This window comes from Paenibacillus sp. G2S3 (assembly GCF_030123105.1).
GTDB lineage: Bacteria > Bacillota > Bacilli > Paenibacillales > Paenibacillaceae > Paenibacillus_AQ.
On sequence record NZ_CP126095.1, the window covers coordinates 4,556,045 to 4,786,730 of the forward strand.

General features: G+C 44.1%; 221 protein-coding genes, 1 pseudogene, 3 riboswitches and 1 other annotated feature (2 of these 226 cut by a window edge). Of the genes and pseudogenes, 37 read left to right on the forward strand and 185 right to left on the reverse strand.

The window, feature by feature from the left end; all coding sequences use genetic code 11:
* The 15 genes from QNH28_RS19995 to leuC all read right to left on the reverse strand — a co-directional run.
* Window positions 1-941: the 5' portion of a galactose ABC transporter substrate-binding protein gene (locus QNH28_RS19995; protein WP_283908245.1), read on the reverse strand. Its footprint begins 136 nt before the window's first position; the window shows 941 of its 1,077 coding nt (coding positions 1-941); the start codon lies at window positions 939-941; its stop codon lies beyond the left edge, outside the window.
* Between the two features lie 257 nt (window positions 942-1,198).
* Window positions 1,199-2,221 carry a substrate-binding domain-containing protein gene (locus QNH28_RS20000; protein WP_283908246.1) on the reverse strand — a complete coding sequence of 341 codons (1,023 nt, stop codon included), beginning with the start codon at window positions 2,219-2,221 and terminating at the stop codon, window positions 1,199-1,201.
* Window positions 2,218-4,047 carry a sensor histidine kinase gene (locus QNH28_RS20005; RefSeq protein WP_283908247.1) on the reverse strand — a complete coding sequence of 610 codons (1,830 nt, stop codon included), beginning with the start codon at window positions 4,045-4,047 and terminating at the stop codon, window positions 2,218-2,220. The genes QNH28_RS20000 and QNH28_RS20005 overlap by 4 nt, the downstream gene beginning before the upstream one ends.
* Before the next feature lie 2 nt (window positions 4,048-4,049).
* The gene (locus tag QNH28_RS20010) at window positions 4,050-5,702 is read right to left on the reverse strand and encodes a response regulator (RefSeq protein ID WP_076299597.1); all 1,653 of its coding nucleotides are present in this window, start codon (window positions 5,700-5,702) and stop codon (window positions 4,050-4,052) included.
* A gap of 683 nt (window positions 5,703-6,385) precedes the next feature.
* Window positions 6,386-6,850, reverse strand: a complete 465-nt coding sequence (locus QNH28_RS20015; RefSeq protein WP_283908248.1) for a GNAT family N-acetyltransferase — start codon at window positions 6,848-6,850, stop codon at window positions 6,386-6,388.
* A complete protein-coding gene (gene purT, locus QNH28_RS20020; RefSeq protein ID WP_283912210.1) occupies window positions 6,840-8,030 on the reverse strand; it encodes a formate-dependent phosphoribosylglycinamide formyltransferase in 1,191 nt (396 codons plus the stop codon). The genes QNH28_RS20015 and purT overlap by 11 nt, the downstream gene beginning before the upstream one ends.
* Before the next feature lie 149 nt (window positions 8,031-8,179).
* Complete coding sequence (locus tag QNH28_RS20025) at window positions 8,180-11,866, reverse strand: dynamin family protein (RefSeq protein WP_283908249.1); 3,687 nt, start codon at window positions 11,864-11,866, stop codon at window positions 8,180-8,182.
* A 359-nt stretch (window positions 11,867-12,225) separates the two neighbouring features.
* Window positions 12,226-12,492 (reverse strand): hypothetical protein, encoded by a 267-nt coding sequence (locus QNH28_RS20030; protein ID WP_042129455.1) that lies wholly within the window; start codon window positions 12,490-12,492, stop codon window positions 12,226-12,228.
* A 25-nt stretch (window positions 12,493-12,517) separates the two neighbouring features.
* Window positions 12,518-13,198, reverse strand: a complete 681-nt coding sequence (gene nth, locus QNH28_RS20035) for an endonuclease III (protein ID WP_283908250.1) — start codon at window positions 13,196-13,198, stop codon at window positions 12,518-12,520.
* A 219-nt stretch (window positions 13,199-13,417) separates the two neighbouring features.
* A complete protein-coding gene (locus QNH28_RS20040) occupies window positions 13,418-16,153 on the reverse strand; it encodes an S-layer homology domain-containing protein (RefSeq protein WP_283908251.1) in 2,736 nt (911 codons plus the stop codon).
* A gap of 87 nt (window positions 16,154-16,240) precedes the next feature.
* Window positions 16,241-16,900, reverse strand: coding sequence for a GerMN domain-containing protein (locus QNH28_RS20045; protein WP_283908252.1), 660 nt, complete (start codon window positions 16,898-16,900; stop codon window positions 16,241-16,243).
* 114 nt (window positions 16,901-17,014) lie between these two features.
* Window positions 17,015-18,454 (reverse strand): N-acetylmuramoyl-L-alanine amidase family protein, encoded by a 1,440-nt coding sequence (locus QNH28_RS20050; RefSeq protein WP_283908253.1) that lies wholly within the window; start codon window positions 18,452-18,454, stop codon window positions 17,015-17,017.
* Window positions 18,455-18,601: 147 nt separating this feature from the next.
* Window positions 18,602-20,170, reverse strand: a complete 1,569-nt coding sequence (locus QNH28_RS20055; RefSeq protein ID WP_283908254.1) for an N-acetylmuramoyl-L-alanine amidase family protein — start codon at window positions 20,168-20,170, stop codon at window positions 18,602-18,604.
* 187 nt (window positions 20,171-20,357) lie between these two features.
* Window positions 20,358-20,960, reverse strand: coding sequence for a 3-isopropylmalate dehydratase small subunit (gene leuD / locus QNH28_RS20060; RefSeq protein ID WP_283908255.1), 603 nt, complete (start codon window positions 20,958-20,960; stop codon window positions 20,358-20,360).
* A gap of 29 nt (window positions 20,961-20,989) precedes the next feature.
* A complete protein-coding gene (leuC, locus tag QNH28_RS20065) occupies window positions 20,990-22,414 on the reverse strand; it encodes a 3-isopropylmalate dehydratase large subunit (protein ID WP_283908256.1) in 1,425 nt (474 codons plus the stop codon).
* Between the two features lie 327 nt (window positions 22,415-22,741).
* Between leuC and QNH28_RS20070 the strand changes: the two genes are divergently transcribed.
* Window positions 22,742-24,091, forward strand: coding sequence for an FAD-binding oxidoreductase (locus tag QNH28_RS20070; RefSeq protein ID WP_283908257.1), 1,350 nt, complete (start codon window positions 22,742-22,744; stop codon window positions 24,089-24,091).
* Between the two features lie 189 nt (window positions 24,092-24,280).
* Window positions 24,281-25,192: a LysR family transcriptional regulator gene (locus QNH28_RS20075; protein WP_076284590.1), complete on the forward strand. Its 912-nt coding sequence runs from the start codon at window positions 24,281-24,283 to the stop codon at window positions 25,190-25,192.
* On the opposite strand, the gene QNH28_RS20080 is transcribed toward QNH28_RS20075, so the two are convergent.
* Entirely contained in the window at window positions 25,164-25,370 is a 207-nt protein-coding gene (locus QNH28_RS20080) for a hypothetical protein (protein ID WP_149646840.1), read from the reverse strand. The genes QNH28_RS20075 and QNH28_RS20080 overlap by 29 nt on opposite strands.
* Window positions 25,371-25,803: 433 nt before the next feature.
* On the opposite strand from QNH28_RS20080, the gene proB reads away from it, so the two are divergent.
* Genes proB through proC form a run of 3 tightly spaced genes read left to right on the forward strand, consistent with a single transcriptional unit; the run spans window position 25,804 to window position 29,110 of the window.
* A complete protein-coding gene (gene proB / locus QNH28_RS20085) occupies window positions 25,804-26,907 on the forward strand; it encodes a glutamate 5-kinase (RefSeq protein WP_076284588.1) in 1,104 nt (367 codons plus the stop codon).
* Window positions 26,908-26,942: 35 nt separating this feature from the next.
* Entirely contained in the window at window positions 26,943-28,190 is a 1,248-nt protein-coding gene (locus QNH28_RS20090; protein WP_283908258.1) for a glutamate-5-semialdehyde dehydrogenase, read from the forward strand.
* Window positions 28,191-28,240: 50 nt separating this feature from the next.
* Window positions 28,241-29,110: a pyrroline-5-carboxylate reductase gene (gene proC, locus QNH28_RS20095; RefSeq protein ID WP_042190097.1), complete on the forward strand. Its 870-nt coding sequence runs from the start codon at window positions 28,241-28,243 to the stop codon at window positions 29,108-29,110.
* Window positions 29,111-29,177: 67 nt separating this feature from the next.
* Here proC and QNH28_RS20100 read toward each other — a convergent pair whose 3' ends face one another.
* From QNH28_RS20100 to QNH28_RS20225, 26 genes are all read right to left on the reverse strand, one after another.
* Window positions 29,178-29,903, reverse strand: a complete 726-nt coding sequence (locus QNH28_RS20100; RefSeq protein WP_283908259.1) for a hypothetical protein — start codon at window positions 29,901-29,903, stop codon at window positions 29,178-29,180.
* Entirely contained in the window at window positions 29,900-31,003 is a 1,104-nt protein-coding gene (locus QNH28_RS20105; RefSeq protein ID WP_283908260.1) for a hypothetical protein, read from the reverse strand. The genes QNH28_RS20100 and QNH28_RS20105 overlap by 4 nt, the downstream gene beginning before the upstream one ends.
* 18 nt (window positions 31,004-31,021) lie before the next feature.
* Entirely contained in the window at window positions 31,022-31,513 is a 492-nt protein-coding gene (locus tag QNH28_RS20110; RefSeq protein WP_283908261.1) for a hypothetical protein, read from the reverse strand.
* Entirely contained in the window at window positions 31,504-32,139 is a 636-nt protein-coding gene (locus QNH28_RS20115) for an RNA polymerase sigma factor (RefSeq protein ID WP_256721643.1), read from the reverse strand. Before QNH28_RS20115 ends, QNH28_RS20110 begins: the two co-directional genes overlap by 10 nt.
* A gap of 46 nt (window positions 32,140-32,185) precedes the next feature.
* Window positions 32,186-32,938 carry a DnaD domain-containing protein gene (locus QNH28_RS20120; RefSeq protein WP_060622747.1) on the reverse strand — a complete coding sequence of 251 codons (753 nt, stop codon included), beginning with the start codon at window positions 32,936-32,938 and terminating at the stop codon, window positions 32,186-32,188.
* Window positions 32,939-32,964: 26 nt separating this feature from the next.
* Window positions 32,965-34,263: an asparagine--tRNA ligase gene (gene asnS / locus QNH28_RS20125; RefSeq protein ID WP_283908262.1), complete on the reverse strand. Its 1,299-nt coding sequence runs from the start codon at window positions 34,261-34,263 to the stop codon at window positions 32,965-32,967.
* A 21-nt stretch (window positions 34,264-34,284) separates the two neighbouring features.
* Window positions 34,285-35,493, reverse strand: a complete 1,209-nt coding sequence (locus QNH28_RS20130) for an acetate/propionate family kinase (protein ID WP_283908263.1) — start codon at window positions 35,491-35,493, stop codon at window positions 34,285-34,287.
* A complete protein-coding gene (locus tag QNH28_RS20135; RefSeq protein ID WP_042129488.1) occupies window positions 35,490-36,362 on the reverse strand; it encodes a 3-hydroxyacyl-CoA dehydrogenase family protein in 873 nt (290 codons plus the stop codon). Before QNH28_RS20135 ends, QNH28_RS20130 begins: the two co-directional genes overlap by 4 nt.
* A gap of 133 nt (window positions 36,363-36,495) precedes the next feature.
* Window positions 36,496-37,998: an AAA family ATPase gene (locus QNH28_RS20140; RefSeq protein WP_283908264.1), complete on the reverse strand. Its 1,503-nt coding sequence runs from the start codon at window positions 37,996-37,998 to the stop codon at window positions 36,496-36,498.
* Complete coding sequence (locus QNH28_RS20145; RefSeq protein WP_283908265.1) at window positions 37,991-38,533, reverse strand: hypothetical protein; 543 nt, start codon at window positions 38,531-38,533, stop codon at window positions 37,991-37,993. Before QNH28_RS20145 ends, QNH28_RS20140 begins: the two co-directional genes overlap by 8 nt.
* A gap of 410 nt (window positions 38,534-38,943) precedes the next feature.
* On the reverse strand, window positions 38,944-39,462 hold the full coding sequence (locus tag QNH28_RS20150) for a cell wall elongation regulator TseB-like domain-containing protein (RefSeq protein WP_283908266.1): 519 nt from the start codon (window positions 39,460-39,462) through the stop codon (window positions 38,944-38,946).
* A gap of 169 nt (window positions 39,463-39,631) precedes the next feature.
* Window positions 39,632-40,933, reverse strand: coding sequence for an amidohydrolase (locus QNH28_RS20155; protein WP_283908267.1), 1,302 nt, complete (start codon window positions 40,931-40,933; stop codon window positions 39,632-39,634).
* Entirely contained in the window at window positions 40,920-41,573 is a 654-nt protein-coding gene (locus tag QNH28_RS20160; protein WP_283908268.1) for a redox-sensing transcriptional repressor Rex, read from the reverse strand. The genes QNH28_RS20155 and QNH28_RS20160 overlap by 14 nt, the downstream gene beginning before the upstream one ends.
* 131 nt (window positions 41,574-41,704) lie before the next feature.
* A complete protein-coding gene (gene dinG / locus QNH28_RS20165; protein WP_283908269.1) occupies window positions 41,705-44,566 on the reverse strand; it encodes an ATP-dependent DNA helicase DinG in 2,862 nt (953 codons plus the stop codon).
* Between the two features lie 136 nt (window positions 44,567-44,702).
* Window positions 44,703-45,359, reverse strand: a complete 657-nt coding sequence (locus QNH28_RS20170) for a tetratricopeptide repeat protein (protein WP_283908270.1) — start codon at window positions 45,357-45,359, stop codon at window positions 44,703-44,705.
* A gap of 111 nt (window positions 45,360-45,470) precedes the next feature.
* A complete protein-coding gene (panD, locus tag QNH28_RS20175; RefSeq protein ID WP_283908271.1) occupies window positions 45,471-45,854 on the reverse strand; it encodes an aspartate 1-decarboxylase in 384 nt (127 codons plus the stop codon).
* Window positions 45,847-46,737, reverse strand: a complete 891-nt coding sequence (gene panC / locus QNH28_RS20180) for a pantoate--beta-alanine ligase (RefSeq protein WP_283908272.1) — start codon at window positions 46,735-46,737, stop codon at window positions 45,847-45,849. The genes panD and panC overlap by 8 nt, the downstream gene beginning before the upstream one ends.
* A gap of 1 nt (window position 46,738) precedes the next feature.
* Window positions 46,739-47,605: a 3-methyl-2-oxobutanoate hydroxymethyltransferase gene (gene panB / locus QNH28_RS20185; protein ID WP_042190123.1), complete on the reverse strand. Its 867-nt coding sequence runs from the start codon at window positions 47,603-47,605 to the stop codon at window positions 46,739-46,741.
* Between the two features lie 335 nt (window positions 47,606-47,940).
* Window positions 47,941-48,741 (reverse strand): biotin--[acetyl-CoA-carboxylase] ligase, encoded by an 801-nt coding sequence (locus QNH28_RS20190; RefSeq protein WP_283908273.1) that lies wholly within the window; start codon window positions 48,739-48,741, stop codon window positions 47,941-47,943.
* Complete coding sequence (locus QNH28_RS20195; protein WP_349655001.1) at window positions 48,731-50,134, reverse strand: CCA tRNA nucleotidyltransferase; 1,404 nt, start codon at window positions 50,132-50,134, stop codon at window positions 48,731-48,733. Before QNH28_RS20195 ends, QNH28_RS20190 begins: the two co-directional genes overlap by 11 nt.
* Window positions 50,070-51,227: an N-acetyl-alpha-D-glucosaminyl L-malate synthase BshA gene (gene bshA / locus QNH28_RS20200; RefSeq protein WP_283908274.1), complete on the reverse strand. Its 1,158-nt coding sequence runs from the start codon at window positions 51,225-51,227 to the stop codon at window positions 50,070-50,072. The genes QNH28_RS20195 and bshA overlap by 65 nt, the downstream gene beginning before the upstream one ends.
* A gap of 24 nt (window positions 51,228-51,251) precedes the next feature.
* Window positions 51,252-51,962 (reverse strand): bacillithiol biosynthesis deacetylase BshB1, encoded by a 711-nt coding sequence (gene bshB1, locus QNH28_RS20205; RefSeq protein ID WP_283908275.1) that lies wholly within the window; start codon window positions 51,960-51,962, stop codon window positions 51,252-51,254.
* A complete protein-coding gene (locus QNH28_RS20210; RefSeq protein WP_042129517.1) occupies window positions 51,959-52,381 on the reverse strand; it encodes a methylglyoxal synthase in 423 nt (140 codons plus the stop codon). The genes bshB1 and QNH28_RS20210 overlap by 4 nt, the downstream gene beginning before the upstream one ends.
* Window positions 52,382-52,396: 15 nt before the next feature.
* The gene (gene dapB, locus QNH28_RS20215; protein WP_283908276.1) at window positions 52,397-53,200 is read right to left on the reverse strand and encodes a 4-hydroxy-tetrahydrodipicolinate reductase; all 804 of its coding nucleotides are present in this window, start codon (window positions 53,198-53,200) and stop codon (window positions 52,397-52,399) included.
* Between the two features lie 33 nt (window positions 53,201-53,233).
* Entirely contained in the window at window positions 53,234-53,755 is a 522-nt protein-coding gene (locus QNH28_RS20220) for a tetratricopeptide repeat protein (RefSeq protein ID WP_283908277.1), read from the reverse strand.
* A gap of 59 nt (window positions 53,756-53,814) precedes the next feature.
* Window positions 53,815-54,144 (reverse strand): nucleotide pyrophosphohydrolase, encoded by a 330-nt coding sequence (locus QNH28_RS20225; RefSeq protein ID WP_036676271.1) that lies wholly within the window; start codon window positions 54,142-54,144, stop codon window positions 53,815-53,817.
* Between the two features lie 168 nt (window positions 54,145-54,312).
* On the opposite strand from QNH28_RS20225, the gene QNH28_RS20230 reads away from it, so the two are divergent.
* A complete protein-coding gene (locus QNH28_RS20230; protein ID WP_042190138.1) occupies window positions 54,313-55,182 on the forward strand; it encodes a YitT family protein in 870 nt (289 codons plus the stop codon).
* Window positions 55,183-55,238: 56 nt separating this feature from the next.
* Here QNH28_RS20230 and QNH28_RS20235 read toward each other — a convergent pair whose 3' ends face one another.
* From QNH28_RS20235 to QNH28_RS20295, 13 genes are all read right to left on the reverse strand, one after another.
* Window positions 55,239-56,138 (reverse strand): sporulation protein YpjB, encoded by a 900-nt coding sequence (locus QNH28_RS20235; protein ID WP_283908278.1) that lies wholly within the window; start codon window positions 56,136-56,138, stop codon window positions 55,239-55,241.
* Window positions 56,139-56,293: 155 nt separating this feature from the next.
* A complete protein-coding gene (locus tag QNH28_RS20240) occupies window positions 56,294-56,935 on the reverse strand; it encodes a DUF1405 domain-containing protein (RefSeq protein WP_283908279.1) in 642 nt (213 codons plus the stop codon).
* A gap of 88 nt (window positions 56,936-57,023) precedes the next feature.
* A complete protein-coding gene (locus tag QNH28_RS20245; protein ID WP_283908280.1) occupies window positions 57,024-57,896 on the reverse strand; it encodes a menaquinol-cytochrome c reductase cytochrome b/c subunit in 873 nt (290 codons plus the stop codon).
* Window positions 57,897-57,922: 26 nt separating this feature from the next.
* Complete coding sequence (gene qcrB / locus QNH28_RS20250) at window positions 57,923-58,594, reverse strand: menaquinol-cytochrome c reductase cytochrome b subunit (RefSeq protein WP_042129529.1); 672 nt, start codon at window positions 58,592-58,594, stop codon at window positions 57,923-57,925.
* A 6-nt stretch (window positions 58,595-58,600) separates the two neighbouring features.
* Complete coding sequence (locus QNH28_RS20255; protein WP_094874664.1) at window positions 58,601-59,155, reverse strand: QcrA and Rieske domain-containing protein; 555 nt, start codon at window positions 59,153-59,155, stop codon at window positions 58,601-58,603.
* A gap of 239 nt (window positions 59,156-59,394) precedes the next feature.
* Window positions 59,395-59,814, reverse strand: a complete 420-nt coding sequence (locus tag QNH28_RS20260) for a DUF2487 family protein (RefSeq protein ID WP_283908281.1) — start codon at window positions 59,812-59,814, stop codon at window positions 59,395-59,397.
* Window positions 59,815-60,110: 296 nt separating this feature from the next.
* A complete protein-coding gene (gene ltrA, locus QNH28_RS20265; protein WP_283908282.1) occupies window positions 60,111-61,373 on the reverse strand; it encodes a group II intron reverse transcriptase/maturase in 1,263 nt (420 codons plus the stop codon).
* 180 nt (window positions 61,374-61,553) lie between these two features.
* Complete coding sequence (locus QNH28_RS20270) at window positions 61,554-61,715, reverse strand: hypothetical protein (RefSeq protein WP_179085742.1); 162 nt, start codon at window positions 61,713-61,715, stop codon at window positions 61,554-61,556.
* 253 nt (window positions 61,716-61,968) lie between these two features.
* Window positions 61,969-62,148, reverse strand: coding sequence for an IDEAL domain-containing protein (locus QNH28_RS20275; RefSeq protein ID WP_042129535.1), 180 nt, complete (start codon window positions 62,146-62,148; stop codon window positions 61,969-61,971).
* A gap of 245 nt (window positions 62,149-62,393) precedes the next feature.
* Window positions 62,394-63,476, reverse strand: coding sequence for a hypothetical protein (locus QNH28_RS20280; protein ID WP_283908283.1), 1,083 nt, complete (start codon window positions 63,474-63,476; stop codon window positions 62,394-62,396).
* Between the two features lie 89 nt (window positions 63,477-63,565).
* Window positions 63,566-64,153, reverse strand: coding sequence for a histidine phosphatase family protein (locus tag QNH28_RS20285; RefSeq protein WP_283908284.1), 588 nt, complete (start codon window positions 64,151-64,153; stop codon window positions 63,566-63,568).
* A 179-nt stretch (window positions 64,154-64,332) separates the two neighbouring features.
* Window positions 64,333-64,923, reverse strand: a complete 591-nt coding sequence (locus tag QNH28_RS20290; protein ID WP_283908285.1) for an anti-sigma factor family protein — start codon at window positions 64,921-64,923, stop codon at window positions 64,333-64,335.
* Between the two features lie 5 nt (window positions 64,924-64,928).
* On the reverse strand, window positions 64,929-65,516 hold the full coding sequence (locus QNH28_RS20295; protein ID WP_042190156.1) for an RNA polymerase sigma factor: 588 nt from the start codon (window positions 65,514-65,516) through the stop codon (window positions 64,929-64,931).
* 808 nt (window positions 65,517-66,324) lie between these two features.
* Between QNH28_RS20295 and QNH28_RS20300 the strand changes: the two genes are divergently transcribed.
* Both QNH28_RS20300 and QNH28_RS20305 read left to right on the forward strand, forming a co-directional pair.
* Window positions 66,325-66,891: a helix-turn-helix domain-containing protein gene (locus QNH28_RS20300; RefSeq protein ID WP_283908286.1), complete on the forward strand. Its 567-nt coding sequence runs from the start codon at window positions 66,325-66,327 to the stop codon at window positions 66,889-66,891.
* Window positions 66,892-67,142: 251 nt separating this feature from the next.
* Window positions 67,143-68,366 carry a CynX/NimT family MFS transporter gene (locus QNH28_RS20305; RefSeq protein WP_283908287.1) on the forward strand — a complete coding sequence of 408 codons (1,224 nt, stop codon included), beginning with the start codon at window positions 67,143-67,145 and terminating at the stop codon, window positions 68,364-68,366.
* Window positions 68,367-68,703: 337 nt separating this feature from the next.
* Here QNH28_RS20305 and QNH28_RS20310 read toward each other — a convergent pair whose 3' ends face one another.
* The 40 genes from QNH28_RS20310 to QNH28_RS20505 all read right to left on the reverse strand — a co-directional run bounded on the left by QNH28_RS20310 (window position 68,704) and on the right by QNH28_RS20505 (window position 105,528).
* Window positions 68,704-69,798, reverse strand: coding sequence for a prephenate dehydrogenase (locus tag QNH28_RS20310; protein ID WP_283908288.1), 1,095 nt, complete (start codon window positions 69,796-69,798; stop codon window positions 68,704-68,706).
* A gap of 47 nt (window positions 69,799-69,845) precedes the next feature.
* Window positions 69,846-70,943 carry a histidinol-phosphate transaminase gene (hisC, locus tag QNH28_RS20315; protein ID WP_283908289.1) on the reverse strand — a complete coding sequence of 366 codons (1,098 nt, stop codon included), beginning with the start codon at window positions 70,941-70,943 and terminating at the stop codon, window positions 69,846-69,848.
* Between the two features lie 59 nt (window positions 70,944-71,002).
* Complete coding sequence (gene trpA, locus QNH28_RS20320) at window positions 71,003-71,827, reverse strand: tryptophan synthase subunit alpha (protein ID WP_283908290.1); 825 nt, start codon at window positions 71,825-71,827, stop codon at window positions 71,003-71,005.
* Window positions 71,824-73,023 (reverse strand): tryptophan synthase subunit beta, encoded by a 1,200-nt coding sequence (trpB, locus tag QNH28_RS20325; protein ID WP_234531879.1) that lies wholly within the window; start codon window positions 73,021-73,023, stop codon window positions 71,824-71,826. The genes trpA and trpB overlap by 4 nt, the downstream gene beginning before the upstream one ends.
* Window positions 73,020-73,697 (reverse strand): phosphoribosylanthranilate isomerase, encoded by a 678-nt coding sequence (locus QNH28_RS20330; RefSeq protein WP_283912212.1) that lies wholly within the window; start codon window positions 73,695-73,697, stop codon window positions 73,020-73,022. Before QNH28_RS20330 ends, trpB begins: the two co-directional genes overlap by 4 nt.
* On the reverse strand, window positions 73,690-74,520 hold the full coding sequence (trpC, locus tag QNH28_RS20335) for an indole-3-glycerol phosphate synthase TrpC (protein WP_283908291.1): 831 nt from the start codon (window positions 74,518-74,520) through the stop codon (window positions 73,690-73,692). Before trpC ends, QNH28_RS20330 begins: the two co-directional genes overlap by 8 nt.
* On the reverse strand, window positions 74,510-75,550 hold the full coding sequence (gene trpD, locus QNH28_RS20340; protein WP_283908292.1) for an anthranilate phosphoribosyltransferase: 1,041 nt from the start codon (window positions 75,548-75,550) through the stop codon (window positions 74,510-74,512). The genes trpC and trpD overlap by 11 nt, the downstream gene beginning before the upstream one ends.
* A gap of 39 nt (window positions 75,551-75,589) precedes the next feature.
* Window positions 75,590-77,155, reverse strand: coding sequence for an anthranilate synthase component I (gene trpE / locus QNH28_RS20345; RefSeq protein WP_283908293.1), 1,566 nt, complete (start codon window positions 77,153-77,155; stop codon window positions 75,590-75,592).
* Between the two features lie 333 nt (window positions 77,156-77,488).
* Window positions 77,489-77,863, reverse strand: coding sequence for a chorismate mutase (aroH, locus tag QNH28_RS20350; protein WP_283908294.1), 375 nt, complete (start codon window positions 77,861-77,863; stop codon window positions 77,489-77,491).
* Window positions 77,857-78,960: a 3-dehydroquinate synthase gene (aroB, locus tag QNH28_RS20355; protein WP_283908295.1), complete on the reverse strand. Its 1,104-nt coding sequence runs from the start codon at window positions 78,958-78,960 to the stop codon at window positions 77,857-77,859. The genes aroH and aroB overlap by 7 nt, the downstream gene beginning before the upstream one ends.
* 2 nt (window positions 78,961-78,962) lie before the next feature.
* A complete protein-coding gene (gene aroC / locus QNH28_RS20360; RefSeq protein WP_283908296.1) occupies window positions 78,963-80,132 on the reverse strand; it encodes a chorismate synthase in 1,170 nt (389 codons plus the stop codon).
* Between the two features lie 212 nt (window positions 80,133-80,344).
* Window positions 80,345-80,506: a hypothetical protein gene (locus QNH28_RS20365; RefSeq protein WP_170880309.1), complete on the reverse strand. Its 162-nt coding sequence runs from the start codon at window positions 80,504-80,506 to the stop codon at window positions 80,345-80,347.
* A 105-nt stretch (window positions 80,507-80,611) separates the two neighbouring features.
* The gene (locus tag QNH28_RS20370; RefSeq protein WP_283908297.1) at window positions 80,612-81,415 is read right to left on the reverse strand and encodes a CheR family methyltransferase; all 804 of its coding nucleotides are present in this window, start codon (window positions 81,413-81,415) and stop codon (window positions 80,612-80,614) included.
* Window positions 81,416-81,441: 26 nt separating this feature from the next.
* Window positions 81,442-81,885, reverse strand: coding sequence for a nucleoside-diphosphate kinase (gene ndk / locus QNH28_RS20375; protein ID WP_283908298.1), 444 nt, complete (start codon window positions 81,883-81,885; stop codon window positions 81,442-81,444).
* 99 nt (window positions 81,886-81,984) lie between these two features.
* Entirely contained in the window at window positions 81,985-82,953 is a 969-nt protein-coding gene (locus QNH28_RS20380) for a polyprenyl synthetase family protein (RefSeq protein ID WP_283912213.1), read from the reverse strand.
* Complete coding sequence (locus QNH28_RS20385) at window positions 82,950-83,810, reverse strand: menaquinone biosynthetic enzyme MqnA/MqnD family protein (RefSeq protein ID WP_283908299.1); 861 nt, start codon at window positions 83,808-83,810, stop codon at window positions 82,950-82,952. The genes QNH28_RS20380 and QNH28_RS20385 overlap by 4 nt, the downstream gene beginning before the upstream one ends.
* A gap of 4 nt (window positions 83,811-83,814) precedes the next feature.
* Window positions 83,815-84,417, reverse strand: coding sequence for a UbiX family flavin prenyltransferase (locus QNH28_RS20390; RefSeq protein ID WP_283908300.1), 603 nt, complete (start codon window positions 84,415-84,417; stop codon window positions 83,815-83,817).
* Entirely contained in the window at window positions 84,417-85,289 is an 873-nt protein-coding gene (locus QNH28_RS20395; RefSeq protein WP_283908301.1) for a UbiA-like polyprenyltransferase, read from the reverse strand. The genes QNH28_RS20390 and QNH28_RS20395 overlap by 1 nt, the downstream gene beginning before the upstream one ends.
* Window positions 85,282-86,034: a demethylmenaquinone methyltransferase gene (locus tag QNH28_RS20400; protein WP_283908302.1), complete on the reverse strand. Its 753-nt coding sequence runs from the start codon at window positions 86,032-86,034 to the stop codon at window positions 85,282-85,284. The genes QNH28_RS20395 and QNH28_RS20400 overlap by 8 nt, the downstream gene beginning before the upstream one ends.
* A gap of 3 nt (window positions 86,035-86,037) precedes the next feature.
* Window positions 86,038-86,931, reverse strand: a complete 894-nt coding sequence (locus QNH28_RS20405) for a heptaprenyl diphosphate synthase component 1 (RefSeq protein WP_283908303.1) — start codon at window positions 86,929-86,931, stop codon at window positions 86,038-86,040.
* A 90-nt stretch (window positions 86,932-87,021) separates the two neighbouring features.
* Window positions 87,022-87,564, reverse strand: coding sequence for a hypothetical protein (locus tag QNH28_RS20410; protein WP_283908304.1), 543 nt, complete (start codon window positions 87,562-87,564; stop codon window positions 87,022-87,024).
* A 95-nt stretch (window positions 87,565-87,659) separates the two neighbouring features.
* Window positions 87,660-87,908: a trp RNA-binding attenuation protein MtrB gene (mtrB, locus tag QNH28_RS20415; RefSeq protein ID WP_042190204.1), complete on the reverse strand. Its 249-nt coding sequence runs from the start codon at window positions 87,906-87,908 to the stop codon at window positions 87,660-87,662.
* Window positions 87,909-88,026: 118 nt separating this feature from the next.
* Window positions 88,027-88,299 carry an HU family DNA-binding protein gene (locus tag QNH28_RS20420; RefSeq protein WP_036676223.1) on the reverse strand — a complete coding sequence of 91 codons (273 nt, stop codon included), beginning with the start codon at window positions 88,297-88,299 and terminating at the stop codon, window positions 88,027-88,029.
* A gap of 376 nt (window positions 88,300-88,675) precedes the next feature.
* Window positions 88,676-90,154, reverse strand: a complete 1,479-nt coding sequence (gene spoIVA / locus QNH28_RS20425) for a stage IV sporulation protein A (RefSeq protein ID WP_283908305.1) — start codon at window positions 90,152-90,154, stop codon at window positions 88,676-88,678.
* A 396-nt stretch (window positions 90,155-90,550) separates the two neighbouring features.
* Window positions 90,551-92,590 (reverse strand): serine hydrolase domain-containing protein, encoded by a 2,040-nt coding sequence (locus QNH28_RS20430; RefSeq protein ID WP_283912214.1) that lies wholly within the window; start codon window positions 92,588-92,590, stop codon window positions 90,551-90,553.
* A gap of 268 nt (window positions 92,591-92,858) precedes the next feature.
* A complete protein-coding gene (locus QNH28_RS20435) occupies window positions 92,859-93,605 on the reverse strand; it encodes a YphF family lipoprotein (protein ID WP_283908306.1) in 747 nt (248 codons plus the stop codon).
* Between the two features lie 30 nt (window positions 93,606-93,635).
* Complete coding sequence (locus QNH28_RS20440; RefSeq protein ID WP_283908307.1) at window positions 93,636-94,004, reverse strand: 2Fe-2S iron-sulfur cluster-binding protein; 369 nt, start codon at window positions 94,002-94,004, stop codon at window positions 93,636-93,638.
* Window positions 94,005-94,038: 34 nt separating this feature from the next.
* The gene (locus QNH28_RS20445; protein ID WP_042129589.1) at window positions 94,039-94,218 is read right to left on the reverse strand and encodes a DUF2768 family protein; all 180 of its coding nucleotides are present in this window, start codon (window positions 94,216-94,218) and stop codon (window positions 94,039-94,041) included.
* A 199-nt stretch (window positions 94,219-94,417) separates the two neighbouring features.
* Window positions 94,418-94,693, reverse strand: coding sequence for a stage VI sporulation protein F (locus QNH28_RS20450; protein ID WP_042190213.1), 276 nt, complete (start codon window positions 94,691-94,693; stop codon window positions 94,418-94,420).
* A gap of 66 nt (window positions 94,694-94,759) precedes the next feature.
* Window positions 94,760-95,800, reverse strand: a complete 1,041-nt coding sequence (locus tag QNH28_RS20455; protein WP_283908308.1) for an NAD(P)H-dependent glycerol-3-phosphate dehydrogenase — start codon at window positions 95,798-95,800, stop codon at window positions 94,760-94,762.
* On the reverse strand, window positions 95,793-96,410 hold the full coding sequence (plsY, locus tag QNH28_RS20460; RefSeq protein WP_283908309.1) for a glycerol-3-phosphate 1-O-acyltransferase PlsY: 618 nt from the start codon (window positions 96,408-96,410) through the stop codon (window positions 95,793-95,795). Before plsY ends, QNH28_RS20455 begins: the two co-directional genes overlap by 8 nt.
* 12 nt (window positions 96,411-96,422) lie before the next feature.
* Window positions 96,423-97,748 carry a ribosome biogenesis GTPase Der gene (der, locus tag QNH28_RS20465; RefSeq protein ID WP_283908310.1) on the reverse strand — a complete coding sequence of 442 codons (1,326 nt, stop codon included), beginning with the start codon at window positions 97,746-97,748 and terminating at the stop codon, window positions 96,423-96,425.
* A 169-nt stretch (window positions 97,749-97,917) separates the two neighbouring features.
* Entirely contained in the window at window positions 97,918-99,240 is a 1,323-nt protein-coding gene (rpsA, locus tag QNH28_RS20470) for a 30S ribosomal protein S1 (protein ID WP_283908311.1), read from the reverse strand.
* Window positions 99,241-99,415: 175 nt separating this feature from the next.
* On the reverse strand, window positions 99,416-100,003 hold the full coding sequence (locus QNH28_RS20475; RefSeq protein ID WP_283908312.1) for a lysophospholipid acyltransferase family protein: 588 nt from the start codon (window positions 100,001-100,003) through the stop codon (window positions 99,416-99,418).
* The gene (gene cmk / locus QNH28_RS20480; protein ID WP_283908313.1) at window positions 100,000-100,710 is read right to left on the reverse strand and encodes a (d)CMP kinase; all 711 of its coding nucleotides are present in this window, start codon (window positions 100,708-100,710) and stop codon (window positions 100,000-100,002) included. Before cmk ends, QNH28_RS20475 begins: the two co-directional genes overlap by 4 nt.
* Window positions 100,711-100,917: 207 nt before the next feature.
* Complete coding sequence (locus tag QNH28_RS20485) at window positions 100,918-101,571, reverse strand: flagellar brake protein (protein WP_283908314.1); 654 nt, start codon at window positions 101,569-101,571, stop codon at window positions 100,918-100,920.
* Window positions 101,572-101,702: 131 nt separating this feature from the next.
* On the reverse strand, window positions 101,703-103,061 hold the full coding sequence (gene ypeB / locus QNH28_RS20490) for a germination protein YpeB (RefSeq protein ID WP_283908315.1): 1,359 nt from the start codon (window positions 103,059-103,061) through the stop codon (window positions 101,703-101,705).
* 359 nt (window positions 103,062-103,420) lie between these two features.
* Window positions 103,421-104,116 carry a glutamic-type intramembrane protease PrsW gene (gene prsW / locus QNH28_RS20495; protein ID WP_283908316.1) on the reverse strand — a complete coding sequence of 232 codons (696 nt, stop codon included), beginning with the start codon at window positions 104,114-104,116 and terminating at the stop codon, window positions 103,421-103,423.
* 150 nt (window positions 104,117-104,266) lie between these two features.
* Window positions 104,267-104,881, reverse strand: a complete 615-nt coding sequence (locus QNH28_RS20500; RefSeq protein WP_042190227.1) for a genetic competence negative regulator — start codon at window positions 104,879-104,881, stop codon at window positions 104,267-104,269.
* A gap of 263 nt (window positions 104,882-105,144) precedes the next feature.
* Entirely contained in the window at window positions 105,145-105,528 is a 384-nt protein-coding gene (locus QNH28_RS20505; RefSeq protein ID WP_283908317.1) for a hypothetical protein, read from the reverse strand.
* Between the two features lie 103 nt (window positions 105,529-105,631).
* Here QNH28_RS20505 and QNH28_RS20510 point away from each other — a divergent pair, with 103 nt between their 5' ends.
* Window positions 105,632-106,519, forward strand: coding sequence for a polysaccharide deacetylase family protein (locus tag QNH28_RS20510; protein ID WP_481858330.1), 888 nt, complete (start codon window positions 105,632-105,634; stop codon window positions 106,517-106,519).
* Between the two features lie 96 nt (window positions 106,520-106,615).
* Here QNH28_RS20510 and QNH28_RS20515 read toward each other — a convergent pair whose 3' ends face one another.
* Genes QNH28_RS20515 through QNH28_RS20525 form a run of 3 tightly spaced genes read right to left on the reverse strand, consistent with a single transcriptional unit; the run spans window position 106,616 to window position 108,413 of the window.
* Window positions 106,616-107,461, reverse strand: a complete 846-nt coding sequence (locus QNH28_RS20515; RefSeq protein WP_283908318.1) for a metallophosphoesterase — start codon at window positions 107,459-107,461, stop codon at window positions 106,616-106,618.
* Window positions 107,455-107,823: a hypothetical protein gene (locus QNH28_RS20520; protein ID WP_283908319.1), complete on the reverse strand. Its 369-nt coding sequence runs from the start codon at window positions 107,821-107,823 to the stop codon at window positions 107,455-107,457. The genes QNH28_RS20515 and QNH28_RS20520 overlap by 7 nt, the downstream gene beginning before the upstream one ends.
* Window positions 107,820-108,413 carry a CPBP family intramembrane glutamic endopeptidase gene (locus QNH28_RS20525; protein WP_283908320.1) on the reverse strand — a complete coding sequence of 198 codons (594 nt, stop codon included), beginning with the start codon at window positions 108,411-108,413 and terminating at the stop codon, window positions 107,820-107,822. The genes QNH28_RS20520 and QNH28_RS20525 overlap by 4 nt, the downstream gene beginning before the upstream one ends.
* Window positions 108,414-108,528: 115 nt before the next feature.
* On the opposite strand from QNH28_RS20525, the gene QNH28_RS20530 reads away from it, so the two are divergent.
* Complete coding sequence (locus tag QNH28_RS20530) at window positions 108,529-109,440, forward strand: hypothetical protein (protein ID WP_283908321.1); 912 nt, start codon at window positions 108,529-108,531, stop codon at window positions 109,438-109,440.
* 110 nt (window positions 109,441-109,550) lie between these two features.
* Window positions 109,551-109,781: a binding site (T-box leader), on the forward strand.
* A gap of 246 nt (window positions 109,782-110,027) precedes the next feature.
* Window positions 110,028-111,620: a phosphoglycerate dehydrogenase gene (gene serA, locus QNH28_RS20535; protein WP_283908322.1), complete on the forward strand. Its 1,593-nt coding sequence runs from the start codon at window positions 110,028-110,030 to the stop codon at window positions 111,618-111,620.
* A 72-nt stretch (window positions 111,621-111,692) separates the two neighbouring features.
* On the opposite strand, the gene QNH28_RS20540 is transcribed toward serA, so the two are convergent.
* The gene (locus tag QNH28_RS20540; protein WP_283908323.1) at window positions 111,693-112,547 is read right to left on the reverse strand and encodes an SDR family NAD(P)-dependent oxidoreductase; all 855 of its coding nucleotides are present in this window, start codon (window positions 112,545-112,547) and stop codon (window positions 111,693-111,695) included.
* Window positions 112,548-112,699: 152 nt separating this feature from the next.
* On the opposite strand from QNH28_RS20540, the gene QNH28_RS20545 reads away from it, so the two are divergent.
* The 6 genes from QNH28_RS20545 (at window position 112,700) to QNH28_RS20570 (ending at window position 119,064) form a co-directional block, all read left to right on the forward strand.
* Window positions 112,700-113,656, forward strand: a complete 957-nt coding sequence (locus tag QNH28_RS20545) for a helix-turn-helix transcriptional regulator (protein ID WP_283908324.1) — start codon at window positions 112,700-112,702, stop codon at window positions 113,654-113,656.
* Between the two features lie 122 nt (window positions 113,657-113,778).
* Entirely contained in the window at window positions 113,779-115,029 is a 1,251-nt protein-coding gene (locus QNH28_RS20550) for a methyl-accepting chemotaxis protein (RefSeq protein WP_283908325.1), read from the forward strand.
* 190 nt (window positions 115,030-115,219) lie between these two features.
* Window positions 115,220-115,314, forward strand: a riboswitch (cyclic di-GMP riboswitch).
* A 128-nt stretch (window positions 115,315-115,442) separates the two neighbouring features.
* Complete coding sequence (locus QNH28_RS20555; RefSeq protein ID WP_283908326.1) at window positions 115,443-117,077, forward strand: thiamine pyrophosphate-binding protein; 1,635 nt, start codon at window positions 115,443-115,445, stop codon at window positions 117,075-117,077.
* A gap of 16 nt (window positions 117,078-117,093) precedes the next feature.
* Window positions 117,094-117,462 carry a carboxymuconolactone decarboxylase family protein gene (locus QNH28_RS20560; RefSeq protein ID WP_283908327.1) on the forward strand — a complete coding sequence of 123 codons (369 nt, stop codon included), beginning with the start codon at window positions 117,094-117,096 and terminating at the stop codon, window positions 117,460-117,462.
* A 209-nt stretch (window positions 117,463-117,671) separates the two neighbouring features.
* Complete coding sequence (locus tag QNH28_RS20565) at window positions 117,672-118,022, forward strand: hypothetical protein (protein ID WP_283908328.1); 351 nt, start codon at window positions 117,672-117,674, stop codon at window positions 118,020-118,022.
* 49 nt (window positions 118,023-118,071) lie between these two features.
* Window positions 118,072-119,064 (forward strand): 3-oxoacyl-[acyl-carrier-protein] synthase III C-terminal domain-containing protein, encoded by a 993-nt coding sequence (locus QNH28_RS20570; protein WP_283908329.1) that lies wholly within the window; start codon window positions 118,072-118,074, stop codon window positions 119,062-119,064.
* 77 nt (window positions 119,065-119,141) lie between these two features.
* Here the strand turns inward: QNH28_RS20570 and QNH28_RS20575 are convergent, their stop codons facing one another.
* From QNH28_RS20575 to mscL, 21 genes are all read right to left on the reverse strand, one after another.
* Window positions 119,142-119,420: a helix-hairpin-helix domain-containing protein gene (locus QNH28_RS20575; RefSeq protein ID WP_349655003.1), complete on the reverse strand. Its 279-nt coding sequence runs from the start codon at window positions 119,418-119,420 to the stop codon at window positions 119,142-119,144.
* The gene (gene glpK / locus QNH28_RS20580; RefSeq protein ID WP_283908330.1) at window positions 119,404-120,897 is read right to left on the reverse strand and encodes a glycerol kinase GlpK; all 1,494 of its coding nucleotides are present in this window, start codon (window positions 120,895-120,897) and stop codon (window positions 119,404-119,406) included. The genes QNH28_RS20575 and glpK overlap by 17 nt, the downstream gene beginning before the upstream one ends.
* Before the next feature lie 118 nt (window positions 120,898-121,015).
* Window positions 121,016-122,452, reverse strand: coding sequence for an ATP-binding protein (locus tag QNH28_RS20585; protein ID WP_283908331.1), 1,437 nt, complete (start codon window positions 122,450-122,452; stop codon window positions 121,016-121,018).
* The gene (locus QNH28_RS20590; RefSeq protein WP_036676174.1) at window positions 122,453-123,169 is read right to left on the reverse strand and encodes a response regulator transcription factor; all 717 of its coding nucleotides are present in this window, start codon (window positions 123,167-123,169) and stop codon (window positions 122,453-122,455) included. It lies immediately after the preceding gene.
* Between the two features lie 77 nt (window positions 123,170-123,246).
* Window positions 123,247-124,509, reverse strand: coding sequence for a cytochrome c biogenesis protein CcsA (gene ccsA, locus QNH28_RS20595; protein ID WP_283908332.1), 1,263 nt, complete (start codon window positions 124,507-124,509; stop codon window positions 123,247-123,249).
* A complete protein-coding gene (gene resB / locus QNH28_RS20600; protein ID WP_283908333.1) occupies window positions 124,506-126,191 on the reverse strand; it encodes a cytochrome c biogenesis protein ResB in 1,686 nt (561 codons plus the stop codon). Before resB ends, ccsA begins: the two co-directional genes overlap by 4 nt.
* Window positions 126,191-126,712 (reverse strand): redoxin domain-containing protein, encoded by a 522-nt coding sequence (locus tag QNH28_RS20605; RefSeq protein WP_283908334.1) that lies wholly within the window; start codon window positions 126,710-126,712, stop codon window positions 126,191-126,193. Before QNH28_RS20605 ends, resB begins: the two co-directional genes overlap by 1 nt.
* 120 nt (window positions 126,713-126,832) lie before the next feature.
* On the reverse strand, window positions 126,833-127,591 hold the full coding sequence (locus QNH28_RS20610) for a pseudouridine synthase (RefSeq protein WP_234531783.1): 759 nt from the start codon (window positions 127,589-127,591) through the stop codon (window positions 126,833-126,835).
* Between the two features lie 20 nt (window positions 127,592-127,611).
* Complete coding sequence (locus tag QNH28_RS20615) at window positions 127,612-127,956, reverse strand: peptidoglycan recognition protein family protein (protein WP_283908335.1); 345 nt, start codon at window positions 127,954-127,956, stop codon at window positions 127,612-127,614.
* 66 nt (window positions 127,957-128,022) lie between these two features.
* Window positions 128,023-128,511 carry a spore maturation protein gene (locus tag QNH28_RS20620; protein WP_042190265.1) on the reverse strand — a complete coding sequence of 163 codons (489 nt, stop codon included), beginning with the start codon at window positions 128,509-128,511 and terminating at the stop codon, window positions 128,023-128,025.
* Between the two features lie 52 nt (window positions 128,512-128,563).
* Window positions 128,564-129,229: a nucleoside recognition domain-containing protein gene (locus QNH28_RS20625; protein ID WP_283908336.1), complete on the reverse strand. Its 666-nt coding sequence runs from the start codon at window positions 129,227-129,229 to the stop codon at window positions 128,564-128,566.
* Between the two features lie 36 nt (window positions 129,230-129,265).
* A complete protein-coding gene (locus tag QNH28_RS20630; protein ID WP_283908337.1) occupies window positions 129,266-130,465 on the reverse strand; it encodes a D-alanyl-D-alanine carboxypeptidase family protein in 1,200 nt (399 codons plus the stop codon).
* 166 nt (window positions 130,466-130,631) lie between these two features.
* Window positions 130,632-131,123 (reverse strand): GerW family sporulation protein, encoded by a 492-nt coding sequence (gene ytfJ, locus QNH28_RS20635; protein ID WP_283908338.1) that lies wholly within the window; start codon window positions 131,121-131,123, stop codon window positions 130,632-130,634.
* A gap of 84 nt (window positions 131,124-131,207) precedes the next feature.
* Window positions 131,208-131,921, reverse strand: coding sequence for a DUF2953 domain-containing protein (locus QNH28_RS20640; protein WP_283908339.1), 714 nt, complete (start codon window positions 131,919-131,921; stop codon window positions 131,208-131,210).
* Window positions 131,922-132,105: 184 nt separating this feature from the next.
* On the reverse strand, window positions 132,106-132,708 hold the full coding sequence (gene scpB / locus QNH28_RS20645) for an SMC-Scp complex subunit ScpB (protein WP_042190273.1): 603 nt from the start codon (window positions 132,706-132,708) through the stop codon (window positions 132,106-132,108).
* Window positions 132,677-133,468, reverse strand: coding sequence for a segregation and condensation protein A (locus QNH28_RS20650; protein WP_283908340.1), 792 nt, complete (start codon window positions 133,466-133,468; stop codon window positions 132,677-132,679). Before QNH28_RS20650 ends, scpB begins: the two co-directional genes overlap by 32 nt.
* A 135-nt stretch (window positions 133,469-133,603) precedes the next feature.
* Complete coding sequence (gene ribH / locus QNH28_RS20655; RefSeq protein WP_036676377.1) at window positions 133,604-134,071, reverse strand: 6,7-dimethyl-8-ribityllumazine synthase; 468 nt, start codon at window positions 134,069-134,071, stop codon at window positions 133,604-133,606.
* Between the two features lie 36 nt (window positions 134,072-134,107).
* Complete coding sequence (locus tag QNH28_RS20660) at window positions 134,108-135,361, reverse strand: bifunctional 3,4-dihydroxy-2-butanone-4-phosphate synthase/GTP cyclohydrolase II (RefSeq protein ID WP_283908341.1); 1,254 nt, start codon at window positions 135,359-135,361, stop codon at window positions 134,108-134,110.
* Between the two features lie 60 nt (window positions 135,362-135,421).
* Window positions 135,422-136,090, reverse strand: a complete 669-nt coding sequence (locus QNH28_RS20665) for a riboflavin synthase (RefSeq protein WP_283908342.1) — start codon at window positions 136,088-136,090, stop codon at window positions 135,422-135,424.
* 100 nt (window positions 136,091-136,190) lie between these two features.
* Window positions 136,191-137,291, reverse strand: a complete 1,101-nt coding sequence (ribD, locus tag QNH28_RS20670; RefSeq protein ID WP_283908343.1) for a bifunctional diaminohydroxyphosphoribosylaminopyrimidine deaminase/5-amino-6-(5-phosphoribosylamino)uracil reductase RibD — start codon at window positions 137,289-137,291, stop codon at window positions 136,191-136,193.
* 215 nt (window positions 137,292-137,506) lie between these two features.
* A riboswitch (FMN riboswitch) is annotated at window positions 137,507-137,682 on the reverse strand.
* Between the two features lie 271 nt (window positions 137,683-137,953).
* Window positions 137,954-138,358 carry a large-conductance mechanosensitive channel protein MscL gene (mscL, locus tag QNH28_RS20675; RefSeq protein WP_283908344.1) on the reverse strand — a complete coding sequence of 135 codons (405 nt, stop codon included), beginning with the start codon at window positions 138,356-138,358 and terminating at the stop codon, window positions 137,954-137,956.
* Window positions 138,359-138,761: 403 nt separating this feature from the next.
* Here mscL and QNH28_RS20680 point away from each other — a divergent pair, with 403 nt between their 5' ends.
* Together QNH28_RS20680 and QNH28_RS20685 are read left to right on the forward strand one after the other, a co-directional pair.
* Window positions 138,762-139,472, forward strand: a complete 711-nt coding sequence (locus tag QNH28_RS20680; protein ID WP_283908345.1) for a response regulator transcription factor — start codon at window positions 138,762-138,764, stop codon at window positions 139,470-139,472.
* On the forward strand, window positions 139,469-140,572 hold the full coding sequence (locus tag QNH28_RS20685) for a sensor histidine kinase (RefSeq protein ID WP_283908346.1): 1,104 nt from the start codon (window positions 139,469-139,471) through the stop codon (window positions 140,570-140,572). The genes QNH28_RS20680 and QNH28_RS20685 overlap by 4 nt, the downstream gene beginning before the upstream one ends.
* Window positions 140,573-140,681: 109 nt before the next feature.
* Here QNH28_RS20685 and QNH28_RS20690 read toward each other — a convergent pair whose 3' ends face one another.
* Window positions 140,682-144,125, reverse strand: coding sequence for a collagen binding domain-containing protein (locus tag QNH28_RS20690; RefSeq protein ID WP_283908347.1), 3,444 nt, complete (start codon window positions 144,123-144,125; stop codon window positions 140,682-140,684).
* A gap of 279 nt (window positions 144,126-144,404) precedes the next feature.
* Here QNH28_RS20690 and QNH28_RS20695 point away from each other — a divergent pair, with 279 nt between their 5' ends.
* On the forward strand, window positions 144,405-145,160 hold the full coding sequence (locus QNH28_RS20695) for a YwaF family protein (protein ID WP_283908348.1): 756 nt from the start codon (window positions 144,405-144,407) through the stop codon (window positions 145,158-145,160).
* A 56-nt stretch (window positions 145,161-145,216) separates the two neighbouring features.
* On the opposite strand, the gene QNH28_RS20700 is transcribed toward QNH28_RS20695, so the two are convergent.
* The 5 genes and pseudogenes from QNH28_RS20700 to QNH28_RS20720 form a co-directional block, all read right to left on the reverse strand.
* A complete protein-coding gene (locus QNH28_RS20700) occupies window positions 145,217-145,648 on the reverse strand; it encodes a peptidylprolyl isomerase (RefSeq protein ID WP_042190291.1) in 432 nt (143 codons plus the stop codon).
* A 145-nt stretch (window positions 145,649-145,793) separates the two neighbouring features.
* Window positions 145,794-147,128: a diaminopimelate decarboxylase gene (gene lysA, locus QNH28_RS20705; RefSeq protein ID WP_283908349.1), complete on the reverse strand. Its 1,335-nt coding sequence runs from the start codon at window positions 147,126-147,128 to the stop codon at window positions 145,794-145,796.
* Window positions 147,129-147,255: 127 nt separating this feature from the next.
* Window positions 147,256-148,962, reverse strand: a pseudogene (locus QNH28_RS20710) (spore germination protein); the annotation flags it as partial.
* Window positions 148,963-149,514: 552 nt separating this feature from the next.
* A complete protein-coding gene (locus tag QNH28_RS20715; protein ID WP_283908350.1) occupies window positions 149,515-149,940 on the reverse strand; it encodes a stage V sporulation protein AB in 426 nt (141 codons plus the stop codon).
* Window positions 149,937-150,599 (reverse strand): stage V sporulation protein AA, encoded by a 663-nt coding sequence (locus QNH28_RS20720; RefSeq protein WP_283908351.1) that lies wholly within the window; start codon window positions 150,597-150,599, stop codon window positions 149,937-149,939. Before QNH28_RS20720 ends, QNH28_RS20715 begins: the two co-directional genes overlap by 4 nt.
* A 263-nt stretch (window positions 150,600-150,862) precedes the next feature.
* On the opposite strand from QNH28_RS20720, the gene QNH28_RS20725 reads away from it, so the two are divergent.
* Window positions 150,863-151,897, forward strand: coding sequence for a glycoside hydrolase family 53 protein (locus QNH28_RS20725; RefSeq protein WP_283908352.1), 1,035 nt, complete (start codon window positions 150,863-150,865; stop codon window positions 151,895-151,897).
* Between the two features lie 60 nt (window positions 151,898-151,957).
* Here QNH28_RS20725 and QNH28_RS20730 read toward each other — a convergent pair whose 3' ends face one another.
* From QNH28_RS20730 to QNH28_RS20760, 7 genes are all read right to left on the reverse strand, one after another.
* Window positions 151,958-153,004, reverse strand: coding sequence for a glycoside hydrolase family 53 protein (locus tag QNH28_RS20730; protein ID WP_349655004.1), 1,047 nt, complete (start codon window positions 153,002-153,004; stop codon window positions 151,958-151,960).
* A 2-nt stretch (window positions 153,005-153,006) separates the two neighbouring features.
* Window positions 153,007-153,885 carry a carbohydrate ABC transporter permease gene (locus QNH28_RS20735; protein WP_042190304.1) on the reverse strand — a complete coding sequence of 293 codons (879 nt, stop codon included), beginning with the start codon at window positions 153,883-153,885 and terminating at the stop codon, window positions 153,007-153,009.
* A gap of 24 nt (window positions 153,886-153,909) precedes the next feature.
* The gene (locus QNH28_RS20740; protein ID WP_042129685.1) at window positions 153,910-154,800 is read right to left on the reverse strand and encodes an ABC transporter permease; all 891 of its coding nucleotides are present in this window, start codon (window positions 154,798-154,800) and stop codon (window positions 153,910-153,912) included.
* A gap of 247 nt (window positions 154,801-155,047) precedes the next feature.
* Entirely contained in the window at window positions 155,048-156,751 is a 1,704-nt protein-coding gene (locus QNH28_RS20745; RefSeq protein WP_283908353.1) for a type 2 periplasmic-binding domain-containing protein, read from the reverse strand.
* A gap of 109 nt (window positions 156,752-156,860) precedes the next feature.
* Window positions 156,861-158,501 carry a response regulator transcription factor gene (locus QNH28_RS20750; RefSeq protein WP_283912218.1) on the reverse strand — a complete coding sequence of 547 codons (1,641 nt, stop codon included), beginning with the start codon at window positions 158,499-158,501 and terminating at the stop codon, window positions 156,861-156,863.
* Between the two features lie 11 nt (window positions 158,502-158,512).
* Window positions 158,513-160,225, reverse strand: a complete 1,713-nt coding sequence (locus QNH28_RS20755) for a sensor histidine kinase (protein WP_283912219.1) — start codon at window positions 160,223-160,225, stop codon at window positions 158,513-158,515.
* Window positions 160,226-160,549: 324 nt separating this feature from the next.
* Window positions 160,550-161,509, reverse strand: coding sequence for a DMT family transporter (locus tag QNH28_RS20760; protein WP_283908354.1), 960 nt, complete (start codon window positions 161,507-161,509; stop codon window positions 160,550-160,552).
* A gap of 126 nt (window positions 161,510-161,635) precedes the next feature.
* A riboswitch (FMN riboswitch) is annotated at window positions 161,636-161,784 on the reverse strand.
* A gap of 209 nt (window positions 161,785-161,993) precedes the next feature.
* Here QNH28_RS20760 and QNH28_RS20765 point away from each other — a divergent pair.
* Both QNH28_RS20765 and QNH28_RS20770 read left to right on the forward strand, forming a co-directional pair.
* Window positions 161,994-163,184, forward strand: coding sequence for a PstS family phosphate ABC transporter substrate-binding protein (locus QNH28_RS20765; protein ID WP_283908355.1), 1,191 nt, complete (start codon window positions 161,994-161,996; stop codon window positions 163,182-163,184).
* Window positions 163,185-163,632: 448 nt separating this feature from the next.
* Window positions 163,633-165,135, forward strand: coding sequence for an N-acetylmuramoyl-L-alanine amidase family protein (locus QNH28_RS20770; RefSeq protein ID WP_283908356.1), 1,503 nt, complete (start codon window positions 163,633-163,635; stop codon window positions 165,133-165,135).
* 50 nt (window positions 165,136-165,185) lie between these two features.
* Here the strand turns inward: QNH28_RS20770 and QNH28_RS20775 are convergent, their stop codons facing one another.
* The 4 genes from QNH28_RS20775 to QNH28_RS20790 all read right to left on the reverse strand — a co-directional run bounded on the left by QNH28_RS20775 (window position 165,186) and on the right by QNH28_RS20790 (window position 169,184).
* Window positions 165,186-165,590, reverse strand: a complete 405-nt coding sequence (locus QNH28_RS20775; RefSeq protein WP_283908357.1) for a VOC family protein — start codon at window positions 165,588-165,590, stop codon at window positions 165,186-165,188.
* 23 nt (window positions 165,591-165,613) lie between these two features.
* Window positions 165,614-167,086 (reverse strand): carboxylesterase/lipase family protein, encoded by a 1,473-nt coding sequence (locus QNH28_RS20780; protein ID WP_283908358.1) that lies wholly within the window; start codon window positions 167,084-167,086, stop codon window positions 165,614-165,616.
* A gap of 19 nt (window positions 167,087-167,105) precedes the next feature.
* Window positions 167,106-168,260 (reverse strand): AI-2E family transporter, encoded by a 1,155-nt coding sequence (locus tag QNH28_RS20785; RefSeq protein WP_283908359.1) that lies wholly within the window; start codon window positions 168,258-168,260, stop codon window positions 167,106-167,108.
* Between the two features lie 564 nt (window positions 168,261-168,824).
* Window positions 168,825-169,184, reverse strand: a complete 360-nt coding sequence (locus QNH28_RS20790) for a (2Fe-2S) ferredoxin domain-containing protein (protein WP_283908360.1) — start codon at window positions 169,182-169,184, stop codon at window positions 168,825-168,827.
* Window positions 169,185-169,414: 230 nt separating this feature from the next.
* Here QNH28_RS20790 and QNH28_RS20795 point away from each other — a divergent pair, with 230 nt between their 5' ends.
* Together QNH28_RS20795 and QNH28_RS20800 are read left to right on the forward strand one after the other, a co-directional pair.
* Window positions 169,415-171,004, forward strand: coding sequence for an ABC transporter substrate-binding protein (locus tag QNH28_RS20795; RefSeq protein ID WP_283908361.1), 1,590 nt, complete (start codon window positions 169,415-169,417; stop codon window positions 171,002-171,004).
* 103 nt (window positions 171,005-171,107) lie between these two features.
* Entirely contained in the window at window positions 171,108-172,127 is a 1,020-nt protein-coding gene (locus tag QNH28_RS20800) for an ABC transporter substrate-binding protein (RefSeq protein ID WP_283908362.1), read from the forward strand.
* A gap of 143 nt (window positions 172,128-172,270) precedes the next feature.
* Here QNH28_RS20800 and QNH28_RS20805 read toward each other — a convergent pair whose 3' ends face one another.
* From QNH28_RS20805 to QNH28_RS20830, 6 genes are all read right to left on the reverse strand, one after another.
* Window positions 172,271-173,296 carry an iron-hydroxamate ABC transporter substrate-binding protein gene (locus QNH28_RS20805; RefSeq protein WP_283908363.1) on the reverse strand — a complete coding sequence of 342 codons (1,026 nt, stop codon included), beginning with the start codon at window positions 173,294-173,296 and terminating at the stop codon, window positions 172,271-172,273.
* Between the two features lie 132 nt (window positions 173,297-173,428).
* On the reverse strand, window positions 173,429-175,054 hold the full coding sequence (locus QNH28_RS20810) for a helix-turn-helix domain-containing protein (RefSeq protein WP_283908364.1): 1,626 nt from the start codon (window positions 175,052-175,054) through the stop codon (window positions 173,429-173,431).
* Window positions 175,055-175,198: 144 nt separating this feature from the next.
* Complete coding sequence (locus QNH28_RS20815; RefSeq protein WP_283908365.1) at window positions 175,199-176,239, reverse strand: NAD(P)/FAD-dependent oxidoreductase; 1,041 nt, start codon at window positions 176,237-176,239, stop codon at window positions 175,199-175,201.
* A gap of 42 nt (window positions 176,240-176,281) precedes the next feature.
* Complete coding sequence (locus QNH28_RS20820) at window positions 176,282-177,997, reverse strand: ABC transporter ATP-binding protein (RefSeq protein ID WP_283908366.1); 1,716 nt, start codon at window positions 177,995-177,997, stop codon at window positions 176,282-176,284.
* A 42-nt stretch (window positions 177,998-178,039) separates the two neighbouring features.
* Complete coding sequence (locus QNH28_RS20825; RefSeq protein WP_283908367.1) at window positions 178,040-179,074, reverse strand: FecCD family ABC transporter permease; 1,035 nt, start codon at window positions 179,072-179,074, stop codon at window positions 178,040-178,042.
* Between the two features lie 2 nt (window positions 179,075-179,076).
* On the reverse strand, window positions 179,077-180,135 hold the full coding sequence (locus QNH28_RS20830) for a FecCD family ABC transporter permease (protein WP_283908368.1): 1,059 nt from the start codon (window positions 180,133-180,135) through the stop codon (window positions 179,077-179,079).
* 213 nt (window positions 180,136-180,348) lie between these two features.
* Here QNH28_RS20830 and QNH28_RS20835 point away from each other — a divergent pair, with 213 nt between their 5' ends.
* A complete protein-coding gene (locus QNH28_RS20835; RefSeq protein WP_283908369.1) occupies window positions 180,349-181,356 on the forward strand; it encodes an ABC transporter substrate-binding protein in 1,008 nt (335 codons plus the stop codon).
* 95 nt (window positions 181,357-181,451) lie between these two features.
* Here the strand turns inward: QNH28_RS20835 and QNH28_RS20840 are convergent, their stop codons facing one another.
* From QNH28_RS20840 to QNH28_RS20905, 14 genes are all read right to left on the reverse strand, one after another.
* Window positions 181,452-181,673: a hypothetical protein gene (locus tag QNH28_RS20840; protein WP_283908370.1), complete on the reverse strand. Its 222-nt coding sequence runs from the start codon at window positions 181,671-181,673 to the stop codon at window positions 181,452-181,454.
* A gap of 18 nt (window positions 181,674-181,691) precedes the next feature.
* Entirely contained in the window at window positions 181,692-183,680 is a 1,989-nt protein-coding gene (locus QNH28_RS20845) for an FtsX-like permease family protein (protein WP_283908371.1), read from the reverse strand.
* Window positions 183,681-183,684: 4 nt separating this feature from the next.
* Window positions 183,685-184,452 (reverse strand): ABC transporter ATP-binding protein, encoded by a 768-nt coding sequence (locus QNH28_RS20850; protein ID WP_283908372.1) that lies wholly within the window; start codon window positions 184,450-184,452, stop codon window positions 183,685-183,687.
* A 159-nt stretch (window positions 184,453-184,611) separates the two neighbouring features.
* Window positions 184,612-185,052: a riboflavin biosynthesis intermediates N-glycosidase gene (locus QNH28_RS20855; protein WP_283908373.1), complete on the reverse strand. Its 441-nt coding sequence runs from the start codon at window positions 185,050-185,052 to the stop codon at window positions 184,612-184,614.
* A gap of 71 nt (window positions 185,053-185,123) precedes the next feature.
* The gene (locus tag QNH28_RS20860) at window positions 185,124-185,681 is read right to left on the reverse strand and encodes an MFS transporter (protein ID WP_283908374.1); all 558 of its coding nucleotides are present in this window, start codon (window positions 185,679-185,681) and stop codon (window positions 185,124-185,126) included.
* 32 nt (window positions 185,682-185,713) lie between these two features.
* The gene (locus tag QNH28_RS20865; RefSeq protein ID WP_283908375.1) at window positions 185,714-186,361 is read right to left on the reverse strand and encodes a hypothetical protein; all 648 of its coding nucleotides are present in this window, start codon (window positions 186,359-186,361) and stop codon (window positions 185,714-185,716) included.
* Between the two features lie 198 nt (window positions 186,362-186,559).
* Window positions 186,560-187,645, reverse strand: a complete 1,086-nt coding sequence (gene cheB / locus QNH28_RS20870) for a chemotaxis-specific protein-glutamate methyltransferase CheB (RefSeq protein ID WP_283908376.1) — start codon at window positions 187,643-187,645, stop codon at window positions 186,560-186,562.
* A gap of 41 nt (window positions 187,646-187,686) precedes the next feature.
* Window positions 187,687-189,285 carry a methyl-accepting chemotaxis protein gene (locus QNH28_RS20875; protein WP_283908377.1) on the reverse strand — a complete coding sequence of 533 codons (1,599 nt, stop codon included), beginning with the start codon at window positions 189,283-189,285 and terminating at the stop codon, window positions 187,687-187,689.
* A gap of 203 nt (window positions 189,286-189,488) precedes the next feature.
* On the reverse strand, window positions 189,489-190,151 hold the full coding sequence (locus QNH28_RS20880; RefSeq protein ID WP_283908378.1) for a response regulator transcription factor: 663 nt from the start codon (window positions 190,149-190,151) through the stop codon (window positions 189,489-189,491).
* A gap of 40 nt (window positions 190,152-190,191) precedes the next feature.
* Window positions 190,192-193,125: a sensor histidine kinase gene (locus QNH28_RS20885; protein WP_283908379.1), complete on the reverse strand. Its 2,934-nt coding sequence runs from the start codon at window positions 193,123-193,125 to the stop codon at window positions 190,192-190,194.
* A 97-nt stretch (window positions 193,126-193,222) separates the two neighbouring features.
* Window positions 193,223-193,978: an RNA polymerase sporulation sigma factor SigF gene (gene sigF, locus QNH28_RS20890; protein WP_042129724.1), complete on the reverse strand. Its 756-nt coding sequence runs from the start codon at window positions 193,976-193,978 to the stop codon at window positions 193,223-193,225.
* 11 nt (window positions 193,979-193,989) lie between these two features.
* Window positions 193,990-194,445, reverse strand: a complete 456-nt coding sequence (spoIIAB, locus tag QNH28_RS20895) for an anti-sigma F factor (RefSeq protein WP_042129726.1) — start codon at window positions 194,443-194,445, stop codon at window positions 193,990-193,992.
* Window positions 194,442-194,795, reverse strand: coding sequence for an anti-sigma F factor antagonist (spoIIAA, locus tag QNH28_RS20900; RefSeq protein ID WP_042129729.1), 354 nt, complete (start codon window positions 194,793-194,795; stop codon window positions 194,442-194,444). The genes spoIIAB and spoIIAA overlap by 4 nt, the downstream gene beginning before the upstream one ends.
* A 176-nt stretch (window positions 194,796-194,971) precedes the next feature.
* Entirely contained in the window at window positions 194,972-196,108 is a 1,137-nt protein-coding gene (locus tag QNH28_RS20905) for a D-alanyl-D-alanine carboxypeptidase family protein (RefSeq protein WP_283912220.1), read from the reverse strand.
* 397 nt (window positions 196,109-196,505) lie between these two features.
* On the opposite strand from QNH28_RS20905, the gene QNH28_RS20910 reads away from it, so the two are divergent.
* Complete coding sequence (locus tag QNH28_RS20910; protein WP_481858331.1) at window positions 196,506-197,048, forward strand: serine hydrolase domain-containing protein; 543 nt, start codon at window positions 196,506-196,508, stop codon at window positions 197,046-197,048.
* A gap of 103 nt (window positions 197,049-197,151) precedes the next feature.
* On the opposite strand, the gene QNH28_RS20915 is transcribed toward QNH28_RS20910, so the two are convergent.
* The 9 genes from QNH28_RS20915 to QNH28_RS20955 all read right to left on the reverse strand — a co-directional run bounded on the left by QNH28_RS20915 (window position 197,152) and on the right by QNH28_RS20955 (window position 205,410).
* Entirely contained in the window at window positions 197,152-198,483 is a 1,332-nt protein-coding gene (locus QNH28_RS20915) for a pyrimidine-nucleoside phosphorylase (RefSeq protein ID WP_283908380.1), read from the reverse strand.
* 154 nt (window positions 198,484-198,637) lie between these two features.
* Entirely contained in the window at window positions 198,638-199,462 is an 825-nt protein-coding gene (locus QNH28_RS20920; RefSeq protein ID WP_283908381.1) for a purine-nucleoside phosphorylase, read from the reverse strand.
* 46 nt (window positions 199,463-199,508) lie between these two features.
* Window positions 199,509-200,687, reverse strand: coding sequence for a phosphopentomutase (gene deoB / locus QNH28_RS20925; protein WP_283908382.1), 1,179 nt, complete (start codon window positions 200,685-200,687; stop codon window positions 199,509-199,511).
* A gap of 227 nt (window positions 200,688-200,914) precedes the next feature.
* Window positions 200,915-201,808: a site-specific tyrosine recombinase XerD gene (xerD, locus tag QNH28_RS20930; RefSeq protein ID WP_283908383.1), complete on the reverse strand. Its 894-nt coding sequence runs from the start codon at window positions 201,806-201,808 to the stop codon at window positions 200,915-200,917.
* Between the two features lie 158 nt (window positions 201,809-201,966).
* Window positions 201,967-202,200 (reverse strand): DUF4227 family protein, encoded by a 234-nt coding sequence (locus tag QNH28_RS20935; protein ID WP_283908384.1) that lies wholly within the window; start codon window positions 202,198-202,200, stop codon window positions 201,967-201,969.
* Window positions 202,201-202,361: 161 nt separating this feature from the next.
* Complete coding sequence (gene fur, locus QNH28_RS20940; RefSeq protein ID WP_042129744.1) at window positions 202,362-202,826, reverse strand: ferric iron uptake transcriptional regulator; 465 nt, start codon at window positions 202,824-202,826, stop codon at window positions 202,362-202,364.
* Between the two features lie 89 nt (window positions 202,827-202,915).
* The gene (spoIIM, locus tag QNH28_RS20945; protein ID WP_283908385.1) at window positions 202,916-203,566 is read right to left on the reverse strand and encodes a stage II sporulation protein M; all 651 of its coding nucleotides are present in this window, start codon (window positions 203,564-203,566) and stop codon (window positions 202,916-202,918) included.
* 81 nt (window positions 203,567-203,647) lie between these two features.
* A complete protein-coding gene (locus QNH28_RS20950; protein ID WP_283912221.1) occupies window positions 203,648-204,847 on the reverse strand; it encodes an endonuclease Q family protein in 1,200 nt (399 codons plus the stop codon).
* Window positions 204,838-205,410 carry an NUDIX hydrolase gene (locus QNH28_RS20955; protein ID WP_283908386.1) on the reverse strand — a complete coding sequence of 191 codons (573 nt, stop codon included), beginning with the start codon at window positions 205,408-205,410 and terminating at the stop codon, window positions 204,838-204,840. Before QNH28_RS20955 ends, QNH28_RS20950 begins: the two co-directional genes overlap by 10 nt.
* Window positions 205,411-205,487: 77 nt before the next feature.
* Between QNH28_RS20955 and QNH28_RS20960 the strand changes: the two genes are divergently transcribed.
* Window positions 205,488-205,661: a hypothetical protein gene (locus tag QNH28_RS20960; RefSeq protein ID WP_179085764.1), complete on the forward strand. Its 174-nt coding sequence runs from the start codon at window positions 205,488-205,490 to the stop codon at window positions 205,659-205,661.
* A 1,438-nt stretch (window positions 205,662-207,099) separates the two neighbouring features.
* Here QNH28_RS20960 and QNH28_RS20965 read toward each other — a convergent pair.
* Complete coding sequence (locus tag QNH28_RS20965) at window positions 207,100-208,227, reverse strand: tripeptidase T (protein WP_283908387.1); 1,128 nt, start codon at window positions 208,225-208,227, stop codon at window positions 207,100-207,102.
* Between the two features lie 94 nt (window positions 208,228-208,321).
* Between QNH28_RS20965 and prli42 the strand changes: the two genes are divergently transcribed.
* A complete protein-coding gene (gene prli42 / locus QNH28_RS20970; protein WP_094872112.1) occupies window positions 208,322-208,423 on the forward strand; it encodes a stressosome-associated protein Prli42 in 102 nt (33 codons plus the stop codon).
* A 73-nt stretch (window positions 208,424-208,496) separates the two neighbouring features.
* On the opposite strand, the gene lipB is transcribed toward prli42, so the two are convergent.
* From lipB to lpdA, 5 genes are all read right to left on the reverse strand, one after another.
* Complete coding sequence (lipB, locus tag QNH28_RS20975; RefSeq protein WP_283908388.1) at window positions 208,497-209,216, reverse strand: lipoyl(octanoyl) transferase LipB; 720 nt, start codon at window positions 209,214-209,216, stop codon at window positions 208,497-208,499.
* 55 nt (window positions 209,217-209,271) lie between these two features.
* Window positions 209,272-210,642: a dihydrolipoamide acetyltransferase family protein gene (locus QNH28_RS20980; RefSeq protein ID WP_283908389.1), complete on the reverse strand. Its 1,371-nt coding sequence runs from the start codon at window positions 210,640-210,642 to the stop codon at window positions 209,272-209,274.
* An 89-nt stretch (window positions 210,643-210,731) separates the two neighbouring features.
* The gene (locus QNH28_RS20985; protein WP_042129758.1) at window positions 210,732-211,718 is read right to left on the reverse strand and encodes an alpha-ketoacid dehydrogenase subunit beta; all 987 of its coding nucleotides are present in this window, start codon (window positions 211,716-211,718) and stop codon (window positions 210,732-210,734) included.
* Between the two features lie 3 nt (window positions 211,719-211,721).
* Window positions 211,722-212,753 (reverse strand): thiamine pyrophosphate-dependent dehydrogenase E1 component subunit alpha, encoded by a 1,032-nt coding sequence (locus QNH28_RS20990; RefSeq protein WP_283908390.1) that lies wholly within the window; start codon window positions 212,751-212,753, stop codon window positions 211,722-211,724.
* A gap of 130 nt (window positions 212,754-212,883) precedes the next feature.
* Window positions 212,884-214,305, reverse strand: coding sequence for a dihydrolipoyl dehydrogenase (gene lpdA / locus QNH28_RS20995; protein ID WP_283908391.1), 1,422 nt, complete (start codon window positions 214,303-214,305; stop codon window positions 212,884-212,886).
* A gap of 167 nt (window positions 214,306-214,472) precedes the next feature.
* On the opposite strand from lpdA, the gene QNH28_RS21000 reads away from it, so the two are divergent.
* Window positions 214,473-214,778 carry a DUF2627 domain-containing protein gene (locus QNH28_RS21000; RefSeq protein ID WP_283908392.1) on the forward strand — a complete coding sequence of 102 codons (306 nt, stop codon included), beginning with the start codon at window positions 214,473-214,475 and terminating at the stop codon, window positions 214,776-214,778.
* Window positions 214,779-214,951: 173 nt separating this feature from the next.
* Here the strand turns inward: QNH28_RS21000 and QNH28_RS21005 are convergent, their stop codons facing one another.
* Genes QNH28_RS21005 through QNH28_RS21015 form a run of 3 tightly spaced genes read right to left on the reverse strand, consistent with a single transcriptional unit; the run spans window position 214,952 to window position 218,752 of the window.
* The gene (locus QNH28_RS21005) at window positions 214,952-216,811 is read right to left on the reverse strand and encodes an ABC transporter ATP-binding protein (protein WP_283908393.1); all 1,860 of its coding nucleotides are present in this window, start codon (window positions 216,809-216,811) and stop codon (window positions 214,952-214,954) included.
* Window positions 216,792-218,525 (reverse strand): ABC transporter ATP-binding protein, encoded by a 1,734-nt coding sequence (locus tag QNH28_RS21010; protein WP_283908394.1) that lies wholly within the window; start codon window positions 218,523-218,525, stop codon window positions 216,792-216,794. Before QNH28_RS21010 ends, QNH28_RS21005 begins: the two co-directional genes overlap by 20 nt.
* Before the next feature lie 17 nt (window positions 218,526-218,542).
* Window positions 218,543-218,752 (reverse strand): hypothetical protein, encoded by a 210-nt coding sequence (locus QNH28_RS21015; protein WP_283908395.1) that lies wholly within the window; start codon window positions 218,750-218,752, stop codon window positions 218,543-218,545.
* Window positions 218,753-218,910: 158 nt separating this feature from the next.
* Between QNH28_RS21015 and QNH28_RS21020 the strand changes: the two genes are divergently transcribed.
* Entirely contained in the window at window positions 218,911-219,480 is a 570-nt protein-coding gene (locus QNH28_RS21020; RefSeq protein WP_094876424.1) for a thymidine kinase, read from the forward strand.
* A 143-nt stretch (window positions 219,481-219,623) separates the two neighbouring features.
* Here the strand turns inward: QNH28_RS21020 and QNH28_RS21025 are convergent, their stop codons facing one another.
* On the reverse strand, window positions 219,624-220,142 hold the full coding sequence (locus QNH28_RS21025) for a DinB family protein (RefSeq protein WP_283908396.1): 519 nt from the start codon (window positions 220,140-220,142) through the stop codon (window positions 219,624-219,626).
* 137 nt (window positions 220,143-220,279) lie between these two features.
* Between QNH28_RS21025 and QNH28_RS21030 the strand changes: the two genes are divergently transcribed.
* The 5 genes from QNH28_RS21030 to sda all read left to right on the forward strand — a co-directional run bounded on the left by QNH28_RS21030 (window position 220,280) and on the right by sda (window position 222,315).
* The gene (locus tag QNH28_RS21030; protein WP_283908397.1) at window positions 220,280-220,945 is read left to right on the forward strand and encodes a hypothetical protein; all 666 of its coding nucleotides are present in this window, start codon (window positions 220,280-220,282) and stop codon (window positions 220,943-220,945) included.
* Window positions 220,926-221,453, forward strand: coding sequence for an accessory gene regulator ArgB-like protein (locus tag QNH28_RS29750; protein ID WP_481858332.1), 528 nt, complete (start codon window positions 220,926-220,928; stop codon window positions 221,451-221,453). Before QNH28_RS21030 ends, QNH28_RS29750 begins: the two co-directional genes overlap by 20 nt.
* On the forward strand, window positions 221,450-221,569 hold the full coding sequence (locus tag QNH28_RS21035; protein WP_283908398.1) for a cyclic lactone autoinducer peptide: 120 nt from the start codon (window positions 221,450-221,452) through the stop codon (window positions 221,567-221,569). The genes QNH28_RS29750 and QNH28_RS21035 overlap by 4 nt, the downstream gene beginning before the upstream one ends.
* Before the next feature lie 21 nt (window positions 221,570-221,590).
* Complete coding sequence (locus QNH28_RS21040) at window positions 221,591-221,923, forward strand: LytTR family DNA-binding domain-containing protein (protein WP_283908399.1); 333 nt, start codon at window positions 221,591-221,593, stop codon at window positions 221,921-221,923.
* Between the two features lie 218 nt (window positions 221,924-222,141).
* Window positions 222,142-222,315: a sporulation histidine kinase inhibitor Sda gene (gene sda, locus QNH28_RS21045; protein WP_081382883.1), complete on the forward strand. Its 174-nt coding sequence runs from the start codon at window positions 222,142-222,144 to the stop codon at window positions 222,313-222,315.
* A 184-nt stretch (window positions 222,316-222,499) separates the two neighbouring features.
* Here sda and QNH28_RS21050 read toward each other — a convergent pair whose 3' ends face one another.
* The 4 genes from QNH28_RS21050 to QNH28_RS21065 all read right to left on the reverse strand — a co-directional run bounded on the left by QNH28_RS21050 (window position 222,500) and on the right by QNH28_RS21065 (window position 225,684).
* Window positions 222,500-222,808, reverse strand: coding sequence for a hypothetical protein (locus QNH28_RS21050; protein ID WP_042190413.1), 309 nt, complete (start codon window positions 222,806-222,808; stop codon window positions 222,500-222,502).
* Between the two features lie 119 nt (window positions 222,809-222,927).
* Window positions 222,928-223,587, reverse strand: a complete 660-nt coding sequence (locus QNH28_RS21055) for a helix-turn-helix domain-containing protein (RefSeq protein ID WP_042190416.1) — start codon at window positions 223,585-223,587, stop codon at window positions 222,928-222,930.
* 641 nt (window positions 223,588-224,228) lie between these two features.
* Complete coding sequence (locus tag QNH28_RS21060; RefSeq protein ID WP_283908400.1) at window positions 224,229-224,483, reverse strand: hypothetical protein; 255 nt, start codon at window positions 224,481-224,483, stop codon at window positions 224,229-224,231.
* Between the two features lie 289 nt (window positions 224,484-224,772).
* On the reverse strand, window positions 224,773-225,684 hold the full coding sequence (locus tag QNH28_RS21065; RefSeq protein WP_283908401.1) for a LysR family transcriptional regulator: 912 nt from the start codon (window positions 225,682-225,684) through the stop codon (window positions 224,773-224,775).
* A 163-nt stretch (window positions 225,685-225,847) separates the two neighbouring features.
* On the opposite strand from QNH28_RS21065, the gene QNH28_RS21070 reads away from it, so the two are divergent.
* A complete protein-coding gene (locus QNH28_RS21070) occupies window positions 225,848-226,597 on the forward strand; it encodes an SDR family NAD(P)-dependent oxidoreductase (protein WP_283908402.1) in 750 nt (249 codons plus the stop codon).
* Between the two features lie 60 nt (window positions 226,598-226,657).
* Here QNH28_RS21070 and QNH28_RS21075 read toward each other — a convergent pair whose 3' ends face one another.
* The 5 genes from QNH28_RS21075 to QNH28_RS21095 form a co-directional block, all read right to left on the reverse strand.
* Window positions 226,658-226,948 carry a MazG nucleotide pyrophosphohydrolase domain-containing protein gene (locus QNH28_RS21075; protein ID WP_042129787.1) on the reverse strand — a complete coding sequence of 97 codons (291 nt, stop codon included), beginning with the start codon at window positions 226,946-226,948 and terminating at the stop codon, window positions 226,658-226,660.
* A 175-nt stretch (window positions 226,949-227,123) separates the two neighbouring features.
* Complete coding sequence (locus QNH28_RS21080) at window positions 227,124-228,479, reverse strand: LLM class flavin-dependent oxidoreductase (RefSeq protein WP_283908403.1); 1,356 nt, start codon at window positions 228,477-228,479, stop codon at window positions 227,124-227,126.
* 30 nt (window positions 228,480-228,509) lie between these two features.
* Window positions 228,510-229,325 (reverse strand): ABC transporter permease, encoded by an 816-nt coding sequence (locus tag QNH28_RS21085; RefSeq protein ID WP_481858400.1) that lies wholly within the window; start codon window positions 229,323-229,325, stop codon window positions 228,510-228,512.
* Window positions 229,319-230,170: an ABC transporter permease gene (locus QNH28_RS21090; protein ID WP_283908405.1), complete on the reverse strand. Its 852-nt coding sequence runs from the start codon at window positions 230,168-230,170 to the stop codon at window positions 229,319-229,321. Before QNH28_RS21090 ends, QNH28_RS21085 begins: the two co-directional genes overlap by 7 nt.
* A gap of 36 nt (window positions 230,171-230,206) precedes the next feature.
* On the reverse strand, window positions 230,207-230,686 hold the final stretch of the coding sequence (locus QNH28_RS21095; protein ID WP_283908406.1) for an aliphatic sulfonate ABC transporter substrate-binding protein. 531 nt of this gene lie beyond the right edge of the window; only the last 480 of its 1,011 coding nucleotides appear in the window; its start codon lies beyond the right edge, outside the window — the gene reads right to left on this strand; its stop codon occupies window positions 230,207-230,209.

Below are 230,686 nucleotides of genomic sequence, written 5' to 3' on the forward strand. Positions count from 1 at the left end.
GCCGCTTTACCTTGGTTATTCGCATCATTCAGCACTGTACCGAGCATTGTTCCATCTTCCAGCGCTTGAATCGCAGGAGCCGTTGCATCCACACCTACTACCGGCATGAATTTGTCACCCGTAAAGTAGCCAGAAGCTTTCAGAGCTTCAATTGCACCGAGGGCCATATCATCGTTGTTAGCAAGAACCGCTTCAATTTTGTCGCCGTGGGAGCCAAGGAATGCAGCCATTTTTTCTTGTCCTTTTACGCGATCCCACATTGCTGTATCTTCAGCCAGCTTCTCTACCTTGATTCCTGCATCTTCGATAGCTTGAATAGAGTAAGTAGTACGAAGCTCAGCATCTTGGTGTCCTGGTTCACCTTTCAGCATTACATATTGGAGAACCCCGTCGCCGTTCTTATCCGCTTCAGGATGTGCTTTCCAGTAGTCAACAATCAGTTGACCGGACATTGTACCGGACTCTTCTGCTTTCGCACCTACATAATAAACTTTATCCCATTTCTTCATATCTTCAGGAAGCGGTTCACGGTTAAGGAATACCACTGGAATGTTTGCTGTTTTTGCTTTTTCGATAATGACGCCAGCAGCTGTACGGTCAACTGGGTTAATCAGCATCCCGTTATATTTTTTAGTGATGAATAAGTCAACCTTGTCATTTTGTGTTGGTTGTGAATTTTGGCTATCTACGATATCTACTGTAGCGATGCCTTTAGCGGCACTATCGATTGCGTTACGAACACCTGTCATAAAGGTATCGTCAAATTTGTAAATGGCGACCCCAACTTTAGGCGTTTCTGTTGTAGTGCCCGAGTTCTCAGTCTTTGGAGCGTTAGTTGCCTTGTCTGCAGCATTATCTGTAGTTTTGTTGTTGCCACCACAGCCTGTCAGAGCAGCACCCAGCAAAGCACTAGCTAATAGAACGGAAGTGATTTTTTTCATTATTCATTGACCTCCTATTTATACTTCTTTTTTTGTTTGCCCCTGATCGTCTCGGGTACATCCATATTATGCCTCACCTGAAAACGCTTGCGAATATAAAATCCTACTCATTACTATAAAAATTCTAATGAACACATAAAGAAATATAAGGATGATTTTCATTAAAAATTTATACTTTCTTATACTCTAAAAAAACGAATACCGCTCCATTCAAGGATGGTATCCGTTTCACGAAACATAAACGCACAAAATAGCTCCTATCTAACAAACGGAAATAACAGCTTTTGATTCTCAGGCCACAGCATATTGTCCAAATCAATTAGTTTTGTTCCTGTGTCGACGCGTTCTGGTACATCGATACCTTCAATCACTTCAACGGCATGTTTTACAGCCAAATACCCGTTGCTAAAAGGATTTTGGATCACTGTTGCTTGAACAGTACCGTCCTGCAGCAATTCCATCATGGAGGGGGAGCTATCAAAGGCTACCATTTTTATATTTTGCAGCCCCCGACTTTGGATAGCCATTGCCGCCCCCTGTGAAGCAGTCTCATTCAGGCTCGCGATTCCTCGAAGATTCGGATGCTTCAGCAGCATCAGTTGCGTAAGATCTTCTGCATCCTTAATACTGGAAGTCGTGTATGAAATCTCAACCACCTGTATATTCGGATAACGGGCAGTGTAATTTAAAAATCCCTTCTCCCGCTCCTCCGCGTCTCTTGCACCGTATTCAATACCGTTAGAAGACTCCAGCTTCTCGCTCTGTGTTGAATTGGTGAAGTTAATAATGCCCACCTCGCCGTATCCTTTTAACAGCTTGATCAATCGTTCTGCAGATTTTTGACCCGCCTCATAGCCGTTCGAGCCAATATATGTCCTTACTCTTGCTGAACCTACTTCCGCATCTACGGATATCACAGGGATTTTGGAATAAGCTGCCTGATCTACAACCTGCGCAAGCCCCATGTAACTACTTGCAGCTAAAATAATCACGTCTGCTTTTTCTTTTATGGAGTCCTGCACCATTTTTACCTGTTCTGCGATGTCACTCTCGGAGTCCGGAGCTTTGAAGGTTAATTTGACGTTGAATTCCTGTGCCGCAGCCTCTGCTCCCAATTTAACCGTATTCCAGTAATCGCCCCTGTTCATTTTCACAATGAGGTGAATATTACGGGTCTTATTTGTATTGATGTAATTGGGCGCTGAATTAAAACAAGAGGTAACGGTAGTCCATAACACCGCACACATTAACAAGGTTAGCCAAAAACGAAAGGTTTTCATGACGATGTCTCATCCTCCTTAAGCCCTTCATTGCCTTCGCCTTTTGCAAGTGCCGGGAAGATAAGGGTAACCGTAGTGCCTTCTTCAATTTCACTTTCAAAAGACAGACCATATTCACGCCCATAGTACAATTCAATACGCTCGTTCACATTTCTTACGCCTACCCCTGAACCACTCATACTCTTACTGCCACCTGTCAAAATAACCTTCATAGTCTCCTTGGACATTCCTAGTCCATTATCACTAATCCGTATGAGGACAAGGTTCTCCTTCAGTTCTGCTTGGATAGAGATAAAGCCTTCATCAGGCATCATTTCTATTCCGTGATACAAGGCATTCTCTACAATTGGCTGCAAAATCAGCTTAATCGTCTGACACTGCAGCACTTCATCCTGTGCAATGATCTCGTAGCGGAATTTATTTTTGAAACGAAAGCTCTGAATGACGAGATAATGACGAATATGATCTAGCTCTTCCTGCACGGTAATCATATTATTCCCTTTGCTTAGACTAATCCGGAAAAACTTAGATAAAGACTGAATCATTGTAACGACCTCCTCCGTCTTACCACGTTCAGCAAGCCGGATCACAGAGTTCAAGGTATTGTACAAGAAGTGTGGATTGATCTGGGATTGCAGAACTTCAAGCTCACCCTTACGTTTCGTCTCTTGTTCATAAATAATTTGATCCATCAATTGACGAATACGCTGCAGCATGAGGTTAAACCGTTTGGACAACTGCTCTACTTCATACGCGCCACTCACATCGATTCGAGTATTAAGATCCCCTTCACCTACCTGCTGAAGTGTCCGTTCCAGCTTACGGATGGGACGGGCAATTCGCGCAGACAAGAAGACAGATACGATAATTACACATAAAATAACTACCGCTAAGAACCAGGATAAAAAGGTGTTCAGATCACGCTTGGTAGTCACGATCTCATCATAATAAGCAACACCTACTATTTTCCACCCGGTCTGTTTTAGCGTACGTACTGTAATAAATCGTTTTTCACCTGTAGACTCATCCAAATAGCTACGATAAGCATATTCCAATACCGGCTCCACATTCTCATACTTTAAACCAGCATAAATAAGCTGCTGCTGCGGATGATACACGATGTTGCCTAATTGATCGAGAATGTAAGCGTATCCTCTTTTACCAAGCTTAACCTGCTTGCTCAGCTCATCTATGGTGCGAAAGTTAAAATCCATCAGGAGGATACCCGTTTTTAGTACTCCATTTTCCTGATATTGAATGAGTTTACTGATCGACACGACCCAAATGTATTGACCTTTAAACAAGTTCTGAATATGGGGCGCTGAATAGGAGATCTCCGATGTTCTTTTGGCCGTAGTAAACCAACTCTGAGTTTCTAACTGTGTGTTGCTGCGCAGCTTCTGTCCTGCTGTACCCACGACGTATTTCCCCTGAGGAGTAAAAACCGCTGCAGAAACCAGATCCTCTCTACTTCCCATTAACATCGCCATTCTTTCCATCAGTAAAGCGGAGTCCACGGAGGGACTATTCGTGATTTGATCTTCTGCGGTTTCAAAAATATTTCGCATACCTTTAACATAAAGCTCCAAATTATAGTTCACTTGCTCAATAATCTGCTGCATATTCATATTGGCATTTTCTTCTGCTGTCTTCGCAAACTTGTTATACAGCATAAGACTAACAACGACGGCTACTAGAACGGCAACGGATGTAAAAGTGAGCGTAATTGTCACTTGAATGCTCCGCAGCTTGGAGGACAATCGACGTTTCCCCCCTTTGGGATGCTGCGGCCGCAGTCGAAAAGAATAGGACTTTTCTTGCCGCATGACTACCCTCCTCTGGAGCTATTTTTATACTCTTTGGGAGACTGACCATATTTTTTACGGAAGCAAAAGCTGAAATAGTTAGGATCAGCAAAGCCAATTTTCTCAGCGATTTCAAAAGCCTTCAGTTCCGTGGACCGTAAAAGCTCTTTTGCTGCCTCTAATCGGATTTGCAAGAGATAACTAACGAATGTCATCTTCATTTCCTTCTTAAAAATACTGCTAAAATAACCCGTACTAATATGTAAATGCTGGCAAACCTTTCCGATAGAAATATCTGATTCCTCATAGTGGCTACGGATATAATCTTTAGCTTCATCAATAAGCAGTTTATAGCTGGATTGGCGTTCTAAAGCAATGGAGTCCATTAGTCGGCTGCAGATCGTAATAATCCACTGCTTGGCTTCACTCATACTATTGAATTTATTCATATCGGTTAATGAGGAAATGCCAGATCCTACGAATTTAGCAGCATCACTACCGGATTCTTTGGCTACACGCAGGATGGATGTAATAATCTCCAGCAAAAAAATCTGATAATCCTGAGTAGATACCTGCTCAGCATCTAATCCGCCAAATAACTCCTCAACGACTTCCTTAAGCTCCTGTACGGTTCCCATCTTAATGGTTCGGATTAAGGACTGCTGGGTCAGTTCATCATAGGTCAAGAATGTATTCGAACGTGACTCCACATCCTCGATCCAAATGACTCGGTTATTGCCGAGAATGAGCCGATAATCTAACGCTTGCATGGCATCTCCAAAGGAGTTAAATAGCATAGCCGGCGAGTGACACACCGTTCCAGAACCAGCGGTTACCGTTAGCTTTAGAAAGCGCTGCACATTGTGCCGGATTTCTTCTAGAATCTCAAAGGTCTTCCCCGTAATTTCAGCTTCTTCACCTGCATCACAAATGGAAAGGAGCACTACCTCATCACGATGGATAAACACCCTGCCAAAACTATGCTTAGTACATAGTTCTTCTGCAATATTCAGCACAGCGAATAGCTGTAAATTCCTCTCTCCTGTATCACGTAAAGAAATTTGCTTACCTGAGATATGTCCAACCGTTTCCCGCTCTGGACGAATATAATCCACACTAATTACCGAGGCTTGGAACCATTTTCCATGTAGATCTATTCCGTATTCCGAGCTTTTCTCGTCTATTTCATTCATTCGTAGCTTGCGTGAAACTAGTGAAGATAAGAACTGTTCACGCAGTACAGGCAGACTTTTTCGATAATGCTCGCTGAGTACAAAAACATTTTCTTTCTCTGCGATTTCAGCCTCTATGGTGGCTCTGACCTTAACAAGAACATCAATCAATTCCTGAGAAGAAAACGGTTTCAAAATATACTCATCAATTTGTAGTTTAATCGCCTTCTGTGCATATTCAAATTCATCATACCCCGTCAGAATAATGATCTTGGTATTAGGATGCCGATCGCGAATCCATTCCGCCAGCTGCAGCCCGTTCATAAAAGGCATTTGAATATCAGTCACCACTACATCCGGGAGCAAACGATCTATCGCATCCGCTGCCTCTCGTCCATTCTCCGCCTGTTCTACAATTTCGAAACCATAGTGCTCCCAATCAATCTGCCCGATGACCCCTTCTCTAACATCTTCTTCATCTTCAGCAAGAATTAACTTGTACATTTCTCATCCCTCTTTGGAAAAGATTTATTTAACTGTCGTAAAATTCATTCTATATGATTCAAACTATTCCATCTATGGTTAGTTATTTAAATCGATTTACTAAAAACTAAAAGAGTTAATCTAGTGACTGCAAAGGGCGAGTAAGAGGGATATGAAATTCGGAGTAAGAGAGATATGAAAGATAGAGTCGGAAGGATATGAAACTAGGTTAGGTGGCCTATTGAGGTATTAAAGTGGATGGAATTAACCGGGGTAGGTACTGAATTAGAGGCGTGATATGGTGGGACATGAACTCGATCAAAGAGTTAGGACAGTTGTATTACTCACAGGTTCATTAAAAAGTAATTTCCCTTCCAGTGCGTCCCTTTTCTAGATAGATTGGACTTCTAACCTTTAGCTAGTGTTTATAGGGAGGTTTTCCCTCTATTCATGCGCCGACCCCTATATCAGACAGATTTATACGGAGAATTTCCCTATAAAACTTACTATCGGAAGCGAATATATCATAAAACGATCTACTTTAAAGTAATATCCTACAAAAACTCTAACGAGTCCTCGGCTCACATCCCGAAGAAAAAAGTATGGCTCTTATTCATCCTTTTATTCTTGATTGCTCCTTACATTTACATAAAAAAAAACCATCCCGCCGTAGCTGGGATGGGGATGATCGGAACCTATAAGTATTATAGCAACGCTTTGTTAAAGCGATAGCCTGCTGTCTTTTCGAAACCTAGATGACGATAAAAAGCATGTGCCGGTGCGCGCTCTACGCGGTTACCACTTCTCAAGAAGAGCTGACAGCAACCTTGCTCACGTGCCCATTCTTCTGCTGCGGCCACAAGTCTTTTACCGAGTCCGTTTCCTCTGAGTTCTTCTGATACGATAAGTGCAGTAATCTCAGTGATACAATCTGTCTGTTTGTAATACGAGATTACCTGTCTAAGACCGATCATTCCCACAACTTCATTGTTTAGTTCTGCAACAAGCGTGCATTGGAGATGGTTATTCTCCATGCTTTCGAGTCTCTCTTTCATCACGCTAAGCGTTGTTGGATAGCCGAATTCCCGCAGAAGCGCTGTAACTCTCTCCAGATCATTCAAGCCGCATTTGCGAATTTCCAGTACAGGGGCCATGGTACTACTGTTCATCCTCATATACCTCCACTTTTAGCTTAGACGCTGCCTCTTTGGCTACCGTCCGCGCGATTTCCACATTTTCCGCCGCACTTAACGCTACTGCCATCCGTCGCCCTGGACGGACTTCTGGTTTACCAAATACCCGAATCTGAGTCCTTGGTAGCTCCAAAGCTTCACCGATTCCGGTCACAACAAAAGCTCGTCCTTCTCCTTCAGCCTTCAGCGTAGCTGAGGCACCTGGTGTCAGTAATTGTACTGACTGGACTGGAAAACCAAGAATAGCTCTGACATGCACTGCAAATTGAGATAAATCCTGCGTCGCCATTGTCACCATTCCCGTATCATGCGGTCTAGGTGACACTTCACTAAACAATACACCTCGATCTGTCAAGAAAAGCTCCACTCCAAAAATACCGAAACCTCCGAGCTGATCCGTAACTGCTTTGGCAATAGATTGAGCTTCATCCAGAAGTTCCGGCTTCATAAAGTGAGGCTGCCAAGATTCGACATAATCGCCATCCTTCTGAATATGCCCAATAGGTGGACAAAATATCGTGCCAGACACGGAACGCACCGTCAAGAGTGTAATCTCACTTTCAAAGGTAACGAAAGCCTCCACGATAACACGAGTCCCTTTGGCTCTCGCTCCATCCAAAGCAGTGTTCCAGCATTCTTCTGCATCCTCCGGTCTTTTGCAAACGCTCTGACCTTTGCCAGAAGAACTCATAATCGGCTTGATGACACAAGGAGTGCCTAGTTCTGCTACGGCTTGACGCAGTTCTTCCAGACTATCAGCAAAACGATAATCCGCTGTTGGCAATCCAAGTTCTTCAGCAGCAAGTCGGCGAATGCCTTCTCTGTCCATGGTCAGACGGGCCGCTCGCGCGGTCGGAACAACGAAGAAACCTTCCTCTTCAAGCTCTTGAAGAGCATGAGTGGCAATTGCTTCAATCTCCGGAACAATAACATCCGGTTTTTCTGAGCGAATAAGCGTTTTAAGCGCCTCTGCATCCAGCATATCAATAACATGTGAACGATGAGCTACACCCATCGCTGGTGCATCGCTATAACGGTCTACAGCTACGGTCTCTACGCCAAGACGTTGAGCTTCGATTATGACTTCCTTACCCAGTTCCCCGCTGCCCAGCAGCAGCAGCTTGCGGCTTTGAGCTGAAAAAGGAGCTCCCCACATTGTCGATTTCAACCTCTTTCGGCAAATTGACTATCTCATTTCCAAAAATTTCTGAAAACGAAACAGTTTCATTGTATATTTTCAGGCTTCTTTATTTTCATCCATCATACGCCAGATTGCAAGTGTTCTTCGACAATTTCCTACAAATTTCAAAGATTTTTGTCTAATCTATCAACGAAAGATTGTTCCAAGAGAGATAATTGGTGACCTAACTGGCCCCAATGATCTGCGGATTCACCCCCTTTAAGGAGATCTAACATTGCTTTCTCTTGCTCCGCTAGCCCTTCTTGCAGTCGTTCTGCAGCAGTCTTTAATTCGCTGGCGATGCATTCGACATAATGTGCGAGCAATTTTTTCTTCTGCTCAGCCGCGGCAACATTAACAGCTTCTTTCACGAGAGGCTCCGCTGCACCTTTAACTTGTTCCCGTCCAGCTCCTTCAAAAAAATAACGAGGAGATTTGAAATGTCCCCATAAGGTTGACCATTCTACGGACTGAAGCTGGCATTCCAGTTCACTAGGAGAAGGCCATGCCGCTTCCTCATTCTCCATCAGATGAAACTCCTGAGTAGAGAAGCTCAGCTCAGTAGCAGCCGCTTCAGCCGCTTCATGAACAAGTCTGCGCCCGGTACTCTCAAGTCGCAGCGTTGTCGCCCATAGCTCTTGTTCCAATTCACGCTGAGTAGTGCGCATCAGCTCTGCACCACACGCAGCGAAGATCGCTTTTAAATTTCCTGCGTCCTCACGCAGTAATGAGGGGTGGAAGGATTCCTGGAAATTCCTGGTGAAGGAGAAGCTGATCCGCTGACAGACATGATAGATCAGCTCCTCACCTTCATGAACAAGATCTCTGCTTGGACGTTCTTCGGTCTCCAATAGGGAAAGCCTCTTCATGGCTAATTTACGTCGTTCTTGCATTTCTTTTAACCCGGCTTCACGCTCGTTTGCTGCCATGGAAGCGAGATTCTGCCACTCTTCCGCCCTGCGGCGAACAGATGCGATACTCTCTGCAGCTGCGTTAAGTGAAAGCTGGGGCAGCTCATCTCCCGCAAAGCTGGATAAAGCTTGCTCAAAATGATGGAAACGGGAAGCCTCATAGCGTTCATAATTATGCTGAGTTTTACCTTCCAGAGCCAGCAAGCTAGAGAGCGCATAAATTCTCGGCGAACGCAAGCCACCTGCACGTAAATTTTGAGCGACATGTTCTCGTACCTCTTCCAATTCATCTTCTCCTGAAGCAAGATCGGAAGCATTGATAATAAAGAACATTTTATCAAGTGCAAAGCTATCTTTAATTCGGCCCAGCTGTGCAAGCAGACCTCGATCTGCTTTCGAAAAGGCGTGGTTGTAATAGGTCACAAAACATATCGCGTCTGCATTTTTCATGTAATTAAAGGTTACGCCGGTATGACGAGCATGCAATGAATCGGCTCCTGGTGTATCCACGAGTACAATCCCGCTTTCGGTCAATGGACAGGCATAATACAAATCAATCCCCTGTACAAAGCAGGCCCGGGTCTCCTCCGCTACAAGACTTCGATATTCTTCTAGATCAACGGTTCGCACCGTTCCCAGCAAGGGCTCAGCTTCTGCCCAGCCAGCCGCTGCTGCCCTTAGAAATCCAGCATGCGGCAATGCAGAGGGATGAATTCCCCTTGCAGGCAAGCTTGCTAGAACTGTTGTCCATGAGCTCTGCTGTGGTTCGCCAAGCTGTAGCACACTGAAGGAATGGCAGATGTCATCCCAGAAGTCTGCCATGGTCTTCATCGTTACAACCGCGCTGGCATGGCGGAAGTCTCCTTCCGGCGCCAATATGCGGTTGACCGCAGCCGTGGCAGGATGTGGAGACACGGGCAGCACTTCTTCGCCGAGCAAAGCGTTGGCGAAGGAGGACTTACCCGCGCTGAACGCACCGAACAGCGCAAGGGTAAAGCGGCCGCCGGCGAGATCCTCCGCCCGTGCAGCCAGACTCCGAGCCGCCGATGCCATCGCTGGCTCGCGGCGCAGCAGCTCTGCCGCAGCCGCGAGCGCGTCAGCGGCTGCGGATAGCCGGCGGCGTCCGCCCGCCGGCGAAGCCGTACCCGCCGCCCAGCTTGCGGCAGCGGCACTTCCAGCCGCAGTGCTTTGCAGCGGCTGGGTCTCCTGCGGCGCGGCGCTCTGCGCGGCCGCACGCGGGGTTACCCTCACCTCCGGCAGGATGCCGGGGGTGAGGGGCCGGCGCGGCGGCAGCAGCGCCGCGAGCTCGTGCGCGCGGGCGTCTGCCGCGCGGTCCAGCGCGGCTAGCGCGTCAACGGCGCGCGCCTGCCGCGCAAGAGCCTGTTCGCGGCGCTGGAGTTCCGCGCGCCGCTCATCCATAAGCGATGGCAGCTTCGCCAGTAGCTCATCGCTCACCGCTAACGCGGCACGGCGGAACTGGCTCTTAATATCAGCCGCAAGTGTGCGGCAGAAATTGAGCAGCGCCTCGCCGCTATAACCCATTCCCGGCTTAACAGCAGCCGCCAGCCACTCCTGGCTCACCGCCGGGAAGCCTTGCTTCAGAGTCGTCTCCGCCTCCTCCTCCCACAGCCCGAGATTCTCCGCCCAATCCCGTACCAGCTGAATCAAATGCCATTCCAGCTGGGCGGAAACCTCTCGGGTCAACATTCCTTGCCAGACTGCCAGTCGTTTACTTTGTTCCTTCTCCCGCCGTGCAGCCGTAGAGAACAACCCTAACCGAAACGTAGGGCTGGCACTCTCCATATAGCTCCCCGACGCCTCTCTTACATCCGCAGGCATTAGATTTGCATTTTTAAGTAAGGTGTCAAGGCCAGTTCGCAAGCTCGCTCGTGAATGCTGAGGCAACGCCTCAAGTCGTTCCTTCTCTTCTTCGAGTGACTTCAGTTCATTCGTCACTGTCTCTGCATTCGTACCTTCTAGTTCTACAAGGAGAGCTGCTCTTTCCTCCTGCTGATCTTCACGGAATGCAGTTAGAGAGGAATCCGCTGTATGATGGATGGAACGTGACAGGCTATATTGAAGTAGCTGCTCCTTTTGTTCCAACAGTTCGGTTATAAGGCTGAGTAGATGATCCCAATGATTAAGTGGATGCTCTTTCTTTTTGAGAGAGGTAAACAGAATTCCCGCACAATGAATCCCCCATTGTTCAAAAGCATTTTCAAGTTGACGTTTATATTCCTCAATGGAAATTTCTTGTTCCCTGTGCTTGTCGATCTGATTAACAATCAGATACAATGGTTTACCCCAGTCACTAAGATTTTTGGCAAAGGCCAAATTATTCTCTGACTGAACATGGTTATAATCCATTACGTAAAATACGACATCCGCCAAATGCAGCGCGGAGCGGGTCGCCGCCTGATGGCCATCATCCGTCGAATCTACCCCAGGTGTATCCAATAGAACGCCATCCTTGCCTAGCAGTGGTATCTCATTCCATACTTCAATCGCGGAATATTCACCACCATTTCGACAGTATTCCTGTAATCTTTCTGGAGTTGTCTCTATAGGAGCAGGATCATTTTTACTTCCTTCAACTCTAGGATAAATAAGCACTCGTGGAACTCCACTGCGAATAGAGACAATATTGGCACTCGTCGGCACAGGTCCAGAAGGCAGCACTGAACTGCCGCAAAGAAGATTAATCATACTGGATTTCCCTGCCGAAAAATGTCCGCAAAAAGCAAGGGTAAGTTCATTCCCACCCTCTTTATGTTGTAAATCTTCAAATATACGTTCAGATCCCTCATCACCCCAGCGGTGCATTAATCCACGCAACTGGAAAAGCAGCGATGCTGTTTCATTTGATGTCTCTTTCTGGATTCTAACCTGTTCCGCTCTCACTGACTCTCCACCTCCACTGTTACCATCTAATCATGCTTTGAATAAAGTTTCACTTTATACATTATCCTTATATTTCTCACTTAAAGCCTTACAGTCCTTATAAGGACGCCGAAGACGATTATGCTTATGCAATGTTTATACAGGTATAATTTCTGTGATGTCACGCAGAACCTTTTTTATAAATAATAATTACAGTTTATCACCAGTTTGACACAAATTAAATACACACTACTTACAAAATAACCTATCATCTCTTACGAAATGAGGTTATTTAAACATCTTTCTGCTATTATCGCTAGAAAAGTAAGAAGCAAAAAAGGAGCCAGCCCTAGGGCCGACTCCTTTTATCAATTCTAAATTTATGCAGTTTCCGAAACAGGCAATAGAATTTCGAATACTTTTCCGTGCTGTAGAATAGTCAAACCACGAGATTTATCTCTCATTACAACAACCTCAGGTTTCACTGACATACGCTCAAAATAGTGTTCAGGAACGTCACCGGAATGACTGATCGTGATACCTTCTACTTCTTGCTCTTCGTTCTCTTCGAGTGGGCTTTCCACTACGCGATCAAAAATATCCGAGAACACTTCAAAATTATCTGTGTATACAGAAATGCATTTCATCTCTATCCCATCCTCTTCTTCAACTCTAACTTTTTGACGTATGATCTTTAGCTTTCCTGACAACAGCTGTTTTCATACGTTTTTTGCCCTCTCGACATACATCAAGGAGCGGGCAAACTTGACATTTTGGGTTCTGTGCCTTGCAGTGATATCGTCCGAAAAAGATAAGCCGGTGATGAGTAATCGTCCATTCGTCACGTGGCACAGCCTTCATTAGCTTCTTTTCCACTTCCAGCACAGAATCTTTCCAGCCTGCTAATGCAAGTCGTTTAGCAACCCTCTCCACATGCGTGTCCACTGCAATGGCAGGAACTCCAAAAGCATTAGATACTACTACGTTTGCGGTTTTACGACCTACACCGGGCAACGTTACAAGCAAGTCATGAGCCTCAGGCACCTCGCCACCATACTGTTCTATGAGTATAGAGCATAGGCTTTGGATATGCTTAGCTTTGTTACGATATAAGCCGATGCGCCGGATATCCCCCTCCAATTCCTCCAGCGGTACAGAAATATAATCGATGGGGGCTTTGTACTTTTGGAACAGGTCCTCGGTCACTTTGTTCACCGTTGCATCCGTACATTGGGCTGACAACAGCACCGCTATCGTTAATTCAAAAGCGTTACTGTGATTTAGCTCGCAATGTGCATCAGGGAACAAGTCTCCAATCGTATCCAAAATGTGGCGGACCTCTGCAACTTTCATAGTGTCCCCTCCACGGAGCGATTACGCTCAGTAAAACTTACACGAGCGTGTCCTCTCTAATGTAAAGAAATATAAGCAAAGTCTGTATTATAACGTATGGTTTCATACATTTCAAGAAAATACAACTCTTATACTTTCTTATATTTCAAAAAAAACGTCTTGACGCAGGCAAAGCTCCTGTGTCAAGACGGTGATTCACTCGGAAATCCACCATTGCTACTATTGTTTCACAATTTCAACCACGATATCATTATTGAAATACATTATAATATTATCATTTTCTTTCAGAGATTGCACGGACAATGTCGTATCTCCTTGATGAACATATACATTTGAAGCAAGAGTGAACTGATACTTATCGTTCAGATTAGCTCTCTTAGTAACCAATGAGTTCGTCGTACTGTCATAGCGAGAGAATGAACGAGTTAACTGTGGTAACACACGAATGACTGTCGCTCCATCCGTGTCTTTACGAATCTCCACTCTGTCCGCTGTTGTTAAGTTACTAAGAGCAGTTGTTGTGGCGCCATCACGTATGATTCTAACCCCACCACTTACCGTAAAGTTTTGTGCTGCTCCAGCATACTCCTTCACAATTAAGCTATTCGTTGCAGCTCCTACTGAACTAATCTGACCCGTTGTAAGCTTAACTGCCTGAATAGCGAGCGGTGTGCTTCCATCAAAAGTCACATTCAGATAATCTCCGGATTTCAAAGCGGTTAGCTTAATGCTCTCACCGGCTTCATTTGTTATTGGGAGCGCCGCAGTATTAATCTCACTGGTCCCCCCATTCCATTTAATACCTATACGGTTGGTTCCAGAATTAACGGTTGCTGCTTCAACCTGAAGAACGGTCTTTACTTTCAATACTGCAATTAGATCCTGACTAGTTGTCAGTGAGGCTGTCACATTACTACCGACAGTAGCATCACTTAAGGTTGGATTAGTCTTCCCAAAAATATCAACTAATTGTGGATAAGGCATTGTTATAGTTTGCCCACTGTCCTTAAGCTTCAATACAATTGTTTTAAAAGAAGAATTAACAGCAGACAGGGTTCCTTCGTACTTTGTGACAATTTCCAAAGACAGAGCCCGTTGACCTATTGCCGTTAAATTCACTTTACGGTTCTCAACAAGTTTCGTACCTATATTACTTAAGTTAGGAAGTACGCCTTCAATCAACAATTTTGTTTTTTCATCCAACTGAACGACATGTGCCTTTTTTTCAGTATCCATAACTGTCAACAGTTGTGTTTTAGTATTATAGTCAATAACCGTCGCTCCACTATACTGCTCAATTTGACGGCTTAACACTTCAATCTTTATGACTTGATCACTGCTGTTCAGCGTAAGCTGAATTTTGTCCCCACCTACTGTATCAGCTATAAGATCATCAACCACAGCGCTATTCATATTCGGAATAACAATCACCGGCTTCGTGCCTAACAGTTTAACCTCACGTGTTCCGTCCGTTTTTTTATACACAACGGTTGAATTGCTCAGTTCGTTAAGTACACCTTGAACTGTCCGTTCAACACCTTCTGTCACTTCTACAGTACGTATCACATTTTCCTTAATCGTATATTTGACAGCAGCACCTGTCTTTAAATCTGCTGGCTGCAGCACTGATGATTGCGAGCTGAATAATGAAGTTCCATCTTCCCATTTAAAGGTTTCCACCGTACCAGCAGCATTTTTAAACGTAATGCTTTTCCCAGTAAGATCTATACTTTGAACGGTACCTGTTGTCGTTTTGTTAACAACGCCTGAAGTCACTTGAACATTGACCACTCTGTGTGATCCACTGTAAGTCTCACGTTGCAAAGTAACTACACTGTCTGCTACCAGCGAAGCAGGTTCAATTGGGGTCCCACTCGCATCTACAAAAGTAGTCGTTTCATCATAGTAATATTCTGTGAACCCAGTAGCTGATTTTAGCCATAGTTTATTACCAGGTGCTACCATTGCGAAGTTTCCAGAAAGGCTCTCAACTTGTTGCGTAGGATCGGTCACTTCTACATAAGCTGCATTATATGTAGCTCCAATTACAGTAACCTTAGTGTAAGGTTGGATATCACTTAGATTTATTCTGCTTTCAGAAGCGCTTGTGTAATAAGCGGTGCTCGCTCCCAGGGTATATGTAGAATTCTTTCCATTGTTATAAACGGATAGTTTCCCATCTGTTAATTGACTGATTGTACCTGATACCGTGTTGTCATATTCAACCGTATTGTGAGCTTCCGCACGGCTGAAAAAGGTCGCCAATTGAGCACGGGTCACAGCCCCTTGTGGATCAAAGCGATTACCGTCAAGACCATTTGCTAGTTTCAGATCAACAGCAACATTGATGTACCCTCTTTTGTTTGCAGACACTTTAGCATCATCCGCAAAGCCTGTCGGCTCACTAGCTGCTACTGCTGCATCTGCACTTTTTCCTAGTGCACGAATTAAGAGTTCAGAAATCCATTCGCGGGAGGCTTTACGCTCTCCCCAAGATGTCTTCAGATTATCTGGAGCCATTTCGGTCGCCTTATCAAGTAGGCCTTGTTGAAAGGCCAACACTACATAATCCTTGTAATAATTCGTAACCTTAAAATCATTAGGTAAGGTAACTGTTGAAGAAGTATCGACTTTATCCTGTAGCTTCATAAAACGTAATGCCATAAGCACAGCTTCCTGCTGAGTTACAGAATCCCCAGGTCGGAACAAACCATTATTACCAACCACAATTCCTTGTGATGCTAGTTTATAAATATGCTTTTCAGCCCAAAATCCTGTCTTCACATCGCTAAAAATGCCTACAGATTGTGGAGTGGTTGTTGCTGCTGTCGTAGCAGCTGTATCTGCAAACACAGCGCTTGCGCCACTAAAAATCATGGCTCCAGCCATAACAGCCGATACTGCTTTCGTAGAATAAGCCTTCAATGGACGTTTTGACCTTTTTTGCGCGGACAATAGATTATTCCCCTCTCTATGACTCAAATAAATAGTATAAGTTATAGTTCGTCAGTCAGATGCTTTTTTCCTTTGTTATAATAACAATTAGCTATTATCTCTAGTCATTGGATGCATTAGATCAACATGACCCATCAAGCTCTCAACCTTTTCACCATCCACCAAAACTTCGATACTTTTCACTTCTTCAAATTGAAAATAGGTCTTGGCAAGTGATGAAATCGCTAGCGACTCCCCACCAGCACCCAGCTGTGCTTCCTCCGGTTTATGAATATCCATAACAATTTGGCCATCTACAAACTTTAACGATTTCAGTTTAATCTTACCCCATAACGATACAAGCTCAGTATTCTCGTTGCTTTGCAATGCTTTGAACGTCTCTGTATATTTCTGGGCATCGTCAGAGAAGCTAATGCTAGTCTTAGCAGGAATCAGATCCATAACTTGTGAATCCGTATAATATGCATCGATACTCTGGCTCTGTTTTTGCTTCTCATCTGCTACTGGCTTTGCAGTTGCCTGAGCTTCTGTGTTGCTATTATCTGCTGTCGGTTGCGGAGTGCTAGCCACTTCGTTTCCTGGTTCATCGCTTGGAGCCGGTGTACTTTCTCCCGCACCACTTACAACATTTGAAGTATCTTGCTCCACACCATTTGCTGGAGCCGCAGTAGGCTTGTCTCCACAGCCAGCAATCACTAGCAGAAGTAGTGTAGCGATCCCAATTGTACTCCATTTTTGTTTGATCATTAATAAACGCCTCCTCTAGATGAATACGGGCAGACAGGTACCGCAAAACCACTTCTTGCCTTTTAAAATAAAAGCAGAAAGCTGACTTTGCGGCGCTCGTCTGCCACTGGTCTGTTATTTTATACCCAAATATTCCTTAATCCCACTCACTATTGAAGCCGCAACTTTGTTTTGAAGTGCATCTGTAAAGAGCAATGCCTCATCTTTTTTGTTGCTAAGGTATCCCACTTCAAGTAATACTGCAGGCATTTTCGTTTCACGGATAACATGGAAATTCCCATAACGTACACCGCGATCGCTAAGCCCTGTAGCTTGAACAAGATATTTATGCATTACGTTCGCCAATGCTTTACTGGCTTCCCGTTGATAATACGTTTCTGTTCCACTAGCTGAAGAGGAACCTGAGCTATTGGCATGTACAGATATGAAGATATCAGCTTTTAAATTATTTGCCATAGCCGCTCTTTCTTTAAGCTCCAAGAAAGTATCATTACTTCGTGTTAATACGACGTCAATATTACTTTCTTTTTTCAGCAATTCAGCTGTCTTAAGTACGATGGCCAAATTAAAATTCTTCTCGTATTTACCTGTAACACCCACTGCTCCAGAATCTTTAGCTCCATGTCCTGCATCTAATACTACTAGCTTTCTGCCGTTATTTCCTGGTTGTGTTGTAGTATCATCAGTACTTTCCGCATTTAGATCGATTACAACCAGCTTAGAATCGTCTCCAGTTACGCTAACGTTGTAATTCTTAGCATAGTTCAAATCAATTACAAAACGTACTGTATAAGGATTCGTGCTATAAAGGGAGTAACGTACTCCTGATACATCGGGATAATCCTTCACTTCCAAGCTACCGTTAAGGTCAGGATCAAGGATCTGTCCTGTGCCAAATAGGTCTGAGAAGGTGGCATTAGGTAAATCAACAACTAACCGATCCGGCCCAGTCATCACTGTCACTTTCGGTACTGAATTACCCTCCATGGCAATACTCAAACGATTTTCACTAAAGCTCACACCATTTACCATCGTTAAATTCTTAGAAGGATCTACCGGCGGTACAACCTCAGATCCACCATTTTCAGTATTTCCACCTGAACTACCGTTATCATTTGAGGATCCTGGGGTAATAAGATACACACTCTTCTTCACGTTGTCCCACGAGACATTTAATCCAAACTGTTCACTAATGAACCGAATCGGTACAAGTGTCGTATTACTACGAAGGATTGGTGCCGTGGTAAGTGTTACTGTCTTGTCATCAACTGAGGCTATCTTTTGATTCACAACCAGTTTGATGACCTTTCCTTGCTGTTCAATCGTTACCGTCTTGCTCTTCTGATCCCAACCCACGTTATATCCAAGGCTTTCAGAGATCAACCTTAACGGCACCATGATTGTATCATTCACATTCTCAACCGGGACATTTTGCCCTGCGGTCAGCTCCTTGCCGTCCAGATAAATCTTGCTATTCCCGGCAGCAGCATGTCCGTTCTCAGGCAAAACAAATACTAAGAGCAACAAAAACAACATCAAACTGAATTTCTTCATTCTTCACCTCTAAATCTAGTATTCGCCTGTGAATGGCGATCGTGATGGCCTGTCTACGTCAACCTCAGACCTCTATTAGACGCTATTAATCTATAAAGGTTGCGAATATATTCCATAAAAATTGAGAAATCTCACCAACATCAAGTATTAAAGTCCTAGATATTCCTTAATACCGGCTACAATTTCCCTCGCTAATTTGTCTTGAAGCTGCTCACTATACATCCCTGATTCATTTCCTGAATTGGTAAGATACCCCACTTCTAGAAGTACTGCCGGCATACTGGTTTCTCTTGTAACATGCAGACTTTTCGTTCTTACTCCGTTGTCCTTGAATCCAGTACCAGCTATCAGATGTTTGTGCATGATCTGAGCAAACGGCAGACTCCCACTACGCGAATAGTACGTTTCACTGCCATTTATTTTGTCTCTATTCGGATAACCTAGCTCCAGTGAATTCCCATGCACTGAAATAAATAGATTAGCCTTTGCCGCTTCTGCGATATTTACTCGATCCTGAAGACCCAACGTAATATCTTCAGTCCTAGTAAATACGACATCAACCAAAGCTTCCTGCATAAGTAGTGTTTGTACTTTACGTATAACCGCTAGATTGAAGTCTTTTTCCAGCTTACCCGTGAGACTGACAGCTCCAGATTGTGTCCCTCCATGACCCGCGTCGAGAACTACAACTGGCTTACCAGTCATTCCACTACCACCTGAGGTGTTCCCTTCACTGCCTGTAACATTCAAATCTAGTGTCACCAGTCCAGTACTTTCATCCGTACTTAATTGATAAGGCTGGCTACCGATCGTTTGAATCACAAACCTAACAGTAGAAGGACTTACACTGAACAACGCATACCGGATCTCAGAAACTAAAGGGTAACCAGTAACATCTAGCTTCCCTTGCGGACTTCCGTTTGTGGTAATACTCGGTAGACCTCCTACGAAATCAGGAGCAAAAGCTGCACCAGGAAAATCTACGACGATTCGATCTGGACTGCTCATTTTTGTGATGCTAGGTTTAGGAGCCCCAGAAACAGCGATGATTAATCGATTCTCAGTGAAGGCTGCCCCATTTACAAGCGGACCTGCTGCATTCACACCAGTGCTTCCTGGTACTGAGGATGATTGTGGTGTCGGTGAGGGCAAAACACTTCCAGAGCTTGTGCCATTATCCATGCCGGGTGTAGTAATCTGAGTTGGAGAAGGAGTACTTGTTGCTGTTGGACTAGTAACGGTTCCCTCAGGTGTAGCCACCGAAGCTTGCCCACCCGTCAAATAGACCGTTTTATCACTATTATCCCAGCCAACCTTTAGACCGAACTGCTCACTTACGAAGCGAATCGGAACGAGAACTGTACCACCACTTTGCTTGGGTGCTGCGTTTAAATCAAACGTTACCCCATCCGCAGCAGCTGTTTTTTTTCCTACAGCCAGCTCAATGCTTTTTCCATCTTGGTGAACCGTTACTTTGCGGGCCTGCTGTTCCCATAACACCTCAAATCCAAGATTCTCCACTACCACTCTGACGGGAATCATAACGCTACCATTGACGTTCTCAAGTTTAATTCCTTTTGGTAATGCAAGCTCTTGATTGTCCATAATAATTCTGCCTGAGCTACTACCAGCTGCGGCAGCTTCACGTCCAGTGAATGATAGTAATAATAACGGCAGCAACAATAACAGCAACGTTCGATACCCAACTCTTCTCATTTTCCCGCTCCTTCTGCAAGTGATAGATTCTAGATAAGTAATTAGACGACAGAAATCACCAAATGTTTCCTTTATCACCAATGAATATTTCGATTATAGCAAAAAAACTTCTATTTCCGACACCCGGAAATAGAAGTTTTACGTAATTTTTGTAAAAGTTAAGAATGAAACCAGTTATATCCTAAAATTATGAAAATAACTTAGCCGCATGACGCTCTTCGTACGCAGCAATTTCATCCGCATGCTGAAGAGTTAATCCGATATCATCCAGACCTTGTAGCAAGAACTGACGACGGTGCTCATCCAGATCAAAGCTGATGCTCAGTCCAAATTCATCGTGAAGTGTATTGCTCTCAAGATCGACTGTCAATTGGTAGCCATCATGCTCGGCTGTGCGATTAAACAGCTCATCCACTTGCTCTTCCGAAAGCTTGATCGGCAAAATGCCGTTCTTAAAGCAGTTGTTGTAGAAGATATCTGCATAAGAAGGTGCAATGACAACTCTGAACCCATAATCCATAATCGCCCAAGGTGCATGCTCCCGTGAGGAACCACAGCCAAAGTTAGCACGTGAGATTAAGACAGAAGCACCTTTATAGCGTGGTTTATTCATTTCAAAAGCAGGGTTATCGTTACCAGCTTCATCAAAACGCCATTCGTAGAACAAAAATTGTCCAAATCCTGTCCGTTCAATCCGTTTCAAGAACTGTTTTGGGATAATCGCATCCGTATCTACATTCACCCGATCTACTGGTGCAACAATTCCTGTTAATTTTTTAAAAGCATCCATAGTTTTATCCTCCCGTGTTCTCTCTAGTTCTATGAGCTGACGGCTTCCGTCTTATAGTTCCAATCACGCACATCAGTGAAGCGACCTTTTATTGCAGCTGCAGCAGCCATTGCTGGGGATACCAGATGCGTGCGTCCACCGCGACCTTGACGTCCTTCAAAGTTACGGTTCGAGGTAGATGCGCAGCGTTGCCCAGGTTGCAATACATCAGGGTTCATCGCGAGGCACATACTGCATCCCGCTTCACGCCATTCAAAGCCCGCGTCGGTAAAGACTTTATCAAGCCCTTCCTTCTCAGCCTGCATTTTAACACGACCAGATCCAGGAACAACAATTGCAGTAACGTTGTCAGAGACTTTATGGCCTTTTGCTACCACAGCTGCGGCTCTTAAATCTTCGATCCGTCCGTTAGTACAAGAACCGATAAATACATAATCAATTGGAATTTCAGAAATAGGCGTTCCAGGTGTCAAATCCATATATTCAAGCGCTTTTTCAGCAGCTTTGCGTTCGTTTTCTGTGGTGAAGTCAGCTGGATTCGGTACGCTGGAGCTGATGTCCGTTCCCATACCCGGGCTAGTTCCCCAGGTTACTTGAGGAATCAAAGTTTCCACATCGAAATCAACAACCGTATCGTACTGAGCACCTTCGTCACTAACAAGACTCTTCCATCCTTCAACAGCAGCGTCATAAGCTTCACCTTGCGGCACATATTGACGTCCACGCAGATAGTTAAAAGTAGTTTCGTCAGGAGCGATCAAGCCTGCTCTTGCTCCGCCTTCGATCGACATGTTGCAGACGGTCATACGTTCTTCCATCGACAGCTCACGAATAGCTTCACCTGTGTACTCAATTACATAACCTGTTGCAAAATCAGTACCATACTTAGCAATAACACCAAGGATCATATCCTTTGCTGTTACACCAGGATTGCGTTTACCTGTGAAACGAACTTCCATAGTTTTAGCTTTGGATTGCTGCAAACATTGGGTAGCCATTACATGTTCAACTTCACTTGTTCCGATACCAAAGGCCAGTGCACCGAATGCTCCATGTGTAGAGGTATGGCTATCGCCACACACGATAGTTTTGCCAGGATGAGTCAAGCCAATCTCAGGTCCCATTACGTGAACAACACCTTGATCGATATCATTCAGGTCGAACAATCTCACACCAAAATCAGCACAGTTCTTAGAAAGTGTATCAATTTGTTGTTTGGAAATTGGATCTTTAATGTTAAAACGATCCTTGGTAGGAACGTTGTGATCCATGGTAGCGAAAGTCAGCTCAGGACGGCGAACCTTACGGTTACTAAGGCGAAGTCCTTCGAAAGCTTGTGGGGAAGTTACTTCATGAACCAAATGCAGATCAATATAAATAATGCTAGGCTTACCTTCCTCTTGATGAATAACATGATTATCCCAAATCTTCTCAAACATTGTCTTGTTGCTCATAATTTCACCTCATTAATAGAATCGTTCATTGGAAGAGAGCGTGGAGTCTCTCTTGAATGATCTAAATATAACATCACCGTCTTTATAATTCCAAGATATGATATCTATAGAAGTGATAGGTTGAACCTATAAGATAGACTGAAGTATATTATGCTACTTGTTTATTTATATGGACCCTCTTTATTGTTCAATAAAGGCATATGAATATGATCCTTCTCTCCTACAATTGACCTCTAGGAAAAAATCTCACTCCGCTTCAGCCCATTCCATAGACCAATGCCCTTCATACTATATTACGTGTTAGTAGCTCAGAAGGAGTTGGAACAATTGAAGTCAAGAACGAGACTTACCGGGCGAGTTATTTTCAAAGGTGATCAAGGGTATGAAACGGCACGTAAGAATTGGGATCCGCATACTGACAAATTCCCGAAAGTGTTTGTTTTCGCACAAAAAACACAAGATGTTGCAAACGCCATAAAATGGGCTAACGAGAATAAAGTCCCCATCCGTGCAAGAAGCGGTAGACATTCTCTGGAGGTTAATCTTTCACAGGTCACCGGAGGTATTGTCATCGATGTAAGTGAAATGAAGAAAATCAAACTAAATAAAAAATCAGGAACTGTTGTTGTGGGTACCGGAAATACAGTGGGGAGAATTGCACACACGCTAGCTGGGCAAGGATATATGGCTCCATTCGGCGATAGCCCTACGGTTGGAATCGGAGGCATCACCCTAGGCGGGGGTATCGGGCCGCTCCAGCGAACCGTGGGCCTTGTTAGTGATAATCTAATCGAACTCGAAATGGTTGATGCCAAAGGGAAAATTATTCGTGCCAATAAGAATAGTAACTCTGATCTCCTCTGGGCTTCCCGCGGAGGTGGCGGGGGGAATTTCGGAGTTTACACCAGTTACAAATTCAAAGTACGTCCTGCTCCAGCTTCGGCTACCGTTTTTCGAATCACCTGGCCTTGGGATCAGTTCGAGAAGGTATTCAAAGCTTGGCAACTCTGGGCTCCTTGCGTTAATACCAAACTGGGCAGTGAATTATCCATTGGTCCGAAAAAAGGCGGTAATGTCACTATGACGGGGCTGTTCCTCGGATCAAAGGCAGAGGCTTCCCGCCTCTTAAAGCCCGTTACGAGCGTTGGAACGCCTACGAATCAAATCATCCGCTCTTTGCCCTATACAAAAGTAGTGAGTTTTATGTTAGCACCTGATCCAGTGCTAACTCAAAGAGTCAGCAACCAGTTCTCCAGCGGTTTCGTAAGAAAACCCTTCCCGGACAAGGCAATTAAGTCCATGCGTGAATTCTTAGAGAAAGTGGAGGGAGAATTCGCAGGTTTCTTTTTCCTCAACTGGGGCGGAGCTGTGAGCCGTAAGTCACCCAAATCTACAGCCTTTTACTGGCGTAAAGCGAAATTCTATGTTGAGTGGAATAGCTCATGGATCAAGAAATCGGAAGCTGCCAGAAATATATTCGTAGTAAGAAATACACGTCGGAAGCTGCAGCCATTTATCGTGGGGAGCTACATCAACGTTCCAGACCAGGGAATTAAAAATTCCGGACCAGTATATTATGGAGCGAACTATCCTAGATTACGGAGAGTCAAAGCTAAATATGACCCGGGAAATATATTTAACAACCCTCAAAGCATCTCTCCAGCCCGCAAAGTATAGTAAGACGTAATAGCGTAGCATCGAAATTAGACCGGCAAACATAAAGGACTCCAGCGAATACTGGTAAACCACACCTTCCTATTTGCCGGTCAGTGCGTTCGTGCACGAGCTTACATGCGAACCTATATAAAACATCAGTTTCATAGGTTATACTTATAAGTAAAAACAATCTCCCAAAGGAGTTTATACATGGAACTGAGACAACTACAATATGTACTGCAAATCGCAGCCGAAAAAAACTTCTCCCGTGCAGCGGACAAGCTGCACATTGCCCAACCATCACTCAGTCAGCAGCTTTCCAAGCTGGAAAAAGAGCTCGGTGTAATGCTGTTCCAGCGAAATACCAGCTCTGTTGAACTGACCTATGCTGGATCTAAATTCGTAGAGCAAGCCCAAATCATCATTGATGGCGTAGAACTGCTGCGACAAGAAATGTCTGATATTTCTGAACTACGTACCGGGCGCGTCGTTGTAGGCAGTATGCCGATCACTGGTGCACATTTACTACCGCATGTACTTCCGGTTTTTAAACAAAATTACCCGGAAGTAGAAATCACTCTGCTCGAAGACTCCTCCATGAACCTAGAGAAGCTCACTGCGAGTGGTCAGACTGATTTAAGCCTGCTCTCATTGCCGCTCGAAATTCCGGCTCTTGCTTACGAAGAACTGGGTGAGGAAAGGATCGATCTTGCAGTCCCACCCGAACACCCGCTAGCTAAACGTAGCTTAGATGGAACTAAGACCTCTTTGGAAGAACTAAAGGACGAGCCATTTATCGTACTTAAAGAAGGCCAAGGCTTCCGTAAAATGACTATGGATCTGTGCCGAAACGCTGGCTTCGAACCAAAAATTGTTTTTGAGAGCAATAACATGGAAACAGTTCAGTCACTGGTCGCCACTGGAATGGGTGTAACTCTTGTGCCTCATTTTATTGCCCGTGCACCGCGGAGTGAATTCGTCCCTGTCTACTTACCGCTCACTGATCCTGCCCCTAGCCGAACACTTGTCGTAGCCTATCGACGCGGACGTTATTTATCTAAAGCCGCTAAGGCTTTTGTAGAAACATTTAAATCTACGGTATCTGAATTAACCGAAGAATAGACCCTTGGAGGGCTGCTCTGATCATCTGACACCGAGCCGCACTTTCATTAACTGGCCCATTATCGTTAGGTGTCCCTGTATGATTTTCCACAAATTCACGAGTTACACTATTCTGGAACTCTGCTTTTTCGTTTAGATCTTGATTCTGCGCCTGCTCAGGATTGTTGTCTTTAGTCAATTTAGTCCACCTCTTGGTAACAGATTATAAGTATTCCACCCCCGTACTTAGAGGTTAAACAGAATAATCAAAGCTTTCTAATGCGAGAAATAGTTCCTTCGTTTTTCCTTTGCAAAGCAACCATCTCCATGGTATTCTATTGAAAATAAGTGAAACGTGCAGACGGGACCAGTAAGAATGAGTCTAACCGCGCCTAGAGAGTAAATTCCGACAGGCTGAAAGAATTTACCGCGGTTTTCGTTCCGAATCCTACCCCCGAGCGGCCTGTGCTAAGCAGGACGGATCCTCCCGTTACGAGAATGAAGTCGGATGATCCCTCATCAATGAAGGTGGTACCGCGGAAGTTTACAAGCTTTCGTCCTTTGCTAAGTCTAAGGATGGGGGCTTTTTGTCGTTTTCAGCATCTATAAAAATACTGAGGAAGTGAACAGATATGACGACACGAATCGTAGTCAAAATAGGCAGCAGCTCACTGACTGGAACAGAAGGCGGATTGAATCGCGAAGCCGTGTCCTTCTTCGCTTCAGAGATTGCCGAATTGAAGAGAAACGGCTGCGAGGTGTTATTAGTAACCTCCGGTGCTGTAGCCGCAGGCTTTCGCAGTATCGGTTATCCTACACGTCCGAAGCTGCTACATGAGAAGCAAGCAGCTGCAGCTGTAGGCCAAGTACTGCTCATGCAGGCATATCAGGAAGCTTTTGCCGAGCATGGAATAACCACAGCACAGATCCTACTAACCCGTACCGACTTTTGCAGTCGCAGAGCTATGAACAACGCTATGATGACGGTAGAAGAGCTGCTTCGCCTAGGAGCGGTACCCGTATTTAACGAGAATGACACCGTCTCCGTTGATGAGTTAAAATTCGGTGATAACGATACTTTGTCCGCGCTGGTAGCTAACCTGCTGAAAGCCACCAGATTGCTCGTCTTAACTGACATGGATGGCTTATATAGTGGAGATCCTCGGAAACATCCCGACGCTATTCGCTATCAGTTCGTTGATGATATTACGCCGGAGATTTATGCTATTGCTGGTGGAGCTGGCTCTAGTGTGGGGACAGGTGGCATGCGTTCAAAAATCGATGCTGCCAAGATCGCTACACGAGGCGGTGTGCCCGTCTTTGTTGGGAGAGCTACCGAACCAGGGGATTTACAACTCGCAGCGACAGGCTCGGGCCGAGGTACTTATTTTGCAACCAAGTTATCTTCTTTACCTGTTAAAAAGCAATGGCTTGGCTTTATGTCCACCCCACTCGGCTCCCTGTACGTTGACGAAGGCGCCGTTGAAGCGCTGCTTCATGGCGGTCATAGTCTGCTGCCTGTCGGCGTCAAGCAGATCGAAGGTAACTTTCACGCTGGGGATGTTGTAGAAGTCCTTGGACCAGACTCCAAATTGCTGGGACGCGGGATTGTGAATTACGATGACACTCAGCTGCGCAGTATTCAAGGTTTACCCAGCCGTCAGATTGTACCGAAGCTGGGAGAAGTACACCGGCTGGAGGTCATTCACCGTGACGAATGGATTACATTGAGGTAAAAATTTTGCCCATACAAATTTAAGGAGGAATCGTCATGAGTGAAGTTGTCAATAAAGCAAAATTAGCCAAGGAAACCACCGGAGTATTAGCGAGTCTAACTACCGGCCAAAAAAATGAAGCACTCTTAGTTATGGCTGATGCGCTGCGCCGTGAAGCTCCAGCTATCATTGCTGCCAACCGGGAAGATCTGGAACGCGGACGCTTAAGTGGTACTCCTGAGTCCATGCTTGATCGACTAGCGTTAGATGTAGGCCGAATTAACAGTATCGCAGAAGGACTTCAACAAATCGCTGTATTACCCGATCCAATTGGTGACACGCTAGAAACTATTGAACGTCCAAATGGTCTCAACATCCAGAAACTCCGTGTTCCACTCGGTGTCATCGGCATCATCTATGAAGCACGTCCAAACGTAACTGTTGATGCCGCTGGTCTGTGTCTAAAGACTGGTAACGCTGTTGTGTTGCGTGGTGGCTCCTCCGCCCTGTCCTCCAACCGACAAATTGTCGAGGTTCTTCACAACGCTCTAGCAAATACTTCAATGCCGAAAAATGCGCTACAGCTGATCGAAGATCCCAACCGTTCCTCGGTTGATGAAATGCTTAAGCTCAACGGACTACTTGACGTGATTATCCCTCGCGGAGGAAGTTCACTTATTCAAAATGTTGTGCTTAACGCAACCGTGCCCGTCATTGAAACGGGTGCAGGCATCTGCCATACTTATCTCGACGCAAGCGCTTTGCCAGAAATGGCTCAGAACATTAGTCTGAATGCCAAAGCACAGCGCCCTTCAGTTTGCAATTCCATGGAGACGCTACTCGTTCATAAGGATTACGCAAACGAGTATCTGCTTTCTTTGGCCAAAGCTTTCCGTGATGTTAACGTTGAATTACGTGGCTGCCAGGAAACATTATCCTTTGTCCCATGGGCATTACCTGCAACATTAGAGGACTATGCTACTGAATATAATGATTATATCTTGAATATCAAAATCGTCAGCGATTTAGACGAAGCTATGCAGCATATCGCCCAGTATGGCACGAAGCACTCGGAATGTATCGTAACTGAAGATCCGGATAACGCTTCACGCTTCTTACAGGAGGTTGATGCTGCAGCTGTTTACCACAATGCTTCAACCCGCTTCACAGACGGCTTTGAATTTGGATTTGGTGCAGAGATCGGCATTAGTACACAGAAACTCCATGCCCGTGGACCGATGGGTCTGCCTGCTCTTACTTCAACCAAATATAAGATTTACGGAACAGGTCAAATTCGGGGTTAGTGTCCATGCATCCGTTTTTAATTACACCAATTTTAGGAGGATTTTGAGCCATGTGTCAGCAACCTTCCATTCCACTTATGAATCATAATATTGTATTTTATGGCGCAGGCTCTATGGCAGAAGCCATCGTTCGCGGGATGATTAGCCGTAGTATCGTGAAATCCGATAATGTTATTATGCTTAACCGTAGCAGTAGTGAACGTCTGGCAGAACTAAGAAGTCGTTACGGTGTAATCGGTACAAATGATCCTGAACAAAAAACAGATTACCTACGGAACTCACCAGTAATCGTGTTGGCTATGAAACCAAAAGACGCTGCAGAAGCACTTCGGGGACTCAGCCCACTTCTCTCACCTGATCAGATCATAGTCTCTGTAATTGCTGGGCTGTCCATTCGAACGATGCAAGGTCTGCTTGGCAAAGAGCAACCCATCGTCCGTACTATGCCGAATACTTCTAGTTCCATAGGTCTTGGTGCCACTGGCATAGCCTTTTCCAAAGAAGTAGATGAGAAAGGACGACGCCTTGCACTCAACATCTTTGAAGCTGTCGGACTAACAACAGTCATTGATGAAGAACGCATGGAGACCTTAACGGGTATTTCCGGCAGTGGACCTGCCTACATTTATTACATGATGGAGGCAATGATCGCTGCCGGTATACGGGGCGGACTGCCGCTTGATCAAAGCACGGAGTTAACCGTTCAAACGGTTCTTGGCGCTGCTAGAATGGTACAACAGACGGGCGAGGATCCAGCTGCACTTCGTAAGAAGGTCACATCCCCGAATGGCTCTACACAAGCAGCGATAGAAGTACTCGAGCAAGGAGAATTTTTTGAAACTGTCATCGCGGCAGTAAATCGCTGTGCCGAACGTTCCCGTGAAATGGGCGCTGCGCTTGAGAAAGAGCTGCATTCGTAAAATAAAAAGATCGCTTCCCATACCACATTGGTCAGGAAGCGATCTTTTTTTTAATTTAAGGTCATGATTAGCCCGTTACAACATTTCCATAAGTATCTCGAACAATCACTTTAACATTAGCCGGAGCCCCAACAGTCACGTCCAGTGTGTTCCGAGAATTATCGAATAGCAGATTTCTAGGAGTTTCCCCTAAAATGATGTATAGCGTATTCCCAACATGCTTAGTTTGAAGCAGCTGTTGCTCTTGTGCTTCTTGTAGCTTTCCTTTATTTGAAGAATAACTCCCGAATACATTCAGCTCGTTTCCACCCGTTTGATCTACTTTAATCCCATAAGGCTCTGCAGCTTGGATAATGATGGTACTAACGCCCTCTGGAACGGCTCCCTTCCAATCTGGCAATGCGTAACTTTCTTGCACAGCTGAAACGGTACGGCGAAATTCCTGTGTTAATCCTAAAGAACTAAATCCCGCAAAAACCAAACAACATACAACTATAAACCCTACGAACAGAACGCTTAGCACATCATAATACATTTTTCCTTTTCCACGAAACCATAAAGTGTATATCACAATTTCTAAGCCTAATAATATAAAAATGATCGGCCACCAAGCAAGCGTCGTCTCAAACACTTCGGCGCCCCTCCACTGCGAGACCATGATTAGTGCTCCCAGAAATAAAAGGCTCAATCCCATCGACAACGTTCCAACACGCCAGCGTCTTGATTTATCTTCAGCAACCGGACGCTCACTTGAAACAATAACTCCTTGCTGTAATTCTGTCGGATTATTCAAGAATGACCACCTGTCCCTTTTCTCCCTTTATTGTTCTTGCTTCCCGCCATCAGCTTCAAACCACCGCCAATCAACAGCACAGATACGATAAAGGTCCTGAAATATTCATTGACTATATACTCTAAACGCCATCCAGGAAATCTGATATCAAGCGCAGGAACTGCGACATTAACTACAATGTAATACAGTCCTAGACACATCAGAGCAGCTCCAAGCCATCCTTGATGATTTAAAAATCCTTCTATGACTGGCTTATCCTGTAAAGGTTCACGTCCATGTCGGCTGACAAGCTGTAAGCCATCGAACAAACTGTAAAACCAAATGACTGGGATCAGGAAGAAGAGTAACGTTAACCGCAGTAGGTCCATGACATAAATGCTTCCTAGGAATAGTAACATGAGCTGTAATCCTCTTTTTTGCAGCCCTAGATACATTTGTCCGGCACCCGGAAAAGCAGAAAGCAGTGTAGCCAAAACTTTGCTACGGCGCCCCTCCTCACGACCAGCCTCCATCTCTTCGAATAAAGTACGATCTACCATTTCTTCTCCAGCTTGCTTGCGATGGATTAACTGAACCGCATCAAACATACAATATAACCAAATCACTGGTAATACGCCAAACAGGAGAAGGAAAACATCACTTGACGTAATCCCTGCCAGGAATAACATCACGGTCATAAAACCGAAGAAAGAAATGAGGAAAGACAATCCTCGCTGCATCAACCCCATATGAAAATGACCCAATCCTGGAATGAACGATAATAAAATTACATGTACACGCTCATTATCGTCTGTCTTAACGGGCATTGAAGAAAAATCAAAATTCGATCCATCTGGAGTCATTATCGGAGCAGGCATCTGCAGCATTTTAACCACCAGATGCACCATCGAAACCGTCCCAATAAGTAGGAACCCTATCACACCCATTAATAGAATATCCTCGGCACCTTCAGCCACAGCTATTAAGAATGACATAAATAAGATGCCAAAGCTTAACAGAAGATAAACAATTCCCTGTGGGCGTTTTCCCATATAATAATGACCTGCTCCAGGAATCAAATTAAGAAAAAAAGCCTTTAATTTACTACGCTGCTGTTGCATATTTCATTTCTCCTCTCATCACTTTCTGCTGCCCATTAGCTGATCCAACCATCCGCTAGTTGCCTGTATGACTTGCTCGCTAAATGATAGGGAATTATCTTTTTTAGGGATCATAAGCTCCATTTGACCTGTGTGCAGCTTATCAAACATACCAGATGTCATTATCAACAGCGTAAGTGACGCGGCAACCGCATAATGAAAGATTGTCTTTTCATACCAGCGATATCGCCGTCCCCCTTCTTCAACCGTCACTTGTTCCAATGCTGCTGAAGATTCCGTCATTTTAGCCCAATCTGCCATAACCCTCTCTGTAAAAATAGACGAATTCTCCAATGAAGGCAGATCCTCCTGCAGCTGATCCAATATTTCCATGTATGAAGTAAAACTTTCCGTATCTTCTAGCAGCAACTGTTCCCAATCTTCTCTGGTCGCTTCGTCCATGTGACCTTCAATATAAGCTTTTGCTTGTTCCCGTTGGATTAGATCGTCTCCACGCTTCATCATAGCCATTCGTCCTCCTTCCAATGATTTCGGATCCATTGTCTCGCCCTATACAATCTGGACTCTACCGTCTTCAGGGAAATTCCCTGCTCTGCAGCAATCTGATCATATTTTTTATGTTCCAGATAATAAGCCACCATAATTTCACGATGAGTTTCAGGCAGGCTATTGATTTCACCGAGCAGCCGATCCATCCGATCACGGCGTATAACACCTGACAACACATCCTCTTCGTTGGAAGCGGTCTGGCTCAGTACAAGCTCATAGTCAACAGGAAGTTCCCTAAGTCGATCACGTTTACGTTTCGCATCAATTGCCTTATTTAAGGCGATCCGTGTAATCCATGACTTTAAGCCTTGATAACGGTAGTCAGGGAGAGATTTGTACATTTGTAAAAAAGCTTCCTGAGCAGCATCTTCAGCCATTTTGACATCGCGTAATACAGAATAAGTAATTTTGTAAATTTGCTGACTGTATGTATTTACAAATTGACGGAATGCATCCTCGTTACCTTGGCAAATCCGCTGGATTAATACCTCTTCTTCAATGACTCTCCCCTCCTTCCCACAGCAATAGACGCGCCCGATTACAACTACCCCTGCACTTTTTAATAAAAATATTAAAAAGAACCGCACTGACTTTAGCGATGGGCTAAAGCAGTGCGGTTCTCTCCTAATCTATCTATCTTCCGCCATTGCGGAATTTTTGTGTATAGTTCTTAACATCCTGAGCGTTCTTGACCCGGTTGCGGGCCCATTCCAGCAATATTCGATCAATATAACGGAAATGAACCTTTCCTGCAAATACAGATTCCTTCAGCGCTAACAGAATCAGCTCCTCGGGATACCGGTCTTGATCCACCCAACTGGATATCGTCTCACACTCCATTGGAGATAGCGGACGTCCGAATTCCTTTTCGAAAATACTGAACAGATTTCGGCTTTCCTCTTCAGCCCCAAGTTGAGAAGGAGATGAGGGGGGCTTTCCGCCGAATCCACCCCCTGAAGCAGCTCGAGGTGCCGACGTTGCATAGCCACCTACGTGCTTATCTTGCTCATGCTCTTGTACAACTGTCGCTAGATAAGCACCAAGCTTTCCGTATAACCCTGAGAAATTGTAGCGTTCATAATGGATGTCTCTTAGCTCATCGTTGTCTCCATCGATGCTAATAAAACCTTCCTTCATAAGCTTCTGCAACTCTCCTGCTAGTACAGATATGCTACGGCCAGTTACAACCTGAAGCTCCTCAAGAGAAGGGAAGTCAATTCCTTCCACCTGCCTGAAAGAAAGCAGATGTATCAGCAGCATAGCTTCACTTCCGCTTAAATTCAGCTTCCGGTAATACTTCAGTAATGCGTAAGGTATGACGGCCATTCCGTTCTCCAGACCGAAGGAGACGCCTTCGCCCCAGGTACTCCATCCTTTGCCGTCCATGAACGTCCCCCTTCAAATATAAGAACTTATGGGTAGAGACGGTACAGTGTACGTGGGAATGGAATAGTCTCACGTACATGGTCAAGGCCACAGATCCAAGCTACAGTACGCTCAAGTCCAAGTCCAAAACCAGAGTGAGGTACAGATCCGTAAGTACGCAGATCCATGTACCATTTGTAAGAGTCCATCGAAAGATTATGCTCTTTGTAACGCTCTTCAAGCAGCGCAGGATCATCGATCCGCTGTGAACCACCAATAATCTCTCCGTAGCCTTCTGGAGCGATCATATCCGCACACAGTACGACTTCCGGACGGTTTGGATCTGGCTTCATATAGAACGCTTTGAAAGAAGCAGGATAATGAGTAATAAATACAGGTTTATCGAATGCTTCTGCGATTGCTGTTTCATGAGGTGCACCGAAATCATCACCCCAAGCAATATCTTCAAAGCCTTTATCGTTCAAGAACTTGATCGCATCGTCATAAGTAATGCGTGGGAATGGTGCTTTGATATTCTCCAGCTTGGAAATATCGCGACCTACCGCTTCCAACTCCGCACGGCAATTCTTCAATACAGATTGCACTACGAAGCTAATAAATTCTTCCTGAACCTTCAAGCTTTCTTCGTGATCTGTAAAGGCCATTTCTGGCTCGATCATCCAGAACTCAATTAAGTGGCGACGAGTCTTAGATTTCTCTGCACGGAAAGTTGGTCCAAAGGAATATACACGGCCTAGTGCCATTGCCGCAGCTTCCATATACAACTGTCCGCTTTGTGTTAGATAGGCGTCCTCATCGAAGTACTTCGTGTGGAACAAGTTAGTAGTTCCTTCTGCTGACGTTGGCGTCAGAATCGGAGGATCCACCTTTGTAAATCCACTCTCGTTGAAGAACTGTTGGATTGCACGAATAATTTCCGCACGAATTACCAGAACAGCCCGCTGCTTCGAGGCACGCAGCCAGAGGTGACGGTGATCCATCAAGAAATCTACGCCATGCTCTTTCGGAGTAATTGGATAATTCTCTGTAAGATGCAAGACTTCAATTCCAGTTACAGTCATTTCAAAACCAGATTGACTGCGAGGTTCCTCGCGGATAATTCCGGTAACATACAAAGAGCTTTCCTGTGTGAGGCTCTTAGCTGCATCCCATACCTCTTCAGGCACTTCTGATTTCACTACAACTCCCTGAATATAACCTGTACCATCACGAAGCTGCAGGAACTGAATTTTACCACTGGAGCGCTTGTTGTTTACCCAACAACCGATAACAACACTCTCTCCAACATGTTCATTCACGTTCTTAATTACACTCTTGTTAGCCATGCCTTCAATCTCTCCTCTAATTTAGCCGTTAATTCCTTGCACAATACGGTGTGTATCACGTGCAATGACAAGTTCTTCGTTTGTCGGAACTACTAGCACTTGTACCTTGGAATCTTCCGTAGAGATACGACGTGGATCGCCGGAACGAACTTTGTTAGCTTCAGCATCCAACTCAATACCCAGGAATGTAAGGTTATTTAGCAGTTTCTCACGAAGCAATGAAGCATTTTCACCAACACCGGCAGTAAATACGATCGCATCTACACCGTTCATGGCAGCCGTATATGAACCGATATACTTGCGCAAGCGGTACTCATACATTTCAAAAGCTAGTGTGGAATTAGGCTCACCTTTTTCCATACCCTCAATAATATCACGCATGTCACTGCTTACGCCCGAAATTGCTAAGAGACCACTATGTTTATTCAACATGGAGTTAACTTCGCCTACGGACAATTCTTCCTTGTTCATCACATAAGGGACAATAGCTGGGTCAAGATCGCCACTGCGAGTACCCATCATCAAACCTTCCAGAGGGGTCATACCCATGGAAGTATCCACGGATACTCCACCTTGAACTGCAGTTACACTACCGCCGTTACCGATATGACAAGTAATGATCTTCAGATCTTCCAGCGGACGCTCCAAGTACTCCGCAGCAGCCTTGCTTACGAAGTCGTGTGATGTACCGTGTGCGCCATAACGACGAACTTTATATTTATTGTACAATACTCTAGGAATAGCGTACATATAAGCTTTTTCAGGCATGGTTTGGTGGAATGCAGTATCGAATACAACAACCTGCGGTACACCTGGCATATTTACTTCAGAAGCCGTAATCCCCATCATTGCTGCTGGGTTATGCAGTGGTGCAAGGTCAAACAATTGACGAATTTTCGTTTTTGCGTCAGCATCCACAAGTGCGGAGGATTTGAAGAACTCTCCACCATGCACTACGCGGTGACCTACAGCATCAATTTCTTTAATAGATTCAATTACACCATGCTCTTTGTCTGTAAGACAAGCAAGGACTTTGCGAATCGCAGTATTATGTTCCAGAATTTCGCTTACTTCTGTCACTTCCGCTTTGCCAGTAGGTTTATGATTCAGAATGGAGGAATCCATCCCAATACGTTCAACCAAACCCTTAGCCAAAACCGATTCATCGGTCATGTTATACAGCTGATATTTCAAAGAAGAACTACCTGAGTTAATAACTAAAATATTCATACACGGTCACCATCCTTGTCGTACTTGAAGAAGCCTTCTCCTGATTTCATACCCAGTTGTCCTGCACGTACCATCTTCTTAAGAATTGTAGAAGGACGGTATTTCAGTTCTCCGTATTCACGGAACATATTTTCGAGTGCCGCAAGTACCGAATCCAGGCCAAATCTGTCAGCCATTTCAAGCGGTCCATATTGGAATTGATAACCAATACGCATAGCATCGTCAATATCCTGTGCGGAGGCAACGCCTTCTTGCAGCACATGCATAGCTTCATTGATAAACAAGCAAATGAGGCGTGATGTTACAAATCCTGGGGATTCATAAATCATTACACCTTTTTTCTCAACAATCTCATCAACAAAGGATTTTGTATCTTCAAAAGTAGCATCTGAAGTTTTCAGACCACGTACGATTTCTACAAGATCCACTTTAGCTACAGGATATATGAAATGCATTCCGATCACGCGTTCCGGATACATCGTAGAACTTGCAAGTTCAGTCAAGCTAAGTGTTGATGTATTGCTGGCAAGAATAATGTGGTTCGGGCATACTTGATCCAATTGATTCAAAATCTTTTTCTTTTCTTCCAAATCCTCAACAATGGTTTCGATAACCATGTCACAAGAGCTGAGCTCCGCGAAATGTGTCACTTTTTGAATGCGGCTAAGAATCAGCTTCTTCTCAGCTTGAGTGATCGCCCATTTCTCCAGTTGCTTATCTAGACTTGTCTCGATCATTTCGTAAGAGTAGTCCAGTTTCTCCGCGGTTTTCTCCACCAGTAATACATCCAGGCCTTTGGCTGCTAACATTTCAGCAATACCTTGTCCCATTGTGCCACCGCCGATGACACCTATTTTTTTGAAATTCATAAAAAAGTCTCCATCCTTTCAGGTATCTATACTTTTGTATTGTACCTTGTCTGTCGCAAAAATTTATAAAGCCCGACATATAATGATATCTTAGCATGCCTGAAAAGTAAAAAAAAATAACCAGCATAAATATTTATGCTGGTAAAAGGACGCTGTCACGAAATTGACATCGAAATTGCTCTCCAGAGAGTACTTCTTCCTTCATTAAAATGTCAAGAGAGTAATCAAATACATTTCGTTGCTTTTCAAGGTGCTCACGAGTGCGCGTCATCAACTCATCCAATATCTTACTATTTTCCTTCATAAGCTCTTCAGTGGTAACCATTTCCAGCTTGGCAATACCCAGCGAAGTTAATCCTGACTTCATCATCGTTTCCACAATATTTAGCGCCTGATCGAAATCACCGCGTGAACCAGTGCTTCGTCCGCCATAATACATTTCTTCAGCCGCTGCTCCACCAAGTGCAATCATAATCTGGTCTTCCAAATAATCTTTGGTGTACAAATACTGCTCTTGCTGAGGATTGTGTCGCACATATCCAAGGGCTTGCCCACGCGGAGTCAGCGTAACCTGACTAACGCTTCCTGGACGAAGGAGCTCTGCCATGATGGCATGTCCCAATTCATGAATGGCGACCCTCTTTTTCTCTTCATGATTGGTTTCTCGATCCGTTTTTTCACCCATCATTACCTTGTCAATCGCCATCGACAGATGCCGCTGCTCCACTTTTGTCAAGTCCTCACGCATCATATAAATCGCAGCCTCATTCATGACACTTTCAAGCTGAGCACCGGAAAAGCCATAGGCTTCTTCAGCGATTTTGTCGAGACTCACCTCTGTATGAAGAGGCTTATTCTTCGCATGCAATTCTAGAATCGATTTGCGTCCCTTTTTGTCAGGCATGTCCACTTGAATATGGCGGTCGAACCGTCCAGGACGTAACAATGCTGAATCAAGCATTTCTTTCCGGTTTGTTGCAGCTACCAGCAAAATACGCGGAGTTTCGTTATTATAAATACCATCCATCTCGGTCAATAGCTGATTTAAGGTCTGATCATATTCACGTTGCTGACCGCCTTCGCGCTTACCGCCAATTACGTCAATTTCATCAATAAAAATAATGGCACTTTGTTTGTTCTCCTTAACAGCACGGTTACGAGCATCCTTGAACAAATCGCGGATCCGACCAGCCCCGACACCAACATACATTTCTACAAATTCACTACCTGATGCAGCTACGAATACGGAGTTTGTATAATGCGCTGCTGCTCTGGCCATAAGGGTCTTACCTGTTCCCGGAGGACCAGTGAGCAGAATCCCTTTCAAAGGACGAATCCCAAATTTACTAATCTCCTCGTGCCGGATCAAAAAATCGAGTGCCTCACGAAGCTCTTGCTTCGCATTATCTTGCCCACCAATTTCTTCAAAAGTGAGCTTTGAAGGCCCTTCCTTCTGGCGTTTCTTCCCCGCACCAGCGTTCACCGTAAGCCCGCCACGCAAATGAGCAATTATAAGTAATGCAGTAAGCATTCCAGCTGCTATAACAATCGGGAATATATTAATACCTAAAAAAGCCATGAAAATAAACAGCACAGGAATAAATCCGATTAAAATTTCTTTAAGGTACTTAGGCATTATTCCATACCCCCAAGGTCGCAGGTTTTCGCGGCAAAATAATAAATTTGCTTTCTTTACCATTACTCAAGCTTACATACACATTGGTATCGTCGATTTCAGTAGATGCTATCACATCTCTATATTCCGAATTTTGCTCTTTCAATCTATCAAGCTCTGTAGGTATAATCGTATATTTATGGCTCTCCATGGCTTCAGCTACAGAGAACATCGCTTTATCCCAATAATCATCCAATAGTTCACTTGAATTTTGCTCCACATCCAGTTTAAGCTTACGTCCCTCAATCACTGATTTTCCTTCTTTGGATACATATGATACTAGATCACGTAAATTCGTGCCCGGCTGCAAATCAAGTTTCAAAGTGACCTCTTCGCGGTTAATACTAATATGTGAAGTATTTACTCCCTCAAATCCAGATACAATCTTTTGGAGTGGTTCCTGTAAAGCAAACTGACGATATAAAAAGAATCCTCCAAATAATAGCATAGCCGACAGTAGAGACGTTATTAGTACAGGTACAAGACGTAATTTCAAGAAACGTCCTCCTCTCAAAGATGAAAAAATGTAAACAGAATGATCCAAAGTCATAGCTGTCAAAAGCTCATCAGAACCTAACGTTCTACTAATACTGTTCTAATTACAAACAGTAGTATATCACATGTGTATATACGAAATTTTAAAAAAGTGTGAAGATATTTAAAATTTTATTTTTTAAATATTTCCAATTTATTAAACATCTTGATTTATTTCGACAAAAAAAGGGCTGTTACTCTTAATTAACAGGCCTTTTTTCACATGTATCCTTAAATATAATATATAAAAACCACTCTTATAGTATATCACATTTCGTATACTAATAGTATATCAAATTAGTATTTCATTTGAACGAAAACAAGCGAACCATAAATGGTCCGCTTGTTTCTCCTGTAGTGCTTTTGTTTAATTTAGCGGCTAGGTAAACTGTATCCTTCACCCATTCGAGCCCCATCTGAGAACCGATAAAATTGATAATAGTACCGACCGCTTTGTTTATAAAAAAGCTGCCAAGCATACTCTCCGTTATATACTCCTGGCAACAACCGCTCAATGCTGATGTCCGGAAGATCGGCTTTTATAAGGCTACGCATTTTCGCTTCAGAAGTCCCTTTACTTAGTTCCTCAGCAAATACTGAATCGGTGTCTTCAGCAATCTTCCCGTCTACAGTAAAACGTACCCAAACCATCAACTCGGTCCCAGCTTCATTCTTCCCTGTTAAGACCCAGTACACCGCATTTTCATCCCACACGGATTTTTGCGCTTTAGTTACCTCTGTTAGACCAGCACTCGTTTTGGCGACATCCTTAGCGATATCTCGCTCGTTCCATTGATCTTTCATAATATAAGCATAGAACTGGATAAGTCCGAACAGAAGGAGCAGAATCAGAACTGACCCCAGGAGGATCCATTTTTTCCTTTTCTTCAAGGTGCAGCTCCCTTTCTAGTAATATATCTTTTTTGATTATATAACACACCTGTGTGTTTATCCAAAGTTTCATATCCAATTCAATGATCTAATTATCAGAAACACAAAAGGCTGTAACTTTGCAATCGCAGAAAGTCACAGCCTTTCAGTTATTCGTTATGATCTTAGACTATCGTTTAAGCAGTCCATCAAATGATTCTTGCGCCTTACGACGGATTGCTTCCTCATCTAGCGTTACACATTCTCCATGTTTTACAACCTGTTTACCATTCACCCATACATGCTCAACGTCCTTGGCGCTGGCAGAGTATACAGCATGAGACAACAGATCTGTGTGTGGTAGCAAATGCGGCTGGTCTATATCAATCGCGATAAAGTCCGCTTTCATGCCAACAGCGAGTCTACCCACATCATTTAAAAAGATAGACTTTGCGCCATACTCTGTAGCTATACGCAGCGCTTCCGGAGCTGGAACAGCCGTCGGATCACCACTTACACCTTTATGGATGAGAGCTGCAAGACGCATCTCTTCAAACATATCCAGGTTATTATTGCTTGCCGCACCATCTGTACCCAGTGACACCTTCACACCAGCCTTTAGAAGATCCGTAACCCGCGCCACTCCACTAGCCAGCTTCAGATTACTTCCTGGGTTATGAGACACGCCTACATCATGACGAGCCAGTATCTCGATCTCTTCATCATTCAAATGAACGCCATGTGCAACAATAGACGGACGTGTGAACATTCCAAGCTTCTCTAAATGCGCTACAGGCCGAAGTCCGTAATCCACCACATTCTGCTCCACTTCGCGTTTGGTCTCGGACATATGGGTATGCATCGGTAAATCCAAATCATGTGCCGCTTGTACAAACTTAACAAAGAAGTCCGGTGGGCAAGTATATGGGGCGTGTGGCGAGATCATCGTCGTAATTCTACCATCAGCCTTACCATGCCAATTTCGTGCAAAAGAAATCGCTTCCGCAAGCTTGTGATTTTGTACTTCCTCTGGGCATAAGCCAATTACGCCTCTCATCAGTACGGAACGGATGCCTGATAATTCGACTACCTCTGCTACTCGGTCCATATGATCATACATATCCAAGAAGGTTGTAGTACCACCTTTTAGCATTTCCAGAACCGACAAGGAGGTTCCCCAGTATACATCTTCTCCAGTGAATTTCGCTTCCATCGGCCACATCTTCTCTTGAAGCCACACCTGAAGGGCTAAATCATCTCCATAACCACGAAGTAATGACATTGCGGCGTGGCCATGTGTGTTTACCAGACCTGGCATAAACAGCAGACGACTGCCATCAACAACTTGCACACCATCTTCCATTAGAGGCTCTTCTTTTCCTATGTAAGTGATCAAATCATCTTCAATAGTCATATATCCACTTAGAACCGGCTCATCCGTTCCCGGAGTAAGAAAACGCCCGCCCTTGATAATCGTTTTATTGCTCTTCATTTCCGCTTTCTTCCTTTCCGTCTTTCAAGTAATAAGCAAGGCTTTGCAAATCCGTTGTAAAATCGGCAGCATGAACCCGGATATTCGGTGGTGTTTTAAGAATCACTGGCGCAAAATTCAAAATTGCCTCAATGCCAGATTCAATAAGAATATCTGCTACATTCTGCGCTTCTGAATCAGGCACTGTAATAATCCCAATTCGAATACCTTGCTCACGAACCGTCTGACCTAGCTCCTCCATTGGTTGAACGGTAAGAGAGTTGATTTTACGCCCAACCTTAGGCGCATAAGAGTCAAATATTGCGGTAATCTTCATAGTATCTTTCAGATAAGCATTGTAATTAGATAATGCATGTCCAAGGTTACCGGCACCAACTAAAGCTACATTCAGTTGTTGATCCAGCTTCAGAATATGACGAATTTTCTCAATAAGGTAAGTTACGTCATACCCAATACCTTTTCTACCAAAGTCTCCAAAATAAGCTAAATCTTTACGGATTTGAGCAGGATTCAGATCAAGTTTTTGCCCTAGTTCTTGTGAGGAAACGGTTAATATTTCACGTTTCTGGAGATCATTCAAGAAACGCAAGTACACAGGAAGTCTGCGAACAACGGCTTCTGATATTTTATCCGATTTCATAATTTACCTCCTAATTTAAGTAATATTCTGTTCATATCCTATCGAAATTTCTGCACCTCGTCTCAATGAAGAGCGGTATTCTTATACCGCCCTTCATTGTAGAGTGATTAATTATAGGGAAGACGCCCTTTTCAAGAAACGCCTCCGTCCTCCAACCACTCCGCTATACGAGGAACCATTTGATCTGTAAGCATATGCTCCATTTTCGGGCCAGGCAACGAATACAGGAAATACTTCCCATAGTGGGATTCGATCACCCTTGTGTCATACACAATAACAATACCCCGATCCTGCGCTGTCCGCACCAGTCTTCCAAATCCTTGCTTAAAGCGTATAACCGCCTGAGGAACAGACAACTTCATGAACGGATTCTTCTTCTGGGCTTGTAATAACTCAGACTTCGCTTCCGCTAGGGGGTGATTCGGCGGTTGAAATGGAAGCCTCACGATGGCCAAGCATGTTAATGCTTCACCTGGAATATCTACACCCTCCCAAAAGCTGCTTGTTCCTAACAGTACAGAGGCTGCACTGTCCTGAAAACGGCGGATCAGCTTGCTGCGGCTACCACCTTCCACGCCTTGCCCTAGCACCGTGATCTCTTGTGAGGCTAGAGCCTCTTTGAGAGGATCATAAACCTGGCGTAGCATCTTGTAAGAAGTAAACAGGACAAGCATCCGCCCACGTGTTGTAATAGCTGCTTCTGCTAGCGACTGTACGAGTGTATCGACAAATCGAGCATCTCCCACACTACCCTTCACACTAGGGAAATCCCGCGGAATAACCAGCAGTGCCTGTTCCCGATACTTAAATGGAGAAGGGAGTAATGATGTCATCAATCGCCCTTCTTCGGCAGCCTCATTTAATCCAAGATTATCGATCATAAACTGGAACGATTTATCGACAGAGAGTGTCGCCGAGGTTAGCACGATACTTTTCTTCTTGTCGAAAAACAGCTCCTTAAGCTGAGTACTAACATCAACAGGAACGGCATACAACTGTAGCGATTTACTGCGATAATTTCCATTCGCCTCCAGCCAATATACTACATTCTCGTCGTTTAATCCCATAAAAAACCGAACTTGCTCACGTATAGAAGCTAAATCCTTAAATAAGCCGCTAATATCGGTAACTAGACTATCTGAGGAAGATTGACCTTCTTGGTCACGCATCTCATTAAGCATTTTATCACCCTTACGGATAATTTCGCTTAATGTCAGATTCATAGTATTCTCTAAAGCAACCAATTCATCCCAATCATTCGGTTTACGGGTAGGAAGTAACCGCATGACTAACTGTCCAGCTTCTCCCGCCGCTGCATCGCTACGTTCCGGCAAGAGGCTGAATAGTTTATCACTAAGTAGATCCCAGGTTTCTTTTACGGTAAGCAGATCCGGATAGATTCTATCGATCACTCCACTCCATTCAGAAGCTTCCTCACTGCCTGATGACTGAAGCATTTGGCGAAGCGTAGGAAGTTGGCCATTTCGACTATCCTTATAAAGACGCGAAAGTGTATGTGCAACCGTGAAATGCTTCATATGCATGCCTAAATGCTTGCCAGCCACATCCTCCAGATGGTGGGCCTCGTCAATAACAAGATGTTCATAAGCCGGAAGTAGCTGGTGCCCAGCCTTAACATCTGCGAACAGCTTAGAGTGGTTCGTAATGACCACATCAGCAATACCAGCTTCATGTTTTGCCCGGTGGTAATAACACTTACGGAACCAAGGACACGAACGGCCCAGACAAGAATCGGTATCGCTTGCCACCGTCTCCCAGAAATCTCCGCCACGACCACTTAGATTGAGCTCTTCGTCATCTCCTGATTCACTTTGTGTCAACCAAACGATCATCTGAGCCGCAGTAAGCGCATCTTCCCTCGGACTTATAAAGTCTTTTTTATTAATTTTATGTTCAAACTTACGAAGACACAAATAATGCCCTCTGCCCTTAAAAATTGCAGCTTTAAATGGAAAAGGAACTACCTGCGTTAACAAAGGAATATCACGCTCACGCAATTGATCTTGCAGATTAATAGTATGAGTGCTGACCATGACTTTTTCATTCGAGCGTACGCTTTGGTATATGGCAGGCAGCAAATAACCAAGCGATTTGCCGGTTCCTGTCCCTGCTTCGATCAATAGATGTTTGTCTTCGGCAAGTGCCGTCATCACCTCATTGATCATAATATCCTGAGCTTCTCGGCTCTCATATTGTGGCAAAGTATCTTTAAGCCTTTTAGTTACTTCATCCATATAATCTGTAAAAGATAAATTCTGCAGCGGATTCTCAGCATGCTCGTCCCTAGGTGGAGCTAATTCATTCCAGTCTCCTACAGCAAGCGCTAGTTGGCGATAGAAGGTCAGATCACCTTCGGGCTGAAGCGTCTCCGCTTCCCGTTCACGCAGCAGACCATCAAAATACCAACCCAGATCACTATCCTCTTCCGTAAACAGCTCACAGAGTCTCTGGATCGTCAGCAGAGGCAAATCGTAGAGCTCCTCCAGACATTTCAGTAATACAAGAGCAGTTGCGAGTGCATCACTGTCTGCCTGATGCGGACGATCATGCGTCACGCCAAAATGTGCACTGACTGACCCTAGTTGATAGGATGTGAGGGAAGGAAAGCAGATTTTCAGAAAATCAATCGTATCTAAAATCCGCCCTTGAAATGGTAAATACCCACATCGGTCTAAAGCATTTTGCAAAAAATGGAAGTCAAATGCGACATTATGCCCTACAAGCACAACATCATCCAAGAGTGGAACAAGCTCCATCATCATCTCATCCAGCTCAGGTGCATCCTTCACATCATCGTCGGTAATTCCCGTCAGACCAGTTATAAAAGGAGGTATCGGCGTTCCGGGCTTGACATAGGAACCATATACCCGGGAGATGGACCGGTCTTCTTCTATAATTGCAAGGCCAACCTGGATAATTTCACCCACGGATTGGGTTCCCGTTGTTTCAAAATCAAGCACGGCAAATTTCATTATAATTCTATTCCCTTTCAATTGAGACTCTTAATCAGCATAACAGAAGTTGCGAAAAAAGGCGATGCACACCACAGGTTCAGGGGATGCATCGCTTGAATGTAAATGCAGAATAATAAACCGTAAACGTAATAATTTACAATAATGAAACAAGCTGATTTCCGAAATGAAGCTTACCTCCTCGGCGGCGGCAAACCTCCAAATTAACGGTTGGTTCAGGAAGTGCCGGGTCAAGCTGCAAAGAAAGGCCAAACAGCTCCTGCGCTTCATTGAAACGTTCTTGAGAGGCCCGGATGCAACCTAAAGCGTTATAAACCATTGCCTTCAGCTTGGTTTCCCGTATCAAACCGAGCATATGGTTCAGATGACTCCAAGCAGCTTCCCCATCCCCTTCCTGCAGGTAAGAGATGGCTAAATATAATCGAGCAGCCAAGCTATCCGGATATTGCAAGATAACTTCCTTAAACTGCTCAATACATTTCCCATACATCAGCAGCTTATAATACCCCTGACCTCTAACAAAAGTATCCATGCACAGCTCGGGTGCTTCCTGCTCGGGTGCTTCCTGCTCTGGCACTTCCTCTTCGACCACAGTCGTAAAATCTACACTTTCACGAAAGTGGCTTAGCTTCTCTGCAAAGGCCAGCCATTCATCCATCACTTTATCGCTAAGTCGATGCAGCATATTATAATTGCATAAAAGCTCATTCCGGCGGGCACCCTCCGCTGTAGGGTAATCTGTAACGATCTCCTGAAGCACCTTGTTCATTTCAGCAAACAAATGTTGAAACATGGGCTATCCCCCCTTACTGAAGATGAAATCAGTTCAGCTTGCCTGACTTCATTTTCTGCGAGAACGGGGTCTTTCATCCCTGCCATTCATTACATGGCGTAAGTCTAAAATTTAAGCGATTGTAGCATGCAGTTCATGATCAGCCAGCTTCACGGGTCTGTTATTCTCATCCACAAATACCACCGTTGGCTTATGCGACTCGAGTTCTTCCGAAGACAACATCGCATATGAAATGATAATTACTGTATCACCCGGGTGAACAAGTCGTGCAGCTGCACCATTCAGACAGATCACACCACTGCCGCGAGGCCCAGGAATGACATAAGTTTCTAGACGTGAACCATTATTGTTATCCACGATCTGTACTTTTTCATTCTCAAGAATATCTGCCGCTTCCATTAAATTCTCATCAATGGTAATACTCCCCACATAATTCAAATTCGCTTCTGTCACCGTCGCGCGGTGAATTTTGGATTTCATCATATGTCTAAACAAGAGCGGCAACCTCCTTTGGAATAAATACATTATTGTCAATTAAGCGCGTTCTGCCAAACTTCACGGCAAGCGCTATAATAATTTCCCCATCTACATCCGTTAATAAAACTTCGTTCTCCAAGCTTTCCAGATTAGGGAATGTCAATATTTCCGCATAATCAATGACTGCTAAAGGAGAGCTAGAAATAACCGATGTCAACAATTCCCGTACTTCAGCAACGGTTCTTACTTTTCCTTCTTCCATGGACTGACGTGCTTCACGTAAGGAACGAGATAACACCAGTGCTTGAGTACGTTCCTCTGGAGATAAGAATACGTTACGTGAGCTAAGTGCAAGTCCATCTCCTTCACGAACGATGGGGCAAGGCACAATTTCAACATTCATATTCAAATCGGACACCATTCGGCGGAGTACAGCTACTTGCTGAGCATCCTTTAGTCCGAAGAAAGCATAATCTGGCTGTACGATATTAAACAGTTTATTAACGACTGTTGTTACGCCATTAAAATGCCCAGGGCGGGATGCCCCACAGAGTCGAGTGGTAAGCTCTGATACCGAGACAGTCGTCCGGGTAGGCTGCGGATACATTTCTTCCACGCTGGGGATAAATACAATATCGACACCTTCGCGTTCCGCCAGCTCCAAATCACGCTCTTCATCGCGCGGATAGGAATCATAATCCTCATTTGGTCCGAACTGCAGCGGGTTTACAAAAATGCTCATAACGACCGTGTTGCTCATTTCTCCTGCCCGCCGAAGCAGACTGGCATGTCCTTCATGCAGGTATCCCATGGTTGGAACAAATCCTATCGGGGTATGCCCACCTTGTCTCATATATTCCAAAGCTTCGCGCAGCTGCGTAATGCTTCTGACGACTCTCATCTTATTCCCCATCCTTTCCGGCACCGCCATATAAAGATTCCAGAACGGTTTCATCTGCTTTAAAAACATGACCTTCATCTGGGTACGAGCGGTCCTTCACTTCTTGCACATATTGGCTGATACCCTCACGAATCAGACTACCCACATCCGCGTAGGTTTTTACAAAACGTTTCTCACGGTAGGGTGAGGCATAACGCAACAAATCATGGAAAACCAATACCTGTCCGTCACAATAACGACCTGCACCAATCCCAATGGTTGGAATGCTCAGCGCCTCAGAAATTGCTTGTGCTACTTCTTCAGTCACCAGCTCCAGTACCACTGCAAAAGCACCGGCTGCTTCAAGGGCTTTTGCTTCATCCATCAGACGTTTTGCATCTTTGGCATCTTTACCTTGAATGCGGTAGCCACCAATCATATTTACCGATTGTGGCGTAAGCCCAATATGCCCAAGCACAGGAACTCCTGCAGCTACAACCGCAGTGACTGTCTCACAAATTTCGAGACCGCCTTCCATTTTGACGGCATGAGCCCGCCCTTCCTGCATCAGTCTGCGCACACCTCGCAAGGTTTCATCTATACTGCCGTGATAGGTCATAAATGGCATATCTGCCACAATGAATGTTTTTTGTGCGCCCCGAGTTACTGAACGAGTGTGGTAGACCATGTCGTCAATCGTAACGGGTAAAGTTGTATCATATCCAAGTACCACATTTCCCAGGGAGTCACCCACCAAAATAAGATCGATACCGGCTTCTTCAGCAAGTAGAGCCGATGGGTAATCATAAGCAGTCAGCATGCTTAACCGCTCACCATCTGCTTTCATTTTTTTCATTTTCACAATATTAAGTGCTTGTTTGTTTGCCATTTCTCTCTTCGTCCTCCTTTTTGAAATTACATCCCCGTAAAAATCGCAACAAAAAAACCTTTTAGCAACGATTTGCTAAAAAGGTCCGAAGGGCAAAAAAGAGTCACTCGCGATCGTCCCTTCTGTCTCGGTCCTTACGGCTCAGAGCAGAATCCAACGTAACCGTCTAACGCAGTTATGAAGGTGATTCCAATAATAAAACCATTATAAGTTCATCAGATCAAGAGTACAGTTCGCAAAACGATACCGCCTCCGACCCATAGTATAACAAAAAGGACTCGGAAATACACGAAAAAAATATGACAGGGGATGACACCCTGTCATATAAAAAAGATTTATAAAAGCTCGATTTCACCTGAGCATACGCTAGAAATCTCTCCTGCGCTGTTTTTAAGGATTAGTCCACCTAACTCATCCAGACCTACCACAATGCTTTCAGAGCGTCCCTGAGGGCTATTCAGAGCGATTTGGCGACCCAAAGTAACTGACATCGACTCCCACAGCTCTTTGATAGGTTTAAACCCTTGTTCCATGTATAGATTGTAATGCAGCTCAAACTCATTCAATACAGCTCTTACCAGCTCCGAACGGTCAATAGGAACACCGCCCCGCTGAATCCGAAGAGATGTCGCTACTTCCTTCAGATGATCAGGGTAATCGTCTTCAGTCAAGTTCGCAGAAATTCCAATCCCGGCGATGCAATAATGAAGCTCTCCTTCTCTTAGCGAAGACTCGAGCAAAATTCCACATATCTTTCGACCGCCCGCAAGCAAATCATTTGGCCATTTAATGCCGGCGTCTACTCCGGTTACACGGCGAATGGCCTTACAGACAGCAACCCCAGCAAGCAGTGTTAACTGAGGAGTCTGTAACAAGGGTAAATTCGGCCGCAATACTATACTCATCCAAATGCCTTTACCACGAGGAGAAAACCATTTTCTACCCATTCGCCCTCTAGCACCGGTTTGTTCTTCAGCGATTACGGTTGTTCCTTCTGGTGCACCGTTTTCCGCCAATCGTTTGGCTTCCTCCTGAGTAGATACGACAGACTCCAGGAGCTGAACTCTGTCTAGCCAATTCGAATCGGAAGCTTCCTGCTTCAATCCGGTTAGCGACAGCGCTTTTTCATAGCCCATGTCCATCCATCCTTTTTGCTTCAAGCAGCAATTCTTGTTTATTGTTAAGAAGATCACCCGCAGCAGTCGCCTGCAGAAGAGCATTCAGCATATTCCCAAGCCAAGGTCCTGGACGCTTATCAAGCACTTCCGCCAACTCATTACCTGTAACAGCAAGCTCCGAGAGACTCTTCAGTGGCATTTGTGCGATCCAGTCTTTTGCAGGCACCGCTGGGGTGTTGACAGCGGGTGAGACTTCCGAGTCCGCTGGCGAGTTCGCAGCAGGAAGGGCAGCTGCTGGCAGGATCGCCAGCAGTGAGAGCCACCCTTCGGCGGCTTCCACGCCGAAGGTCAGTACGGCGGCGATCCAGCGCCGCCGCAGCAGATCCGTGCCGCCCGGTTCACCCGGCGGCACGGATTCAAACGCAGCGGTCCAAGCTTCGCGGACCCGCAGCACCTGGACGACGCTGGTACGCGTCGTCCCAGAGAACGTCCATGCCCGCAGCAGCTCATCGGCCTCCTGGGCCGACTGCTTCAGGGCATGGAGGAGAAGCGCCCACCGCAGATGGGCGCCCTCCAGTTCCCCTATCCCGGCCGATCTGGCGGCAGCAGCCGCCAGATCGGTTCCGGTCCAGGGGAACGGGGCTTTGCCGCGCGCAAGCAGCTCGCAGCGCGCTAGCATAGCAAGGCCGCGCCGAGGATGCGGCCCCTCTACGATGCGGTCCAGCTCCGCGCGGACACGCTCCACAGCAATATGCGCCAGCTTATCTCGCTGGCGCAGTAGCCCCCTCCACGTATTCTTGGCGATGGAGAAATCTAACACCGATGCGAAACGAACGCAGCGAAGCATGCGAAGCGCATCCTCATCGAATCGCTCCTCTGCATCACCCACACAGCGGATCACACGGAGAGCTAGATCCTTCTCTCCGCCGAAGGGATCAATCAAATCTCCACCCAGCCCGCAGCATATCGCGTTAATCGTAAAATCACGACGACGAAGATCTTCCTTCACATCGCTAACAAATTCAACATGGTCCGGACGACGATGATCGACATAACCACTTTCAGTTCGGTATGTCGTCACCTCAAACCCATGCCCATCCTGAAGCACGGTGACCGTGCCATGTGCTAGCCCTGTCGGAATACTGCGTGCGAAGATGGCTATCACTTCCTCCGGCACTGCTGAAGTTGTAATATCCATATCATGCACTGGCCTACCCAATAGCTCATCGCGAATGCAGCCTCCGACCCAAAAAGCCTCATGACCGTTTTGAGTTAGCTCAGAAATTACATTTTGCGCCGCAAGAGCCATAGCGGATGGCGCCATTTCCCATTTCATTACGAACTCCTTACCCCCTGACTGTATCCAGTCTAGGTACCTTGCGCCCGAGCACACGGTAATATATATCCTCATACTGACTTGTAATCGAATCCTTACAGAAATCTTTGCAAGCCGTTTCCAGACAAGCTTGTCTGAACTGCTCCGCCATGTGATCATCCGATAGGAGTTTGATGGCATATTTCGCCATAGTTTCTGTATCACCAATCGGAGCAATGAATCCTGTCTTGCCATGCTCTATTAGCTCCGGAATACCTCCGGTTTGAGAACCTATAGTTGGTACGCCACAGGCCATCGCTTCCAGCGCAACTAGACCAAAGCTTTCCTTCTCTGACGGTAACAGTAGCAGATCAGCCAAGGAAATGACTTGAGCAATTTCATCCTGTCTTCCTAAGAAGCGAACTTTATCATCCAGACCCATTTCACCGATCTTAGCTTGAATCTTGGGAAGATCTGGCCCTTCACCAACTAGTAGCAGACGGGAAGGTATTTCGCGATTTACTTTAGCAAAAATATCCACCACATCACTTACCCTTTTAACTGGGCGGAAGTTACTGATGTGCATCAGGATCTTCTCGTCAGGAGAAGCAAAATCTTCCCGCAGATTCGATACATCCCGAGGATAATAGACACGATGATCAACGAAGTTATACGTGAGATCGATCTCGCGCGTAATATCCAGCACTTCTCGTGTCTCTCTAATGAGATCCTTCGATACAGCTGTGACAGCGTCACTTTCATTGATTCCTAGACGGATCAGATCCTTTAGAGATTCATCCTGTCCAAGTACCGTAATATCAGTGCCATGCAAGGTCGTTACAACTTTTATATCATTACCAAGCATCTGCTTGGCAAGGAAAGCACAAACAGCGTGTGGAACGGCATAATGAACATGGAACAGATCCAGATTCTGCATTTTGGCAACCTGAGCCATCTTCGTAGCAAGTGCCAAATCATAAGGAGGGTATTTGAATACATAATAATCGTTAACCTCTACCTCATGGTAAAATATGTTTTTCTGAAACTTCCCTAACCGAAACGGAATACTGTGTGTAATAAAATGAACTTCATGCCCCTTCTCGGCCAAGAGTTTTCCTAATTCAGTCGCTACTACGCCTGAGCCGCCAAGAGACGGATAACACGTGATGCCTATTTTCAAACGATCCATATTCCGTCCCCTTCTTTCTATACTTTATAAAGTATGATCCCCCGCAGTAAACAGATCTACTGCATAAGGAACTTTTGTTGCAAACCCTTCCGCATAGGGAATGAGTCTCCGTTGTCCAAGCAACATGTCTCTGGAGCGGACACGTTCAATGTAACCTTCCGTTAGCGGTGTCGATACAGCATCAGCACCGAGCGGCTTGGTGAACTGGGACCGATAGCAGGACAGCGCCTGCTCCTTCACCCCATATTGTTTAGTAACATCTACAATAAGATCCGTACGTCCCAGATCATTTATAAAATAAAAAAACAGCTGTGGAGCCGGAACTGCCGGCTTGTCCGGCATATATTTACGTAGTTTGGCATTAAAGACAGCCTCTTCTACTAGCTTACTGCACGCAATATGATCCGGATGACGATCTTCCCAATAAGGAGCAAAAACAATCGCAGGAGCAAACCGGCGAATTTCTGCTGTCACAGCAGCCACATGCTCTTCTGTTATAAACAGCCCTCTGTCAGATAAACCCAAATTCGTCCGAACTGACACGCCAAGCAGATCAGCAGCTTGCTGAGCCTCTTCCTTGCGTAGCTCTACAGTACCGTTCGAGGACATTTCCGCAGCTGTTAAATCGCACAGACCTACTTTTAATCCTGCAGCGGTATGCTTCGCAATCGTACCTGCCATTCCGATCTCCGCATCATCCGCATGAGCCCCAAATACAAGAATGTCCAGCTTCATTCATCAACACCTGGTTTGTATTTATGGACGAGTTCACGCCAAGCAAAGTCACCACGATCAATCGCCTTCACAAGCACCTCAGCTGTTGCGATATTCGTAGCTACAGGTATACCGTATACATCACATAGACGAAGTAAAGCTGTAATATCTGGTTCATGTGGCTGTGCCATTAACGGGTCTCGCAAGAAAATAATAAGATCCAATTCATCCTGTGCTACCATTGCCCCAATTTGCTGATCTCCACCTAATGGTCCTGACATATAACGATGGATTTTCAAGCTAGTCACATCCATGATCCGTTGGCCTGTAGTCCCCGTAGAAAACAATTCATGACCTACAAATACATGCTCATAAGCTAATACAAAATTTACGATTTCATCTTTTTTACGATCATGTGCAATAAATGCGATTTTTAACATGGTGTTCTCCCCTGTCTATTCTATAAAGTGCTCAAATCCATAGATCAAACCAGTGTATCCCATAACCTTTTGAATACCCATCTTAACGCCTGGCATATATCCTGCTCGCTCATAAGAATCATGCCGGATTTTTAAGGATTGTCCGAACCCACCAAAAATCACTTCTTCTTGGGCAAACACACCAGGAAGACGGACACTATGTATCCGGAATCCGTTATAATAACCGCCACGGGCACCTTCAATAGTTTCTTCTTCTTTAGGGTTTCCTTGACGAAGCTCTTCACGTACTTCTGAAATCATCTCTGCCGTTTTGATTGCAGTTCCGGATGGAGCATCCAGTTTTTGGTCACCATGATACTCGATAATCTCCAGATGTGGAAAGTATTTTGAAGCTTGAGCCGCAAATCTCATCAACAGAATAGCCCCTATGGAGAAGTTCGGAGCAATAAGTCCACCTATCCCCTGGTCTTGACACTGCTTGTCCAGTTCCACAATTTGCTCCGGTGTGAATCCGGTTGTACCAATAACCGGACGCACTCCATATTTAATGGCTAGCACTGTATTCATATACGCTGATTGCGGTGTAGTGAAATCGACCACAACATCTCCGTTGCTTCCCGCGAGGGCAGCCTCAAGATCTGAAGTTACAATAACTCCTGAGTCTTCGAGACCTACTAGACGGCCTGCGTCAATATCCGTCCTTGAACGATCTACCGCAGCAGCTAGCTCCAACTCTTCGTCCTGCAGCACAAGTTTAACTACCTCTTTACCCATTCTCCCGCCTGCGCCGGATACGATAACTCTGATCTTGTTGCTCATATCTTTTCATCCTCGCTTTCACTAGTTATATAGTTACTGCATATACGATTGTATGGATTTCTGAAGGTCTACCATCAATTCTCGCAAGCCAGAATCATCCGGATGTAAAGAAATCACTTCTTTCAAGGCGGCCATAGCCTGCATATGTTCATTCACATGACTATGTGCGATGGCAAGCCATACATAAGCATCCCCATATAATGGATCCAGGGTGATGGCCTCTTTAAGTAGCGTAATCGGGTGATACGGGTTACGAGTTTTGTTATCTTCATCTTCTATCAACCGCTTAGCTTCCTGTACATGCATCATAGCTTGAAGATGCTGTAGATGTAGACTATACTCAGGTTTGCTTCCATCTAACTTCATAGCCACCTGAGCATGAACTAAAGCTTTATCTAGCATACCACTGCGGGCATACGTTATGGAACAACGATATCTGACTTCAGCATCAGCCGGACTAGCTGCAATCGCGGCTTCAAAGCAAACAATAGCTTCTGCAAAGTCACTACGCAAAATAGAGCGATAGGCTTCTCTTACATAATCCCTTTGATCCATATACACACCATCCTCACGGCTAAATCCCGTTCGTTTGGTACAGCATATGTTATAGAGGCCTAATCGGTGTCTTTGGGTGTCCAACGCCCAGCATCTCGGGTATTAAACTTATGCATGACCTTATTATGCGCTTCCGTCAGATCAATCCCAAGAGAATTTGCAAAACAAACGGTAATAAACAAAATATCTCCCAGTTCGAGCTCTATAGAATTCTCTGCTTCATCAGACTTCTTCGGCTTCTCGCCGAATTCATGATTAACTTCCCGCGCCAACTCTCCGACTTCCTCGGACATGCGGGCTAACATAGACAGCGGACTGAAGTATCCTTCTTTAAATTGCGATATATAAGCGTCTACTTCACGCTGAATGTCACCAAGACTTTTGTCCATAAAATGTATCTTTACCCCCTCTGTATATCTTGCCTTCTGTTTGCCCCTATGTTATCGTAAAGACGTTTTGAAGACAAATCTTTTTTGAATATTTTAACACCTGCAAGAAAAGGTATACTTATTATAGGAAAAGAAAAACTGCCTTAACAAGGCCTAACGAGGGATTCCATGAATTCAAACAAGGTAATTTCAATCAGCAAAACAGTTGCCCCGATCATGCTCGGAACCGCAGTATATGCATTCGGACTTCTGTACTTCATCATTCCCAGTCAACTAATGGAAGGCGGCGTAACAGGAATCACACTGCTGCTCAATTATGCTTTTGACATTCCTATCTTTTTAACAACACTGCTAATCAATCTCCCATTGTTTCTGCTGGGTTGGAAAGTGCTAGGCGGACGCCAAATTGTATACACAGGTGTAGGGATCGGGTCTTTGTCCCTTTTCTTGTGGATCTTCGAAAGATTGATCTCTGCTGGATGGATCGTTCCTTTCAGTACCGAACATGACTTTATTCTTGCTGCGCTATACGCAGGGGTAACGCTTGGAACAGGGCTTGGTATTGTGTTCCGTTTTGGTGGCACTACAGGTGGCGTAGACATTGTGGCAAGAATTCTGGGACGGAATTTCGGCTGGAGCATGGGGCAGATTATTCTAGCCATCGACATTTTCATTATCGGCTCTTCCATCTTCTATATTCCCAAAGAAAAAATTCTTTACACACTCGTTGCAGTGTTCATCGCATCGCGTGTCATTGATTTTATCCAGGAAGGCGCTTATGCCGCAAAAGCTTTTACAATCATTAGTGATGAGGCACCCCAAATCGCCGATCTAATAACTGCTGAACTAGAACGTGGGGTAACACTCATCCCCGCAATCGGTGCGTACTCTAAGCAAGCCAAACATATGGTGTACTGTGTGGTCTCAAGGCAGGAGATTCGCCGCCTTAGTTTACTGGTCAAATCGATTGATCCGCATGCGTTCGTAATTATTAGCGATGTGCACGACGTACAAGGCGAAGGATTCAGAGAAACATAAACCAAAAGGAGCGAGGACTCTTCCCCGCTCCTTTCTGCTATTCATCTAACCATTTACTAAATTGGCTTGTAGTTCTGATTTTCCCCTCGGTATTTACGATAGCCTGCATAAGCTAATACAGCGATAATAAAGCTTGCAGCTAGCCCTCCCCAAATCCCAAATTCTTGCGAGGCCAAGGGTAATGACAAAGCCGGCTCATCCTTCTCTTTTCCGAACATTACCCGTACTGCATCCTGACCGTAAGATACAACTTCAAGCAACCGAGCCCGTTCAATTTTTTGTGAGGAAGAAGGAATGCCTGCTGCATAAGAGAGCCAAGAGTCAAAAGCATTTACAACTTCAGGTTGCCGGGAGACGATCACCGCTGGCCGGATATTCTCGTACCTGCCCTGCAGCCTCTCTACAGCCGTTTTCCATCCTGCGAGGTCATTTGTAGCACCACTTTGCTCCATCGCATTTAAATCCTCGCGGATTAGCTTATAATACTGGAGCCAAATGGGCTGTCCGGGTTGATTCAGACTGTTGGCAGCTAATCGTAACCTGGTGGCTGTAGCCTCCAATTGCTGCTGAGATACTTTCGCACTTGCCACAGCAGCCTTCAGGTCCATAATGACCCCTGACAACGCATTAATACCCTCTACAGAGGTCATTCCTTCAAAAGAAGAGGACACCAAGATCCTGGAAATCTCTTCGGTCTCTTGGCGGACCTTCATCACATCCCCTTCCAAGACATACCCATACAATGCCTCAGCGGCTTGTTCTAGCTGCTGCGCTCCAGTCTTTCCGCTCATTACTACTAGACCGTTGCCCGAACTAACATCGGCGCTTTGTTTGGAAACATTGCCAGAACCTTCACCAGCATCCCCTTGCGCTGCTGAAGCTTTTACAATACTCATGCTGGTCAGTAACCAGCAGAATACTAGAACACCCACCACATAATATCTCCCGCGGAGCATGAGACATCCCCTTCCTACCTAAGAAGAAACGACGTTGTCGTCTTTTAAAGACGATATTCGTTTCTCGTAAAATTATAAGGATAAAGTATAGTATAAAACTTATACTTCTTATAATTCTAAATGTATGGCAGGGGGACAAGGGTTAGAACTGCTTACTAGAACCTATTCTTAAACTGATAGATAGAGTCTACTGGTCTTTGTCTACTACTAAACAACCAAGCAACAATCACACTAAACACCGTAAGCGCCATCGTGAAGTATTGCACCTGGGTGACATCGTCATTCAGCACAGAAGGTAACCATGGATATATTCCATAGGAATAGTCCAGCATATCATTAGCGAGGGTCCAGAACAGCGCTAGCGGAATCATTTTACGGAAAGAAAAGAATCGTGCATAGATCAAAGCTTCTATCGCCATCCCCAAATGAGAGATCACCAGCATCCAGTCTTTCCAGACTAAAATATCTCCTTGATAACCTCCAGCAAAAATCATACTTACCGCCCAAATCCCATACTTCACAGACGTCACTACCGCTAACGCCTCAATAAGCTCCCTTACGTTATTTCCCGTATAGCTTTTTGGAGGAAAGAGCATTAGCAACAGCGCCAAGGTAAAGAACAAGCTCGCGGTTGGACTATCAGGAACAAACGGAAGCAACCAAAGCGGAAAGTTAGCCGCCGTGAACTCCAATTGATTGCCATACCATATGTAGCCATAAATTGTACCGAGAAGATTCACAATAAATAACAGCCAAATAATTCCTCGGTGCTTAAACAGTTTATCAAGAACTGACATACAGATCATTAACCTCCCAAGTAGTGGCTACAATTGGACATATAAAAACCTGACCGCAGTTTCGATCAGGTTTTGCGTTATTATTATTTTACTGTTCGCTTTTTTGTTTGGCAAGCCAGTCTGCCAAGGCATCAATGTCTTGATCCGAAAGCCCCGCTCCCAGAGCAGTATCATACATCTTCGGCATCTGCCCTTGACCCTCTTTTATAATAGTAAGGATTGCTTCTTTATCATGGGTGTCTCCAACGCCCCGAAGTGAAGGTCCAGCTGCCCCTTTTAAATCCGCCGCATGACAAGAGATGCAAGTAGCTTGCTTAAACAGCCCCATAGCTGGATCATCCTTGTCTACAATCGCTACTTCCTTTGCCTTAACTGCACTCGAGGTAGGAAGCCCCTTCGCCCTATTCTCTGCCGCCTTCTCTTCCCGTTGAACATCTTCAGGAATTTGACCAGTTTCAGCCATTTCATGTTTGTATTCAGTCCAAGCGGTATTCGTTAAGTACACAATCGCCGCAAGTGATAAGAACATCAAAGATGAAGCGATCGGTCTACGATAGAAGCGACGTTCTCTGCCCGTGTCAAGAAATGGAGCTAGAAGAAGTGAACCAAACGCTACACCAGTTACTCCTAATGTACCCAGAACGATATAATCACCAGAAGCATAAGGAAGCTTCAAATACTGATAGAGAAACAAGAAATACCAGTCAGGAATTGGGATAACCGTAGCACTCGCATTCGCTGGAAACCCTAGCGGCGCTGGCTCTGAAATAGTAAGCACTAATATTCCTACAAGTACAACGACGCCAACCATCCATTCTTTCAGTAGAAAGTTAGGGATAAAGGCTTCCGATTTACCAGGATAGGCTGAATAGTCTGGAGGTGTGATAAATCCATTGCCTTTACGAACTCTGGTATCACCGACATATACAACCTTTTCCTTAGAATTGTTTCCATGTGCCATCCGTATTCCTCCTCTCTCAGATTAACTTACAACGGTCCAGAAATCCCTTGTCTGCGGATCATAATAAAGTGTCCTACGAGCAGACTAAGAAGCACCGCTGGGAGGAAGAATACATGTAATGCGAAAAACCGAGTCAATGTTTCTGCACCAACAATCGTACCGCCTTGCATAAGTTCTTTCAGTACAGGACCCATCACTGGAACAGAGTTGGCAATTTCGAGCGTTACCTTAGTCGCAAAGTAAGCTTTATTGTCCCAAGGCAATAAGTAACCCGTTAAGCCGAGCCCCAACATTACGAAGAAGATGAGCATTCCAACCACCCAGTTCATCTCACGCGGAGCTTTGTAAGAGCCTGTAAAGAAAACGCGCATCGTATGAAGAAACATCATAACAATGACTAGACTTGCACCCCAGTGATGCATGCCGCGAACAATTTGTCCAAAAGCAACACTGGACTGTAAGTATTCAACACTAGCATAAGCATTGATAATATCTGGAACATAATACATCGTTAAGAACATACCCGATAAGATCTGAATCACTGTAATAAAAAAGGTCAGTCCGCCAAAACAATACACAAACGCTGAGAAGTGATGGGCCGGGTTAACATGCTCAGGAACCTCATGATCGGCCACGTCTCTCCAAATTGGCGTAACATCCAAACGTTCGTCAATCCAGTTATAGACATTTTTAAACATTAGAACCTACGCCTCCTCACTCGCTACTGTATTAGGCACAATATCACCCAAAAGAACCCACCCGTTATCAAATTTCGTTTTATACTGGTCAAGTGGTTTTGGAGCTACTTCGAGATTTTTGCCGAGTTTGGTGTAACGTGCACCGTGGCAAGGGCAATGGTATTCGTCCGGATATGCCTTATCATTGTTCCATCCGACCGTACATCCTAAATGTTTACAAATGGGTGAAAGCGCATAAATATCACCCTTTGCGTCTTTACGGATCCACGCAGTCAGCGTTGCTGTGCTATCGTACCATCCGTCCTTCTGTTTCAATTCAAACGTAAACTCTTGTGGCTCTTCGGTGATTTTGCTTATTTCAGCAACCTTTATAAAATCACCCGCGCCCTTCTTATGTAATATTGGGTCCACGACAAAACGGACCATTGGGAGTATTGTACCTGCCCCCATAAAAGCAGTAGCGCCACCTAGTGTATAGGTCAAAAATTGCCTGCGCGACATCTCTTTACGGCTGGGTGGTTGTTCAGGCCAAATATCCTGTTGATCATTATGGCTGCTCATACTGTTATATAACCCCCTTCTCAAGATATAAGAAAGTATCTATGGTGTCCGATCCGAGATGCCTTACTATAAATAATCCGTTTTCAAATCTTTTCAATGAAATACATCACATACCATTTCGATTCAACCTAATAATAGCTTAGGCTCCAAAACCCGTCAAGAATATTGTCTAATTTGTGACAGGCCAAAAAGTGATTTTCGCTTATAATTGTTGATTTTCTGTCACATTTAAAAGGGGTTCATCGCCGCCACATCTCTTGAATTTTCATACCAATATTGCTGTTAATCTTACCTTCCAGAGAGGCCTCAATGATAGGCAGAGAGAGTACTAAATCGCTTTCAATTATTTCTCTCTCCTGAAGTGCTATATCCGCTGTCAACACAACTGCATACTGGAAACCACTGGATTTGACTTTTCGGCAAACCTCATTAATTAAATCGACATACCCTCCCCCTCCATACTGAATCGCTGGGTAAGTTACAATACGTCCCTTAAAAGGGATTTCCACCAAATCCATGAAATCACGTAATCTCTCTAATGCTTGAACCGTCTCAGGAGGACTCTCGGAACCACTTAATCCTGTAAAAGGTATGAGACATGTATCATAGAATTTTCGATTCTCTTCCCACTGCTCTACTTCAAAATCACTGAATTTCATTGATGTCCATCTCCCTATATACGATCCTTCGTCGCTTCCACTTTTCACAAATTTGCCCGAAGTTATAAATCCCATTATATTGAAAGAGGGGGACGAACGTCTAGATTTAGATTTTACAGATATGATATCAATCCAATGTAGAAGTAGATATACAAGTCTTAGAAGTAGTAATGGGGTTCATACTTTGAGAGCTTCATTGCTCCATTAGAAAAATCACATCTATAAAATCGAGTAGGAGGGGGCGGTGAGCCCCCGACCTCTCACACCACCGTACGTACCGTTCGGTATACGGCGGTTCATGAAATATTCCGTAGTAAGTTGTATCTGTCCATTAAGCTCTTAAGTCCATTGGTTTCCCAGTATCGGTTATTCAATGCTCGTGACAAAATTGGACTCCCTGCAATTCGCCAGTACCCTTTTCGGGTATTTCCCCACTCATCCGCTTTATCCTTGCGTACGCCTAAGGATATTAGTCTTTTGACTTTGGTTCTCGGGTTCTTCCATTGCTTCCATAGGCACATTCTTAGCCTTCTTCGTATCCACTTATCCATGTCTCGAAAGCTACTTGGTGTATCCGCTAGCGAGAAGTACCCACACCATCCCATAAGATATTGGTTTAGTTTCTGGATTCGCTCTTCCATCTTCATCGGCTTCTTTCGAGAGGTTATCTCTCGAATTCTAACCTTCGCTTTCTGCAAGGATTGCTGTGCTATCCTCACCTTTGGCTCTTGGTCCACACTAAAACTAAAACCCAGAAACTTCCGTTTCCAGGGGCGGTCTACCGCACTCTTGCCTTGGTTTACCTTGAGTTTTAGCTTTCCCTCAATGAACCCAGTGACGGATGCTTTGACTCGTTCACCTGCTCTCGGAGTTTTCACGTAGATATTACAGTCGTCCGCATAGCGCACAAATCGGTGTCCACGTTTCTCCAGTTCCTTATCCAGTTCGTCCAGTACAATATTAGTTAATAACGGACTCAAGGGCCCCCCTTGCGGCGTTCCTTCTAATGTCGGCTTTACTAATCCATTCTCCATCACGCCCGATTGAAGATATTTACGAATAAGTAAGAGGACCTTCTTGTCCTTCACTTTCTCCGCAATCTTCAACATAAGACGGTCATGGTGGACGCGGTCAAAGAATTTCTCCAAGTCTAGGTCGACTACGAATCGATATCCTTCTTTCATGAATTCTCTAGCTTTCCTCACCGCATCATGTCCCCGCCTTTTGGGACGAAATCCATAACTGTGCTCGGAAAACTGTGGATCGAACAATGGGGTTACCACCTGCGAAATGGCTTGCTGAAGCATTCGGTCTGTCACGGTAGGTATCCCTAACATCCGGACACCTCCGCCGTTCGGTTTCGGGATTTCGACCCGTCGTACGGGGCTCGGTTCATAGGTTCCTTCTTCTATCGCATGCCGTAGGGTTTGCCAGTTTTGTACGATGTGTTTTCGTAAGGATTTTACGGACATGCCATCTACGCCATGGCTTCCTTTATTGGCTTCAACACGCTTTAAGGCTTGCAGAAGATTTTCCCGTGACAGCAACTGCTCCAACATTTTTTTTTACCTCTCTTTACGTGATTTGCATCTTCCTCTTGTGCCAAAGATGAATTCAGCCCTGCTGAAGTCCCCCACGGGATTCACCGCTTCCTTCTTCAGTTAGGTCCTTACGGATTTTTTTTTTCTGCTTTCATCACTCATCTCGAACGCCTGGATATACAAATACCTATTTCATGTTCAGCCCTTCCGCCCGTGTTGCACCACGGGGCGTACTATGGCATCTGCTGACTTCTGTACGTTCAGCTTACCTTCACAGGTAAGGTTACGGAAGTTGTTCCGCGTTCCGTACAGATCTCCCCAGGTAAGAACGCTATCTTCCTCTCCATCTATCTGCTTCATTTACTCTCGCACACCTTTGGCAGTAAGGGTTTTAGTTTGTTTAGCAACCTCACCCAACGTACGCTAGCCTTATATGAAGTTCGTGTTCCTCAGACCGGAGATTTGCCGCCGGCTTCCTTCAGATTCCACCTCACGGTGGACACCCTTGCCTTAGACTAATGGCTACTACTGCCTTCGCCATTCGGGACTTCAACCCTATAGATAGCGCCCATGCTGGGCGCACTAAAAAAAGAAATGCGCTAAGCGCATTTCTTTATGCCAAACTTTTAAGTTCCTCTGTAAGATTTCGAAAAGCCAACTTATCTCCTGTAGCCAGCGCCGTGTCAATCTCACGGTGCAAGATGTCGGAGCGACGCTTTCGCAGCGCTTCATCCCACACCATTTCTGCCGCAAGTCCTAGCATCACTTCGTACGTAGCCTTCATTTTGTCCATTCGATACACCTCCGCTGTTTAAGAGATCCATATTACTTTAATATTTTGATATCCCTCAAGATGATTTTGTTTTCGGTTTCAAAAGAGACGGCACCTACTAAATCATATTCAACAATCCTGTCTACGTTCTACATATTTACCTATTCTGATCCATACTTCCTCTTTTGTTCCCATCAGCAACCCATGCGAAGACCTCGTTTACATATGTAATCCCCATAAGCATTTACTTGTATGCCTCCATACTACTATAGATGTTTAGGCACGGCTATCTCCATCCCCCACGGCGTCATCATCACAACGAGTCCAGCAGTGGTCTCGCCTAATTTAAGCATCCCAAGGTGCACCATCATCCGAATAATTCGTTGCTCCAGAATAGAAGCAGCATTGTCATAATAGAACGGTTTGATTAACCACCCCACACCATCTACTAATGAAGGAACGCTCACCCAATTCCCAGCGCTAATGCTTACCCAATACACAAGTGAAGGTAGGTTTGGTACAGCCCCCTTATATAGTTTTAACCAAAAAGAGAATATCTGCATCAACGAGTCACATTTTCCATCGTTCAACACAGCCTCCCCTGTCGATGTAAGCCTTAGCCGAAAACCTTCTTCAGTGATCCAGCGGCGATGACGAACATAATCATATAGGAGCGCTAATCTTGGTGGATAATGCTCACATGCCCTACCATAACCAAATCTCCAGCCGCCTTTGCTAAGGAGATCCTCCGGAATATGAAGTGCATTCATCACGCCTTGCTGATACCGCCTATACATGGCCCCTTCCTGATTCAGCTCTGGCTCATTCTCCTTAATATATCGCAGAAGCATGACCAGATCACTTAACAGCAATTCTCCTTCATTTCGATACATGGCTGGTTCAGAGCTAACCGTAACCTTTTCCTTGATATGTGCGCTCATCGTCTCACGAAAGCGCTCTTTCAAGTCTTTGGGCACTTGGAACAAGTATCTGGTTTGCTGAGAGGAACCACTAAAGAGCCAGCCTCCACTTTTGAAACGAGAAATCATCTCTCGGAAGCCTCCGGACTTTCCCTCAGGAGCATCGAAAGAAGCCTGCCTAGCTACAGCCAACAAATCTTCTAGACTAAAGTAGCTGCGTTCATCAAAAAGTAATGTATTCAGAAACCGTAAATCCTCCGGAGCACATTCCCGGATATGAGACTCCATAAAACTTCTGCTTCCAAGCATAATCAAAATACTCTGGATCAAGTCATGTTTGGAATTCTGCTTGCATTCACACCGGTAGCGTCCCGCTATGGCGGTCAGCTGTCCAATATCTGCATACGTGAGCATATCCGCCAGATTCATGTTTTATCGCCTCACCGTTTTACTACCATTATGGGAAATACAGCCCATTTTATTCCCCTTAGCGCAAAAAAAATAACCCGATGCACGGGTTAACGCTGATTTTGCAGGATATGACGAGTACAATTGTATAAAATAGGGTTCCATTCCCGCTCTTTCTTTTCCAAAATGGTTAGTGATAAATTTCCAATTCGTTCAGAATACTTATCCTTGTAAAGTGCTGTGTACAGTTGAGCGAGGAATCCTCCATGAGATATGACAAGTATATTCTTATTGGGATGCAGCGCAGAAATGTCTTCCATAAAGGCAAGTGCACGAGCTTGTAGCTGTTCGTCGGTTTCTTGACCAAGTGAAAGCTGACCCCAATCTTTCCCCCACTTCTCTTCACGCTCAGCAGCAGTAAGCCCTTCTACCTGCCCGTAAGCACGTTCTCGGATACGATGATCAGGATCGAGCAACGGTAAATTTAATTTGTCAGCGATAATCTTGCCTGTCTCTGCTGCCCGGGAAAGGTTACTTGTAATGCAGTAGTCCCAGCGATACGGTTCTTGTAATAAGCGGTCAGCAAGCATAGCAGCTTGCATCCGTCCTTCATCATTAAGCGGAATATCACTTTGCCCCTGTATCTTTCCAATTGCGTTCCAGTCCGTCAATCCATGGCGTATCAAGCCGATTAGCATATTGCCTCCCCCTTTTCACCCAAGTATTTGTCTCTTAATGTAACATGGATGAAATAAAAAGTCTTCTTTTATAGGTATTAGAATACAAAAAATCCCCTTATCTTTACATAAAGGGACTCCCACATCGTTCATAACACTATTATATACTGCAATAGCCAAGTCATACATCAATAGACCCTTTATGATCTGCGATATCGATTCAGCCGGGTTAATGAAAACACTGCAAAACCCACACCAAGCATGGATAACATCATCCAATATTGAGGATGAGTAGGTCCCATATTCACTACAAGCGGTTCAATGATCCCACCCTCAGAGCCTAAAATGGGATACGTGGATGTCCATTCCATAGAACCAGCAACGCCAGTCTCAACAATTCCACTTTGAGCAGCAGTGATATCAGCAGGTGTTCTAAACATAGTAAAGTAAAGAACACTGGACAAAAATACCGCCAGGAAGCAAGCGATCCAAAGACTAAGCCTATGGCGAACAATGGCAGATGTCCCCGCGGATTTCCCATCCCCTGGCATCAACCAAGGACTCTCTAGATAAATCCGCTCCATTACTTTAACATTTATAACTTCCGCACGTTCTTCACTGATCTCTTCTTTCAAATCGTGCATAAGCTGACTGCTCTCTTGCCACAGAGACCATTCAGCGGCGCAGTAAGGACAAGTTTCAATATGTTGTTCAAGCAAAATCCGCCTAGGATGTGTGGGGGGAGCGTCCCACAAGAGCGGAATACATTCTTGCGCTTCCCTGCAATTCATTCGCCTTACACCCTCTCAACCTGCTCTTCAACTTCAGGCTCATTGAAATAGGATTCGAGTTGAAGCTTCACACTACTTCTGGCACGAAACAACAATGATTTCACGGAGCTTACACTCTGATCCAAAATTTCTGCAATTTCTTGATAATCCATCTGATCATATTCACGCAGGATTAGTGCAGAGCGTTGTTTCTCCGGAAGATTATTAATTGCCTCACGGACCAAGTTCATCCGTTCTTTACGCAATGCAGCCTGCTCAGGTGCTACTTCAAACGGTGCAACGGGAGTATATCCACTCTCTTCTAGGGATACATTACCGGCACGATTCTTACGAAGCTCACTTAGCACAGTATTACGAGCAATAGTGTACAACCACGTTGAAAAGGAAGCATCTACCTCTCGAAAGGAATGCAAGCTACGGAATGCCTTGTAGAAAGTCTCCGAACAAAGGTCCTCTGCAATTAGCTCCATTTGTGAGTTTCTAAGCATATGATATACAAATGCCAATATTTTTCGTTGATAACGACGCATTAATTCTGAATATAATTCTGTGTTACCTTGTTTGATTTCCTGGATCAACTGGGAATCCGTCATGGTGAGATTGGCCCTCCTCGCCCTTGCACGTCTTTTCCCGTCCGGTCCGTACTTATTATACCGGTTTGGGCTTTAAAAGTTGCGGTGGTTTACTGCAACTTTTTAGTTTATTACAAGATGAAACGATATTGTCGACCTTTTATGTAAGACAACCGTTCCTTATGGAAATTCAAGGGAAAATATATGACGTGCAACTTATCCGTTCTTCATTTTGAAATACACCTATGTATATTCAAACACCCAATAATTAAGGCATGATGATTGTGATGAATATAAAAAGAAAAATGGCATATTTCTAAGAGCATATAAATTTTATAACGAATCTAGAAATATACCAGATCTATTGTATCACAGATTCTCATAGGATGACATTAATAGACTTCAGAGCGGTAATCTCGTCAGCATGACCTGACAACAGATTATAAACGAACATGAAGTTCAACAATAAGACTTTGATCACTGTAATATGACTTTAATCTCTTTTTAATAAACTGTTGACAAAATGTAAACGTATACATATAATAAAAGTACAGTATGGTTTCTCTCCACTCCTATCCAAATACTACACGGTTCCAATTTATTGTGAACTGTAGCCGCTTACTTTGTAAGCGGTCTTTTTTTGTCCTGTAAGCGCTGTACCTTCTGTTAGATGATCTATAATAGGTTATTTTACTATGGCGAGCGAATTAGCTTCCACAAATCCCCACAGTCATCTATTACCCCGTTTGCGTCCACTTGAAGAGGTATGGAAAAGAGTCAAGATAAACAATATACTAGCTATAAAGATATTTGTTGAGGTGAATATAAAATGAATGACATTGATGAATCAAAACAACTTGTACTACAAATCGGCGGTGCCTTGAAAAAGTACAGAAAAGAAAAAAACATGAACTTAGATGACTTAGCGGAATTAACAGGTGTAAGTAAACTTACTCTGGGGAATATCGAACGCGGCGAGACAAATCCAACTTTGGCGATTATATGGAAAATTTCAAAAGGCCTATCTTTACCCCTACTAGCTTTGTTCAAATCTGAAGACCCTGTTAGTTTGTATCGAGCAGGCGAAGGTCTTCGGTTTTCTAATGATCAAAAGAATTGGATCATTGAACCCGTCTTTAAAAACGTAAGCAACGATATTGAAATGTGTCGAGCTTACTTACAGCCAAATAGTTCGTATCACCCTGAAGGTCATCATGTGAATACAACTGAAATTGCGACAGTAATGACTGGTTCCATTGAAATTCAAGTCAATGGTGAGATGTACACATTGAATCAATATGATACGATCAGTTTTCGTGCAGATCGCCCTCACTCTTATACCAATCATACGAATAGCGAAACAGTGCTCCATATCTCCTTAAAATATGGTTTCTAAAAGCCGAAAATTTCACTTATAAAATGCAACTCAGTATTCCATTATATATGGGAACTCAGAGTTGTATTTTTTTTAACTAATATAAAGCACTTCAAGTGATAGGACAGTCTTCATAAAGTTAACTATAAAATACTTATTGTTAATTTTAATATATTATAATATACTTTCATTGTCCGCGCGGATGTTATTTCATAGTTTTTCAATCAGCAGAAAACCAAAAGTACACATAATTCTGGAAGGTGAAATGAAGAATGCCGAACAAGAAAATATTACCATCATCTCTAGGGCTGCTAATACTCGGCATTATTATTATTGCCGCAAATTTACGTGCTCCCTTAACCTCGGTCGGTCCTTTAGTGGGTCTCATAAGGGAAGACGTTCATATCTCCAATACTTTAGCAGGCCTGATAACAACGGTACCGTTACTTACCTTTGCTTTATTATCGCCTCTAGTACCAAAACTAGGACGCAGGTATGGAGTAGAACTTTTAATTTTGTTTGCCCTGATCTTTTTGACTGTTGGTATTGTAATACGTTCTTTAGCTGGCGCTGCAAATCTGTATATTGGAACTGCAATTCTTGGATTTGCAATTGCCGTTTGTAATGTATTAATGCCAAGTTTAATCAAACGTGATTTCCCTAATAAAATAGGTGCCATGACTGGTATCTTTGGAATTTCAATGAGTTTATCTGGAGCGATCGCATCGGGAATTAGTGTACCGCTAGCCGTTAACGTAGGTTTAAAATGGCAGGGAGCGTTGGGAATATGGGGGATCTTAAGCTTTGTATCGATCCTCTGCTGGTCGCCTCAATTAAGGAAGCATACGAAGCGAACAACCTCGACGAGTCAACAGATGGCCTGCAATGATGTAAATGTTTGGCGTTCCCCTCTCGCCTGGCAAGTAACCTTGTTTATGGGTATGCAGTCCATGATTTTCTATGTGCTGATCGCATGGTTGCCTGAAATTTTAAAGCAGCAAGGCATTGACTCAAGCCAATCAGGATGGTACCTCTCAATAATGCAGTTAGCGCTGCTTCCATTTACCTTTATTGTCCCCGTTATTGCTGGGCGAATGTCAAGTCAACGTTCGTTAGTGGTCATCACAACCATTTTGCTTTTGACGGGAACGCTCGGACTGCTTTACGGAAGCTCCAATATCATTCTGTTGTGGATCATCATACTCGGAATTGGTGGAGGCTGCGCCTTTAGCTTATCCATGATGTTTTTCGGTTTACGTACTAAAAATGCGCATCAAGCGGCGGAACTGTCTGGTATGGCGCAATCGATCGGATATCTGCTTGCCGCAATCGGTCCTGCCCTTATAGGATATCTGCATGATGCGACAAATAGTTGGAACCTGCCACTTTTCATTCTGCTTGGAGCTTCGGCCTTTCTCTTTTTAGTTGGTATAGGAGCAGCAAGAAATCGTTTTGTAGATAGCCAAAATAGTTACGGCGAAATAAACTCAAGTTAATTTGGTTAATGTCAGCCAGGAATTTATAATGAATGGCATGACATATGTACCTGAGAATTTCTTGGAAGAAATACTGATCGAAATGGAGAAAGCGAGTTCGGGAACAGTTGCAAAAAGCCAAATCTAAATTAGAGCGAAAAACACCCAATATAAGCCCTCCAAATGAAATAGCGTCAGTGGAGTCCGAAAGACTACTTCAAAGGTGGTACTGACGGCGGCATGTGGAAGCTAGCAACCAACAAGCCAGAATAACAAAACAGCGATTCTCTAATAACATGAGAATCGCTGTTTTTACTATTTATTACGATTTGAAAATGACCCGGAGCGAACCTTAATACTACACATATACGGTATAATCGTGCTCCTGCAGGAGCACTTTCGCTCGTTCCATATCGTTCTCCTGTCGGAAAGATAGGCGCATAATACCAGGCACATCTTCACGGCTCTCGATGATTTGTACGTTGCTAAGGTTAATCCCTTGGTCCCCCAGCTCAGTAGCAATACGACCGATAATCCCCGGATGATCCGGTACATCAATATGTAGGTCAAATAAAGGCGCTATCATACCTTTACGCCGTTCAGGTAACTGACTGCGGAAGCCATTTGCTTCTTGAAAGGCCTCTTCAATCCCTACGCCATCTTCACTTTCCAGTAGACGAACAAAAGATGAAACTTCCTCATTCCAATCCTTCAATAAACGAAGCATTACGGAACGATTGTTCAGCAAAATGTCTCGCCAAATTATAGGATCGCTGGACGCAATCCGAGTGATATCCCGAAAGCCCCCTGCCGCTAAAGTGCTATATAAGGAGTCGGTATCGTCATAGGCACGAATCTGATTTACCAAAGCAACAGCAATAATATGCGGTAAATGACTAATGGCGCCTACAATCTCATCATGACGTTCTGGATCAAGGCGTACAATCTGCGCTCTGGTGTGTTGTAGTAAAGACTCCAGTGCTTGATAAGGCTCGTTTGGCACTCCAGGAGGAGGCGTCAACACATAATAGGCATTCTCAAATAGCAGTGATGAAGCTGCCTCAACACCTGAGCGCTCTGATCCTGCCATTGGGTGTCCGCCGATAAAATGTACTCCAGGAATATCTAAGGAGACCGCACATGCGGCAATACTAGCTTTCGTGCTTCCTACATCTGTAATAATGCAGCCGGGTTTTAGAGGCAAATTGCTTAATTGCTGCAGATAATCCTCTAACATCCCTACCGGTACACATAAAAAAATGAAATCAGCATCAAGTGCCGCTTCTTCAACAGAAAGCGTGGCATGATCTACCACACCTCTGCTTATATATTTACTCGCGGATTCAGGACGGTGGGCATGTCCTACGACGGTCAGGCCCTCCTTGCCTTTAAAGCAAAGGGCCAGTGAGCCTCCGATCAGACCGACACCGAATATAGCTATTTTTGTCGTCATGTTCTTTGAACTACCTGCCTTTTTTAGTCTAGTCTTGCTGTTTATTACTAAGCGCGCACACCATACTCTATAAGAATTTGTTCCAGCGCAGTTATAAAAGCTGTGTTCTGTTCAGCGGAGCCCACAGTAACACGAATATAAGTAGGGTAAACTTGATGGCCCGCTCTTACGATAATTCCTTTACGCATCAAAGCATCAAAAACCTCTGTTGAAGGTTTACGAACATCTACCATAATAAAGTTCCCGTGTGCAGGGAAGGCTTCTAGGCCCAAACGTTTGAACTCACCTTGTAATTGCACAATACCAGCGCTATTAAGACGACGGCATTCCTTCACGTAATCTTGGTCATTCAAGGCAGCAAGAGCCGCCGCTTGCGCAAGACGAGAGGTGTTGAAAGGCTCACGTACCTTGTTAATCAATGAGATAATCTCAGGACTAGCAACACCATAACCAATACGCAATGCAGCTAAGCCATAAATTTTGGAGAAGGTGCGAAGCACAACCAGATTGTTATAACGATTCAATAATTGGATGCCATCGGAGTAAGAAAGATCTGTTACATACTCGCAGTATGCTTCATCAAGGACAACCATTACATTGGAAGGCACAGCATCAAGGAAAGAAACCAAGGCTTCCTCTGGCACAATCGTTCCTGTTGGGTTATTCGGATTACAGATCCAGATCACCTTCGTACGGTCCGTAATACGGGCCAGCATTCCATCCAGATCATGTGTACCATTTACTAGTGGTACCTCAATGGATACTGCACTTTCGATATCTGCGTTACTCTTATACACAGAGAAGGTCTGGTCAGCCATGATTGTCTCATCACCTGGCAAGAAGAAGGCACGAGCAATAAGAGCAATAATCTCATCAGAGCCACAGCCAAAAATAATATTATCGCTATTCACACCAAGACGGCTGGCAAGTGCTGCCGTCAACTCCACAGCCGAGCCGTCCGGATAAAGATAAAGATTCTCAAGCTCTGCTAGAATAGCTTCTTTTGCACTTGGTGAAGCTCCATACGGGTTCTCATTGGATGCAAGCTTAATAACCTCACTTAAGCCGAGCTCCTTCTTAACTTCGTCTATAGGTTTCCCTGGTTTGTAGACAGGGAGATTAACTATATTCGGTTTTGGATTCATGAATAGTCCTCGCTCTCCATAGTTGATTACTCCACTATACACAGGTCAAAATGACACTGTTATGGTCTTTTTAATTGTGCCACAAATTCTCGAATTTGCAACAGCCCCTCATTCCGCGTGGCAGGATTATCGAGGAGCGGAATGACCTCTTCTATTTTGCGAACAATGGCACTACCTACTACAACACCATCGCAAATCTGAGCAAAGCGGGCAACCTGCTCGCCAGTTGAAATACCAAATCCTACAGCCACTGGCAGATCCGTAGCTTGACGCACGGAATCAATAAACGTCTCTACATCAGCATGGAAAGTGGATCGTTCCCCTGTCACACCTAACGAGGATACACAATAGATAAACCCACTCGCACCTGAGACAATCTTTGCAATCCGTTCACTGGAGGTCGGTGCAACCAATGGAATGAGATTAACGCCAACCTCACTACTACGGCGTCGCATCTCCTCTGATTCCTCGACAGGAAGATCTGGGATAATGAGTCCACTAATCTCATGAGCGTTCAGTTCGGCGAAAAATGTATCCAGCCCCATTTGCAAGATTGGATTATAATAGGAAAACAAAATAAATGGCAAGCTACTTCCGGCTTGGCGAGCTTTTAATGCGGTCTCCATGCAGGTACGCAGGTGAACCTCACCCCGCAGAGCTCGTGCAGACGCTCGCTGAATGACAGGACCATCCGCTAGCGGATCAGAATAAGGTACGCCTAGCTCCAAAATATCTGCACCGGCCGCCTCCAGTTCTGCGATGATAGCAAGAGTAGTCTCCAGATCAGGGTCTCCAACCGTCAGAAAAGGAATTAATGCTGTCCGTTCTTCAGCCTTAAGTTTCCGGAATACTAAATCCATTCGGTTTGTAGTTTCGGTTGTCATTCGTTTCCCTTCCCTTCTGTGTACGCCATAATGGATTCCACATCTTTGTCTCCCCGGCCTGACAGGCAGATAACAACAATATCATCCTTGGTAAGGGTTGGACCCATCTTCACTACATGGGCAATCGCATGGGCTGACTCCAGCGCTGGAATAATGCCTTCCGTTACACATAGCAGCTTCAGTGCATCAAGTGCCTCTGCATCTGTAATGGGGACATATTTTGCGCGTTCGATATCTTTTAAATAGGAGTGTTCAGGTCCTACACCAGGATAATCCAGACCTGCCGAGATGGAATGTGCCTCTGTTACTTGACCATGCTCATCCTGCAGTAGATAACTCATCGAACCCTGGAATACGCCATGAGTCCCCTTACTCATCGTAGCCGCATGAAAAGGTGTGTCAATTCCTTTGCCTGCTGCCTCAACACCGATCATACCGACACTTTTATCCTCAACGAATGGATAGAACATACCGATTGCATTACTACCGCCACCTACGGCAGCTACGAGAACATCCGGCAGTCTTCCTTCAGCCTCAAGAATCTGGCGCCGCGTTTCATCACCAATAACCCGCTGAAAGTTACGAACCATCATCGGATATGGATGTGGGCCTACGGCAGAACCTAGAATGTAAAAAGTGTCCTCCACATTGCTAACCCAGTAGCGAAGGGCTTCGTTGCCGGCATCTTTTAAGGTGCGTGATCCGGAAGTAACAGGAATCACTTCAGCACCAAGCAGCTTCATACGGAATACATTGAGTGCCTGGCGACGAGTATCCTCTTCTCCCATAAACACCTTACATTCCATACCAAGTAGAGCTGCAACCGTAGCAGTAGCTACACCATGCTGACCTGCTCCAGTCTCAGCGATCACCTTGGTTTTACCCATCATTTTAGCCAGAATCCCCTGACCAATCGCATTGTTAATCTTATGAGCACCCGTATGATTCAAATCTTCACGCTTCAAATATATTTTAGCTTCTCCCAGATGCTTACTTAGACGCTCCGCATAATACAGCGGGGTCTCCCGTCCGGAATATTGCTTTAATAGATAATCTATTTCTTCTTGAAAAGCCGGGTCCGCCGAATACTTCTGATAGGCTTCCTCCAACTCAATCAATGCAGTCATCAAAGTTTCGGGCACGAAGCGCCCTCCGAATGAACCGAAACGTCCATGCTGGTCCGGTACTTGTGTCATGATTGCTTCACCCTTTCCACAAAAGCTGTCATTTTAATAATATCTTTAATGCCTTCACTCTCTACTCCACTGGATACATCTACTCCGTACGGAGCATAGGTATCTAGCAGCTCTCCAACGTTATTTGGATGAAGTCCTCCAGCTACAAACAATGGCAAACCAATTCGTAGCGCGATTTCCTGATAACCAGGTAATCTCTCCCAAGCGAACGTGCGCCCAGAGCCACCGCTCTGCTGAGGATCATAAGTATCTAACAGCACCGCATCAACAGAGCCTGCGTATTGTTCCAATGTATATTTGTTATCAGCGTCATCACGCTCTTTATCAGTAACAGACAATGCCTTCCATACCTGTACTTGCGGGAAAGCTTGCCGGACCTTTTGACAAAAAGCTGGACTTTCCTGCCCATGTAGCTGAATGACATCTAGTGGTGCTACAGAGAGCAGCTCTCCCAGCTCATCTAGCTCCGGATTAACAAAAACCCCAGCAGCTTTAGGCTTTTCACTAGTCTTCCATTGTGGAAGCTCAGCTATCAGTTCGGAAGCACACTCCAAAGTTACCCTGCGACGACTAGGCGCAAATACAAATCCGATATAATCTAGTGGTAAGTGTACCATAGATTTTAGCACTTCAACGTCCTGAAGTCCACAGATTTTTACCAATGTCTCAGCCATGCCGGACACGGTCCTTTCCATTTGGAAGCCTTCCTAGCAATCCATTTACCGCATCTTCTACATTAGCTTGACGCATTAGGTATTCCCCTACGAGTACCCCGTGAGCGCCAGTCGTTCTTAGGTAGTCAATATCACTTGGCCCTGCAATTCCGCTTTCACTAATCACAGGAACCCCTTGAGGTACTAGTGCTGCCAGCTCTGCCGTTGTCTCTAAGGATGTCTCAAAGGTACGCAGATTACGATTATTAATGCCCAGCAGTACATTAGAATGAGTTATCTTGTCTGTACTTAATACCACCGCAAGCTCATTTCGATCATGAACTTCGATCAATATATCCATTCCAAGCCCTGTAGCTATTTCTATAAAATGAGTCAGTTTATCCGGTGTCAAAATAGCAACGATTAACAACACCGCATCTGCCCCAAGAATTCGCGCTTCATAAATTTGTTTCTCATCGATAATAAAATCTTTGCGAAGCAGCGGCAGATTTACAGCCTCCTTCACTTGCTGCAAGTAAGCAGCGCTGCCCTGAAAATAATCCGTATCCGTCAAAACAGATAAACAATCAGCGCCTCCCGCTTCATAACCTTTTGCAATGGCAACAGGATCGAAATCTTCACGAATCAACCCTTTAGAAGGGGAAGCCTTCTTCACCTCAGCAATCAAACCCATATCTCTGTTCTTCCCTTGGGTCAGAGCCTTACGAAAGCCCCTAGTCTGAGGAAGTGCTGCTATTTCACGCTCGACTTGAGCTAGAGAAAAGCTATCACTGAGGGCCTCCACCTCTTTAATCTTAGTTGCGACAATTTTATCAAGATACATAATTAAGCTCCTCCGTCATCACAACAAGCTGTTCCAGCTTGGATAATGCCTTACCTGAATCCACTACTTCTTTAGCTTTCTCGACGCCCCCAGCCAAGGTATCTGCCAGACCTGCAACATATATACATGCTCCTGCATTAGCTAACACGATATCTCGATAAGGATTGATCTCACCTTGGAGCACAGAAGTAATAATTGCTGCGTTCTCAGCTGCGTCTCCACCCAAAACAGCTTCAAGCGGATGTCTGTTAAGACCTAATCCCTCCGGAGTAATTTCATAAGTGGTCACTATACCCTCTTTTAGTTCAGACACTAATGTAGAGGCTGAGATGCTGATTTCGTCCAGACCATCCGAACTACTTACAACCATCGCACGCTTAGAACCCAGCTCCTTCAGTACATTAGCCACCGTCTCGGTCTTATCCCGATCATAAATCCCAAGTAACTGACGGTCAGCTCCAGCAGGATTCGTAAGAGGACCCAGCATATTGAAGATCGTACGTACACCAAGCTCTTTACGAGGAGCTGCTGCATGCCGCATCGAGGGATGATAAATTTGTGCGAATAAAAAGCAAATGCCGATACGATCCAGACATTCTCGGGCCTGGTCTGCATTCAGATGAATGTTTACGCCAAGGGCTTCAAGTACATCCGCACTTCCCGCTCTGCCAGAAGCAGAGCGATTGCCATGCTTTGCAACTCTTACAGAAGCCGCTGATGAAATAATCGCTGAGGCGGTTGAAATATTAAATTTATGGATGCCGGAACCGCCCGTACCACAAGTATCTAACAAGCGTGCGCGATCAGTCAGTACGGATGTGCCGAACCCTCTCATGGCTTCCGCAAAACCCGTAATCTCCTCCACGGTTTCTCCTTTAATTCGTAAAGCGGTCAGCAGTGAACCGATTTGCGCTTGTGAAGCATCTCCTAGCATTATAGCACCCATTATATCCCGTGCTTCTGTACGTGTCAGATTCTTGCCTTCGATCAGTCCGGCGATTCCTGATTGTATTAATTTCGTTGCATCCATAATGTTCATCCTCCCAGCCTTAATGAGTTACTATATAAATCAAACCACTTGTTCAGGGGTATATTCGTACATATAATCTTGGTTGATGACTTGCTTCTCTTTCACTTCGGATGGAAACATTGCTTCTGCCATACGAATAGCCTTCAGCATGCCCTTCGCTTTATTCACGGTCTCTTCGTACTCTTTTTCAGGAACTGAGTCCCAAACGATCCCTGCCCCGGCCTGCACGTACGCGCGACCTTTCCGGAAGATGATGGTACGAATGGTGATACAAGAATCCATATTTCCTGAGAACCCTAAATATCCAATCGCTCCGGCATAAGCGCCTCGAGCTTCTTTTTCCAGTTCTGCTATAATCTCCATAGCTCGTAGCTTCGGTGCCCCAGAAACCGTTCCCGCAGGCAGACAGGAGAGGAAGGCATCAAAGAAATCTTTATCCTCACTGAGCGTACCTGACACATTCGATACCATGTGCATGACATGGGAGTATCTTTCAATCTCCATAAAGGAATCACATTTCACAGAACCAAATTTGGATACTCTCCCTAGATCATTACGGCCTAGATCAACAAGCATCAGGTGCTCCGCACGTTCTTTTTCATCCTCCAAGAGCTCTGCAGCAAACACCCGGTCCGATGCTTCACTGTCACCCCTTGGTCTTGTTCCAGCAATCGGTCGTGTTTCCACGCGATCCCCATCCACCTTTACGAGCGCTTCCGGTGAGGTACCAACAATAATCTCCTCATCCATTTTCAAATAGTACATATAGGGGGAAGGGTTAAGGGTTCTGAGCATCCGGTATACATGCAGTGGAGAAACTTCCGTTTCAATATGCAATCGCTGTGACAATACCACTTGAAAAATATCACCTGCGCGAATGTATTCCTTCGCCTGTTCTACATTGTTGATGTACTGCTCTTTAGTAAGATTAGAATGAATCTCACCAAGCTCAATATCCTGCGGAATGCTGCGACGATTCACATTTTCCTTAGGGCCTTCTTTTTGTAGCTCTTCGGCCATAGCCTCCAGCTTACGACTCAGGCTTTCATAATTGGATCTAATATCCGAATCTGTATCTCCATCTTTTACATGCAGGTTACCAACAAGTAGAATCTGCTGCTTCACATGGTCAAAAACAATGATCCGATCGCAAAACATAAATCTTATATCATCCATTTGGAGATCATCCACAGGATGCTGAGGTAACTTCTCATAATATTGCAGCAGATCATATCCAAAAAATCCGATAGCCCCTCCAGTAAAAGGGGGCATCTCGTCAAGCTTAGGGCTACGGTATGAACGGAGTAACGCTTTAAGCTCCTCGATCGGCTTTCCGAACAATTGCTTCTTCTCTCCGCCTACCTCAACGTTAATTGCACCCTTTTTACCGGATATCATCAAAAAGGGATCGCTGCCGATGAACGAATACCGTGCCCATTGTTTGCCACCCTCTACACTTTCAAGTAAGAATGCGCGGTCACGTTCAGCGAAACGTTGGAATAACCGGATTGGTGTTTCCATATCAGCGAGCAGTCGCTTTACAACAGGAATCAGATTATAATCCCGCGACAGCTTTACCACCTCTTGAACACTTGGATTCGTCATTGTTAGATGCCCCCTTAGATATATGAATGGTTCCGAAATACAAAAAAACCCTCTACCGAAGTAGAGGGTTTGTATAAGTAAGTATATGTTTTTGAGCATCGATCAGCATAATTATGTAGTGTTTACAGACTTATCCCTAAATAAGATACATCACTGATAAATGACTTCAGTGCATATCAAAATAAAGACTCTGCTTACACGATACATGCTAATCTAAAAAAACTTCTCGCACTCTGCTCAACTATACTCATCTCAACTAAACTAAACTCTTCTATACTCGGCTAACTACACTATACATGATGACGAGGGTCATTGACAACCCACAACTATAATTTAAGACTTTCTCTCTGATAAATCCGGACGTAGCTTCTGAGCTTCATTCAGATAAACGTGGCGAATCTCACGCTGCGATTTATCCGTATTAATCTGTACCATCAACCGGATACACTTCGGTAAGCTTCCTTTAACCGGGATTTCCGTTGAACACATAAGTGGAACCATTTCCCAGCCCTCAATCTCACGAATAGCTCTTGCAGGAAATGTAGCGTCCAGATCATTGGTCATCGTAATCCATACATTGCTTATATTCTCAGCTATAACATCATTGCGTTCTACGATCTCCCGCAACAATATAACGGTCTCACGTAAAATCTCTGCCTCTTCGTTCTTAGTCACGGTTGTTGCTCCGCGAATCCCTCGGTTTACCACGATCTTTCCTCCTTCTTAAGCTCAGCGAGAACCTCTCGCACTAGCGACTCCTGTACATCGTTCACAATGCTTACAGAGCCTATGGAATCAGGCACGATAAAGGTCATCTTGCCTTCTTTGAATTTCTTATCATGCATCATAGCGTCCATCAGTTCATCTTCATCATATTGGGAAGGAAGGCGTACTGGCAGTGATAGCGCAGTCAGCATGGATACAGTATCCTCATAAATGGAAGTATCCCGCCCAAGCTTCGCAGCCAGTAGCGCTGAACCTGCCATGCCAATCGCAATCGCTTCTCCGTGTAGAAACACTCCATACCCACCAACGGCTTCAATGGCGTGTCCGATCGTGTGTCCAAGGTTCAATATTGCTCGAAGTCCATGCTCACGCTCATCATTCGCCACAACATCTGCCTTAATTGCACAGCCACGCTCTAAAGCATAGCCTAACGCTTCAACATTCAGATCTAACAGCTCTTCAGCATGATCACGACACCAATATGCGAACTCTTTGTCCACGAGGAGACCGTGCTTCACCACTTCTGCCAGACCCGATGAAACTTGCCGTGCTGGAAGTGTACGTAAGGTATCTAAATCGTAGAGTACCATTGACGGTTGATAGAAAGCCCCTATCATATTTTTGGCTAATGGATGATTGACCGCCACTTTACCACCCACACTACTATCATGAGCTAGGATCGTCGTTGGAATTTGCAGAAATCCGATCCCGCGCATATAGGTTGCTGCTACAAATCCAGCTAAATCACCAACCACACCACCACCCAAAGCTAAAACCGCTGAATTGCGGTCTAACCCTGCCTGAATTGCGGTTGTCATGACTTCTTCATACACGGCTAATGATTTAGAGGCTTCACCTGCCGTCATAATGTGACTAACCACAGTATAGCCGTGAGATCTCAGAGCTTCTTCAAGAGCCGGCAAGTACCTTGGCGCTACTTCAGTATCACTCACTACTAACAGTGGACTACGCTCCGAAAATCCAGCTTCAGCACAATAATGGGCGATGTCCTTTAGTAATCCACTACCGATAAGAATAGGATACGAGCGGTCGCCTAAATCTACATTAATGGTACGCATAATTAGTAGCTCTCCAGCTGTGATAGGTAATTTTCATAGTTCGCTTTAATTTCTTCCAGTGAATCACCACCGAATTTATCAAGGAAAGCTTTTGCGATTTCCCAAGCTACTACGCTTTCCAGAACAACACATGCCGCTGGAACTGCACAAGCGTCCGAACGTTCAACTTGCGCTGTAAATGGTTCTTTTGTGTCGATATCTACGCTTTGAAGCGGTTTATAGAGGGTAGGGATAGGCTTCATGACACCGCGAACTACAACAGGCATTCCGTTAGTCATACCACCTTCAAAACCACCTAAGCGATTACTTGCACGGTAGTATCCTTTAGAAGCTTCATACATAATTTCATCATGGACTTGCGATCCACGCAATTTACCAGCTTCAAACCCAATGCCAATTTCCACGCCTTTGAATGCATTAATCGACATTACCGCCCCAGCGATTGCTCCGTCAAGCTTCCGATCTGACTGTACATAACTGCCAAGTCCGATAGGAAGTCCTTCGACGATACATTCAACGATTCCACCGATGGAGTCGCCTTCTTCCTTGATCTGATCTATGTAAGCCTCCATCTTCTGTTCCGTTTCTTTATCGACAACTCTGACAGAGGACTGTTCCGTCCGCTCAATCAACTCATCGATAGGCAGATCGTTAGCAGGCGCTTCAATTTCACCGATGCGGATGACTTGACCTGCTACTTTCACGCCAAAAGCTGCAAGCAGTTGTCTGGCCACAGCGCCACATGCAACTCTGGCTGCTGTTTCGCGGGCACTGGAGCGCTCCAGTACGTTCCGAAGATCCGTATGGTTGTACTTCAATCCGCCATTCAGGTCTGCATGGCCAGGACGTGGCCGATTTACGCGGCGTTTTTCTTCGTCACTGCCAGGAATAGGCTCGATATTCATAATGTTCTTCCAGTGGGTCCAGTCTTTATTCTCTACTACCAAGGCTACTGGAGCACCTGTAGTATAGCCATGACGTACTCCACCTACAATTTGTGCCGTATCTTTCTCAATCTGCATGCGACGTCCACGTCCATATCCCTTTTGTCGACGCTGCAATTGAAAATTAAGCTCTTCAAAATTCAATGTCAAATTACTTGGCAATCCCTCAATAATGGCCGTAAGCTGGGGGCCGTGCGTTTCCCCCGCTGTTAAATAGCGCAAACTCATGCTGCGTTCCCCCTTTTATACTTTTAAACTGTAAACCGCTAAAATCCTAATGATCTTTGCTCATTATAGTATAGGCAATCCTCTTTGACAAGAAAGGGATCTCCCTAAAAAGACTCTATTCGCGACAAAATGAATTGGTTTTTGTGTAAAGAAAAGCGCCATTCATACTCTAAAGAGTATGAATGGCGCTCCTCGGCTCGGTCCGGCACTAGTTAGCTGCCGATCCGCTGACTCGTTGAAGGAAATGTAGACTTACGCTCTTCCAGTTGCAGAAGGCGCTTCAATTGCATTTCTTCCACACCGAGAATTTGCCCGCACTCACGAACGGTGATAAAGCCTCGTTTGTACGCGGCAATGACCTTGCTTTTGTCCATCGGTTTAACGATCCTTTCGCTTAGCTTACAGATTCTACTACCCAGTATCACTGAACTATAGAGAAAGTATACGTATAAAGAACACTATGAAGGAGCAAGAAGTATTTATTTTTTACGATAGAAAAAAGTTTCTGTCGATTCAAAGCCATACTGTGCTGGCGTAAAGATTTGCTCTGTACTACCTACAAACAAATATCCACCAGGACGTAAGCTAGCCGAGAACTTATGGTAGAGCTTATTCTTCGCCTCTTCAGTAAAATAAATCATAACATTGCGACAAATGATAAGATCAAACCCCTCATCGAACTTGTCCAGCAGTAAGTTTTGTTTGCGAAAATCTATGTTTTTCTTAAGCGTATCACTAACTTTGAATAGAGGACCCTCAGGTTTAAAATAACGAGCGGCAACATCCTTAGGCACATCTTTTAAAGAACGTTCCAGATACAGACCTTGCTTTGCTTTGGATAGAGCACCATCGTCAATATCCGTAGCCAGAATACCAGTCTGTCCCAATAAATTCTTATCTGATAAAATCATTGCCAGCGTATAGGGTTCTTCTCCAGTGGAACATGCAGCGCTCCACAGTTTCAATCTGCGACCAGATTGTTGTATGTCAGGAAGAATGATATCTCGCAGCACTTCCCACCGATTCGGATTCCGCCAGAACTCGGACACATTAATCGTCATTCGGTCTAAAAATTCATAAAATAATTCCTTGTCCTTCATCATTGCGGCAAAAAAATCGCTAAAGGTATTATATCCATTCTTCACACGAAGAGTCGTTAAACGCCGCTTCATCTGCGCTTCTTTATACTGAGACAGATCAATTCCGGTGCTTTGCTTAACATGATAAATAAACCCGATGTAATCTGAATCTTCTGTTAATGCTGCAACATTACGATCAGACATGTTAATCCCTGCCTCCCACCTGGCTTCTACATCCAGACTGCAATCTCTTTGTTATACAGATTCAGTTCATCTGGAGTAAAGAAATTAGCAATTTCTCGTTCTGCACTTTCAGGCGAGTCTGATCCATGAATTAAATTAAGCGGTGTATGGCTGGCAAAGTCGCCTCGAATCGTGCCCGGCAAAGCTTCGCCTACCTTCGTCTTACCAATGAGCGTACGGGATAATGCTACAACATCATCACCTTCCCATACCATTGCAAACACTGGACCCGACGTTATGAAAGAGACCAGCTCTGCAAAAAAGGCCTTGCCAGCATGCTCCGCATAATGTCTTTTAGCTTGGTCTTCACTTACTGTAATCAGCTTTGCAGCGACCAGCTTAAAGCCCTTATCTTCAAAGCGTGAGACAATACGCCCAATTAATCCACGTTGTACTCCATCAGGTTTGACCATCAGATACGTCTTTTCCATAGAGGCACTCTCCAATTTCCCATTAGTTGGGTTGTTTTGACGCTATCTTAACAGAATCCGCGCTTTCTGGAAACGTTTAATTTCATAATCACCAAAACACTAATAAGCTCTACCTGTTACAAAAAAGGCAATATCACGCAGATTACGTTTAGTTTTGTTGTTAGGCAACTGATCTAGTGCTGCAAGTGCCTTCGCGATATAACGCGAAGCTAGCTCCTCTGAACGGGCAATTCCGTCTCCAGAAAGAATAAGATCAATAGCACGCCCTACTGTGCTGTGACCTTCGCGAATAGACTTCAACTCCTCAAGGAGTGGAGCACGCAACCTTTCATCTTCCAAGCTATAAATGACAGGAAGGGTAATGTTCCCTTGCCGCATATCACTGCCCGGAGGTTTACCGATTTGCTTCTCGGTGCCTGAGAGGTCAAGTAAATCATCACGAATCTGGAAGGCCATGCCTACATTATATCCATAATTATAAAGTAGACGAGCCACCTCTGGTTCAGCATCAGCAGCAAGTGCGCCTAATTGGCAACTGACTGCAATCAACAGCGCTGTTTTGCGGCGGATCCGCCGTAGGTAATGACGCACACTCTGCTCACTGTTAAAGAAGTCACGAATCTGCTCCATCTCACCGATCGACATTTCAATCATGGCCTTGGACAAAATCTGATGAATTCGCGGATTCTTCAGCTCCGTCGTCATCACCAGCGCTTTCGCATATATGTAGTCACCGGTGTACATGGCAATCTTATCGCCCCATTTGGCCTTAACAGTGGGTTCCCCTCGGCGCAGTTCTGCATCATCGATGACATCATCGTGAACTAGTGAAGCGCTATGAATCAGTTCTAACGGTATCGCTACACGCTTCAGCTTCTCTAGATCATACTTACCAAATTTCCCACCCATCAAAACAAATACGGGACGCAATCTTTTACCGCCAGCTTTTAACAAATGCAGGGAAGTCTCTGTTAGTAGGTCGTCATCACCCTGTACGCTACGATACAACTCTTTTTCAATCTGATCCATGTCTCTGTTCAGTAATCCGAATATTTGCAGTCGTTTCATTCCTTCACCCGTGTCAACAGTTTGTGACTCCAAATCTCCATCTTCACTGCCTGCGGCAGCAGGCCCATCTCATAGGCATAGCGGAAATAGAGGTTCAGACCTTTCTGCTGCCTTTCTCCAAAATCATAGCATAAATTGCGAAAGTACCCTTCCCAATAAGACTTCGTTCCTCCAATTGTCGTACAGGCTGCAAGTACTATAGGGTCTAGATCATTTAATCCCCGCAGTTTACTCTCAGCAAAAGCTTCTGCAATCTCCGCAATGGCTTCCGGTTTGTCATTCGCAGCCTTTCGATTCACTGCCCAGACCGCAAAGGTCATCCCTAAGCCCGTCCATTCTTTCCAAAGCTCCGCCAGATCCGTAACGATATAGCCTTGATCCTGCCAAGAGGCTTTAATTGCATGATCACCAATGAGTAAGCACGCATCTGCTTGATGCATCATGGCATCCAAATCAGGATTAGCGCTAATATATTCTGGTTTATTGCCAAAAGCTTTTTCCATTAAAATTTTCAGTAAGTTTACCGATGTTGCAGAAGTATTCGTAACAGCAATCGTACCTGTACCTATCTGTGCAAGCGGCACCCGAGAAAAAAGAAATATTGACCTCACAGGACCGTCCGCACTTACCGATAAATCAGGTAACAGTAATAACTTATCACTGGCTTCAGCATACGCAAAAGAGGATAATGCACCTACATGAATCGTTCCGCGACTCATCCCCTGATTAAGAATGGCAGGTACTTCACTCACCATCTCTGCAGGATATTTCAGTGCAGAGGGATGAAAATTGTGAAATACCGGCCATGAGTTGGTATAGCTGATTTTGCCGATGATGGTGTGGCTGTTATTTTCCATCCTTTCAATCCCCCCATCTGCGAAATAATTGATGTTCAATATTAAAGCTGTCAAGTACTTTACCCACCATGAAATTAATCAGATCATCCATACTTTGCGGTCCAAAGTAAAAAGCCGGCATTGCCGGAATGATCCGAACCCCCAGACGGGACAGCTTCAACATATTCTCTAGATGAATAGCATGCAGAGGTGTCTCACGAGGAACAAGGACCAGTGGACGGCCTTCCTTAAGCATAACATCAGCAGCACGAGTCATCAGATTGTCGGAGGTTCCATTAGCAACCGCTGACAATGTTCCCATGGAACAAGGCATAATAATCATCCCTTCCACACGAAACGAACCACTTGCAATAGATGCGCCGATATCAGCGACAGGATGATAAATTAGAGAACCGGGATAGCCCTTGAACTTTTCGTTCAAAAAGCCTTCCCGGTCTGATGCGATATAACCTAGTTCTTCTTTAAAAACGCGCCAGCCCGCATTACTGACTACCAAATGAACGGAGTAGCCCAGCGATAGCAACGTTTCAATCAGACGAATACCATAAATAGCACCGCTTGCCCCTGTAATTCCAACCACGAAGTTTTTCGGTTTAGTAAGCGTCATTATTTGAAATGCACCACCAAGTCAATCAAAGTGAAAGAGAACACCACGATGCTCAGCACGCCGTTCATAGTGAAAAAAGCTGTCTGCAAACGACTAAGGTCACTCGGAGATACAATATAATGCTCATAAAAAAGAATAATATAAGCGAGAATCATACCTGCCACATACCACCAGCTTAAATCCGTCAAAAACAACAGCGATACGAATCCAATCGCCGTGAGAATGTGAAACACGCGAGCAATAACGAGCGCACCTTGGACCCCAAACCGTACCGGAATGGAGTTTAAGCCCTCTTTAATATCAAACTCAACATCCTGACAAGAGTATATAACATCAAAACCAGCAGTCCAAAACACAATTGTGAAGTAAAATACCATTGAAGTCCAATTCACACTTCCGGTTACAGCTACCCAGCCGCCCAGTGGCGCAAGCGCAATGGTGAGGCCGAGGATAAGATGGCATGCCCATGTAAAGCGCTTAGTGAATGAATAAATTACAAGTAGGAATACAGCGATAGGTAAAAGCTTAGCTGATAAAGGATTCAATTTAAAGGCTGCCCAAAAGAGCAAGAAAAATGAAATGCCAATAAATATAACAACTTCACCGATCTTGAGTAACCCTGCAGGAATCGCTCTTCCAGCTGTGCGTGGATTCTTGGCATCACTAATTCGGTCTATCAATCGATTCAATCCCATAGCTGCACTGCGAGCTCCAAACATGGCGATTACAATCCAGCCAATTTGGCTCCAGGATGGAAGGCTATCATTCATGACAACAGATCCCAGTAAAGCACCCATAAAAGCAAAAGGTAAAGCAAATACTGTATGCTCAAACTTAATCATTTGCAAAAAGATACCGATTTTCTTAAACATTCCCGTTCTCCTTGAGCCCAATATGTAATGCCGCGATGCCTCCGGTCAAGGGGAAGGATTCCACTTTTTGAAGTCCGGTTTCACGGAAAATAGTAGCTAGCTGCTCCCGGTCAGGGAACATTGCCAGTGATTCTGGTAGCCATTTGTATTGCTCGTACCTTTTCGCGAATAACTTACCAAGCAGTGGAAGTACGCGCTGGAAATAAAAGAAATATACACCTTTAAACGGCTGTTTCATTGGCTTGGATAGCTCCAAACATACAACCATCCCACCAGGTTTTACTACCCTCTTCATTTCGTTAAGCACTTGAACAGGATCTGGCACATTGCGTAGTCCAAATCCAATCGTTGCATAATCAAATGCATTGTCTTCAAAAGGAAGCTCCATAGCATTGCCTTGCACTAGCGAAATACGGTTTTGAAGTTTGCGCCCTTCAACCTTACGGCGTCCTACTTCAAGCATACCAGCACTGAAATCCAGTCCGATCACATTGCCAGTCTGTGAGGCTTCCGCCAAAGCGATACTCCAATCACAGGTTCCACAACATAGGTCAACGGCCGAATCCCCGCGCTTCATCCCCATCTTCTTCATCGTGAATTTACGCCAAGCCTTGTGGCGGCGAAAGCTCAGGATGTCATTCATCAAATCGTATTTTCCGGCAATACTTTCAAACACGGAATGCACAAACTGCTCTTTTGGTTTGCTGTTGTCACCCACAGCAGTTGTCGTCTTTTCCATAGTCATCCATTAACCCTCCACGGCTGCTTGTCCTGAGACCTTCATCTGCAGGAGAAAACGATCTAGCGCGATTTCTAGCTCTCTAAGCAAACTCTCGTCTTTAACGCTTTGTAATAGTCCCTGAATAGACTGAAGCGATTGATGAAGCTTGTCCGTCAGTTGAGAATCACATTTATATTTCATTTTTAACATCTTCCATTCCTTCTGATCAAGGTTCAGGTCTTGAAGCTGCTTGCGCTCTTCCTCCGTCGCCGTCTCCATCATCTTCCAATAGCAATAGCCATTCCCTGCATTCGCAGGATCATCACTACGGAGGAGCTCAAGAGCAACGGTCTCGCACTGACTGAATTCTGCCAGCAGTTTCTCCCACAGCTCCACTAAGGAGTTCTCAATCATAGGCGTAAAAGAAAGGAACAGCCGCATATTCAGCTGTACCATGTGCCGCAAATATTGTTCAGCCGAAAGGCGTATGCCTCTCATCTTCACGTAGAGATTCGCTTTCAAGACATTGAAATCTGCAATTGCCTTACTCAAGATTCCAATCATCTCGATCTGATCACTCTTTGCAAGCAAATGGTAAAACCAGCTACTGAAGTAATCACCAGCTAGTACCTTCAGTTGACGGGAACGCATAGGATCTCCACCCCGTCTATCATTCGAACGGTCAATGACCTCATGAGTGTCCAGACCTAGTTGTACAAGTGCTGTCACAAGCGTGTACAACTCTCCAGCACTTCCTTTTGCAGAAGAAGCGTGATTTAGAAAAATATATAACAAATGACCCCGGCCATCAGAAAACGGCGGCAAATCCGTATGCTTCTGAATCATGTCGTAGTCGGTGTAGGGTTTTGCCAGTTGCGGTATGCAGTACGGTTTCATTTCAGCCTCCGAAGCCATTGACATAATAATAATTCGTTTGTTCACAATCTTGTCTATTATATCACATGTTTTTTTGTCACGCACTGTGGTACGCCTGAGTTTCTTTTAATCCATTTAAGGATAAATGAACTGTTTCTTCCAAAGCTCGGTTTCACTAATACGGAAGCCCGTTTTGAGCCGATCCGATATAGGAAGATTACCCGCAGACTGAAGTTCATCTTGCAGCGAATAAGACCACTCCGAACGTCTGATATCCCCAGCTAACAGCAGTCGGCGGCTACCAAGCCATTTATCTTCTACCACAATGCGAAGTAGAAGTTGATCCACATTCGAGGTTTCTTGAATAGCAAAGGAAATGGCCTGAGCCATATTTTGATAGAGTTCCTCAGGTTCATGATCATTCCCGTTCACTTTCAGGTCTAGTGACAGAACATGGTCTTCCCAGCCTACGCTATCTATGGATAAGGTCAACGGAAGTGCGCCCAGAACATCAACAAGATTGGCATTGTCAAGCACTGTGTTATGGCTGCCAGTAAAAGTCTCCACTGTTCCATTTCTCTGCTGTACAGATGAGTCTAAGTCTGCCAGTTTCGGCAAAATAATAGCAGAGGTCGCAGTCAAGAGTAATGCGGCACCGATCAACCAGGCTTTGTTCATGGACACGCCCCCCTTATCCATAGTACCCACTTTTTTTGTGGATATGATCATTCACCCTTACTATATTTTGAAAAAAAGCAGGCTATGCCTGCTTTTCAGCTTTCACTTTCCAATTGTCCATGTTTCGTTAAAATTTCAGCTTTACCGCGGATTTTCATCGCTGAGGTATGATCGGTAAATTGGGCAATCAACACCTCACCCTTGTCTAACTTCTCTGTATGATGAAAGCGTGTATCCGTACCTCTAGTTAGTCCAATAACTTGAACGCCATTCTCTTTGGCCTTAACCACAATATAATCGCTACCTGTCGGAAGCGGATTTTCGCTCGTATTTTTATCCGTCATGGCTGATCCTCCTCAAAACCTAATTGTACAACCCATGCTATTCCAAAAAACAAATGCCGCCTTGGAGGGCGGCATAGTTGTTACTTAAAAAGACTATGGGATTGATATGTAGAAATCTTTATTTGATTCCGTCTTTCAGCGCCTTACCAGGTTTGAATGCTGGTACCTTGCTTGCAGGAATTTCGATTTCTTCACCAGTTTGTGGGTTACGGCCTTTACGTGCGGAACGTTCACGCACTTCAAAGTTTCCGAATCCAACCAGTTGTACTTTATCACCGCTTTGCAGCGCTTCTGTAATTGCTTCGAAAACCGCATCTACAGCTTTAGTAGCATCCTTCTTGGGAAGTTCAGTTGCTTCTGTAACTACATTGATCAAATCAGATTTATTCATGTTTTCTCACCTCCCTGAGTAAATTTCCGGTATCATACACTGTTTCCGTTTAAACGTAAAATATACGTGATAATCCCGTTTATTGCTGAACACTGGCGCCCACAGACCTTGAAGCGCAACAAACTTATAGTAATACAGCCCATCCATAAATTCAAGCAGTTAGACAAAAAAGGAGTAGAAATTATCATCTACACTTGCACAAACATCCAATTCGCATCTAATTTTATAGACCTATATGACCAGGATAATTCTTCTTTTCAGAAAAAAAATTGAGTCAGATTCACCGTTATTATAGGAACTAGGAATCAAGTTTCATAATTTTTACGCATAAAAAGAGTGGGATCTCTCCCACTCTTCCATTCCGCTTAAATTTAGGTTAGAGAATAATTGCAATAAGTCCGCCTGAGCCTTCATTGATGATGCGACCAAGCGTTTCTTGCAATTTGTAGCGCGCATTGTCAGGCATCATTGCGATCTTGCCTTGAATACCTTCCCTCACAATGGAATGCAAGGAGCGCCCAAAAATATCGGATTCCCAAATCTTAATCGGGTCATTCTCGAAATCCTGCATCAGATAGCGAACCAACTCTTCACTTTGCTTCTCTGTACCAATGATTGGTGAGAATTCAGATTCAACATCAACACGAATCATATGAATAGATGGTGCGGTAGCCTTTAAGCGAACCCCGAAGCGAGAGCCTTGACGAATCAGCTCTGGTTCATCGAGAGCCATTTCAGCCAACGAAGGAGCAGCAATACCATAACCGGTAGTCTTGACCATTTCTAAAGCTTCCGAGAAACGATCGTACTCCCTTTTCGCATGTGAGAATTCCTGCATCAGCTGGAGCAAGTGATCCTTGCCGCGGATCTCAACCCCTACTACCTCCATCAGAACCTGATCATATAGCTCTTCTGGGGCATACAGATCGATCTCTGCTACACCCTGACCCATGTTCATACCACTTAGGCCAGCTTTATCGATAAAATCATACTCTGTGAACTGAGCTACGAGGCGGTCAACATCCCGCAAGCGGCGAATGTCTTTTACCGTATCGCGAACGGAGTTCTCATAGCTACTACGCAGCCAGTGATTCTCTCCAAGCACCATAACCCAGCTTGGCAAGTTCACATTCACTTCATGAACTGGGAATTCGTACAATACTTCACGCAGTACACCTGTTACATCCTCTTCGGTCATGTTTGCCGCGCTAAGCGTCATGACAGGGATATCGTATTTGATGGCTAGCTCGTTGCGGAGCTGCTGTGCTTCCTCACTGCGTGGCCGAGTGGAGTTAATGACCAGTACAAATGGCTTACCCACTTCCTTCAGCTCCGCAATGACTCGCTCTTCAGAGTCCACGTACGAGTTCCGCGGAATTTCTGCAATCGTACCATCTGTTGTTACTACAACACCTAGCGTTGAATGCTCCTGGATGACCTTACGGGTCCCAATCTCTGCCGCTTCCTGGAAAGGAATTGGCTCCTCAAACCAAGGTGTAGAGATCATTCGTGGTCCATTCTCATCCTCGTAGCCTTTAGCGCCTTCTACAGCGTAACCCACACAGTCTACCAGTCGAACGTTAACCTCAAGCCCTTCCGCAACCTTGATTTGGACTGCGTTGTTAGGCACGAACTTAGGTTCAGTGGTCATAATTGTTTTGCCTGCTGCGCTTTGCGGAAGCTCATCCACAGCTCTTACTCGATCTGCCTCATTCGTGATGTTAGGCAGGACAATTGTTTCCATGAAGCGCTTGATAAATGTCGATTTCCCCGTGCGAACCGCGCCGACGACGCCAAGATAAATGTCTCCGCCGGTACGCTCGGCAATGTCCTTGAAAATATCCACTTTTTCCAAAAGAGATCCCCTCCTCATATTACTCCGAAGAAAAAATGCCTGAAGAGCATCGACTTCGCGTTCCGCCGGTAATCTGACCCTTGCAGGACATCAACCGGACTTATCGTATGCCCGCCCGAAGCCTAGCTGCTTTCGACCGGGACGTACTTGCCCCGCGCTAAACTCCGAATGCTCGGACATGCATTTGGACTAGTATCATCATATGTATCCGGAACGAATTTATGACCCTTAATCGCGCATTTTGCAATGTAATTTCTAAAAATTAATTGTGCGCGCCGCAAGGCGTCGGACGCCCGGAAGCTTTCTCATCCATCATATGAGGTAGGATTCATTGATAGAACTAACAAAATAGCCAGCTATAATAGCTGGCCCAATCCATATATGCGTATCTACTCTCTATTTCAGTAGCTTAATACCAAATGAAGCTCCGGCATTCCCGGCAAATACAATATAGCCCTTAATAGGTAGTACAACCTCATTGTTACTACTAATGACCGTGTTATTCACTAGGGCTCCCGTTTCATCGTATACTGTAAAAGCACCTTTTGCCGGCATCTTAACTACCATTTTCTTTCCAGCCGCTGTTTCGGGAACACTGAACCATCTAGCATAACCATCAGCTTGTATCGTAGTTATCGACGATTTGCCTTTATAGAGCGGCTTCACTCCGTCCTCACTCATATACAAGGTTCCAGCCGCATTAAAGTACTCTATGCCCTCTTTGGCATAGAAAAGAGTATCAAATGTATCTCGGCCCGCGATGCCAGGAATTTGGTGCTGGCTCCGAGCCGTATTTGGACCTGTTATCTTCATACCTTTGAAATAACCTTCACTTGTCTGTATTGTTGGCCTAATCATGTTCATATAGGTGATGGAACTGAATTTCTCGCTGACTGGATAGTATAACTTACCTTCTCTTTTTGCCCACGCATCTGCGGTTTGTTTATTCAGTGCTGCAACTTCCAATTTCTCCGCCTTGTATTCAGAATACGCAAGCTGGCCTAATTCAGGAACCGAAATATACTGGCTCATCCACAAATAAGTCCGTCCGTTGCTTTCCTTTACAAAATTAACCTTTGTGCTGCCTTCCTCATCAACAAAAGTTCCATCCGTGGTGTAAATAAATTTTTGTTCCGGAGCAGTCATTCCTGATAACAAGAGTTCCCCGTCCTTGATAGCTACCTTCCACTGATCGCCTAGAGTACTGTAATAACCTGCGTATTTCACAAGATCTTTTGGCATGTCAGCCTTAACTGGCTTGCCAAATGATTTATCCGGCTTGATTTCTTTAATTGCGCCCTTCTCTTTCATCGCCTGAAGGAGCAATTCACTTGCCAGCAGTTGATTAATTGAGGAGCTCCCGCCCGAGGTAATGACTGCTGCAGCCATATTCTGTACAGGAAGCACGACGAGGGAGGATTGATACATCTGTGTATCTCCTCCTTTAACAAGAGCTTTTATACCATAATCGTTAAAAGGGAATAATCGCACACTGTCCCAACCAAGTCCGTAGTCAGCAGAATTATCCCCATCTTTGGGCCAAAATCCCTTTCTATACTCTTCTTGCTCCATGACCTGTACTGATTTGGTTGAGAGTACATCTGCTCGCTTCCCAGTAAAGATTTGCGAGAATCGGACCAAATCCTCCGCCGTAGAGTAGATTCCGCCTGTACCAATAGCATTGGTCGTCTCCGTTGGGAGCTGGCCCTTATATGCAGGAGAGTAAAGACCGGCAAATTTGCTTGAATCCACCTTATCTTGTGGCGTCATGGTATGGTTCATACCCAAAGGTACTGCAAAATTGTGTTGAATGAATTCTGTGAAAGTCATTTTACTGACTCTTTCTACAAGAATCTCAGCCAGCGTGAATCCATCGTTGCAATAAACAGAGAAAGCTCCGGGCTCTGCCTTTAATCTCTGTGTAGACAAGTGCTCTAGCAGCGTATCGTGTACGTACGTATCTGGATCATCAAATAGAAATGCACTAGTTAAAGTCGAACCTTGAAAACCGGATGAATGATTCAACAACATGCGCGGAGTAATCTTTTTGTAACGTTCATCTTCCATCTTGAAATCCGTAATATATTGTACAACGGGAGTATCGAGATTGATCTTACCTTCATCAACTAGTTTCATGACCGCTGACGCCGTAAACATTTTGCTCGTAGAGCCAATAACATAGATTGTTTCCTTCGTTAAAGGGATTTTTCCTTCTGCGTCGTTAAATCCACTTTGTCCCGATACTTTGATCACTCCATTGTCGATCAAGGCATACTGCACGCTGGTTATCCCATATTGTTCAGTAAAAAGCGCTGCTTTCTCAGAAGCGAGCTTCTCTAGCGTCTTAGAAGAAACCGTAGCTACGCTGCTGGAAGCCATCGCGCTTGTAGGAATAAGTGGGGTCAGGGCTAAGGCCGCTGCAAGCGTCCATATGATATTTTTTTCATGTCAGCAACATCCTTTTGTCTCTAATTTTGAACGATTATGAATTATTCACGATTCATCTCTAGCCTGAACTGAATCTCCTTTCTTACCTTCATTCTAGCAATCCAGTCTACGCGCCATTAAACTGAACCTTAATTCCATCTACGATTTATGTAAGACAATTAAGCTTCTGTTAAGGCAATATCTGAACAACACAAAAACGCCTAATCCTTCGGATATATAACCGAAGCTTAGACGCTCTTAAGCTTTAACTTTCACTTCAACTAGGAGACTGCGGGACAGGCTGATTATTGATCCAAATATAAGGTAAGGACTTTACGGGTACGTAATACGAAGCCTGCTCCAGATTCAGTCGTAGGTCCTTATCCCCGTCATGTTCCCCACCATTCTTTTCAATGGCAGCTATAATATCAAAGACATAATCTACGTAGACCGTTCCAGCCTTGTCCATAATAAAATCAAGAACCTGACCGGAATAGACGCTAGTTAATGATATGGAGCTTGTTCCTGCCTTCTTATGATCAATGGTGTAAAGTCCAGGATATAACTCATCAAGCACGGGCAGAGAGCCGTCATGAGCTGATTTATAACGATTAATCTGACGCTGCACATCATTCACCTTCTGAACGGTCACAAGGTCCATTACCTTAACAACTGGATCGCTTTCCTCATTCAAAATAAGAAAATAAGCACTGCCTCCCTGTTCAAAAGCCGTAGCAGGAATATCATCCAAATATCCCTTGTTGTTCAGCTTACCCAGGTCTATACGGAACTTCTCATATCTTGGAGTAGTTTCATCCGCATTAAGAATCGGAAGCACACCTTCCTCCTGTTGATAGTCATCAACAGCGGATTGTATCCGCTTAACACTTTCTCGATAATTAACGCTAGCTCGCTTCTCTTCCCCGGGATACAGACAACCCGAAAGCGTAAGAGCGATCGACACCACTACTAGACAAAGTCTTGCTCCTGCCTTTAGTTTCTTCTTTCTTCGTAATAACTCCAACCGAGTCCCTCCCACGGTGACAATCTAACTCTACCACAGCTCATCTTCTTCCCCACGCCGCGCAGCTTCAAGCTTACGGCGTACAGCAGCCTTAAGTGGATCTTCTGGTACCTGAACGGTCACATCGCTCCATACGGCAGTCTGACAGGCCAGACGCACTCCCTCTTCTAACACAGTTCCAAGCTTACGACGTTCAATATCCCCTGGAGGTCTCACTGCTGTGGCCTCTTCATTCGCAATTTTAACCTTGCACATCAGACAGCCTGCTTTGCCTCCACAGCGAGTGGTGATCGTTACTCCGGCTCTACGAGCTGCCTCCAGTAACGAGATACCGCGATTCACCACAGCTTTTCGACCTTCAGGTTGAAACATAACGGTGACGCTATTTTGCGATTTCATGATGTTACTTCCTTCCTTAACGCTGTGTAACTGCTTACATAATCGAAACAACGCCGCCCAATAGGCCCACTAACATAATGACAAACGCAAGGATAGATAGCAGTGCTTTAAGCAGTCCCTTTGTTTTGCTCCGAGCAAAAGTTATTAGAAATACAGACAGCCCCATAATCAGCATTGCAATCAGGGACAACCACATTTTTGTCATCGGATCCAAGGTCAAAGCCCCCATTCGCCTGTAATATATTAGGGACTATTATATCATGACCTTATCCTATTCTGTAAAAAAACATCATTTTTTATATATTATTATTTAGATAATTCAGCTTGTGAAAGTTTTCCATGTCATACAAAAAAAGAGCAAAAGATAACGAAATCTCTATGGATTCCGATTCTTTTGCTCACCCAACTTAAAGCTATTTTTTAAGCATCATTTTCATTAAAGACTCCATTGTGCCGGAACCTGCGCCGCCTTTTTTGACGGCATTGATAATTTCCTGCACAGTAGCTTCACTGACCGGCACTTTCGCCATCGATGACACCTGCTTAATTAACTGGCGGAGCTGGGCTTCATTCTGCGTAGTTCCTGGCTTGACCGTACTGGCTAGCTTTTTGACGGCACTTTCCGTAATGTTCTTGCCCGCCTTTTTGTTAATGGCGTTCAATGCATCCTTGGAAAAATCTCTGCTCACTTTTCATCCCTCCTCCGTCAATCCCCAATACAACATATGAGAATTGGCAGAAAAAGGTGAACAGGATCAGGAATGCCACTGCTCCCAAGTTTCCTGAGATATCGCCTCAAGCTCAGGCTTACGATCGCGACCCATCAAAGCTTCAACTGCACTACGTGGGCTTCTTCCTTGAAAAAGGACATGATAAATTTGATCCGTAATGGGCATCTGAACACCTAGTTTAATGGAAATAGCATAAGCCGCCTCCGTTGTACGAATGCCTTCGACAACCATTCCCATCGACTTCAGCACCTCATCCAGTGGCTTCCCTTGCCCGAGCATGAACCCTGCGCGCCAGTTACGGCTGTGCTGGCTGGTAGCAGTCACTACAAGATCGCCAATGCCTGCAAGCCCTGCAAAGGTCAAAGGATTCGCTCCAAGCTCGACTCCCACCCGAGAAATCTCGGCCAGTCCACGTGTCAGAAGCGCCGCCTTAGCGTTATCCCCGAACCCAAGACCATCGGATAGACCTGCACCGAGTGCAATAATATTCTTTAATGCACCAGCAAGCTCTACCCCTACCTGATCGCGGTTCGTGTATACACGAAAATCGTTGTTAATGAACAATTCCTGTGCTTCAGCGGTACGCTTATCATCAGGTGAAGCCACAACAACCGTAGTAGGACACAGGCGCACTACTTCCTCGGCATGACTCGGTCCGGAGAGAACGACAATCTGCCCTTCGTCACAGCCGAGTTCCTCCGCAATAACGATGGACATCCGTTTCTTGCTTTCAGTCTCAAAGCCCTTCGTAGCATGAACGCATAGCATTTCATCCTTCCAGAACGGCTTCAGACTGCGAGCAACCTGCCGCATACCTGAAGATGGGGCAACAATAACAACCGCTTTAGAACCGGAAACTGCTGTCTCCATATCGGTGGTTGCAATGATATTTGCGGGCAGAGAAATTCCCGGTAAATACTTATTATTGATATGAGAGCCATTGATCTCGGCAGCTTGATCAGAGTTACGTGTCCACAGATAAACTTCCGAGTGATTAGCAGCCAGCACACTCGCTAGCGCAGTTCCCCAGCTCCCCGCTACTAGTACGGTTACTTTATCAGACAACACGATTCCCTCCTTTTACTTTTGAGCCTATCTTGTTCTCACGGCCCTCTACAATCTTAACAATATTCGTCCGGTGCCGCCAGAAGGCAAAAACCGCGATGATAATACTGGTCCAGAGCACAGGCTGTGTAAATCCTGTCAACAATAAAAAAACTGGTGTCAGCGCGACAAAAATTAACGAGCCAAGTGACACGTAACGAGTAATAAAGATAGATCCTATGGCGATGACACCGGCGAGCAGCGCTGGCCATAAACACAATGTGGCCATAACGCCGATCGTAGTAGCGATGCCCTTTCCTCCACGGAAACGAAAGTAAAGCGGCCAGTTATGTCCGACAATGGCAGCGATTCCGCAAAGAGTAGCAACCCAGGTACCCCAGCCGCCTACCCAAGTTCCTAACCAAACAGCGGCAACACCCTTCAGTACATCCAGCACTAGCACGGATATCGCAGGACCTTTCCCCAATACACGTAGTGTATTGGTAGCCCCCGCATTGCCGCTTCCATATTGACGGATATCAATTCCCTTTAGTAGCTTGGCGAACAGCACACTAAAGCTGACAGAACCAAGCAAATAGCTTACAACGATAACCAGAAGTTCAAGCGCCACACTTCTTCTCCCCTAACCTTCGTTTTCGGATTTGCGCCGTGTAAAGAGACGGATTGGCGTTCCCTCGAAATTAAACGCCGCACGGATTTTATTCTCCAGGTAACGTTCATAGGAGAAGTGCATCAGCGATGGGTCATTCACGAACACCACGATCGTCGGTGGCTTCACCGCAACCTGCGTTACGTAGTTAATACGTAAGCGACGGCCTTTGTCCGTTGGAGGAGGGTTAATCGCAATGGCATCCGATACAACATCGTTTACCAAATGCGTAGTAATGCGCAGTGCATGCTGTTGTGATACATGCTGCACCACAGGTAGCAGTTTTTGCAGGCGCTGTTTAGTTAAAGCCGACAAGAAGACAACAGGTGCGTAACTCATAAACAAGAAATGATCACGAATCTTAGTCTCGAAGTTCTGCATAGTCTTGTCGTCTTTCTCAATAGCATCCCATTTGTTCACAACAAAAATAGATGCCTTACCAGCTTCATGTGCATAACCGGCAATATGCTTGTCCTGATCGATGATGCCCTCTTCGCCGTTAATTACAACGAGGACCACATCAGCCCGTTCAATCGCACGCATAGCACGCATAACACTGTATTTCTCAATGTTCTCATACACCTTACCTTTTTTGCGCATACCTGCAGTGTCGATAAGCACATAACGTTGTCCATCACGTTCAAAAGGTGTGTCAATAGCATCTCGAGTAGTACCTGCAATATCACTAACGATAACGCGTTCTTCACCCAGAATCGCGTTAACTAGAGAGGATTTACCTACATTCGGACGGCCAATCAAGGCTACACGAATGACGTCGTCATCGTATTCATCATCTATTTTCTCTGGAAGACGTTCTACTACAGCGTCCAATAAATCGCCGAGTCCTGTACCATGACTCCCGGAAATTCCGATTGGATCTCCAAAGCCTAGGCTATAGAACTCATAAATATCATCTGCACGCTTCATATTATCCACTTTATTGATGGCAAGAACGATCGGTTTGCCTGAACGGAACAGAATCTGAGCTACCTCTTCATCTGAATTCGTCACACCACTCTTCGCCTCACACATAAATACAATAACATCTGCTTCTTCAATCGCTAGTTCCGCTTGAACGCGGATTGATTTCAGAATCGTGTCATCTCCATCAATTTCAATACCTCCGGTATCAATCACACTGAACGACTTACCGTTCCAATCTGAAATACCATAAATCCGGTCACGTGTAATCCCCGGCTTATCTTCTACAATGGCCAATCTATCGCCTATCAGCCGATTAAAAATCGTCGATTTCCCGACGTTAGGCCTTCCAACGATTGCCACAACGGGTCTTGCCATATTCATTCCTCCTGTCATCCTTACGATACTCATCATAGCAAAAAACATTAAAATTGGCTAACACTCATGTTAGCTCCAATAAATCTTTGTGTTACCAGAAAAAGAGAATCGGCGAACCCCCTTATCGAGGGCTCGCCGATTACTTTACCCGTATATTCAAAAAGCAGGATTAGTTATTACCTTTGAATTTGTCCAACTTGTCACCAAAACGTTCAGCAAGTGTAAAGCTAAGGCCTTCATTGCTCAAAGAAACGTTAGGGTTGTTCAATACTTCTTTAGGAGCTCTGTCTCTGCTGTTGCTGCGTTCAGGTCTAGCAGTAGGTGCTGGAGCTTCTTCTGTTTCTTTGATGCTCAAGCTAACACGTTTCTCGGATGGATTGAAGTCCAGTACTTTCACTTGAACTTCTTGTCCTTCTTTCAATACTTCGTGTGGAGTAGCGATGTGTTTGTGGGAGATTTGCGAAATGTGCACAAGACCTTCCACCCCTGGAAGCAATTCAACGAATGCTCCGAAGTTCACAAGACGTTTTACAACGCCTGTTACAACATCACCGATGTTGATTTCGCCAGCAGCAGAATCCCAAGGACCTGGAGCAGCAGCTTTGATACTCAAGCTAATTTTTCCTTTTTCAGGATCAACCTTAAGTACTTTAACACGTACTTTATCACCTTCGGAAACAACATCAGAAGGTTTCTCTACGTGATTCCAAGCGATTTCGGATACGTGTACAAGACCGTCAACTCCGCCAACATCAACAAATGCGCCGAATTGGGTTAGACGTTGTACAGTACCTTCAATGATTTGACCTTCAGACAGTTCAGCCATAATTTTGAGCTTGTTAGCTTCGAACTCTTCTTCAAGGACTTCTTTAGCAGACAGGATTACTTTGCTGTTCTCACGGTCAAGTTCTTTCACTTTAACACGCAGGGTACGGCCTTTGTAATCGCTGAAATCTTCAACGAAGTGACGCTCAACCATGGAAGCTGGGATAAATCCACGCGCTCCAACATCAGCTACTAGACCGCCTTTAACAACGTCAGCCACTGTAACTTCGAAAGCTTCTTGGGAAGCAAAGTACTTCTCAAGATCTTCCCATGATTTTTCGCTATCAACAGCACGTTTGGAAAGAACAAGGCTTTCCTTGTTGTCGTTGATGCTAACCACTTTACATTCTACTTCCTGTCCAACTTCTACTGCTGCAGCAGCGTTGTCCAGTTGTACTGCGGACAATTCGCGAATCGGAATCACGCCGTCGTATTTATATCCAATGCTTACATAAGCTTGGTTATCTTCGATTTTGACGATTGTTCCTTTCACGGTATCGCCTTTTTTCAAAGAAATGATTTCCAAGTCAGCTTGGTTAGTCACTTCTTCTTCGTTAACGGCAGCAACTTCTTCAACAGCTCCGTTATTTTCTGTCACAGCGGATTCCACCGCTTCTACGGTTTCATTATTCTCCGTAGCTTCCTGATTTTTAATTTCTTCAGACATGTGATTAGCCTCCTCGATTCAAAACCCCATTTATTTAAACCTGCGTATAGCAGAGTTCAAAACAAGCATTGCTTGGTATTACAAATTACACTTGAAGATAGTATGTTCCAAAAAATAGCGACTATGCCGTTATTTAATCGTAGCACCGGACGAAATTTGTGATTTCGTTTATCCCTTAACTAACGGTTGGTATACCCGACTTCTTCATCTCGTTGATGCGTTCCATAATGACATCGGTAACAGCCTCGAGAGATTCACTTCCTGCACCGGCAAATTGACTGAGATCTATAGGAGCCCCATAGACAACAACCATCCGTCGAAAGGGTTTGTACTCACCGACAATAGCGGCTGGAACAACTGCCGCACCGCTTCGAAGTGCGAAGCTTGCAGCACCTTTCTTTGCAACTCCGGCGTCAGAGTTACGCGTACCCTCCGGGAAGATACCCATGACATTACCACCACGAAGTGTGTTAAGGGCCGTTTTAATGGATTCTTTGCTTACGCCACCACGTTTGACCGGAAAAGCACCCAATTTGTTAATGAGCCAGCCAAGCACAGGAACCTTAAAAAGTTCTGCCTTAGCCATATACTTTACCTGACGGTCTAGCTTAATCCCAATAGTCATCGGATCTAGTAAACTAATATGGTTGGCACAGAGCAGCACCCCGCCCTCCTTTGGCACATTCTCTTCCCCCACAATCTTAAGCGGGAAAATAATTGCGTAAATCAAGCGAAGCAAGCCTCGGCAAAATACATAAATCATAAATGATTTCTCTCCCCGTCAACATGAGATCTGCAATGGGATACAATGGCCTCCACGACTTGATCGATATCCATAAAGGTCGTGTCCAGAAGAATTGCATCTTCCGCACGGCGCAGCGGTGAAATTTCCCGTCCTTCATCCAGACGATCCCGTTGTGCAATATCATGTTCAAGCTGCTGAAGCGTCACCGATTCCGCGTCTCTCAATTCCTTATAACGACGGAGAGCTCTTTCTTCCACACTTGCCGTCATAAAAATTTTCACTTCGGCATCGGGCAGCACGGTCGTACCGATATCGCGGCCATCCATTACAACGCCTTTGCGAAGCGCCATCTGACGCTGCAAATGACTAAGCCTGGACCTTACGCCTTCGATCTTCGAATACTGCGACACAAGGCCGCTAACCTGAAGACTCCGAATATGCGGCGTTACGTCTTCCCCATTAATCAGCACCTTCTGGATGTCTCTTTCCGGGATTAGCTCAATAACCATGTCGCGAACTTTCTGGTTCACTTGATTTTGATCTTCCGGTTCTATGCCTTCTCGGATCATATACCAGGTAATCGCCCGGTACATTGCACCTGTATCGACATAAATATAAGACAGCTTCTGGGCTACCAATCGGGCTACAGTACTCTTGCCTGCCCCGGCAGGTCCGTCGATGGCGACGTTAATTCTGTCGTAAGTATGTGTACCCTGCCTATCCAACGGGGCATTCCTCCTCAAACACTCTTTCATAAGCAAAGCTTCTAGCGATGTTAAGTTCGTTCCTGCAATATCAAGTAGCACATACAAATTGAAATGCTTGATGATATTATCAAGAAAAAAGCAGGCATTGCCTGCGACTTATAAAATTATACCACAGTTTATACTTCAGTGCAAAATCAGAACGCTTAATAGAGCTTAGAAAAATGCCTATCGGTTGCGGAAATCAAACTGACGTTCAAAGCAATAACGTATTATTTTCTGACGCTCATTATCCGTAATAGACACGAATTTCAGCATGGCCAATTGGCGCCCATTTTCAAGCTTTTTAATCCGAACAACTTCACCTTCAAAGTCCACATGCTCAATACTTCCGTTTCGATAAGGCACTAAAACCCAGCAGGATAATTTCGCGCCCACCTCGAGCTTCACTTGGTTATCCACTAAGAAAGAGGTTCCTCCTCCACCGATATCATCTGTACGTACAAGAAACCTTTTACCATAGCTATCCTTCACAGCTAATTCTAGATCTGCATTCACTCGAAAAAAGCTTCGTCTCTGGATTTTGAAAATCGAATCCGTCTCTGGTTTTTGTACCCGGACCATACGAATTACATCTTCTTTAAACCCGAGAACATGAGTATTAAAGTAATTTTTAATGCCGCCCTCCGTTATAAAATAAACCGAAAGCTCGTCCCCCATAAAAAGTCTTTTCAGACGACCATTACTCTCCTGCATTGGAATTTCAATCAGGAACGCGTCGTCCTCTGTCTCTGCAATTCTCGATCTATATTCAACTTCTGCTTCAGCAGCGTCACTGGAAGCAACCTGTATGTATAGATATTCATTAATTTTAGGATACAAAGATGTCACCGCCAAATCAGTATAGTTAACAATGATTATAGCATGGGAATATCACCCAATGAGATAATTATTATTTGATTTTTTAAAAATAAAAAAGGGCACATCCATTTATTTGGATGTGCCCACTTTCTTCATTTTTGTTCTACTCCCGAAGAAGCCCTGATTTCTTCCACAGACTCTTCGATGCCATCATCCGCATTAAGATAAATACGATACTGGGTACCGTTTACCTCTCCGCCAAACTCGTAAGTCAAGACTTCTACTGAGTCATCGTTTTTAATCCAAGCCATGCGGTGGTAATTCTCTTTGAAATCCGAATTCAGAAATTTTTTCGCTTCCGCAAGAGTCAGCTTTGGCTTTGGAATCTGACGATTGTCCTTATGTTCATTGACATATTCGCTAGCCTCAAATCCAACCGTTGTCCCAGTATCAAGACCTATTCGGATCGTCATTTTCTCAGGATAAATTAATACATCATTCTGGCTCGTTACAAAGATTAAATTCCCAATATTATCATAACGGTCAGCATTAACCGCAGTCATATGAGGATATCCCTTTTTCTTAAGAAACTGCTCCGCCTTGGTAACTGCTTCTTCTAGGGTTACCTTAGCAGGTCCAATCTCACGGTTATCGTAATAAGAGATCAGTAAACCACCATTTTTGGTAAAATCCATACTGATAATCTGCTTATTATTCGAACCACTGACTGTAGCCGTGTAGGAAGGCCACTTCGTATTTTTGCCGTTTTCTTTAACATCTACCTTAGCATTGGTGCCTGCATTAGCAAACTTAATGGCTTTACGTTTGATATCTTCAACGGAAACAGGAGTACCTCCGAGCATTTTAACAGAGCGTTTATCATAAATGCTTGCAACTGAAGGACCCCAATCCAGGTCAGGGTAACCTTCGACACGTTTGTCCACCGACTTGAAGCCGTCAATAATCGAATTATCTTCTGCCTTATTCTCTGTAGCCAGTGCGGTTTCAACATCCATCCAGCGCAGACGGTTGCCAATGACTTTATTCTGAACATCTTGCAAATCTTTAGAGATTTCTCCAGAGCTCTTGTACAACGCTTTTAGATTGCTCAATTCACCGTCCGTCAAAGGCTTCTTAGTGAAATCACGAATCCCAGCTTTATAAGAAAAGTTAGAGATTTTGGACAGAAACTCCTCCGTTTTGCTAAATGGCAGTAATGTGAGCGGCAACTGATTAATCTCATTTTGTGCCTCACTGGTCATCCGCCACACATTCACAAGTCCTTTGCGATGCATCCCGTTAGAAGCGGAGTTAACCGCAAGTGTGTTCCCAAGCTCTCCATGAAGACGATCCACATGGTAAGACAAATCATGAAAGGCACGCTGATATTGGTTCTCCGCCTTAATTAGAATCGCATTCTTCTCCTGGTTCTCCTGATAACCCCACACAAGTGCGCCAATTAACAGCAGCGCAGTCAGCGGGAACATTACAGCACTTAATCTTTTATACATAGGGCTATAAGACTCCTTTCGATAGCTTATTGGCGTTAGTTTGACAATAAACTAGGAGTCTTATGCACCCGTTTGTAACACATTCTGACTAAAGCTTTTGAATAGAGGGATTTCACTTCAAAATTGCATAGCAAAGCGTTTACGCTCTCTCTTCAATCTCAAAGCCACTGCTATTACTGCAAAGGCATTGCTTAAAGCCGGTTTGAATAACACCCTGCTCTTTTATCCCTCTTAATATGTAGGTCTCACCGCATCGTTTGCAAAGTATACGGACTTTTATACGCAAAAAAAGACACCTCTCTCCTCTCTGGAATTTCCGCTAAGGAACAATCCTTTGAATATAAGTGTGTCCATCTCGATTATAGGTTAACCTCTTCTTCTCGTTTCAGAAAGCGGAAAGGGGATCTGCTATTAGCCCTATCCACTTTCCCCATGCCTCCGTACCATAAAATTGCCATCAGAGGAACAATAAACCATATCCAGTAGTTAGCTGTCGTACTCAAAATAAAGTCGTAAATCCCATGCCACAACCATGGCAACAAGATAGAGATCAACAGAATCCCTTTTGTTTTAGTCCCTTTTGAGAACTTGGCTCTTCCTAAATGATAGCCCATGATCACACCAAACATAGCGTGTCCAGAAACCGGAAGTAACGCTCTCAGAAACATAGAACCAATTGAAGCATTGCTATACCAAGCGTACATTATATTTTCTATTGTTGCGAAGCCGAGCGAAATAGCTACGGCGTATAGTATCCCATCATATGGCTCGTCAAATTCGGTGTGATTGTAAATCATATGGTAAAGCACAAACCATTTTAGACATTCTTCCACGCCAGCGGATATGAGAAACGACTCCACATAAGGACCGCCATTCAGTCCCAGCATCAGCCCTCTCTGAATGATCATAACAGGGAATACAATCAGGAGACCTAATAGGAACACCTTAATGACGATATGAAGCGGTTCTTGATCATACTTATCTTTCAGATAAAAAAAGGTCAGCAGAGCAAGTCCCGGCGCTACTGCCGACGAAATAACCGATAACACGAGCACCGAATAACCTCCCTATATCCCTAGCGCCTAATTCTGCTGAATTTACAGCAAGGCAGACAACAGCTTTAATTCAAGAATAACCGCCATACCATCAAGAACAAGACTAGGGCTAATCAGCTAAAATGAGGCTAATCAGCCCTATCATGCTTTTTAATCCTGACGCTTAAAATGAGTGCACAATAACTGGACTGCATTCTCCGGCATTACTGTCTTCCCGTATTCATCGAGAACAGCTTCTGTAACCGGTGAGGAATCTCCAAACTCAGCTAATACGCCAACAAGACCTGACAAAGCCGTTTCTTCAAATTCCTTTGGATCGAAGTACAGATACCATTTATTGTTATAAGAATACAGTTTCCCCTGGGAAGTAATATTACCGATGAGCACATGGGCCGCTTCAACAAGAACCTCGAAATCGCGGAATGCATATACAATGGAGTCGCTTTGTTCAAGAGTAACTTCCATTTCGTAAATCTCTTCTGGCAATTCTTCTTCCCCGGACGCACCGTACTGATGGTGATCATATTTTCCTCGGGTCACTATAACGACCATGCCTTGCGCGGGCAATGCGAAAACTTCTACGGCAAGCGGACCGGTAGCATCAAAACCTAGTTCACTATATGCTTGATCCATCATCTCCGTAAACAGGTCATGAACCTTGGGAACTTCCTGCCACATGTCTTCCTTCTGGATGCCCCGCTCGCTCAGGTCGTCAAAAGTGAGGAAAATCCGTATCTTATCTTGACTTAATCGCTCTATTCTCATGACAGGATCCTCCTTTTGCAAGCTCATTTATTATAATGTATGATGAGTCCCGAGTAATGAGCCAAAAATGGTTACTATGTATGTATGTTATCATTTTGCAGAGATAAATGCACGTAAATAAATATATAAAATCCTCTTAAAGCGTTGCCACTACTGAAGAGCTTATTCTACTTCATAACCCATTTTCAAGACCTTGAATATAAAAAAGAATCATTTTGTGGAATATTTCATCCTCAAAATGATTCTGAAGGAGTCATTTACGGTTACAATCCCGGTATGGCTGTATGCGTTTCTTTAAGAATCTGCTCCACTTCGCTCTTCACTTCAGGATTATTACGAATGAAATCCTTCAGTAATTTGAGATTGGATTCTTTGGATTTTGCTGGTGATTCCGCCTTATGCTCAGAGGTTCCGCTGTGCGAGCCATTACTTTGAGCATTACTGCTTGCATTGCTGCTTGAAGCAGCAGTGTTTCCAAACCCTGTCGTAGCCATACCAATAATTTTTTCTTTTGCTTTATCTGCGGCTCCACCCATGGAACCACCTGATTGCCCTAGCGAAGACATTAGAGAATTCCGCTTTTTGGACATAATCATACTGGCTGCGGCGCCCATCAGCACCCCGCATAAAAATGACGAAGTATTCATATTTCCAGCCTCCTTGTATGGTAAAATCATGTTTAGTGTTCGCGGAAAGATTCCGGCTCATGCAACCTAATCACAAGAAAGCGAGTTGAAAAAAGTGGGTAAAATGACATCAGTGCTCCTACTGGCTACCTTGCTGCTGACTGCCTGTGGCAACAATGGTGCAAATGGAAATACAACCAAGAATACGAACGCCACAAACAATCCGCCTACGGCGGCAGCTACACAGAGCGTAGAAACTACGGCGCCATCACCCGAAGCAACAACCAGCCCTACCCCTGAAGCGACAGCAGATGGAGCAACCTCAGGTAGCAAAAACAGCGCTCAAGATGAAGCAGCAGCTGAAATTCCATTGCTGTACCATATGAACAAAAATTACGATATCGTCCCTAATGAGGAAGGTACAAATAAAAAAGTCGTTTTACTTACGTTCGATGACGGCCCCAAAAATGCAGATATGATTAATCCATTAATGGATATTCTGGACAAGCATCAGGCAAAGGCCATCTTCTTCGTAAATGGTTATCGTGTTAAGGAGCATCCCGAGCTTCTGGAGTTAATATATAACCGCGGTGGAATCATCGGCAACCACAGCTGGGATCATATTGTATTGAAAGACAAGTCCTATACTGAGGTAAAAAAACAAATCGAAGACGTTCAAAACATTGTCAAAGAAACACTGGGAAAAGCCCCACACTTTTTCCGTCCCCCGCATGGCGCTGGCGGAGATGTCGGAAAGAAAATTGCTGCTGAGAATGGAATGTTATATATGACCTGGTCCAACGGGTCGCTGGACTGGGAGATGAAAGAGAAAGAAACTGGAAAAACGGATAAACTGATCAAAAATGTGACGGACCAGCTGCATTCAGGCAGTAATATTCTGATGCATGAGCTACCTTGGACAGTCGAAGCCTTGGATAAACTGCTCACTACTCTAGAAGGTAAGGGTTATAGCTTCGTAGATCCTCGCAGCATTGAGCTTAAGATGCGTTAATTCCTAATTAGGATAAATAAAAACAGGTAATCCCCTTGATGGAAAGGAGATTACCTGTTTTTTTGTCCACCCGTTCAACTGTACAAAGACAGCTTCCTAATGTTTCTCTTTACGGAGCGTTAGCACGTGCATCTCAGCAGGACTTCCCCAGCGGATCGGCAAGTGAGAGGTTCCAAACCCTCTGCTAATCAGCAGCTTCGCATCCCTTCCTGTCCCATCTCTTCTGGGCCATTGAAACATTCCTGCATCAAATTTATGGTAGAAATTCTCTACATGTCTTTGGCCCAAAAAAGGAAGAATAACTTGGCCTCCATGTGTGTGCCCTGCCAAAATCAGATCAGCCGGCACACTTTGACGTTTGGACAACCACAGCGGATCATGAACAAGAATGATACGGCAAGCGTCATCTTTAGAAGAAGTACGGGTCGTTAATCGCGGTAATGGACGATAAGAAGTATTACCACCTTTTTTTGGGAAATCGACTCCAGTTAACCACAGTGAAACTCCCTCTCGTTCAATCCTCACATTCTCATCCATTAACAGCATTGCACCACTGCCGCGAATAATCTGATCAACCAAAGAAATATTAGCTCTATAATCATGGTTTCCATGCACTACATAGGTAGGAGCAATAGAGGTAACTAAACTCATATTATCGGCCAGTCGATTCAGAGGGCTGTTTTTTTCTGTTAGATCACCGCCTAATAAAACAGCATCTACTTTTCCCTTTAATGGAGTCAATAGCGCTGATGGAAGACGGCGGCGATGGATGTCGGTTATAAATAAGATACGAAATCCATCAAACTCATCTGGGAGCGACTTCAAAATTATTTCCTCGGTAATAATTCTGTTTCTAAAGGCGTTACACACCATTATCACTGCAATAATTAACACGATCAAAAGCACAGCCACGATCAATTCCCATATCCAAAGGATCACCATAAAGTTCTCAAAGGCGGCGCCCCTTCGATTCCCCACCAGAGGAGCGCAACCAGCAATATTACAAAAATGAAAATCAGAGAGTTAACGAACATTTTACTAAGTCGAACACGTTCTGAAGAATACGTATTCGAACGTGATGGAACAGATTCTTCTTGCTCTTTGTTCCCACTGGTAGATCCCTTTGCAGAAGCTGCCGGACGGCGCGCTTTCCTTGATAAAGTCGCCGTTGTTGTCCGAGAATGATTACTCTTTCTAGGAGCCCCCTCCGATTGCGGATTCGCTTTTTTACTTTTGCCAGAAGTTTTGCCTTCGCCACCACGCTTTTTCTGACGAGACTTCAACCGGCTCAATTCCTCACTCATGATTCCCTCCTGTAGCGGATCACCAGACCAGAGATTAGGTCGATGAAGAAATGACATAGTATAGGTGCCCAAAGGCTTCCTGATTGAATGTAAATATATCCAAGACCATAGCTGCTTAAGAATACCCATCCGGTAGGTACAAAGTGGCGCAAATAACGAACATGAATAAGTGCGAACAGAATACTCGTCCAGTAAGGACCAATGGAATATTGAATCGCTCCTCTGAACAGAAGCTCTTCACATATCGATACTATTGCTGCAATTACAACGATATGCCATACGGGGCGATTTCGAAATAAAAGGTCGTTTATTCCCCCGTCATCCATACTTTCTTCAGGTACAATATGAGTCAGTAAATAATCAACTACCAGCATTACAGCGGCTAGTCCAAGACCCCATGCCACAAAATGTACGCTTTCTGGAAAAATTAATAGCTGAAAAGGATTTCTTTTCTGAAATAATATCCATATCAAACCGATAATTAATGTAAGCCCCTGAGTAATGTAGAGATTGAGGAGCAGAAGACGGTCTGTTAACTGGCCTGGCTCTACTTTTTTTATCTTAATCTCGCCAAATTTGAATTTTTTCATCGTGACCTGCCTGTTCTTTAATTTTTTCGGGCAGCTCCGAAAGAGAAACCGTCCATATTGTTGCTATCAATACATAATACATAGGATAATTCCCCCAGAAAAAGGAGCACTTATTATGAGCCAACGTAACTCCCGTACTCAAATGTTATACACCCTGTTTTTTTTGTTTTTCCTTATTTGCGCCTTTGCTGCATTTTTTACAGGTGTCAAGGTTGGCGCAGACAAAACAGAGGCAAAATATGAGAAACAAAAAAGCAGTAATGGATATGGATTAGAAGAATTCACGGGCTCTTATCAACAGAAGGATCTTGTTACTTTCTATCATAACGTATTTTTGCCTTATCGGGAATTCAAGCAGAATTGGAACACACAAGTGGACAAGCTAGCACGCAGTACAGATGCCCGTGTGAACGCAGCAGCTATGAAGAATCTTAACCTTCTAGCAGATAAACAATATGAAAGAGTTAACCAGGACTCTATCTTTTCCAACTCTCCCTTATTGCATCAATCACAGCTAAACATACTCAAAAGCTTAACTTTATTCTCCAAAGCTTCCGGTGAAATAAGTGCAAGTGCATCTGGTGCAGAGACGGCAAAATTGCTGAAAAATGATCCTTATACTGCTGGTGCGGTTAAATTCGGATTGCTCGCACAAAAGAACTTTTATGATTCTATGCTAAAGTGGGGCTCTAAGACAAACCAGAAAATCCCTTCTGATGCTGGTGAGCTAAAGACCATGTCCTTTATACAGTGGAAAAAAATGCCCTTTCTTCAAAAGAACGCATCCATTGCTGATATGATGTTGAATCGCGGAATTTTTGCAGCCTACGATCCTCAGGACATTACCGCAAAAATAGACGATTTGATACATTCTGGTACTGCCAATTCATTGAATCTTACGGATGTTCAGTCCTCTGTAACCCTGCTTATTTCCACTGGTGCTATACAGGTAGAGGATTTTATGAAGTGGCGAGAACAGTACTATAGCAAGGAGACGATTCCTCAGCTCCCGTTTTTTTATGAATAGAACCAGTCATTGAATCATAACGAAAAATGAAGTTCACTTCAAGAAAGCCTACTTTCAAAGCCTATTGACACATCTACATTACCGTGTTACATTATGAAAAAATTAATCAATCAAAAACGATGATGGAACAAAGATTCTGGAAGTCTTCAGAGAGCCGGTGGTTGGTGCAAACCGGTGACGAACAGATGTCTTTAGCGCTCCTGAGATATTGTATCGAACCTTAAAGTAGGTGCAATCGGATCAACTCCGTTACCAGTGTGGCCTTTGCAGGCCAATGAGGCTGCTTCTTCCAAGTTGCAGTGAATTAGGGTGGTACCACGAAGATAACTCTCGTCCCTTACTACGGCAGTAGTATGGGGGTCGGGAGTTTTTTTAATTCCTAAATACCTAATCTATACTATCCTTTTGCCCAAAGTTACCGGTTCCGCGGCACTCCTGCACGCATCTTCTTTCATGCGACACCGCGTTGATCTACTATTATCACATGTTTTTTCTCTACTAGTTCGTGAATCTTCAGGTATTGTGGATTGCCCAAAAAGGCGTCCTCGACATATAAAGCTTTTCAACTTTAAGGGGGATAAGAAACCATGTTTAAAGTATTAGTATCGGATCCAATCAGTGATTTGGGCATTCAGCAATTGATGGACGCAGAAGATGTAGTTGTAGACAAAAAAACAGGCCTCAGCGAAGACGAACTCATTGCAATTATCGGTGAATACGATGGCCTACTTGTCCGCAGTCAAACTACCGTAACAGACAAAATCATAGAAGCAGGAAAAAATCTAAAAGTAATTGGCCGTGCTGGTGTTGGTGTGGATAATATCAAACTGGATGCTGCAACAAAGCGTGGTATTGTTGTAATTAATGCTCCAGATGGAAATACAATTACGACTTGTGAGCATGCTTTCGCAATGATGATGGCTCTTGCCCGTCACATTCCACAAGCTTATGCAAAAACAATTGGTGGAACCTGGGATAGAAAAACCTTCGTAGGCGTAGAGCTTCGTGGTAAAACTTTAGGTGTACTTGGAATGGGCAGAATCGGTAGCGAAGTGGCTAAACGCGCTAAAGCTTTCGGTATGGAAATTCTTGCTTTTGATCCTTTCCTAACAGCTGAACGTGCTGAAAAGATGGAAGTTAAATTGGCTTCCGTAGACGATGTTGTTCGCGGAGCTGACTTCATTACTGTGCACACTCCACTTACTCCGGAAACACGCCATATGATTTCTCGCCCACAATTCGAAGTGATGAAAAAGGGAATGCGTATCATCAACTGTGCTCGTGGTGGTGTAATTGATGAAATGGCGTTAGTAGAAGCTATCGATAGCGGTATTGTTGCTGGCGCTGCGTTCGACGTATTCGAGAAAGAGCCGCCACAAGCAGATCACCCCTTCTTGTCGCATCCAAAAATCATCGTGACTCCTCACTTGGGCGCTTCTACCATTGAAGCTCAGGAGAATGTAGCGATCGATGTATCGGAACAAGTACTGCATATTCTACGTAATGAACCGTTCATTAACGCGGTCAACATTCCTCCAGTAGCACCAAGTGTAATGAATAAGCTTCAACCTTACTTCACGCTTGGGGAGAAACTGGGCAGCTTTGTTACCCAAATTGCAGCTGCCGCTATCCGTGAGATTCATGTTGAATACGCTGGGGATCTTTCGGATGTAGATACCCAACCGTTAACCCGCTATATTGTAAAAGGTGTGCTCTCCCGCCACTTTGCAGAGGACGTTAATATCGTAAACTCCATGCATTTGGCGAAAACACGCGACGTAAACGTAGTAATAACTAAAGCTTCTAAAACTAAAGGCTTTACCAATCTGATTACTGTCACTCTAAAAGCTGATCATGACCAAGAGTATCTTGTTGCCGGCACCCTGCTGCAAGGCTATGGAGAACGGATTGTTCAAGTGAATAAGTTCCCAGTTGATATTGCTCCTGAAGGCCATCAAATCTTTGTATCCCATAACGATAAAGTAGGGATTATAGGACTCGTGGGTACATTGCTTGGGGAGAACGATGTTAATATCGCCTCCATGCAAGTGGGACGTAAAATTGTTGGGGGCGCTGCAATCATGTTGCTGACCGTTGACAAAGCTGTTCCAAAACATGTCCTTGTGAAGCTTGCTGGTTTACCAGAAATTAACACTGCCGAAGAAATCATCCTTCTTTAATCTAAAACATAGAAAGGCCATTCCAGCATGTACGGGAGTGGCCTTTCTTTTATTTAATGAATCTTTTTCTTCCTATATTATGAATGCAGGGATTATCCTTCCATCGATATCAGTAAAACCATACTTTTCAGCAAGCGTTCCAACCTGCTGCGGCTCACCGGACATGGACATAACCTTCGGATCAGCAGCCAGTGCAGTCACAGCTCGACCAATATATGTCGTCGATTCACTCATTTTCAGCTCCTCGACTTCTTGCCAATGTTCCTCATCTGTATTCATGGCTTCTAGAACCGCTTCTGTTCTCATCCATCCAGGTGAAAGTGGGATAACCGCAATACCATCATCCTTTAACTCCTGTGACAGACCAAAGGCCATACGTAATAGTGTATTTTTTGAAAGATCATAGTAAAAGTTGCCTAAATATTTATAATGATCCCAGAAGGTTGTATGGATAATTAGACCATCATTTTTTGCCTTGCGCATGAGGGGAATTGCGTAATAATTCGTGATCAACTGTGCTCTCACACCGGCATTAAACATATTGTCCCAATGAGCTGTAGGCAACTCCCAAAAAGGCTTCTGCTCGACAGCTAGATCGTTACCTCCCCATACGTTATTCACTAAGATATCGAGTCGCCCCTGCTCTTCAGCGATCTGACGAATCACTGCTTCTGTTTCCTGATCCTTCGTATGGTCACATCGTATTACCGCACCAGAACCTCCACGCTCTTTTATTTCTCTAAGTACGCTATCTATACTCCCCTTAATATGTTCTGTGGTGGAGACATCTGTGGTTCTCCCTGTAATATAGACAAAAGCACCTCTTCTTGCTAATTCTAAAGCGATCCCCTTGCCAGCACCTCTGCTGCTCCCGGTAACCAGTGCGACTTTCCCTTTCAATGTCATATCCTTCAACCCTTTCCACATGAATTCAGATTTCAGTATTCTGTGATCATTCCTTACGTTTTATAAGTATATCGTTTATATATGACATCAACTGACATATATAATATAATCATGATTTAGAAATGATTAGTGGGGATCGTACAATAATTAATACGAGGAGAAATAATAGCCTAATGAGAGCCGACCGTTTGTTATCTATATTGCTTCTGTTGCAAAACCGTGGAAAAATGACTTCTCGCGAACTGGCCGAAACACTCGAAGTGTCAGAACGAACTGTGTTTAGAGATATGGAAGCATTAAGTGCTTCAGGGATACCCATTTTAGCTGAACGCGGGCGTGAAGGTGGCTGGATGCTTACAGAAGGGTACCGTACCTCCCTAACGGGCATGAAGCCACAAGAGATTGGTTCGCTGCTTCTGTCCGCTGACTCCTCAATAATGAAGGATCTGGGAATACAGGATGACTTCTCTTCAGCTGTTCTCAAACTGGAGGCGGCTTCCTCACATCGAACTAGCAACCCAGCAAATTACCTTAGCGAGCGCATTCATATTGACGGTGCCAGTTGGCATCCTTCCGATGAGACATATCCATTCCTTTCTGTCCTGCAGGGAGCTCTTTGGGATGACCGCAAAGTAAAAATCACTTATCTTAGGAACGACGAGACTAAGGTCCGTATGATTGAACCTCTTGGATTAGTTGCAAAACGAGGAGTATGGTATGTTGTGGCCAAAAGCGAGAATGAGCTACGGACCTTTCGTGTGTCCAGATTAGTTAACGTTGAGGAAACCCATGAATGGTTCAACAGGCCTAACAATTTTGATTTAAAGCGTTACTGGGAAGAGTCCACCACGGCCTTTAAAGCAGCGCTGCCAAAGTACCCGGCAAAACTAAGGGTTAGAGCTTCTGTGTTAAAAGAATTGCAGCGGGAAAGATTTGTCACTCTCCATTTGCTAGAACCATCTAGAGATGCAGAGTGGGTGAACGTAGATGCTGAATTTAATACGATCGAATCGGCCTGCCGAATCACCCTATCCTTTAGTCCCTCAGTTATTGTTCTTGCACCACAAGAACTTTTAGAGATGGTAAGGTCTGCTATCGCAACAATTCACGCTATATATGAGGATTTTTGACAATAATTCTAAAGAACTACTATTTAATGATGATTTATGTCAGTTCTTACTATAGACCAATCACCTTTAAATCCCATATAATAACACCAATACATAATATTAATAAGGAGGACATTATACCAATGAACTGGATGCATAAACTTCCGTTAAAACAAAGAATTGTTGCCGGATGTTACCTCGTTGCCGCATTATTTGCTATTCCTGTTTTAGTTACTTTTATGATCTTAGGCAACATTATTTTGGGTATTGTTCTAGTAGTTGTTCTAGCTGCCTTAACTTTTCCCGTTGCCCGCTTTATCGAGAGAACGCTTACATCTTCTTTTGATGACATCGCGAATGTGTCTCATAGTATTTCAAAAGGGGATTTTACTAGTAGGGCCGATGAGAACGGGTCTATGGGGGATGTAAGTCGTTCCTTTAATACTATGATTGACAAGCTCAAGAAGATTCTGACAGAAGCTTCGCAAATTACTCGCCAAGTCATGGATGCAAGCCGCGGAATCGAAGATAAGAATCAGAATTTGAAAATTGTCATGGCACAGGTAGCCTCTTCATCCAACGAGCTAGCTCTGGGTGCAAATGAAATATCTACAGATATCGCTGAAATGACAGAATCTATTAAAGATATTGAGAATAAGGTATCCAATTATACGAACTCAACGAAAGAAATGAACAGACGTTCAATACATACATTAGAACTAGTTGAACAAGGACGACAATCCGTTGATACTCAAGCTGAAGGCATGCGTAAAAATATTCAGGCTACTCAAAAAGTAGCGGATACTATCGAAGCCCTTTCTCATAACGCTCGAGGAATTACGATGATCACCAAAACCATCACAGAGATCGCAGAGCAGACCAACCTCTTATCGCTGAATGCTTCCATCGAAGCAGCACGTGCCGGAGAACATGGTCGAGGATTTGCTGTAGTCGCACAGGAGGTTCGTAAGCTTGCTGAGGAATCAACGGCTTCAACGAAGGAAGTCTTCGGTTTAGTTCGGAGCATTGAAACTGATATTAAACAAGCGATTGACAATATCGCTATCAACGAAGAAGTCGTACAGGTACAGAATGAGATGATCACTCAATCTGCTCATATCTTTGCTCAAATTGTGCAAAGTGTGCAATATATTACTGAACAGATTTCTTCCTTCTCTTCTGAAAGTGATCTGATGTTAGAAAGTGCCTTGAAAATTTCAAGTGCAATAGAGAATATCTCTGCGATCACGCAGCAAACCGCTGCCGGCACCGAAGAAGTATCGGCCGCTATGAATGAACAAATTAATGCCCTGCAGTCCGTCGCAGAAGAAACTGAGAAAATGACTCAGGCTGTATTCAATCTACAGAAAACGATCCACATTTTCAAATTTTAAGTAAATAACAAATCGTATAAACAAATCCAAAAACTGCCCCTAAGTTTTTTCTTAGGAGCAGTTTTTTTATATTTATTATTTCATAGGTTGGACAAGAATTTCGTCAAAATTCGAGTTAATTTGCAAGAATATATTGACAAAGTATCTCTAGGAATATATTGTAAAGGAAAATTCTTCTTATAAATTTTAAAATTAATATTGGCAAAATCTTCGAAAGAGGATGACGCAAAACCATGGATCTACAGCCTCATTTTAATCTGAGGCCATGACAGCCAGGTTGCTGAAAACCAAGACGACTGGACTATTGTTCAGTCTCTATGGCGATTTATGCTTCCAACCTGTGCCCTATTTCAGAGCACAGGTTTTCTAATGTTTAATTTCAAAATAACAATCAACTTGTGAGGTGTATTTTTTTGAAGACAGTCGCAGATTACATGTCGGAAGCACTACGGAACCTAGGTGTTACCCATTCCTTTGGTATTATTGGCAAATCCATTTGTCCTATCGTTCTTAAAATGGTAGATTACGGTATTGAATTTATTCCTGGGAGACATGAGTCCAGTTCCGGCTTCGAAGCAGCTGGGTATGCGCTGAAAACTGGAAAACTAGGTGTAGCATTTGGTACTTCAGGTCCTGGTGGAACAAACCTATTAACTGCAGCAGCACATGCTAAGGCTAACAACCTACCTGTCCTATTTATTACTGGCCATCAATCTATCAAAGAGCTTGGTATTCCCCAATGTCAGGACTCTACCTCTTTTCTAGCTGATTTAGCTGATATGTTTAGACCTGCCACCTTATATAGCAAGCTTATTGAACGTGGAGATCACTTTAGCACAATCTTTAATCATGCCATATCCATTGCTTTGAGCGGTAATCGTGGTCCAGTTCACCTTTGTATTCCCTTTGATGTGCAAACGGAATTGCTAGAGGAATGTAATATTGTAATCCCTGAACGCGAATCACTTGTTAGCCACGCTAATATCGACCGTGTACTTGATGCTATAAATAACTCAAAGAATCCAATCATTATCGCTGGTAAAGGCGTTAACCGTTCAGGAGCACATAGTGAGCTAATTCAATTAGCGGAAACATTTAATATTCCTGTAGTTACATCTCCAGGTGGTAAAGGGGCTATAACTTGGGATCATCCACTCTATCACGGTCCAATTGGAGTAGGCGGTTGTTCCCATGGGGATGACTTGCTGAATCAAAGTGATCTATTTATCGTTCTCGGCTCACGTTTAAGTGATATGACTATTTGTAATCTTAAAAGGGAAAATCATCCTGCAACATTAATTCAGTTTGATAGCGATCCGACTTTTGTCGGAAAAATATTGTTCTCTAAAACGATTCCTGTGACTGGAGATCTACGCGACAATCTAGTTTGCTATCTTAATAACATTGACACGAACAACATCACAAAACGCGAAGCACCAACAAATCCCGGTTATACCGAAGAGCTTCCGATTTTACCAAACCTTTCACTTGCATCGGTCTTGAGTACGATGAGTGATTTGATTCCCTATAACAGCACAGTCTTTGTTGATGATGGTAGCCACGGTTTCCATGCTGCCAAATGGTACAAGGTTAAGAAACCTGGCAGTTTTGTTTTCGATGCTTACTTTGCTTGTATGGGTAATTCCATCGGGATGGCGATTGGTGCAAAGGTTGCTGCTCCAGAAGAAACGATCTTCTGTATTACAGGAGACGGCTGCTTTATGATGCTAGGGGCAGAGATTAACGCTGCTGTCTGCAAGAATATTCCTGTCATATTCATTGTTGTTAATAATAAACAGCTAGATATGGCTCTAAAAGGTATGGAAAAAACTACAGGACGTATTGACGGAACGATCTACGAAGTCCCTATGGACGCTGCGAAATTCGCAGAATCACTAGGTGCTACGGGTTACAAATGTGAGACAGCGGAGGAGTTCGAAACAGCCATCAAGGACGCTGTTGCAATCAACCGTGTTGCCGTCATTGAACTGTTAACAGACCGTGATGAGGTCCCTCCGACTGCTCACCGTACTTTAAACCTAAATTAGGAGGTCACTATTCACTATGAAAGAAAATGTAAACAGTGGTCTTAACCACTTCACGAATCTCTCAGGAGATTACGGCGCTAAAGCACTGGCTCCGATTAAAGAACATTTCCCTGACTTGGCTGAATTTATTATGGGGAATGCCTACGGCGATATTTTTCAACGCAACACAATCGAAGCTGACTGGAAGGAAATCGCAGTTATCTCTGCTCTGATTGCGATGGGTCAGTTTGATCAATTGGGTGTTCATTATGTTATGGCTCTTCGTGTGGGAGTTACTGTAGAACAACTCAAAGGTATTCTATTACACTTAGTACCCGCTATAGGGGCACCTAGAATCATCACGGCTTTTAATATTCTTCTTGAAACGATAGAAGAAATAAAGTAATTAATAATCCGACATAAAGTTACACATTTCGACTTTTTTTATTGGGAATTAAATATACTATGCCTATAATAGAGTTAAAATATTCCAATATTAATACTGTCTATTATGGTTACATGTCGTAAAAAAACAGTTTATATGGATATTCACCCGGCTGTTAATTACAGTCAAACTATTATTAGCAAAATCATAATAATGGGAGAGATGTTAACGTGGGACAATTTATTTTGAAGACAGACACCGCTAAAAAAGTGATCAATATCGAGCTGGAAGGAACATTTTCTGAAGAAGATGGGATGAAATCTATCCAAGCTTATCAACAAACTATTAATCCTATCCATCCAGCAGACTATGAATTGCAAATCGACTGCAGAAAGCTAAATGTAACTGCACCTGATGTTGTACCTCTTTTGGAAGGTTGCTTCGTAATGTTTAAGAATGATGGATTTGTAAAAGTAAATCTAACCCTTGAGAATAACCCAATTCTTAAAATGCAGCTTGCTCGTCTGGGTCGTAAAGCAGGACTAGATAACATCGAGATCATTTCTACCGTTACCGTTTAGTTCTTCATTTAATTTCAAAAAAACTATAGAGTCTTTCAGGAGGATTCATATGACCGGGATTCGTATTCAAGACATTGATATCTATCATCCTAGTAATAAAGTTGGTAACGACTTTTTCATTAAGCATTTTGACGAAAAGGGTATTGATATCAGAGGTCTACTGACCACTTTAGGTCGTGATACGCGCTATAGCATTAAGAATGAGGAAGAAAATTCCCTAACGATGGCTTTCGAGGCTGCCAGTAATGTGTTGGATAAAAATGGTCTCACTGGCGCTGATATCGATCTTATTGCCTATGCAAGTCAAACTCCTGAATATATCTTTCCTACTAACTCTTTAATGATTCACCGTTTAATCAACGGCGCATCCCATACGATTTGCATTGATAGCAATGCTAACTGTGCGGGTATGACTGCTTCCGTTGAACAGGTGAGCCGCCAAATGCAAGCCAACCCTAGAATTAAACGTGCTTTGGTCATCGGGTCCGATTATGTAGCACCTCATGCAGACAAGAATGATCCTGTCTATTATGCTAACTTCGGTGATGCAGCTGCGGCAATCCTTCTTGAGCGCGATGATAATGCGGTAGGCTTCATTGACTCTATCTATCAAACAGACACATGTGTTTACGGCAACTCCAAGTTCCCGGCTGAAGGTTTGGCTAATCTGGGTAGAAAAGGCGTCGCGGCTGGAGAATTCAATGTGAAGTTCATTCCATTTGATGATTCCATTTGCGTAGATGCTGCTTCTGAATCGATTCGCACCCTTCTATCGGATAACAACATAGCGCCTGAATCTATTAAAGCAGCTTGTTTCTCACAGCTTTCACTGCCTAATATCGTTGATGTTTGTGATAAAGTGGGGATTGATCGCGATGTAGCGGTGTACATAGGGGATGAATTCGGATACACCTCAACTAGTAGCCCGTTCATTGCTCTACACAAAGCTATTACAACAGGAAAGATCGAACGTGGAGATAAAGTTCTGTTCTGGACAGTGGGCGCTGGATGGCAAAACGTAGCATTTGTTATTGAATATTAAGACCTTACAACATAAAAAGCGGCAGGCCAAGGATTATCCTTAGCTTGCCGCTTTTTATATTGATCTGTCATTGGTTTTTAGGACTCGCTGGCAAAGGACAAACCCTTCTCCATGAGCGCACGCCGTAATTGATCAAGTGCCTTTGGTCCCATCCCATGTAGCTGCAGAAGCTCTGACTCAGTGAGCTTACTGATCTGATCGATCTGTGTGTATCCAGCACCATGGAGTGCTCGAAGGGCAGGCTTGGCCAATCCAGTGGGAAAATCTGATTCCGTTTCGCCAAGCATTTCTACAGTATCAGTTTCTCTACTTCTGTTGTTGGACATATGCATCTCCTGATCACTGATATCTTTCATGTTTCTCCCAGCCCATGGTACGCGCTACAGCGTCTTTCCAGGCGTTGTAGCGACGTTCACGCTCATCCATATCCATTACAGGTGAGAAGACCCTCTCCGCTTTGTTAAAGCTTTCTAGCTGTTCTCTTGTCCAGACCCCAGAGGTTAATCCAGCCAGAAGTGCTGCTCCCAGCGCAGTCGTCTCCGCATATGTTGTTCGAGTAACTTCACTACCGAGGATATCAGACTGGAACTGCATGAGCAAATCATTACGAACAGCTCCACCATCTACACGAAGGCCGGTCAATGGCATGCCTGCGTCTTTTTCCATAGCTCCTATTACATCTCTAGACTGAAATGCTAATGACTCTAACGTTGCTCGGACCAGATGTCCCGAGGTCGTGCCTCTAGTCAAACCAAATACGGCTCCACGTGAATACATATCCCAATAAGGCGCACCCAGTCCGGTAAAAGCTGGTACGACGACAACCCCTTCACTGTCCTCAACTTCACGCGCTTTGTCTTCTGAGTCTGCTGGCTCCGTTATGAGTCCTAGACCTTCCTGAAGCCATTGCACAGCCGCTCCGGCCACAAACACACTGCCCTCGAGCGCATAATAGAGTTCATCTCCCATTCCCCAAGCCACAGTGGTCAACAACCCATGACTGGAGACTACAGCTTCTGTACCTGTATTCATTAGAATAAAGCATCCAGTTCCATATGTGTTTTTGGCACTGCCGGGTTCAAGGCAAGTATGTCCAAACAAAGCAGCCTGTTGATCTCCTAATACAGAGTGAATAGGTATTTCTGCCCCGAACCACTGAGCGTCTGCTGCTCCAAATTCATTTCCGGACATCCTTACTTCTGGCAGGATGGAGCGTGGTACACGAAGCTCTTCCATTAGCTCTTCGTCCCAGCAGCGCTTATGTAGATTATATAGCATCGTACGCGATGCATTGGTTACATCAGTAGCATGCACAGCCCCGCCAGTAAGCTTCCAGATCAGCCAGCTGTCTACGGTTCCAGCTAATAGCTCGCCATGATTCGCCCGCTCACGTGCGCCGTCCACATGATCAAGAATCCAGGAGAATTTGGTTGCGGAAAAATAAGCATCCACAACAAGTCCCGTCTTGCTAGCAATGAGTCCCTCTAACCCCTTACTCTTAATCTCTTCACACCGCTCGGCAGTACGTCTATCCTGCCACACAATCGCAGGATAAATCGGCTTACCTGTTGCTTTATCCCAGATTAGGGCCGTTTCCCTCTGATTCGTAATTCCAATCGAATATATTTCCTGAGGCAATATCCCCCCTAGAGAAATCGCGTCTCTTGCAGCTGCAAGCTGTGACGCCCAGATTTGCTCTGGGTCATGCTCCACCCAGCCAGGGTGTGGGAATGATTGTTTAACCTCATATTGCCCTTGTGAGACGATTCTAGCGTCCTTATCGAACACTATGGCTCGTGAACTAGTAGTCCCTTGGTCTAAAGATAAAATCATTTGATGGCCTCCCAAGCATAAACAATGAGATATGTTCCACGATGAACAAGATTAATGTGTTCGTTTCAACAAAAAGCACCTCTGCTGTCAGAGGCGCTATCACACATTGTGTTTGGAATTACTGTTTTTCGACAGGAAGTCTTAGGGTAAAGGTTGTACTTTCGCCCAACTTACTGGAAGCTGAAATGGTTCCGTGATGCGACTCAACAATATTTTTAACAATCGCCAGCCCAAGTCCTGTTCCACCTGATTCTCCCCGTACACGTGCCTTATCGGCTTTGTAGAAACGATCAAATATATATGGCAAATCTTCCTGTGGAATGCCGACGCCTTCATCCTGAATCTTAATTTCAAGATAGCGACGCCCCTCAAGGACACAAGTTCCTGTATGAACTGTGATCTTCTTGCCACCTTGTGTATGACGAAAAGCATTATCGAGCAAATTGGTTAAGACCTGCTCTAGCTTATCTTCATCAGCCGCTTTAAGAACAAGAACATCGCTCTCTTTGTTTAGCTGCAGATGAATATCACGTTCTTTAGCACGTACGGAAAATTTACGGTACACCCGTTCCAACAGTTCGTTCACATCTACCTCTGCCTTCAACATATCCGTATGTCCGGCTTCCATTCGCGCAAGGTCGAGCAAATCCTTTACAAGACGTCCCATACGGAGTGATTCGTCATGAATGACCTGAATCAGTTCACTGCTTTCTTCAGGTGAAGAAGCCATGCCATCTAGTAAAGCCTCACTATATCCTTGCATCATCGATAATGGTGTCCGAATTTCATGAGAGACGTTTGCCACGAAGTCACGGCGCATTTTTTCGAGTCGTACTTCTTCAGTCACATCACGCAAAACAGCAACCACTCCACGAATGCTACCCTCAGAATATAGAGGTGCCATATGGACGGACCACACACCCTGCCGGACATGTACATTAGAACGCTCATCGCCGCCTTGCTTCAACGTGCTCAAAAATAAAGGACGCAGGGGAGGTGGAACATTACTCTCCGCCGTTTCCGAATGAGGCTCAATGTCACTCTCTTGTTCCCACTCTAAGTCGCTCCAGCTCTCAAGCAGCGATTGACCATGTGGATTGGTCAGAATAATCTGGCCTTCAATGTCAAAGGTGATTACAGCATCGCTCATACTGCGCAATACACTGGATAGATGACCCTTCTCATGGTGCAGACTGCGAATATTCTCTTCCAACTCCTCAGCCATATGGTTGAAGGAAGTCGCCAATTGGCCGATTTCGTCGCTTGTGACAAGCGTCAGCCTTGTTCCGTATTCACCACGTCGAATGTTGTTTGCAGCCTCGATGACACGTTGCATCGGTTGAGTGATCTTGGTAAACAAGAACAACGCGAAGAATGTCGTCAAAGAAAATCCGATCATGCACGTATACATAAATAAACGTTTGATATCGCCGGAATTGGCAAAGTTACTGTCGATATAGGGAAGTAAAAACAACCCGAGTGTAATAAGCACGACAGCGACCAGGCAGATGATCGTGACCCACAGCTTGCCGACAAGACTTCTCCAGAAGTTCACTTATTTAGGTACCTCAAGTTTGTAGCCTACACCCCATACGGTTGTAATCATCGCAGCGGATTCCGGTGATACCTTATTCAGTTTTTCACGAAGACGCTTCACATGGGTATCGACTGTACGCAAATCTCCGAAAAACTCATAATTCCAAACATCTTTAAGCAGTTCTTCACGTGAGAACACTTTATCCGGCGAGATCGCCAAATAATGCAGCAGTTCGTATTCTTTCGGTGTCAGACTCACTTCTTCGCCGCCAGCAGTAACGCGGTGCGCGTCATGCTCAATAATAAGATGAGTAAATACGATGTTATTACTGGAGTTGCTCTCTTTGGACAAAAATGCTGTTGCCGAAGAACGGCGCATAATGGCCTTCACGCGATAAATCACTTCGCGAGGGCTAAATGGCTTCACGACATAATCATCAGCGCCCATCTCAAAGCCCTGTACACGATTAATCTCTTCGCCTTTAGCTGTAAGCATTAAGACTGGTGTTGACTTAACCCCTCTGAGTCGGGTCAGCACTTCCATTCCATCAATGCCAGGCAGCATAACATCCAGCAAAATTAGACCGTAGTCATTAGCCGTTGCTTTACGAAGAGCGATTTCGCCATCTTCAGCTTCGTCGATTTCATAGCCTTCTTTTTCAAGATACATCTTAAGCAGGCGGCGAATGCGTTCCTCATCATCCACTACCAGAATTCTGTTTAAATGATCTGCCATTTCACAACAACCCCTTCATCAAATACAGTAGAACGTAACCTTAAATCCATTGTGCTGTGTTAGCAGGTTAACTATGCTCAGTCCGTCCCCGCATAAGAATGAAGTCCGGCGATGACTAGATTAACGCCAACTAAGGTAAACATTACGACCAAAAAGCCTAGAACGGCAAGCCAGGCAGATTTTCGCCCTTGCCATCCACGAGCCAATCGTAAATGAAGATAAGCGCTATAGAAGAGCCAAGTAACGAGTGCCCAGACTTCTTTGGGGTCCCATCCCCAGAATCTTCCCCAGGCTATTTGCGCCCATATCATTGCAAAGATCAAAGCGCCTAATGTGAAAATAGGAAAGCCAATGGCTATCGCCCTATACGTAATTTCATCTAGATCGCCTTCATCAATTCCGTCCATAACAGGGTGAATCGCTGCGCCCAGAGGCTTGCGAACGATCAAGCGAAGAATTCCGTAAAGGAGTAATCCGGAAAGAATCGACCAGATTACAGTATTAAACTTCCGACCAGCATTCACACCATTCATCCATGAAGGAGCTTCAAAGAGAGGTTTTTTCATGCCAAGAAACGACTGGAAGCTTTCAATTTCGCTATTGTGAGGAGCCACAATTGGCGGCATTCGATAACTCACTTTCTCTATTGTACTATTTTCCTGCCCTGCGCTGTCAATCGTAACGTTGGGACGAACAAAAACAGTCTCATAACCTGCACCACGGAAAGCAAAAACTGAACCCAGAAACCCAATTATAACAATGATTGAAAAGAGAGTAAATTCAATCAGTCTCTGTTGCTTACGATCCGCCTTCTCTTTACTGGCAAAATTCACAGTCCGCAGCAGATACATTAGCCCTGCCGCAAATCCAACTGCAAAAAAGGATTCACCTAGTGCTGCCAGTGTTACGTGAATCTTGAGATAGTTCGATTGCAGGGATGGAATTAACGGCTGAACCTCCTGCGGAAAGACAGCAGCGTATGCCATCACAATAATGCTAATCGGAACTGCAAACAGACCGAGAATAACTTTGCGATAGATCGCGTACATCACTGTAAAGGCTACCATAACCATCATGGATAAGAAAGTCATGAACTCATACATATTGCTGACTGGAATATGTCCTGCACCAAACCAACGTGTAAAGAAATAAATAAGATGAAAGATAAGACCTATAGACGAAACAATAAAAGCTATTTTACCCCATCGAGCAGTATGTTCCTCTGGCTTGCGGCCCGACCACTTGCGACCCATGATAGCGATAGTGAATAACATAAACGACCCGCTGTATAATAAGAATGCGGCAATAAAGACAGCACTGCTGATATCGAGCAAGCTCATGTAAGGCCTCCTCCATTATCTATTGATTTTTCATCGACTACCATATCTACTTTTTCTAAAATAGAAACGATCTCACGACGGAAACCGAACCAATTCTTGTTCGTATGTCCTCCGAGTATTAGCTCTCCGTTTACAACGGTAAGCCAGATGCGTCTATGCTGCCAGTAAAATCCAAGGACTAAACCTAGCATCACGATTGCTGCACCTAACCATACAAAAGGCATTGCACGATCAATACGTATATTCAAGTATGTAGTCGATTCCGAAAAATCAACATCGCTCATGTTGTCTACTTCAAGCTCAAGAAATCTATTGCTGCCACCAAGCTTATCGTTAATAGCCACCTGCTGAAACTGAGACTTGTCTACCTGCTTAGGAAAATAGAAGTACTGCTGCCCTTCCGCTGGCAAATTCGGTCCCTTAATCAAGAATAAGAATGCTGGTGCATTCGGATAAGGCGACTTAGATATTGGCTGTCCATCCTCATTTAGTCCAAAATCCATATACTTCTCTTTTAAAGTCATCGTATAGGGTCCCGCTGTAATCGTACGCTGCGGATTCTTCATATCCAGCTTGAATTTACCATACGTCTCCCCTGTGCTGGAATTCTTAAGTACAGGCTGTACGGAACGTAGTACAGGTGTTAAATCATAATCAAACTGATACGCTTTCAATCCTTTATAATCCAAAGGTGAGTTAACTTGGATATCATGCGTTGTCACCTCGGTAAGCTGCGGTTCCTTAGTAGGATCTGCACAATCCGCGGTACATTTGTACAGCACTGCTTTAGTTTGGAATAATTTTGGAAGGATTTTTTTGCCTCGAAACTCCTCAGGCATCTCTTCATCTGTATAAAACTCTACGGTGAATTTCTCGTTTTTTAAATAGTAGGTCGTATCCGGGATCTGTGTAATCTCTCCTTGTGGGAAAGCAAGATGCTGATCCATGTTGAGACCCGGTAATCCTCTTGCCAGTACAGCAAGTAAAAAAATAATCAAACCAATATGTATTACGTAAGGTCCCCAGCGGCTGAAGCGGTGTTTCTCTGCTAGCAGAGCTCCTCCATCCGTCTTGACTCGGTAGCCCTTTTTACGCATAGGCTGAACCACCCGAGTAACCCAAGCTTCTGGTTCTTCTTGCACTTCAGTAACTAGCACGGCCTTTTGCCGAGTTAAGAACTGACGATGTTTCCGAATCTTCTGCCTAGTTAATGCCTTATATAGCGGAAGTACTCTGTCCAAACTACAAATGACTAATGAAGCGCCAATCATTACGAGTAGAGTCACAAACCACCAGGATTCGTATGTATGTGAAAGTCCAAGCTTATAGTAAATGTCCCCAGCTGTTCCGTACTCCTGCTTATAATAACTCGATGCATCAATATTAAGGAAAGTACTCTCCTGAGGGAAAATGGTTCCCAGCATAGAGCCTAGCAGTGTCAAAACGATTAAATAAATCGCTATTTTGACGGATGAAAAAAAGTTCCAAACTCGATCAATAATGCCTGGATTAACACGCTGCGAACGACGGGCTACACCATCATAACGCATCTCCAGATTCTCGCCCCAGTCCGATTCTTTGCCAAGCGGCTTTCCGCATGCTTCACATAGAACAGTGCCCACAGGGTTCTGGTGTCCACATTCACATTTGGTATTGGTTATAAAAGCCTCGCGTTCACTCATCAATTCACCAGCTTCCCAATTTGATCATCTAGTGAATCTAAATCAAGCTGGCCAATATGAATGCTGTCAATTTTACCCTTTGCATTAATAAAAAAAGTAGTTGGGAGTGGAGAAATACCATAACTTCGCACAGCTTCTCGTCCCGTGTCCATCAAAATCGGAAAATCAATGTCGACTTGCTTCACAAAATTCTCGACAGTCATCTGATCTTCACCTACGTTAATTCCGATAACGACAACATCTTTGTCCTTCCATTTCTCCCATTGTGCTTGGAGAGCCGGCATTTCTTTTACACAAGGCGTGCACCATGAGCCCCAAAAATTCAGCACAATAGCCTTACCCTTATACTCGTCTAACGTATGCCCAAGTCCATCAAGACCCAGCAAATCAATGGCAGGCGCTTTACTACCTTCCTCTGGTTTTCCGCTTCCACCAAATACAGAGGAACCAATTGCATAACCACCTACTAGAACGATTAGAAACAGAATTACGATTTGAATTGGTTTTCTCGCTTTACCCACATGTAAAGCCCCCTTCTGTGACGCAACTCATACTTATGTTGTAAGGTGTGAACATCCTATGAACATTATAGCGAATTTCGTCACAGCATTAGGGGGTTTAATTGTGAATATTGTGTGTCTTTATGACTCTTTACGTGGAGTTCTTTCTTTGAGCAATCCTGCTTTGGCAATTTGCTGCAGATGGTTAATTTCATCTTTGGTCAAATGACGGTAGGATCCACGTTTAAGATTTTGCAGCATAATATCCCCGAATGAGATCCGCTTCAGACGGAGAACGGGGTGTGAAATTGCATCAAACATGCGTCGTACCTGACGGTTACGTCCCTCGTGAATGGTAATGCTGATTACCGCTTCTTTATTCACTTCATCAATATCTTTGTACTCGACTTCGGCAGGTGCTGTCATACCATCTTCCAGCTTGATCCCGGCCTTCAGCTTGTCCAGTGCAGTACCATGCGGGATACCCTTGACCGTAGCATGATACGTCTTAGGTACATGATGCTTAGGATGGGTAAGCAAGTTAGCGAAATCCCCATCATTCGTTAACAGCAGCAATCCTTCCGTATCGTAATCCAGACGGCCTACAGGGTAAACCCGTTCTGTAATTCCTTTAAGGTAGTCTGTTACAACCTTGCGACCCTTTGGATCGGAAGCACTTGTAATTACTCCTTTAGGCTTGTTGAACATAATGTAGATTTTGTTCTCGCCCCGGATCAGTCTACCGGAGACTTTAATAATATCTGTTGCGGGGTCCACCTTCGTGCCAAGCGTAGTTACGAGTTCCCCGTTGACTTCCACTTTACCGGCCAAAATCATTTCTTCACACTTACGTCTGGACGCCACACCGGCCTGCGCCAAAATTTTCTGTAATCTTTCCATTTTCGACTAGTCACCTCAGATTAATGATAACCATCAGAGGGATAAATCACAAGTTCATTCCATGGAAAAAATGCTCCTGGGCAGTAATTATTGTGGGGTTCGATGATTAAAGGGGAGATTTGGTAGCGCTCTACCAGTTCTAAAATGAGTTTACCCGTTGCAAATAGCTGTCCTTTCCTTCCAGATAATGGAGGAATGCCGTCTTCCTTGCTGAAATCGCCTTCCAAGCAAATGTGAATATACTCCGGATCGGTCAGCAACGGCGCCGCATAAATGTCTCCGTTGACATCAACCCAGAAATCAAAGCCTTTGCCATTAATGGAAGTACAGCGAGACTGATGCACAATAAAACCTTTATAGTTCATAGCGGATTGCCTCCCTCCACATTGCTGCAATAGCATATGTCAAGGAAGAATAGGGGGTGACGCCTCCTACCCAAAAAGCAGGAGGCAGACCGCGATCGCGGCTACAAAGCCAACAACATCGGAGAATAGACCTACCTTTAGTGCATAACGCCCGTTACGTACACCTACGGCTCCAAAATATACCGTTAATACATAAAGTGTTGTGTCCGTGCTGCCCTGTATAGTAGAGGCAATCATACCGATAAGAGAATCTGGGCCATGCACGCGAATCAGATCCGTCGTATAAGCTAGCGAGCCTGTCCCTGTGAGGGGCCGCAGAAGACCTAGTGGCAGTACTTCTGGAGGTACGCCAAGTCCTCGCAGGGCAGGCGATATGAATCCCATTAGGAAGTCAAGTGCGCCCGATGCACGAAAGACGCTGATTGCAACAAGCATTCCCACAAGATGAGGAATAATCGCGATTGCCGTACCAAATCCATCCTTCGCCCCTTCAACAAATGACTCATACACCGGGACTTTGCGCGTAAAAGCATAGAGCGGGATGAACGTAATCATGACCGGAATCGCCCATGCCGATAGGAGACTGATTAACTGGTACAAGTCATGCTCACCCTTTCAATGAAGAATTAGGCAGCGACGTCTTTGCCAACGAGGCAGAACCAGACTTTGCTGCCGGCGGCTTTGGAGGTTTGCGCAGCAATGTCATCCTTCGGAAAAATCGGTCAGCCATAATCGCCGCAAGGGTCGCTACAGCAGTAGCGGCGAGGGTTGTGCCTACTATTCCCGCAGGGTCTGCCGAATTGTAATTCAATCGGATGGCAATTAGTGTCGCAGGTATCAGCGTAATGCTTGCTGTGTTAAGTGCTAGCAAGGTACACATGGCTGGCGTGGCTGTTTCTTTATCCGGGTTGAGCTTCTGCAGCTCCTGCATCGCTTTGATACCCATAGGTGTAGCCGCATTGCCGAGTCCAAGCAAATTAGCACTCATGTTGGAGAGGATATAACCGATCGCAGGATGACCCTTCGGTACATCTGGAAAGAGAAAAGATACGATTGGACCAAGTATCTTGGCTATTTTTTTAAGCAAACCAGCATCCTCTGCGATCCGCATGATTCCAAGCCAGAATACAAGCACACTTATTAAACCAAAACTTACTGTAACCCCACTCTTGGCTCCGTCGAATACGGCGGCTGTAAATTCATCCATTCTGCCGTTAACGGCGGCGAACAGAAAACCGATGATGATCATTCCTAGCCAGATCCCGTTAATCATGGATACGCCTCCCTCTTCATTATTCAGCCTATCTGTTTACTTTGAACTTTCCCCCAATTTAAACAATGCCTTCAATGCACTTCCTATGGCCTGAAACCAATTATCAGCAGGATAAGAGTGTGCTTGCGTTGTACTATATTTTTTAGTATAAGCGGACTCCTCAGGGGGTATGGACTCTCGTGTATACACTGGAACCCGGCCTATCTCCTTGCCACCTAGATCTAGAACGAGCACCCCTTGCAGTCCAAAGTTTGATCTTACAGCTTTGGCTGGCGCCGCAGGAATTTGATTTAAGACAAGTTTGGTGGTTACTCTATCCTGCTCGCCTTGTCCGAGAGGATAGGCAAATTTTTTGGCTGTCACGAAGTCATAACCGCTCACAGGGTCCCCACGTTCGATCAATGTTTTTAGCGGATAATGATTAAACCCAAAGTTCAGCAGTGACGCATGATCATTCCAGTCATCGCCATCATTGATGGTCACTGCAACAAGCTGCTGACCGTTTCTGGTCGCCGAGCTGACAAGGCAGCGTAGTGCTTTTTTGGTATACCCTGTCTTCACACCGTCCGCGCCCTCGTATAGGTACAGCATTTTATTCTTGTTTCTCCACTTGTAATCCCATTTCTCATTTGGATTGTCCGCAGTTTTCTCCTGCGTCTTCACAATTTGCTTAAATACAGGATTATGAAGCGCATAAGCCGTCAGTACAGCTAAGTCGTTAGCACTCGAATAATGGCCTTCAGCATCTAGACCATGCGGATTAGCAAAATGAGTATTCTTAAGTCCCAGCTCTTCAGCCTTATTGTTCATAAGGTATACAAATCCTTCTTCAGATCCGCCGATATGTTCCGCGATCGCTGTTGCTGCATCATTCCCTGAGCGCAGCATTAGGCCATACAGCATATTTTCCAGCGTCATCTCTTCACCTTGTTGTAAATAAATAGAGGAGCCTTCTTTGGCGAAGGCATTTTTACCAACTTTGACTTTGGACGCTAAATCGCCATTCTCAATAGCGACGAGGGCGGTCATTATTTTAGTCAGGCTGGCAATAAGCATAGGCTCATCACCTCGACTGCTATACAAAATACGCCCGGATTCCACATCAATCAGCGCCGCTGCCCTTGCATGCGTAGATATGGAGCTGTTCTCCGCATGGATCAAACTCAGCGGTGTCAGAAACAGCAGCAAAATGCTCAGTAATAAGGCGATTGGAAATTTACGGGTTATTGTCTTCATATTTATCCTCCGGATTCTTATCGGTTCTTAAGTAAAGTCACTCATTTCATACTTATGTTGTACAAGTGTATGCGGACCAGCCTTAGGGTATGTCCTCTCCACACAAAAAGGGACACCGCCTGATGTAAGGCGATATCCCCGAGGCTATTTGTAGGATTATGTGTACCTAATGTGTTGAAGCTTGAGATGTACTTGGATCGGGTTTAGCAGGTGCCGATGAGGCTTGAGCAGTAGGTGTTGCCCCAGCTTGACTTGAGGAGCTACTGCTTTGGAACATGGTCTGGATTTTGTCGATGAGCCCTGGTGTGGCATCGATGATTTTCTCGAACAAATGCGTTTGATTGTCGAGTGGTACAATGTTCACCCCATCCTTACCAACCACTAGAAAAGCGATCGGTCTGATGGAGACGCCACCCCCACTACCGCCACCAAAAGGAAGCATTTTGACACCGCCTTGGGAGTTTGATCCGCTTATAGAATCCTCTACTCGATAATCACTACCCCCTGCAGCAAATCCAAAGGCCACTTTACTAATCGGCAGAATAATACTACCGTCAGGTGTTTGTACTGGATCTCCAACAATCGTATTAACATCTACCATACCCTTGATATTTTCCATCGCTGTTTGCATTAGGCCCTGAATAGGATGGTCGCTCATATTGTTTCCTCCTTTGATTGAGTACGATTACTCTTGCTTCTACAGCGCTTAGCATCCCCACATCCACACATTTGTATGTAACTTTCATTCTAAACTTTGCCCACGAGGCTCACTTCGCATCCTTTTTAGTAATTTTCTCCACTTACTGATTCCCCCCGTCTCTCTTAAGACACGCAGAAGAAGCTGGAATGTTGCGTATATGGTATAGGAAACGGACAACTTACCCTCACATACGAACTCCATTGAAAAACAATGCTCATCCTGAAAAACAGGCTTCACAAACACTCGTGGATTGTGTTTCAATTTGACCCACTGCGAAATAAATCCAACCATGCTCCATTTCAATCCCCAGACGGCTCCAGATGCTATGGCAGTGTCTGCTGCATCACCTAGTGAGAAGTCCGTGGACCAGTCAAGCTTTGATATTTTGACATGAGATACGGTTTCCTTGAACCATTTCTTCAATCCACGTGTGGATTTCACTGCTATCTGTACATTGTCCCGCCAGTGCTCAAATCTTTCTTTATCGAATTTCTCTTCCTTTACAGTATCAACACCTGTTGTCGCCGTACCCGTCTCTTTAAACTTCCCGAGCACACCTTGCTCCAATCCCTTAAAGACCAATCGGGGCAGTTCATAGTGGAGTTTGATCAGACCAAAAAGAGTCTTAACATCTAACTCGAGCAGATCATTTTTGCCATGTTTATAGCACCGGATGCGGAAATCGATAGATGAAGACAGAACCAGAATCATTGCCAGTACCAGCAATCCGAGGGGAATTCCAAGCCATAACGTCACGTATTTACCTCCAAGAAACCTTAATTATGGGAACCTTTGGTTTAGTATGGCAATTTAAGCTGGAAAAAATTCGGGGTTTGGTTAAAAAATGTGGCTCTACAAAAAAATAGGGACTGCCCATAAACCATGTGTATGGTTTATGGGCAGTCCCAGCAATATAAATAATTGCGGTATAACAAAAAAACTAAGGCTGTTCTATATCCTCGAATGTCATTTGAGTATCCAGCTTATTGAATAGTAGCTGTGTCTCCTCTTCCAAATTATCAGTGGATTCGAAGTTTGATGGTTCAGGCAGCTCATTCAGACTAGCGAGACCAAAGCTCTCCAAGAATGACTTAGTTGTCCCATACAAGATTGGGCGCCCTACAGCCTCCGCACGACCGACCTCATGGATCAAATCCTTGTTATTCAGCGTATGAATTGCACGTTCGGATTTCACGCCTCGTATCTCTTCGATCTCCACCCGTGTAATCGGTTGACGATAGGCCACGATCGCCAATGTCTCTAATGCGGCCTGAGACAAGGTTGATCTGGAAGGGGAGTAGGCTAAGCGCTCAAAATAATGGGCGTGCTCAGGCAAGGTAGCTAGCCGATAATTCCCGGCGATTTGCACTACCTGCAATCCCCGTTCCTGTGTTACATAATCCTCTTTCAGTTCTTCTAAAGCTCCAGCCGCAAGCTCTGGTCGCTGCTCCGTAATCTCGGCGACTTGCCGTACGGAGATCCCTTCATCACCTGATAGAAACAACAGGCCCTCAATAATCGATTTCAGCGTTTTGTAATCCATTGAAGTGTTCTCCTCCTCTCCACTCCATTACGATGTCCTCAAACAATTTCTCTTGATAGCAAAAAATCGCCTTCATTTTCATTAGTTCCAGAATCGCAAGAAAAGTAACTACGATTTCGTGTCGCGCCATTTCATCGTGAAGCAGTGCTGAGAAGTGGAGCCTTCCTCCCTTTCCCCTGCGCTGCAGCGCATCCGATACATCACGTATACGATCTTTTACCGATATTTCGTCCCGGGTGATCCGCTGGTAAGAAGACCTTCTTGCCGCCTTACTTAGCGCTTTTCGGAAAGCAGCTATAAGGTCGGAAGTATGTAGTCCTTTTAGCGTTTGGTCAATCTCTTCAGGCACGAATGGACCCAGATCCTCTGGTTCCTTCGTAAAAATCAAGCTCCGCTCGCTCTCCATATCCATTAAATGAACAGCAATACTCTTGAATTTACGATACTCAATCAGTCGCTGAACAAGTTCAGCTCGTGGATCAAATTCATCTTCTTCGTAATATTCAAAATCATCGATCTCAATGACCGGTGGTTTGGGCAGCAATAGCTTGCTCTTTATAGATAATAGGGTTGCGGCCATCACGAGAAATTCACTCGTAATATCCAGTTCAAGCTCCTGCATACTTCGCAGGTATTCCATATACTGTTCGGTGATCTCGGCGACCGGAATGTCCTGGATGTCGATTTCCGCCTTATCGATTAAATGCAAAAGCAGATCCAGCGGACCTTCAAACGTTTCCAGCTTGTACAATACAGTCACGAAGCATCCTCCCGCCTAAAAAAGTAAAGTGCAGCGCCCTAATGGACGCTACACAAGTAGAAAGGGCTCTATAATCCATGCTTTCTTCTTATACTATAAATAAGCACGAATTCGACTGATTCGTCAATAGCTGTCTTACTTAAACAGTTTGTTAAGATTCGCCATTTCAATCGCAGCAGTTGCAGCATCCCAGCCTTTATTCCCTGCTTTGGTTCCTGAACGTTCAATGGCTTGTTCAATATTCTCAGTAGTAACTACCCCAAAAATCGTCGGTACACCGGTTTTAAGATTGATCGCAGCTACCCCTTTAGCGACTTCATTACATACATAATCATAGTGCGTTGTAGACCCACGGATAACAGTTCCTAAAGTGATTACAGCATCGTATTTACCGCTTTCCGCCATTTTTTGAGCGATCAACGGAATTTCAAACACGCCTGGAACCCAAGCAACATCCACTTCATCATCACCAACACCATGGCGTTTAAATGCATCAAGCGCACCGGATAAAAGCTTACTAGTAATAAATTCATTAAAACGTCCTACTACAACCCCGTATTTTAACCCCTCGGAAACTAAATGTCCTTCTAAATATTTCGGCATATCATTCATCTACCCTTCGTTTTTTATTGTGTGTGATTATACTTTCGAATCCTCATTTTGTTCAATGTCGTCAAAAGAAAGCAAATGTCCAAGCTTAGCCTGCTTTGTATGGAGATAATTGGTATTATCCTTATTTTCAGGCATTTGTATTGGTACGCGCTCAACAACTTCAAGTCCATAACCTTCCAACCCCTTGATCTTTCGAGGATTGTTCGTTAGGAGACGAATCTGACTTATACCTAGATCCTTCAGAATCTGTGCACCGATCCCGTAATCACGCAAATCTGCTGGAAAACCAAGCTTTAGATTGGCATCTACGGTATCGAGTCCTTCTTCTTGAAGCTTGTAGGCTTTAAGCTTATTGATAAGACCAATACCTCTACCTTCTTGGCGCATATAGAGCAACACGCCTCTACCAGCAGCTTCGATCTGACGCAGCGCCGCTTCAAATTGTGGGCCGCAGTCGCAGCGATGGGAGTGGAATACGTCACCGGTTAAGCATTCGGAATGTACACGTACTAACACTGGCTCATCACCGGAAATATCACCCTTCACCAATGCTACATGCTCTTTATCATCCACTTCATTCGTATAGGCAATGGTCTGAAAATCACCGAAATCGGTAGGCAGACGCACGGACACCTCGCGATTGACGAGCTGTTCCTTCTCGTTCCGATAGTGAATGAGATCTTTGATGCTGATCAACTTAAGATCATGCTTCTTAGCAATCTCAACCAGATCAGGCAACCGGGCCATCGAGCCATCTTCCTTGATGATTTCACAAATCACACTAGCGGGATATGCGCCACACATACGGGCTAAATCAACAGCAGCCTCAGTATGTCCGGAACGGCGCAGTACACCGCCTTTTTTCGCAATCAGCGGGAACATATGGCCAGGTCTACGGAAGTCAGATGGCTTGGCTTTAGGATCAATCATAGCTTTAACAGTCAAGGATCTTTCTCCTGCTGATATACCTGTAGTTGTATCTATATGGTCAACGGATACAGTAAAGGCTGTGCCATGATTATCTGTGTTGTGGCTGACCATGGCCTGTAGTTCAAGTTCTTCTGCACGCTCTGCGGTAATTGGCATGCAGACCAAGCCACGTCCCTCAGTGATCATAAAATTGATAACTTCTGGTGTAGCCCGTTCGGCAAGCGCTATAAAATCCCCTTCATTCTCACGATCCTCATCATCCACCACGATGATGACTTTGCCGCGCATTAAATCATAAATCGCTTCTTCAATCGGGTCCAAGACACTATCCTTCTTCGATTGTTCGCTCATGGTTCTGTCCTCCCAATAGCTTTACAAAGGATTGTTTCCTCTTCGTAAGCTTACTCTTTTTCAAAAAAATCCGTTCGCCGTCAAGAAATCACGACTAATCCCAGAACTGCTATCACTTTCTTCATCCTGTGCAGCTGAGCCATAATGCAGAAGATGATCAACATATTTACCAAGGACATCGCTCTCTATATTCACACTATCTCCCGCCCGCTTGTAAGTTAGCACCGTTTCCCCTAAAGTATGCGGAATAATGGATACAGTAAGCGATGATGCCGTCGTCTTTACTACCGTTAAGCTAATGCCATCGATCGTGACCGACCCTTTAGGAATGATGTATTTGAACAGTGATTTGCGATCTGGCGCAATCTCATATACCACGGCATTCTGATCACGCTTTACGCTTTTGATGACACCTGTGCCGTCAACATGTCCTTGAACAATATGACCTCCAAATCGGCCACCGGCTGCCATTGCTCGCTCCAGATTCATCCGGCTGCCAGGACGTAGCTCCTTCAGGTTACTATTTCGATAGGTCTGAGGCATGACATCCACTGTAAAATAGTTCTCGCCTAAAGTTGTCGCTGTAAGACAGACGCCATTAACCGAAACGCTATCACCAATCTTCAGATCATCCATGATGACCGAAGCGGCAATGTTCAGCACCATCATTTCTCCACCGGTGGAGACACTTCTCAGAGTGCCAACTTCTTCGACTAATCCAGTGAACATGCTTTCCCTCCTAAAGTTTTGTGTGAATAACACTTCTCCGCTATCTCTCCGAACAAAACTTGCTCTGGAAGCATACGCTTAAGTTTTGTAACCATTCGCCTTAGCGTACCGGAGTACCGCTGATACATACATTATCTCCGAGCACTTTTACTTCCAGTCCCTCCAGAGAAATCGCGTCCTTCATCAGCTCTACACCAGGAAAAACGAAAGTCCCTTTCGCTTCAGCACCACCGCCAACAATCTTTGGAGCGAAAAAGAGAATCACTCGATCAACTAGCCCACTCTCCAGCATCGCACCATTTAGCGTGCCCCCGCCTTCAAGTAAAATCGATCCGATTTCCATTTCACCGAGCGTTACCATAGCAGCCTTCAAATCCACCCGTGGTCCTGGGCCGCTAACAATAATTTGCACACCTGCCTCAAGAAGCGCTGCTCTCTTTGCAGGATCTGCGGCTTCTGTTGTCACGATGATCGTAGGCGCTAGACTGTCACTTACAACTGCTGAATCCAATGGAATACGTAGGCCAGAATCAATCACAATCCGTGTCGGATTAATACCCGGTACTTCCGTTCTTGTCGTTAGTGAGGGATTATCTGCAATCACTGTATTGACACCGACCATAATTCCCTGATGCCGATGCCGCAGTGTATGTACGATCTCCCGCGCTTCTCCATTCGAAATCCATTTACTGTCACCAGATTTGGTAGCTAGGTTGCCATCCAGCGTGCTGGCACTCTTGAGCGTAACAAAAGGCTGTTTTGTCAAAATATATTTGATAAACCGTTCATTCAACCGCAGTGCACGATCACGCAGTAACCCTACTTCTACTTCGATTCCGTGCTCACGCAGCATTTGAACCCCGCGACCCGCCACCTGAGGGTTAGGGTCCTCACAAGCGACTACCACTCTGGCTACTCCCTCGTCGATCAGCCTTTGGCTGCAGGGCGGAGTCTTGCCATAGTGACTGCACGGTTCCAGTGTTACGTAGGCAGTGCTGCCCTGTGCTTGACCGGCTGCCATATTCAAGGCATGTACCTCAGCATGACCCGTTCCGCGCTGCAAATGAGTTCCAAGCCCAATCATAGCTCCATTCTTTACAACAACGCAGCCTACAACAGGGTTAATTCCTGTCTGTCCTTGGGCCCGTTCTGCCATATCCAACGCTAGCGACATGTAAAACTCGTCATTCATGTTGTCCATCTCGTCCTCCTATCCCCTTACTGTCTATCTAATGCTTAAAAACAGAAAAACCCATCTCATTCTCCAGGCGGAGTAAAGATGGGTTATGCGAGAGTTTATCGGCAGTCCAAATAAAAGTGTGCGTAAATAACCGTCCATTGACGGCAATTGTGAAATATCGCACATAATAAATGAAAACACTGCAGTCCACCTGTCTATTACAGACAAGCGGTTAACCTCTCCTTCTTCCATCCAGACTATACTGTCGGTCCCGGAATTTCACCGGGTCCACCGTTCGCGTCAACAACGCGAGCCGGGTAGCGGACTAAGTGTGGTAGATAAACTTAATAAATAAGCACTCTACAACAACATCACCGCCGGTAGGGAATTACACCCTGCCCTGAAGGATTGATCCTTTTATTTAATTGAGGTTCAAGTTTTCCTTACTAACAAAATTATCACTTACACCATCGAAATGCAAGTGCATTTAATATATTTACTTAAAATTTGTAACTTAATTCTAAGATGTATGGTGATTACAAGAAGAAACGAGATTATCAACTTTAAAAAGAGGACAACACTTTCGTGATGAGGTCTATGGATGGTGTCCTTACATACAAACAAACCAAAAAAGCGCCCGGACTAGTATCTCCAGGCACTTTTTTTTGGTTTTCTTTTTCCAATTACAATCCACGTTCTTGTTGCTTCAACAGATCACGAATTTCAGTCAGCAATACGATATCCTCTGCTGGCGCAGGCGTCTCCACCACTTCAACCTTAACCGCTTCTTTACGTTGAAATTTGTTTGATAGCTTGATCACCATAAAGATTGAGAAGGAAATAATAAAGAAATCAACTACCGCCTGCAAAAATTGCCCATAAGGGATAATTAGTTCATTATGCATAACCATGACACTTAGAGCCCGATCCTTCAGATCTATACCACCTGTTATCAAGCCAACGATCGGCGTAATGATGTCAGCTACCAATGATGTCACAATTTTACCAAAAGCTGCTCCGATAACGACAGCAATGGCTAAATCAAGTACATTTCCTTTTAGGGCAAAGGCTTTAAACTCTTTCCACATCTTCCAATTCTCCTCCAACCTATTGAATTTGAAATTATTATAGCATAGCAGCTTCCCAAATCTTAAGACTTGTTAAGAAACTATTAAGTTTACTTTTACTTTTACCTGCCACCGTTGTTAAGAAATCTCTTGTTAAATAAGGATTATAAACTATTCATCTTTGCTAATAAATTTCATTTTCAAGTCGCATGCTATACCGACAACCTTCTCCAACAATCAATACTTTTTGGCCTCTGCTTCTCTGCTATGTGGGCGGCTTTATTATAGCTTTAAGTTTTTCAAAGAACTACACAAGCTGCTTCCCATCGCTCATCACCGGCCTTCAAATAAGGCTTTCAAACTAGAATATATTGTATACTTCTTGTAGTACGATTGCTTTACAAGCAAGAAAGGACGCTGAATCATGCACAACGCAACACTGCTCTTGGTTGATGACGAAGCTGAGATTATTAAGCTCATGCAGATCTATCTGGAGAACGAGGGATACCGCCTGTTAACTGCCCATGACGGACTGGAAGCACTTGAAATTATTAAAAAAGAAACGATAGATCTGATGGTTCTAGATATCATGATGCCTAACATGGACGGTATAGAGACTTGTATAAAAATTCGAGAAACACAAAAATTCCCGATTATTATGTTATCTGCCAAAGGTCAGGAACTAGATAAAATCACTGGACTCAGTGTAGGTGCGGATGATTATGTTACGAAGCCTTTTAGTCCGCTGGAGCTTGTTGCCCGCATTAAATCCCAGCTGCGTAGAACCCGGAATTACATGGTCGAGCTAAGTGCCAAACAGGATGAAATCATCATTGATGGCTTGGTTATTAACTCGGTTACGCATGAAGTTAGCGTGGATGATCAGGCCGTTAAACTTACTCCGAGAGAATTCGCAATTTTGGAGCTGCTCGCCCGAAACAAGGGACAAGTACTAAGTATGGAGCAAATCTATGCCAAAGTGTGGAAAGAGCAGTTTCTCGAAAGCAATAATACGCTCATGGTACACATTCGAAAAATCAGAGAAAAAATTGAAGCTAATCCGAGAAAACCACAATATTTAAAGACGGTATGGGGCGTTGGCTACAAACTGGAAAAAGGAGGTCCTTCTAGTTGAACCTTAAACGATTCGATACCCTATCCTGGAAAATAGTCGGCTTCAGCTTAACGAGTCTAGCACTTACAGCAGCAATTTTATTGGTCGGCTATTATGGGACATCCCTTTTGCTATGGCTCAATCCTTCTCGTTCCTTCTGGGGGGTTAAGCTCATCCGCTGGGTAATCAATAACATCGGGTCTACGCCTATAGTGATTCTTATTGGTCTTCCTTTGTTTATTGTTTTCATTCTAAAACTATCCAGAAATACAACAAGCAATCTTCATAATATTACGAATGGGGTCCAAGCGATAGCGGATGGCAATTTATCTTTCAAGGTACCAGTAACAGGTACGGATGAACTCGGTAAACTCGCCGAAAATATGAACCTCATGGCTGGCAAACTAAAATCCGCTTTAGAGGAAGAACGAGCAGCAGCGAAAGCCAAAAACGACCTAATCACAGGTGTATCCCATGATCTCCGAACCCCTCTAACTTCTGTACTTGGATTTCTGGAGTATGTGGAGAAGGATCGTTATAAGAACGAGGTCGAACTGCGTTATTATGTTAATATTGCCTATGAGAAATCCCTGACTCTTAAAAAGCTAATCGACGATTTATTCGAATATACACGCGTTAGCAGCAGCGGGCTCCCCCTTAATATTGAGCCTGTAGATCTCGGAAAGCTGCTTGAACAGCTTGTCGAGGAATTTGCTCCCGTATTGGAGCAAGCCGATATGACCTACCGTATTCATACGGATAAGGTCCCTTTAATTATCCATGGTGATGCGGACGAGTTAGTACGATTATATGAGAACCTATTCACCAATGCGGTTAGATACGGGAAAGAAGGTAAGATTCTAGATATCTCCGTTTATAGAAAAGACAATAGAGTGATTGCTACATGCACGAATTACGGCAACCCGATTCCAACCGCGGACCTCCCCCACTTATTCAAGCGATTTTATCGCGTAGATAAATCACGCTCTCGAGAGACCGGCGGAAGTGGCTTAGGACTCGCGATTGCCAAGAACATCACAGAGCTCCACGGTGGAACGATTTCTGCCAAAAGCTCACGTAAACAAACCGAATTTGAGACTTCCTTCCCTGCGAGCGAATAGGTTCAGAACACAAAATGAATATCAGGCCGAACACAAACAAAAGCACCCGACCTTAATCACGCCGGGTGCTTCTTTCATTTCAATTTCAAATCATACTCAATCAGTTCACTTACTTTAAGTTTCCCTTCCGTCTAAATACACGGTTTAAAGTAAAGCCTATGGCTATTAATCCAATACCTGTCATGTAAAGCGGTGCCGGGCTACTTTCTCCCGTCTTTGGAAGCTGAGGGGCACTGGAAGTGTTGTTATTCACTGTACCTTTCGGTACTTCCTCATCAACAATGTCGACCTCTCCCAAAGGAACATTTTCATCTGTAATAACTAAATCTGGAGTTCCTTCCTCTTCTGAAGTTGCCGATTCCTGACCGGTCGTATTCCCAGGGCCAGTAGGTACTGCCGGATCATTGATGATTACTCCTGGCACCAGCGAACTCGTAGGTGTAGGTGTAACCGGACCTCCTGGAGTTCCTGAAGTTGGTGTTGACGTAGGTGCTACTGTAGGCTCTGTTGACGGAGTAACAGTTGGTTCCGACGAAGCTGATGGTGTTGCTGTAGGGGCTATAGTTGGCTCTGGCGTTGCAGTAGGCGTAGGCTCAACTGCTTTTTGATTCGTAATCACTAACTGATTCGTTGACGAAGAATGAATGGATACTGGATGTTCTGTAGGATCAAGTACATAGCCACTTGGAGCTGTCGTCTCCATCAATACATAGTTGCCCAACCATAATTTGTTGAATGTGGCTGTACCAGCGGAATCTGTGGTTAAGCTATTAATAAATACGCGGTCTGAGCCGTTTAGACGATAAAGTGCAAAAGTCGCATCTCCCAGCGTTTTCAAGTTGTCCTCTGCATCCAGCTTCTTGATCATCAAGGAGCCTCTAACCCCGCTACCTGATCCTGATCCACTCGACACACCGACGATAATTTCTTTAGAAGAATCTTTGCTTATTTCGATAACATTAAAACCACTGAAACGAACAGTATTAATAACTTTGTCTCCTGTATTCGCCATAATCAGAGATTGATAATCGAGAATATAAGGTTTACTAATCTCCTTGGCGAAGCTTAAATCAAACGACTGCTTGCCGTCTACATCCGTTTTTATTTCTAGGCTGTAATCGATACCTTGGGTCAATTCAGGTCCGTTTTTTGTTACATCCCCGTTCTCAGCTAGGGTTGTAGGATACAGATGGAATGAATCCTGTAGCAAAATCTGATTAGCGCTAGGAGTATCTTTGATTAACGCATTCATCACAGTAGACTGACTACGATTGATTTGAATGCTCCAATCGATTTTCTCGCCATTCTGAACACCATTCTTTAAGAGATATTCGTCTCCATAAGGAATCTTTACGGAAGCGTTCAAATCCTTGGATACCTTTTTTGTCCCATCATAGAGATTGGCTTTATTATCAATAGCAGTGCCGATGACTTTGCCTTCAAGACTTGTATGAAATTCTATATAATATGCGGATTGAATAGCGTCTGTAAAAGAGACCTTCAACTCATTATTACCATTAACACTGTAAGTGTATTTGCTACTGTTTACCTCTACACCTTTCGTTGGGTCCCCATTCTTAGCAACATTCATGGTGTACACTTTCAGCGATTCAGGAACCAGGGTTTGACCCGATTTCAAAATATCCACGACCTCTGGCTCTGCAATCGTTTTGCTATTATAGTTGACCCCTAATGTCCAAGCTAATTCTTTAGTTGAAGCATTATAGGAACCAAATTTCAAGCCATTACTTTTCGCTTCAACTCTTGGAATAAATAGCCCTTCTGCTTCTGTGGTGCGAGGAACTTCGGACGTGTCTATCCAGTCCATCCGAACCTTGTTATTAAAATTTTCAGTATTAGACCAAATCCAATCCTTATTAAAGTCTGTTCTATAGCTGATTGTATAAGTTTCGGAAATCGCCGATTTGAAGACAACCTTGAACCCTTTATTAGACTGAACAGGAGTATTGTATACTAAAATATAATCGGCAGGCTTTAATATACTTCCATTCGAATTTCTAATTACGAGTGATTCCGGAATAAACTTCAGTCCTCCAAACGGGAACGATTCCGTAATCTCAACCTGGCCCATTGGATAGTTATCACTGTTCAATGTGACCTTCCATCCAACCGTTTTATTCTGATAATCTACGTCTGTTAAGTTCTTATACAGAATGGCTGACCGTATTAAGCGAGTAGCCTGTTCAGTGTACGTACTGTCCGTAACTGTATTAGTGATGGTAGTATCTTCAAACACACGCTTAACAGCTTTGGTCTTATATTCGATTCGATAAGGGGATGTTATATCTTGTTTAAATTGCAAGGTGAACCCTGACTTACTCACGTCTGACGCTGCAACTACAGTGTAATCAAGATCCTTTGTCAACAGATTGCCTAACGTTGCTGTACCTGCTGAATCCAGTTGCACCGTATATACTTTTATCGAATCGGCTACTAACGCTTGAGAATCATTAAACAAATCCTTTAGTACAGCATTTCCTTGCGGAATCGTTTTTTTATTATAGTTATATTCGATTGCCCAGGAAATGATTTGATTGCTCCAGTCATATCCGCTAGAGTACTTGTTCAAGCTTCCTCCTCGTTCTACTTGAACAGTAGCAGAGGAACTTGCAGGAACTTGCCCATCTCCTGTAAAAGTCGCTGTATTCGTGAAGCTTAGCTGATGCTCGTCAGTAATAGCTGTGGAGTATTCAATACGGTAAGCACTGGAAATCGCAGGATCAGTGAAACGAACATTTAACGATCCTTCAGTAAACTCTGAAGAATATTTACTGGTATCGAGTAGTGCACCTTGCGTTACCGAACCGTCCAACTGGATACTCAGTTGATACACACTCACAGTGACCGGAGTGCTTAGTGACAAACCTGTTGGTATAGGATCAGTTACGACTGCATTCCCAACAGTTTTTAATGATTTATTTACGTCAACCGACCATAAAATATAGTCAGCATTAAAACCCTGAGGAATCCCCCTCTTCTCAATGGTGGATCCTACACTCGGTTTAAAATTCACAGTAACCGTCTGAACACCACCGCTCACCGGAAATAAAATTTGCTGAACAGTACTTCCTGAGATTTTTTGTTTATCAAACTTAGTATTGATCCGAAGCGTTCCTTGCACGTCATCATGCGTTTCTATGTAGTCGTTAAAGCTCATTGTTACTTGGTGTGATAACTGCTCAACTGTAAAAGTTCCTACATCTCCATCCTCTGATACCAATGAACCGTTAATATCATTAAAAAGCTGAAACTGCTCTGGAAGCTGAAAGGTAAAGGTGTCACCTTGCTTGTACGGATGTGCTTTAGGAAGAGACCACGTATAATCTAATGTTACATTAGCATCTTGCTCATAAACGCTATCCGTGACCGTCTGCCCGTCTGCACCATATACAGCCATTGAGACAATAGTGATGATATTCCGTTCCTGATCGATTGCTGCTGCTTTTACTTGTGGAGCGAAACCGATGCCATAGGCATATTGCGCTACAAGCATCAGAATAACGAGCATCACACTTATTCTTTTTTTTAACATAACCCTAAAGCCTCCAATTCCTTTTCCAATTTGATTTTTCTGTGTTTGTATCCCCTCTTGAAGCGTAATCTCTGCCATTCCTCATGCTCGAATGCTTCTTATGTAATTCCGCGCCCCTCGCCCCATCTTATGTTAAAATAATGAAAAGCCCTTCTTTTGTGGCTTATTTGACAGAACGCATACATATATAACCATTTTATGGATGTTCAGAAACAGAAAATCTCAAAAATTTACATAATTATTTTTTGAAGTATTTTTCCGTACGAAGGAGGTTGAGTCATGCATCTTTCATCTTATTTTGATCGACAGCGCACGGAGGATTTCATTATGTTCTCCCCTTCACATTGGATTGCTCTGTCTATCATTGCATTGCTGTGTCTACTGTTTTACGGTTTAAGATTCGAAATTCGCACGGATATGAGACTTCGGCAAAGTATGCGCTTGCTGCTAATTATTATTCTGATGTTCTCAGAGGCGGGACTTCAAATATGGTACCTCACTCAGAACGTATGGCAATCCAGCAGCTCACTCCCGCTCGAACTATGCGGAATTACATTACTACTATCCATTATCATGCTGATAACTCGTAGCCGAACACTTTACTCCTTTCTGTATTTTGCTGGGATTGGTGGAGCATTCATTGCTTTACTCACACCGAATCTGGTCTATCCGTTCCCTCATTTCCGATTTCTACTGTTCTTTATAGCTCATGGTGGTATTATTCTTGCTTCTCTTTATATGACCTGGATTGAGGGCTATAAGCCCACTTGGAAATCTCTCCTGTTCACCATGCTTGGACTAAACATTGTGGCCGCTTGTGTGTGGATTGCCAATTACATCCTAGGGTCTAACTACATGTTCCTATCTCATAAGCCCAGTACTTATTCTGTATTGGATTATTTTGGGCCATATCCTTATTACCTGCTTGTTGAAGAGTTATTTGCCTTCATTGTGTTTCTGCTCATGTATTTGGTATTCTTCTGGGTGCCAGAGCGGCGTAAATCGCGACATAGACGGGTTAGGCGGATTCTTTAACAACACAAAAAGCCAGCCTCCGGATATTCGGAGACTGGCTTTTTAACTATTAATTCTTAAGCTTCGATGATTTCTACTGAAGTCATTTTGTCGCGTCCTTTGAAAGTATCAACAAGATCCATACCTTCAACTACTTTACCGAATACAGTGTGAACTCCATCCAAGTGTGGTTGCGGTGCATAGCAGATGTAGAACTGGCTTCCGCCTGTGTTCTTACCCGCATGTGCCATAGCAAGTGTTCCGCGCTCGTGTTTGTTTGGGTTGATTTCGCAGTTGATGGTGTAGCCTGGACCACCAGATCCAGTTCCGTTAGGACAACCGCCTTGTGCTACAAAACCAGGGATAACACGGTGGAATGTCAATCCATTGTAGAAACCATCTTTTGCTAGCTTTTCAAAGTTAGCTACAGTGTTTGGTGCATCTTGATCGAACAAGTCGATCAGCACTACGCCGCCATTTTCTAGAGTAATTTTCGCTTGCTTTGCCATATGTAAATGACCCCTTTCAAAATTAACAAATTTAGAATACCTCAATTATATTACTATGAAACCACGCACAAAGCAAAGCAAGCAGGAGTAATTCCTGCTTGCTCTTTATGCCTTCCCAATTTTCCCTACTTAACATTAACGGCTATTACTTAGCAACAGCGGCTTGTTTAGCGATACGCTCAGGAACAATATCGTTGGCAATCAGATCATTATAGCTTTCGCGACGCACTACAAGATCGCTGTGTCCGTTCTGAACGAACACTAAAGCCGGACGACGAAGACGGTTGTAATTGCTCGCCATGGAGTAATTGTAAGCGCCTGTGCAGGCTACAGCCAACAGATCGCCGCTTTCAGCCTCAGGCAGTTCTACATCCCAAATCAGCATATCTCCGCTCTCGCAGCATTTACCAGCGATGGATACAGTTTCTGTAGCCTCTTCATTCGCACGATTAGCAAGCAATGCCTCATATTTAGATTGGTACAAGGCAGGACGTGGATTATCAGTCATCCCACCGTCAACGGCAACGTACTTACGCACGCCTGGAATATCCTTGTTCGTACCTACAGTATAAAGTGTGGTACCTGCATCTCCGACAATACTGCGGCCCGGCTCCACCCAAATTTCAGGCAAAGCATTATAAATTCCAGCAAAATGAGTCTTCACCGCATCCGTAATTGCAGCTACATATTCAGAAACATGTAACGGGGTATCCCCCTCAACATAACGAATACCGAAACCTCCACCTAGGTTTACTACACGGAAGTCCACTTCCAAACCTTCTTTAACACTACGAGCAAAACTCGCTACACGTTCAACAGCAAGCTGGAATCCATCCGTTTCAAAAATTTGAGAACCAATATGGGAATGTACGCCAAGCAGCACTAAATTCTTTTTGCTGGCTGCCGCTTTAACTGCTTCATAAGCTGATCCATTACCGATATCAAAACCGAATTTGGAATCGGTCTGACCTGTAGTAATATACTCATGCGTATGTGCTTCGACACCTGGTGTCACACGTAATAAGATGTTAACCTTAACTTCTTTACGTGATGCAATGGACTGCAAAAGATTAAGCTCTACCAGATTATCGACTACAAAGCAGCCGATCCCGGCATCAATCGCCATTTCGATCTCTTCAGACGTCTTATTGTTGCCATGAAAATGAATACGTTCTGCCGGAAAGCCAGCTTGTAAAGCTGTGTAAAGTTCGCCATCAGATACAACATCAAGCGACAAGCCTTCTTGATCAGCCAAACGAACCATAGCCATTACTGAGAACGCCTTACTTGCGTAAGCTACTTGAAACCCAAGTCCAGAGGCTTTAAAAGCATCCATATATTCCCGGCAACGTTGTCTCACCAATTGCTCGTCCAATATATATAGCGGGGTTCCATATTCCGCCTTCAATTCAGTTACATCACATCCGCCGATCTCCAAATGCCCAGCATCGTTAATTCGGCTAGTACCGTGTAGAAACATTCTTTAGTCCTCCAATTTCTGTGGAATATCAAGGTTCCACCCTGTCTTTAGTGTATTCAGTATAACAGACAGTGGGAACTCCATTGAATGGACTAATTTGCAGTAGTTTTGTATTTTCATACGATTGTTAATCATTCTTTTGAGTAGGTGGCACCCTTGTATTGTCTCTAGTTTTGTTGAAAGACGGCCTTGTCTTCGAGCTTAAGACTGGCTTGCGCACTAGAATTTCACTCATTGCCTTTGCATTAAAAGGTATAAACGGCCACATATAAGACGAGTTATAGGACCGATGGGTAGTTAGGAAAATAGTCAGTAGCGTCGTGCCAATCATAAATCCTGGCACCTGGAATGCCGCAACGGCTACTAATAACACAAGCCTGACTATTCGATTCGCCAGACCCAGCTCATAACTCGGGGTTGCAAACATACCTATGGAGGCTACAGCCATATACAGAACTACCTCGTTAACAAACAAACCACTCTGGACCGCTATATCACCAATCAGTATGGCAGCTATCAGACCCATCGCTGATCCTAAAGGCGTTGGTGTGTGTACTGCGGCCATCCGCAGTAAATCAACCCCAAGCTCCACAATAAGAAACTGGGCGAGTATTGGAATTCTGGCGGTCTTTTGAGGTCCAATGAAATCCAGCACAGCCGGCTTTAGTTCAGGATGAATGACAAGCAACATCCATAGTGGCAGCAGGAACATGGACGCAAATATACCAATGAAACGGACCCACCGCAAGTACGTTCCCATAAAAGGAGTCTGACGATTCTCCTCTGCATGCTGACAAAGATCAAAAAAAGTAGTCGGAAGAACAATAACAATAGGTGAGGTATCTACAAACAGTATTACCCGTCCCTCTAATAAATTGGAAGCCACAACGTCAGGGCGTTCAGAATAACGCACCATAGGATATGGATTCCATCCACCGCCGATAATCGCTTCCTCTAATTGTTTATCTGCCAGAGGAATACCATCAATATCAATGCTTTTAATTTTGTCGATAACAGATTTAACCTGTGTTTTATCAACAATATCATCAATGTAAGCCACGCAGACATCTGTTTGTGTCCGTCGTCCAACCCGAAATAGCTCATATTTCAGCCCTGGATCACGAACCCGTCTTCTGACAAGCGAGATATTACTCAGTAAAGTCTCTGTAAAACCGTCACGCGCACCGCGCACCACCCGATCAATCGAAGGCTCGGCAGGACTGCGGCTAGGGTAAGAACGAGTATCCATGATGATAACCTTGTTCTCACCTTCGACGAATAATACGCTCAAGCCTTCTAGTACTTTCTCGATACTTTCGCTTAACGAATTCCCCTCTTCCACCTGGATGTGAGGGACATATTCATTCATAAAGCTAGACAGTACACCCGTAGACAGATTCTCAGATGTGAGATAGGTCAGACGTTTTAGAATATCATCGGTTACATCTGTATTGGTAAATCCACTTAAACAGAGTAGAGCTGTCTTATGTCCGCCAAAGGACATCTGTCTAAACGTTACATCAAAGCTTGTTCCCAGCCCCATTACCTCAGTAAGAGTTTGTTTCGTATCTTGCAGAGAAGCTGGAATTTCATCATTTCCTTGCCAGTAAATGACGGACTCTTTTAATGAGTTGGAGTGCTCTTTATCCCGTTTCTTTTGTAGCTTACTGTTTCCCTTTTGATTACTGCTGTCTTGGGACTCTTGCTGTGCTTGCTTCTTTGAGGGCTTAGGCTTGGAATTTGACGTTACTTGGGCTTGGGATTCATCCCCTGCCCCCGTTGCCGCCTCTGATCCGCCTGCTTGTTGGGCATTCTGATCTTGCGCCTCATCTTCGGATTCCGAATCTGAATCTAAGCCGAATAACCTGGCAAAAAATCCTTTACTAGGCTCATTCTGCTCCTGATTTCCGAGCTCATCTGACGCCTCCGCATCCTGCTGCCCGGAATCCGGCTGTGCTGTCGCTTCGGCGCTTTGATCTTCTGCCCCGAGCTCATCTGACGCTTCTGCTTCCTGCTGGCCGGAATCTGGCTGTGCTGACACTTCGGCGCTTTGCTCTTCTGTCCCGAGCTCATCTGACGCCTCCGCATCCTGCTGCCCGGAATCCGGCTGTACTGACGCTTCGGCACTTTGCTCTTCTGTCCCGAGCTCATCTGACGCTTCTGCATCCTGCTGGCCTTGACTCGGATCAGCTGTTGTAGTATTTTCCGCCGAATCTTCTGCGTTTTCACTGGTCATAGAAGCTCCATCAGCCTCAGTATGATCCGCAACTAGATCCGCTGCAGTATTCTTCATTGCGGCGGCAGCCGCAGCGTTCTCTTCCTGGTGATCCTCTTCTGGCGCAGAATCACCACTGTGAATATATTTACTCATGCTATAACCCTCCGTTTACTGTCGGTATACAAACCAGTCGAATAAAGAACCCGCGACTTTCCCGCTTACCATCGCCATTAACAGCCCGAACAGATAATGTGTCATATTCAAGCGTTTAGCGAGTATCGGCAGCACATTTAATACCTCGGTCAATGCTGCAGCGAGCATCCCGACAAAAATCCCGTCAAAAAGTCCTATACCAAGTTCAACTAAAGGACCTGAGCATATTTTCCAATTCCAAAAATCACTTACGGTTCCTAGCAATGATCCAACTACCATCGCACCTTCGTACCAATGTACTTTATCGTAAGAAGAGGTTAATTGAGCCAGACGGGGCACCATGTCGAGCACCACAAATAAAGCGATCACACCGCCGCCTACAGCGATCCCTCCAGCAATACCCAGCAGTAAGTTTAATCCCAGTGTTATAGGTGCCGTCATCTTCCGTCCTCCGTGTTCTCAGGTTGATTTTCTCCACGGCGCCTCATTTTGCTGTACTCCTCATTGATGACATATTGGTCGATATTTTTCTGATACAGGTACATTTCCACTTCTAGTGGTGTAGGCTCTTCATTCCACTTTTTCTTAAATAAATGGTTGAAAAAAATGACCATCCCAAAACCAATTCCTAGCGAATACGCAATCTGAAATACAAACGGATGCTCATCCCGATGACCAGTGATCATCTCCACAATTCGGATTTGAACCTCCTGCATGTTTACATCCGCATGGAAATTCATGATTGTCAGCGCAGACCCAAAGAACAGCAGCAGCCATACTAAAACAAACATCGCTACTGAAGGCTTCCGCCTCTCCACCGGACCTTCAATCTGCACAATCGTTCTCCCTTCACCGATCGGTTCAATGTCCGCTTCCGGCAACAGGTCATAGATGCGGGGAATAACCATCAAGAGATCAATCAAAATCAGATTGCCGTCACTTTGCTCTGGCTTCATTAGCAGAATAGATTCCAGCGACTCTTTCAGCTCTGGCTCCGCGATCAAAAATGCAATATCACCCAATGTGACACCTTTACCTTTGGGCACCGTCACCCGGTTCTTAAGCTGTATATAGATGGCGGGAGCAGAATGTTGTTTCATCCGCATTCCTCCTAAAGGTTGTGGTCAAGTAGCTCCGGTGCAAGATAACGGTAGTATGGGAGTAAAGCCTTATTTTTACTCTTGAAGCTCTGAATCAATTTCCAAAGATGCTGAAATGTTGAATGTTTATAGGTATCGTGAATGCTTACCTCAACTTACAATTTTGTTATTAAAGACGAAGGGAGCGATTTAATGTAAACGGATACAAAAATAATTAAGGTAAGGGCGCTTGTTGTTAAAATCCTAATCCGGAGGTTAAGATCATGAACAAACAGAGCTCAAAAACAATGTTCAAACTGTTCGTTTGCGTGTCTCTCGTGTTTAGTATATGTTTCAACTTTGTGAATAACAAATCTGCAGAGGCTGCTGCGACTTTTGCAAAAGGGGCGGATGTAGGCTGGCTATCGGAAATGGAGTATTATAATTGGTCTTTTTACAATGATAACGGTGTGAAACAAGATCTACTGCAAATTCTCAAAGACCACGGGATGGATTCCATTCGACTTCGGGTCTGGGTCAACCCTTCCATTAATTTCTCAAACAAAGCCGATGTTGTGAAACAGGCCGTTCGAGCCAAGAACATGGGTTTCCGAATCATGATTGACTTTCATTACAGCGATACATGGGCAGATCCTGGCAATCAGAAGAAACCTGCTGCCTGGACCAGCAAGAACTTTACGGCTCTAAAAACAGCGGTATATGACCACACTTATGATGTTATGAATACACTCAAAGCTAGCGGTGTTACTCCGGAATGGGTACAGGTAGGGAACGAGACGAATAATGGTATGCTTTGGGAGGATGGGAAAGCATCTGTAAGCATGAGTAATTTTGCCGCGTTGATCAATTCAGGATATAGTGCAGTAAAAGCAGTCAGTAGTAGTTCTAAAGTCATCGTCCACCTCTCTAATGGCTACGACAATGCCTTATTCCGCTGGATGTTTGACGGTCTGAAGGCTAACGGTGCCAACTATGATGTTATCGGCATGTCACTCTATCCCACTACCAGCAACTGGTCTACACTGAACGCTCAGACATTAACGAATATGAATGATATGGTTGCTCGGTATGGTAAAGAGGTGATCATTTCAGAGGTCGGCATGGACGTTAGTGCTCCAACAACGGCTAAAGCTTTTCTTACGGACATCATTAGCAAAACAAAATCGGTAAGCGGCGGCAAAGGCCTTGGTGTTTTCTATTGGGAGCCGGAGAGTTATGGCACATGGTACGCTTACACAAAAGGTGCCTTTGATTCTTCTGGTAAGCCTACGGTAGCTTTAGATGCCTTTTTGAATTAAAAAAAGAAGACAGTCACGGTAATTAACCATTGGCTGTCTTCTTTTCTATCCGAATAATCTTTAGAAATGGAGCGAATCCAGTTTCTTACCTTCAAAATCAAACAGAGCTAAATTGGACCACCCGTTCTCATGTCCGACGGACCATTCCTTTTGCGAAGGAATCCAAGCAGGCTCCCAGTAATAAAAGCCGATTCCTTTTCCGTTAAGAGTATTCTCAATTACGTTTATGAAATCCTTCATATACTTAGCCTGACCCTCTACTGTGGCTGGATAACCTTCATGGAGCTGGGCTTCCTCATTCACAATTATTGGAAATCCTTCAGGTGCATTAAGTGTCCATGGATAGGCTGTTTCCACCACAATGATATCCTTGTTATAACGCAGCGCTAATTCGTTCAGGTTATACTGCAAGTCATCCAAAGTACCATGCCACCAAGAGTAGAAAGATAAACCGATAACATCAAAGTTTACGCCATGTTCTAAGAAACGATCATAAAAGTTACGGCTAGCCGTATGATCAGCCCCTCGGTCAATATGGATCATGATGGACAAGTCAGAATCGACGGATTTCGCACCCGCTATACCCGCTTTAACTAGCGTCGTGAACTGCTCCCACTGCTCCGGGGTATCACAATCTCCATCTACCTTGCCCTCTCCCCATAACATGCCTGGCGTAATCTCATTACCGATCTGCACCATATCGGGCAGCGTGCCTTGAGACTGTAAAGCTTTAAGCGTCTCGCGAGTATAATCATACACGGCGGATGTCAATTCACTGAAATCAAGTGCCTCCCAAGCTTTTGGCTTCCATTGGTTAGCTGGATCCGCCCATTTATCTGAATAATGAAAATCCAGTAAAAAGTCAAGCCCTGCTTTCTTGATTCGCTTTGCCATAACCAGCGTCCGTTCCAAATTGCAAAAGCCACCTGGAGGGTCATTCCAAATCCGTAGCCGTATGGCATTTACTCCATTGTCCTTAAGGATATGGAGCAAATCCTCACCTTCCTCAGTAATCCGAACAGAACTACTGTGGAACTTGCCCCCACCCTGCTCTATTTCATCCAGAAACGAGATGTCCATTCCATTGATAAATGTCGTTATCATCATCCCTACTCCTTTACAGAACCTAGTGTCATCCCTTTAACAAAATACTTCTGCAAGAATGGATATACGATTAGAATTGGGGCGGCCCCGATAAAGATTTGCGCGGCTCTAACCGTGGTCTGCGAGATTAATTCCATCTCCTTCGGATTAATGCTCATGGAGCTCATATCCCGTTGAATGATAACGGTCTGCAGAAAGGTCGCCAGCGGAAACTGCTTGGAATTGTTCAAATACAATAGGCCATCGAACCAAGAGTTCCAATGGAACACCATACTAAACAGTGCAATTGTCGCAATAGATGGCAAAGAAATCGGCAAGTAAATACTGAACAATGTTCGGAAATGTCCTGCACCGTCTATTAGTGAAGCTTCCTCCAGATCTTTTGGAATACCGCGGAAGAAGTTCAGCATCAGAATTACTAAGAAAGTATTTACCGCACCTGGCAGAACGAGTACCCAGAAGGAATCCATTAAGCCAATTTTTTGAATGACAATGTAAAAAGGAATCAGTCCACCATTGAACACCATACTGAAAACGAACAACCAGGAATACACATTCCGACCTTTGAAGGCCGAGTTTTCCTTAGATAGCGGATACGCTGCCAGAAAAGTAATCAGAAGCGTAAGTCCGGTTCCGAGTACAGTTCTTTGTACGGAAACCCATATGGAGTGTAGGAATATCGGATTATTCATTGTCTTTTTATAAGCTTCCAGAGAGAACTGCTTTGGCCACAACCCCACCAGGTTGGCATCAGCCGCAGACTTGGCACTGAAAGATACAGCTAATACGTGAATCAGAGGAACGATACACATGAGTGCGAGTATGATCAGAAAGCAAGTATTGAATATGTTGAAAATACGATAACCTCTAGTTTTGTAATACATAGGTCTCCCTCTTCCTTTGGTAGTTTAGAAAATGCGATATCCTGCCCATTTTTTAGCTAGACTGTACGATACAAGGATTAGGACCATACTAATGGCTGACTTGAACAGTCCGATTGCTGTACCAAAGCCCATCTCACCATTCAGAATAGCTGTACGATAGACGAAGGTGTCGATAATATCGCCTTTCTGATAGACCAGCGGATTGTAGAGGTTAAAGATCTGGTCAAACCCTGCATTCAATACATTTCCAAGAGCCAGAGTACCTACCACAACAACCATCGGCAGTAGAGATGGCATTGTGATAAAACGTGTCTGCTTCCAGCGGGTTGCACCATCTATTTCAGCAGCTTCATATAATGAAGGGTTAATTCCTGCTAGAGCAGCTAGGAAGACGATCGTGTTATAACCAAATTCCTTCCATACATCCGTGAGAATGACCGTGAACCTGAACCAGTTATTATCTCCTAAGAAAAAGATAGGTTTTATCCCCATACTGCCGAGGATCTGATTGACGAAACCATCTGTAGCAAGCAAATCTAGCAAGATCCCGCCAAGGATGACCCAAGACAAGAAGTGAGGTAAATAAACCAAGGTCTGAATCGTACGCTGTATATAAACCTTGCGAATCTCATTCAACAGAATAGCGAACACAAACGGTACAGCCAGATTGAAGATCATCTTCAGAACGGCAATAATCAAAGTATTCCAAATGACCTGCATACTGTCATTACGTTCAAATAGATAGCGGAAATTATCTAATCCAACCCACGCTGATCCGGAAATTTTTAGCCATGGCTTATAATCCTGAAACGCCATCACAATTCCGCCCATCGGTATAAAGCTGAAGATAATCAGGAAGATCATCGCCGGCAGCAACATTAAGTGAAATGGCCATGTTTTTTTAAGTGTTCTCATCCTTGGTCCCCCATATCGTGTCAAGTTCTTCTGTAACCATACTCAAATTATAGCAACGACAGGATTCCCCAAATAGCGAGCAAAACCAATATATATGGTACAAAACCAATCTCTTTACCACATAGAAATTGATGCTAGTGTATACGAATTCGGATAGCCGCTAACGCAAAAAGAGACCGTTCCCCCAGCTAAATAAACAGCTGAGGAAACAGTCCCGAATTGTGCTACTCATACCCTTAACAGAGCATTATTTTACGCTGTCATACCATTCATTTACTTCTTTAGTGATTTGGTCGCCGCCGCCTGATTTCCAGGTCGCTACGAAGGTATCGAAAGCTTCTAGTGGCTTGTTGCCATAGATGATCTCATTAAACGTTTGGTTCTCGATTTTGTTCAGATAATCCATCTTTGATTTCATAGTTTCAGTGGTAGGACCTGTGAACATATTTTTGAAGGATTTATCCTCTTGCGCCAGCAGAACCTTTGCAGCTGCAGGAGTATCCTTACCATAGTTCACGGCTACATCCTTCTCCAGACGAGTGGTTGGTTCAGCACCATCTGCAAGATTAAGAAGTGCTTTCATTTGGGCATCCGGAATCCGGGCACCGTCACGAACCAGCATATAACGAACGCTGTTCACATAACCACCAGCAATTTTTTCATTATCAATCATCTTACCGTTTGCATCTAGTTCATAGTCATATCCTGCGAAGAGACCGTTATCTAGCTCGCTACCAGGCTTAGGATCAGCGAAGTTATCGAACAGATAGTTTTGATAGGTAAAGAATGCTTCTGGATTTTTCATTTTAGTGCTGATCAGAGTTACACCGTTGGTGAACTGTGTACCATGACGCATTACTTTACCATCTGGTCCCGCTGGAATTTCAATTGGAGCCCATACAGCATTCGGAGCATTCTTCACAGTATCCTGAAGCGGCCAACCGCTCATCCAGTAAGGTCCTGGGAGAATACCTGCTGTACCTGCCACTGCTGGCTCAGCTGTTTTGTTCTCATCCCAAAGTGCTGCTTCTTGAGGAATATAACCCTTAGCAAGCCATTCCTTCATTTTTTCCAGCCCTTGCTTCATACCCGCATTTACAGAACCGTATTCCAATTTACCATCAGCATCAAGATTCCATTGCTGTGGAAGAGTTCCATAAGCACCGAAGATCCAAGAAGGATCGCCCATCCAAGTGTTCATCGATGTCTTAAAGCCGATACTGAGCGGAGTTACCTTATCTGGTGCCAAGCCATCAGGGTTCTGATTCTTGAATGCATCCATAACCTTTTCCAGCTCATCAATCGTTTTAGGTGCTTGCATATTTAGCTTGTCCAGCCAATCTTGGCGGATCCAGAGAATGTAATCATGGTTGTACGCGTAATCGAGTACAGGAAGACCCATTTTTTTGCCATCGCGGCTGTATTGGTTCCATACGTTAGGATCCTGTGCCATAGCTTCTTTCCAAGTCGCTGAGGCGTATTTATCAAACAGCGTTCCCACTTCAGCGTACATACCGGAATCGATCAAATCCTGAGCAATCGTGCTATCACCTGTACCGATGGTTACAACTTCAGGCATTTCCTGACCTGATGACATCGACAGGCGTAGCTTGGTTCCAAAAGCACCATTCGTATCTGTGATGGACCAAAGTGATTTAATATTGATGCCGAACTTTTCTTTTGTCCACTTCGTAGCTACGTTATTCTCAATGCTCTCCCCGTTCTTGAATTTAAGCTCAGGGTCAACACCCCATACCGTTGTAATGGTTACCTCAGGATCATATTTATCCTTGTAGGCGTTTTCAGAATTAGATGTTGTATTGGTAGTCGTATCACCGGCAGTATTCTTTCCATCAGCAGCATTATTGCCCGAACAACCTGCTAGACTCCCTACTAAAAGCATACTCATACACAGGAGCGGTAGCCATCTCTTTCTCTTCATCGCGCTCATTTTGTTCCCCCTTAGATTCCTTAAGTGTTGGTTATGACTTAATTATAGGGAACAGAAATGATGTCGAATACGTCATTTAAACAAGGTTTCTGCACCTTTCTCAACCTCTCTATCCGTCACGAAACTCATTTGGTGTCATATTGTAATGCTTTTTGAACATTTTGCTGAAATATTGCGGATTCTGATATCCAAGTTCGGTCGTGATTTCATAGATTTTTTTATTGGTATTCTTAAGTAGATAAAGTGCACGTTCCATCCGCATGCGGATAATATAGTCTCCGAGCCCTTCTCCTGTCTCTGCCTTATATATTTTAGATAAGTATACGGGGTGCAGATACACATGATCCGCTATCGTCTTGACCGACAGATCATGCCCAGAATGGTTTCCTACCAGCTCATGTACCTGCTTTATAATGTAACTTTTCGTGTTCTGATCACTTTCTGATAGTTCCTTCTGCAGCTTGTTTAACATATCAAAAGCCCAATCCTTCAGCTTGTCAAAAGAAACAATAATGCTCTGTGTCAGCATCGGATCGAACGCATATTGGTCGATTTGCGAGATGAACTGCCCCCCTTTGTGGGCAATGTACATAAACGCATTAGTAATGGACAGAAAGACCTCATACAGATGCTCACTTGAAAAGCGTGCCTTCTCCATATCTTGGAACACATCAGCAATCTTCTGACGGGCTGTATCCCATTGCTTAGATTCCAGCAAATGAATGAGCGTTGGCGGACGATAAAGGCTTTCGAGCGATTTGATGCTCATCATCTCCTGAAGATGACGATCCCCCAGATAAAGTACCGAGCCTGTTTCATTATGTGTTGTCAAATACATTGAACTTAAGCCACTTCGATAGGCAGCCGTCATCCCCTCGGGGAAAGCAAACCACTCCGTTACAATTAGCGATATCTCACCCTTCAGGTAATTACTCACACTAATTCTAAAGTTAGCTATCGCTGACTTAAGGATTAGTTGTCTCGCAGCATCGTAATTATTCGACTTCTCTAACTCCCGCTGGATGACAGGCTTCAGTTCCACAAGCAAAATTAAACAATCATGGGGTGCTTTGCAGAACCAGACATGGAACTGCTCCTTGAAGAGCTCCTCGGCAATATTGCCGATGGCATATTCCATTAAGGAGACGGAATGATGATCCATTGCCGCATAATGCTTACCCAGCTGAATCAATAACATCGCCGCTTCAACGTCTGATTCGAAAGAGATTTCATATTCTTTAAGCTTTAATGCAAGTGTCCGCTCAGACAGCACTCTACCAAGCAGTAATTCATGCATCAAGTTAGCCCGTAAGACACTGTAATCGGCTTTGCGATTATAGAGTAGCAAATGATATTTATCATGTGCCTCCCATTCGTCTTTTAAGGACTCAATCGCTCCGGAGATACTTTTGATAAACTCCTCATCACTTACTGGCTTCAAAATATAATCAAAGGCCTGTAGCTGAATCGCCTTCTTAGCGTACTGAAAATCAGAATAACCTGTCAGCAGAATCGACCGGATATCCGGCCATCTCTCGCTCACCGTTTCAATTAATTGCAAACCGGACATCCCCGGCATCGAAATATCAGTAACCATGATATCTATGTCCTGCTGCTCCAATATTTCCAGCGCCTCGGCACCTGATGCCGCCTGATGCACCTGTTTTACACCAATCTCATCCCACGGAATAGTGCGGGCCAGACTTTCCGTTACATAAGGCTCATCATCCACTAACAATATCTCTATCATCATATTCCCTCCTAGATGTCATCTATATTATTGTCAGTTAGCGGTAACAACCACTGAAGTTTAACCTGTAATCCTCCGAGTGGTGAAGGTGAAATAGTCAATCCTGCATCCTCACCAAAACGCAGCCGCATTCTCTGATGCACATTCCAAAGCCCGCAGCCCATTTCTTCATCCATCGCTTTGCCTAGCTTATTTTCCAATACGGTAATTTCCTCTGGAGTCATGCCTTTACCGTCATCCTCAACCGTTAATGTCATAACTCTTCCATTGCAAGAGCCCGTAATTCGCACCAGCCCCTCTTTAGAGACAGGCTCAATCCCATGGATAACCGCATTCTCAACCAAAGGTTGAAGAACCAGCGGTGGAAGATCTCTTTTTCGCATTTGTGGCGGGATATGAACTTCATACTGAAGTCTGCTCATCCTCATTTTTTGGATTTCCAGATAGTGAGTCACAAACTCCGTTTCTTCGGATAAAGCGACAAGATCACGTTCTTGGCGGGTCGTATATCTGTAATAACGGGATAAATTATGCGACATACCGACGACAGCACCCATATTATCGAGCTTCGCCATACTCGTAATAAATGAGAAGCAATTATAGAAGAAATGCGGATTGATCTGGGATTGAAGCTGCTTTAATCTGGCTTCTCGAACATGAATTTTTTCCATTAACACATTCTCGATCAGCTGCTGAATCTGTTCTACCATGCTGTTAAACCGTCCAGATAGGAAGCTGAACTCATTCTTACCTTTGATCTCCACCCGTGTAGAGTAATCTCCTTGCTTCAGCCTCTGAAAGCCTCCAACCAATAATCTAACGGGGACCTGCACCTGAACATATAGTAGATAGGCTACGAGACAGCTCATTAATAACAATGCACCAATAGCAAAATAAAATAAGCGATTAGAGGTCTGAATCGGATGCAGGATTTCTGATAGCGGCATATAGTCGATTAAATACCAGCCCATTTTATCGGAATAAACTATGTTTACACTGTAGGACTCGCCATTAATGTTCACTGTACGATTCTCGCTCTGCTTCAGCTGGTTTTGCTCCAGCTTTTCTATCAGTTCTTTAGCTAGTAGCTTGTCGGCACTGCGGTTAAAGATAAGTCCAGTTCCCTGCTTATAATAAAAAGGATCTCTCCTGCCATCACTTTTGAATTTATCCAACATATCTTCGATGTTTCGGCTGTCGAACTCCACCTTCATAATTGTATTGACCTTTTCAGGAGTGAACTCTGACATAAAGGGTGTAAAAGAAAACCAAGAGAACACAAAATGGTCGCCATCCTGCTCAACGATCTTTTCCACATGCCAGCCTGATTTTGCTTCCCGCTTGAGATCCTCATCCGAATACGGTATAGCATCATTCTCTGACACCATTCGGTGGATGGACGGTGAATATAGATACAACTTACTCTTCCAGTTGGAGGAGCTTTCCTGAATACTGATTTTGGTCTGAATCCGCTTGATCAGGTTTATCGCATCCAGGTTCAAATATGTTCCCTTCAAATAAGTATCCTTTAAGCTCAAAATATCAGGATCATGAATGAGCAGGATCGGCCAGGAGGACAACAGCTCCATATTGCTCTCTACTTGATTCTGAAAGAAACTGAGCTGATTGCTGTTCGAAGTATTTAACTCCGTACGTAGCACATCCGTGGTCGTTTTGTTGGAATAGAAGTAAAGGATCGTAATAGGAATCAGCATGATGACCATAATACTCACGATTTTAGTAAATAAATTATATCTATACACTTACCTTCACACTCCGACTTAAATGTCATAGCCTCTATTGTACAAATAATCTTCCTTAACGCATAGATCAATTTCCCCCTGCAAAATGAGGTAGAAAGGTTGGGTCCAGTTCATGCGTTGTTATCGCCCATCTCTATTGTAAAGGCTTAAATTATTACGCTATATGCTACGTACGAAACATTTCTGCAGTTTTTGCAGTCGAATGTAATATAGTGACATACAAAAAGGGATGATCTGAAAGCCTATAGGCATTCCAGTCATCCCTTTATACTTTATTTAGTCTGTTCAGAGCGTTTGTGGTTTGGATTGTTGACTCGATATGAAAAATAAAGCGATCCAGATCAACGCGAACCCGATAATTTGTGGTAGGGTGACGAGCTGCTGGAATACGATCCAGTTAATAATTACTCCCGTCATTGGAAAGCTTAGTTCTGCTAAAGTAGCGAAGGACGCCTTGGTAGTACTGAGTCCTTTGTAATACATTAGCATACTGAGTAGTCCTGGTAGCAAAGCCTGCAGCAACAAATTAATAGCTATGGCAGCAGAGGCCCCAAATCCGCCATTTATCTGCCAAGGAGCTCCTTCTAATGTAGTGATAACGAAGAGCAAAGGCAGTGCTAATATAAATCGTAAGGAAGTCACTGTCTCATATTTCATAGACCCAAGCAGATAACGACCCATTACTGTCGATCCACCCCACAGCGCGGCAGCTCCTAAAGCCATCAGACTGCTCACGCCAATAAAGTTGTTCACATGTCCGAATGGAATACTCCAGCCAAAGGTCAACAGGTAGGTTCCTACCAGTGCCACAATAATGAGGATTCCGAAATTTTTAGGCAGTCGTTCTTTAAGAATTAAGGCTGCAAGACCGATAGCGAATATCGGCTGAAGCTTTTGCAGCAATAGCACTGCATTCAAATCCCCACTGGAAAGAGCCATTGTAAATAGGATGGTTGCCCCGGCAGAACCTCCCCATGATACAATTAACAGGGCACCTATTTGGCGTAGACCGACGCCTTTAAGCTCGGCACGGTGACGCCATAGAACCGGTGAAGCCGCCAAGAAGAGTACAACATGCTCCAAAAGAACAATTTGCGACGAGGTCAACGATTTTAAAAGGATAATACGAAAGAGCGGATCAACGCCCCATAGTGCTGCACCGAACACAACGAGCCAAAACCCACTGCGTAGGGGCGACGTTCTGCTGATCTTTTTTGCTGATGATGAAGCTGTTACATTACTCATAATTCCATTCTCCTTGTCGATACAAACCCTCGATAAGAGACCAAAAACCCCCGAATCACCATAAAAGGTAGACTCGGGGGCATTCTCAATAAAGACGTACAGGATAGACTCCTAGCGCCTTTATCTTATGATCCTCTCCCATCCGGACTTTACCGTCGGCTCTGGATTCACACCAGATCAGTCACTTCTCTGCAAGCAGAACAAGTGAGTCGCGGGCTCAGTTCGCTTTGAACATTACCGCCGGTTGGGAATTTCACCCTACCCCGAGAATCTTGTATTCCGTTGTTTTTTTCACAATCTCAGAATAAACCTCTTCTTGCCATTCGTCCAGTACTTTATGAAAATATACATAAAATTTTCATGTATTACAGCTTTTTTATTACATATTTTTTCGTTATTGTTCTACTACTCCATCCAAAAAAGTCTGTATAATGAAATTATGTTTATTTTTCCATAGTTTAGAAATTTTTCTGAGGAGGTTGTTATGAAAGAATCATTTTGGATGAAGGAGTCATTCTGGACGAAGTTATTGTTCTCCTTTTTTGCTGTCGGAGTAATAGCTTTTTTAGGATTCATAGGTTCGATAATTACCGCGCTTTTCGGAGGGCTTATGTTTTATACTCCACTTGTGGCAATTTTATCTGTTGTGATAGCCATTTATGTTGTACTCCTTATATTTAATGTGTTGTCCCGAAAAACAAGCAATATTATATTGTTATCCATCCTTGGACTTAGTGTGCTCGTAACCGCAGGATATGAGATCAAGCAAGCCTATATCAACAGCATTGCCACGGTCGATGATCGAGAGGTTAATCTGGTACAATACGAACCTTTTGCTGAGAATACCAAAGCAGTGAATCTGGACCAACCATCTACCTATCGTATCAATAGTGACCCACCAAAATTGGATGGCGCAACCGCACTATATCCACTATATTCAGCCTTTGTGCAATCTGTTTATCCTGTGGGTAATTATAAACCATATGATTTTCAAATCGGCCAAGTGATTTGCAGCAGCACACCCGAAGCTTACAAAAGACTAATTGAAGGCGAGACGGATATTATTTTTGTAGCTGCTCCTTCACTTGCACAGCAGAAACATGCGAAGCGAAAAGGTGTCGAGCTGAAGCTTACCCCCGTCGGTCGTGAGGCTTTCGTATTTTTTGTAAATAAAAGAAACGACGTAACCGGACTTTCCACCGCTCAGCTTAAAGATATCTACGCAGGTAAGATTACCAATTGGAAAGATGTAGGGGGAGCTAATAACCACATTCGTGCTTTTCAACGGCCAGAGGATAGTGGGAGCCAGACGATGCTGCAAAAGTTTATGGGAGACACTACACTCATGACCCCACCTAAGGAAGACGTGGCGGATATTATGAGCGGAATCATTAAACAAACCTCCAACTACCGCAATTATAAAAATGCGCTCGGTTACAGCTTCTTATTTTACGCCTCAGAAATGAATCAAAGTGGGGAAATCGCATTACTAGCCATCGATGGTGTAAAGCCTGACAAGGAGAGCATTCGCAGTGGACAGTACCCTTTGGCTACAGAATTTTATGCTGTGACAGCTGGAAGCGACAATCCAAATATTCAACCCTTTCTAGATTGGATGCAATCTGCTGAGGGTCAGGAATTGGTAGAGAAAACCGGTTACACTTCTTTGAAATAGGCTTAGTTACTTCCATGTTGATTTATGTTCAAAAAAAGGGGAGCTACGTCCCCGAAGTTACTTTCTACTTTAATTTCGACTCAAACACAAGAAGTATAGGGTATGCAACCATTAATAAGAGGGTGAAATAAATTGACTTCTCAAATATATCTCGAAATTTCATCGACGTTTTATTCTCATATACCTTGTGTTATCTAAGTAATTCTTTTTTATTTGCGAAGAAACTAAATGCCTTCCATGAGGAAGTCTAAAGTGTCAGCAACACTCCTAGATGAGTGCAGCTGACACTTTTCTTTTTATCCAGAGAAATTTTTCCTTTTTTTCTTTAGTGGAGCGCAACTTTTGGAAACTATTGTCGTTTAAGATTTATATAAGCCGTAAACGGCATCAAAGGAAGAAAAAGTAAGAATTGCTAGAAACCAAGAAACGGGGATGGTAGGGATTGCAGATGAAGAAGTTTGGTTTTTTGGCGCTACTGCTGCTTTTGTTGGTGCTAGTTCATCCAGGAACTGGTTATGCCGGCTCTGCAGAAACACACATCAATTTAGATGGCAATGATCTTAAGATTTCAAAAGAAGCACAGGTTCAAATTGTAAATGGAAGTGTGATGGTTCCACTTCGCCTCGTTACGGAACAGCTTGGTTATACCGTAAAATGGGATAATATGACCAAGACTGCAACCATTGAGCAAAAGGGAACGACATTAAAACTTATCGTGAATAATGCGATGGCAGAGGCTTCAGGGAAACAGGTAAAACTGGACAACCCTCCTTTTCTCAGTGGCAACACGACCCTCGTCCCTTTAAGATTCGTTGGAGAACAGACAGGAACTACAGTCGGTTGGGATAATGTGACCAAAACGGTATATTTAACTTCTCCAGCACCAGAGATTGGCGGAAGCGATCCGGAAATTACAGCTCCAGACACAACTGTACCTGCCCCCTCTGATAATGGATCCAATGGTAACACAACAACTGATCGAAACACCTCGACGGCAGCAGTCACAAATCTTAGCTTCGTTGATAACAAGCTGATCATCGCGGTGAATGGCAGTGTAACACCTAACGTATTCACTATGACAGACAAAGACCGGATTGTCGTAGATTTACCAAACACCAGCTTTGGCGACAGCTTTCATCAGAACCTTTCAGTCGGAAAAAACCAAAGTGGACAGTTGACAATTACAGAATATCCTAACGTCTCAACCATTCGTTATTCATTATTCAGTAGTTCTCCATCTACGATCCGGATCGTCATTGACCTGAACAGCGCGAATAACTACAGTGTGACGAATGCTAACGATGGACTTATTATATTGGATCTAAATGGGACAAGCACAAGCACCACGCCGCCTGCAACCACTGCACCTGAAGTGCCAGTCACAACGCCTCCACCTTCTACCGGCAACACAGACAAGAAGATAATCGTTATTGATGCAGGGCATGGTGGGAAAGATCCTGGAACTGGAAGTAACCGCAAAGAGAAGGATTTCACCTTGCCAACAGCACTAAAAATTGCAGAATTACTAAAGAAAGAGCCAAATATCGAGGTTGTGCTCACTCGAAGTGATGATACATACCCGACTCTACAGGACAGATCTAACCTCGCCAATAAAGTAAAAGCAGATCTGTTCATCTCCGTTCATGCCAATAGCATCCCGGAGGGCAGTAAGAGCAATCCTAGTGGCACAGAGACCTATTACACACGCGCTGATAGTTTATTATTCGCACAAACCGTTCATAAATATCTTACAGCTGCTACAGGTCTTTCAGACCGAGGAGTTCGTAAAGCAAACTATCATGTAACAAGAGAGACTAAAATGCCAGCCATTTTATTAGAATGTGGTTACTTAAGTAATACCAAGGACGAAGCATTACTCTTCACGGTGGATGTACAGAATAGGATAGCCGAAGCAGTAGTTCTAGGAATTAAGGAATATTTAGGTCGATAGAAAAAAGGGGAGCCCTTAGCCATTCTTGGCTGAGAAGCTCCCCTTTCTATTTATTCTTGTTTGTTATTCCAAACGCTCATTCGTTCTCTTAGATTGGAGGTATGTAACTCTAGCTGTATCCCGTCTGGGTCGAGAAAGTTAACCGTCCAGCCAACTCCCCGTTTAACAGGCCCCCTAATCAATCTTACTTCGTGGGCTTGAAGTATCTGAACAGCTTCCTTGAAATGTTCCTCCGCTATGCTAAAGGCAATGTGATCTATCCCAATTACACTGCTAGTTAATTCAGTGTATTCTGGCTTTTCAATGAGGCAAATCCATGCGCTTCCCCATTCCAGATAGGCATCTGTATTCCCCTTGTGGATAAGCTGAAGACCCAAAATACCTGTATAGAAGTTCAATGAACGTAATAAATTACTTACATTCACGGTTACATGATTAAATCCTTGCACCTTCATCTCTGTTCATCCCCTCAGACTTCTCATACCAGAATAGAGACAATTCTCTTTCGTTTCTCTGAATCAGGATCCTGAGTTACTCGCAGCTCTTCATCAAAGATCAGCGTAGAACGTTCTTCCAGATTATACTTAGGCCATGGTAGCTCAGATGTAGCCGGGTTTCCTCGATGAGCAAAGGCAATCCATGCCGCATGCATATCTTCAGCCAATTTCTGCATCGCTGGTGTTATTTCCGCACCAAGGCGAGATACATGAGACAGATTGTTAAAGGCATAGGCAATTTCTGCACCATGCACAGCTTTGTTTAACAGTGGATGACCAGGGACCGTCCCATCAAAACGATACATCCAAACAGGCGCATAGGGTAACTGATTCTCTGCTAAGGAAATAGAGGTACCCCAGAAATAAAGATCTGTCAGAATTTCAGCTTGCCCCTCCCATGTAGAAGAATAGTGGCTGGCAATCTCCTTAAGACTTCCAGTTCCCATCATCTGCTCCAGCGCCTTGAGCGATTCATCAAAGTCTGCACCAGGTGTTTCTCCCCTAAAAAATAAATTACCCTCATCTCGATTGGTCCCAATCAACAATGGAATCCCCTGGGCCGATCCTTCTGCTACAGCCTGTGCAGGATCTACAGGAAGTGTATTACCATCAATGACAGGCTGAAATAACATGCCTATTGAACCGCCAGTTAATTTAATGGTCATTCTTGTGGCTGCTTCAATTATTTGTTCCGCTGAAAATGTATTTAGCAGGCTAGTATCCCCATCAGGAGAAATACCTAATTCAGTAAGTAATGCTACAGCAATATCTTTTCCCTGCTGATTTGGCAGAGTCTGAGCAGCTCCACTTTGCATGATCGCTCCAGCAAATAATCCCTTTGCAGCAGGCATAGCCAAAAGTGCGGCGATACTCATGCTGCCAGCTGATTCTCCGAAAACCGTGACTCGCTGCGGATCGCCTCCAAAGGCGGCAATATTAAGTTTTACCCATTCCAATGCGGCAATTTGATCCAGCAAGCCTTGATTAGACGCAAATCCGTTACCAAGCGAAGACAGATGCATAAAGCCAAACGGTCCCAATCGATAATTAATGGTCACCAAGACTACTTTACCGTGCTCCGCAAAGCTAGTGCCATCAAACTGTGGCTGACTTCCCGCACCCGTCACAAATGTTCCTCCGTGAATCCAGACCATTACAGGAAGTGCCTCTCCTGAGGATTCAGGTGACCATACATTTAAATATAAACAATCCTCAGAATGGTGAGGTGTTAGGCCACCGAAACGCGTACCTCTCGTATCTGCTGGCTGATGGCTAACTGGACCAAATTCAGAAGCATCTCTAATTCCGCTCCAAGCTTCTGGTGGCTGCGGCGCACGAAATCGAAGCTCTCCAACTGGAGGAGCGGCAAAAGGGATTCCACGCCAAACGTTCACGCCACCCTCCTCTCGTCCTTGAAGCTTACCGTAAGAGGTTACTGCTATCGGTCCTACCATTACTTTTCACCCTTCCACATTATTCCTTATTCTCTTCAATCTGCTTATACAATCCGGACTGGAACCGGAACCATTGAAAGATATGTGTAAATACAACCTTGAGTACCGCGTAACCAGGAACTGCAAGGATAATGCCAAGAACGCCGAACATTTTGCCGGCAAAAATAATCACAAAAATGATAGTGATCGGATGAATTTTAAGCGACTTGCCCATAATCTGCGGAGAGATAAACTTCCCTTCAATCAGCTGTACAGCCGTCCAGACGATGATCATCTTCAGCAGCATAAATGGAGAAGTGACCATGGCCACAACTAAGGCTGGTGTAATAGCAATTGCTGGACCCAAATATGGAACAACTGCAGTACAAGCAGCGGCAATGGCAAGGACAAGTGAATACTCCAGACCAATAATCAAATAGCCAATATAAAGCAGCGCACCAATGCAGCAGCTTACTATAATTTGCCCTCGGATATAGGAAGATACCTGACCGTTCATTTCCGACATTACCATTCGAGTCTGCGGCTGCAGCGCGGTAGGTACGAATTTCAAAATGTAATCTGGCAATCTTTTTCCATCACGAAGCAAGTAGAATAGAATAAACGGTGTCGTTACCACCGCCAGCACAATCTCCGTAACTGCTCCCACGAAGCTCCCTACGCCTGTTAGCGCATTATTCAGAAAAGAAGTGCCCCACGCCGTAATTTTACTGGTAATTTCACTTAGGTTGGTTCCTATACTATCTTGAACTTGACCAAAGAATTCGCTTCCTGTTAGATTCATAAATCGTTCCTGGATCAAGTCACTATATCTTGGAAAATCGTCGATCAAACCAGATAATTGCGTTCGAAGAATTGGAATCACCATCACCAGAATCAGTGTAATGATACCTGCAATTAACAGATAAAGAATGATAATTGCATACACACGTTTCATCCTGAATCTTATTTCCATTCGGTCTACTAGCGGATTCAGCAAGTAATAAGCGATACCCGATAGTAGCAATGGTGCAGCCACCGTGTGCAGCAATACAGATATAGGCGTAAAAATAAACGGTATCTTTGAGAACACCAGGATAGTTATCCCAGTTAACAATACAATAAGTAAGCTAACCACAAATTTATTGTTCAAAAAAAACTTTTTAAACCTCTCCGGCCACACCTGCAGCCTCTCCATCGTACCCTCTCCCCCATGCGCCACCTTATATGAAGTGTTATTTTATTCACTTTTTAATAGCATAGTCAACGTTAGGGGCACAAGTCAAATTTGATATCCGTGATTCTGCCCACCACCACACAACCAATCGATTGATATACTTTGTTGGAATCCGGTTTTTTGGCATCCATATATATCCTTCAATATTTGCGGGCTTCTTTACCACTGGGCAGTGATAAGCCTCAAGCCTCATATATGTATGAAAAAGTTTCTCATGAAATTCACAAAAAGATTCCGCAAACCACTGTATTGTTTCTGGTTCTGTTGACATGCCTGGAAAGTCGTAATCCTCCATATACTCAACTAGCGTCTGTATCATATCTCTTCTCTGATCCAGCGCCTGATCCTCTTAAACTTGTCTATTCCCCCTAGAACTTCCTTTCATTCAATCTTAGTCCTCCCCTGGACAAAAAGAAACGACGTTGTCTTCCTGAAAAAACAAAAAAAATACCGCCAGCGCTCTAGCGGTATTTCAATCCTTTTTACTGTGATTTCCTCTTGTTTCGGAGCATCATTAGTAGATAGCTATTTTTTCTTCTTCCCTTTAGCTCCCTTGTCATCTGCAGCAATCAGTTGACCATCATATGTATATAGCAGATGATCTTCCAGTCTCTCGCCCTGTAAATGTTTCCGTACTAGTGATTTTGCTGTTTTGGGAGTGATCTCTTTGTACCAGACCCCATCAGGGTATGCGATTACAACACAGGAATCTGAACATCTACCATTACAACGGGTTACCGTCGTATGTATAAGACTCTGTGCACCTTGCTTTTCAATCTCATCTTCTATCGCTTCAGCTACCTCTTCACCTTTGTGTTTCTTGCAGCTGCTACCATTACATATCAATAAATGACTTACGGTTCCTTGTAAATTCCAAGTTGTCATGAAATCCATTCCTTTCATGCCTAAAATATGCCCACAAAGTGAGGCTTTGCTTCGATGCGTAATCAGGTACTTTGCGGGGCCCCAAATATATACTTTCTGATTCGTTAATAACATTCCGTTAGCGGATTATTCTAAACACTATCATAAGAGCCATTATAGTCAATAGAAAGAAAGACTGGTATACTTTAATTGAGAATGATTATCACTGAAAAAAGGGAGCGATTTTTAACATGCCCATCCATTCTGAAAGGATACCACATCATTCCCATCCTTTTTATATGCCTGTAAAAATCAGTAGCCTAACAGGTCTTTCCCACTACACAACCGATAACATCCCTGCAACAACGAATTCCAGTATTATGATTGTCTGGGAAGGTAAAGGTCAACTTGAGATAGATGGTGAGCTTCATAGCGTCAAGTCCGGAAGCATCATTAACTTTGCTGCCTCTTCAAATTTGAAGCTAGAGACTGAGCTACAGGTACAGGGAATGTGGATAGAGTACACCAGTATGTCCAACCGTAAGCAAAAGGATTATGTTCTAAACGGCAGTTCCTCCTTAGACCACGCTTCCACACAATTGATGGCACTGTCAGGTGAGCTATACAGCGCTTGGATAGAACCAGATGATAGAAAACCTTTTAAGGTCCAACAACTATTCACTCAATTCATCGTGGATCTGCATCATGAACTAGCCGCAGCTAAGGAGACATCCGGTAGCTGGCTTGAACATGTGTTTGAGTACATAGAAACTCATTACAATGAAGATATCACTCGGGAACAGATGGCTACATTAGCTGGGGTAAGCCCTGAACACTTCTCACGTACCTTTCGTAAAATTATGGGCCAAACCTTCAGCGCTTATATCACACTGTTAAGAATCCGCAGAGCACAGCAACGAATCCTCACCAGTTCCCCAAATCTAACAACTCTGGCGCATGAGGTTGGTTATGAAGAAGGAACTTATCTGAGCCGTAAATTCAAGCAGCTTGTTGGTCTTTCACCTACGGCTTATCAGAATAAGAACAAAAAAATTGTAGCTTTGAACTACAATCACACGGCTATCTTACGGGTACTGGAAATTATGCCGCAACTCGGTGTTTATTCGGATTGGCATCGGAGCTTGGAGCAAGTGCCTGCCTCCAAACAACTAACGATGAACGAAGGTAGCTCTTCCCTTCTACTTGATTCGGTAGCTTCAGCAGAGCCAGATGTCATTATCAGCTACAATATTCCTGAGAATAAGCTCCTGACTGCTGTTGCTCCAGTCATCGAACTACCCTTTATGCAAATGAGCTGGCGAGAGCAATTTGGTTTGATCGCTGATGTGGTCAATCGGCGACAGCGAGCAGAAGAATGGTTAGGTCATTATGATGGGCTCTGCCATGGTGCCAATAAGAAACTGAACCATTCGATAGGATCAGAAAGAGGGACGGCTATCGTTTGGGAGCTTAGTTCCCGAGCAGCGTATTGTTTCAGTAGCAGTTACGGCAGGGGTTGTCAGATTTTGTACGGAGATCTTGGATTCAAGCCACCATCCATCATCATGGAGAACGGAATAATGGATTCGGGGTATCTAGTGTCATCTATTGAGGAAATCGGATCCTATCCTGCAGACTATATTATTATCACTAGCATCCCATCATCTTCAGAGGGAAGAAAACGCCTTTCTCACCTTCTGCGTTCTCGTGATTGGAAGCAGTTAGACGCAGTCCGTAACAATCGGGTATACATCCTGAACAAGGGTGACATGTTCTATGGATTTGATCCACTGTCTTCACAAGCACAACTTCAAGAATTGCTACGTGTGATGACATCATAAATATGCACAAGCGAAGATCATATTCGTCCATAGTAAATAACCAGAGAAGATTGTAAAGTTCTTATTGAGAATGATAATCAATTGCCATAGGAGGAACAACAAATTGCATAATCTACAAAAGAATACTACGAAACAGAATCATTGGCTTTTATTTCCCCTCATGCTGACTTTAATTCTAGTCATTTCAGCTTGTGGAAATTCCAATACTACGGTGGAGAACACAGGTGGTACCAGTAATACAACAGCAGCAACCCAAGCTCCAACCGAAACTAGTAAAGAAGCAGAAAGTGCCGAAGCCCCTACTGTCAAGACAGTAAGTACCGTAAAAGGTGATGTTGAAATTCCTGTTCATCCTAAACGAATTGTAGCTGAGGAATACTTGGGAAGTCTAATAGCACTTAATACCATCCCTATCGGAGCTCCAGGCTTGACCCTAGAAAATATGTATTATAAGAAGGCGCTTACCGGTGTTACAGACACTGGAGCATACGGTAAAATGTCACCTGAAAAAATCATCGCACTAAACCCTGACTTGATTATTTCGGGACAAGCAGAAAGCTATGAAACGCTTAGCAAAATTGCTCCTACCATCATTGTGCCTTACGGGGATCTTAAAGATGCTCATGCAGAATTAACCTATTTCGGAGAACTCCTTGGAAAGGAACAAGAAGCAAAGGATTGGCTTGCAGATTATGACAAACGGATAGCCGAAGCTAAAGCAAAGGTGGACAAGGTCCTCCCGGCAGATGCAACCTTCTCCATCATGGAAGACGGTGGAAAATCCATCTGGGTCTATGGCGATAACTTTGGCCGAGGCGGTCAACCCATCTATCAGGCGCTTGGTCGTAAGCCGCCTACTGCTGTAGCGGGGGAGATTATGGAGAAGCAATGGGCGGAAATATCTAAAGAGGCACTAGCTAAGTATGCCGGAGATTATATTATCTTAACCTCCAACAACCTTACTGAAGCTGATTATAAGGCAGATTCATTCTGGGGCAACCTCCCTGCTGTCAAAAATGGACATCTCTATGTTTGGAAAGAAGAACGTTCCTGGTACTACGACCCTATCGCGGTATTAACCCAGACCGAAGAGCTGGCTGATTGGTTAATAAATAATAAATAATGCATAAGGAAAAGGGATGTCCGAAGCCATAGAGGCTCAGCGGACATCCCTTTATTGTTGTACAACATTCCTACTAAGATAACTTATAAGCATCTAAAGATGTTTTATCTGTGAGTGGTTTTAACTCACGCTTCAAATTTAACTTATTGAAGGGACTTCAACAACGTGACTATCTCATCCAACTGCTTGTCCAGCGCATAAGCATCAGAGAGATAATAAGTTTTGAGATCGTATGTGAACACATGACCCGCCTTAACAGCAGGTAGACTTTTCCAGAAGACGCTATCCAGAATATCCAGCTTATCCTGCTCCACACCACGGCTGAAGCCTTGGAATATATAATCAGCTTCTCCTAGATACTCGGGAAGCGTCTCGAGAGAAAGGGAAGCCCAACCATCCTTAAAGGTTACCTCTTGGACAAGATCAGGTGCATGCAGCCCCAATCCATTGTATATAATCTCTCCACCACGCCCATATGACGAACCGTATAGATACAGCTCTTTACCGGCAATTTCAAAGATTGCCACCTTTTTGTCAGCTGCGATCAGATCGGCCAATTCCGCTTTCTTCGCTTCCAGCTTCTGATTGAAATCCGCCACCCACTTTACAGCCTGCTGCTCCTTGTTCAAGATTTTCCCGATCTCGATCAATCGTTCCTTATAGTCGTATTTACCCCAAGGAATAAAGACAGTCGGAGCAATCTTGGAGATTTGCTCATAGGTATCTTCCTGATAAGTGATAATCAAATCCGGTTCCAGGCTCGTTATTTTCTCCAGGGACACCGTCATGTCATCGCCCACTACTTCTACACCTGTAAGCGCCTCTTTGAAATATGGATGGTTCAAGATGTCATTCCCAGCTACGGCAATGGGCGTCACCCCCAGCGTCAGAAGATCACCGATAAAGTCTTGTACCGGAATTACAATTCTTTGTGGATTGCGTGGAATCTGCACCGGACCTTTGTCGCTTTCGTATGTCCAGTACTCTGCATCAGCAGCTGGCTCTGTGCTGGCAACTACAGAATCATTAGAGCTTTTAGCCACTTCATCCGACGTGCTAACTGCAACATTTCCCTGATTAGCAGCTTGTCCGCATGCGCTCAACATCAGCACCAACGTTAACACAACGGCTACCATGCTTGTTTTGCCTAACGATATTATTTTGTACAATGTAAATCCCCCTTGAGGCTTTATATTATTATGATATTGATAATCAATATCATTTATATCCTTGTTTAATATAACGTCTCCGCGGGAAAACATATATACACGCTAATACATCAATTTGGCTATGGACGATTGTCAGCTTAACTTATGGCCGGTTAACAAATCTGTCTGTATCTCCAACTGGCGTTCGAGCGCAAGTCCTTCGCTGCCCCAAAATTCCTCAAGCTTCAGATAATATATGCGTTCATTCCTGAATGCTGGAAGATTGCGCCAAATCGCACTTTTGCTAATGCGTTTACGTGTTCTCGACATCCAGTCCTCTCGTCCTGATACAACCACAAACATATGGTCAGCCGCGTATATTGGCAATTCAGACAGTGAGATGCATAGATGATCATTCCGCTCCAGAACATCTGACCTTACCTTTTCCGGTGGAGTTAACCCTAGCATTGGATACAGATTGTACACACCTCGGGCTGTATGATTCCAGATATAAATACCGTTATCTTGCCTGATCTCATACACCGCTACCGTTTCACTAGATTCAATTAGTGAGGACAAGCGCTGCTTAGCCAAATCTATTTTCAAATGATAGTGCCTTATCCATGCCTCTGCCCTTTCCTCTTCTCCCAGCAGTCTGCCGAATAAACGAATCTGTTCCAGGCGGTCTATTTTATCACAATCCACCGTAACTAGTGGACCCAACTTTTCCATGCATTTAAGCTGACGGGGGCTCAGATAGGTCGGTGCAATGACTAAATCGATTTCCAGCCCAGACCAGTCCGCTTCCGCTGGACATCCCTGCAACTCAAACGATCGTACACCTGCCAGTTCCGGCTGCAAAAGCAATGAGTAGTTCATCACATCTTTTTCAACCGCGACAGGCCGAATGCCCAGTGCCAGTAAATCCCCGAAAAACTGCAATGCTACTATCCGCTTCGGTTTGGGAAGCAAACGGAATTCTGTTGGAGTCATACTGGTCACTTGCTTGAATTTTCGGCTCAGATATAGTCCATCTGAATAGCCTACTTTTTGAGAAATTTCCTGTATTGTTGCTTGGCTGGACATCAAATATTTTTTCGCTTTATTCACTCTTAAATGTGTTACATATTCGGTAAAGCTCCAACCCGTCTGCTTGCGGAACCATACTGAGAAATAACGAGGATTGAAGCCCATCATTCGAGACATCATCTCCCGAGTAATCTCCCTTTGGAAGTTCTGATGGATATAAGATAGCATTCTGAAATATGAACTATCCGTAATGTCTGCTTCGACATCAGCCTCTATGACCCATTGATGTAGCTGATGCAGCAAGGATTGAATTCTATTTGCCTGTGCTTCTAAATTATTGGCAGCAACGTCTTCCAATTCGCTGAATAAGCGAGCTATTTTATTCGTAATACGTATAGGTAAGACCCCATTGATCGGAAAAATTTCACGGCAAAGTCCATAAACCAATTCTTGCTCAGTGCTATTGCTCAGCCCATATATCTCATAGGAAATTGCTAGAGCTGAGATAGCGGTCTCTAATGGAGCATCAATTTGATAAGTCGTACCTGCATTTAGAAAAAGAATTGCACCGATTTTAAGAGCTACTGTCTCTCCTTCTATGGTTATTTGAACGATAGCTTCTATTGGTGTCAAAAAGAGTGGGGACTGGGCAATCTGAGGAACACTGATGTGACCACCACCGCATTGGCGTCTCCTTACCTCTTTTAACAAATAAATTCTATGAATCGGGTTATGATTAGATAGCTTCATTCCTGCTCCCTTCCAGACTGCTAGGCTCAAAAAACCATAAAATATAAAGCAAGCGCATAAGGTTTCTCTCCGCTCGAAATGGATAAGATACCCTATACGCTTCATATAAAACTTCACATTTTATGGTTTGAAAAGCCTCTATCCTTAATGGTCGTCAACGACACCAAGTGCCTTATTCTTCTCCTTGAACCGTTCATTGTGGGAGGAAACATATGCAGCCTTAGGTGCAGAGGGGTCCATATACAGTTTAGCGCTATTCAGCGCAAGCACTGCATCAGTAAAGGTTCCAGCGATTAACCGGACCTTACTGCTATAATCTACAAAGTCACCTGCTGCAAAAATACCCGGAAGATTCGTCTCCAGCTTTCCGCTCACATTCGCACACCACTCGCCCATATCAATGCCCCATTCCCGTAACGGGCCAAAATCGCTTTTCAGGCCATGATTAACAATAACAGCATCTACCTCATACTGCTCACTCTCACCTGTTTCAATATGGCTAATCGTAACCTGATCAATGGTCTCACCATTACTGCTGTGTAATTGGCTTACTGCGAAAGGCACGCGAACATTGACTGAGGATTCCTTCATACGCACAATATTTTTCTCATGGCCGCCGAACTGTTCACGACGGTGTACAATTGTCACACTTGCCGCGATGGACTCCAGTTCATTCGCCCAATCCACAGCGGAGTCACCTCCACCAGAGATCAGCACTCTTTTACCTCGGAAAGGCTCCAGCTCCTGAACTGTATAATGAAGATTCGTTACCTCATAACGGTCGGCTCCTTCAATCTCCAGCTTAGCCATTTGCAGAATCCCATAGCCAATGGCCAAGATGACCGTACGAGTCCAATGCTGCTCACCTGTAGCCGAGGTCAGCATATAAGTTCCATCTTCCAGACGCTCATGATGCGTTATCTGCTGCCCAAAAATAATCGTAGGATCAAACGTCCGTGCCTGCTGAGCAAGCTGATCTATCAATTGACGGCATAGTACGGGTGTTACCCCACCTACATCCCAGATCATTTTCTCAGGATATACGAGCATTCTTCCTCCAAGCTCATCCTTTGCTTCAATCAACTTCGTCTTGAGGTCTCTCATTCCGCTATAAAAAGCTGTATACATCCCAGCAGGTCCGCCGCCAATAATCGTTACGTCGTATAATTCCAGTTGATTGTTCATTATGTCCCTCCAAAAGTATATTCTACTGATGTCCTGAGCTGCTTACGCCCCAAACTGCGCCTCATGTAATCGGCTGTAAATTCCGGTAGTCTGTAACAATTCTTCATGTCTGCCTTGTTCTGCGATACCGCCTTCCGCAACGACAACGATACGGTCGGCATTCTTGATCGTTGCCAATCGATGAGCAATAACAAGCGTCGTACGACCTTGTGACAACTCCGCGAGCGCCTCCTGAATAGCGGACTCTGTCTCGGTATCCAGCGCCGATGTGGCTTCGTCTAGAATGAGAATCGTTGGATTCTTCAGGAACATCCGAGCAATGGACAGCCGCTGCTTCTGACCTCCAGAGAGCTTAACGCCCCGCTCCCCGATCATAGTGTCCAGCCCAGCAGGCTGGGATTTGATCAGCTCTTCCAGTTGAGCGCGCCGTGCTGCCTCCCATATTTCTTCATCAGAGGCTCCCAACCGCCCGTAAGCGATGTTCTCACGAATAGTTCCGTCAAATAGAAATACATCTTGTTGTACAATCCCAATATGGGAACGAAGAGATTCAAGTTTCATGGAACGAATATCAATTCCATCAATGCTAATGTTACCCTCACTTACATCATAGAAGCGAGGTAGTAGACTGCAAAGCGTTGTCTTACCCGCACCAGATGGACCGACCAGAGCAACGGTCTCTCCTGCTTGAATCGATAGATTCACATTTTGGAGTACGTTTTCTTTATCGCTGTAGGCGAAAGCCACATCATGGAAAGTTATATTCCCCTTAAGATCATGAACTGTCTTAGCGTCTATCGCATCATCAACATCAGGCTCCGTCTCCAGCAGTTCGAGATAACGTTTGAAACCTGCAATACCTTTGGGATACGTCTCAATGACCGAATTAATCTGTTGCAATGGTCCTAAAAATACATTGGACAACATCACAAAAGCAATAAATTCACCATAGGTCATTTGCTTCTGGATTACAAAATATGTTCCACATACGAGAACGAATAACGAGACCAGTTTCATGAGAACAAAGCTAAAGGATGAATTCCAAGCCATAATTCGATAGGTCATCAGCTTCGTTATACGGAAGCGTTCGTTATTGACCGCAAAGCGTGAAATTTCATGATTCTCATTAGCAAAAGCTTGCACAACGCGGATTCCGCTCACATTGTTCTCTACCCGTGCGTTATAGTCGGCAATGTCCGTGAACATGATGTGAAAGGCTTTAGACATTTTTCGGCTGAAGTACATGGATAAATAAATCATAAGCGGAACGATAACAAACGTCAGAATAGCTAATTGCCAATTAATACTGAGCATAATTCCGAATACACCGAGCAGCGTCATTACTGCGATAAAGAGATCTTCCGGTCCATGGTGGGCAATCTCACCGATGTCCATTAGATCATTTGTCATCCGGGATACTAAATGACCAGTCTTGTTATTATCAAAGAAATTAAAAGACAGCTTCTGAACTCGGTCAAACAGCTTCTTTCTCATATCCGATTCGATATTAATCCCCAGCTTATGCCCCCAGTAAGTAACAACAAAATGCATAAAGGCGCTGACAATATATATCCCCAGCAAGCCGAGACAGGAATAGAGTATCCACGCCCAATTTCCGCTTGGCAGCAAATCATCCACTACCCGGTTAACGGCCAGTGGAAAGACTAATTCCAGCAGAGCAGCTGCAATCGCACAGGAGAAGTCAAGAATAAATAATCCCTTATAGGGCCTATAATAAGCAAAAAAACGACGCAACATAGTAAAATTCCGCTCCTTCCAGCGAGAGACCATCCTCTTTCATCAAGATTTAGTACGGGCTAGCAAATATAAAAAGTATGGCGCTCCAATTACAGCCACAACGATACCCGTAGGGATCTCAGATGGCTGAAGAATCCAGCGCCCGATAGTATCCGCTGTAATGACTAGCAGAGCTCCGAGCAGCGCAGAGGTGGGCAGCATGAGCTGATGTTTCGGCCCAACTAATCGTCTTGCCAAATGGGGTCCGACCAATCCCACAAAACCAATGCCACCGCTGACTGCGACACTTGCCGCAGCTAACCCTACCGCAGCCGCAAGAAGTCGAAATTGTTCCTTAGTTACTGCGGCACCAAGTCCCACTGCGGTCTGCTCCCCTAGATTCAGTACATTCATCACCCTTGCTTTATAGATGATATAAGGCACCAGAATTACGATCCACGGCAGCAGAGAAAGTACAAACTTCCAGCTTGTTCCCCAAATGCTTCCCGCAAGCCAAGTAGCTACAAACTGATATTTTTCAGGATCGAGGCGAAGGGTTAGCACGATCATAGCTGCACTCATCCCAGCTGCTACAGCTACACCAGTCAGCAGCAGACGCATAGGCGATATTCCTTGATGGCGCTTATAAGCTAGCGCATAGATCAAGGCAGCGGTAGCTCCCGCACCAACGAATGCTACCATTGGCAGCAGATACACTGGGGCCGCGGTTGCCGTCGGGTAAAAAGAAATTAACAGCATAACCATGATTCCTGCGCCAGCATTAATCCCTAGAATACCAGGGTCCGCCAAAGCATTACGAAAGACACCTTGCATTACTGCTCCGGACACAGCTAGACCTGCACCAATCAGAACGGAGATCACAATACGAGGCAGACGAAATTGAAACAATATTAATTCCTGCTTATCAGTGCCTCTACCGAACAATGTATTAATCAGCTCCATAGGAGTCAAACGTATGTAACCGGTATTCATACTAATAATAAAAGCAATAACAATCAGTACAGCCAACGAAATCATTATCATTAAGCCACGTTTGTTTTTGGCGGCTTCGAAGGAACCGAATGTAGTCTTTTCCATCGTTACAGCTCCCTCCTTTCTTTACGTGCAAGATAAAGGAAGAAAGGCACACCGATCAGTGCAATAATAGCGCCAAGTGGCGTTTCATTAGGTGGATTAATCATCCGCGCAGTTAAATCTGCAAATACAGCTAGGAGACTGCCAAGAATCGCTGAACAAGGAATGATCCATCTGTAATCGACACCCACAAAAAATCGTGTCAAATGCGGAATAATAAGTCCAATGAAACCAACTGCACCAACTACGGCGACTGATGATCCGGCCAAAACCAATACGATTAATGCGCCTGCCAACTTCACAAGCCCGGTACGCTGACCTAGACCTTTCGCAACATCGTCACCTAAACTGAGCATCGTAATCGATCGAGAAATTACCATTGCACCAATTAAAGCAGCCCCTATCCAAGGGAACATAATTTTGAGTTGAACCCATTTCGTGCCAGCCACGCCTCCGGCGTACCAGAAAGCCAAATCTTGACCGATGTGAAAATATAAAGCCACCCCTTCACTCAATGCCGACAAAAGTGCACTAAATGCTGCACCCGCCAACACCAAACGCGCAGGAGTTAATCCTCCCTTGGCAAGCGATCCAATTCCATATACGACACCCGCACCTACGCCGGCACCCACAAAAGAATATAGAATCAAATACATAAACGATAAATTTGGAAAAAAAGCAAAACACAGCGCGAGCGCAAATCCTGCGCCTGAGTTGATCCCCATCAGACCTGAATCTGCCAATGGATTTCGCGTCATCCCCTGCATAATAGCGCCTGCAACTGCAAAGCTGGCCCCTATCATTGCCCCTCCAAGTACACGAGGTAATCTTAATTCTCTAATAATCTGATGATCCATGATTTCCGGATCAAAGTGAAACACAGCTGACCACACCACAGACAGCTTAATATCTGCTGCACCGAAGGAGACGGAAACAGCAATTCCTAATAATAATAGCGCCAGACCGCCAACCAAGATTAATGTTGCCGCCCAAGGACGTGAACGAAATTCTCGTTTAACTACTCCTTTATCGGCTCCTATCCTGGTAGTTATCTGTTGATTCATGAATGCCACCCTATTTCCGTGAAATTGATTCTCATTATCATTAGACTATTGTAGATTACATTTCCTAGGTTTGGCAATAGATAGATTTATTTGTTGCTATTTAATTTATTGCATTGACAGCTATTCTAGGATTTGATACAGTTCAAATTGAAATTAATGATGATAATGATTCTCATTATTATCAGTTGGTACATATATATAGGGAGGTTCACCATGTTAAAAAGAAAGACCCTTTTCCCCATCTTGGCACTCATAATGTTATTGTCTGTATTTGTGACAGCTTGCGGGGGAAACAACAATGCTTCATCTAATACACCATCAGCTACAACCGAAGCAACAACCGCCCTGAGTGCAGAACCAACGGCTGCTCCTGATGCTTCCAGTGCTGAAATGCGCAGCTATGAAACTACTAAAGGCACTGTGCAGATCCCAGTTAAACCTCAGCGTATCGTTACTGATTATTATGGCGGAGAATTGCTTTCCGTTGGAGCTAACGTTATAGGTGTTGAACCTAGTACTTTTGACAACCCTTTCTTAAAAGATTTGCTCAAAAACACACAAGATGTTGGTGCTCCAGTCAACGCTGAAAAAGCACTAGAACTTGCACCAGATCTAATTGTAGTTATGTACGATGACAACTATGATGCTTTATCCAAAATTGCACCAACCATTCATATCCCATACGGAACTGCTACGAACATCTACGAAACCGTAAAATTGTTCGGAGATATTGTAGGAGCACCAGATAAAGCTGAACAATTCATTGCTGACTTTGAGAAAAAGGCTGCTGAAGGCCGCGAAAAGCTTAAAGGTGTCGTGAATGAAAATGATACATTCGGAATTTATGAGCTGACTGACAAAGGTGAGCTTTGGACCTTCGGCAACAATGCGGGCCGTGGTGGACAAGCCCTTTATAATGCACTTAAGCTGAAAATGCCTACTAAGAACAGCAACGATAACCAAACATTGCAGCTGTCCATGGAACTATTACCAGAATATGCAGCTGACTACATGTTCCTAACTACTTATGACCCTGATAAAAAAGGGGATAAGCTGAAGGAGCTGAAGGAATCACCCGTTTGGAACGGACTTGCTGCTGCGAAGAACGACCATCTGTTCTACAACGATTTTGATACTTTCTACCGCTATGATCCTATTGCCATTACCGCGCAAATCGATTTGTTCGTAGATATGATTCTTGAGCGTAACGGTAAGAAATAAGAATAGACACCTAAAGAAACACCCCACTTATTAGGCATCGCCTAAAGTGGGGTGTTTTGTTATGAACAAGAAGTTAAGCTCATGTTCCCTCTGTGTCATCTAGTATACTGATCATAGTCACTCGTATTATTTAATTTTTTGTACATATACTCATCATTCTTAAGCTTGTAGAGCTGCCCCATACCCGCAAAGACGAAAAACAGAACCAAAATCAATAAATACGCATAGGTGAATTCACCAATATAAAAGCATGTGACAATAGCAACTAGGGTCAAGATCATCAATGCCACTGTAATTCTGGATAAAATCTTCTTCAATCGGACTCCCCCTACGTTTTATTTGTTAATATTATCATAATTGGAATTAAATTCACATCTTATATTATTCGTTGTGGGAACATCAAGCAGTTCGATATGAGTCAGCATATTGTGAGTGTATATTTTGGTGTATATACGATAAAAGAGGACTTGTAATAAAAGATACGCTCCGCCTACCAACAAACAAAACCACATCGGCTCCAGAGCTGCAGACATCTCAAACCTTGAAGAACTAACAACATACACAGTGGCTAGCGCAATCCCTAACACATAAGGGAGAAAAAACAACACTTTTAAAGGGCCGCCTATAATGCGAGCTACGTCCTTAGAAGTAATTCCAATCTTATTTAGCTTCCTGAATTTGATCTTCTCACGCTCTAAATCGGTCTGGATGCTGAAATGAAGTACTACACCAGAAGCAGCAAAAAATATTAGACCAACAAATGTAATGACGAAGATTCCGAATCGACCGGACTCCTGCAACTGTAAATACTCACTAATTCTAGATTTCGTGGAGAATACGAGGGCCTCGTGCCGATCATTATCATACCAAGACTTCGTATTGTCCTTATTATATTTGGCTAAAGCCGTATTTAGCTTAGCATCTATATCTGCTGTCTTTTTCCAATCCTTGAAATTCAAGAGCTGAAGCTGCCCGATTGCATCCATATTCTCCGCTTTTAGTGCTGTATAATCATCTTCGTTCAATATGACATGAAGACCATTCATGAGATTCGGTACAGGATTAAATACCATTTTAAATACTTGACCTTGTGAGTACAGCGTATGAGCCCCGGAAGAAAGCTTCATTTCGAAGGTGGGCATCTCCGGTCTTTGATTCTTCCTTTCTTCTCCTCGAGCAACTAAGGCAAGATTAAGAAAGTGATCTTTCTCCACATGATAATCACTCCCAATTAATGAGTTGATATTCTGGTCCAAAAATACTTTGAAATAGAATAAGTCAATATATTCAAGCTTTTGGTGTGAAATCAGCGGTGTAGCACCATGATCCGTGATCTCGCTGAGTGTCTCAGATGGAAGGCTATTTTTCCCGAATACTTCTGCATAGGCAATATCATAAGGGTTGTTTTTTACAGGAATATTCTCAGCATCCCAGGTAATATAAAAGATAATGCCACTTAGAAAAACCGTAATGAAGACGAGGAACGTGATGAGAGAAAGCACTATTTTGGAGCGCCCAAGCGTATAGTTCAAATCGGAGCTAAACATTAAATGCTTATGATAAGCTTTCGTAGATCGCGAAAAGATGAGTTTCATCCAGTCACCAAGACCGGACAGCAGCAAATAGACACCCACCATACTTACTCCCAGATTGATCAACATCATACGGGCATCATCTGGACTGTAATTTGTAATCATATCATAAACGGAGATCCCCAGTAATACGACTCCGATGATCCCTGTGATTTTACCATGAAGAAGGCTACGTTCTGCGGTTCTGGATTCTTTTAGAAGGCGTACAATGCTGTATCTCAGCGTTAATAATAAATGGATTCCAATCACAGCTATGTAAATAATCCCGAAAAATTTAATGGTATACAGATAACTATCCAACGTAAGTGAAAAAGAACTATCCCCTATATTAACAAACAACGAGATGATGATGAAGAAAAGACCGGAGAAAACCGTCCCTGCACCTAAACCCGTGAGAATCGAAGCTAATGCAATCAAGCTATTTTCTAATAAAATGATTTTACGGATATTGTGACTCGTCATTCCTAGAACCATTAACAGCCCAAAGTCGCTTTTTCTAAATTTCAAAAAGGCCATTTGCGCATATACAATAAATAGAACAGCAAACACTCTCATAACTAAGAAAGGAGCATATAAATTACCAGACACCATTCCATTTACTTGATAGGGGTCATTAAAATCAGGGTTCGTGTACAGGGAGTAAAAGGCGAAAAAGACCATAATCGTAAAGCTGCTGCATAGGAAAAATAACAAATACCTTCTAAGATTCGCCTTGAAAATCTGAATAGCCATTCTCCTAAAGGTCATCTTCTCTCCCTCCAATGAAGGCCAGACTCTCCAGAATCCTATCAAAAAATGCTCTCCGTTCATTATTATCCCTAGTAATCTCTAATAGAGCCTTCCCATCCTTGATAAAAAGTACGCGATTACAATAGCTGGCCGCAAAAGGATCATGTGTGACCATCACAATTGTTGCTCCTTTCAGAGCATTCAGTTTGGCAAAGGTCTTCATCACTATACTTGAGGATTTGGAATCCAAATTCCCCGTTGGCTCATCCGCAAAGATCACCTCCGGATCATTAATAATCGCTCTGCTAATCGCCGCTCGTTGTTGCTGTCCTCCTGAAACCATATACGGATACTTGTCCATCACCTCACCCAGATCAAAGAGTAATAACGCCTCATCTGTCTTGGTATTGATATCGTCTACCTCTTGGTCATCCAGAACCATGGGCACCATTATATTTTCCCGTAGGGTCAGGCTATCCAGCAGATTATAATCTTGAAAAACGAACCCTATTCGCTGCCTGCGAAACAGTGCAAGCTCGTTCTTAGACATCTCGCTTATACTAATCTCTGCAATCCGGACTCCCCCCCTATATTCCGTGTCGATCCCGCTAAGGATATTCAGCAGTGTCGTTTTACCACTCCCTGAAGGCCCCATAATCGCCACAAACTCCCCGCTGTCCACACTCAGGCTTATCCCGTTTAACGCCTGAAATACATTTGTTTTGCCCTTGCCTTTATATTCTTTTGAGAGATTCTCTACCTCTAGAATAGGCATGCTCGCACCGTCCCCTTCATCGCTTGCGATTAACATTAAATGGAATTAAACTATTCCTGTATATACTATAAAACTATGTGAAGAGAACGGTTGTTAGATTACTCACAGAGCAAAAAAACACATGGATGTATGATCGCATGTGTTTAGGTGGTTATTTTATTATTCACCTGATTCAAGAGTCGAACGGACTTCCATCAATATTTTCCCAAGTACGTTTTTTCCGGTACCTTTTGTACCACATCCCCAATAATAATCCCCCGTTGTTTCTTCAATGATTTCCTCAGGTGATGTAGAGATTAGAATCTCCCGAATATCTGGATGGGTCTGAAACTTTTGGAGGACAGCTTTTTTCATTACTTCATCCTTTACCTCTTCCCAGTCTGATCTTAATGGTTTATCCCGATCACGACCCATGTTCGCTGCATCCATAGGTGATTCTACTACTCGTATCTCTTCTTCATAGATACTACCTACAAACTTCTGAGCTTGAAAGTAGTGCTCGCTTGTGGGCCAATATTTCCCATCCAACTCAAATCCGTGCTTTGAGAAATTTGAAAAACAACCATACTTATCATTAACTTTATAGAATCTAATTGTCATAGTAAATCATTCCTTTCTATAGAAACGTTTATGATATTCTACTATACCATCAGACTGTTCAATTCACCTTATCATTTCCGCTCCCGCAAGAAACAAAGACAAACGAAACCAATAAAGGCAAGCCCACCGATAGCTGCTAAGGAATTGGAAAACGCCCTTACATAATCCGATAAATCTGCTTCCAAAAGAGAATGTTTCAACGAAGTGGAGAACAAAATACCGATTAGAGCCACCCCTAACGAGTTTGCTAAATACATAAATGTAGTGATCAGACCTGATCCTGTGCCCGTAATCCTTGCTGGTACTGAACTGAGCGTGACGTTGACTAATGGTGTAGTAGCCATGCCGAGACCGAAGCCATATATCAATAATATTAAAATATTTCGTGCGCCCAGCAGATGCGTCGCATCCACATTTAGCTCCCATATAAGCAGTAGACTACAGCATCCCATCATCAGTGCACCTATTTTAAGTACATTCATACTCCATCTTCTGACCATTCGAGACGATATCAGGGAAGTCAGAAAAAAGCCTATACCTATAGCCAAAAAAACCAAACTCGTATCTTGAACATTATAGTGCAAGCCAAATTGCATATAGTAGCTTAAAACAAAAAAGAAGGAGAACATACCTAGATAAAGGACAAGCACAGTCGCCAGACCTACACTAAATGTTCGATGTCTGAAAATAGATAGGTCGACTCCCCAAATAAAGCGATAAATTCCAGCGCTTTGCTCTCCATATATAATCGTCTCAATGTTCCATGATAAGTACAATGGATCATTTCAGAGACACATTTTCGAATCGCCGCTGTGTCAGGATAACGATTAATATTTCCACGATGATGTTTAAGCCAGCTCTCCATCTGTTTTTTCTCCGCTAGATCTCCCGCATAATACAGCAGTTCGCTAGGAGCTAGCCGTATTTCTAACAATTGATTGGGGACACCAGCTTTTTTCTCTTCATACACCTGAACATCCTCTAAAAAAAGAACATTGCCTGTTTGTTTCTCCGTGTAACTTTTCTTGCCGTTCCATTCGCAATAGATTTCTCCACTCACGTTATAGCTTAGTTCGAACAACGGACAAGCTTCCTGAATATAGAGCTTCATATCTTGTTCGTATGTTATATCCGTATACATGATCTCCATACCTGGACGAATCTGCGTACGTGTAATGCTTCCCTGACCGATATGCGAGGGTATGGTTAGACGTTGTTCCCACTGATTATGCTCAACATGCCCTTCTATCCGCTCTGTAAATTGTTCAAAAAGATCATGAATCTCCAAATTCAATATTTTTAAAGCCATTGAAAGCCTCTCCTTCTTCGCCAATACAAATAAAGCCATTCACAACTCAAATGATAATCGTTATCATTTGAAAGTGTCAACATGGAATAGATCTATAGGAAATTCATCCCCACTTGGGATGAAACCCTAAGCTAAGCTTACATAAAAAAGCGTTGGTGGATTTTCCTCCTACCAACGCCTATGGTAATGATTAATTCATCAAATTTGTTCGTCCAACAACCCCGTAACCTCCATAATCTTCGAGGCTAACAAAAACGAAGGAACTTCATAATCCACGCACCCGAGCTCAACAGCCGCTTCCGGCATTTCATTTACAATAGAAGTCTCTTGCGATTCTACAAGGGTAGATTGGGCGCCAGCTTGTTTGGCACTCAGCATGCCTCTCGCTCCATCGTTACCTATTCCGGTCATCAGTATCAGATGCTGCTTCATGCTTTTTAATCCAGAGATAGAATCGAACAATACATCAATTGATGGACGGTATCCGTTCACTGGTGCTTTCCTGTGTAGTTTAATTCTACATTCATGCCCTTGCTGAACTACGGTCATATGACAATTACCAGGTGCGATATATGCCGTTCCGCCGAGCACCAACTGATCATCCTTCGCCTCCACCACCCGTACACTTGAGAATCGATTCAATCGTTCTGCTAATGCTTTCGTGTACTTGGACGGCATATGCTGAACGATCAACAAAGGGTATGGGAAGTCCGCCGGGAGCGAGCTAATTGCAATTTCTAGCGCCTTCGGGCCACCTACTCCACATCCTATGGCCACAATTTGATCCAATTTCTCCAAATATCCGATCTTAAAATTATCTTCTGCCTGTTGTCCTGCAATTACTTTGGAGACAGTTATATTGTTAAGAATGAGGGTTCTCAATGGAATTTGGGCAGCTTGTTTAATTTTGAATATTAACTCGTCTTTTATTTGGGATAGATCAGTTCCATAGCACTGAGTTGGCTTAGGAATAAAATCCACGGCTCCGTTCTGTAGACCTGTGATTGTTGCTGATATTCCATCCTTCGTCTCTGAGCTTAAGATAAGGATAGGGGTGGGACGCAGTGACATAATGCTAGAGATTGCTACTAAACTATTCAATTCCGGTACTTCTATATCTATCGTCACGACATCGGGCCTGAGTTCTTGAACCATGCTAACCGCTTCGGATGCATTTCGAGCTGCTCCAATGACCTCGATAATTGAATCCTCCACAATAAGGTTCGAGATCTGTTTACGCATCATTACTGAAGTAGCTACAACGAGCACCTTTAACTTTTGCACTACTTCTCCTCTCCTATCAATGATGATCCCCATGACACTGTTTATTTAACTTTAAAAATAGATACGAGTGCATTTAGTTCCTCCGCAAGCTGTGCTAATGCATTTGCCGTCGTTGCCGTTTCACTACTGCTTGCCGCCATTTCTTCCGTTGCTGCCGATATACTCTCGATCGAGTACATCACCTCTGATGACTGTGCGGCTTGTTCTTCACTGGCAGCAGCGATTTCTGTTACTTTATGCGCGGTATCATTCACCATAGAGAGAATATGATCAAAGGCTTCCCCATTTTTTTGTGAAAAAGATACGCCTTCGACTACAGCCTTCACGCTATGCTGCGTATTCTTCTGCATTTCTTTAATAATGTCCGTGACTTGCTTAGTAGCCTCACTGCTACGCTCGGCTAGCTTTCTTACTTCATTCGCTACAACGGCAAAACCTCGACCCTGTTCACCGGCACGAGCGGCTTCTATAGCTGCGTTAAGAGCCAGCAGATTGGTCTGTTTTGCAATATCATCAATGACCGCAATGATCTCGCCAATTTTATCTGAGCCTTCTTCTAGTCTAGACATTTGGTTGTTAAGTAACGTCATCCCTTGAATGGAGTCAGTAACCACCGCACCTCCATCCTGAGCAATACGCATCGTATGATCTGACAGCTCTGAGGCTTGCTCTGCACTCTGAGCTACGGAATTAATCGCTTCAGACAATTCTCGGAACAACTCATTCATCGTTTGTGCTGCAGTAGCTTGACTCATACTGCCGCTTGCCACTTCCTCTGTACTAGCTGATATCTGCTGCGCGGCTGCCGAGACACTTTCCGCAGAGGATAAAATACCTCCCACAGTATGTCTTAAGTTCAGAACCATTTCGTTCACAGAATTCGCGAGTTTTCCGATCTCATCCTTGGAATTCAGATTTGAAGTTTCGCTTAAGTCTCCATTAGCTACTTTACCTAACAGGCGCATCACTTGATTTAAAGGCCGTGCGATAATTTGCGAGATTAGATAACCAAAACCCACACTGATCAAAAGTGCAATAATAGTAATGCTAAAAGTAATCAACCGAGAGGATTGATATAATTCATTGGCATAATCACTGGATCCCTGTGCCTGCTTCATGTTGATGTTAATTAGACCTTGCAGAAAATCTGTCATCTCCGTAGTAGCCAGCTGTAAATCTCCTGTTAGCAAATAATTCGTATATTCTTCATTACTGATGATTTTCTTATCCAATTCAATCGCATGATCCACGCTAGTGGTATACCGTTTCCAGATTTCTGGATAATCCTTCATCTTCTCTAATTCTTCTTCTCTCAATTTTGTCTTATTATATTTACTCATGATGTCTTCAATGCTCTGAACGTTTTTATGTATTTTATCTCGATATTCTTTTTTCTTCACCTCGGTTTTGGCCATCGTATTTATATCCCGGATGTTTATTCTATTCGTTAAAAAAAGTTCATTCGCTTCACCGAGATAGGCAATCGGTGTTAAGCGATTATTATACATATCCTCGATAGACTCGTCCATCTTACTCAAATTGCTTATTCCATAGAATCCTACAAAGCATAAAATGACTGATACCAACACAAATGCTGAGATTAGCTTCACTGCTGTCCTCAAATTATAAAACCATTTCATCCTTCTGCACCTCATTACGTTAGTCAATTTTTAGTAATTCTTAGGAACTATTTCATCATAAACTGTAAGCAGAATATGGTAACCGAAAAAAAACGGCGTGACCGCGCAAAATTATTGCGTAACCCCGCAAAGAAGCGCAAAACAAAAATCCCGCCTCACCATCCAGTGATCGGGATTTCAATCTATAGGGTTGTTATGTATTTTCACAATGAATTAGTAAAATCTGATTCCTTTAATATTCCGAGACGTTTAGCTTTTATAGCCGCTTCAATTCTAGATTTCACATTTAGCTTTTGGAACAAATTCGTTAAACTATATTCTAGAGACCGCTGACTCATAAGCACAATCTCCGCTATTTCCTTATTACTTTTTCCTTTGGCAATTTCCGTCAGCATTTCATGTTCCCTTTTACTAATCATGGAGGCTGCTTGTTCATCATTGATTTCTAATCCTTTAGGCGGTACTTTTCTTAACTGCTTGACTAAGGTCCGCGGCAGAATGACTTCCCCTCTTAATGCACAGCGTACCGCTGTAATCAACTGCTCTCTATTGGTTGTTTTTGAGATAAACCCAAAGATCCCCGATTCTATCATCAGGTTAAATTTGTTAGTAAATTCATATCCGGTGTAGATTAAGATAATCGCATCCGCGTTCATTGTTAATACTTGCTTCGCCAAATCAATCCCATTCACATCCACGATATGAAGATCAAATAACATTACGTCAAAGGAATGACTACTCACCATTTCAAGCACTTCATTCGCTGAATTAGCTAGAGTAACCTTCATGTCTCCCTCTTGCTCTAATATCATTTTAGTCCCTTCCATAACAGATGGATGATCATCCACTAACAATATTTGAATCATGCCTATGACTACCCCTCTATCCAATTGTTATGCCGCATGATTAATCTGCAGGTATAGATATATTGACCGCTAATCCCTTTTTATCTGGCGATCGGAATACTATTGACCCATCCATACTTCGAACCCTTTCCTTCATCCCATAAATCCCCATACTTGTAAGTGAATCCTCACCAAATAAATTCATTCCGATTCCGTTATCTTTATAATCCAAATGAATATGATTGTCTTCACTAGCTAAGGTGATGTGGACTTCTGTCGCAAAAGAGTGCTTTGCTGCATTAGCTAAAAGCTCTTGCACAATACGGTACAGACCTATAAGCACTTCATCATCTAACTTATGCGTGAATCCTTCAGACTCGAAATAAATCTGATAGTTGGTACGTAGCTGCGTAAATTCAAACAACGTCTCCAGCGAGGAGATAAGACCTTCATTGATTAATGCAGGAGGTCGGAGCTCGTTACAAATAATCCGCAGTTGATAAATAACATCAAGTAAACCTTCTGAGATCTGTTCTAGTTGTTCTCTAAGTTCCCCATTAATGGACCTTTCACCTAAGAGAAAATCCAGCTTACGATACCAGATAATCTGTTCTTGAAGCGCTGAGTCGTGTAAGTCCTGAGCAAGTCTTTTTCGCTCATTCTCGGATAAATTAAACATAAATCGGAGAAGCCATGTAGGCGCCACCTGCATAGAAGCCGCTAGCTCAAGATCCTTCGTTAAATCTTCGATAAGCAAAAAGTGATCAAAGAGAACACTGACATACCGGGTAATCGTCTCCAGCCACACTCGAATAGAGCCGATTTCTAGTAAAAGCGTCTTCTCGTTAATCGACAGCAAGTAGCTTTTTCCTCTGGACTCCCCGATCTTGAGTGAATACCCTTGCTCCGTCTCGATAATTTCACATAATTTATCATGGTTAGATTCAACTGCGATAAATTTCATATTTGTTATCTGCAGAGTTTCTCTGACTTCTCTAAGTAACCGCTGTTCCATATGACTAATCTTCATCACACCAAAAAGATCTTGGGAGAACTGATCGAGACTCGTTTGCAGGCGAAAATACCGTTCCTCACTCTCTCGAATAATCTGCTCTGTATGTTGTCTATCCTCATCTGCTTTTTTTCGATCACTAATATCCCTAAATATAGAGATACATGCGACTTTTCCTTTGTACAAAATGGAGCTAGCTGTTACTTCTACATCGATAATCGTCCCATCTGAACGTACGACCTTTTGTTCAATAGGAACTAAGATCTTATAGGGTTCTTTATAGATCTCACGCATGCGTTCTTTCGCCAGCAGCAGATACTCCGGATGCGCCCAATTGAAAATATTTTTACCGATCAATTGACTCTCATCGCTAACTCCAAATAATCCAAGACAAGAGAAATTTACATAAACAAACTTATAATCGCTATGCAGAACGACCGCTTCAGGCGACATCTTGATCAGCTGCTGATTGAATTCCTCGCTTTCCCTTAATTCTTGTTCCATTTGGACTCTCTTGGTAATGTCTCTTGCTACAATTACGATACTTATTACTTCTCCATCCTCACCTAGAACGGGAGTAGCAAGACATTCTAAATTTAATATATAACCTTTTGTGTGAATAAAACGATTGTAAAACATCTTACTTGCTTTTGTCCGAAAAATATTTGTTATTTGTTCACGCAAGCTTTCTTGCTCATCTGGATCGATATACTCTAAGATGGTAGTGTCCTTGATTAAACCTACAGGAATACCCATTAGGGTCTCACAGGAGGGGGAGGCTACAATGAAATTTCCTTTCTGATCCAGAACCCCCATCATATCCTTCATGTTATTAATAATTAGTCTGTACTCTGCTTCTCGCTGTGCCAGCTTTTGTTCTACTTCTACTGTTGATGTTATATCTTTAGCGACAACAAAAGCACCCACAATACGACTATTCACATAAATTGGGATGTTTTTCATAGTCCAGTGGCTCACTGATCCATCCTTACGCGAAGAGGCCACAACATAATGCTGAGCAGATCCCCGTACTGTTCTTCCGAAATAATCCGACATCCTCGTTATATTTTCTACTCCAAATAGATTCGTGATGGACAAGTTCTCTCCGACCATACTTAAAGCTTCTCCAGTAATTTGCTGTGCCGCAGAATTGATTGCCAAAATATTACCTTGCAGATTCACCTCACATACGACGTCTGAGTTATAGTCAAATAAGGATTTATAGCGTTGTTCACTTTTGAGTAAAGCCTCCTTCATTAACTTTCTTTCAGTAATATCTGCCAAGATCCCATCAAGCCGAACTACCGCTTGGGATTCATCTAGACTGGGTATGATTCTGACCTGTAGCCATCGAGGCTCACCACTTGCGTGGATAATTCGATATTCACTAAGTTGTGGAATCCCTTGACCAACTGATGATATGATCTCTTGAATCAAGGGATTTTCTTCCTTATAAGCAATACGAAGCCAAAAATCATCCTCTTTCGCCTGCTCAACGGAATAACCGGTGATATTGAAAATGGCATCCGATATAAATAACACTTTCTTAGATACGTAATCGTAAGACCAAACCGCCACATCTAGATTAGAGAACATCTGTTGATACAAAGAAAATGTGCTTTCTAATTGAATTTGTGCCGTTTTTTGTTCAGTAATGTCCAGCATAATTCCATCTATTCGGCAGACCTTGTTCTCCTTATTTAGGATAGGCGTGCCGATATTTTGAACCCACTTCAGTCCTGCAGTAGGTAATTGCATCCGATACTCAAGATTACTGATATGACCAGCATTTAATCTTTCCATGTAGGCATCATATCGATCACGATCCACTACATTCACAAGTTCCCGTAAAAAACTAGGGCTGTGCGGTTTAGTCTTACTTGTGCAACCAGCCCATTCCTCTAAAATTCTCGACATCGTCAGCAGATTTTCTTCCATATCCATAGACCATGTAATCACATTCTCGTCACCGAGTGAATGCATATTGAGATCACCTCCACATAAAAAGCCCCCCCTTTTCGGGGCGGCTTTTTGTTCTAATTCGTTATTTTACAAGCGTCATTACATGAATAACTTTATCCTACTGAGCAATCTGCTCACGGATATTCTGCAATATTTTCTTCTCCAGCCGGGATACCTGCACTTGAGAGATCCCTAGACGGCTGGCGACCTCCGACTGCGTTTGATCACGATAGTAGCGAAGATAGACAATCAGACGTTCACGTTCACTGAGGCCTCCGATAGCTTCATTTAATGCCAGCTTATCGAACCAACGCTCCTGTGATTCGTCAGCGATTTGATCAATCAGCGTGATCGGATCTCCATCATTCTCAAACACCGTCTCATGGATAGAGGTCGGTGGCTTATTGGCTTCTTGAGCGAATACCACTTCTTCGGGTGTAACCCCTAGCGCTTCCGCAACTTCACCAATCGTAGGCAGACGATCAAGCGTTTTAGACATTTCGTCCTTCATCTTACGAACTTTATTAGCCATTTCCTTAAGGGAACGACTGACCTTCAAGGTGCCATCGTCACGAAGGAAACGCTGAATCTCACCGATAATCATCGGCACCGCATAAGTGGAGAATTTGACCTCATAGCTGAGGTCAAATTTATCAACGGACTTCAGGAGTCCAATGCAACCGATCTGGAACAAATCGTCAGGCTCATACCCGCGGTTCATAAACCGCTGCACTACCGACCAGACCAGTCGGATATTACAGCTTACAAGCGTGTCGCGGGCAAGACTATCTCCGGCCTGACTGAGCGCGATAAGACGTTTGACCTCCGCATCGTCCAAATAGGTCGGCGGAGCTTTTTTTGACTCTGCATCCATGGCTCCAACCCCTAATTGTATAAAGCTTTTTTCGAGACGATGGTTTTCTTCATTGAGATAGAAGTACCGTGTCCCGGTTCACTAGTGACTTCAAATTCATCCATGAAATTCTCCATAATAGTAAAGCCCATGCCCGACCGCTCCAGCTCTGGCTTAGAGGTATACAGCGGCTGTTGCGCCAGCTCCAAATCCTCAATGCCCCGTCCTTGATCCTCAATGGTTAAATGTACCGTTTCGTTGTCCAGCGATGCCGAAATGGTCACAATACCTTCCGGATCACTATCATACCCATGAATAATACAGTTGGTGACCGCTTCCGACACGACTGTCTTCAGATCATTCAGCTCGTCCATCGTAGGATCAAGCCGGGAAACGAACGCCGCTACGACTACACGCGCGAACGATTCGTTCTCCGAGCGTGCAGCGAACTGCACGTTCATGAAGTTACCAGCCTTACTATTTGTCATAACGCAACCTCCAAATCCGAGAGTGCAGTACTCTCGTCGTCATATAGGGGCATGATTTTGAACAGGCCTGACATTTCCAGCAGCCGCTTCACAGGTGCCGTTGCATCACACACAACCATTTTTCCACCTTTACTATGAATCAGTTTATACCTTCCCAGAATCACGCCTAGGCCCGAACTGTCCATAAACTGTAGATGCTTAAGACTAAGAACCAAATGCGACACCTGACCACGCATAATCGCTTCATCCATATCCATTCTTACAAAATCGGCTGCGTGATGATCCAGCTCCCCTGATAAACGGACAATCAACACACCCCTGTGATGCTCCATCTCCACATGAGAATTCATGCTTGCCACTCTCCTCTTCGTTGCTTTGAAAAACTGACCTTGAAAGACAGTACCTATTCCCTTCAAGGACAAGGTTTTCTACGCGGCAAATCAGGAATCCTGCCTCACGACAAAACTAGAAGAAAACCCCTATGAATCTACAGAGTACATGGGGTTAATCTACAAAAAAACTGTTTTTAATCTACGCCGAACATCGAGCCTGTTGTGCGCTTAAAGAGCTTCCACCAGCCTGCTTTCGGCACAGCTTCCCCTGCTTTTAATTCATATTCCTTAATGACCTGGGTTCCTTGGTAGACCACCAGCTTGCCCACAGATTGACCTTCAGCCACTGGAGCCTTCACGCTTTCCGGCAATACTAGTTCGTGGCGAATGCCTTCTTGAGTCACACCTTTTTTCAAAAGAACACTATACGTCTCTTTCGCCGTTATCGGTAGCTCGGATTTGACGCCCTTTTCAATCTTTAGGGTGCCGATGGCATCCCCTTCTTTGTGGATCGTGTGTACTTTATATTGCGAGAACAAGTAATCGAACATGCCTGACACTTCACTGTTGCGTGTCTTTGTGTTCGGCTCACCTAGCACTACAGCGACTGCACGTAGGCCATCTCTTGCTGCTGTAGCGGACAGACAGAATTTTGCCTCAGCAGTATAACCTGTCTTCAAACCATCAGCACCAGTGTAGAAACGAACCAGCTTGTTCGTATTCACCAACCAGAACGGCTTGGTTGAATCCTTACGGAGGTAATCCTGATAGGAACCAGTATATTTGATAATTTGATCATGCTTCAAAAGCTCACGACTGATGACCGCAATATCGTAAGCTGAGGAATAGTGATTAGCGGCTGGAAGACCGTTGCAGTTGGCAAAATGGGTATCTTTTAGACCCAGCTCCTCTGCACGTTTATTCATCAGATCGACAAAAGCACTCTCTGAACCAGCTATTTTCTCCGCCATCGCCACAGAAGCATCATTACCAGAAGCCATAGCGATACCTTTGAGCATATCGTCTACCGACATTTCTTCACCAGGCTCCAGAAAAATCTGCGATCCGCCCATAGAAGCCGCATATTCACTTGTTCGCACCTTATCAGTCAGTTGGAGCCTTCCTTCATCCAGCGCTTCCACCGTTAGTAACATCGTCATAATCTTTGTAATACTTGCGGGAGGCAGCTTATCATGGCTGTTCTTCTCATAAATAACAGTGCCGGTACCAGCGTCCATCAAAATCGCAGAACGCGCTCCCGGTGCGAGGTCTACAGCGGCAGCATTACTGCCAGAGTTCTTGGTTTTTTCTTCTGCATAAGCGCCTGACATAGGTCCTAGAACCGACACAGCGATACAGAGCACAAGCACAGCAAAACGCATTTTTCTCACAATGGTTCCCCTCCTGAACGTTAACCTTCATATCACAGGTACTGTGTTCCAGTTTCGTCAGAAAGGGTGGAAATTATTCCATTTTTAAGGAAATAACCACAATTATTTATCTCAAGAAGTAAGGATGTCATCAATAAAAAAAAGCCCAGCAGCAGTTGCAGAGCATTTTTATTATAGGGGAGATTAAATAATATTTCAAATTTAAAGTATTCCCATTTTTTCAGTCCTCATTTTAAGACTTTTAAAGGTAAATCGTAGGCTTTCACGAATGCTATCTAAGACCTATATTGTCTTCCCAGAGGAGTGAATATACGAATGAACCCACTTGAAACTTATATTGAGACAGAAGCAAAACAGAACGATTTCTCTATTTGTGGAGGAATTGACTGGAATGTCCTTTACCGATTATGTGGAGCTTTACATCTTTAAGCCTTGCGGAATGGAGCAATCCGGTTATTTTACGTTAGATGCCTTACCTACTAACTGTGCACTAGGATACATAAAGGAAGAGAACGGTAGCTGGAGAACCAACATCTATTCAATCCCAGTAAACGGAGGCGCTGACGGTGGAGCTTTCGTAACCGCTCCCGACATGCAGCTATTCTGGAACGGGCTAATGAATCATGTGCTTTTGAATCCAGTACTCACTTCATTGCTACTTACTCCACACATGCATGTGGATGGCGAAGGATATTATGGTTATGGTGTATGGATCACTCTCCGAGAAGGAAAAGTGTTCAAATTCCACATTGTGGGCTACGATCCTGGGGTTTCCTTCCGATCGGCTATCTATCCAGCCAGTGGTGAGACTGTAGTGGTAATATGTAATGCAGGCAACGGGGCTTCTCAGATTTTCAATCTTATCGATAAACATTTGTAGATGCTCCGCCAAAAACGCAAAACAGCGAGCCTCCTATTACGGGAGGCTCGCTGTCGTACGGTCTATTTCAGATCTTTGTCATGACAATATTACATTTCCTTGGCTAGTACCGTGTTACCCCATCCTTCGTAACAAGCGCAAATACCAGTGGTAGCGGTGGAACCGATTCAGAAGTGATACGGTAAGCTTCTAACACCTTGCCCTCAGCTTCCTCTACTTTCTTGTCACTGGCTTCATTGATATGCAATACTGCAAGAGTATCGCCGATCTCTACAGCATCTCCAACCTTTTTAGAGAGTTGAATCCCCACAGCCAAATCTATCACAGATTCCTTAGTTTCACGTCCTGCACCAAGCAGCATAGCAGCTATGCCGATTTCTTCTGCTTGAATACCCTCGATGAACCCCTTAGTTTTCGCTTTCACTTCAATGAATCGTTTAGCAGCAGGGAGTTTCTCCGGATCATCGATTTGTGACACGTCTCCGCCTTGCGCACTCACGATCTGTTTGAACTTCTCCAGCGCAGTGCCATCTTCAATATGTGTCATAAGAATCGAGCGGGCCTCTGCTTCATCCTTGGCTTTGCCACCAAGAACAAGCATCTGGCTGCCCAGAATAAGACAGACCTCCTGCAGATCCTTCGGACCGTGACCCTTTAAGGTCTCGATTCCTTCCTTGATTTCGAGCGCATTGCCAATTCCATATCCGAGTGGCTGATCCATGTCACTGATGATAGCGACTGTATTGCGACCCAGATGTGTGCCGATGTCAACCATGGCTTGAGCAAGCGCAATAGAATCATCAAGCGTCTTCATAAAAGCACCACTGCCGGTTTTGACATCCAGCACAATGGCGTCTGCACCTGCTGCAATCTTCTTGCTCATCACTGAGCTTGCAATGAGAGGAATGGATTCAACAGTTGCCGTTACATCCCGAAGGGCATACAGCTTTTTGTCAGCAGGTGTAATATTGCCCGACTGGCCGATCACGGCAGCTCCAATCTCCCCTACTTGATCAAAGAAACGTTCGCGATCCATCTCGACAGAGAAGCCAGAGATCGATTCCAGCTTATCGAGTGTGCCGCCAGTATGCCCAAGACCGCGGCCGGACATCTTCGCTACTGGTACTCCTGCAGATGCTACCAATGGTGCAAGTACAACAGTTGTTTTATCGCCAACACCGCCTGTTGAGTGTTTATCAACCTTAATCCCAGCGATTGGGCTAAGATCTACTTGGTCACCGGACATCGCCATTTCCATCGTTAGATCGCCGGTCTCCCTTGCGTTCATGCCTTGAAAATAAACTGCCATGGCCCAAGCAGAAAGTTGATAATCAGGAACTTCACCTTTACTATAGCCTTGAATTAGAAAGGATATTTCCTCACGACTCAGCTCTCCACCGTCTCTTTTTTTCTGAATAATGTCGACAGCTCTCATTTTTACACCTGCATTTCACGGACATTTGCGCGAGCAAATCCGGTATATTTTGGTTTAGTTAAATTAACTATCTGTTCATGCGTCAGTGGCTTAAATTTAATCACTTGTGTCATAGATATGACCTCCCAGTAATTCAAAAATGCAGTACCCGAAATTACATTTTCGGAATAAAGCCTAAGACCAGTTTCAAGAAACGCTCACGCACACGTTCTGCAGTTTCCATCACCTCTTCATGATTAAGAGGTTGATCCAGGATTCCTGCAGCCATGTTAGTAATACAGGAAATGCCTAATACCTCGATGCCTGCGTGACGAGCAACAATGGTCTCCGAAACAGTAGACATGCCCACAGCATCGGCACCTAGCGTACGAAGCATTACGATTTCAGCAGGCGTTTCGTAGCAAGGTCCCAGCAGACCTGCATATACGCCTTCTTTGAACTCGAAATTCTGCTGAGCTGCTGTTTCCTTCGCTACCTGGATCAGGCGGCGACTGTAAGCGGTCGACATATCTGGGAAGCGCACACCAAGAGCAGGATCATTAGGGCCTATTAACGGGTTCCGTCCAGTCATATTAAGATGATCTGTAAGAAGCATTAGATCGCCCGGCGCAAAATCAGTGTTCACTCCACCGGCAGCATTCGTTACTAGTAAACTGGCTATACCAAGCTCTTTCATAACCCGTACAGGGAATGCTGTTACCTCCGGTCCATAACCCTCATACATATGAAAACGGCCCTTCATCATCACAACTCGGCGTCCTTCGATCATACCGATCAACAGTTCGCCCTCATGTCCCTCTACTGTAGACACAGGGAAGTGCGGAATCTCGTCATATGGAATGCTTACTCCATCAGTAATAAGGTCTGCCAGCACTCCAAGGCCTGAGCCAAGGATCAATCCAATTTCCGGAGCCACCGGACATTTATCTTTTATATAAATGGCTGCTTCTTGAATTTCTTTTTGAGTTAACGTGCTCATAGATGTTCCTCCTTCATTGATGTTGTGGAGCAACCCACAAACCTTTTTATTGCAGTTTCGCTAAAAAGCTTGTCCCATACTGCGGCGCCTTCGCACCAAAATTATCAGCAATGGTTGCAGCTACATCAGAGAAGGTTTCACGAATGCCCAAGCTTTCTGGTTGTTTAAACCGTGGGCTATAGATTAAGAGCGGCACATATTCACGGGTATGGTCAGTTCCACTATGGATCGGATCGTTACCATGGTCTGCAGAAATAATCAACAGATCATCTTCACCAAGCGTTGATAGAATTTCAGGCAGTGCCTGATCGAATACTTCCAGTGCACGGCCGTATCCTTCTGGATCACGACGGTGTCCATATAAGGAGTCAAAATCCACTAGGTTCGTGAACAGGAAGCCGTTAAACGGTTGACGAAGCTGCTCAATAGTGACTTCGATTCCATGTTCATTACTCTTCGTAGGATAAGAAGCCGTAACCCCTTCTCCTGTAAAGATATCGTTGATCTTACCAACCGCGATTACATCCTTACCGAGATCAGCCAGCGCATTCATTACCGTTGGTTCTGGCGGCTTCACAGCATAGTCATGCCTATTTGGCGTCCGAACGAAATTCCCTGGTTCTCCAACGTATGGACGAGCAATCACGCGACCAACCGAGAATTCTGGAGCCATCGTCAGCTCACGGGCTATTTTACAAGCGCTGTACAGCTCTTCGAGTGGAATGATATCCTCATGTGCAGCAAGCTGGAACACGCTGTCCGCAGAGGTATAGACAATCCAAGCACCGGTTTTCATTTGCTCTTCGCCGTATTCAACTAGAATTTCCGTACCGGAAGCCGGTTTATTGCCGATCACCTTACGTCCAGTTGCCGCTTCGAACTTCTCAATCAATTCTGCGGGAAAACCGTCAGGATACGTATTGAAAGGGACCTCAATTTTCAACCCCATTAGCTCCCAGTGCCCTGTCATCGTATCCTTGCCTACAGATACTTCCTGCATTTTGCCGTAGTACCCTGTTGGTGAAGCTACAGGCTCAAGCGGTGGTAGTGGAGCAATATTAGCCAGCCCTAGCTGCTGTAGGTTAGGTAGCTTCAAACCAGGAACACGATCTAATATATGACCAAGTGTATGCGACCCAGCGTCACCGAAATTTGCAGCATCTGGCGCTTCACCGATACCAACACTATCTAGAACAATAAAACCAATTCGTTTAAATGAGGACATTGTTGTCTTCACTCCTTCTTTAAATTTGATATTCTTTCGTACCAACAAGAAGAAACGGCTGTACCCTCTTCCAGAAGACATACGCTTCCGAAGCTAGCGATACAATGTACCGCATATCAGGTATCCGTTTCTGCTAAAAGATAACCTGTGGATCATTCCCCAGTTTATCCTTTCAGTATGATTCCATCATAACCATCTTACTCACAAAAAGCATCTTTGAAGCAGAATTAACGAGCCCTAGGATGGTGGCTCTCATATACTTCCTTCATATTCTTACGGGCTATACCGTTATAAATCTGAGTAGTCGAAATATCGGCATGACCCAGCATTTGTTGTACGGAACGCAAATCTGCTCCGCCTTCCAGTAAATGGGCTGCGAAGGAATGCCTAAGCGTATGCGGTGTAATATCCTGCTCAATGTTTGCTTCCCGCGCATATTTCTTTATGATTTTCCAAAAACCTTGCCGGGTTAATCTCCCGCCTAGACTATTCAGGAACATGGCTGTTTCCTCCTGATGATCACGGAGCAGCTTGTCCCTCATTAGTGAAGTATAAGCCGCTACACTCTCAGCAGCAATGGTTCCAATCGGAACCACCCGCTCCTTGCCAGAAGTTCCTGTACAACGCGCAAATTTCATATCCGTATGCACATCGTCCACGTTCAGCGAGATTAATTCAGAGACCTTAATACCTGTTGCGTAGAGCAATTCCAGCATAGCCTTATCGCGCACTCCTTGTGGCGTGCTCACATCCGGCGCTGCCAATAACTGCTCAATTTCCGAAATGGTAAGCACCATAGGAGCTTTCTTATCAGGCTTCATGGTCTCCATGTCCAGTGTTGGATCCTGCTCAATCAAACGTTCCTTCATCAAATAATGAAAAAAAGCACGGAGGGACACTGCGTTTCTATTCAGCGTTGCAGTTGCTCGACCAGCTCCGCGTAATGAGCCTAGATATAACATCACATGAGATCTTCGGATCTCATCAGGCTGACTAACCCCCCGCTCTTCAGCGAACTCCAGAAACTGCGATACATCCCTACCGTAAGATTCCAGTGTATTTGGGGACAAGCCTTTATCTCCGGACAAATAATGTAAAAACGGCTGCAAGTGTGACTTCATTATTTCACGCTCCTGTCCTGGCGCAGCTACTCATAGTGACTTCCTGCAGCACATTCAGCATGAGGGTTCTGCAGATGTGTACATTTAGTATACGCTGCATGAATCCACCTTGTTTTCTTCGACATTCTTCTCGCTTGTTCCTGCTTCCTACGAAGCTTTCATTCTCCGTACCAGTAATAAAAGCGCAAACGTTGTCTTGTATCCAGACCATCATCACCACGATCGGCATGATCAAATGCCCGAACAGCGGTGCCTTCAGGGATTCCATAATTCTCTATCGGACTAATCCATTCACCAATCCAGCTCATTGCACTGTAGAGCAAATAGCTTAGAGCTACAAACATGATCATAAAATACAGCTTTCGAACTGTTTTGGGCACAGAAACGATCATATAGACGCCTCCCTTTAACTTACAGTTAAGATCTGCTCGTCCTTCACCTTATGCACCAAAACGGACGGATATGTATACCTCCAATAGACCAATCATTTAAAAAGCTCCCTCCGGTAAAAAACCGGGGAGAGCTTATGAAGTGAATTTCATTATAAGATGACTTAGGACGGATTTCCGTTTGAATTATTCTTATCGCTACACCGATAGCATATCCCATGAAAATCAAGTCTATGATCAAGCACTGTGAAATTAAATTCTTTCTCCAGCCGCTCTTCTAGCGGACCTAGCCAATCCTCGCGGATCTCATCCATACTACCGCATTGCACACAGATTAAATGATGATGATGGTGCTTCGCAGTATCTGTTCGCAGATCATAACGGGCGACACCGTCACCAAAGTTAATCTTTTCTACGACGTGAAGCTCGCTAAGCAGTTCCAGGGTACGATATACAGTCGCAAGACCGATCTCGGGAGCCTTCTCTTTCACGAGCATAAAAACATCTTCTGCACTAAGATGATCTTCCTCATTCTCCAGCAGCACTCTTAAGGTCGCTTCCCGTTGGGGTGTAAGCTTGTATCCTTGGGATTGTAACTGTTGTTTAATCTTGTCTATCCGGGCTTCCATTGTCTCCCTCCCCCTTGGAAAATTACCTCACCGGTCTTCAAACCACTTCTTCCATTATAGGGGGTGTCGCTTTGAGAAGTCAAACGCTTTTACTGCAAGCCCAAGGTCGTCACTGCTTGTACAAGTGAGGGCGTTACCCATCGCATCATGATCGGCGTAACATAGGTCTCAAAACTAGAAATGCCCAGAATCAATAGTGCCATCACAAATGACAATATCGTGTACATAGTAAAAGGTCGAGTCACTGGCGTCCGGCGTTGCCCTAGCACTCGGCTACGAATCATCTGCAAGGAAAAAGCGATCGCCGCTGCACTACTTACTAGCAACACAGGGATCAGCACCAGATTGTGCGGAGCCACAGAGACTAGTGCGAACAGCATGCCGTGCCATGAATATTGACTTACTAGACAACCGACCGTAAAGCCGATCAATACCCCTTTAAGAAAATCAAGAATCAAGATTCCCGGCAACCCAATGACTGATAATCCAAGGATCCAGATCAGCCCAATCCATTTTAGATTTAAGGCCGCTATACTCCAGTACGAATCAGGCGCTGCTGGTAGACCCTGCTGATCAACCGTTACAAAGAAATTCCCCAGATAATCGCCCAGCTCCTGTTGCTGATCCATCGTAAGCGCGCTAACGATAAGAGCCCCAAATACAACACCTACCAGAAATAATACGCCGACAAAAATATACAGAGGCGTCTGTTCCTTCATCATCAGCCTTAAATTACGCATCGAGACGTTCCCCTTTCCGGTTACATGTTACACCATATGAGAAAACGCCCCGTGATATGACTTGTCCTTAGTACAATAACTCTACTTTCCAGGTTGTACGACTTTACCGTATGTTCCCCCACCGCCTGCTGATAGTTCCAATATGCCTGAGCGAGCCTGAACGATCATAGATGCCAAATCTGCTCCCACTACGCTGGCAATTTCCGCTTCACCGCAACCATGTAAAATGTTCATCTCGGTGCCAAAAGCTTGCAGTAACGCGTTCATCTTAGCCTTCCCAAGGCCCGGTATAAATTCAAGTGGAACCTGATAGTGATATGGCGGACGGTTTACAGGTACTACAGGTGTCTTGCGGTCAGCAATATCTAGGATCCGGTCGAATACGCCCCTCACCAATTTAAGACTGCCACAATACTGGCACCGCTCCGATGTGACATAAGCTTCGTCAATAATGCTGCCACAACCTCCGCAGTAAGTCCGGTGGTATTTGCCAAGCCGGGGGTTAAGTCCGAAATTGGCAGTCACCTTCCGTCCTTCCTTACGTTCAAGTGCGAGCCGCAGTTCAGCAAAAGAAGGTCGTGCCAACGCCATTACATTATACTCGCGCCCTAATTTACCCAGTGAATGCGCATCAGAGTTCGTCAGGAACGTAAAATCATCCAGCTCAGAAAGATAACCAGCCATTTCCGAATCTGCACTTAGTCCAAGCTCAACAGCTGCTATTCGATCCAGATCAAAGATATCCGCCATGCGCTCTGCAGCACAGCCGTACAAGCCCTTGTGAGGCGTGAAAATATGTGCGGGGATTAGAATACCCCCTCGGTCATAAATCTCATTCTGAAGCTCTCTAGCCGGTGCATAGAGGCGCTGTGAACTAAGGTTCACATTCCGCATATGGTGGCTCATCCAAGCACTGAAGTCTGTCATACGCTCCACGTCGGGCATGAAGGCGAGTACGTGGCACTCTTTTCGCCCAGGCTCACGGATTTCAATCTCCGCTCCTAGAATGATCGTAGTTCCCCGATAAGAGATCCCTCCACCTTCAGCTAACGTCATCTCTCCAGATTCTAAGGAACGCTGAATATCACGTAAAACGCCAGGTGAGTGACTATCAATAATACCAATCAGCTCAAGGCCCTTGCGCTCTGCAGCTTCTTTGGCGATTCCAGCAAAGGTTAGCTCGCGGGAGCCGCTGATTTTGACCGCTTGTCCTTCCGACGTTCGTCCAATATGAACATGCAAATCGCAATAGAAGCTCTTCAGTTCAGGTGTTAATTCCATTGGCCTGTCAGCGTGTATAAATGCCAAGCGTACACCGCCATCATCGTCTTCGCGTCCGCAATGCGTCCGTCTGCTATATATTGATAGGCTTCCTCCAAGGTAAGCTCAGAGACTTCTAAGAATTCATCCTCGTCAAGCGACATATCCCCTGGCTGGGCATTATTAGTAACATACAAATGAATAATTTCATCGGCAAAGCCGGGGGAAGTATAGAACGATTTAAGTAACTTCAAATCTCCGCTATGAAACCCTGTCTCTTCCTGTAGTTCACGACCAGCCGCAACTAAAGGATCTTCACCTTTATCGAGCTTACCAGCTGGAATCTCCACCTCAGTGCGTTGCATCGGCTGACGGTATTGTTCCACTACGAGCATTTTGTTGTTGTTCAGAGCAAGCACTGCTACGGCGCCGGGATGCTTTATAACTTCACGTGTCGCGGTATTACCGTCGGGCAGTCTCACAGTGTCTACTTGCAAAGATATGATTTTCCCATCAAATATAGGCTGTGTGGACAGTGTTACTTCGTCAAGCTCTGGCTTGCTGTATAAATGTTGGTCTCCCATAAAATTTCTGGTCTCCTTTATCTCTGTTCTGCATACGGTGTATTATAGCAAACTTAAAGGGAAAGAAGGAATTTCAGATGAACGAAATCTTCAGCCGTACAAGCTCATCCGCAGTTACAATGGTAGGTAAACCGGAGGAAATCAAGGCCATCTTAGCTAGGTGGATAGAGCGGTATGGGCCCGATATGCCTCTCTCATACATCCTCTCCCTAAAGGATCAATCCAAGATCATTCCAACCAAAGCAGGGTAAATTCATTCTTTCCATTAGGATTTAATTATAAATGCGCATCCGAATATAGGGGTGTCCCAAAAGCCAAGAAATGGCTGCTGGGGCACCCCGGTCTTTTTTCGGGCTTTGGCTGAGTTTCGTACTGTACGTACGATACTACCATCGGACTCAGTTGCCCTTAAGCAGGGCTTTTTCGCACTTTTTGTATGCTAACGGACCCCATTGCAGCTATTAGCACAAAAAACACACTATACACACCTCTTCTTAAGGAATAGCTGCACTGGAGTCCGCAACTCTGCTCAAAAGGCGATAAATTTGCTTATAGCGTCTTCTGGGTCCTTTAGCCTCAAGAGAGGGTGCTGATTCTGCGATGTCGGATATGTCTCGGTGCTACCGGATGTGTCTTGGTGCTACCGGACACAGTTGCCCTTAAACGGGGCTTTTTCGCACTTTTTGTATGCTAACGGACCCCATTGCAGCTATTAGCAAAAAAACACACTATACGCACCTCTTCATAAGGAATAGCCGCATTGGAGTCCGCAACTCTGCTCAAAAGGCGATAAATTTGCTTATAGCGTCATCTGGGTCCTTTAGCTTCAAGAGAGGATGGTAACTTGACGCTACCGGATGTGACTCGTCGCTATCGGATATGTCTCGGTGCTGTCGGACTCAATTGCCCTTAAATGTGGCTTTTTTCCACTTTTGCTTTGCTAACGGACCCCATTGCAGCTATTAGCACAAAAACACACTATACGCACCTCTTCATAAGGAATAGCTGCACTGGAGTCCGCAACTCTGCCCAAAAGGCGATAAATTTGCTTATAGTGTCTTCTGGGTCCTTTAGCTTCAAGAGAGGATGGTAACTTGACGCTACCGGATGTGACTAGTCGCTGTCGGATATATCTCGGTGCTATCGGATGTGTCTCGGGGCTATCGGACTCAGTTGACCTTAAACGCGGCTTTTTTCCACTTTTGCTTTGCTAACGGACCCCATTGCAGCTATTAGCACAAAAAACACACTATACGCACCTCTTCATAAGGAATAGCTGCACTGGAGTCCGCAACTCTGCTCAAAAGGCGATAAATTTGCTTATAGCGTCTTCTGGGTCCTTTAGCTTCAAGAGAGGGTGGTGATTCCGCGCTGTCGGATATGTCTCGGTACTATCGGATGTGTCTTGGTGCTATCGGATATGTCTCGGTGCTGTCAGACATAGCTGCCCTTTAACATACCTTTTCTCACTATTGGTACGCCTACGGACCCCAGTGATGCTATTGTCATGAAGACGGCATCCGAGAATTCCGAAAATTTCTACTTCGAGACTTGCCAAAAGCGGCGTTAGACGTCGCATGTTTTTTTTGGATTGCCTTAAATCTGGCTGCAGTAAACTCCCTATAAAAAAATGCAGAGCAGCAATCCTCCGTTACGGTAGGATCGCTGCTCTGCTATTTTATACGAAGGTTAACCCTTAACGCTCTCTTTAACAATATTCACTACAAGCTCAGCCACTTTAACAATGTCTTCGGCTTTAATACGTTCCTTAGTGGTATGGATATGCTCGTAACCTACAGCAAGGTTAATCGTCGGAACATCTAGTCCATTGAACACGTTAGCGTCACTTCCTCCACCGGAGTGGAACAGACGCGGCGTAAGACCCATAGAAGTGATAGCCCGTTGTGCAAGCTGTACCACTGGATCATTTTCATTAAAGCTGAAAGCTGGATATATAATCTCACTGCGGAATTCGCATTCTCCACCGTATTCGCGGACAGTGGTCTCCAGTGCTTCACGCATTGAAGCGATTTGATTACCAACTTTCTCCTGCACAATACTACGTGCTTCTGCGTCCAATTGAACGTGATCGCACACCACATTCGTAGGGCCACCGCCAGCGAATTTACCGATATTCGCAGTCGTTTCGTCGTCGATCCGACCAAGCTTCATGGCTGCAATCGCTTTGCTAGCCACTTGAATCGCACTGATGCCGTCTTCTGGATTAACACCTGCATGAGCTGATTTTCCGAAGATTTGCATCGTAATCTTAGCTTGTGTAGGTGCCGCAACTGCAATCGCTCCGACTTCACCATTGGAATCGAGTGCGAAACCGAAGTCTGCATCCAGGTTACTCGGATCCATCGAACGTGCACCCAGCAATCCAGATTCTTCACCTGCAGTAATTACGAACTGAATTTGACCATGTGGTAATTTTTGCTCTTGGATCACTCTAATCGCTTCGAACAGTGCTGCTAACCCAGCTTTGTCATCTGCTCCAAGAATCGTAGTGCCGTCACTAGTAATCCATCCATCCGCGCCAAGCGTAGGCTTGATATTTTGTCCAGGAACAACTGTATCCATGTGGCATGTGAACAGAAGCTTTGGTGCAGCTCCGCCGTTCTCAGCCGGCCAAGTAATAAACAGATTACCTGCGCCATGTCCAGTTCTTTCCTGGGAATCATCTTCGGTAACTTCTAATCCCAGAGCGTTAAACTTGCTCTTGAGCACATCGGCAATCTGCCGTTCATTTCTTGTTTCACTATCAACTTGGACAAGTTCCATAAATTCTTGAATCAATCTGTCTTGTGAAATCACTGGACTTCCCTCTCTTTCGTGAATACGTTACAATGGTTGTACAGAAAGATCATCTTTATGTCATTAACTTAAACTAAATCTAAAGGAGTTACTCATGCAACGTAATAAGTGGTTCAAAATCTTCATCTACGTCATGCTGTTCGCAATGATTGCCTCTACGCTCTTTATGGTTATCGAGCCTTTCCTTGCAGGTTAATCTATTACACAAGGAACATTGATAATAGCGGCTAGGGATTCCCTTGCCGCTATTTGGCTTGCCTGTTTGTTCATTAATCAGCCTTAGCCATAGTGTTGAAGTACTCATCTTGCTCTTCATATGGAAAATGTCTTAAGAAATACGGGACCAATTCTTTGGCTACCTCTTGAAGTTCAAAACGACGACCTGCGCACTCTTCCAGGGAAGTTACTCCATATTCGGCGATGCCGCATGGAATAATACCTTGAAAGCCATCTCCAGATATTCCTTCAGAAATGTTGAAAGCAAAGCCATGGCTGGTAACGAACCCTCTTCGAAATTTGCTTTTGTTAAACTTGACGCCAATAGCACAGATCTTCTCGTTGCCAACCCATACCCCTGTGTACTCCGGCTTGCGTTCCCCTACAATTCCGTAGGATGCCAAATAATCAATAATCACTGCTTCCAGACTGCGCAAGTACCCGCGTAAATCTACCTTACCCTCTTCACCGAGCATAAGGATCGGATAACCTACAAGCTGACCCGGTCCGTGATATGTAATATCTCCTCCCCGGTCGATTTCAAACAGCGCGATTCCTTTTTCTTTGAGCTGCTCTTCATCTAGAAGAAGATGTTCGGGATGATTCTGTGAACCAATAGTATAGGTAGGCGGATGCTGCAAAAGAATCAATCGTTCCGGCTGCTCACCAGCATCAATGGCGTGCACACTTTCCTTTTGCAGATCCCAAGCCTCTCCATACTCCATAATAGGGTCATATGAAATCTGCAGCTTACGAATATCCGAATTATTCATACCGTCAGGTCCCCTTTTTCAGTCTCATGCCTGCACAGTTTGGCTCGTTATTATTTTAGTAAAGTTTCGTATCCGGGGTATATCCTTCAATATTATCCTTGACGCGTTGCAAGAAACGACCGCAAATCACTCCGTCCAGAATCCGATGATCCAGCGACAGACAAATATTAGCCATTGATCGCACACCTATCATATCGTTAATGACTACAGGTCTTTTTACAATCGATTCAAATGTTAAAATCGCTGCCTGTGGATAGTTAATGATTGGATAAGAAAGAATGGAGCCAAATGAGCCTGTATTATTTACAGTGAAAGTCCCTCCCTGCAAATCTTCCAGACTCAGTTTACCTTCGCGGGTTTTTTGTGCCAATTCATCAATCTCACGAGCCAACCCGGCGACATTTTTCTGATCGGCCTTCTTAATCACAGGAGTGATAACCGAATCTTCTGTACCTACCGCTAACGAGATATTGATATCACGTTTGACAATAATTTTGTCTACAGCCCAGACAGAGTTCATAATCGGGTAATCCTTAATTGCACTCACCACAGCCTTCATCATGAAAGCCAGATAGGTTAGATTGATGCCTTCTTTACGCTTGAACTCATCCTTGTGTTTATTGCGCAGTGCGACCAGATTAGTCACGTCTACCTCAATCATGGTCCAAGCATGCGGAATCTCAGAGACACTTTGACGCATTCTTGTAGCAATTGTATTCCGGATTGGTGTTACATCAATCAGGTATTCAGAGCTGCTACCTCGGCCACCCTCGACTTCAATTGTTGGAATACGCGGAGACTCGCTCAAATGTAGACCCGACTGACGAAGAGGCTCTTCCGCTTTCTTCACTTCTGCTTGAACAAACTGTGGAGCAGGCGGTTGTGACGCCACTGGGGCAGGCTGACTAGCAGACATCGAAGCTGCAGATGAAGCTCCGCCACTTTCGAGGAAGTTCAGCACATCCTTACGGGTAATCCGACCACCCATACCAGTACCAGAAACTAAAGTCAGATCGATGTTATGCTCAGCAGCCAAAGTCTGTACCGCAGGAGAATAGCGTGCACGCATCGTATCGCCAGCAGTTGAAGTCGCACTTTGTCCTGCAACATTATTAGAGGAATTAGCTGCAACTGTGTTAGTGTTAGTCACGTTTGCAGCAGCAGATGCAGTCACAGGCACGGCAATACGACAAATGACTTCGCCGACATTGACAACCTGACCTTCTTCCGCCAATAGTTCACCCATAACTCCATCTATCGTTGAAGGCAATTCAGCATTTACTTTATCTGTAATAAGCTCACATATTGGTTCGTATTGCTCTACCGGATCGCCCGGTTTCTTCAGCCATTTGCCGATCGTCGCCGATACTAGCGATTCCGCCAGCTGCGGCATGATCACGTCAGTCAACTTTTGGTTGTCAGACATCTTTTCACTCCTCAAATGTTTTACGAAGTAAAACTCACTTCGTAAGCATAATCTTTAAGTTTCACGAAGCTTCGTTTCCACTCACTATTTTAATATTGCGCCAGTCGAAGCATTTCCGCCTTCACTTTTTCTTTGCTAAGCATGAAGAACTTCTCCATTGGTGGGCTGATTGGCATAGCCGGAACATCGGGACCACAAAGACGGAAGATCGGCGCGTCTAGTTCGAACAGACAATGCTCAGCAATAATTGCCGCCACTTCGCCGCCAATACCGCCCGTTTTATTGTCCTCGTGCACAATCAGAACCTTCCCTGTCTCACGAGCAGCAGCGATGATCGCCTCACGATCAAGAGGCTGCAAGGTCCGCAGATCCAGAATATGCGCTGTAATGCCTTCTTCGCGTTCCAATTCTTCTGCTGCTTGCATCGCAAAATGCAATGGCAAACTATAACCAATAACCGTAATATCTGTTCCCTTACGCAGCAGATTAGCTTCGCCAATAGGAACGATGTAATCACCTTCTGGTACTTCTTCCTTGATCAGCTTATAGCACTTTTTGTTCTCGAAGAATAAAACCGGATCAGGATCACGTACGGCTGCTTTCAATAGTCCTTTTGCATCGTAAGCAGAGTAAGGTGCGACAATCTTCAATCCTGGTGTCCCGAAGAAAATTGATTCCGGGCACTGAGAATGGTACAGACCGCCGAATACACCGCCGCCGATAGGCGCACGAATGACAACCGGACAATTCCAATCGTTATTTGAACGATAGCGGATCTTGGCCGCTTCGCTAATGATTTGATTCGTTGCTGGAAGCATGAAATCAGAGTACTGCATTTCAGCAATCGGCTTCATACCATACATAGCTGCACCGATCGCCACACCAGCTATAGCTGATTCCGCTAACGGTGTATCCAGTACACGCTCTTCCCCAAACTGTTCTTGCAGACCTTTAGTTGTGGTAAAAACACCACCTTTGAGACCTACGTCCTCACCAAGCACGAACACGGATTCATCGCGTTCCATTTCTTCTTTCATCGCGAGCCGAATGGCATCGATATATTCCATTATAGCCATGGTTTATGCTCCTCCTTTCGGGTCGGAATCACTGTATACATGTAGCAGTGTATCTTCCGGTTTCGGGAACGGAGCGTTATCAGCATATTCAATAGCTGCTTTAAGCTCAAGATTGCACTCAGCAATAAGATCTTGTTCTTGCTCGTCACTCCAAAGTCCCAGATCGATCAGGTATTTACGGAATCCGGCTACGCCGTCCTTCTTCCAGTTCTCATCAACCTCTTCTTTGGTCCGATAAGCCAAATCATTATCCGAGGTGGAGTGTGGAGACAAACGGTACATCATGGCTTCGATTAACGTAGGACCTTCACCCGCAAGTGCTCTTTCCCGAGCTTCCTTAACGACACGATATACTTCCAGTGGATCATTGCCATCTACACGCACACCTGGAAATCCATAACCCAGAGCACGGTCGCTGACCTTGCCGCCAAGCTGTTTATGAGCAGGAATAGAGATCGCGTACTGATTATTCTGACACATGATAATAACCGGTAGCTTATTCACTCCGGCAAAGTTACAAGCTTCATGAAAATCGCCTTGGTTGCTAGAGCCTTCCCCAAAGGTTACAAAGGAGACGAATTTTTTCTTTTGCATTTTGGCTGCCAAAGCAAAACCAACCGCATGAGGGACCTGTGTAGTTACAGGACTTGAGCCTGTCACAATACGCAGACGTTTACTACCAAAGTGGCCTGGCATTTGCCGCCCACCACTGTTTGGATCTTCTGCCTTTGCGAACACGGACAACATTAATTCACGAGTAGTCATACCCACAGAGAGTACGAAAGCATAATCACGGTAATACGGTAAAAAATAATCATTCTGCCGGTCCAGCGCAAATGCTGCGGCTACCTGACCCGCCTCCTGGCCAATGCCGGAGACATGAAAGTTAATCTTGCCAGCACGCTGAAGCAGCAGACTGCGCTCGTCGTATTTACGTGCGAGCAGCATATATCTGTACATATCGATGACCTGGCCGTCACTTAGTCCAAGCTGCTTATGTCTGTTAATCGTTTCTACAGTATCTTGGGATTCCATAAAGAGATACCTCCTTATTCATAAAGCCTGAGTCTTACAGGATTTAAGACCAATTGTATCCTGATCTTAAAACCTGGTACTAAGACTTGGCTTGAGTCTATTATAATCCCTTTCCACCCAAAAAGAAAAGCTAAATCCCGATAGATCTTCCATCTACAGCTAACATCGCTTCTCCAATGATCTCCGAAAGTGTAGGGTGAGCATGGATGGCCTCACCAACCTCCCAAGGTGTTGCATCTAGCAGTTGAGCCAATGCAGCTTCCCCGATTAGATCCGTAACATGAGGACCAATCATCTGCACACCGAGAATATCTCCGCTGCTTCGATCCGCTACAACTTTTACAAACCCGTCCTTCTGGCCGTATACAATCGCCTTGCCAATGGCCGAGAAAGGGTATTTACCAATCACTACATCATGTCCCATTGCTTTAGCTTCCTTCTCAGTGTGACCCACACTCGCTACTTCAGGACGTGTATAAACACAACGTGGTACAAGATGTGTGTGATAAGGATGAAGTTTCTCACTGGAGAGATGATTTACCGCCATGATACCTTCATGGCTAGCGGCATGAGCTAATTGTAGCCCACCGATACAGTCGCCAATCGCATAAATATGCGGCTCAGCCGTTTGCATACTAGCATTTACAGCGATAATTCCTTTATCAAAGCGAATATCTGTATTTTCCAGGCCAATATTCTCGATATTTGCTACTCTACCTACGGATACAAGCAGCTTTTCTGCAGATAGACTTTGGGTTTGCTCTCCCTTACGGGCATCGATTGAAATTCCATCGTCCGTTACCTTGCAGGTTGCAGCATCCACTGTAGTTTCAGTCAGTACTTTAACACCACGTTTTTTAAGTAGACGTTGCAGTTCTTTAGCTACTTCTTCATCCTCTTGAGGCAGTAACTGACTAGCAGCTTCAACTACCGTAACCTGTACTCCGAAATCAACAAGCATAGAGGCCCATTCCACCCCAATTACTCCGCCTCCAACAATAATGATGGAAGAAGGTAACTCGTCGAGCGTGAGTGCTTCATCACTGCTAAGAATAACTTTCCCGTCTGGTTTCAGACCAGGTAATACACGGGGACGAGATCCTGTAGCAATAATAAGATGGTTAGAAACTACTGTTTCCATTTCTCCGTCTTCTAGCTCCACAGCTACAGCACCGCTGCGCGGAGAAAAAATAGAGGGCCCCGTCACGCGCCCCTTGCCTTTAATAACTTGTATTTTATTTTTGCGCATCAAATATTGTACGCCCTGATGAAGTTGTTCAACTACCGCTTCCTTGCGCTTTTGTACTTTTGGGAATACGAGCTGTACACCGCTTGTCTCAATGCCATAGCTCTCGCTCTCATTGATTTCAGCATATACCTCTGCGCTACGGAGCAGCGATTTGCTAGGAATGCAGCCACGGTGCAGGCAGGTCCCTCCCAGTTTGTCCATTTCGATGACGACGACGGACTTTCCAAGCTGTGCAGCGCGAATGGCTGCCACATATCCCCCGGTTCCTCCGCCAAGTATGGCCACGTCACATGAAATTGTCATGATATGTATCCTCCAGTCATTACACGTAAGTTCATTTTACATTGTATATTGTACTCTCTTTTTAGAGTATTACAAAACTTATAAACGTCATATCCAAATGGACTTTTTCTTACTAAAGCGTTATCATATGGTTGAATCTAATGGGCTAAGAGGGGTAGGAGACACTTATGAAACTGTTAATTTCACGCTTCATTGCCATCCTTATTCTTGTGTTTCCTGGTTTAATCGCAATGAAGGGCTTCTTAATGATGAAGGACGATATTTTTGATTATATCTCTATGCATGGCGATGACTCCGTTGTTCCAGATTTCGCTTGGCTGCATTTCGGCGGAGGATTTCTGCTTTTTGCAGCGGGTATGACTTTCCTTGGCGGCTGGATTCTAGCAAGAGACCGCAAACGCAATTATGTTGGCCCTCGGTTCAAGGAGAAACAAAAAGCGAAACAAGCGGCAACGCAAGAAACGATCTCCTAAGCAGCATAATCGTTCCCTCATTGCACAATCGAAATCTATTGCAAATTATGCAATTCAACCATCCGACAACTCAATTCAAACGCATAATGAATATCCACACATTACATAAAGACGAGAGCTTTCACGGACGCAACTTGCGCTTCCTTGAAAGCTCTCGTCTTTTTATGCACTGCTTAAAGCCCAGCTTTATCAAGCGCCTCTTTACGGCCGCCCTGCACCAACTCGCTGTACAAGCCACCTTGCTTCAACAACTCCTCATGAGAGCCTTGTTGCAGTAATTTGCCCCCTTGAAGAACAAGAATTCGATCAGCTGCGCGGATGGTGCCCAGTCTATGAGCAATTACGAAGCTGGTACGTCCCTTCATCAGTGCCTGAAGTCCTTCCTGAATCTTGATTTCAGTCACCGTATCAATACTGCTAGTGGCTTCATCAAGGACAAGCATAGAAGGGTTGGCGAGAATGGCCCTTGCAATGGAGAGTAGTTGCTTTTGTCCTTGGCTTATGCCACTACCATCTGCCGAGAGCATTCGATCATAGCCTTCCGGCATTCGGATAATAAAAGAATGAGCGTTAGCCAGCTTGGCCGCCTCTTCAACCTCTTCATCGGAAGCGTCCAGTCTCCCGTAACGAATATTATCGCGGATGCTGCCCTTGAACAAAAAAGAATCCTGCAATACAAATGCCATATGGCTCCTCAGGCTTTCACGCCGGATCGAAGTGACATCTAAGCCATCCAGCGTAATCTTACCCTGATTGGGATCATAGAAACGGGATAACAGCCCGATAAGGGTTGTTTTGCCGGCACCGGTAGGTCCCACCAAAGCGATCATTTCGCCAGGTTTCGCTTCAAAGCTAATATCATGCAGCGTGTTAGATCCTCCATCGTATGAAAAAGAGACATTTTCGAACTTTACTGCACCTTCAACTTTAACCAGCGAAGTGGCTGCACCTTCATCTTTCGCTTCCGTCTCTTCGTCCAGCACTTCAAACACTCTTTCTGCTCCCGCAACCGCTGACAGCAGCGTATTCCACTGATTCGCTAAGTCATTCAGAGGGCGAGTAAATTGACGCGTATATTCTACAAACACAATAATCACACCGACCGTAATCGCTCCGCGAATCGCTAGCAAACCACCGACTCCAGCCACAATAGCGAAGCTCAAATTATTAAGTCCATTCATCAGCTTAGGAATAAAGCCAGAAATCGACTGTGCCCAGTATCCAGAGAGCATAATTCGCTTATTGCGTTCATGAAAACCAGCGATGACCCGTTCCTCTTGTGAAAAAGCCTTAATAATCCGTTGACCGGATAGCGTCTCTTCTATATAGCCGTTTAACTCACCCACATTACGCTGACGTTCCTTAAAAAGAGGACCCGTACGCCGAGTAATCCAGCGCATGCCTAATAACATCAATGGCACAACCAGGAACGTGAGCAGCGTCAGAAGAGGACTTAGCCATAGCATTACCCCCACCGTTCCAAGCAACGTCAAAACACTGGAAAAGATCTGAATGGCTGAGCTATTTAGCGTAGAGCTAACGTTCTCAATATCATTGGTAAGACGACTCATGATTTCGCCCTGCTGTCTCCGATTAAAAAATGAGATGGGCAACCGATGAAGATGGGAAAATAACTCCGTGCGCATCCGAAATACAGTCTCCTGGGCAATTTCAATCATCCATATATTTTGCAGCCAAGAAGTTAAAGAATAGAAGATATAAACACTAGCTAGGCTGATCAGAAAAATCGTCCACGATCGTCCGCCAGTGCCTTCGAGATAATCATCCACGGCTTTACCAATCATATAAGGCCCGAGCAGTGCTAAAGCCGAGCTGAAGACTACCATTAACAGAACGAGAACAAGCTTAGCTTTACGCTCGGCAAGGTAGCTCCAAATCCGCATGAGCGTGCCGCCCCAATCCTTCGCCTTCGCTTTAGGCTTCCCTCCTGCAGCTGAACCAAGGCTTCTTCCTGCTCCAAGCTCAATGACGGGCTTTGGATGACGAAAGGGTTCAAGAATTGCTTTGAACATGCTGCTTCGCCTCCTCTACCTGTGATTCATAAATCTTGCGGTACAGCGCAGAGCTTGTCATAAGCTCCTCATGTGTTCCCTTACCGATTAAGTGCCCTTCGTCCAACAGCAGAATCAAATCTGCAGATGCAGTAGAACTGATCTTTTGAGTAATCAGGAAGGTTGTACATGAAATCTCTTTTAGCGCCTCCAGTAAAAGTCCTTCTGTAACAGCATCAAGCGCACTCGTACTGTCATCGAGGATCAAAATAGCAGGTTTCCTCACAAGCGCCCGAGCAATGGTCAACCGTTGCTTTTGCCCACCAGACAGATTTACCCCTCGCTGACCAAGCATGGTGTCATAACCATTGGGCAGATCCATCACTGTTGTGTGAATTTGTGCGGCAGCCGCTGCATGTTCGATTTCTTCCTGTGTAGCATGTTCATTGCCCCAAGCGATATTATCGCGAATCGATCCGCTGAAGAGCTGCAGTTCTTGAGGAACGTAACCGATCGATCGCCGCAATCTTGAAATATCGATATCGGCGCTCTTTTGCCCATCAATGCGAATGATACCGTCTGTCTCTTCATATAAACGTGGGATTAGACCGACAAGAGAAGACTTTCCTGAACCGGTGGCTCCCATAATCGCTACTCGCTCACCAGCAGCAACTTCAAAAGTAATATCCTCCAGCACCGAAATATCACTCTCAGGATACTTGAAGCTGATGCTTTCAAATTGGACATGCCCCTGTATCGGATCGCCCTTTGCAGCTCCGCCTTCCTTAACTCCAGCACCTGCTGACATCACTTCTGTAATACGCTGTGAGGAGGCACGTGCCCTGGAAATTGTAACGACTAACCCAGATATAGCTGAAAGCGCTCCAATGGTTCGTAAAGAGTAATTAATTACCGCAACCGTTTCTCCTAAAGTAGCAGCCCCATTGGCAATCTCAATCCGTCCAAACCATAGGATCGACATAATCGCTGCATTCACAATAAGCATAACAAATGGCATCGTTGTCTCTGTCAAACGTAGTGCCGATACCGTGGATTTCATCAAATTCCCGCTAAATACCGTGAAACGTTCAATCTCATGTCCCATGCGCACGAATACCCGGATTAAGCGAATACCCGTAAGATTCTCCTGAATTACACCATTCACACCGTCTAGCCGATTTTGTACGTTGCGAAATAACAAAGATGCTTTTCTCATGACGAAGTAAAGGAAGAGAAGCAACAAAGGTAGAGCTACAGTGAGAAATAATCCCAGCTTCACATGAACAACCAATGCCATGATTACACTACCCACCACAACCAGTGGCACCCGTGTCATAAAGCGAAGGCTCATAAATATAGTGTCCTGCAGCTGCGATACATCGCCGGTCAGACGCGTGATCAGCGACGAGGTAGCAAACCGATTGAACACTTCATATGTAAAGGATTGTACCTTTTCATATAACTTGTCCCTAAGATCGAATGCAAAGCTCTGACTGGCATGGGCAGCAAAAAAAGAACTTAAGACCCCAGCTATAAACGCGACTACCGCGCTGCCGATCAGTACACCGCCCCAGAGCCATACTACAGAGGTGTTCTGTTCTTTAATGCCCTGGTCAATAATTTTGGAGATGAGCAAAGGCTGTGACAATTCCACCGCTAGTTCAATGAGCATCATTACAAGGGCAGCTATTGCAGCTACCTTATATTTTTTGAGAAAAGAGAAAATCAAACCCATTCGCATACCCTCTTTTTCTATTCGTACAGTGCATCCCTTAAACGAGTCGACATCGTGGAGGCCTGCCCAGTTTTCATAATCGCCCGCCGCAGCGCTTTATTGCTCCGATTCATTTCCACCAAATCTGCCATCATCTCTTCCAGCAAAGCCTCAGCCTCAATAGACAGATTTCCATTCTGCTGAATTAGGGCTAAACGTTCCTTGTATTCGTCTAATTTTTCAGTCACACTTATTACTTCCTTTCCAATCACTTGATTCCTTTTATCATACCACATTCAATTCTATAGCAATGTTTTCACTGGATACAGCTGACACGAATATGATACTCTAATAAGGTCGCATTTTTAAGATTAGATTATTGGCTTATACGAAAGGATAGATGGAAGTGGCACAATTGTTTTTCAAATACGGAGCAATGAACAGCGGTAAATCTATTGAGATACTCAAGGTTGCGCATAATTATGAAGAGCAAGGGAAATCGGTGCTCATTTTCACTCCATCCATAGACGATCGGGACGAAGTTGGTTTTATCTCCTCCCGTATTGGGCTGCGGAAACAGGCAATACCTATTGACGAGAATACCGATATTTATAATATTGTTAGCAGCCACCAGCCCAAACCCCACTGTGTACTAATTGATGAATGTCAATTTCTAAGCAAGGACTGCATTCTCCAGCTTGTACGGATTGTAGATGAACTAGGCATTCCCGTTATGGCGTTTGGACTTAAAAATGATTTCCAGAACCAGCTATTTGAAGGCAGCAAATACATGCTGATTTACGCTGATAAAATCGAGGAAATGAAGACCATTTGCTGGTTCTGCGAGCGTAAAGCAACGATGGCTCTAAGAGTAGAAAATGGTAAGCCTGTATACAGCGGTAAGCAAATCCAAATTGGCGGCAATGAAGCCTACTATCCAGTATGCCGTAAATGTCACAAGAATCCTCCACTGTAAAACATCCCCACAAAGTAAGGCTTTGCTTCGATGCTTACTCAGGTACTTTGCGGGGGGCCCAAAATATATACCTTTAGCTAAAAAAGCATTCCGAAGCCGCGATGGCCTCAGGAATGCTTTTTTTCCAAAAAAATAAAACTCGCTTAAACAAGATATCTTTCTTTAAGAATGTTAAAATGATGCTGGTCATGCCCAATCATTACGCAGGCCACTGCTCTCGTGGAGATGGTTGCATTGTTAACCGTTCCCTTTCGAGTCCATGCATCTTCCGGCAAAGTGTCCAAAAGAGCTTGCGTTGACTCTCGGACAAGCTTGTAATGAGCCAGTAGTTTTTCTAGAGTGTGCGCTTCAAAATTTGCGGTAGGCACATAGTCCTTTTCATCAAAGCCCGCCAGCGGAGTCGTATCTCCTCTTGCCACGCGCAATAAACGATAAGACATAATTCTTCCAGTATCCGCCAGATGGCCGACCATTTGCTTTATACTCCATTTGTCAGGAGCGTAACGATGGTCTCCTTGCTCTTCCGTAAGGTTCGAAATAAAACTACAAATCTCATCCGTCTGCTCTCTAAAAATAGCACTAATGTCCCCTTCAACTGGCACTAAATCGACATACTTTGATAATTCACTCAAATACTCATTACTTTCCAGCCGTCGACCCATGTCTAAACTCCTCTCTTTTTGAATTTTTTTGAAATATTAGGAGGAAAATTGCGTTCTAGTTATTGTATTTTAGTCCATTATATACGATACTTGCATTAAAAGGGTTAGTTATACTAGAAGACATCGGGAGTGTCAGCATGATAGATTTTATTCTGTTTATAATATTTTCAGGACTAGAAACCTATGCTATATTCTTTTTAGCTTTTAAAATCTTCAAAATAGACCTCTATCATAAAGAGATGGTGTTTGCAAGTTTTATAATGGGCTTTTTTTCTTATTCACTTAGAACTAACTATGATTTATTCCAGTTAGATATTCTCTCACAATATGCGCTAATGTTTTGTTTTATGTGGCTATTGTTCCGGATTCATCCCTTCTACGCTTCCATATTAACCGGGATGGCCTATCAATCCTACTCGGTGATTCAGACCAGTCTTTATTATATATTAAAATTTATCGCCAAGTTGCCTTTAACCTTACTGGACTATATTTCAATCAATGTTTTTATACTTCAATTTTTATCAGCTTTAACAGTAATTTGCATTGGTGTGTATGTGGGCAATAGACGTATTGGATTTGACTTTGTACCTGATAAACCCGATGTAAAAATTAAAACAACGACTAGCGAAAAAATATTGTTCATTCTTAATCTTCCTGCATTAACTATTGTTACTTCTCTTTCCTACTTTGTTGAATCCTTTTTCTTTTTCTTGATCCCAATTTTCTATGGAATAATATTATGGGGATATCTTTATTTTTCCTACAAAAAGGATCGAAATAACTATGAATCTTTTAGCACTTAGAATTGTTGAGGTCATTAAGAAAAGTAATCCAGAGCAAACGCATTCCATTGAAATCATGCATTATGCCCTTAGCATTATTCTTAATACTTTATTCATTATTATAACTTCGTTATGCATTGGCGGGCTCACTGGACAGCTAAAGGAAACATTTATAGCCTTATTCAGCTTTATACTCTTAAGAATGTCTTCTGGCGGTGCGCATTTAAAATCCGCAAGGTCCTGCAATATTGTATCTATATTTATATGTTCACTGATCCCTCATATCACTTATCTAATACATAACCATTTCATTTGGATTAATCTTTTTTCTTTGCTTGTTATGATCTTATTTGCTCCAAATCCTGATGCTAACGCGATAATTCCCAAAGAATGGTATCTGGGCTTGAAAGTAATTTCCATAACTCTGGTGGCTTTGAATTTCTGGATCCATTCTTCTGTTATTGGATTAGCGTTTTTATTTCAATCCTTTACAGTCATAATTCCATTACAAAGGAGGTCACTTAGATGAAGAAAACTCTAGCTCGATATGCTTCTAACACGCTTGCTGCTTCTGCTCATGTTTTTGCAACAATTTTAAAACCATTACTGCACAGCCCTGAGATTCCAAAAGAACTGCGCAAGTAATTAAACAAGGATGGGGAAAAGATGCGTGTCTTACAGAAAGACGGTTCCTCTAGTGATATTCTAGAGGAAGAAATATTGTATTTCTCGAATTATAAGAATACAATATTCGTCCATACGAAAGAAGGCGAATTTATTCTCCCCACCACGCTCTCTGATCTTTCCGTAGCGTATGAGGGTAAGGGATTCGAACGCCTTGACCGCAGCAACGTCGTTAATATCAACAACATAGAAGGCTATGATCCCGAGCGAAAGATTGTATGCTTTAATCAAGGTACGCAGTTCACTACCGTTTCGGAATCCAATGAACCACGCCTAAAGAAGTACTTATCTACTCAAAAGAAAGACTCTGATTAAAACAATCCCGACATGTACTATACATGTCGGGATTGTTTTTGTTTATTAAAATTCAAAGTAAAACAATCTATTATCACATAAAAAAAAGTCATTATGCCATAATTCCCCTAAGATGTAAAGATAAATTCGTAGGATGAATGACAGGAGACGGATTGTATTCCAAATGATACCATATATATAAATGTGTAATAAAAACAAATACATGATGGAGGAACCAAATGAATTACTATTTTCATCCCTCACCACGCCCCTCATCTCTTGAATCGATATCTGATGAAGAATTACTTAACATCTATAAATTAGCGCTTGAGGCACAAGCTTTACCAGATTTCATAGAGATTGTTAGAGAGATTTTAGACAGTAGAGATCTCATACAAACTGAAAAATCATAACATCCCCGTACACAAATTAATTCACTTATTATGTCGCAAGTACATATCTTCCCATGGCTTTTACTGTGAGTGCCCTCTAGATTGTCTTCATGTTAACTTCATCAACATAAAGAAGGTAGAGCCTCCTAACGGCCCTACCTTCTTTGTATGAAGCAAGGACTACTCCCTGAAATAGAGTAATCTTCTACTCCGTAATTTCCGTTTTAAATACATTTTCTAATTTTCCGCCAAGTCTTTTCTTCAAAGGAACTTTAATATCTCTACCCAGCTCTTTGAAAAATGTTTCTACATCGCATTTCACATTTTGTGCAGTCGCAATTACAGCGCCATCACCAACAATATTTTGATTCTCTTCAAGAGGAACATCAACTTCGATATCATACTTTTTGGATAATGTCTTGATGTATCGTGCGAAGATCTCCAGCAATTCCTCGTTATTAAAATTCTCTATAGCGACTTTTCCCTTGCTGGTAAACTTCATGTTAATTTTCATTATTAATATCCCCTTTTCTGTCAAACCATTTTTAGTTGTTAGTTTATGGATCAAGATGAATAGATGGCTGCAAGAAAGGGCAACATTATTCATTTTTGAGATCATTTATGAAACACACATTATTTATAAGCACCCTTTATCTGTTGTACTTTAAACTGCGTAAATTCTTTGAGCGCTTGTATGACCTGATCCTGTTCTTCTTCCTTCAGCTCATAAACGCACTCCCGTAACCACTCGCCAAATAGAAAGGCTTGACGCCCTTTCCGAGGGCTCTTTCTTAAGGAGTCGAGGCAACCCTCAAACTTATCGTTCAGGACGTCGGTAAGATTGTATTTCTCAATCTTCTCTATTACCATTCCTGCCCCATATTCCGTTTCATAAACTATGACTTCATTAGAATCAAAGGAAACGTAAGATGTTTCTTTACCTTCCTTTGCCCTGAATTCCTTAAGCTTGTTAAATGCCGTCTCATAAATGTAGTCCTGAGATTGTTTAAGCTGTGGCAGCTCATAACCATGCTTTAAGGTCTTGATATATTCAATATCTGGCATATAGTCTGCCAAATGATACATCCGATTCTTCAGATCTGTTCCAAGTGCTTCGATGATCTTGTCCAGATTGTCTTTTAGCGGAATGCTCTCTCCACGTTCGATCTTGCTAAGCTGTGAGTAACTTATGCCGCTCTTTTCTTCCAGTCCTCTTAAGGTTAACCCTCTCGTCTTTCTGATGTGCCGAATGAAATTACCCAGCTCATCGGGATAGTTCTCAAAATCATTCATGGGAGTCACCTCCCTACTATCATAACACAACATAACAATTTGTGTTGGCTTATAACAATTAATACTAGTAATTACTTGCCTCTGAAGGGTAATTTTCAGTACTTCAAACCCAATATAATACTACATTTCCAAAAGATCGGAGAAGACATGACGACCATCTTCCAGACTTTGGATTGTGATCGTTGGTTAGGAGTTCCAGCGTATCGGACCGAGGAGACCTTATTAAGCTGATTTGTACCATTTCGCTCAGCTATCGGACTCACATGCAGCTATTCATTAAAATATACTGCGATTACATGCAAAAGTATGACAATAAGAGCTATGGTGTCCGAAAACTTGGAAAAACAAGCCGAAAAGTTAAAATAGCTGCAATACAGTCCGTAACGATTCCAAACCATCTATAGCATCCCATTAAAACAGCCTTTTCTTGATAAAAGTAGCTGCACCCTGCCAAAATTGACTATTATGCACTCCTGTAAATGTACCTTAAAGTGCTTCCAGCTAATCCAATTTGTAAAAAAAACAGCCAGTCCCAACAATCTGGAACTGGCCATAATCGTTACTCCATAATACTCAACAGGTTGAGGATCATCTGTGCACTTTCGGCACATGTGCCGTTTTGCTTCGGAGCAAATTGTCCTCTAGCACGTCCCTGATTCAATCAAAGGCTGTACACCTCGCTGATAGCCTCTTGGAGCCCATTGCGGTGCAGAGTCAATATCAGTAAATGCTGAAACGTTAAGGCTAGCTACAGACACGCTATTCTTGGCGTAAGCATATGCACGAGCCAGCATCGCTGACATCTCTTGGAGAGAGATCTTGACATCCGGTTCAAACTGTAAAGTGGCCTGACCGAAAGTGAAAGTAAAAGCTGAAATCGAACTTTTCAGGATCACACCATCATCCCCATAAACAATCCATCAGGAACACCCGTGGCGAAACCGGAGATTTCAAATATTGATGTTGCTTGCAGTTAATGTGACCCCTTGATGGCTAACTTCCAACTTAATACCGGTCAGAATAGGGATGGATAACTGCCACATTAATTTCCCTTATATACCTTCTCACTGTGTTGACATCCTCCCCACTTGGCTGTCCTAATAACGATCTGAGCTTGGACAACATCATAGGGCTTATATTAACTAGGAAGCGTAAAGCTTAGATAAAATTTACCAAGGCATACTGTTAACTTCTTCTAATCCCCTCCTCAAATTCATGTTTAAGCCTGTTGATAAATCTTCTGACCGTTTTCGATCCTTGTTTAGAAGCTGAAACAATGGAACCCGGAGTATTGTGATCTGGTGATCGTAGCTCGATCGTCTTCATGATCTTCTGAGAACCCTCAAATGTTTTTAAAAAAGAATAATCCATCCCAATCGTGATCGCGAGTCCTGACGCAACTGCATTGTCAATGGCACGGGTGTTATTGCTTGTAAAAAGAATATTCATCGGCCCAACTTTCAGTAAATAACGCTCCACAAAGTCCTGTATGTAATGATCATCGTATAAAACCAATGTCTGACCTACTAACTGTTCGGGCGTAATTATTGTATTTAAAGCTAGTGGTGATTGAGGATGGACGCCTACAACAATCTTACCTTCCATTAATTCCTCGAATACGACCCCTTTATGTTTCTCTAATAAGCCCTCTGGCGAGACCATCAGTCCGATATCCATTTCATCCTGAAGCACATTATCCAGAATTTCTTTAGGTCCCTTTTCAAAAATCTCAATTTTCACATTTGGAAAATCCGCCTTAAAACCAGATATGACCTTCACTATTAGATGCATGGGTCCCGGAATCGTAGCAATCTTCAAATGACCACTTAACGTATCGCTGTAGATCTGTGCTTCAGCTTTTAATTCATTTACTTTTATCAGGACTTCATTTGCTTTGCTGATAATAGCTTGTCCCTCTGCTGTGGGAACTGCTCGTTGGCCTCGCGAACGAATGAACAAAGTAACTCCAAGCTCAGCCTCCAGCAGTGTTATGGACTGGCTTATGGCAGACAGGGTGATATGACGATTCTGAGCAGCTTTGGTTAGTGAACCAATCTTTGCGACTTCAACGATATTCTCGCATTGCTCTAAATTCATTTGAATCACTCCCTTAGTTAATATTTACTTAATATCTATTAAATTTACTTAAATTTTAATTAATTTAGACAAGTGCTACAATGTAAATAAGTTAGTAAATAACCTTTTCACCTTATGAACCTATATTTCTAGTATAACTATATTTCTCGAGGAGGAGTCCCAAATGACAGACAAAAGAGTAGCCGTAATTACAGGTGGAGCCAGTGGAATCGGGAAACAAACCGCAATTAAATTTGCAAGTAAAGGTGATCAAGTAGTCGTTGCCGATTTCAATCAACAATTAGGTGAAGAAACGGTCGCACAGATTATCAAGGATGGTGGCGAAGCTATTTTCGTCAAAACGGATGTTTCAAAATACGAAGAGGTAGAAGCACTGGTTGAGAAAACCGTTTCCAGATATGGAAGAATTGATGTTATGTTCAACAATGCCGGGATCGGCCGCGTCACTCCTGTACTAGACCAAGACCTTAAGGATTATCATAGTGTTATTAATGTCAATCAGCATGGTGTTGCCCACGGTATTATCGCAGCAGGTAAAAAAATGCGTGAGCTCGGCATCAAAGGGGTCATCATCAATACAGCTTCTGTATTTGGATTCCTAGCTTCCCCAGGTACATTCGCATATCACGCTTCCAAAGGTGCGGTCATTATGATGACTAAATCCGCAGCACTTGAAATGTCCGTTCATGGCATCCGCGTGCTTGCCGTTGCTCCAGGCGCTGTAGATACGCCAATTATCCAAGGATATAAAGATCAAGGAATGGTCGACCAGATGAAGAGCAAAGTAATGGGTAACAAATTAACATTGCCTGAACAAGTTGCAGACACTGTATACTTGCTCTCCTTACCAGAAGCTAGTGCAATTAACGGTAGTGTTGTAATGGCGGATGAAGGTTATGCTTCATTTAAATAAAAAATAATAGATCAAAAAATCCAAGGCTTCCCGAGCGGGATGTCCTTGGATTTTTTTGTATTACTCCCATGTTCTCTGTTCATTGATTTCCAGCTTACGTTTAAATGCCTGATCCAGATCAATATCCAGCTTATTGGCTAGATCAAAAATATTCCACACCACGTCGTACATCTCAAATCCCAAATTTTCTTTTTTCTCTGCACCGGGGTCAAAGGATACGGATAGCACCTCTTTGGACAACTCCCCAACTTCAGTCATTAAGTACAGCATTCGCTGCTCAATGCTACTGGTGTCAAAACCTTTAGTTTCACTGAACTTCTTCACATACTGTTGAAACTCTGATGTATTCATTTCGTTACGCCTCGCTTTTAGGGTATAAATTTATGTAATTTATAAAAACGATGTCATGCGATTTGCCCGCTCATTCCTTCATTATCATCCATTTGTTCGAAGAAAACAAACTCTCTCGTCAAGATTACAAAGAAGCGATTCTTCAGATTATTGAAGAATCGCTAAGAAGAGCTATTTATTTTGTCACAGTTTCAGCCACTCTTCGATTCTGGAAATGACGGATACCCGGACGCTCCAGTCCTAGATGTTCACGAAGGGTACTGCCTGTATACTCCGTACGGAACAAACCACGTGCTTGCAGAATAGGCACAACATGATCTACGAATTCATCCAAATTGCCTGGCAGTACGGGTGGCATAATGTTAAATCCATCGCAGCCATACTCTTCGAACCACAATTGCATAAGGTCAGCTAATTGTTCGTAAGTTCCAACAAACTGCATATGTCCTCGTGCACCGAGCAGACGGCGTCCTAATTCTAGAATGGATAATTTGTCCTTACGAGCCATATCCATAATCAGCTGAACCCGGCTTTTCATTCCATTTGATGCTTCAACTGGATCAGGAATGTCAGGCAGCTGGCCATCCACTGGATATTCGGACAGATCAAATTTCAACATCCCAGACAGCATACCAACAACTGCAGCAGGAGGAATGAGTTCCTGCAGTTCCTTATATTTACGCTGTGCTTCCTCTTCGGTCGCTCCGATGATCGGAGACAAGCCAGGCATAATTTTTAAGCTACCACGTTCACGGCCGTAATCTGCTAGTTTGGAATTGACGCTTTCATAGAAAGTCTTGGCTGCTTCAAGCGACTGCTGTGCCGTAAAGATCACCTCACCAAAACTAGCTGCGAAATCTTGGCCTGGACCAGAAGAACCGGCTTGAATGAGTACAGGATACCCTTGAGGTGAACGAGGAACATTGAGGGTTCCTTTCGTAGAATACCACTCCCCTGTGTATTCCACCTCTTTGATCTTCGTAGCATCAGCAAATTGCCCCTCCTCGCGGTTAACGATCAGAGAGTCATCTTCCCAACTATCCCAGAGAAGCGTTGCAACCTCAACAAATTCCCGTGCCATTTTATAACGAAGGCCATGCTCTGGATGCTCCGGCTTCCCATAGTTATAAGCCTCCACATCGAGTTGAGAAGTAACAATGTTCCAGCCTGCTCGACCTTCACTAATATGATCTAATGAGGCAAATTTACGGGCTACATTATAAGGTTCGTTATAGGTGGTTGATACGGTAGCCGTTAATCCGAGTTTTTCTGTTTCTGTCGAAAGAGCTGACAACAGGGTCAATGGGTCCAGCATCCCCGAAGCTGCTTGATCCGCACCCATCACGTATAACAAATCCGCTAGAAACATCATATCGAACTTCCCGCGCTCGGCAGTCTTTGCCAATTCGCGATAAAATTTATATTTGAAGATTTGATCTGCTCCTGATTCCGGATGGCGCCAGCCATAATGATGATGACCTGAATAATAAATAAATGCACCTAAATGCAGCTGATCTTGTCTAGTTCCCATAATGACCCTGCCTTTCGTATTCTAAGTTCGTTAACCTTTGAATGTATCCCGCCAATGAAGCCATCTTCTCTCGAGCAGGCGAATGGCTGAGTCCGAGAGTTTTCCTATTACGGCAAAGATTGAAATCCCAACGAATACAATATCTGTTTGCGAATAAGCTCTGGCATCCTGAATCATATAGCCTATACCCGCACTAGTTCCCATCATCTCCGCAACGACAAGTACAAGCCACGATGCACCAAGCGATAACCGAATGCCAAGTAGAATATTAGGCATTGCGGCCGGAATAATCATTTTGCTGAGCAGCTGCCATCTTGTGTATTGGAAAATACGGGATACTTCAACAAGCTTGATATCAACATTGCGAATTCCTAGGAAGGTGTTCAGGTAAACTGGAAAAAATGCACCTAATGAAATCATTAATATTTTGGAAAACTCACCCACACCAAACCACAAAATGAATAATGGAATAAGAGCAAGTAATGGAATCGTTCGAAGCATCTGTAAAGATGGATCCAGTGTACGCTCTACTAATTTCCCAAGTCCTGTAGATAAACCTAGCAACAGGCCAGTAGCAGATCCCAGCAAAAAACCAAATCCTGCACGATAAGCACTAATCCCCAAATGTCTAAATAACTCACCATTCGCAATTAAAGAGAAGAACTGAGCAATAATGCTAGACGGAGCCGGCAAAGTCGTCGCAGAGACAAGATGGAGTGCCGCTGCCACTTCCCAAATGGCCACTAACGCTAGAGGTACAATCCAGCCATGAAGTTTTTTCGGAATCCACCTTAACACATCGCCCTGACGCTCTATTTTAGTGCTCGATGTATGTTCGCTCATGATCCTTTATCTCCTTTATAACTGTCCTGCCACCTCAGCAACCTAGATTCCAACAGCTTAACGAGTGAGTCTGACAGCTTTCCAACTACAGCAAACACGATGATTCCAACAAACACCACTGTAGTCAAAGAAAACGATCGCGCATCATTGATAAGATAGCCGACACCTGAGCTAGAGCCCATCATTTCCGCTACAACAAGCCCAAGCCAAGCGATTCCCACAGACAAGCGAATGCCTAAAAAGATGTTCGGCAGTGAGGCTGGAATAATTAACTTACTAACCATCTGCCATTTACTGAATTGCAGGACTCTCCCAACATCAAACAGCTTGTCATCCACTGAGCGGATCCCTAGAAATGTGTTCACATATAATGGAAAAAATGAGCCTTTAGCGATCAATAGTATTTTTGAGGTTTCACCGAATCCGAACCATAAAATAAATAGCGGCGCAATTGCCAAATGGGGTAGTGTACGCAGCATCTGCAGCGACGGATCCAGCAAACGTTCTGTTTTGTATGAAAAGCCTACCCACAGTCCAGCTGCTAAGCCAAGCCCTCCTCCAAGCAGGAAACCAAGCAGTGCACGCCAAGCAGATATGCCCAAATGTCGTGCCAGTTCACCAGATGCGGTCAGGCTGACCAGTTCCAACCAGATTTCACTAGGCCTTGGCAGCAATATGGGATTCAGCTTTCCCATCGCTCCGGCTATTTCCCAGATAAGGACTATAGCAACCGGCAAAATAAGCCCAAGCAATATATTCGTGGTTTGGATAGAAAGACCGCGCCTCTTTGCCGGATTCTTCTTTTGTATAAGTGGTGAGATCACAGCTTTTTCAGCACTGAATTGCATGTAAACAACCTCTTTTCTACATCTGTGGTTTCATCCTTATTTCAAAGGTTCCTTCAGTGCTGCTTCGATAAACTGATTATCTGTTATTTTGGAAACTTTAATTTCTTTACGAATGTTCTTGATTTTATATTGAAAATCAGCCGTCTTCTGCATTTCTTCGACAATAGCATCACTTGTTGCGATGTTAATCATTTGCGCACGTTCAAACGTTCCTTCTATAACTGCCGCCGGAATGTTCCGTTCAGCAGCATATCTTTCCGTCGCTTCAGCGCGGTTATCTTTTTCCCAGGCAATAGCTTTGTTAGTGACCTTTAAATATAGAGTAACTAGTTCAGGATATTTCTCTGCAAACGCTGAACGGGATATTACAAAAGAAGGAGATAAAACGCCCAATTGCTTCCCGTCAGTCAATACTTTCCCTTTACCGGTCAATGCATTTAAAGTAATATATGGATCCCATGTAGCCCATGCATCCACCCCACCTGATTCAAACGCGGGTTGTGCTTCATCAGGCTG

What these genes read in the sequence shown, in the direction of transcription:
- QNH28_RS20000 (WP_283908246.1), bottom strand. Translation starts at nt 2,221, where the DNA reads ATGAAAACCTTTCGTTTTTGGCTAACCTTGTTAATGTGTGCGGTGTTA.
- QNH28_RS20005 (WP_283908247.1), bottom strand. Translation starts at nt 4,047, where the DNA reads ATGCGGCAAGAAAAGTCCTATTCTTTTCGACTGCGGCCGCAGCATCCC.
- QNH28_RS20010 (WP_076299597.1), bottom strand. Translation starts at nt 5,702, where the DNA reads ATGTACAAGTTAATTCTTGCTGAAGATGAAGAAGATGTTAGAGAAGGG.
- QNH28_RS20015 (WP_283908248.1), bottom strand. Translation starts at nt 6,850, where the DNA reads ATGAACAGTAGTACCATGGCCCCTGTACTGGAAATTCGCAAATGCGGC.
- purT (WP_283912210.1), bottom strand. Translation starts at nt 8,030, where the DNA reads ATGTGGGGAGCTCCTTTTTCAGCTCAAAGCCGCAAGCTGCTGCTGCTG.
- QNH28_RS20030 (WP_042129455.1), bottom strand. Translation starts at nt 12,492, where the DNA reads ATGAAATGCATTTCTGTATACACAGATAATTTTGAAGTGTTCTCGGAT.
- nth (WP_283908250.1), bottom strand. Translation starts at nt 13,198, where the DNA reads ATGAAAGTTGCAGAGGTCCGCCACATTTTGGATACGATTGGAGACTTG.
- QNH28_RS20045 (WP_283908252.1), bottom strand. Translation starts at nt 16,900, where the DNA reads ATGATCAAACAAAAATGGAGTACAATTGGGATCGCTACACTACTTCTG.
- QNH28_RS20050 (WP_283908253.1), bottom strand. Translation starts at nt 18,454, where the DNA reads ATGAAGAAATTCAGTTTGATGTTGTTTTTGTTGCTCTTAGTATTTGTT.
- QNH28_RS20055 (WP_283908254.1), bottom strand. Translation starts at nt 20,170, where the DNA reads ATGAGAAGAGTTGGGTATCGAACGTTGCTGTTATTGTTGCTGCCGTTA.
- leuD (WP_283908255.1), bottom strand. Translation starts at nt 20,960, where the DNA reads ATGGATGCTTTTAAAAAATTAACAGGAATTGTTGCACCAGTAGATCGG.
- leuC (WP_283908256.1), bottom strand. Translation starts at nt 22,414, where the DNA reads ATGAGCAACAAGACAATGTTTGAGAAGATTTGGGATAATCATGTTATT.
- QNH28_RS20075 (WP_076284590.1), top strand. Translation starts at nt 24,281, where the DNA reads ATGGAACTGAGACAACTACAATATGTACTGCAAATCGCAGCCGAAAAA.
- proB (WP_076284588.1), top strand. Translation starts at nt 25,804, where the DNA reads ATGACGACACGAATCGTAGTCAAAATAGGCAGCAGCTCACTGACTGGA.
- QNH28_RS20090 (WP_283908258.1), top strand. Translation starts at nt 26,943, where the DNA reads ATGAGTGAAGTTGTCAATAAAGCAAAATTAGCCAAGGAAACCACCGGA.
- proC (WP_042190097.1), top strand. Translation starts at nt 28,241, where the DNA reads ATGTGTCAGCAACCTTCCATTCCACTTATGAATCATAATATTGTATTT.
- QNH28_RS20105 (WP_283908260.1), bottom strand. Translation starts at nt 31,003, where the DNA reads ATGCAACAGCAGCGTAGTAAATTAAAGGCTTTTTTTCTTAATTTGATT.
- QNH28_RS20110 (WP_283908261.1), bottom strand. Translation starts at nt 31,513, where the DNA reads ATGGCTATGATGAAGCGTGGAGACGATCTAATCCAACGGGAACAAGCA.
- QNH28_RS20120 (WP_060622747.1), bottom strand. Translation starts at nt 32,938, where the DNA reads ATGGACGGCAAAGGATGGAGTACCTGGGGCGAAGGCGTCTCCTTCGGT.
- asnS (WP_283908262.1), bottom strand. Translation starts at nt 34,263, where the DNA reads ATGGCTAACAAGAGTGTAATTAAGAACGTGAATGAACATGTTGGAGAG.
- QNH28_RS20130 (WP_283908263.1), bottom strand. Translation starts at nt 35,493, where the DNA reads ATGAATATTTTAGTTATTAACTCAGGTAGTTCTTCTTTGAAATATCAG.
- QNH28_RS20135 (WP_042129488.1), bottom strand. Translation starts at nt 36,362, where the DNA reads ATGAATTTCAAAAAAATAGGTGTCATCGGCGGTGGCACAATGGGACAA.
- QNH28_RS20140 (WP_283908264.1), bottom strand. Translation starts at nt 37,998, where the DNA reads ATGCCTAAGTACCTTAAAGAAATTTTAATCGGATTTATTCCTGTGCTG.
- QNH28_RS20155 (WP_283908267.1), bottom strand. Translation starts at nt 40,933, where the DNA reads ATGAAGAGCAATAAAACGATTATCAAGGGCGGGCGTTTTCTTACTCCG.
- QNH28_RS20160 (WP_283908268.1), bottom strand. Translation starts at nt 41,573, where the DNA reads ATGAAATCGGATAAAATATCAGAAGCCGTTGTTCGCAGACTTCCTGTG.
- dinG (WP_283908269.1), bottom strand. Translation starts at nt 44,566, where the DNA reads ATGAAATTTGCCGTGCTTGATTTTGAAACAACGGGAACCCAATCCGTG.
- QNH28_RS20170 (WP_283908270.1), bottom strand. Translation starts at nt 45,359, where the DNA reads ATGTTTCAACATTTGTTTGCTGAAATGAACAAGGTGCTTCAGGAGATC.
- panC (WP_283908272.1), bottom strand. Translation starts at nt 46,737, where the DNA reads ATGAGAGTCGTCAGAAGCATTACGCAGCTGCGCGAAGCTTTGGAATAT.
- panB (WP_042190123.1), bottom strand. Translation starts at nt 47,605, where the DNA reads ATGGCAAACAAACAAGCACTTAATATTGTGAAAATGAAAAAAATGAAA.
- QNH28_RS20190 (WP_283908273.1), bottom strand. Translation starts at nt 48,741, where the DNA reads ATGGGCTATGAAAAAGCGCTGTCGCTAACCGGATTGAAGCAGGAAGCT.
- QNH28_RS20195 (WP_349655001.1), bottom strand. Translation starts at nt 50,134, where the DNA reads ATGAGGATATATATTACCGTGTGCTCGGGCGCAAGGTACCTAGACTGG.
- bshA (WP_283908274.1), bottom strand. Translation starts at nt 51,227, where the DNA reads ATGGATCGTTTGAAAATAGGCATCACGTGTTATCCGTCTCTTGGCGGC.
- bshB1 (WP_283908275.1), bottom strand. Translation starts at nt 51,962, where the DNA reads ATGAAGCTGGACATTCTTGTATTTGGGGCTCATGCGGATGATGCGGAG.
- QNH28_RS20210 (WP_042129517.1), bottom strand. Translation starts at nt 52,381, where the DNA reads ATGTTAAAAATCGCATTTATTGCACATGATCGTAAAAAAGATGAAATC.
- dapB (WP_283908276.1), bottom strand. Translation starts at nt 53,200, where the DNA reads ATGAGCAACAAGATCAGAGTTATCGTATCCGGCGCAGGCGGGAGAATG.
- QNH28_RS20220 (WP_283908277.1), bottom strand. Translation starts at nt 53,755, where the DNA reads ATGGATCAAAGGGATTATGTAAGAGAAGCCTATCGCTCTATTTTGCGT.
- QNH28_RS20225 (WP_036676271.1), bottom strand. Translation starts at nt 54,144, where the DNA reads ATGGACAAAAGTCTTGGTGACATTCAGCGTGAAGTAGACGCTTATATA.
- QNH28_RS20230 (WP_042190138.1), top strand. Translation starts at nt 54,313, where the DNA reads ATGAATTCAAACAAGGTAATTTCAATCAGCAAAACAGTTGCCCCGATC.
- QNH28_RS20235 (WP_283908278.1), bottom strand. Translation starts at nt 56,138, where the DNA reads ATGCTCCGCGGGAGATATTATGTGGTGGGTGTTCTAGTATTCTGCTGG.
- QNH28_RS20240 (WP_283908279.1), bottom strand. Translation starts at nt 56,935, where the DNA reads ATGTCAGTTCTTGATAAACTGTTTAAGCACCGAGGAATTATTTGGCTG.
- QNH28_RS20245 (WP_283908280.1), bottom strand. Translation starts at nt 57,896, where the DNA reads ATGGCACATGGAAACAATTCTAAGGAAAAGGTTGTATATGTCGGTGAT.
- qcrB (WP_042129529.1), bottom strand. Translation starts at nt 58,594, where the DNA reads ATGTTTAAAAATGTCTATAACTGGATTGACGAACGTTTGGATGTTACG.
- QNH28_RS20255 (WP_094874664.1), bottom strand. Translation starts at nt 59,155, where the DNA reads ATGAGCAGCCATAATGATCAACAGGATATTTGGCCTGAACAACCACCC.
- QNH28_RS20260 (WP_283908281.1), bottom strand. Translation starts at nt 59,814, where the DNA reads ATGAAATTCAGTGATTTTGAAGTAGAGCAGTGGGAAGAGAATCGAAAA.
- ltrA (WP_283908282.1), bottom strand. Translation starts at nt 61,373, where the DNA reads ATGTTGGAGCAGTTGCTGTCACGGGAAAATCTTCTGCAAGCCTTAAAG.
- QNH28_RS20270 (WP_179085742.1), bottom strand. Translation starts at nt 61,715, where the DNA reads ATGAAGCAGATAGATGGAGAGGAAGATAGCGTTCTTACCTGGGGAGAT.
- QNH28_RS20275 (WP_042129535.1), bottom strand. Translation starts at nt 62,148, where the DNA reads ATGGACAAAATGAAGGCTACGTACGAAGTGATGCTAGGACTTGCGGCA.
- QNH28_RS20280 (WP_283908283.1), bottom strand. Translation starts at nt 63,476, where the DNA reads ATGAATCTGGCGGATATGCTCACGTATGCAGATATTGGACAGCTGACC.
- QNH28_RS20285 (WP_283908284.1), bottom strand. Translation starts at nt 64,153, where the DNA reads ATGCTAATCGGCTTGATACGCCATGGATTGACGGACTGGAACGCAATT.
- QNH28_RS20290 (WP_283908285.1), bottom strand. Translation starts at nt 64,923, where the DNA reads ATGAATTGCAGGGAAGCGCAAGAATGTATTCCGCTCTTGTGGGACGCT.
- QNH28_RS20295 (WP_042190156.1), bottom strand. Translation starts at nt 65,516, where the DNA reads ATGACGGATTCCCAGTTGATCCAGGAAATCAAACAAGGTAACACAGAA.
- QNH28_RS20300 (WP_283908286.1), top strand. Translation starts at nt 66,325, where the DNA reads ATGAATGACATTGATGAATCAAAACAACTTGTACTACAAATCGGCGGT.
- QNH28_RS20305 (WP_283908287.1), top strand. Translation starts at nt 67,143, where the DNA reads ATGCCGAACAAGAAAATATTACCATCATCTCTAGGGCTGCTAATACTC.
- QNH28_RS20310 (WP_283908288.1), bottom strand. Translation starts at nt 69,798, where the DNA reads ATGACGACAAAAATAGCTATATTCGGTGTCGGTCTGATCGGAGGCTCA.
- hisC (WP_283908289.1), bottom strand. Translation starts at nt 70,943, where the DNA reads ATGAATCCAAAACCGAATATAGTTAATCTCCCTGTCTACAAACCAGGG.
- trpA (WP_283908290.1), bottom strand. Translation starts at nt 71,827, where the DNA reads ATGACAACCGAAACTACAAACCGAATGGATTTAGTATTCCGGAAACTT.
- trpB (WP_234531879.1), bottom strand. Translation starts at nt 73,023, where the DNA reads ATGACACAAGTACCGGACCAGCATGGACGTTTCGGTTCATTCGGAGGG.
- QNH28_RS20330 (WP_283912212.1), bottom strand. Translation starts at nt 73,697, where the DNA reads ATGGCTGAGACATTGGTAAAAATCTGTGGACTTCAGGACGTTGAAGTG.
- trpC (WP_283908291.1), bottom strand. Translation starts at nt 74,520, where the DNA reads ATGTATCTTGATAAAATTGTCGCAACTAAGATTAAAGAGGTGGAGGCC.
- trpD (WP_283908292.1), bottom strand. Translation starts at nt 75,550, where the DNA reads ATGGATGCAACGAAATTAATACAATCAGGAATCGCCGGACTGATCGAA.
- trpE (WP_283908293.1), bottom strand. Translation starts at nt 77,155, where the DNA reads ATGACGAATCCAAGTGTTCAAGAGGTGGTAAAGCTGTCGCGGGATTAT.
- aroB (WP_283908295.1), bottom strand. Translation starts at nt 78,960, where the DNA reads ATGCGTACCATTAATGTAGATTTAGGCGACCGCTCGTATCCTATTCTT.
- aroC (WP_283908296.1), bottom strand. Translation starts at nt 80,132, where the DNA reads ATGAGTTTGCGCTATTTAACAGCGGGGGAAACGCACGGCCCCCAGCTT.
- QNH28_RS20365 (WP_170880309.1), bottom strand. Translation starts at nt 80,506, where the DNA reads ATGGACAAAAGCAAGGTCATTGCCGCGTACAAACGAGGCTTTATCACC.
- QNH28_RS20370 (WP_283908297.1), bottom strand. Translation starts at nt 81,415, where the DNA reads ATGTCTGATCGTAATGTTGCAGCATTAACAGAAGATTCAGATTACATC.
- ndk (WP_283908298.1), bottom strand. Translation starts at nt 81,885, where the DNA reads ATGGAAAAGACGTATCTGATGGTCAAACCTGATGGAGTACAACGTGGA.
- QNH28_RS20380 (WP_283912213.1), bottom strand. Translation starts at nt 82,953, where the DNA reads ATGAAACGACTGCAAATATTCGGATTACTGAACAGAGACATGGATCAG.
- QNH28_RS20385 (WP_283908299.1), bottom strand. Translation starts at nt 83,810, where the DNA reads ATGGAAAATAACAGCCACACCATCATCGGCAAAATCAGCTATACCAAC.
- QNH28_RS20390 (WP_283908300.1), bottom strand. Translation starts at nt 84,417, where the DNA reads ATGACGCTTACTAAACCGAAAAACTTCGTGGTTGGAATTACAGGGGCA.
- QNH28_RS20395 (WP_283908301.1), bottom strand. Translation starts at nt 85,289, where the DNA reads ATGTTTAAGAAAATCGGTATCTTTTTGCAAATGATTAAGTTTGAGCAT.
- QNH28_RS20400 (WP_283908302.1), bottom strand. Translation starts at nt 86,034, where the DNA reads ATGACTATGGAAAAGACGACAACTGCTGTGGGTGACAACAGCAAACCA.
- QNH28_RS20405 (WP_283908303.1), bottom strand. Translation starts at nt 86,931, where the DNA reads ATGTCAATGGCTTCGGAGGCTGAAATGAAACCGTACTGCATACCGCAA.
- QNH28_RS20410 (WP_283908304.1), bottom strand. Translation starts at nt 87,564, where the DNA reads ATGAACAAAGCCTGGTTGATCGGTGCCGCATTACTCTTGACTGCGACC.
- mtrB (WP_042190204.1), bottom strand. Translation starts at nt 87,908, where the DNA reads ATGACGGATAAAAATACGAGCGAAAATCCGCTTCCGACAGGTAGCGAT.
- QNH28_RS20420 (WP_036676223.1), bottom strand. Translation starts at nt 88,299, where the DNA reads ATGAATAAATCTGATTTGATCAATGTAGTTACAGAAGCAACTGAACTT.
- QNH28_RS20440 (WP_283908307.1), bottom strand. Translation starts at nt 94,004, where the DNA reads ATGAAATCGCAAAATAGCGTCACCGTTATGTTTCAACCTGAAGGTCGA.
- der (WP_283908310.1), bottom strand. Translation starts at nt 97,748, where the DNA reads ATGGCAAGACCCGTTGTGGCAATCGTTGGAAGGCCTAACGTCGGGAAA.
- rpsA (WP_283908311.1), bottom strand. Translation starts at nt 99,240, where the DNA reads ATGTCTGAAGAAATTAAAAATCAGGAAGCTACGGAGAATAATGAAACC.
- QNH28_RS20475 (WP_283908312.1), bottom strand. Translation starts at nt 100,003, where the DNA reads ATGATTTATGTATTTTGCCGAGGCTTGCTTCGCTTGATTTACGCAATT.
- ypeB (WP_283908315.1), bottom strand. Translation starts at nt 103,061, where the DNA reads ATGTATAAAAGATTAAGTGCTGTAATGTTCCCGCTGACTGCGCTGCTG.
- QNH28_RS20500 (WP_042190227.1), bottom strand. Translation starts at nt 104,881, where the DNA reads ATGAGAATAGAGCGATTAAGTCAAGATAAGATACGGATTTTCCTCACT.
- QNH28_RS20505 (WP_283908317.1), bottom strand. Translation starts at nt 105,528, where the DNA reads ATGAATACTTCGTCATTTTTATGCGGGGTGCTGATGGGCGCCGCAGCC.
- QNH28_RS20510 (WP_481858330.1), top strand. Translation starts at nt 105,632, where the DNA reads ATGACATCAGTGCTCCTACTGGCTACCTTGCTGCTGACTGCCTGTGGC.
- QNH28_RS20515 (WP_283908318.1), bottom strand. Translation starts at nt 107,461, where the DNA reads ATGGTGATCCTTTGGATATGGGAATTGATCGTGGCTGTGCTTTTGATC.
- QNH28_RS20520 (WP_283908319.1), bottom strand. Translation starts at nt 107,823, where the DNA reads ATGAGTGAGGAATTGAGCCGGTTGAAGTCTCGTCAGAAAAAGCGTGGT.
- QNH28_RS20525 (WP_283908320.1), bottom strand. Translation starts at nt 108,413, where the DNA reads ATGAAAAAATTCAAATTTGGCGAGATTAAGATAAAAAAAGTAGAGCCA.
- QNH28_RS20530 (WP_283908321.1), top strand. Translation starts at nt 108,529, where the DNA reads ATGAGCCAACGTAACTCCCGTACTCAAATGTTATACACCCTGTTTTTT.
- serA (WP_283908322.1), top strand. Translation starts at nt 110,028, where the DNA reads ATGTTTAAAGTATTAGTATCGGATCCAATCAGTGATTTGGGCATTCAG.
- QNH28_RS20540 (WP_283908323.1), bottom strand. Translation starts at nt 112,547, where the DNA reads ATGTGGAAAGGGTTGAAGGATATGACATTGAAAGGGAAAGTCGCACTG.
- QNH28_RS20545 (WP_283908324.1), top strand. Translation starts at nt 112,700, where the DNA reads ATGAGAGCCGACCGTTTGTTATCTATATTGCTTCTGTTGCAAAACCGT.
- QNH28_RS20550 (WP_283908325.1), top strand. Translation starts at nt 113,779, where the DNA reads ATGAACTGGATGCATAAACTTCCGTTAAAACAAAGAATTGTTGCCGGA.
- QNH28_RS20560 (WP_283908327.1), top strand. Translation starts at nt 117,094, where the DNA reads ATGAAAGAAAATGTAAACAGTGGTCTTAACCACTTCACGAATCTCTCA.
- QNH28_RS20570 (WP_283908329.1), top strand. Translation starts at nt 118,072, where the DNA reads ATGACCGGGATTCGTATTCAAGACATTGATATCTATCATCCTAGTAAT.
- QNH28_RS20575 (WP_349655003.1), bottom strand. Translation starts at nt 119,420, where the DNA reads ATGAAAGATATCAGTGATCAGGAGATGCATATGTCCAACAACAGAAGT.
- glpK (WP_283908330.1), bottom strand. Translation starts at nt 120,897, where the DNA reads ATGATTTTATCTTTAGACCAAGGGACTACTAGTTCACGAGCCATAGTG.
- QNH28_RS20590 (WP_036676174.1), bottom strand. Translation starts at nt 123,169, where the DNA reads ATGGCAGATCATTTAAACAGAATTCTGGTAGTGGATGATGAGGAACGC.
- ccsA (WP_283908332.1), bottom strand. Translation starts at nt 124,509, where the DNA reads ATGAGCTTGCTCGATATCAGCAGTGCTGTCTTTATTGCCGCATTCTTA.
- resB (WP_283908333.1), bottom strand. Translation starts at nt 126,191, where the DNA reads ATGAGTGAACGCGAGGCTTTTATAACCAATACCAAATGTGAATGTGGA.
- QNH28_RS20610 (WP_234531783.1), bottom strand. Translation starts at nt 127,591, where the DNA reads ATGGAAAGATTACAGAAAATTTTGGCGCAGGCCGGTGTGGCGTCCAGA.
- QNH28_RS20615 (WP_283908335.1), bottom strand. Translation starts at nt 127,956, where the DNA reads ATGAACTATAAAGGTTTTATTGTGCATCAGTCTCGCTGTACTTCCATT.
- QNH28_RS20620 (WP_042190265.1), bottom strand. Translation starts at nt 128,511, where the DNA reads ATGATTACGTTCATCCCGCTCTATGCTTTTACGCGCAAAGTCCCGGTG.
- QNH28_RS20625 (WP_283908336.1), bottom strand. Translation starts at nt 129,229, where the DNA reads ATGATTAACGGGATCTGGCTAGGAATGATCATCATCGGTTTTCTGTTC.
- QNH28_RS20630 (WP_283908337.1), bottom strand. Translation starts at nt 130,465, where the DNA reads ATGAAGACAATAACCCGTAAATTTCCAATCGCCTTATTACTGAGCATT.
- ytfJ (WP_283908338.1), bottom strand. Translation starts at nt 131,123, where the DNA reads ATGAGCGACCATCCTATTCAGGGCCTAATGCAAACAGCGATGGAAAAT.
- scpB (WP_042190273.1), bottom strand. Translation starts at nt 132,708, where the DNA reads ATGGATTACAAAACGCTGAAATCGATTATTGAGGGCCTGTTGTTTCTA.
- ribH (WP_036676377.1), bottom strand. Translation starts at nt 134,071, where the DNA reads ATGCCGAAATATTTAGAAGGACATTTAGTTTCCGAGGGGTTAAAATAC.
- QNH28_RS20660 (WP_283908341.1), bottom strand. Translation starts at nt 135,361, where the DNA reads ATGAGCGAACAATCGAAGAAGGATAGTGTCTTGGACCCGATTGAAGAA.
- QNH28_RS20665 (WP_283908342.1), bottom strand. Translation starts at nt 136,090, where the DNA reads ATGTTCACTGGATTAGTCGAAGAAGTTGGCACTCTGAGAAGTGTCTCC.
- ribD (WP_283908343.1), bottom strand. Translation starts at nt 137,291, where the DNA reads ATGGACAACATGAATGACGAGTTTTACATGTCGCTAGCGTTGGATATG.
- mscL (WP_283908344.1), bottom strand. Translation starts at nt 138,358, where the DNA reads ATGTGGAAAGAGTTTAAAGCCTTTGCCCTAAAAGGAAATGTACTTGAT.
- QNH28_RS20680 (WP_283908345.1), top strand. Translation starts at nt 138,762, where the DNA reads ATGCACAACGCAACACTGCTCTTGGTTGATGACGAAGCTGAGATTATT.
- QNH28_RS20690 (WP_283908347.1), bottom strand. Translation starts at nt 144,125, where the DNA reads ATGTTAAAAAAAAGAATAAGTGTGATGCTCGTTATTCTGATGCTTGTA.
- QNH28_RS20695 (WP_283908348.1), top strand. Translation starts at nt 144,405, where the DNA reads ATGCATCTTTCATCTTATTTTGATCGACAGCGCACGGAGGATTTCATT.
- QNH28_RS20700 (WP_042190291.1), bottom strand. Translation starts at nt 145,648, where the DNA reads ATGGCAAAGCAAGCGAAAATTACTCTAGAAAATGGCGGCGTAGTGCTG.
- lysA (WP_283908349.1), bottom strand. Translation starts at nt 147,128, where the DNA reads ATGTTTCTACACGGTACTAGCCGAATTAACGATGCTGGGCATTTGGAG.
- QNH28_RS20715 (WP_283908350.1), bottom strand. Translation starts at nt 149,940, where the DNA reads ATGACGGCACCTATAACACTGGGATTAAACTTACTGCTGGGTATTGCT.
- QNH28_RS20720 (WP_283908351.1), bottom strand. Translation starts at nt 150,599, where the DNA reads ATGAAACAACATTCTGCTCCCGCCATCTATATACAGCTTAAGAACCGG.
- QNH28_RS20725 (WP_283908352.1), top strand. Translation starts at nt 150,863, where the DNA reads ATGAACAAACAGAGCTCAAAAACAATGTTCAAACTGTTCGTTTGCGTG.
- QNH28_RS20730 (WP_349655004.1), bottom strand. Translation starts at nt 153,004, where the DNA reads ATGATGATAACGACATTTATCAATGGAATGGACATCTCGTTTCTGGAT.
- QNH28_RS20735 (WP_042190304.1), bottom strand. Translation starts at nt 153,885, where the DNA reads ATGTATTACAAAACTAGAGGTTATCGTATTTTCAACATATTCAATACT.
- QNH28_RS20740 (WP_042129685.1), bottom strand. Translation starts at nt 154,800, where the DNA reads ATGAGAACACTTAAAAAAACATGGCCATTTCACTTAATGTTGCTGCCG.
- QNH28_RS20745 (WP_283908353.1), bottom strand. Translation starts at nt 156,751, where the DNA reads ATGAGCGCGATGAAGAGAAAGAGATGGCTACCGCTCCTGTGTATGAGT.
- QNH28_RS20750 (WP_283912218.1), bottom strand. Translation starts at nt 158,501, where the DNA reads ATGATAGAGATATTGTTAGTGGATGATGAGCCTTATGTAACGGAAAGT.
- QNH28_RS20755 (WP_283912219.1), bottom strand. Translation starts at nt 160,225, where the DNA reads ATGGTCATCATGCTGATTCCTATTACGATCCTTTACTTCTATTCCAAC.
- QNH28_RS20760 (WP_283908354.1), bottom strand. Translation starts at nt 161,509, where the DNA reads ATGAGTAATGTAACAGCTTCATCATCAGCAAAAAAGATCAGCAGAACG.
- QNH28_RS20765 (WP_283908355.1), top strand. Translation starts at nt 161,994, where the DNA reads ATGAAAGAATCATTTTGGATGAAGGAGTCATTCTGGACGAAGTTATTG.
- QNH28_RS20770 (WP_283908356.1), top strand. Translation starts at nt 163,633, where the DNA reads ATGAAGAAGTTTGGTTTTTTGGCGCTACTGCTGCTTTTGTTGGTGCTA.
- QNH28_RS20775 (WP_283908357.1), bottom strand. Translation starts at nt 165,590, where the DNA reads ATGAAGGTGCAAGGATTTAATCATGTAACCGTGAATGTAAGTAATTTA.
- QNH28_RS20780 (WP_283908358.1), bottom strand. Translation starts at nt 167,086, where the DNA reads ATGGTAGGACCGATAGCAGTAACCTCTTACGGTAAGCTTCAAGGACGA.
- QNH28_RS20785 (WP_283908359.1), bottom strand. Translation starts at nt 168,260, where the DNA reads ATGGAGAGGCTGCAGGTGTGGCCGGAGAGGTTTAAAAAGTTTTTTTTG.
- QNH28_RS20790 (WP_283908360.1), bottom strand. Translation starts at nt 169,184, where the DNA reads ATGACAACTTGGAATTTACAAGGAACCGTAAGTCATTTATTGATATGT.
- QNH28_RS20795 (WP_283908361.1), top strand. Translation starts at nt 169,415, where the DNA reads ATGCCCATCCATTCTGAAAGGATACCACATCATTCCCATCCTTTTTAT.
- QNH28_RS20810 (WP_283908364.1), bottom strand. Translation starts at nt 175,054, where the DNA reads ATGAAGCTATCTAATCATAACCCGATTCATAGAATTTATTTGTTAAAA.
- QNH28_RS20815 (WP_283908365.1), bottom strand. Translation starts at nt 176,239, where the DNA reads ATGAACAATCAACTGGAATTATACGACGTAACGATTATTGGCGGCGGA.
- QNH28_RS20820 (WP_283908366.1), bottom strand. Translation starts at nt 177,997, where the DNA reads ATGTTGCGTCGTTTTTTTGCTTATTATAGGCCCTATAAGGGATTATTT.
- QNH28_RS20825 (WP_283908367.1), bottom strand. Translation starts at nt 179,074, where the DNA reads ATGGAAAAGACTACATTCGGTTCCTTCGAAGCCGCCAAAAACAAACGT.
- QNH28_RS20830 (WP_283908368.1), bottom strand. Translation starts at nt 180,135, where the DNA reads ATGAATCAACAGATAACTACCAGGATAGGAGCCGATAAAGGAGTAGTT.
- QNH28_RS20835 (WP_283908369.1), top strand. Translation starts at nt 180,349, where the DNA reads ATGTTAAAAAGAAAGACCCTTTTCCCCATCTTGGCACTCATAATGTTA.
- QNH28_RS20845 (WP_283908371.1), bottom strand. Translation starts at nt 183,680, where the DNA reads ATGGCTATTCAGATTTTCAAGGCGAATCTTAGAAGGTATTTGTTATTT.
- QNH28_RS20850 (WP_283908372.1), bottom strand. Translation starts at nt 184,452, where the DNA reads ATGCCTATTCTAGAGGTAGAGAATCTCTCAAAAGAATATAAAGGCAAG.
- QNH28_RS20855 (WP_283908373.1), bottom strand. Translation starts at nt 185,052, where the DNA reads ATGACAATTAGATTCTATAAAGTTAATGATAAGTATGGTTGTTTTTCA.
- QNH28_RS20860 (WP_283908374.1), bottom strand. Translation starts at nt 185,681, where the DNA reads ATGTTCTCCTTCTTTTTTGTTTTAAGCTACTATATGCAATTTGGCTTG.
- QNH28_RS20865 (WP_283908375.1), bottom strand. Translation starts at nt 186,361, where the DNA reads ATGGCTTTAAAAATATTGAATTTGGAGATTCATGATCTTTTTGAACAA.
- QNH28_RS20875 (WP_283908377.1), bottom strand. Translation starts at nt 189,285, where the DNA reads ATGAAATGGTTTTATAATTTGAGGACAGCAGTGAAGCTAATCTCAGCA.
- QNH28_RS20880 (WP_283908378.1), bottom strand. Translation starts at nt 190,151, where the DNA reads ATGATTCAAATATTGTTAGTGGATGATCATCCATCTGTTATGGAAGGG.
- QNH28_RS20885 (WP_283908379.1), bottom strand. Translation starts at nt 193,125, where the DNA reads ATGCATTCACTCGGTGACGAGAATGTGATTACATGGTCTATGGATATG.
- sigF (WP_042129724.1), bottom strand. Translation starts at nt 193,978, where the DNA reads ATGGATGCAGAGTCAAAAAAAGCTCCGCCGACCTATTTGGACGATGCG.
- spoIIAB (WP_042129726.1), bottom strand. Translation starts at nt 194,445, where the DNA reads ATGACAAATAGTAAGGCTGGTAACTTCATGAACGTGCAGTTCGCTGCA.
- spoIIAA (WP_042129729.1), bottom strand. Translation starts at nt 194,795, where the DNA reads ATGAATTCTCATGTGGAGATGGAGCATCACAGGGGTGTGTTGATTGTC.
- QNH28_RS20905 (WP_283912220.1), bottom strand. Translation starts at nt 196,108, where the DNA reads ATGTCAGGCGCTTATGCAGAAGAAAAAACCAAGAACTCTGGCAGTAAT.
- QNH28_RS20915 (WP_283908380.1), bottom strand. Translation starts at nt 198,483, where the DNA reads ATGAGAGCTGTCGACATTATTCAGAAAAAAAGAGACGGTGGAGAGCTG.
- QNH28_RS20920 (WP_283908381.1), bottom strand. Translation starts at nt 199,462, where the DNA reads ATGAGCACGTTAACTCAAAAAGAAATTCAAGAAGCAGCCATTTATATA.
- deoB (WP_283908382.1), bottom strand. Translation starts at nt 200,687, where the DNA reads ATGTCCTCATTTAAACGAATTGGTTTTATTGTTCTAGATAGTGTTGGT.
- xerD (WP_283908383.1), bottom strand. Translation starts at nt 201,808, where the DNA reads ATGAAGTCACACTTGCAGCCGTTTTTACATTATTTGTCCGGAGATAAA.
- QNH28_RS20935 (WP_283908384.1), bottom strand. Translation starts at nt 202,200, where the DNA reads ATGATCGTTTCTGTGCCCAAAACAGTTCGAAAGCTGTATTTTATGATC.
- fur (WP_042129744.1), bottom strand. Translation starts at nt 202,826, where the DNA reads ATGGAAGCCCGGATAGACAAGATTAAACAACAGTTACAATCCCAAGGA.
- spoIIM (WP_283908385.1), bottom strand. Translation starts at nt 203,566, where the DNA reads ATGCGTAATTTAAGGCTGATGATGAAGGAACAGACGCCTCTGTATATT.
- QNH28_RS20950 (WP_283912221.1), bottom strand. Translation starts at nt 204,847, where the DNA reads ATGGAATTAACACCTGAACTGAAGAGCTTCTATTGCGATTTGCATGTT.
- QNH28_RS20955 (WP_283908386.1), bottom strand. Translation starts at nt 205,410, where the DNA reads ATGGGAGACCAACATTTATACAGCAAGCCAGAGCTTGACGAAGTAACA.
- QNH28_RS20960 (WP_179085764.1), top strand. Translation starts at nt 205,488, where the DNA reads ATGAACGAAATCTTCAGCCGTACAAGCTCATCCGCAGTTACAATGGTA.
- prli42 (WP_094872112.1), top strand. Translation starts at nt 208,322, where the DNA reads ATGCAACGTAATAAGTGGTTCAAAATCTTCATCTACGTCATGCTGTTC.
- lipB (WP_283908388.1), bottom strand. Translation starts at nt 209,216, where the DNA reads ATGAATAATTCGGATATTCGTAAGCTGCAGATTTCATATGACCCTATT.
- QNH28_RS20980 (WP_283908389.1), bottom strand. Translation starts at nt 210,642, where the DNA reads ATGTCTGACAACCAAAAGTTGACTGACGTGATCATGCCGCAGCTGGCG.
- QNH28_RS20985 (WP_042129758.1), bottom strand. Translation starts at nt 211,718, where the DNA reads ATGGCTATAATGGAATATATCGATGCCATTCGGCTCGCGATGAAAGAA.
- QNH28_RS20990 (WP_283908390.1), bottom strand. Translation starts at nt 212,753, where the DNA reads ATGGAATCCCAAGATACTGTAGAAACGATTAACAGACATAAGCAGCTT.
- lpdA (WP_283908391.1), bottom strand. Translation starts at nt 214,305, where the DNA reads ATGACAATTTCATGTGACGTGGCCATACTTGGCGGAGGAACCGGGGGA.
- QNH28_RS21000 (WP_283908392.1), top strand. Translation starts at nt 214,473, where the DNA reads ATGAAACTGTTAATTTCACGCTTCATTGCCATCCTTATTCTTGTGTTT.
- QNH28_RS21005 (WP_283908393.1), bottom strand. Translation starts at nt 216,811, where the DNA reads ATGTTCAAAGCAATTCTTGAACCCTTTCGTCATCCAAAGCCCGTCATT.
- QNH28_RS21010 (WP_283908394.1), bottom strand. Translation starts at nt 218,525, where the DNA reads ATGGGTTTGATTTTCTCTTTTCTCAAAAAATATAAGGTAGCTGCAATA.
- QNH28_RS21025 (WP_283908396.1), bottom strand. Translation starts at nt 220,142, where the DNA reads ATGGGTCGACGGCTGGAAAGTAATGAGTATTTGAGTGAATTATCAAAG.
- QNH28_RS21030 (WP_283908397.1), top strand. Translation starts at nt 220,280, where the DNA reads ATGATAGATTTTATTCTGTTTATAATATTTTCAGGACTAGAAACCTAT.
- QNH28_RS29750 (WP_481858332.1), top strand. Translation starts at nt 220,926, where the DNA reads ATGAATCTTTTAGCACTTAGAATTGTTGAGGTCATTAAGAAAAGTAAT.
- QNH28_RS21035 (WP_283908398.1), top strand. Translation starts at nt 221,450, where the DNA reads ATGAAGAAAACTCTAGCTCGATATGCTTCTAACACGCTTGCTGCTTCT.
- QNH28_RS21040 (WP_283908399.1), top strand. Translation starts at nt 221,591, where the DNA reads ATGCGTGTCTTACAGAAAGACGGTTCCTCTAGTGATATTCTAGAGGAA.
- sda (WP_081382883.1), top strand. Translation starts at nt 222,142, where the DNA reads ATGAATTACTATTTTCATCCCTCACCACGCCCCTCATCTCTTGAATCG.
- QNH28_RS21050 (WP_042190413.1), bottom strand. Translation starts at nt 222,808, where the DNA reads ATGAAAATTAACATGAAGTTTACCAGCAAGGGAAAAGTCGCTATAGAG.
- QNH28_RS21055 (WP_042190416.1), bottom strand. Translation starts at nt 223,587, where the DNA reads ATGAATGATTTTGAGAACTATCCCGATGAGCTGGGTAATTTCATTCGG.
- QNH28_RS21065 (WP_283908401.1), bottom strand. Translation starts at nt 225,684, where the DNA reads ATGAATTTAGAGCAATGCGAGAATATCGTTGAAGTCGCAAAGATTGGT.
- QNH28_RS21070 (WP_283908402.1), top strand. Translation starts at nt 225,848, where the DNA reads ATGACAGACAAAAGAGTAGCCGTAATTACAGGTGGAGCCAGTGGAATC.
- QNH28_RS21075 (WP_042129787.1), bottom strand. Translation starts at nt 226,948, where the DNA reads ATGAATACATCAGAGTTTCAACAGTATGTGAAGAAGTTCAGTGAAACT.
- QNH28_RS21080 (WP_283908403.1), bottom strand. Translation starts at nt 228,479, where the DNA reads ATGGGAACTAGACAAGATCAGCTGCATTTAGGTGCATTTATTTATTAT.
- QNH28_RS21090 (WP_283908405.1), bottom strand. Translation starts at nt 230,170, where the DNA reads ATGCAATTCAGTGCTGAAAAAGCTGTGATCTCACCACTTATACAAAAG.